This is a genomic window from Pseudomonas sp. XS1P51 (genome assembly GCF_054897845.1).
The window spans coordinates 3,588,133-3,818,020 of sequence record NZ_CM142707.1; the positions used below are offsets into that span (position 1 = coordinate 3,588,133).

General features: G+C 59.5%; 215 protein-coding genes and 2 pseudogenes (2 of these 217 running past the window's edge). 82 read left to right on the top strand and 135 right to left on the bottom strand.

The window, feature by feature from the left end; all coding sequences use genetic code 11:
* On the bottom strand, positions 1–33 hold the 5' portion of the coding sequence (locus ACYZUD_RS16635) for a potassium transporter Kup (RefSeq protein ID WP_462024969.1). It extends 1,869 nt beyond the left edge of the window; 33 of the gene's 1,902 nt are visible here — the first part of the coding sequence; it begins with the start codon at positions 31–33; the stop codon falls past the left edge of the window.
* Positions 34–321: 288 nt separating this feature from the next.
* On the opposite strand from ACYZUD_RS16635, the gene rimO reads away from it, so the two are divergent.
* From rimO to tsaA, 6 genes are all read left to right on the top strand, one after another.
* Positions 322–1,659: a 30S ribosomal protein S12 methylthiotransferase RimO gene (rimO, locus tag ACYZUD_RS16640; RefSeq protein WP_462024970.1), complete on the top strand. Its 1,338-nt coding sequence runs from the start codon at positions 322–324 to the stop codon at positions 1,657–1,659.
* Between the two features lie 113 nt (positions 1,660–1,772).
* Entirely contained in the window at positions 1,773–2,246 is a 474-nt protein-coding gene (locus tag ACYZUD_RS16645; RefSeq protein ID WP_462024971.1) for a GNAT family N-acetyltransferase, read from the top strand.
* Positions 2,247–2,435: 189 nt separating this feature from the next.
* Positions 2,436–3,146, top strand: a complete 711-nt coding sequence (locus ACYZUD_RS16650) for an rRNA pseudouridine synthase (protein ID WP_462024972.1) — start codon at positions 2,436–2,438, stop codon at positions 3,144–3,146.
* Between the two features lie 75 nt (positions 3,147–3,221).
* Positions 3,222–3,692, top strand: a complete 471-nt coding sequence (locus tag ACYZUD_RS16655) for a YehS family protein (protein ID WP_462024973.1) — start codon at positions 3,222–3,224, stop codon at positions 3,690–3,692.
* A 217-nt stretch (positions 3,693–3,909) separates the two neighbouring features.
* The gene (locus ACYZUD_RS16660) at positions 3,910–4,680 is read left to right on the top strand and encodes an SDR family oxidoreductase (protein ID WP_109628252.1); all 771 of its coding nucleotides are present in this window, start codon (positions 3,910–3,912) and stop codon (positions 4,678–4,680) included.
* A 165-nt stretch (positions 4,681–4,845) separates the two neighbouring features.
* A complete protein-coding gene (gene tsaA / locus ACYZUD_RS16665) occupies positions 4,846–5,562 on the top strand; it encodes a tRNA (N6-threonylcarbamoyladenosine(37)-N6)-methyltransferase TrmO (RefSeq protein ID WP_462024974.1) in 717 nt (238 codons plus the stop codon).
* A 154-nt stretch (positions 5,563–5,716) separates the two neighbouring features.
* Here the strand turns inward: tsaA and fpr are convergent, their stop codons facing one another.
* On the bottom strand, positions 5,717–6,496 hold the full coding sequence (gene fpr, locus ACYZUD_RS16670) for a ferredoxin-NADP reductase (protein WP_003443014.1): 780 nt from the start codon (positions 6,494–6,496) through the stop codon (positions 5,717–5,719).
* Between the two features lie 151 nt (positions 6,497–6,647).
* Here fpr and ACYZUD_RS16675 point away from each other — a divergent pair, with 151 nt between their 5' ends.
* Positions 6,648–7,574 carry a LysR family transcriptional regulator gene (locus ACYZUD_RS16675; protein ID WP_462024975.1) on the top strand — a complete coding sequence of 309 codons (927 nt, stop codon included), beginning with the start codon at positions 6,648–6,650 and terminating at the stop codon, positions 7,572–7,574.
* On the opposite strand, the gene ACYZUD_RS16680 is transcribed toward ACYZUD_RS16675, so the two are convergent.
* The 3 genes from ACYZUD_RS16680 to ACYZUD_RS16690 all read right to left on the bottom strand — a co-directional run bounded on the left by ACYZUD_RS16680 (position 7,571) and on the right by ACYZUD_RS16690 (position 9,627).
* Positions 7,571–7,933 carry a diacylglycerol kinase gene (locus ACYZUD_RS16680; protein ID WP_462024976.1) on the bottom strand — a complete coding sequence of 121 codons (363 nt, stop codon included), beginning with the start codon at positions 7,931–7,933 and terminating at the stop codon, positions 7,571–7,573. The two genes, ACYZUD_RS16675 and ACYZUD_RS16680, sit on opposite strands and share 4 nt — an antisense overlap.
* Before the next feature lie 75 nt (positions 7,934–8,008).
* Complete coding sequence (erdR, locus tag ACYZUD_RS16685) at positions 8,009–8,659, bottom strand: response regulator transcription factor ErdR (RefSeq protein WP_010462704.1); 651 nt, start codon at positions 8,657–8,659, stop codon at positions 8,009–8,011.
* 209 nt (positions 8,660–8,868) lie between these two features.
* On the bottom strand, positions 8,869–9,627 hold the full coding sequence (locus tag ACYZUD_RS16690; RefSeq protein WP_462024977.1) for a tRNA-uridine aminocarboxypropyltransferase: 759 nt from the start codon (positions 9,625–9,627) through the stop codon (positions 8,869–8,871).
* A 190-nt stretch (positions 9,628–9,817) separates the two neighbouring features.
* Between ACYZUD_RS16690 and ACYZUD_RS16695 the strand changes: the two genes are divergently transcribed.
* Positions 9,818–10,243 (top strand): PA3611 family quorum-sensing-regulated virulence factor, encoded by a 426-nt coding sequence (locus ACYZUD_RS16695; protein ID WP_462024978.1) that lies wholly within the window; start codon positions 9,818–9,820, stop codon positions 10,241–10,243.
* Here the strand turns inward: ACYZUD_RS16695 and ACYZUD_RS16700 are convergent, their stop codons facing one another.
* Complete coding sequence (locus ACYZUD_RS16700; RefSeq protein WP_462024979.1) at positions 10,244–10,438, bottom strand: hypothetical protein; 195 nt, start codon at positions 10,436–10,438, stop codon at positions 10,244–10,246. It abuts the gene before it with no gap.
* A 485-nt stretch (positions 10,439–10,923) separates the two neighbouring features.
* Between ACYZUD_RS16700 and ACYZUD_RS16705 the strand changes: the two genes are divergently transcribed.
* Entirely contained in the window at positions 10,924–12,042 is a 1,119-nt protein-coding gene (locus tag ACYZUD_RS16705) for an LOG family protein (RefSeq protein WP_462024980.1), read from the top strand.
* A 43-nt stretch (positions 12,043–12,085) separates the two neighbouring features.
* On the opposite strand, the gene recX is transcribed toward ACYZUD_RS16705, so the two are convergent.
* The 9 genes from recX to ACYZUD_RS16750 form a co-directional block, all read right to left on the bottom strand.
* Positions 12,086–12,553, bottom strand: a complete 468-nt coding sequence (gene recX, locus ACYZUD_RS16710) for a recombination regulator RecX (protein ID WP_462024981.1) — start codon at positions 12,551–12,553, stop codon at positions 12,086–12,088.
* An 8-nt stretch (positions 12,554–12,561) separates the two neighbouring features.
* Complete coding sequence (gene recA / locus ACYZUD_RS16715) at positions 12,562–13,614, bottom strand: recombinase RecA (RefSeq protein WP_462024982.1); 1,053 nt, start codon at positions 13,612–13,614, stop codon at positions 12,562–12,564.
* An 83-nt stretch (positions 13,615–13,697) separates the two neighbouring features.
* Entirely contained in the window at positions 13,698–14,198 is a 501-nt protein-coding gene (locus tag ACYZUD_RS16720) for a CinA family protein (RefSeq protein ID WP_462024983.1), read from the bottom strand.
* Positions 14,199–14,278: 80 nt separating this feature from the next.
* Positions 14,279–14,815, bottom strand: a complete 537-nt coding sequence (locus tag ACYZUD_RS16725) for a lysis protein (RefSeq protein WP_462024984.1) — start codon at positions 14,813–14,815, stop codon at positions 14,279–14,281.
* Positions 14,797–15,360 carry a glycoside hydrolase family 19 protein gene (locus ACYZUD_RS16730; protein WP_462024985.1) on the bottom strand — a complete coding sequence of 188 codons (564 nt, stop codon included), beginning with the start codon at positions 15,358–15,360 and terminating at the stop codon, positions 14,797–14,799. Before ACYZUD_RS16730 ends, ACYZUD_RS16725 begins: the two co-directional genes overlap by 19 nt.
* 63 nt (positions 15,361–15,423) lie before the next feature.
* The gene (locus tag ACYZUD_RS16735) at positions 15,424–16,440 is read right to left on the bottom strand and encodes a phage late control D family protein (RefSeq protein ID WP_462024986.1); all 1,017 of its coding nucleotides are present in this window, start codon (positions 16,438–16,440) and stop codon (positions 15,424–15,426) included.
* 9 nt (positions 16,441–16,449) lie between these two features.
* The gene (locus tag ACYZUD_RS16740; protein WP_462024987.1) at positions 16,450–16,662 is read right to left on the bottom strand and encodes a tail protein X; all 213 of its coding nucleotides are present in this window, start codon (positions 16,660–16,662) and stop codon (positions 16,450–16,452) included.
* Positions 16,655–17,038: a phage tail protein gene (locus tag ACYZUD_RS16745; RefSeq protein ID WP_462024988.1), complete on the bottom strand. Its 384-nt coding sequence runs from the start codon at positions 17,036–17,038 to the stop codon at positions 16,655–16,657. Before ACYZUD_RS16745 ends, ACYZUD_RS16740 begins: the two co-directional genes overlap by 8 nt.
* Entirely contained in the window at positions 17,038–19,005 is a 1,968-nt protein-coding gene (locus ACYZUD_RS16750; RefSeq protein ID WP_462024989.1) for a phage tail tape measure protein, read from the bottom strand. The genes ACYZUD_RS16745 and ACYZUD_RS16750 overlap by 1 nt, the downstream gene beginning before the upstream one ends.
* On the opposite strand from ACYZUD_RS16750, the gene ACYZUD_RS16755 reads away from it, so the two are divergent.
* Positions 18,998–19,123 (top strand): hypothetical protein, encoded by a 126-nt coding sequence (locus tag ACYZUD_RS16755; protein ID WP_462024990.1) that lies wholly within the window; start codon positions 18,998–19,000, stop codon positions 19,121–19,123. The genes ACYZUD_RS16750 and ACYZUD_RS16755 overlap by 8 nt on opposite strands.
* Positions 19,124–19,262: 139 nt before the next feature.
* Here the strand turns inward: ACYZUD_RS16755 and ACYZUD_RS16760 are convergent, their stop codons facing one another.
* The 14 genes from ACYZUD_RS16760 to ACYZUD_RS16825 all read right to left on the bottom strand — a co-directional run bounded on the left by ACYZUD_RS16760 (position 19,263) and on the right by ACYZUD_RS16825 (position 29,814).
* Entirely contained in the window at positions 19,263–19,853 is a 591-nt protein-coding gene (locus ACYZUD_RS16760; protein ID WP_462024991.1) for a phage tail assembly protein, read from the bottom strand.
* Positions 19,854–19,995: 142 nt separating this feature from the next.
* Positions 19,996–20,502, bottom strand: a complete 507-nt coding sequence (locus ACYZUD_RS16765) for a phage major tail tube protein (protein ID WP_462024992.1) — start codon at positions 20,500–20,502, stop codon at positions 19,996–19,998.
* Complete coding sequence (locus ACYZUD_RS16770) at positions 20,502–21,668, bottom strand: phage tail sheath protein (protein WP_462024993.1); 1,167 nt, start codon at positions 21,666–21,668, stop codon at positions 20,502–20,504. Before ACYZUD_RS16770 ends, ACYZUD_RS16765 begins: the two co-directional genes overlap by 1 nt.
* A gap of 2 nt (positions 21,669–21,670) precedes the next feature.
* Positions 21,671–21,877, bottom strand: a complete 207-nt coding sequence (locus tag ACYZUD_RS16775; protein ID WP_462024994.1) for a hypothetical protein — start codon at positions 21,875–21,877, stop codon at positions 21,671–21,673.
* A gap of 103 nt (positions 21,878–21,980) precedes the next feature.
* The gene (locus tag ACYZUD_RS16780) at positions 21,981–22,412 is read right to left on the bottom strand and encodes a phage tail assembly chaperone (RefSeq protein WP_462024995.1); all 432 of its coding nucleotides are present in this window, start codon (positions 22,410–22,412) and stop codon (positions 21,981–21,983) included.
* Positions 22,413–22,422: 10 nt separating this feature from the next.
* Positions 22,423–24,330 carry a phage tail-collar fiber domain-containing protein gene (locus ACYZUD_RS16785; RefSeq protein WP_462024996.1) on the bottom strand — a complete coding sequence of 636 codons (1,908 nt, stop codon included), beginning with the start codon at positions 24,328–24,330 and terminating at the stop codon, positions 22,423–22,425.
* A complete protein-coding gene (locus ACYZUD_RS16790; protein WP_462024997.1) occupies positions 24,331–24,966 on the bottom strand; it encodes a phage tail protein I in 636 nt (211 codons plus the stop codon).
* Complete coding sequence (locus tag ACYZUD_RS16795; protein ID WP_462024998.1) at positions 24,963–25,958, bottom strand: baseplate J/gp47 family protein; 996 nt, start codon at positions 25,956–25,958, stop codon at positions 24,963–24,965. The genes ACYZUD_RS16790 and ACYZUD_RS16795 overlap by 4 nt, the downstream gene beginning before the upstream one ends.
* A complete protein-coding gene (locus tag ACYZUD_RS16800; RefSeq protein ID WP_462024999.1) occupies positions 25,955–26,287 on the bottom strand; it encodes a phage baseplate protein in 333 nt (110 codons plus the stop codon). Before ACYZUD_RS16800 ends, ACYZUD_RS16795 begins: the two co-directional genes overlap by 4 nt.
* Before the next feature lie 10 nt (positions 26,288–26,297).
* The gene (locus ACYZUD_RS16805) at positions 26,298–26,909 is read right to left on the bottom strand and encodes a phage baseplate assembly protein V (protein ID WP_462025000.1); all 612 of its coding nucleotides are present in this window, start codon (positions 26,907–26,909) and stop codon (positions 26,298–26,300) included.
* Positions 26,910–26,912: 3 nt separating this feature from the next.
* Complete coding sequence (locus tag ACYZUD_RS16810) at positions 26,913–27,437, bottom strand: hypothetical protein (RefSeq protein WP_462025001.1); 525 nt, start codon at positions 27,435–27,437, stop codon at positions 26,913–26,915.
* Positions 27,438–27,525: 88 nt separating this feature from the next.
* Positions 27,526–27,873 (bottom strand): phage holin family protein, encoded by a 348-nt coding sequence (locus tag ACYZUD_RS16815; protein ID WP_462025002.1) that lies wholly within the window; start codon positions 27,871–27,873, stop codon positions 27,526–27,528.
* 108 nt (positions 27,874–27,981) lie between these two features.
* Entirely contained in the window at positions 27,982–28,563 is a 582-nt protein-coding gene (locus ACYZUD_RS16820) for a DUF642 domain-containing protein (protein ID WP_462025003.1), read from the bottom strand.
* A gap of 516 nt (positions 28,564–29,079) precedes the next feature.
* Complete coding sequence (locus ACYZUD_RS16825) at positions 29,080–29,814, bottom strand: XRE family transcriptional regulator (protein WP_462025052.1); 735 nt, start codon at positions 29,812–29,814, stop codon at positions 29,080–29,082.
* 200 nt (positions 29,815–30,014) lie between these two features.
* Between ACYZUD_RS16825 and mutS the strand changes: the two genes are divergently transcribed.
* Positions 30,015–32,594, top strand: a complete 2,580-nt coding sequence (mutS, locus tag ACYZUD_RS16830; protein WP_462025004.1) for a DNA mismatch repair protein MutS — start codon at positions 30,015–30,017, stop codon at positions 32,592–32,594.
* Between the two features lie 142 nt (positions 32,595–32,736).
* Positions 32,737–33,060: a ferredoxin FdxA gene (fdxA, locus tag ACYZUD_RS16835; RefSeq protein ID WP_007908827.1), complete on the top strand. Its 324-nt coding sequence runs from the start codon at positions 32,737–32,739 to the stop codon at positions 33,058–33,060.
* Between the two features lie 558 nt (positions 33,061–33,618).
* Here fdxA and rpoS read toward each other — a convergent pair.
* The 8 genes from rpoS to ACYZUD_RS16875 form a co-directional block, all read right to left on the bottom strand.
* Positions 33,619–34,626: an RNA polymerase sigma factor RpoS gene (rpoS, locus tag ACYZUD_RS16840; RefSeq protein ID WP_008154012.1), complete on the bottom strand. Its 1,008-nt coding sequence runs from the start codon at positions 34,624–34,626 to the stop codon at positions 33,619–33,621.
* Positions 34,627–34,731: 105 nt separating this feature from the next.
* The gene (locus ACYZUD_RS16845) at positions 34,732–35,598 is read right to left on the bottom strand and encodes a peptidoglycan DD-metalloendopeptidase family protein (protein ID WP_462025005.1); all 867 of its coding nucleotides are present in this window, start codon (positions 35,596–35,598) and stop codon (positions 34,732–34,734) included.
* A 211-nt stretch (positions 35,599–35,809) separates the two neighbouring features.
* Positions 35,810–36,445, bottom strand: coding sequence for a protein-L-isoaspartate(D-aspartate) O-methyltransferase (locus tag ACYZUD_RS16850; RefSeq protein ID WP_462025053.1), 636 nt, complete (start codon positions 36,443–36,445; stop codon positions 35,810–35,812).
* A gap of 41 nt (positions 36,446–36,486) precedes the next feature.
* The gene (gene surE / locus ACYZUD_RS16855) at positions 36,487–37,236 is read right to left on the bottom strand and encodes a 5'/3'-nucleotidase SurE (RefSeq protein WP_462025006.1); all 750 of its coding nucleotides are present in this window, start codon (positions 37,234–37,236) and stop codon (positions 36,487–36,489) included.
* Positions 37,224–38,282, bottom strand: a complete 1,059-nt coding sequence (gene truD, locus ACYZUD_RS16860; protein ID WP_462025007.1) for a tRNA pseudouridine(13) synthase TruD — start codon at positions 38,280–38,282, stop codon at positions 37,224–37,226. The genes surE and truD overlap by 13 nt, the downstream gene beginning before the upstream one ends.
* Positions 38,279–38,752 (bottom strand): 2-C-methyl-D-erythritol 2,4-cyclodiphosphate synthase, encoded by a 474-nt coding sequence (ispF, locus tag ACYZUD_RS16865; RefSeq protein ID WP_462025008.1) that lies wholly within the window; start codon positions 38,750–38,752, stop codon positions 38,279–38,281. Before ispF ends, truD begins: the two co-directional genes overlap by 4 nt.
* Positions 38,753–38,964: 212 nt before the next feature.
* Positions 38,965–39,810 carry an S-formylglutathione hydrolase gene (gene fghA / locus ACYZUD_RS16870; protein ID WP_462025009.1) on the bottom strand — a complete coding sequence of 282 codons (846 nt, stop codon included), beginning with the start codon at positions 39,808–39,810 and terminating at the stop codon, positions 38,965–38,967.
* An 8-nt stretch (positions 39,811–39,818) separates the two neighbouring features.
* Positions 39,819–40,931, bottom strand: coding sequence for an S-(hydroxymethyl)glutathione dehydrogenase/class III alcohol dehydrogenase (locus ACYZUD_RS16875; RefSeq protein ID WP_462025010.1), 1,113 nt, complete (start codon positions 40,929–40,931; stop codon positions 39,819–39,821).
* 107 nt (positions 40,932–41,038) lie between these two features.
* Between ACYZUD_RS16875 and ACYZUD_RS16880 the strand changes: the two genes are divergently transcribed.
* Complete coding sequence (locus tag ACYZUD_RS16880; RefSeq protein WP_462025011.1) at positions 41,039–41,935, top strand: LysR family transcriptional regulator; 897 nt, start codon at positions 41,039–41,041, stop codon at positions 41,933–41,935.
* A gap of 119 nt (positions 41,936–42,054) precedes the next feature.
* On the opposite strand, the gene ispD is transcribed toward ACYZUD_RS16880, so the two are convergent.
* The 23 genes from ispD to rpsB all read right to left on the bottom strand — a co-directional run bounded on the left by ispD (position 42,055) and on the right by rpsB (position 68,225).
* Complete coding sequence (gene ispD, locus ACYZUD_RS16885) at positions 42,055–42,762, bottom strand: 2-C-methyl-D-erythritol 4-phosphate cytidylyltransferase (protein ID WP_462025012.1); 708 nt, start codon at positions 42,760–42,762, stop codon at positions 42,055–42,057.
* A complete protein-coding gene (gene ftsB / locus ACYZUD_RS16890) occupies positions 42,759–43,037 on the bottom strand; it encodes a cell division protein FtsB (RefSeq protein ID WP_008028992.1) in 279 nt (92 codons plus the stop codon). Before ftsB ends, ispD begins: the two co-directional genes overlap by 4 nt.
* A gap of 171 nt (positions 43,038–43,208) precedes the next feature.
* Positions 43,209–44,498 carry a phosphopyruvate hydratase gene (gene eno / locus ACYZUD_RS16895; RefSeq protein ID WP_131059171.1) on the bottom strand — a complete coding sequence of 430 codons (1,290 nt, stop codon included), beginning with the start codon at positions 44,496–44,498 and terminating at the stop codon, positions 43,209–43,211.
* 157 nt (positions 44,499–44,655) lie between these two features.
* On the bottom strand, positions 44,656–45,501 hold the full coding sequence (gene kdsA, locus ACYZUD_RS16900; protein ID WP_462019331.1) for a 3-deoxy-8-phosphooctulonate synthase: 846 nt from the start codon (positions 45,499–45,501) through the stop codon (positions 44,656–44,658).
* Positions 45,502–45,506: 5 nt separating this feature from the next.
* Positions 45,507–47,138, bottom strand: a complete 1,632-nt coding sequence (locus tag ACYZUD_RS16905; RefSeq protein WP_462019332.1) for a CTP synthase — start codon at positions 47,136–47,138, stop codon at positions 45,507–45,509.
* 274 nt (positions 47,139–47,412) lie between these two features.
* Positions 47,413–48,741, bottom strand: coding sequence for a tRNA lysidine(34) synthetase TilS (tilS, locus tag ACYZUD_RS16910; RefSeq protein WP_462019333.1), 1,329 nt, complete (start codon positions 48,739–48,741; stop codon positions 47,413–47,415).
* Positions 48,742–48,873: 132 nt separating this feature from the next.
* Positions 48,874–49,821, bottom strand: coding sequence for an acetyl-CoA carboxylase carboxyltransferase subunit alpha (locus ACYZUD_RS16915; RefSeq protein ID WP_462019334.1), 948 nt, complete (start codon positions 49,819–49,821; stop codon positions 48,874–48,876).
* Positions 49,822–49,961: 140 nt separating this feature from the next.
* Complete coding sequence (dnaE, locus tag ACYZUD_RS16920; protein WP_462019335.1) at positions 49,962–53,483, bottom strand: DNA polymerase III subunit alpha; 3,522 nt, start codon at positions 53,481–53,483, stop codon at positions 49,962–49,964.
* 123 nt (positions 53,484–53,606) lie between these two features.
* Positions 53,607–54,233 carry a ribonuclease HII gene (gene rnhB / locus ACYZUD_RS16925; protein WP_462025054.1) on the bottom strand — a complete coding sequence of 209 codons (627 nt, stop codon included), beginning with the start codon at positions 54,231–54,233 and terminating at the stop codon, positions 53,607–53,609.
* Between the two features lie 11 nt (positions 54,234–54,244).
* Entirely contained in the window at positions 54,245–55,375 is a 1,131-nt protein-coding gene (gene lpxB / locus ACYZUD_RS16930) for a lipid-A-disaccharide synthase (RefSeq protein ID WP_462019336.1), read from the bottom strand.
* Between the two features lie 2 nt (positions 55,376–55,377).
* Positions 55,378–56,154, bottom strand: a complete 777-nt coding sequence (lpxA, locus tag ACYZUD_RS16935; RefSeq protein ID WP_462019337.1) for an acyl-ACP--UDP-N-acetylglucosamine O-acyltransferase — start codon at positions 56,152–56,154, stop codon at positions 55,378–55,380.
* Positions 56,151–56,591, bottom strand: coding sequence for a 3-hydroxyacyl-ACP dehydratase FabZ (gene fabZ / locus ACYZUD_RS16940; protein WP_008154051.1), 441 nt, complete (start codon positions 56,589–56,591; stop codon positions 56,151–56,153). Before fabZ ends, lpxA begins: the two co-directional genes overlap by 4 nt.
* Positions 56,592–56,699: 108 nt before the next feature.
* Complete coding sequence (gene lpxD, locus ACYZUD_RS16945; RefSeq protein ID WP_462019338.1) at positions 56,700–57,755, bottom strand: UDP-3-O-(3-hydroxymyristoyl)glucosamine N-acyltransferase; 1,056 nt, start codon at positions 57,753–57,755, stop codon at positions 56,700–56,702.
* A 3-nt stretch (positions 57,756–57,758) separates the two neighbouring features.
* Entirely contained in the window at positions 57,759–58,262 is a 504-nt protein-coding gene (locus ACYZUD_RS16950; protein WP_008028980.1) for an OmpH/Skp family outer membrane protein, read from the bottom strand.
* A gap of 45 nt (positions 58,263–58,307) precedes the next feature.
* Positions 58,308–60,683 (bottom strand): outer membrane protein assembly factor BamA, encoded by a 2,376-nt coding sequence (gene bamA / locus ACYZUD_RS16955; RefSeq protein WP_462019339.1) that lies wholly within the window; start codon positions 60,681–60,683, stop codon positions 58,308–58,310.
* A 72-nt stretch (positions 60,684–60,755) separates the two neighbouring features.
* Positions 60,756–62,108: a sigma E protease regulator RseP gene (rseP, locus tag ACYZUD_RS16960; RefSeq protein ID WP_462019340.1), complete on the bottom strand. Its 1,353-nt coding sequence runs from the start codon at positions 62,106–62,108 to the stop codon at positions 60,756–60,758.
* A 53-nt stretch (positions 62,109–62,161) separates the two neighbouring features.
* Positions 62,162–63,352: a 1-deoxy-D-xylulose-5-phosphate reductoisomerase gene (gene ispC, locus ACYZUD_RS16965; RefSeq protein WP_462019341.1), complete on the bottom strand. Its 1,191-nt coding sequence runs from the start codon at positions 63,350–63,352 to the stop codon at positions 62,162–62,164.
* On the bottom strand, positions 63,349–64,155 hold the full coding sequence (locus tag ACYZUD_RS16970) for a phosphatidate cytidylyltransferase (RefSeq protein WP_462019342.1): 807 nt from the start codon (positions 64,153–64,155) through the stop codon (positions 63,349–63,351). Before ACYZUD_RS16970 ends, ispC begins: the two co-directional genes overlap by 4 nt.
* Positions 64,155–64,910 (bottom strand): polyprenyl diphosphate synthase, encoded by a 756-nt coding sequence (uppS, locus tag ACYZUD_RS16975; RefSeq protein WP_462019343.1) that lies wholly within the window; start codon positions 64,908–64,910, stop codon positions 64,155–64,157. Before uppS ends, ACYZUD_RS16970 begins: the two co-directional genes overlap by 1 nt.
* Positions 64,911–64,923: 13 nt before the next feature.
* The gene (gene frr, locus ACYZUD_RS16980) at positions 64,924–65,481 is read right to left on the bottom strand and encodes a ribosome recycling factor (protein ID WP_008028968.1); all 558 of its coding nucleotides are present in this window, start codon (positions 65,479–65,481) and stop codon (positions 64,924–64,926) included.
* Positions 65,478–66,221 carry a UMP kinase gene (pyrH, locus tag ACYZUD_RS16985; protein ID WP_003172271.1) on the bottom strand — a complete coding sequence of 248 codons (744 nt, stop codon included), beginning with the start codon at positions 66,219–66,221 and terminating at the stop codon, positions 65,478–65,480. The genes frr and pyrH overlap by 4 nt, the downstream gene beginning before the upstream one ends.
* A gap of 210 nt (positions 66,222–66,431) precedes the next feature.
* On the bottom strand, positions 66,432–67,295 hold the full coding sequence (gene tsf / locus ACYZUD_RS16990) for a translation elongation factor Ts (protein ID WP_154997187.1): 864 nt from the start codon (positions 67,293–67,295) through the stop codon (positions 66,432–66,434).
* 192 nt (positions 67,296–67,487) lie between these two features.
* A complete protein-coding gene (gene rpsB, locus ACYZUD_RS16995; protein ID WP_003219330.1) occupies positions 67,488–68,225 on the bottom strand; it encodes a 30S ribosomal protein S2 in 738 nt (245 codons plus the stop codon).
* Positions 68,226–68,599: 374 nt separating this feature from the next.
* Here rpsB and map point away from each other — a divergent pair, with 374 nt between their 5' ends.
* The 4 genes from map (at position 68,600) to ACYZUD_RS17015 (ending at position 74,347) form a co-directional block, all read left to right on the top strand.
* Positions 68,600–69,382 (top strand): type I methionyl aminopeptidase, encoded by a 783-nt coding sequence (gene map, locus ACYZUD_RS17000; protein WP_462019344.1) that lies wholly within the window; start codon positions 68,600–68,602, stop codon positions 69,380–69,382.
* 44 nt (positions 69,383–69,426) lie between these two features.
* On the top strand, positions 69,427–72,129 hold the full coding sequence (locus tag ACYZUD_RS17005; RefSeq protein WP_462019345.1) for a [protein-PII] uridylyltransferase: 2,703 nt from the start codon (positions 69,427–69,429) through the stop codon (positions 72,127–72,129).
* 43 nt (positions 72,130–72,172) lie between these two features.
* Positions 72,173–73,375 (top strand): succinyldiaminopimelate transaminase, encoded by a 1,203-nt coding sequence (dapC, locus tag ACYZUD_RS17010; protein ID WP_462019346.1) that lies wholly within the window; start codon positions 72,173–72,175, stop codon positions 73,373–73,375.
* A gap of 198 nt (positions 73,376–73,573) precedes the next feature.
* Positions 73,574–74,347 carry a zinc metalloprotease gene (locus tag ACYZUD_RS17015; RefSeq protein WP_462019347.1) on the top strand — a complete coding sequence of 258 codons (774 nt, stop codon included), beginning with the start codon at positions 73,574–73,576 and terminating at the stop codon, positions 74,345–74,347.
* Between the two features lie 27 nt (positions 74,348–74,374).
* On the opposite strand, the gene ACYZUD_RS17020 is transcribed toward ACYZUD_RS17015, so the two are convergent.
* On the bottom strand, positions 74,375–76,006 hold the full coding sequence (locus ACYZUD_RS17020; protein WP_462019348.1) for a Na+/H+ antiporter: 1,632 nt from the start codon (positions 76,004–76,006) through the stop codon (positions 74,375–74,377).
* Positions 76,007–76,262: 256 nt separating this feature from the next.
* Between ACYZUD_RS17020 and ACYZUD_RS17025 the strand changes: the two genes are divergently transcribed.
* The 4 genes from ACYZUD_RS17025 (at position 76,263) to ACYZUD_RS17040 (ending at position 79,386) form a co-directional block, all read left to right on the top strand.
* Positions 76,263–76,571 carry an arsenate reductase gene (locus ACYZUD_RS17025; protein WP_228761639.1) on the top strand — a complete coding sequence of 103 codons (309 nt, stop codon included), beginning with the start codon at positions 76,263–76,265 and terminating at the stop codon, positions 76,569–76,571.
* 33 nt (positions 76,572–76,604) lie between these two features.
* Positions 76,605–77,639 (top strand): 2,3,4,5-tetrahydropyridine-2,6-dicarboxylate N-succinyltransferase, encoded by a 1,035-nt coding sequence (dapD, locus tag ACYZUD_RS17030; protein ID WP_462019349.1) that lies wholly within the window; start codon positions 76,605–76,607, stop codon positions 77,637–77,639.
* Between the two features lie 137 nt (positions 77,640–77,776).
* On the top strand, positions 77,777–78,982 hold the full coding sequence (locus tag ACYZUD_RS17035; protein ID WP_462019350.1) for an aminotransferase class V-fold PLP-dependent enzyme: 1,206 nt from the start codon (positions 77,777–77,779) through the stop codon (positions 78,980–78,982).
* Complete coding sequence (locus ACYZUD_RS17040) at positions 78,979–79,386, top strand: SufE family protein (RefSeq protein WP_462019351.1); 408 nt, start codon at positions 78,979–78,981, stop codon at positions 79,384–79,386. Before ACYZUD_RS17035 ends, ACYZUD_RS17040 begins: the two co-directional genes overlap by 4 nt.
* Positions 79,387–79,490: 104 nt before the next feature.
* Here the strand turns inward: ACYZUD_RS17040 and tcdA are convergent, their stop codons facing one another.
* The gene (gene tcdA, locus ACYZUD_RS17045) at positions 79,491–80,309 is read right to left on the bottom strand and encodes a tRNA cyclic N6-threonylcarbamoyladenosine(37) synthase TcdA (RefSeq protein ID WP_462019352.1); all 819 of its coding nucleotides are present in this window, start codon (positions 80,307–80,309) and stop codon (positions 79,491–79,493) included.
* Positions 80,310–80,580: 271 nt separating this feature from the next.
* On the opposite strand from tcdA, the gene ACYZUD_RS17050 reads away from it, so the two are divergent.
* From ACYZUD_RS17050 to ACYZUD_RS17065, 4 genes are all read left to right on the top strand, one after another.
* Positions 80,581–83,172, top strand: a complete 2,592-nt coding sequence (locus ACYZUD_RS17050) for a glycosyltransferase (RefSeq protein WP_462019353.1) — start codon at positions 80,581–80,583, stop codon at positions 83,170–83,172.
* 234 nt (positions 83,173–83,406) lie between these two features.
* On the top strand, positions 83,407–84,558 hold the full coding sequence (gene dapE, locus ACYZUD_RS17055) for a succinyl-diaminopimelate desuccinylase (RefSeq protein WP_462019354.1): 1,152 nt from the start codon (positions 83,407–83,409) through the stop codon (positions 84,556–84,558).
* On the top strand, positions 84,558–85,367 hold the full coding sequence (locus tag ACYZUD_RS17060; RefSeq protein WP_462019355.1) for a putative RNA methyltransferase: 810 nt from the start codon (positions 84,558–84,560) through the stop codon (positions 85,365–85,367). The genes dapE and ACYZUD_RS17060 overlap by 1 nt, the downstream gene beginning before the upstream one ends.
* A gap of 85 nt (positions 85,368–85,452) precedes the next feature.
* The gene (locus ACYZUD_RS17065) at positions 85,453–85,830 is read left to right on the top strand and encodes a hypothetical protein (RefSeq protein WP_462019356.1); all 378 of its coding nucleotides are present in this window, start codon (positions 85,453–85,455) and stop codon (positions 85,828–85,830) included.
* 166 nt (positions 85,831–85,996) lie between these two features.
* Here ACYZUD_RS17065 and ACYZUD_RS17070 read toward each other — a convergent pair whose 3' ends face one another.
* Positions 85,997–86,206 (bottom strand): cold shock domain-containing protein, encoded by a 210-nt coding sequence (locus tag ACYZUD_RS17070; protein ID WP_462019357.1) that lies wholly within the window; start codon positions 86,204–86,206, stop codon positions 85,997–85,999.
* Positions 86,207–86,373: 167 nt separating this feature from the next.
* On the opposite strand from ACYZUD_RS17070, the gene plsB reads away from it, so the two are divergent.
* The 3 genes from plsB to ACYZUD_RS17085 all read left to right on the top strand — a co-directional run bounded on the left by plsB (position 86,374) and on the right by ACYZUD_RS17085 (position 90,108).
* A complete protein-coding gene (gene plsB, locus ACYZUD_RS17075) occupies positions 86,374–88,875 on the top strand; it encodes a glycerol-3-phosphate 1-O-acyltransferase PlsB (RefSeq protein WP_462019358.1) in 2,502 nt (833 codons plus the stop codon).
* 117 nt (positions 88,876–88,992) lie between these two features.
* Positions 88,993–89,391 carry a YbaY family lipoprotein gene (locus ACYZUD_RS17080; RefSeq protein WP_462019359.1) on the top strand — a complete coding sequence of 133 codons (399 nt, stop codon included), beginning with the start codon at positions 88,993–88,995 and terminating at the stop codon, positions 89,389–89,391.
* Positions 89,392–89,418: 27 nt separating this feature from the next.
* On the top strand, positions 89,419–90,108 hold the full coding sequence (locus ACYZUD_RS17085; protein ID WP_462019360.1) for a DUF4197 domain-containing protein: 690 nt from the start codon (positions 89,419–89,421) through the stop codon (positions 90,106–90,108).
* Positions 90,109–90,195: 87 nt separating this feature from the next.
* Here the strand turns inward: ACYZUD_RS17085 and ACYZUD_RS17090 are convergent, their stop codons facing one another.
* The 3 genes from ACYZUD_RS17090 to ACYZUD_RS17100 form a co-directional block, all read right to left on the bottom strand.
* Positions 90,196–91,536 carry a Fic family protein gene (locus tag ACYZUD_RS17090; protein ID WP_462019361.1) on the bottom strand — a complete coding sequence of 447 codons (1,341 nt, stop codon included), beginning with the start codon at positions 91,534–91,536 and terminating at the stop codon, positions 90,196–90,198.
* Positions 91,537–91,632: 96 nt separating this feature from the next.
* Positions 91,633–94,704, bottom strand: a complete 3,072-nt coding sequence (locus tag ACYZUD_RS17095) for an efflux RND transporter permease subunit (protein WP_462019362.1) — start codon at positions 94,702–94,704, stop codon at positions 91,633–91,635.
* Positions 94,705–94,710: 6 nt separating this feature from the next.
* Positions 94,711–95,811, bottom strand: coding sequence for an efflux RND transporter periplasmic adaptor subunit (locus ACYZUD_RS17100; protein WP_462019363.1), 1,101 nt, complete (start codon positions 95,809–95,811; stop codon positions 94,711–94,713).
* Between the two features lie 94 nt (positions 95,812–95,905).
* On the opposite strand from ACYZUD_RS17100, the gene ACYZUD_RS17105 reads away from it, so the two are divergent.
* Positions 95,906–96,550 (top strand): TetR/AcrR family transcriptional regulator, encoded by a 645-nt coding sequence (locus ACYZUD_RS17105; protein WP_462019364.1) that lies wholly within the window; start codon positions 95,906–95,908, stop codon positions 96,548–96,550.
* Positions 96,551–96,667: 117 nt separating this feature from the next.
* On the opposite strand, the gene ACYZUD_RS17110 is transcribed toward ACYZUD_RS17105, so the two are convergent.
* Positions 96,668–97,450 (bottom strand): class I SAM-dependent methyltransferase, encoded by a 783-nt coding sequence (locus ACYZUD_RS17110; protein WP_462019365.1) that lies wholly within the window; start codon positions 97,448–97,450, stop codon positions 96,668–96,670.
* 93 nt (positions 97,451–97,543) lie between these two features.
* On the opposite strand from ACYZUD_RS17110, the gene ACYZUD_RS17115 reads away from it, so the two are divergent.
* A complete protein-coding gene (locus tag ACYZUD_RS17115) occupies positions 97,544–98,164 on the top strand; it encodes an energy transducer TonB (protein ID WP_462019366.1) in 621 nt (206 codons plus the stop codon).
* A 3-nt stretch (positions 98,165–98,167) separates the two neighbouring features.
* Here the strand turns inward: ACYZUD_RS17115 and ACYZUD_RS17120 are convergent, their stop codons facing one another.
* From ACYZUD_RS17120 to ppc, 7 genes are all read right to left on the bottom strand, one after another.
* Complete coding sequence (locus ACYZUD_RS17120; protein ID WP_462019367.1) at positions 98,168–98,863, bottom strand: extensin-like domain-containing protein; 696 nt, start codon at positions 98,861–98,863, stop codon at positions 98,168–98,170.
* A gap of 2 nt (positions 98,864–98,865) precedes the next feature.
* A complete protein-coding gene (locus ACYZUD_RS17125; RefSeq protein WP_462019368.1) occupies positions 98,866–99,687 on the bottom strand; it encodes an isocitrate lyase/PEP mutase family protein in 822 nt (273 codons plus the stop codon).
* Positions 99,688–99,720: 33 nt separating this feature from the next.
* Complete coding sequence (locus tag ACYZUD_RS17130; RefSeq protein WP_462019369.1) at positions 99,721–100,581, bottom strand: DUF72 domain-containing protein; 861 nt, start codon at positions 100,579–100,581, stop codon at positions 99,721–99,723.
* Positions 100,581–100,886 (bottom strand): hypothetical protein, encoded by a 306-nt coding sequence (locus ACYZUD_RS17135; protein ID WP_462019370.1) that lies wholly within the window; start codon positions 100,884–100,886, stop codon positions 100,581–100,583. The genes ACYZUD_RS17130 and ACYZUD_RS17135 overlap by 1 nt, the downstream gene beginning before the upstream one ends.
* A 222-nt stretch (positions 100,887–101,108) precedes the next feature.
* The gene (gene tsaB, locus ACYZUD_RS17140; protein WP_462019371.1) at positions 101,109–101,783 is read right to left on the bottom strand and encodes a tRNA (adenosine(37)-N6)-threonylcarbamoyltransferase complex dimerization subunit type 1 TsaB; all 675 of its coding nucleotides are present in this window, start codon (positions 101,781–101,783) and stop codon (positions 101,109–101,111) included.
* 86 nt (positions 101,784–101,869) lie between these two features.
* The gene (adk, locus tag ACYZUD_RS17145) at positions 101,870–102,517 is read right to left on the bottom strand and encodes an adenylate kinase (RefSeq protein WP_462019372.1); all 648 of its coding nucleotides are present in this window, start codon (positions 102,515–102,517) and stop codon (positions 101,870–101,872) included.
* Between the two features lie 288 nt (positions 102,518–102,805).
* On the bottom strand, positions 102,806–105,436 hold the full coding sequence (gene ppc, locus ACYZUD_RS17150; RefSeq protein ID WP_462019373.1) for a phosphoenolpyruvate carboxylase: 2,631 nt from the start codon (positions 105,434–105,436) through the stop codon (positions 102,806–102,808).
* Between the two features lie 201 nt (positions 105,437–105,637).
* On the opposite strand from ppc, the gene ACYZUD_RS17155 reads away from it, so the two are divergent.
* The 3 genes from ACYZUD_RS17155 to ACYZUD_RS17165 all read left to right on the top strand — a co-directional run bounded on the left by ACYZUD_RS17155 (position 105,638) and on the right by ACYZUD_RS17165 (position 107,608).
* The gene (locus ACYZUD_RS17155) at positions 105,638–105,982 is read left to right on the top strand and encodes a pilin assembly protein (RefSeq protein WP_462019374.1); all 345 of its coding nucleotides are present in this window, start codon (positions 105,638–105,640) and stop codon (positions 105,980–105,982) included.
* A gap of 376 nt (positions 105,983–106,358) precedes the next feature.
* On the top strand, positions 106,359–106,772 hold the full coding sequence (locus ACYZUD_RS17160) for a DUF4398 domain-containing protein (protein ID WP_462019375.1): 414 nt from the start codon (positions 106,359–106,361) through the stop codon (positions 106,770–106,772).
* 47 nt (positions 106,773–106,819) lie between these two features.
* Positions 106,820–107,608 carry an OmpA family protein gene (locus tag ACYZUD_RS17165; RefSeq protein WP_462025055.1) on the top strand — a complete coding sequence of 263 codons (789 nt, stop codon included), beginning with the start codon at positions 106,820–106,822 and terminating at the stop codon, positions 107,606–107,608.
* Positions 107,609–107,770: 162 nt separating this feature from the next.
* Here the strand turns inward: ACYZUD_RS17165 and ACYZUD_RS17170 are convergent, their stop codons facing one another.
* From ACYZUD_RS17170 to ACYZUD_RS17240, 15 genes are all read right to left on the bottom strand, one after another.
* Complete coding sequence (locus ACYZUD_RS17170) at positions 107,771–108,100, bottom strand: hypothetical protein (protein ID WP_462019376.1); 330 nt, start codon at positions 108,098–108,100, stop codon at positions 107,771–107,773.
* Positions 108,097–109,011 carry an alpha/beta hydrolase gene (locus ACYZUD_RS17175; protein WP_462019377.1) on the bottom strand — a complete coding sequence of 305 codons (915 nt, stop codon included), beginning with the start codon at positions 109,009–109,011 and terminating at the stop codon, positions 108,097–108,099. The genes ACYZUD_RS17170 and ACYZUD_RS17175 overlap by 4 nt, the downstream gene beginning before the upstream one ends.
* Before the next feature lie 147 nt (positions 109,012–109,158).
* Positions 109,159–110,436, bottom strand: coding sequence for a flavohemoglobin expression-modulating QEGLA motif protein (locus ACYZUD_RS17180; protein ID WP_462019378.1), 1,278 nt, complete (start codon positions 110,434–110,436; stop codon positions 109,159–109,161).
* A gap of 36 nt (positions 110,437–110,472) precedes the next feature.
* Positions 110,473–111,027 carry a hypothetical protein gene (locus ACYZUD_RS17185; protein WP_462019379.1) on the bottom strand — a complete coding sequence of 185 codons (555 nt, stop codon included), beginning with the start codon at positions 111,025–111,027 and terminating at the stop codon, positions 110,473–110,475.
* Between the two features lie 139 nt (positions 111,028–111,166).
* Positions 111,167–111,883, bottom strand: a complete 717-nt coding sequence (locus ACYZUD_RS17190; RefSeq protein ID WP_462019380.1) for a TetR/AcrR family transcriptional regulator — start codon at positions 111,881–111,883, stop codon at positions 111,167–111,169.
* 102 nt (positions 111,884–111,985) lie between these two features.
* Positions 111,986–113,488, bottom strand: a complete 1,503-nt coding sequence (lysS, locus tag ACYZUD_RS17195) for a lysine--tRNA ligase (RefSeq protein WP_462019381.1) — start codon at positions 113,486–113,488, stop codon at positions 111,986–111,988.
* A gap of 71 nt (positions 113,489–113,559) precedes the next feature.
* Positions 113,560–114,655, bottom strand: a protein-coding gene (gene prfB / locus ACYZUD_RS17200; protein ID WP_462019382.1) for a peptide chain release factor 2 whose coding sequence is annotated in 2 segments (ribosomal slippage) — positions 113,560–114,582 and positions 114,584–114,655 — 1,095 coding nt in all. Because the reading frame shifts where the segments join, the coding sequence is not laid out codon by codon here.
* Between the two features lie 274 nt (positions 114,656–114,929).
* The gene (locus ACYZUD_RS17205) at positions 114,930–115,931 is read right to left on the bottom strand and encodes a diguanylate cyclase domain-containing protein (RefSeq protein ID WP_462019383.1); all 1,002 of its coding nucleotides are present in this window, start codon (positions 115,929–115,931) and stop codon (positions 114,930–114,932) included.
* Positions 115,932–115,979: 48 nt separating this feature from the next.
* Positions 115,980–116,990, bottom strand: a complete 1,011-nt coding sequence (gene cheB, locus ACYZUD_RS17210; RefSeq protein WP_462019384.1) for a chemotaxis-specific protein-glutamate methyltransferase CheB — start codon at positions 116,988–116,990, stop codon at positions 115,980–115,982.
* Positions 116,987–119,275 (bottom strand): response regulator, encoded by a 2,289-nt coding sequence (locus ACYZUD_RS17215; RefSeq protein ID WP_462019385.1) that lies wholly within the window; start codon positions 119,273–119,275, stop codon positions 116,987–116,989. Before ACYZUD_RS17215 ends, cheB begins: the two co-directional genes overlap by 4 nt.
* Entirely contained in the window at positions 119,272–119,955 is a 684-nt protein-coding gene (locus ACYZUD_RS17220) for a chemotaxis protein CheW (protein WP_462019386.1), read from the bottom strand. The genes ACYZUD_RS17215 and ACYZUD_RS17220 overlap by 4 nt, the downstream gene beginning before the upstream one ends.
* Positions 119,952–121,217, bottom strand: a complete 1,266-nt coding sequence (locus tag ACYZUD_RS17225; protein WP_462019387.1) for a CheR family methyltransferase — start codon at positions 121,215–121,217, stop codon at positions 119,952–119,954. Before ACYZUD_RS17225 ends, ACYZUD_RS17220 begins: the two co-directional genes overlap by 4 nt.
* A complete protein-coding gene (locus tag ACYZUD_RS17230) occupies positions 121,214–121,750 on the bottom strand; it encodes a chemotaxis protein CheW (RefSeq protein ID WP_462019388.1) in 537 nt (178 codons plus the stop codon). Before ACYZUD_RS17230 ends, ACYZUD_RS17225 begins: the two co-directional genes overlap by 4 nt.
* Positions 121,750–123,312 (bottom strand): methyl-accepting chemotaxis protein, encoded by a 1,563-nt coding sequence (locus ACYZUD_RS17235; RefSeq protein ID WP_462025056.1) that lies wholly within the window; start codon positions 123,310–123,312, stop codon positions 121,750–121,752. Before ACYZUD_RS17235 ends, ACYZUD_RS17230 begins: the two co-directional genes overlap by 1 nt.
* 367 nt (positions 123,313–123,679) lie before the next feature.
* Positions 123,680–124,405: a tellurite resistance TerB family protein gene (locus ACYZUD_RS17240; protein ID WP_462019389.1), complete on the bottom strand. Its 726-nt coding sequence runs from the start codon at positions 124,403–124,405 to the stop codon at positions 123,680–123,682.
* A gap of 175 nt (positions 124,406–124,580) precedes the next feature.
* On the opposite strand from ACYZUD_RS17240, the gene ACYZUD_RS17245 reads away from it, so the two are divergent.
* From ACYZUD_RS17245 to ACYZUD_RS17280, 8 genes are all read left to right on the top strand, one after another.
* Positions 124,581–125,495: a LysR family transcriptional regulator gene (locus ACYZUD_RS17245; protein WP_462019390.1), complete on the top strand. Its 915-nt coding sequence runs from the start codon at positions 124,581–124,583 to the stop codon at positions 125,493–125,495.
* Between the two features lie 131 nt (positions 125,496–125,626).
* Positions 125,627–127,084 (top strand): gamma-aminobutyraldehyde dehydrogenase, encoded by a 1,458-nt coding sequence (locus ACYZUD_RS17250; protein WP_462025057.1) that lies wholly within the window; start codon positions 125,627–125,629, stop codon positions 127,082–127,084.
* Positions 127,085–127,174: 90 nt separating this feature from the next.
* Positions 127,175–128,326: a putative ABC transporter substrate-binding protein YdcS gene (gene ydcS, locus ACYZUD_RS17255; protein ID WP_462019391.1), complete on the top strand. Its 1,152-nt coding sequence runs from the start codon at positions 127,175–127,177 to the stop codon at positions 128,324–128,326.
* Between the two features lie 169 nt (positions 128,327–128,495).
* On the top strand, positions 128,496–129,530 hold the full coding sequence (locus tag ACYZUD_RS17260; protein ID WP_462019392.1) for an ABC transporter ATP-binding protein: 1,035 nt from the start codon (positions 128,496–128,498) through the stop codon (positions 129,528–129,530).
* Between the two features lies 1 nt (position 129,531).
* A complete protein-coding gene (locus ACYZUD_RS17265; protein ID WP_462019393.1) occupies positions 129,532–130,479 on the top strand; it encodes an ABC transporter permease in 948 nt (315 codons plus the stop codon).
* Positions 130,469–131,278 (top strand): ABC transporter permease, encoded by an 810-nt coding sequence (locus tag ACYZUD_RS17270; protein ID WP_462019394.1) that lies wholly within the window; start codon positions 130,469–130,471, stop codon positions 131,276–131,278. Before ACYZUD_RS17265 ends, ACYZUD_RS17270 begins: the two co-directional genes overlap by 11 nt.
* A gap of 130 nt (positions 131,279–131,408) precedes the next feature.
* Positions 131,409–132,833, top strand: coding sequence for a gamma-aminobutyraldehyde dehydrogenase (locus ACYZUD_RS17275; protein ID WP_462019395.1), 1,425 nt, complete (start codon positions 131,409–131,411; stop codon positions 132,831–132,833).
* 224 nt (positions 132,834–133,057) lie between these two features.
* Positions 133,058–134,542: an APC family permease gene (locus ACYZUD_RS17280; RefSeq protein ID WP_462019396.1), complete on the top strand. Its 1,485-nt coding sequence runs from the start codon at positions 133,058–133,060 to the stop codon at positions 134,540–134,542.
* Between the two features lie 56 nt (positions 134,543–134,598).
* On the opposite strand, the gene ACYZUD_RS17285 is transcribed toward ACYZUD_RS17280, so the two are convergent.
* Positions 134,599–135,225: an RloB family protein gene (locus ACYZUD_RS17285; protein ID WP_462019397.1), complete on the bottom strand. Its 627-nt coding sequence runs from the start codon at positions 135,223–135,225 to the stop codon at positions 134,599–134,601.
* Positions 135,226–135,227: 2 nt separating this feature from the next.
* Entirely contained in the window at positions 135,228–136,478 is a 1,251-nt protein-coding gene (locus tag ACYZUD_RS17290; RefSeq protein ID WP_462019398.1) for an AAA family ATPase, read from the bottom strand.
* 439 nt (positions 136,479–136,917) lie between these two features.
* On the opposite strand from ACYZUD_RS17290, the gene ACYZUD_RS17295 reads away from it, so the two are divergent.
* Entirely contained in the window at positions 136,918–137,430 is a 513-nt protein-coding gene (locus ACYZUD_RS17295; protein WP_462019399.1) for a BRO-N domain-containing protein, read from the top strand.
* A gap of 95 nt (positions 137,431–137,525) precedes the next feature.
* On the opposite strand, the gene ACYZUD_RS17300 is transcribed toward ACYZUD_RS17295, so the two are convergent.
* Complete coding sequence (locus tag ACYZUD_RS17300; protein ID WP_462019400.1) at positions 137,526–137,711, bottom strand: hypothetical protein; 186 nt, start codon at positions 137,709–137,711, stop codon at positions 137,526–137,528.
* 414 nt (positions 137,712–138,125) lie between these two features.
* Here ACYZUD_RS17300 and ACYZUD_RS17305 point away from each other — a divergent pair, with 414 nt between their 5' ends.
* Complete coding sequence (locus ACYZUD_RS17305; protein ID WP_462019401.1) at positions 138,126–139,751, top strand: glucan biosynthesis protein D; 1,626 nt, start codon at positions 138,126–138,128, stop codon at positions 139,749–139,751.
* Positions 139,752–139,891: 140 nt separating this feature from the next.
* Here ACYZUD_RS17305 and ACYZUD_RS17310 read toward each other — a convergent pair whose 3' ends face one another.
* The 3 genes from ACYZUD_RS17310 to ACYZUD_RS17320 all read right to left on the bottom strand — a co-directional run bounded on the left by ACYZUD_RS17310 (position 139,892) and on the right by ACYZUD_RS17320 (position 143,571).
* Positions 139,892–140,998 (bottom strand): NADH:flavin oxidoreductase/NADH oxidase, encoded by a 1,107-nt coding sequence (locus tag ACYZUD_RS17310; RefSeq protein WP_462019402.1) that lies wholly within the window; start codon positions 140,996–140,998, stop codon positions 139,892–139,894.
* Positions 140,999–141,252: 254 nt separating this feature from the next.
* On the bottom strand, positions 141,253–142,962 hold the full coding sequence (gene recJ / locus ACYZUD_RS17315; protein WP_462019403.1) for a single-stranded-DNA-specific exonuclease RecJ: 1,710 nt from the start codon (positions 142,960–142,962) through the stop codon (positions 141,253–141,255).
* A 66-nt stretch (positions 142,963–143,028) separates the two neighbouring features.
* Positions 143,029–143,571, bottom strand: coding sequence for a YaeQ family protein (locus ACYZUD_RS17320; RefSeq protein WP_008151638.1), 543 nt, complete (start codon positions 143,569–143,571; stop codon positions 143,029–143,031).
* Positions 143,572–143,718: 147 nt separating this feature from the next.
* Between ACYZUD_RS17320 and ACYZUD_RS17325 the strand changes: the two genes are divergently transcribed.
* Positions 143,719–144,918 (top strand): CaiB/BaiF CoA transferase family protein, encoded by a 1,200-nt coding sequence (locus tag ACYZUD_RS17325; protein ID WP_462019404.1) that lies wholly within the window; start codon positions 143,719–143,721, stop codon positions 144,916–144,918.
* A 67-nt stretch (positions 144,919–144,985) separates the two neighbouring features.
* Positions 144,986–145,831 carry a TIGR02285 family protein gene (locus ACYZUD_RS17330; protein ID WP_462019405.1) on the top strand — a complete coding sequence of 282 codons (846 nt, stop codon included), beginning with the start codon at positions 144,986–144,988 and terminating at the stop codon, positions 145,829–145,831.
* Between the two features lie 170 nt (positions 145,832–146,001).
* On the opposite strand, the gene ACYZUD_RS17335 is transcribed toward ACYZUD_RS17330, so the two are convergent.
* The 10 genes from ACYZUD_RS17335 to ffh all read right to left on the bottom strand — a co-directional run bounded on the left by ACYZUD_RS17335 (position 146,002) and on the right by ffh (position 155,032).
* Positions 146,002–146,289, bottom strand: coding sequence for a DUF3509 domain-containing protein (locus ACYZUD_RS17335; RefSeq protein ID WP_462019406.1), 288 nt, complete (start codon positions 146,287–146,289; stop codon positions 146,002–146,004).
* A 223-nt stretch (positions 146,290–146,512) separates the two neighbouring features.
* Positions 146,513–147,937 carry a threonine synthase gene (gene thrC, locus ACYZUD_RS17340; RefSeq protein ID WP_462019407.1) on the bottom strand — a complete coding sequence of 475 codons (1,425 nt, stop codon included), beginning with the start codon at positions 147,935–147,937 and terminating at the stop codon, positions 146,513–146,515.
* A gap of 66 nt (positions 147,938–148,003) precedes the next feature.
* Positions 148,004–149,308, bottom strand: coding sequence for a homoserine dehydrogenase (locus tag ACYZUD_RS17345; RefSeq protein ID WP_462019408.1), 1,305 nt, complete (start codon positions 149,306–149,308; stop codon positions 148,004–148,006).
* A 134-nt stretch (positions 149,309–149,442) separates the two neighbouring features.
* Positions 149,443–150,174 (bottom strand): bifunctional protein-disulfide isomerase/oxidoreductase DsbC, encoded by a 732-nt coding sequence (dsbC, locus tag ACYZUD_RS17350; RefSeq protein ID WP_462019409.1) that lies wholly within the window; start codon positions 150,172–150,174, stop codon positions 149,443–149,445.
* A gap of 255 nt (positions 150,175–150,429) precedes the next feature.
* Positions 150,430–151,326, bottom strand: a complete 897-nt coding sequence (gene xerD, locus ACYZUD_RS17355) for a site-specific tyrosine recombinase XerD (protein WP_084321881.1) — start codon at positions 151,324–151,326, stop codon at positions 150,430–150,432.
* 134 nt (positions 151,327–151,460) lie between these two features.
* Positions 151,461–151,811, bottom strand: a complete 351-nt coding sequence (rplS, locus tag ACYZUD_RS17360; RefSeq protein WP_003175895.1) for a 50S ribosomal protein L19 — start codon at positions 151,809–151,811, stop codon at positions 151,461–151,463.
* Positions 151,812–151,856: 45 nt separating this feature from the next.
* Positions 151,857–152,630 carry a tRNA (guanosine(37)-N1)-methyltransferase TrmD gene (trmD, locus tag ACYZUD_RS17365; RefSeq protein WP_154503229.1) on the bottom strand — a complete coding sequence of 258 codons (774 nt, stop codon included), beginning with the start codon at positions 152,628–152,630 and terminating at the stop codon, positions 151,857–151,859.
* On the bottom strand, positions 152,612–153,148 hold the full coding sequence (rimM, locus tag ACYZUD_RS17370; protein WP_462019410.1) for a ribosome maturation factor RimM: 537 nt from the start codon (positions 153,146–153,148) through the stop codon (positions 152,612–152,614). The genes trmD and rimM overlap by 19 nt, the downstream gene beginning before the upstream one ends.
* 5 nt (positions 153,149–153,153) lie before the next feature.
* A complete protein-coding gene (gene rpsP, locus ACYZUD_RS17375; RefSeq protein ID WP_007944872.1) occupies positions 153,154–153,405 on the bottom strand; it encodes a 30S ribosomal protein S16 in 252 nt (83 codons plus the stop codon).
* Positions 153,406–153,655: 250 nt separating this feature from the next.
* Positions 153,656–155,032 (bottom strand): signal recognition particle protein, encoded by a 1,377-nt coding sequence (gene ffh, locus ACYZUD_RS17380; protein ID WP_462019411.1) that lies wholly within the window; start codon positions 155,030–155,032, stop codon positions 153,656–153,658.
* Positions 155,033–155,227: 195 nt separating this feature from the next.
* On the opposite strand from ffh, the gene ACYZUD_RS17385 reads away from it, so the two are divergent.
* The 4 genes from ACYZUD_RS17385 to ACYZUD_RS17400 all read left to right on the top strand — a co-directional run bounded on the left by ACYZUD_RS17385 (position 155,228) and on the right by ACYZUD_RS17400 (position 161,716).
* Positions 155,228–156,040, top strand: a complete 813-nt coding sequence (locus ACYZUD_RS17385; protein WP_462019412.1) for a cytochrome C assembly family protein — start codon at positions 155,228–155,230, stop codon at positions 156,038–156,040.
* Positions 156,041–156,052: 12 nt separating this feature from the next.
* Entirely contained in the window at positions 156,053–157,297 is a 1,245-nt protein-coding gene (locus tag ACYZUD_RS17390; protein ID WP_462019413.1) for a transporter associated domain-containing protein, read from the top strand.
* A gap of 1,207 nt (positions 157,298–158,504) precedes the next feature.
* A complete protein-coding gene (gene ltrA / locus ACYZUD_RS17395; protein WP_462019414.1) occupies positions 158,505–160,193 on the top strand; it encodes a group II intron reverse transcriptase/maturase in 1,689 nt (562 codons plus the stop codon).
* A gap of 206 nt (positions 160,194–160,399) precedes the next feature.
* A complete protein-coding gene (locus ACYZUD_RS17400) occupies positions 160,400–161,716 on the top strand; it encodes an MFS transporter (RefSeq protein WP_462019415.1) in 1,317 nt (438 codons plus the stop codon).
* A gap of 106 nt (positions 161,717–161,822) precedes the next feature.
* On the opposite strand, the gene purT is transcribed toward ACYZUD_RS17400, so the two are convergent.
* From purT to ACYZUD_RS17425, 5 genes are all read right to left on the bottom strand, one after another.
* Positions 161,823–163,004, bottom strand: a complete 1,182-nt coding sequence (gene purT, locus ACYZUD_RS17405; protein WP_111451373.1) for a formate-dependent phosphoribosylglycinamide formyltransferase — start codon at positions 163,002–163,004, stop codon at positions 161,823–161,825.
* Positions 163,005–163,103: 99 nt separating this feature from the next.
* Positions 163,104–163,571, bottom strand: coding sequence for a preQ0 transporter (locus tag ACYZUD_RS17410; RefSeq protein ID WP_462019416.1), 468 nt, complete (start codon positions 163,569–163,571; stop codon positions 163,104–163,106).
* A gap of 183 nt (positions 163,572–163,754) precedes the next feature.
* Positions 163,755–163,970 (bottom strand): DUF1289 domain-containing protein, encoded by a 216-nt coding sequence (locus ACYZUD_RS17415; protein WP_462019417.1) that lies wholly within the window; start codon positions 163,968–163,970, stop codon positions 163,755–163,757.
* Positions 163,967–164,491 carry a gamma carbonic anhydrase family protein gene (locus ACYZUD_RS17420; protein ID WP_462019418.1) on the bottom strand — a complete coding sequence of 175 codons (525 nt, stop codon included), beginning with the start codon at positions 164,489–164,491 and terminating at the stop codon, positions 163,967–163,969. The genes ACYZUD_RS17415 and ACYZUD_RS17420 overlap by 4 nt, the downstream gene beginning before the upstream one ends.
* Before the next feature lie 68 nt (positions 164,492–164,559).
* On the bottom strand, positions 164,560–165,159 hold the full coding sequence (locus ACYZUD_RS17425) for a CoA pyrophosphatase (RefSeq protein WP_462019419.1): 600 nt from the start codon (positions 165,157–165,159) through the stop codon (positions 164,560–164,562).
* 146 nt (positions 165,160–165,305) lie between these two features.
* Between ACYZUD_RS17425 and ACYZUD_RS17430 the strand changes: the two genes are divergently transcribed.
* The 7 genes from ACYZUD_RS17430 (at position 165,306) to nagE (ending at position 174,055) form a co-directional block, all read left to right on the top strand.
* Positions 165,306–165,857, top strand: a complete 552-nt coding sequence (locus ACYZUD_RS17430) for an NUDIX hydrolase (protein ID WP_461953360.1) — start codon at positions 165,306–165,308, stop codon at positions 165,855–165,857.
* A 124-nt stretch (positions 165,858–165,981) separates the two neighbouring features.
* Positions 165,982–166,485, top strand: a complete 504-nt coding sequence (locus ACYZUD_RS17435) for a L,D-transpeptidase family protein (RefSeq protein WP_462019420.1) — start codon at positions 165,982–165,984, stop codon at positions 166,483–166,485.
* 294 nt (positions 166,486–166,779) lie between these two features.
* Positions 166,780–167,511 carry a GntR family transcriptional regulator gene (locus ACYZUD_RS17440; RefSeq protein WP_462019421.1) on the top strand — a complete coding sequence of 244 codons (732 nt, stop codon included), beginning with the start codon at positions 166,780–166,782 and terminating at the stop codon, positions 167,509–167,511.
* Between the two features lie 20 nt (positions 167,512–167,531).
* Positions 167,532–168,638 (top strand): N-acetylglucosamine-6-phosphate deacetylase, encoded by a 1,107-nt coding sequence (gene nagA, locus ACYZUD_RS17445; protein ID WP_462019422.1) that lies wholly within the window; start codon positions 167,532–167,534, stop codon positions 168,636–168,638.
* The gene (locus tag ACYZUD_RS17450) at positions 168,631–169,641 is read left to right on the top strand and encodes an SIS domain-containing protein (protein ID WP_462025058.1); all 1,011 of its coding nucleotides are present in this window, start codon (positions 168,631–168,633) and stop codon (positions 169,639–169,641) included. The genes nagA and ACYZUD_RS17450 overlap by 8 nt, the downstream gene beginning before the upstream one ends.
* Before the next feature lie 161 nt (positions 169,642–169,802).
* A complete protein-coding gene (ptsP, locus tag ACYZUD_RS17455) occupies positions 169,803–172,319 on the top strand; it encodes a phosphoenolpyruvate--protein phosphotransferase (RefSeq protein ID WP_462019423.1) in 2,517 nt (838 codons plus the stop codon).
* A gap of 41 nt (positions 172,320–172,360) precedes the next feature.
* The gene (gene nagE / locus ACYZUD_RS17460; protein WP_462019424.1) at positions 172,361–174,055 is read left to right on the top strand and encodes an N-acetylglucosamine-specific PTS transporter subunit IIBC; all 1,695 of its coding nucleotides are present in this window, start codon (positions 172,361–172,363) and stop codon (positions 174,053–174,055) included.
* A gap of 195 nt (positions 174,056–174,250) precedes the next feature.
* Here nagE and ACYZUD_RS17465 read toward each other — a convergent pair whose 3' ends face one another.
* Positions 174,251–174,562 carry an NGG1p interacting factor NIF3 gene (locus tag ACYZUD_RS17465; protein ID WP_461957359.1) on the bottom strand — a complete coding sequence of 104 codons (312 nt, stop codon included), beginning with the start codon at positions 174,560–174,562 and terminating at the stop codon, positions 174,251–174,253.
* A gap of 5 nt (positions 174,563–174,567) precedes the next feature.
* On the bottom strand, positions 174,568–178,464 hold the full coding sequence (gene purL / locus ACYZUD_RS17470; RefSeq protein WP_462019425.1) for a phosphoribosylformylglycinamidine synthase: 3,897 nt from the start codon (positions 178,462–178,464) through the stop codon (positions 174,568–174,570).
* 274 nt (positions 178,465–178,738) lie between these two features.
* Between purL and mltF the strand changes: the two genes are divergently transcribed.
* Positions 178,739–180,199 carry a membrane-bound lytic murein transglycosylase MltF gene (mltF, locus tag ACYZUD_RS17475; protein ID WP_462019426.1) on the top strand — a complete coding sequence of 487 codons (1,461 nt, stop codon included), beginning with the start codon at positions 178,739–178,741 and terminating at the stop codon, positions 180,197–180,199.
* Between the two features lie 126 nt (positions 180,200–180,325).
* On the opposite strand, the gene pdxJ is transcribed toward mltF, so the two are convergent.
* The 8 genes from pdxJ to lptF all read right to left on the bottom strand — a co-directional run bounded on the left by pdxJ (position 180,326) and on the right by lptF (position 188,811).
* The gene (gene pdxJ, locus ACYZUD_RS17480) at positions 180,326–181,069 is read right to left on the bottom strand and encodes a pyridoxine 5'-phosphate synthase (protein ID WP_462019427.1); all 744 of its coding nucleotides are present in this window, start codon (positions 181,067–181,069) and stop codon (positions 180,326–180,328) included.
* A gap of 112 nt (positions 181,070–181,181) precedes the next feature.
* Complete coding sequence (gene recO / locus ACYZUD_RS17485) at positions 181,182–181,871, bottom strand: DNA repair protein RecO (protein ID WP_462019428.1); 690 nt, start codon at positions 181,869–181,871, stop codon at positions 181,182–181,184.
* A gap of 168 nt (positions 181,872–182,039) precedes the next feature.
* Positions 182,040–182,942, bottom strand: coding sequence for a GTPase Era (era, locus tag ACYZUD_RS17490; RefSeq protein ID WP_462019429.1), 903 nt, complete (start codon positions 182,940–182,942; stop codon positions 182,040–182,042).
* Complete coding sequence (rnc, locus tag ACYZUD_RS17495) at positions 182,935–183,624, bottom strand: ribonuclease III (protein ID WP_010463056.1); 690 nt, start codon at positions 183,622–183,624, stop codon at positions 182,935–182,937. Before rnc ends, era begins: the two co-directional genes overlap by 8 nt.
* A 184-nt stretch (positions 183,625–183,808) precedes the next feature.
* The gene (gene lepB / locus ACYZUD_RS17500; RefSeq protein ID WP_462019430.1) at positions 183,809–184,663 is read right to left on the bottom strand and encodes a signal peptidase I; all 855 of its coding nucleotides are present in this window, start codon (positions 184,661–184,663) and stop codon (positions 183,809–183,811) included.
* Between the two features lie 5 nt (positions 184,664–184,668).
* A complete protein-coding gene (gene lepA / locus ACYZUD_RS17505; RefSeq protein ID WP_462019431.1) occupies positions 184,669–186,468 on the bottom strand; it encodes a translation elongation factor 4 in 1,800 nt (599 codons plus the stop codon).
* Between the two features lie 170 nt (positions 186,469–186,638).
* Entirely contained in the window at positions 186,639–187,700 is a 1,062-nt protein-coding gene (gene lptG / locus ACYZUD_RS17510) for an LPS export ABC transporter permease LptG (RefSeq protein ID WP_462019432.1), read from the bottom strand.
* Complete coding sequence (lptF, locus tag ACYZUD_RS17515) at positions 187,693–188,811, bottom strand: LPS export ABC transporter permease LptF (RefSeq protein ID WP_462019433.1); 1,119 nt, start codon at positions 188,809–188,811, stop codon at positions 187,693–187,695. Before lptF ends, lptG begins: the two co-directional genes overlap by 8 nt.
* A gap of 126 nt (positions 188,812–188,937) precedes the next feature.
* Between lptF and ACYZUD_RS17520 the strand changes: the two are divergent.
* The 6 genes and pseudogenes from ACYZUD_RS17520 to rlmF form a co-directional block, all read left to right on the top strand.
* A pseudogene (locus ACYZUD_RS17520) lies at positions 188,938–189,057 on the top strand (outer membrane lipoprotein carrier protein LolA); the annotation flags it as partial.
* 149 nt (positions 189,058–189,206) lie between these two features.
* Complete coding sequence (locus ACYZUD_RS17525; protein WP_462019434.1) at positions 189,207–190,697, top strand: leucyl aminopeptidase; 1,491 nt, start codon at positions 189,207–189,209, stop codon at positions 190,695–190,697.
* A gap of 60 nt (positions 190,698–190,757) precedes the next feature.
* Positions 190,758–191,186, top strand: a complete 429-nt coding sequence (locus tag ACYZUD_RS17530; protein WP_462019435.1) for a DNA polymerase III subunit chi — start codon at positions 190,758–190,760, stop codon at positions 191,184–191,186.
* Between the two features lie 8 nt (positions 191,187–191,194).
* On the top strand, positions 191,195–191,569 hold the full coding sequence (locus tag ACYZUD_RS17535; RefSeq protein WP_462019436.1) for a DNA polymerase III subunit chi: 375 nt from the start codon (positions 191,195–191,197) through the stop codon (positions 191,567–191,569).
* 213 nt (positions 191,570–191,782) lie between these two features.
* Positions 191,783–194,629 carry a valine--tRNA ligase gene (locus ACYZUD_RS17540; RefSeq protein ID WP_462019437.1) on the top strand — a complete coding sequence of 949 codons (2,847 nt, stop codon included), beginning with the start codon at positions 191,783–191,785 and terminating at the stop codon, positions 194,627–194,629.
* 1,049 nt (positions 194,630–195,678) lie between these two features.
* Positions 195,679–196,701 (top strand): 23S rRNA (adenine(1618)-N(6))-methyltransferase RlmF, encoded by a 1,023-nt coding sequence (rlmF, locus tag ACYZUD_RS17545; protein ID WP_462019438.1) that lies wholly within the window; start codon positions 195,679–195,681, stop codon positions 196,699–196,701.
* A 206-nt stretch (positions 196,702–196,907) separates the two neighbouring features.
* On the opposite strand, the gene ACYZUD_RS17550 is transcribed toward rlmF, so the two are convergent.
* Positions 196,908–197,189 carry an HU family DNA-binding protein gene (locus ACYZUD_RS17550; RefSeq protein ID WP_007905514.1) on the bottom strand — a complete coding sequence of 94 codons (282 nt, stop codon included), beginning with the start codon at positions 197,187–197,189 and terminating at the stop codon, positions 196,908–196,910.
* A gap of 474 nt (positions 197,190–197,663) precedes the next feature.
* On the opposite strand from ACYZUD_RS17550, the gene yejK reads away from it, so the two are divergent.
* A complete protein-coding gene (gene yejK / locus ACYZUD_RS17555) occupies positions 197,664–198,668 on the top strand; it encodes a nucleoid-associated protein YejK (RefSeq protein ID WP_462019439.1) in 1,005 nt (334 codons plus the stop codon).
* Entirely contained in the window at positions 198,668–199,018 is a 351-nt protein-coding gene (locus tag ACYZUD_RS17560; RefSeq protein ID WP_462019440.1) for a glutaredoxin family protein, read from the top strand. Before yejK ends, ACYZUD_RS17560 begins: the two co-directional genes overlap by 1 nt.
* Before the next feature lie 94 nt (positions 199,019–199,112).
* Here ACYZUD_RS17560 and ACYZUD_RS17565 read toward each other — a convergent pair whose 3' ends face one another.
* The 4 genes from ACYZUD_RS17565 to ACYZUD_RS17580 form a co-directional block, all read right to left on the bottom strand.
* Positions 199,113–200,048: a glutathione S-transferase family protein gene (locus ACYZUD_RS17565; RefSeq protein WP_462019441.1), complete on the bottom strand. Its 936-nt coding sequence runs from the start codon at positions 200,046–200,048 to the stop codon at positions 199,113–199,115.
* Positions 200,049–200,136: 88 nt separating this feature from the next.
* Entirely contained in the window at positions 200,137–200,454 is a 318-nt protein-coding gene (locus ACYZUD_RS17570) for a GIY-YIG nuclease family protein (RefSeq protein ID WP_462019442.1), read from the bottom strand.
* A gap of 40 nt (positions 200,455–200,494) precedes the next feature.
* On the bottom strand, positions 200,495–200,965 hold the full coding sequence (locus ACYZUD_RS17575) for a nuclear transport factor 2 family protein (RefSeq protein WP_192406262.1): 471 nt from the start codon (positions 200,963–200,965) through the stop codon (positions 200,495–200,497).
* Positions 200,966–201,075: 110 nt separating this feature from the next.
* The gene (locus ACYZUD_RS17580; RefSeq protein WP_462019443.1) at positions 201,076–201,708 is read right to left on the bottom strand and encodes a response regulator; all 633 of its coding nucleotides are present in this window, start codon (positions 201,706–201,708) and stop codon (positions 201,076–201,078) included.
* 397 nt (positions 201,709–202,105) lie between these two features.
* On the opposite strand from ACYZUD_RS17580, the gene ACYZUD_RS17585 reads away from it, so the two are divergent.
* From ACYZUD_RS17585 to ACYZUD_RS17615, 7 genes are all read left to right on the top strand, one after another.
* Entirely contained in the window at positions 202,106–202,744 is a 639-nt protein-coding gene (locus tag ACYZUD_RS17585; protein ID WP_462019444.1) for a DUF1120 domain-containing protein, read from the top strand.
* Between the two features lie 215 nt (positions 202,745–202,959).
* Complete coding sequence (locus ACYZUD_RS17590; protein WP_462019445.1) at positions 202,960–203,595, top strand: DUF1120 domain-containing protein; 636 nt, start codon at positions 202,960–202,962, stop codon at positions 203,593–203,595.
* Positions 203,596–203,891: 296 nt separating this feature from the next.
* Positions 203,892–204,521 (top strand): DUF1120 domain-containing protein, encoded by a 630-nt coding sequence (locus ACYZUD_RS17595; protein WP_462019446.1) that lies wholly within the window; start codon positions 203,892–203,894, stop codon positions 204,519–204,521.
* 163 nt (positions 204,522–204,684) lie between these two features.
* The gene (locus tag ACYZUD_RS17600; RefSeq protein WP_462019447.1) at positions 204,685–205,398 is read left to right on the top strand and encodes a fimbria/pilus chaperone family protein; all 714 of its coding nucleotides are present in this window, start codon (positions 204,685–204,687) and stop codon (positions 205,396–205,398) included.
* A 136-nt stretch (positions 205,399–205,534) separates the two neighbouring features.
* The gene (locus tag ACYZUD_RS17605) at positions 205,535–208,003 is read left to right on the top strand and encodes a fimbria/pilus outer membrane usher protein (protein ID WP_462019448.1); all 2,469 of its coding nucleotides are present in this window, start codon (positions 205,535–205,537) and stop codon (positions 208,001–208,003) included.
* Positions 208,004–208,013: 10 nt separating this feature from the next.
* The gene (locus ACYZUD_RS17610; protein ID WP_462019449.1) at positions 208,014–209,150 is read left to right on the top strand and encodes a DUF1120 domain-containing protein; all 1,137 of its coding nucleotides are present in this window, start codon (positions 208,014–208,016) and stop codon (positions 209,148–209,150) included.
* Between the two features lie 85 nt (positions 209,151–209,235).
* Positions 209,236–209,856, top strand: a complete 621-nt coding sequence (locus ACYZUD_RS17615) for a DUF1120 domain-containing protein (RefSeq protein ID WP_462019450.1) — start codon at positions 209,236–209,238, stop codon at positions 209,854–209,856.
* Between the two features lie 89 nt (positions 209,857–209,945).
* Here ACYZUD_RS17615 and ACYZUD_RS17620 read toward each other — a convergent pair whose 3' ends face one another.
* The 6 genes from ACYZUD_RS17620 to ACYZUD_RS17645 form a co-directional block, all read right to left on the bottom strand.
* Entirely contained in the window at positions 209,946–211,253 is a 1,308-nt protein-coding gene (locus ACYZUD_RS17620) for a CynX/NimT family MFS transporter (protein WP_462019451.1), read from the bottom strand.
* Positions 211,243–211,902, bottom strand: coding sequence for a FadR/GntR family transcriptional regulator (locus ACYZUD_RS17625; protein ID WP_462019452.1), 660 nt, complete (start codon positions 211,900–211,902; stop codon positions 211,243–211,245). The genes ACYZUD_RS17620 and ACYZUD_RS17625 overlap by 11 nt, the downstream gene beginning before the upstream one ends.
* A gap of 258 nt (positions 211,903–212,160) precedes the next feature.
* Positions 212,161–212,925 (bottom strand): amino acid ABC transporter ATP-binding protein, encoded by a 765-nt coding sequence (locus tag ACYZUD_RS17630; RefSeq protein ID WP_003171943.1) that lies wholly within the window; start codon positions 212,923–212,925, stop codon positions 212,161–212,163.
* Between the two features lie 10 nt (positions 212,926–212,935).
* Positions 212,936–214,033 carry an amino acid ABC transporter permease gene (locus ACYZUD_RS17635; RefSeq protein WP_462019453.1) on the bottom strand — a complete coding sequence of 366 codons (1,098 nt, stop codon included), beginning with the start codon at positions 214,031–214,033 and terminating at the stop codon, positions 212,936–212,938.
* 10 nt (positions 214,034–214,043) lie between these two features.
* Entirely contained in the window at positions 214,044–215,225 is a 1,182-nt protein-coding gene (locus ACYZUD_RS17640; protein ID WP_462019454.1) for an amino acid ABC transporter permease, read from the bottom strand.
* Between the two features lie 65 nt (positions 215,226–215,290).
* Positions 215,291–216,319: an amino acid ABC transporter substrate-binding protein gene (locus tag ACYZUD_RS17645; RefSeq protein WP_462008972.1), complete on the bottom strand. Its 1,029-nt coding sequence runs from the start codon at positions 216,317–216,319 to the stop codon at positions 215,291–215,293.
* 467 nt (positions 216,320–216,786) lie between these two features.
* Here ACYZUD_RS17645 and ACYZUD_RS17650 point away from each other — a divergent pair, with 467 nt between their 5' ends.
* The 5 genes from ACYZUD_RS17650 to ACYZUD_RS17670 all read left to right on the top strand — a co-directional run bounded on the left by ACYZUD_RS17650 (position 216,787) and on the right by ACYZUD_RS17670 (position 222,085).
* On the top strand, positions 216,787–217,443 hold the full coding sequence (locus ACYZUD_RS17650; RefSeq protein ID WP_462019455.1) for an alpha/beta hydrolase: 657 nt from the start codon (positions 216,787–216,789) through the stop codon (positions 217,441–217,443).
* Between the two features lie 78 nt (positions 217,444–217,521).
* Positions 217,522–219,009 (top strand): ATP-dependent RNA helicase RhlB, encoded by a 1,488-nt coding sequence (rhlB, locus tag ACYZUD_RS17655; protein WP_462019456.1) that lies wholly within the window; start codon positions 217,522–217,524, stop codon positions 219,007–219,009.
* Between the two features lie 125 nt (positions 219,010–219,134).
* Positions 219,135–220,082 (top strand): ornithine cyclodeaminase family protein, encoded by a 948-nt coding sequence (locus ACYZUD_RS17660; RefSeq protein WP_462019457.1) that lies wholly within the window; start codon positions 219,135–219,137, stop codon positions 220,080–220,082.
* A 158-nt stretch (positions 220,083–220,240) separates the two neighbouring features.
* Complete coding sequence (locus ACYZUD_RS17665) at positions 220,241–221,368, top strand: NAD(P)/FAD-dependent oxidoreductase (RefSeq protein ID WP_462019458.1); 1,128 nt, start codon at positions 220,241–220,243, stop codon at positions 221,366–221,368.
* Between the two features lie 90 nt (positions 221,369–221,458).
* On the top strand, positions 221,459–222,085 hold the full coding sequence (locus tag ACYZUD_RS17670) for a helix-turn-helix transcriptional regulator (protein ID WP_462019459.1): 627 nt from the start codon (positions 221,459–221,461) through the stop codon (positions 222,083–222,085).
* A gap of 125 nt (positions 222,086–222,210) precedes the next feature.
* Here the strand turns inward: ACYZUD_RS17670 and hmpA are convergent, their stop codons facing one another.
* Complete coding sequence (gene hmpA, locus ACYZUD_RS17675; protein WP_462019460.1) at positions 222,211–223,392, bottom strand: NO-inducible flavohemoprotein; 1,182 nt, start codon at positions 223,390–223,392, stop codon at positions 222,211–222,213.
* Between the two features lie 149 nt (positions 223,393–223,541).
* On the opposite strand from hmpA, the gene norR reads away from it, so the two are divergent.
* From norR to ACYZUD_RS17700, 5 genes are all read left to right on the top strand, one after another.
* Positions 223,542–225,092, top strand: a complete 1,551-nt coding sequence (gene norR, locus ACYZUD_RS17680) for a nitric oxide reductase transcriptional regulator NorR (RefSeq protein ID WP_462019461.1) — start codon at positions 223,542–223,544, stop codon at positions 225,090–225,092.
* Positions 225,093–225,308: 216 nt separating this feature from the next.
* Positions 225,309–226,211, top strand: a complete 903-nt coding sequence (locus ACYZUD_RS17685; RefSeq protein ID WP_008147551.1) for a chemotaxis protein CheV — start codon at positions 225,309–225,311, stop codon at positions 226,209–226,211.
* Between the two features lie 27 nt (positions 226,212–226,238).
* On the top strand, positions 226,239–226,697 hold the full coding sequence (locus ACYZUD_RS17690) for a GNAT family N-acetyltransferase (protein ID WP_462019462.1): 459 nt from the start codon (positions 226,239–226,241) through the stop codon (positions 226,695–226,697).
* A gap of 177 nt (positions 226,698–226,874) precedes the next feature.
* Positions 226,875–227,201 carry a hypothetical protein gene (locus ACYZUD_RS17695; protein ID WP_462019463.1) on the top strand — a complete coding sequence of 109 codons (327 nt, stop codon included), beginning with the start codon at positions 226,875–226,877 and terminating at the stop codon, positions 227,199–227,201.
* An 83-nt stretch (positions 227,202–227,284) separates the two neighbouring features.
* Positions 227,285–228,034 (top strand): YkgJ family cysteine cluster protein, encoded by a 750-nt coding sequence (locus ACYZUD_RS17700; protein WP_462019464.1) that lies wholly within the window; start codon positions 227,285–227,287, stop codon positions 228,032–228,034.
* Here ACYZUD_RS17700 and ACYZUD_RS17705 read toward each other — a convergent pair.
* From ACYZUD_RS17705 to ACYZUD_RS17715, 3 genes and pseudogenes are all read right to left on the bottom strand, one after another.
* The gene (locus tag ACYZUD_RS17705; RefSeq protein WP_462025059.1) at positions 228,031–229,125 is read right to left on the bottom strand and encodes a methyl-accepting chemotaxis protein; all 1,095 of its coding nucleotides are present in this window, start codon (positions 229,123–229,125) and stop codon (positions 228,031–228,033) included. The genes ACYZUD_RS17700 and ACYZUD_RS17705 overlap by 4 nt on opposite strands.
* 207 nt (positions 229,126–229,332) lie before the next feature.
* Positions 229,333–229,614, bottom strand: a pseudogene (locus ACYZUD_RS17710) (PAS domain-containing protein); the annotation flags it as partial.
* 148 nt (positions 229,615–229,762) lie between these two features.
* Positions 229,763–229,888, bottom strand: the 3' portion of a protein-coding gene (locus ACYZUD_RS17715; RefSeq protein WP_462025060.1) for a transporter substrate-binding domain-containing protein. Its footprint extends 1,017 nt past the window's final position; only the last 126 of its 1,143 coding nucleotides appear in the window; its start codon lies off the right edge, out of view — the gene reads right to left on this strand; its stop codon occupies positions 229,763–229,765.

Sequence of the window (229,888 nt, forward strand, 5' to 3'; positions counted from 1 at the left end):
GGCGCCCGCCGCCTGACTACTTGCCTGACCCATCCACCACTCCTGATACCCAGACCGGACTTCTTTAGAAGAAGCACTATGCTTTGCCGTGCAGCATGCGCTGTTTTACATCACGTTACAGACGTTTTGTTGACTGTAAAAAATCGGTAAAGCGTAAAGGCGCGAAGCATAGCGCAGCACTCGTCGTATTTCCCTGCATAAAGCTGGTCAAGTGCGCCTCCCGTCGCTAGAATTGCGCACTTTTTGATCAGAGGCGCAGCAAGCGCCCGTCAGCCGCCTTGCCGCCCTCGGCACGAGGCGTCACAAATACCGAGGTTAGACATGTCCACCACTCCTGCGCCGGCCAATCCAAAGGTTGGCTTCGTATCCCTGGGTTGCCCCAAAGCACTGGTCGACTCCGAGCGCATCCTTACCCAGCTGCGCATGGAAGGTTATGACGTTGTGTCCACCTACCAGGACGCCGACGTCGTGGTGGTCAACACCTGCGGCTTCATCGATTCGGCCAAGGCAGAATCCTTGGAAGTGATCGGCGAAGCCATCAAGGAAAACGGCAAGGTCATCGTGACCGGCTGCATGGGCGTCGAAGAAGGCAACATCCGCAACGTGCACCCGAGCGTGCTGGCCGTGACCGGTCCGCAGCAGTACGAGCAAGTGGTCAACGCTGTGCACGACGCCGTGCCGCCGCGCCAGGATCACAACCCGCTGATCGACTTGGTGCCGCCGCAAGGGATCAAACTGACCCCGCGCCACTACGCGTACCTGAAGATTTCCGAAGGCTGCAACCACAGCTGCAGCTTCTGCATCATCCCGTCGATGCGCGGCAAACTGGTCAGCCGTCCGGTCGGTGACGTGCTCGACGAGGCCCAGCGCCTGGTCAAGGCCGGCGTCAAAGAGCTGTTGGTGATCTCCCAGGACACCAGCGCCTACGGCGTCGACGTGAAATACCGCACCGGTTTCTGGAACGGCGCGCCGGTGAAAACCCGCATGACCGAACTCTGCGAAGCCCTGAGCACCCTCGGCGTCTGGGTTCGCTTGCACTACGTTTACCCGTACCCGCACGTCGACGAGCTGATTCCGCTGATGGCCGCCGGGAAAATCCTGCCGTACCTGGACATCCCGTTCCAGCACGCCAGCCCGAAAGTCCTGAAAGCCATGAAACGCCCGGCCTTCGAAGACAAGACCCTGGCGCGCATCAAGAACTGGCGCGAGATCTGCCCGGAGCTGATCATCCGTTCGACCTTCATCGTCGGCTTCCCTGGCGAAACAGAAGAAGACTTCCAATACCTGCTGAACTGGCTGACCGAAGCCCAGCTCGACCGCGTCGGCTGCTTCCAGTACTCGCCGGTTGATGGCGCACCGGCCAACGATCTCGACCTGGAGATCGTTCCGGACGACGTCAAGCAGGACCGCTGGGACCGTTTCATGGCGCACCAGCAAGCCATCAGCTCGGCACGCCTGCAAATGCGCGTCGGCCGTGAAATCGAAGTGCTGGTCGATGAAGTCGACGAGCAAGGCGCGGTTGGCCGCTGCTTCTTCGATGCCCCGGAAATCGACGGCAACGTGTTCATCGACAACGGCAGCAACCTGAAACCGGGCGACAAAGTCTGGTGCAAAGTGACCGATGCCGACGAATACGACCTGTGGGCTGAACAGATCTAAACGCAGAAAATACGAAAAGCCCCGCTCTCTTGGCGAGATGCGGGGCTTTTTTACGTCTATCGTTTTGTGGGAGAAAGGACTCGCACCATCAACCGCAAAAGGGGCATCTGGCCATGCGCCAACATTCGGTCATCCACACACCGAAACAAAGCGACTACGTAGAACTCACTCAAGTCTGGGAAGCCTCAGTGCGCGCTACCCATGACTTTCTGCCGGACAGCTACATCAATCTGCTGAAGAACCTGGTGCTGACCCGCTACCTCGACGCGGTGATGCTGATCTGCACCAAAGACTCGCGCCAGCGCATCACCGGGTTCGCCGGGGTTGCGGCGGGCAAGATCGAAATGCTCTTTATCGACCCGGCTCATCGCGGCCAGGGCCTGGGCAAACAGTTGCTGCGCTATGCCATGGAACACCTGAACGCCGATGAACTGGACGTCAATGAGCAGAATCCGCAAGCCCTTGGCTTCTACTTCAAGCAGGGCTTCGAGGTGATCGGTCGCTCGGAAGTCGATGGCATGGGCCAGCCTTATCCGCTGCTGCATATGCGATTGCGCCAAAACCAGCAACACTCACAACACGGCTGACACCACACAGAACCCATGTGGGAGCGAGCCTGCTCGCGAATGCAATCCGTCAGCCGACATCAATGTCGACTGACATACCGCATTCGCGAGCAGGCTCGCTCCCACAAAAAGCCAAACGGTGAAATGGAGCCGGGATTAACCGGCGCCCAGCAGGTACAATGCCCACCCCTTTTTTGTTACGGCCCTGTCATGACTGACCCGATTCGTCTCTCCAAACGCCTCATCGAACTCGTCGGCTGTTCCCGTCGGGAGGCTGAGCTGTTCATCGAGGGCGGCTGGGTCACCGTGGACGGCGAAGTCATCGACGAGCCGCAGTTCAAGGTCGACACCCAGAAAGTCGAGCTCGATCCGGAAGCCAAGGCCACTGCACCCGAGCCGGTGACCATCCTGTTCAACGTTCCGACGGGCATGGATGCAGACACTGCCATGGCGACGATCAGTGCCGAGACCCTGAGCGAAGAACACCGTTTCAGCAAACGTCCGCTCAAGGGCCACTTCCTGCGGCTGACCGCCAGCACCGACCTGCAGGCCAACGCCAGCGGTCTGCTGGTGTTCACCCAGGACTGGAAGATCCTGCGCAAGCTCACCGCCGACTCCGCCAAGATCGAGCAAGAGTATGTGGTCGAGGTTGAAGGCGACATGGTGGCTCACGGCCTCAACCGCCTGAACCACGGCCTGACCTACAAGGGCAAGGAACTGCCGCCGGTCAAAGCCAGCTGGCAGAACGAAAACCGCCTGCGTTTTGCGATGAAGAACCCACAACCGGGCGTGATCGCCCTGTTCTGCCAGGCCGTAGGCCTGAAGGTCGTCGCCATCCGCCGCATCCGCATTGGCGGCGTGTCCATCGGAAAAGTGCCGTTGGGCCAATGGCGTTACCTGTCCGGCAAAGAGAAGTTCTAAGACTTCTCACGCCGCCACACATTTTGGCGCCGCTGTTTATGCGGCGCCCACTGCTGAATATCAGGACTGCACACCATGATTCATAACGACGTACTGCGCAGCGTGCGCTACATGCTCGACATCAGCGACAAGAAAGTCATCGAGATCATCAAGCTCGGCGGCATGGACGTGAGCCTGGAAGACCTGCTGACGTACCTCGACAAGAAAGAGGAAGACGAGGAAGGCTTCGTACGCTGCCCGGACGAGGTCATGGCGCACTTCCTCGATGGCCTGGTGATCTTCAAGCGCGGCAAGGACGAAAGCCGTCCACCGCAGCCGATCGAAATGCCGGTGACCAACAACATCATCCTGAAGAAACTGCGCGTGGCCTTCGAACTGAAAGAAGACGACATGCACGCCATCCTCAAGGCCGCCGAGTTCCCGGTGTCCAAACCTGAGCTGAGCGCGCTGTTCCGCAAGTTCGGCCACACCAACTACCGTCCGTGCGGCGACCAGTTGCTGCGCAACTTCCTCAAGGGCCTGACCCTGCGCGTTCGCCCGCAGTAACGTGCGAGGCTGATCCAACCTGTAGGAGCTGTCGAGTGCAACGAGGCTGCGATCTTTTGAATTTCAGCTGGGCCGAAAAAGATCAAAAGATCGCAGCCTCGTTGCACTCGACAGCTCCTACAGGGCCGAATGGCCCTTCATTCCTCGCAAAAATAGTGGCTCCGCTTCTGGCGGCTGACGACTAGGGTGTATTGACCCTCAGCTCTCAGGACTCGCCATGCATCCCTACTTTTCCCTACAAGGCCGCACCGCTCTGGTGACCGGCGGCACTCGTGGTATCGGCAAAATGATCGCCAAGGCCTATGTCGAGGCTGGCGCTACCGTGTACGTCTGTGCGCGGGACGCCGAAGCCTGCCAGCAAACAGCCGATGAATTGAGTGCCTTTGGGACGTGCCACGGTGTGGCGGCCAACCTGGCCAATGAAGAAGGTGTGCTGCAACTCGCCACGCGGCTGGGCGAACAGATCCCTCATCTGGATATTCTGGTGAACAACGCCGGCACCACGTGGGGCGCGCCACTGGAGAGCTACCCGGTCAAGGGCTGGGAGAAAGTCATGCAGCTCAACGTGACCTCGGTGTTCAACTGCATCCAGCAGTTCCTGCCACTGCTGCGCAAGGCCGGCTCGGAAGCGAATCCGGCGCGGATCATCAACATCGGTTCCGTGGCCGGGATTTCGTCCTTCGGCGAACAGGCTTATGCCTACGGGCCGAGTAAAGCCGCCCTGCATCAACTGTCGCGGATTCTGGCGCGGGAACTGGTGAGCCAGCACATCAACGTCAACGTCATTGCGCCGGGGCGTTTTCCGAGCAAGATGACCCAGCACATCGGGAACGATGAGCAAGCGTTGGCGGAAGATACGGCACTGATTCCAATGAAGCGCTGGGGTCGGGAGGAAGAGATGGCGGCGCTGGCGATCAGTTTGGCGAGTACGGCTGGGGCTTACATGACCGGGAATATCATTCCGCTGGATGGTGGGTTTAGCCTCTGAGATCAGCGGTGCGGCTTTCGCGAGCAGGCTCGCTCCCACAGTTGATCTATGGCGCTCAGGAGATCCAATGTGGGAGCGAGCCTGCTCCGGGACTGACAGGCGCCACCGGTCCTGAGGTCGATCGGGTTATCATGCCCGCCTTCATTCCCGCCTCGACCCCAAACCATGACCTACAGCGTTTCCCCGATCGGCTTCGTGCGCTCCTGCTTCAAGGAGAAGTTCGCCATCCCGCGCCAGCCGCAACTGGCCCCGGCCGCTCGCGGTGTGCTGGAACTGGTGGCGCCGTTCGATCAAGGTGATGCGGTGCAGGGCCTGGAACAGGTCAGTCACGTCTGGCTGCTGTTCCTGTTCCATCAGGCGCTGGAAGAAAAACCACGGCTGAAGGTCCGCCCTCCTCGCCTCGGCGGTAACAAATCCATAGGCGTGTTCGCCACCCGCGCGACACACCGGCCCAATGGCATCGGCCAATCGGTCGTCAAACTCGACAAGGTCGAAGCCAATCGCCTGTGGATATCCGGCATCGACCTGCTGGATGGCACGCCGATTCTCGACATCAAACCCTACGTGCCTTACGCCGACATCATCGATACGGCGTCCAACAGCATCGCCAGTGCTGCGCCGCAACTGATTCCCGTGCAGTGGACGGATTCGGCACTGCAACAGGCTCACGGGCACGCTCAGCGGCTTGAAGAGCCTTTGATTGAGCTGATTGAGCAATGCCTGGCGCAGGACCCACGTCCGGCGTACCAAACGCCCGCACCGGAACGGGAATATGGCGCGCAATTCTGGGATGTGGACGTTCGCTGGCATTACCCCGAGGCCGGCGTGATCCGCGTCCTCGAAGTCATCCCCGCCTCCAACCTTGTAGGAGCTGTCGAGTGAAACGAGGCTGCGATCTTTTGATGTTGCTTTTAAAAAACAAGATCAAAAGATCGCAGCCTCGTTTCACTCGACAGCTCCTACAAGGTTTACGTCGGGCATAAAAAAAGCCCCATTGCCTGCAACGGCAATGGGGCTTTTCAGTGATGCGGTGTGCTTACTTCTCGACGAACGCACGCTCGATCAGGTAATCACCCGGCTCGCGCATCCGCGGCGAAACTTTCAGGCCGAAGCTGTTCAACACTTCGCTGGTCTCGTCGAGCATGCTCGGGCTGCCGCACAGCATGGCGCGGTCGTCCTGCGGGTTGATCGGTGGCAGACCGATGTCGCTGAACAGCTTGCCGCTGCGCATCAGGTCGGTCAGGCGACCTTCGTTCTCGAACGGCTCGCGGGTCACGGTCGGGTAGTAGATCAACTTGTCACGCAGGGCCTCACCGAAGAACTCGTTCTGCGGCAGGTGCTCGGTGATGAATTCGCGGTAAGCGACTTCGTTGACGTAACGTACGCCGTGGCACAGGATCACTTTTTCGAAACGCTCGTAGGTTTCCGGGTCCTGGATGACGCTCATGAACGGCGCCAGACCGGTACCGGTGCTGAGCAGGTACAAATGTTTGCCAGGCTTCAAGTCATCCAGTACCAGCGTGCCGGTAGGTTTCTTGCTGATGATGATCTCGTCGCCTTCCTTCAGATGCTGCAACTGGGAAGTCAGCGGGCCATCAGGCACCTTGATGCTGAAGAACTCGAGATGCTCTTCCCAGTTAGGGCTGGCAATCGAGTAAGCGCGCATAAGCGGGCGGCCATTGGGCTGTTGCAGGCCGATCATCACGAACTGACCGTTCTCGAAGCGCAAGCCCGGGTCGCGGGTGCACTTGAAGCTGAACAGAGTGTCGTTCCAGTGATGAACACTGAGGACACGCTCGTGGTTCATGTTGCTCATGTACGTGGGACTCCTGGAGATTTGGTCTGCGCGCGCTCTGCGCCTGCTCTGCGTAAAAATGAGCTGCTGTGCGCAATTGCATCGCATTCTAATGGCAGCGACAATATCTGTTAACTGGATTATTAAGATAAGGGTTATCGGTTATATAGATATGCGATTTACTCTCCGTCAACTTCAAGTCTTCGTCGCCGTCGCCCAGCAGGAAAGCGTATCCCGTGCCGCTGGCCTGCTCAACCTGTCGCAATCGGCAGCGAGCACCTCGATCACCGAGCTAGAGCGCCAGTGCAGCTGTCAGCTGTTCGACCGCGCCGGCAAACGGCTGAGCCTCAACGCCCTCGGCAAACAGCTACTGCCACAAGCAGTGGCGCTGCTCGATCAGGCCAAGGAAATCGAAGACCTGCTCAACGGCAAGTCCGGTTTCGGCTCCCTGGCGGTCGGCGCGACCCTGACCATCGGCAATTACCTGGCCACCCTGCTGATCGGCGGCTTCATGCAGCGCCATCCGGAAAGCCAGGTGAAGCTGCACGTGCAGAACACTGCCAACATTGTGCAACAAGTCGCCCACTATGAAATTGATCTGGGTCTAATCGAAGGCGATTGCAACCACCCGGACATCGAAGTGCAGAGCTGGGTCGAGGATGAGTTGGTGGTGTTTTGCGCACCCCAGCACCCGCTGGCCAAGCGCGGCACGGCGACCATGGATGAGCTGAGCCACGAGGCCTGGATTCTCCGTGAACAAGGCTCTGGCACACGACTGACCTTTGACCAGGCCATGCGTCACCATCGCAGCGCGCTGAATATCCGCCTGGAGCTGGAACACACCGAAGCGATCAAGCGCGCGGTGGAATCAGGATTGGGGATTGGTTGCATTTCGAGGCTGGCACTGCGCGATGCGTTCCGCCGCGGCAGCCTGGTGCCGGTGGAGACACCGGACCTGGACCTGGCGCGGCAGTTCTATTTCATCTGGCACAAACAGAAATATCAGACGTCAGCGATGCGCGAATTCCTCGACCTGTGCCGCGCCTTCACCGCCGGGGTTCAGCGCAGCGACGAGATCGTGCTGCCCACCATCGCTTAAAGCAGAATGATTGCCCACACCAAACCGATCATCGTCAGCGCTACCAGTTGCGCGGCGCTGCCCATGTCCTTGGCGTTTTTGGACAGCGGGTGCAATTCGAGGGAAATGCGGTCGATGGCCGCTTCCACCGCCGAGTTGAGCAACTCGACGATCAAGGCTAGCAGACAGACTGCAATCAGCAACGCCTGCTCAACACGGCTGACGTTCAGGAAGAACGACAACGGAATCAGGATGGCGTTGAGCAGCACCAGTTGACGGAAGGCCGCTTCACCGGTGAAGGCTGCGCGCAGGCCGTCCAGTGAATAGCCGGAGGCGTTGAGGATGCGTTTTAGGCCGGTCTGGCCTTTGAAAGGGGACATAGAGTAGGCAACTGACCAAAAAGGAGTGGGAAAGCTAGATCAACCAAAGTCAAAAAAGCGTGAAGATGCCAACCCTTAGTGGCTCGAAATTGACTCAAGTTGTTGCAGGAGCAACGCCGCCTGGGTGCGGGTCCGTACATTCAGCTTACGGAAAATCGCTGTGACGTGGGCCTTGATCGTCGCCTCGGAAACGCTCAGCTCATAGGCAATCTGCTTGTTCAACAAGCCCTCACAGACCATGGTCAACACTCGGAATTGCTGCGGCGTCAGGCTCGCAAGACCTTCACTGGCGGCCTTGGCTTCGGCGGAAACGCTGACTGCTTCGAACGCCTGTGGCGGCCAGAACACGTCGCCATCCAGCACCGCACGTACGGCTTTCTGAATAACGCTCAGGTCACTCGACTTGGGAATGAAACCGCTGGCGCCGAACTCACGGGACTTCACCATGATCGACGCTTCTTCCTGGGCCGAAACCATCACCACCGGAATCTGCGGATACTGACCGCGCAACAGCACCAGCCCGGAAAAACCATAAGCCCCTGGCATGTTCAGGTCCAGCAGCACCAGATCCCAGTCGGACTTTTCGTCCAGGCGGGTTTCCAGTTCGGCAATGCTCGCCACTTCCACCAGCCGGACATCCGGGCCGAGGCCCAGGGTCAACGCTTGATGCAGGGCGCTACGAAAAAGAGGGTGGTCATCGGCAATCAGGATTTCGTATGTGGCCATTTTTCAAATGATCCTGTTTTTCAAACAACTCGAGGTACAGCCACGGAGCTGCACCAACAGGGCACGTTCAACGCCAATTACGTGGCTATTCACGTAGAGAAACGGCGTATCAAACTTTGGCCGCGCCCTAATCGGCGCCAAGCATGCCCAGCGAAACCAGGGTGGTCAAGGTGCATGGCCAGTACAGTTCTTTGCAGTATGGGCGACAATCAGCACATGACGGGGGCAGCGTTCTGCACGAAAGGCATCAGCTCGGCGTGTGCCGGTGTTGAAACATTCATTTCGAGCTGATGTTTTGCATCGAGGTAATGTTGGCTGAACACGTCGAAATAAGCGTCCAGCGCCGATGCGGCCTCAACATCGCCCGCCAGATCGAGGCACAGCGCCGCCACTTCAGCCGTACACAAGTGCTCGCTACGAGTCGAGCGACGCAACCGATAGCGCGAAAGCTTCTCGGGTAGCAGGCTCAAAATCGGGAGCCGATCAAAATACGGGCTCTTGCGAAATATTTTCCGGGCTTCGGTCCAGGTCGCGTCCAGCAGAATGAACAGCGGGCGCTTGGTGCTGTTGACCTCGACGGTGTTGGTCACTCGCTCAGGCTCGACGTACTCACCCGGAAACACCAGATAGGGTTGCCATTGCGGGTCGGCCAGCAATGCCAGCAACTGAGGGTCAGTTTCCGTACGCGACCAGATGAACGCATGGTTGTCGCGCACCACATCGGCGATCAGCCAACCGGTGTTGCTCGGCTTGAACACTTCTTTGTTGGTCATGATCAGGCACACGCCGGAGCGGGCCTCGACCTGCGGGCGCCAGGCGCACAGGCAGTGGCTTTCGATCACGCGGCAGGCGCGGCAACGCGGCGCTCGCCAGCCACGGGCCTGAATCGGCTTGATGCCCTCTTCCTCTCGCTGATCGCGCAAACGGGACACGGCATTTTCAGAAAAATACGGGACGGCAGGGCTCATCGCGGGTAACGCCGGCGGGAAAAGAAAATCGACACGAAGAAAACACTCGGCAGGGCATAAGTGCTCGCAGTTTATCAGAGCGGCCAGCGCAAGCCTGTACCGTCCAGCCCACCTCCCCTATAATTCGCCGCCACTGAACGCACAGTCATGTGGCTGGTCGAACCACCAGTCACTGAACCAGGAGAGTTTCATGTTGCGCCTTATCGTTCCCACCGCTGCCATTTTGCTGGCGTCGTCTTTCAGCGCTCAGGCTGCTTCCTTGAGTGAGCAGAACCTCAACAGAGAGCTGCGAAACGTCGCCACACAAAGCAGTGTTGGCACTCCACGGGCGATCAACGAAGACATTCTTGATCAAGGCTACACCGTCGAAGGCAACGTGCTGATCAACCACCTGAGCGTGCAAAGCAGCCACGCCAACAAGATGCGTGCCGACCCGAAAGCCGTGTATTTCCAGCTTGGCGCCTCTGTATGCAACAACCCATCGTTCCGCAAACTGATGGCCAAGGGCGCGGTCATGCGTTACGACTTCACTGAAGTGAAAACCAACCGCTCAGTCGGCTCCGCCAGCTATCAGGAATCTGATTGCCCGAAAGCCACACCGGCGAAGAAAAAGTAATCAATGGGAATTGGCGCGCCGCTGCTCATCCTCGGCGCGCAGTTCTGCCAACAGCGCCTGCAAATACCGTGAGCGTCGGTCGACCCCCTCCAGACGTCGGCAACACTCCTCTTCGAGACTCAAATGATGGGTCTCGGCTGATGACTTCAGCAATCGATACAGTTGCGTATCGATCTCCAGAATGACTCTGGTCATTGCTTCCCGCCTCCTTGCACCTCGCCCTTGCTTGAGCGAAAAAGTCCTTGAACTGCTTGTACCGTGCGCCCTGCCTTTGACGCAAAGTTGTCGTGTCACGCCTGTAACTTAGTAAATCAGAGTGACGGACACACGGCGTGTGTTCAGACGAGCGGTGAAATCACCTTGCAAATCGTCAATAAGCGGTTGCCAGGAAAGACTTTGCGGCGCAATGATCAAGTCAGCGCAAATCACCGCAAGGGTCTAGATTCAGAGTGTTCACGTTAATTTTTCAGGGCAGAAAAGGGGCTGCCCGCTACGCGTCTTGTTGTGCGAACGTTTCTTTCATCCAAGGGAAAAACAGAGCCTGTATGGATGACTCGATTGCAACTCGAGTCAAGTGGATCGCCCAGGCACGGGCTTGGGCAGACAGCGACACATGAGGTGTCGTGGCGTCGACGACTGCTTTGTCGGGGCCAAGGGTTCTGTGCAGAAGGAGAAGTTGAATGCCTTACCAACCGAATGACCTCCTGAGCCGTCATTTTGAAGAAAGCGGCCACGACCTCACCAGCAAGGTCGAAGAGCAACTCAACCTGGTTTCACCCAACAGCCCGAACATTCCGATCTACCGCGACATGATCCTGACCGTGCTGCGCATGGCCCAGGAAGATCACAACCGCTGGAACGCCAAGATCACCCTCCAAGCCCTGCGCGAACTGGAACATGCCTTCCGTGTGCTGGAACAGTTCCGGGGGCGACGCAAAGTCACCGTTTTCGGCTCGGCCCGCACACCTGTGGAACACCCGCTGTATGGTCTGGCCCGAGAACTCGGCGCCGCGCTGGCGCGCTCGGATCTGATGGTCATCACCGGTGCCGGTGGCGGCATCATGGCGGCGGCCCACGAAGGTGCCGGCCTGGATCACAGCCTGGGATTCAACATCACCCTGCCCTTCGAGCAGCATGCCAATCCCACCGTTAATGGCACCACCAACCTGCTGCCCTTCCACTTCTTCTTTACCCGCAAGCTGTTCTTCGTCAAGGAGGCTGATGCGCTGGTTTTGTGCCCCGGCGGTTTCGGCACCCTCGATGAAGCGCTGGAAGTACTGACGCTGATCCAGACCGGCAAGAGTCCGCTGGTACCGGTGGTGCTGCTGGACGCTCCGGGCGGCAAGTTCTGGCAGGGCGCACTGGATTTCATCCGCAATCAACTGGAGGAGAATCGCTACATCCTGCCGACCGACATGAAGCTGGTGAGCCTGGTCTACAGCGCCGAAGAGGCGGTGGAGCAGATCAATCAGTTCTACAGCAACTTCCACTCCAGCCGCTGGCTCAAGCATCAGTTCGTGATCCGCATGAATCACAAGCTCAGCGACGATGCGCTCGAACACATGCAGGAAGCATTCGCCGACCTGTGCCTGAGCGATCACTTCCATCAGCATGCCTACAGCGGAGAGGAACACGACGAACCGCAATTCAGCCACCTGGCGCGACTGGCCTTCACCTTCAACGCTCGTGACCATGGACGCCTGCGGGAACTGGTGGACTACATCAACCTGCCGGAAAACTGGGCACAGTCCAAACCCCAGGCGCAACAGCGCACGCGGGAACCTTCCAAGGTGACGTGAGGCAAAAAAACGGCCCGCTATCGAAATAGCGGGCCGTTTTTTATCAATCATCCATTCCCCGACCGCTGAACAAGCGGCCGATCATTTCCATGGAATATCCCCGATAACTCAGGAACCGGCCTTGCTTGGCGCGTTCCCTGGCGTCTATCGGCAAATGCCCGGAGAACTTGCGCCGCCAGGTGTCTTCCAGTTGTTCCTGCCAGTTGATACCGCTCTCGCGCAAGGCAAGCTCAATATCTGCACGTTGCAGGCCGCGCTGGCTCAACTCTTCGCGAATACGCAAAGGGCCATAGCCGGATCGGGCACGATAGGAAACGAAGCTTTCGAGGTAACGGGATTCGGACAACAGGCCCTCTTCCGTCAAGCGGTCGAGTGCTGTGTCGATCATTTCAGGGAGAGCGCCGCGCTGACGCAGTTTACGCGTCAGCTCGACTCGACCATGCTCGCGTCGCGCGAGCAGGTCCATTGCGGTTCGCCGCACCGCGACGAGTGTATCGAGTACGGCGGTCATTGGATCAATCAGACATCCACGTCAACGAAGTCTTCTGCTTTCTCTTTGACCGGCGAAGCTTTGATGTCCGGTGCTGGGCTCAGCAGTTTGTCGCGCAGTTGCTTCTCAAGTTTCGCGGCGATCTCCGGGTTGTCCGCCAGGAACTTGGCCGAGTTGGCCTTGCCCTGACCGATCTTGGTGCCTTCGTAGGCATACCAGGCACCGGATTTCTCGACGAAACCGTGCAGAACACCCAGATCGATCATCTCACCGTTCAGGTAGATACCCTTACCGTAGAGAATCTGGAACTCGGCCTGACGGAACGGCGAAGCGACCTTGTTCTTCACAACCTTGACGCGGGTTTCGCTACCGACGACTTCATCACCTTCTTTCACCGCACCAGTACGGCGGATGTCCAGACGAACCGAGGCGTAGAACTTCAGTGCGTTACCTCCGGTGGTGGTTTCCGGGCTACCGAACATCACGCCGATTTTCATACGGATCTGGTTGATGAAGATCACCAGGCAGTTGGCGTTCTTGATGTTACCGGTGATTTTACGCAGTGCCTGGGACATCAGACGGGCTTGCAGGCCCACGTGCATGTCACCCATTTCGCCTTCGATTTCAGCCTTGGGTACCAGAGCCGCCACGGAGTCGACGATGATCACGTCAACCGCGTTGGAACGCACCAGCATGTCGGTGATTTCCAGGGCTTGCTCGCCGGTGTCCGGCTGGGAAACCAGCAGGTCATCGACGTTGACGCCGAGTTTGCCGGCGTATTCAGGATCGAGGGCGTGTTCGGCGTCGACGAATGCGCAGGTCGCGCCGGCTTTTTGAGCCTGGGCGATCACCGACAGTGTCAGCGTGGTTTTACCGGAGGATTCAGGACCGTAGATTTCAACGATACGGCCTTTTGGCAGACCGCCAATGCCGAGCGCGATGTCCAGACCCAGAGAGCCAGTGGAAATAGCCGGGATCGCCTGACGGTCCTGATCGCCCATACGCATTACGGCACCCTTGCCGAATTGACGTTCGATCTGACCCAGGGCCGCAGCCAAGGCTTTCTTCTTGTTGTCGTCCATTAAAGTCCTCACGTAATCAATAAGGCCTGACGGCCAACACCTGTATAAGTAGACAGTATTATTCCACAGCGTTTCAGGATCGCCTACCCCTGATTTGAGATTTCTCCAGCGGCATGCCGCAGCAGCCCCTCTAGCGCGGCCTTCACCGTTTGTCGGCGGACCTCGTCACGGTTACCGGGGAAGTGCTGCACCTCGCTGAACACCTGCTCGCCGACGCCCCAGGCCAGCCACACCGTGCCCACCGGCTTGCTCGGGGAGCCGCCATCCGGCCCCGCCACACCGCTGACCGCCACGGCAAAACGCGCCCGGCTTTTTTCCTGCGCGCCTCGGACCATGGCCTCGACCACCTCGCGACTGACCGCCCCCACCGTCGCAAACAACTCGACCGGAACGTTCAATTGCTCGGTTTTCTGACGGTTGGAGTAAGTGACATAACCGGCCTCGAACCACGCCGAACTCCCCGGAATCCGGGTGATCGCCTCGCTGATCCCACCGCCAGTACAGGATTCGGCGGCGGTGACGTGGGCATTGAGAACCTGCAAGCGTCTGCCAAGTTCAGCGGCCAGTTGGGTGATTTCTTTCACGGTCATCTCCTGAGCGAGCGGAATGGGAACTACCGTACACGAGCGGATCGCGCTTGCAAGGCACAGGACCGATCAAAATGTTAGCGCCCGAGGGCTCTGACATACGCCTGACAAGCCTGCAAGGCAATCAGTCCGCGGTCGCCTTCGTCGGTGATGGCGATAATTCGCTGAGCATGCGCCGGGTCAAGCCGGGCGCGCGGGGTTCCATGATCCACGCCGCTGGCACCGGAGGCGGTTGGCACTGCACAGCCTGAGGCTGCGTCATGGGTGTCGAGGAGGACTGACAGGCGCACATCAGCAGTGGCAAGACGATCGCGCAAGCGACCTTGATCACGTTGGGCATCACTCAGTGCTCGATAATGGGTTTGTTCACTGACCGACAGCCGCTGCTCCAATGCCAGAGGCTTGTCCTGCTCCGCCTGTTGCCGGGTGGCGGTCGCCAATGTCAGTTGATTCAGCGTTTCGGCCTGCACCTGGGTCTGTTCCGCCAGTTGGCGCCCGTACCGCCAATCCTGAAGACACCAGGCCAGTGCCGCCGAGCCGCCGGCCAACACGGCCAGCAACACAACGACACCAACGACCCGCCAGGACACCGTGATCAAACCGAAGGCGGGCATAACACCGCCCTCGCCCGCCCCCAGAGTTGCAGACGATCCTGCAACCCGTTCAGGCCCCCGTTGATCCGGCGGGTGATGCTGTTGAACTGGTCACGGTCGGCCAGTTCGTTAAGGCCGTTTTGTGCCCAGAACCAGGCGGCGGATTCGGCCGCCCATTGGGGTTGTTCCAGCAGTTCAGGCAACTCCAGCAAACGCTCATCGCCGAACAGTCCGAGGCTGCACTGGCGGTAGTTGTGGCGACCGGTGATCTGGATCAGGCCTCGGCCGCGGTATTTTTGGCCGTCGCCGTCGGGCTCAGGTGTATTACCCAAACGCGCGGCCAACGTGCCGGTGTCGTATTTACTCAAATACTGGTCACTGCCGAGTTCGCGCACGTACCGCAACTGCCCCGATTCGTGACCGACTTGCGCAAGGAAAGCGGCAATGCGTTTCGGGGTGTTGATGTTGTGGTGAGCCATGGCGCTGTTGAGAGCAGAAATGAAAACGCCCGCTTGTGAGCGGGCGTTGGGCATGATGCTCAAAAGCTCTTGAATGGTTAACGTCATTGAAGTCCTTTTCGATATCTGAACGATGGTCAATGCGGGGCCTGTTTACCCCGCTACCGGACATTATTGCGTGGGGTCCAGGCAATTGGCTTCAACAATGCATCGATAATTTTGTAACCGACTGCCACTGGCTGTCAGTTTGTTGACCGACCATCGACCCTGCATGATCCTGGGCCAGCTGGCATCCAGCCGAATCACGCCTTCGGCGGTCAAGGCTGGATGTCCCGGACAATTGATGGTCAGCTTGAACGCACCGCGCTCCAACCTGCGCAACTCGCCTTCGGCGGCGGCCATGGCCTGGTCTTGATTTTGATAGCGCAGACGAAGCTTTTTGAACGGTGTGAGCCCCAACTGAAACTCTCGCTCCTTGCCCGCCGCCGCGTCCCACCAGGTTGTGGTACATCCGTTGTATTTGGATCGGGCCTTTTCATCGATGCTGGCGGTGGTAAATGCCTGGTCGCCCGGACGGTTGTCCTTTGTCACCGACAGCAGTACTTCCGTCAGGGGCTTGCCGGAAATCGACTTCGCTTGCCCGCCCTTGGCCAGCACATACAACCCGTTCACTGGCTTCGTGACCCCGCCGTAAATTCCCGCCACTCGCGTCAGAAAGCCCATGTCCGTCTCGTTGGACTGGTCCATATGATCAATCCTTATGGTCTCCAGCTCAGGTGCCACACGCGGCGAAAACCCGTGTTTCGTCGTTAGCTCGCGAAACAACGCACCGAGTGCAGTGGGCCCATGACTGGCCGACCTGCGCTGCTTGAAGCCGGTCTCATCGGCTCCACTGAACGGCGCCGACATGGCAATGAGTGACACCTGCAGGGGATACAGATGAGGGGTGCGCTGAGTGATGACAAACATACCTTTATCGACCAGGCCCGACTCTTTGTAACCCACCCGCAAGCCGATCTTGCCGCCCAGTCCGGGCAGGCCTTCAAGCCCTTCGACATCGATGACGAGTCTGATCTGATCGGACTCGATACCGGAGGACTCGATATGCTGCCATTCGATCAATCGCTCGTTGAGCAGTGCGGCATTGGCGCCGTAAATTTCCACGGCCGGCGTAAATCCAAGCGTCATATGTCCTCCTTAGTCCCAGGCCGACACCGGGGTGGTGACTGCAAGCTGCGCCTCCACCTCGGGTACCGTCACCCAAATCCCCGACGGCAGCACCGGCCCCTGTTCGGCGAGCAGCGGATTCAGGCGCCAGAGCGCCTCCTCTGCTGCGTCGTCACAGCGTCCGGTTTCACGAAAAAGCAGCAGATTCACCGAATCACCGGCAATACTTCGAACTCTACGCATTGATGAACTCCATCAGTTCAATCGACCACTCGACCACCATTGCCGTCCCGTCATCGATGATGCTTTTCTGGGTCTCCGTCACACTGTTGATCCGCCACAATCCCCAGTTGCTGCCGATACCGTCAACCAACGGCAGCGGCACTCGCAGTGCCTGCAGCGCTCGCAATTCATCGAGCCGGTCCATGGCCACCGCATACATGGAACTGCCGCTGATGGTCAGCTTCTCCAGTTTCTGGCCGATCTGGCTGGATTTAGGCTTGCCGGTGAGGATGTTCAGATCCACCCAGCCGCCATCGGACGTTCGAACCAATGTGCTGTAGGCGAAGTTTCGGGACAGCCCGAAAATGAAACTGCCCAGTATCATTTGCTGGCGCATCACGAGGCTCCATCGGTCAGGGCCGCGTTTCGTCGCACGGCGAGTGGGTTAGTCATCATCATGGGAAAAAATTGCGCCTCCAGCGTTTGCGCGACGAGGCTTGCGATCTGCTGGGCAGTGGCGGGATCCGGAGTGCTGATCTGAATGGACGGGGCAAAGTTGATCTGCTGGTTGACTGTCTGGGCGCTGGACAGGTCTTTGCTGACCTGGTCCGGTGCGCCGAGGCGGTCAGTCGGGGTGGTCAGTTGTTCACCCAGCCACGAGCCGGCCATACCGCCGATTGCCGTGCCGACTCCGGGAAGAAGAAGCGACCCTATCGCCGCACCGACGACAGTCCCCGCCAACTGACCGACAGCACCTCCAACAGCCTTGTCATCCCCGTCGCGTAAGCCTTTGTACGCGTCGTAGCCGGCGCTGAGCACCATGAGAGGTGCAGCCGCCTTATTAACAAAGGGTTTGGCGCTGGCCAGGGTGCCCACCAGACGACGCCCCAACCCCGAGGCTTTGACGGCACTGGCCCGCGGCGTGATTGACGTGCTGTTCCGTATCTTTTTCGTGCCCTTGCCGCCACCTTCATCAGCGTCGGCAATCAGCCCCCCTAACCCTGCGGGCAGGCGCGCGGCAGCCTGATTCAGAACCTTCTTGCCCACTTCCGACAACGCCTCCGACACCACCGCCCCGGCCACCGCGCCCAGCAGGGACCCAACGGCTGCGACCACCAGGGCGACCCCGGCAGCGGCCTTCGGCGATCCCTCTGCCAGCGAACTCAAACCGTCGGTCAAGGTATCCATAGAGACCATCAGGCCGTCATCTATCGGCGCCATCGCATTACCAACCGCCGAAGACAGACGCGTCTGACTGGCATCATGGGCATTCCAGCGCCCTTGCAAGGTGCGTCCCCGAGCCTCGGCGGCCTGCACCATCGAGCCCCCGTCGTTCGCGTATTGCCCTTTGTCGGGCACCAGCGAAAAGGCCTTGAGCAGGTCATCGGGCTTCTTCGCCAACCGCAGCATCGCTTCGGCGTCGACGAACAGTGTTTTTGCCAGCGAGGACCGTTTTTCGACGGATTGATTTTTCAGCGCCTCAAGCACATCCGTGATTGCCTTCGGTGCATCCGTTCGCAGTTCATTGGCAAGCTCCCCGGGATTGTGCCCTAACTGCGCCCAGGCCGATCGTTGTGCTGGCGAGCCGCCATCGACCAGAGCGGTACTGAAACCTTTTATCGCAACACCGGCACCCGTCTTGTCCGCACCGGTGCTCAGAAGAGCCGCGGCGAAGGCCGCCACCTCCCTGGGTTTCAGGCCTGAAGCCATCCCGGCTTCGCCGCTCTGTTGCACGACAGAGGCGATGTCGGCGGCTTCGGCGTCAAGGTGAGTGCCCAGGTAATGAGTGGCATTGCCCAGATCGAGGCTCTGACCCCGGTCAAGGTTCAGCGTGTTGCGAAAATCGGCCATGATCTGGCCTGCTTCCTTGACACCGATGTTGAACGCCGACGCCAGGGTTCCGGCATCCCCGGCAAACTCCAGCAGAACGACCTTCTTTGCGGGCAAATCGAGGCCGGCACCGATGCCCGATCTGGCTGCGGCCGTTTCAACCTGCGCCAACTGCACGGATGTCGCCCCACTGGGGGCAACGCGTACTTCACTGGCCAGCCTGTGGTTGTCGATTTCCAGGTCCCGGAGCATTTTTTTGTCGAGGGGCTGATCCTTGCCCGCCGACAACGCCTGAGCGAGATCAACCATCGCCGATTCACTGGCCATCGAGGCCTTGCGTCGATCAGGCGGCGACCGCTGTTCGACCTCAGCGATAAGTTTTGATGTCGGCTCACTGCTTGCCGCCGGCCCGCCTGTGCTTGCCTTGAGCAGCGAGCGCTGCGACGACAGCCCAAGGTTCAGCGCCGTCAGTGCTTCAACCAGTTTGCCCTGCTCCACCGCCAACCGGCGGATGTCGAGGCTGGTCGTGTTCAAGTCCAGACTCAGCTGCGACAAAGGCCCCGTCAGCCCCACCAGCCCGGACGCTTCAGAGGTGCTGCCGGATCGCGGTAGCTCCATGCTGTTGATCGCTGCACCGGACAGCGAATATTGACTGTCTGCCATCCCGCTCTACTCCTCTTTCACGCCAAGGCGAGTGATCGCGATGTCGTAGCGGCGCAATGCCTTGCCGACGTCCCACTCCAGAATTTCCGCTTCACTTACCGAGTAAATGAGCGGCACCACATCGAGGATTACTTCGATGTCGCGCTCCGAAAGAAGGCCGCCGGTTTGTTTAAAAAATCGTCGATGCGTACCTGAAGTTGTGTCCAGTCGGGCACGGTCAGCAGGGCCAGATCGGGGATCATCAGACAGGTGCAATGCGCGGTGATGAACTCGGCGCGTTCCTTGGGCGTCTTGAGTTTTTTCATCGCCTTGGTCGCACGCAGCACCGGCATTTCCAGGGTCAGGGACCTCATGCTGCGGCCCGCTGCGTGGAGCGGTTGCAGCAGCTGAACCTGATCGGGATCGTCATTTTCGGAGGCGGTCGATTGTTCTTCGCTCTGCTCCAGAAAGTACGAAGCCGGACGCGTCGACATTTCGTGCACGTACTGCGCGATGCTCACGTAATCCGGGCGTTTGAGTTGATCGAGTTCTTTGACCGACAGCCCGGTTGCCAGCAGCGCCAGCTCGAAGAACTGATCGTCCTCATCATCGCCGGCACGGACCAGGGCGTCTTTCTGTGCGGCGTAGTACAACGGTTTGAGCTGAATCTGCTCGATCTGCGACTGATCGTCGGCAGTGATCGGCGACAACAAGGCGTGAACAGGAGGCGTCCAGGACATGAAATGAGTTCCTTGATGAATCATGAGAAGGCGTTGCGCAAAACACCTTGTGGGAGCGAGACCGGCTTGCCGGCGAAAGCGGTACATTCAACATTGATGTGGCTGACACACCGCTATCGCGAGCCAGCTCGCTCCCACAGGTTTAAGGGATCAGCACGGCGCGACGGGCGTCGCCGAGAATGTCGACGCCGTTGAGCACGAACTTCTGCGTGCGTACGTCGATGTCGATCACCGGGATGCCGTTTTCGAGACGGTTGTAGGTGCGGCAGACCAGCTCAAGGGCGGTAGTCGGCTTGGTGTTCATCTGGAGCATTGTTTCAGTCAAGGACTTCAGCGTGCCGCCGACGGTGTGGTAGGTGAACCAGGTGTTTCCATCCTGATCCTGACCAGCCTCGCGCACGTTCAGCAGAATGTCTTCGCCCAGTTTCACCCCCAGGGCCAACATGACTTCCGGCCCCATGCCTTGCAGGGTCAACGTGGCTGAAAGAATGGTGGCGCTTTTGGCCATTGCCTCGCCGATAAAGCGCCCGCCCGTCATCGTTTCCATTACGAAGTCGATCTTCGGCGGGGTGAAACTTTCTACCGTCGCCGACAACGGCAAGCCTTGCAGGGTGGCCGCGATGGCCTGTCTTACGCGGTTGGTAAACATTAGAGAACGTCCTCCAGGAACTGCTCGATGATTTCATCGCGGGCGTTGAGTTGATAAACCATGTGTTCGTTCGGCGCGTAGCGGCCGTAGTCGATGACCACGTACCAGGTGCCGTTTTTGTACTTCTCGACGCTGTTCAATTCCGGGTGCAAATACACGCTGCCGCCGGGAATGGTTTCGTCGGCGACCAGGGTTTGCAGCCAGTCGTTGATGCGCTTGACCTCCTGATCCATGAACGATTTGGTCAGGTTCTTGGCCATGGCTTTCTGGCCGGCTTTCACCAATTTGCGGCTGATCGCATCTTCGAGGCCGACATAGCTGATGAACTTGCCGGTGATGGAGCGGTTGCCCAGCAGCGAGAAGCCGCCAAGAATGGTGCGGGCGTAGTAGCTGATGCCGTAGCGGTTGAGCAGATCGCCCTCGGTGGAAGTGTCGAGGATGTTGTATTCCACGACCCGCGACACGTCCTCGGCGTAGGTCACCTGATTGCCCGGGCTCTCCCATTGCTTGACCCGGGCCAGGGCCGCGATGGCCAGGCTCGAAGGCGACAGGAACACGTTTTTCTTCGCCGCCTTGGAGTACACCGACGGCATGTTGTGCACCAGCAGGCAGCGGTCGAAACCCAGTTCCGCGCCGCCCAGTTCCTGGCTGTACGTCACCTGATCGGCGACCGCGGCATCCTTGCCGTCGAGCACCACACGGGCCTTGATGCGTTTGCCAAAGGACGCGAACTCACCGGCCACGGCTTTGGTGCCGGTGAAGCCCGGCGCGCCGATGATGGTCAGGTCCTCAGGCACACTGCCCAATGCCGCGAGGCCGAGTTTTCGACCGGTCAGCGGATCGATGCCGCCGATGACGTTGTTCAGCGTGTCGGCCGGGGTGGCGCCCTCTTCGACGATGACCACGTAGACCGGCACCTTGACCACTTTCAGGATCTGGAAGACCGCGTGATACAGCGTGCCTTCTTCGGCACCGGTCGGATCGAGCAGTGCCTGGGTGGTGAAGCTGTTGATGCGGAATGGCGCATTACGCGGAATCAGCGGATCCGCCTTCGGCGCGGTGCCGATCAGACCGATGACGTTGTCGCCCAGGCCACCCATGGCCTCGGGGGATTCGGTGGCATTGACGGTAATGCCGTTGTGTTCGAAGTTCAGAACCTCAGCCATGGTTATTCAGCCTTCTTGGCGGCGGCTTTTTTAGCCGCGGTGGATGGAGAGGCCGATTCGGCAGCCTCGGTTTTCAGCGCCAGGCGACCAGCGCTACGTAACGCACTGGCCTCCACATCGAGCAGATGCAGTTCCTGGCCGATGCTCGACCAGTGACCACCCCCGGAGGGGAATGGGAGGAGCACGGTGTACGTTTGGCGTTCTGCCATTTCTGTTTCTCCATAAACGAAAAAGCCCCTTGGGTAAGGGGCTGTCGGGTGTTGTGTGTATGTTGTTTTGCGGATAAGAAAACGCCCCGGCGGTGCGGGGCGTTTATTGGGTTTGCTCGGCGATCCAGGGTGGTGCGACCAGGCGATGCTGAATGTCCGGAAAGTCCGGCGATTGAGGCCAATCCCGCAGCGCCTGCATATACACCAGCAGCTGCACAAATTGTTCGCCCGTGATCGTTGTCGGCACTTCGATTTCCAACTGATCTCGATGCCGTTCGCGCAGCCACTGGACCGCCGACAGCTCGGCGTCGCGCCACGTCCGCTCCTGTTCAATAAGCGAAGGCAACGTCGGGACTCTTGGAATGCAGCTGATAACACCGCCTGAATCAATAGCCCAGACCCCTTCTGTCTCTTGCAAGGTCTGTTTGAAGATCGAATCGCTGACCTTTACTGCGTCGTCGGGAATAGTCGCGTGAACAATAGAGTCAAAGCGAGCGCACAATTCTGAATCGGCGCCGAACTGCAAATACTTCATACCTACCCCCTTAGTAACCGAAGACTTTTACAAACGCCGGGTTGCCCGAGCCTACGGTGCTACCGTTGCCAAATGTGGCGGCTGCATTGGTGTAGCTGACCACCTCAAGAGTACCGGCCGCCAAGCCGTTGAACATGCCGCTAAACGCTAGAACGCCATTCGGAAAAGCGATCGGGTATGTCACCAGAGCTGTAAACGCGCCTGGCGCGATTGCTTGGGTTTTCATCCATTGCACGATGAATCCGCCAAGCCAACTTGGGAAAGCGATATAGCCGTTTGGTGTGAAGCTGTAGGCGAACCCGAACCGCAATTTCTTCGGTGTCACGATCGTTGCGTCATCCACACCAGCATTCACCTGAGCCTGAGTCGCTACCTTTGCCGTTCCCTGATTGCTCTCGGTCGCCTGAGCCGAAAGAGCGGCCAGCGAAGCAATGTCGATGTTTCCCTGATTGATCGGCGCATTCCAGGCCTTGATGCACCACATAACGGCAAGGTTGCGGGGGCGAGCTACGCCGAAAAGGTCCGGTCGTGTTGTCGTCGTGTTGATAGCAGTACCAGCGCCAGTTACCACGGAAGCATTTGGATATTGAGCCGCGACAACAGGGTCGGCCCCAATGTGTATCGGCCCAGCATTAGGGTTTGTGCTGACCGCTGAGCCCATGGTTTGCGGCGCAAGGCCGTCGAAATCACTGGCTACGAGAGTACCCAGCTGATAACTACCAATCGCTCGCGCTGCATCCACGCCGCGCCCATGGTCCCAACCACGCAGGAACTCGCCACGCGATTCCGGGAGACGGAAGTTGCCCGCACCTTCGCCGCCCGTGTTGAACGTGGTCCCCAGGTACGCCGCCAGGTCTGGATAGGTCGCAATGCTCTGCACACTGCCGTCAATCTCCAGAAACCCGGGCGGGAGCTTGTTCACCGGAAAGGCTGCCATGGTGCCAACCGGCAGTGCCGAAGCCTGGGCAATCATCGCCTCGATTTCAGACTTCGTGTAACTATCCTTGATACCAAAACCGGCCAACGTTTCCGGGTTAGTACCACCCGTAGCGCGACCGTACTTGTCGACCATCAGGCTCTTGTAAGTCCCAGCCTGAATCCCCGTTCTACCCACAAGCATTTCAAAGCTCAGCGCCGTAGTGCCCAGCGTGATCGGCCCGTTCGTGATCAGGTGCCAAAGCGAGTCACCATTCGCCGTGCCCTCCTCGACCATCACGGTCAAGTTTGGCGTCACCTTGGCGCTGGTATTGGCATCAGCCGCCCGCACCCACGCGCCATTAGCCGCAACATAAATGCCGTTATCCTTCGCCGCCGTTTGCGCCGTCACCAGCACACGCTGCCCGGAAAGCACCGCGACCCCGTCGATTTGCTGCGCACCACTCAGCACAATGTTTTCCGTGGTAGCCACGCGAACCGACTGCTTGCCATCAAGCTTGGCCAACTCATCAGCGAGATAGCCCATCACCCAGGCCCGTGTCGCCTTGACCACGGTGTCGTCGATCAGCAGCGTGACAATCGACGCATTGCTCGTCTCAAAAATCGAGCGAATGTAAAACTCTTTCCCCGAGCCCGACGTCGCCAGAACCGGCTTGAACGACTCTGGGTATTTGATGATGGCGTAGAGGATGCCCGTGTCGGTCCAGAGCCCGGCCTCACGCACATACCAACCGCCCTCTTCCGGCGGAATGGTCACTTCGGCCAGCAGCCAGCTGGGGTTGTTCTCATCCTGGAACAGCGCGTTGAGTGGCCCGCGCCACACTTCACGTTTGAGCGCGGTAGCGGTCGCGGCCGGGTTGTAAACCGCGCCGCCTCCGTCACCGACCGAAAGCTGAGACAGCTTGATCGGCACGCCCGCCGCCTTGCAGGCGGTTTCGTATGCGATCCCCGCATTGGTGAGCAGGGTGTAATAGTCGGCCATTTAGGACCCCTGAGGATAAATAGTGGATGTTTCAACGGCGTAAAGCCCGGCGGCCATAAAGGCCTGACCCGATACTTCGAGCCCTTCGATGACAATGGGATAAACCGTCGTCAGCTCACCGCACACCGTCGCCGCACCGAGGAAGTGACTGCCGAACGCGCTCAAGCCGACGGACACCGACAGCGTGTCGCGTTCGCTTTTGGCCTCTGCCAGGCGTCGGTCGAGACGTGCATCGATTTCTTCGCTGTAGGGCTGCTCGGTAAACGCCCGAACGGAAAAACTGTAGGGCGGGCCCGGAGGTGTCTGCTCGTACCAGGCGCGAATCTCAGGCATCAGCCGCAATCCTTTCGCGGCGTTTTCCAGCGCCTGTCGCGTACCGGCCTGCCGTGCCGTTGGCCAGGCGAGCTCGACCGTCAGACGCTTTTCCGTCTCGGCCGCCTCGGAGCTCCATTCGCTGACACCACGATCCGCCGCGAGATAGGGCAGGAACGCCAAGGGCGTCGCGGTCGGGTTCATCAGTTCGGGGAACGGCAGTGCGAGGCGATCGAGGACGGTGCCGAAAGCCAGATCGAGGGCTTTTTCCAGCGGTGAGCTGTTGGCCGGCAACAGGCTTGGACGAGGCGTTGGGTCACTCATAGCGTGAGCACCTCCACCTCGACACCGGTGCACCAAGGCGCTTCGAAGGCCGTCGTCACAATCGGCTCGACCGGTTCGAGAATCTCCAGCTGAACCGCGCCGGCGCTGTGCAGCGTGTAGTCGATCCAGCTCGGATCGACCCGCCCTTCCAGTCGATGACAGCTTTGGGCATACGCCTGCAGTTGCTGTTGTGCGGCCACCTTGGTCAGCCCGGAATCAGGGCCGGCATTGATCCTGGCGACGACTCGAATCCGGTAGTTCTTGATGTGGGCGCCCTGCACGGTGACCCGATCCGTTTCCGGCCGCACATCTGGCCGTTCGAAGTGCCGGCGCACACCGTCGAGCAACTCGTCGGACGCCGTGCCGTCACCCTCCCGCGAAAGGACGGTGACCATCACCTCGCCGGGTGCCGTGCGACGTCCGTTGCCGTCCTTGACCTGCGCCGCATAGCCGTCCGGATCGAAGGTATAAGTCACCGTCACCTCGCCCGGGGAGGCAGTTTCCACCTTCACCGCAGGACGCTCCCCGAGGGTGAACACCTCGCGGCGATACTGCATGCGAGAACCGGCGGCCGGTGCATGCGGTGCCAGGTAGTAACGCAATCTGGCGTCATCATCGCTCTCAAACACCGGAGCAATCGGCGGGAACGCCGCTGGATCGCCAGGGTCCAGCAACTGGCGCTCAAGGCCCATGTCCGCGAGACGGGCATCCAGGTTGCTGCCGGTCACCCACCAGGCCAGCATCTGCTTGATGCGGGCGTTGTATTTTCGTTCGTGGATTTGCAGGCGCACACAAAAGGCCTCAAGGGCCAGGGTCAGCAACTCGCTTTCATTTTCCAGGCTGACCTTGAGCTTTGCCGCACTCTCGGGAGCGCGGGCGCCGACGTACTCGACGACAAATGTCTTGAACTCTGCGAGCAGATCCTCGAACGCTTCGACGGTGACGATCGAAGGTTCGGCCAACTGGTTCTGGCCGGGTATCAACATACTCATGTCACCACCTCGAATGTCTGTTTGCGGTTTTTCCAGGTGCCGGCGAAACGCAACAGCAGTCCGGCACCCTGCCGGCTGGCAACAATCACCTGCGGCTGGAAATCACCAATGCCGTTTTGTTCGTTGTAAAACGCCTGCGCTGCGTGGCTCTGGGCAAGAATGAGCAGGTCGTCGCCGAGGTTCCGGCCCAGCAAGTCCGGGATCAGCGAGCCATACAAGGGACGCTTCTGCCGCGTGCCCAACGGTGTGGTCAGCGCCCGGGTCGCGCGCTGCACAAACTGCGGCCAGTCGTCGACCACCGCCCCGGTATTTCTATCGATTCCGATCATGGGAAACTCTTTATGCGGTACTGATGACGCGTCCCTGGTGATCCACCAGCGGGCCGCTCAGGTGCACACCGGATGCGTCGAGTCGCAAGCCGACCGCGCCCAGTTGCAGTTCGATGGACTCAGGCGTCATCGCAAGGCTCGCCGGGCCGAGATTCAACTCGAGCGCTTGGCGAGAACCGCTGAACGCCGCCGGGCCGTTTTTCCAGTGCAGGGCATGAAGGGCGTCGTCGTAACCGCTTTCAGTGCCATCCAGATAGAGACGACGCGTCAGCGAAGCCTGTGTCGAGGCGGGTGGGAACTGATCGCCGTTAAGCCCGAACAACGCTACTGATTGAGCGCTGCCCTCGCCGCCGCCATGGTTCAGCAACAGGCATTGCTCGCCGACCGAGGGGATCCTCGACTCGCTTTGAGCCCCGGCGCTGGGGTTGAAAAACCGGATCGCCGGCGTCAACAACTCACCGTGACGGACCTTGCACGTGTTGCTAGCCGCATCGACCTCCTGGCACACGCCAATGCGACAAAGGCTGTCGGTGCGCCGGTGCAAGTCTTCAAGTTCGGCCTCCATCTCGGCCAGACGCTCAATGATCGGGCCAAGCTGCTGACGTAAAAGCGCATCGAACATGGCTCAGTCCTCAAGTTCGGTGTATTGGTCTGGGTCGTCGATGTTCGAGACCTCCCAGGTGCGGGCGAATTTCGGGATGCCCAGCGGGTCGTCAAGCAGCAACGCGCCGAGGTACAGCGTCTGGGTGAAGGAAAGCGTCCAGGCGAGGTATTCCCGTGCATCGCTGATGAATATCGACGGCAAGGCATCGATGTTCATGGGCAGGTCGCATTGACTGCCTGGCAAACCCCATCGGTTATCCGTGACCAGGCCTTTGAGTACGCTGGCCAGATCGCCTGCGGCTAGCGCCGGGTCGTCCAATGTCGGCGGCACAATGATTTGCAACGAGACCGTCAGCACATGGGCGATGCGACCGTCATTGGCGCGGTCGCCGGCTGCATTGTGTTCGATGGCGATCAGGACCCACGCCTGATCGAACGTGCCGTCGAAGTCCTGACGACCTCCGACCTTTAAACCCAGGCCGGCCAAACGCAACGCGTCGGCAATGGCAAACAACAGCCGCGACGGCTTATCGATGTCGAGGGACATAAGAAACTTCCAGTTCAAATATCGAAGCGTTCAGCTGCGTCGGTGCATGCAGCGGACCGGAGTTGCCGGAACGGCAGATGAGTTGGCTTTATTGATCCGGACGCGAATCACGCGGTGGTACTTCGCACACGCCAATCCGCTTGGCGGCCCAACGCTCGTAAAGGCCAATGGCGACATCGGCGCCAGCCATCGCCGTGAGGCATCCGAAAGCACCGGCCGCCCAGATGGACATGCCCGCGGCGTACAGCAGCATGATGGCCGAGACCCCGCAGACCATGCAGGCCCCGGAGCGCAAGGCCAGGCGCCGCAGCAATGACCAGCCGCGGGCGCCCTCTTTGTCGGCACGCCACATTTCACCGGACACCCCGCCCACCAAGGCGAGCACGATGACCAGCCAGATCGGCATGTCCAGCAACGCTTGTTGCTCGTTTGTCATGTCACGCCTCCTGGGGGAGATTGGTGAATAAGGGAAATAGGTATTTCAGGGCATGTCGCTGACATGGCCACTGAAGAGGCGAGCCTTTTGAAGTTGATCGACGAAGAATTACAGTCGCTCAACGATGACGTTGTCGATAAAGGCGAAGTTCACGTACGGGTTCTGCTCGTTGGAAAAAGCCAGGGTTGTTTGAGCCGTGGTAGCAGTGAAGTCATACGTCATGGTGCTCCACTCGACAACGCTACCCTTGGCAACTGGCGTGCTGAAGACCGCAGTCTGACCGGCCACTTTCACTTGCACGACCCCCTCACCGGAGCGATTGGCGTACCGCGAATTACCCGCACTGAAAGTCAATCGGTACTTGGCGCCCACTACGGTGGCAAAGTTCTGCTGGATTCCACCGCCATTGCCATAAACGTAGTTAGCCAGATCGACAATCGCTGCGCCTTCCGCTGCCACAGAGCCAGGGATTGAGGCACGCACGTTGAAATACTCGGCACCCGACAGAAAGGTCGTCCAGCCCGTGATGAAGCTGGCTTTCGTCGTAGTGTCCAGTACACAGTTTTCGCTGCAGCCGGGTTGTTCGAAGCTGCCGTTAACCAGAAGGTTCGTCGCAGTAGCACTGCCAGCAGCACCGAAAAGGGCCAGGGCCAGCATCAGCAGGCCAATGATTTTTTTGAATACGGTCATGGTTTACCTATTGAGTCGAATGTATTGATTGCGCAGCGGTTGCTGCACAGGCAGTCCCCACTTGAGGGTCGATGTGCCTGACGGTCGGCAGGCATTCCAAAAAGCCCGGTCACCCAGGCTTTTCAGTAATGCGGTCCTTCGCGTTGACCTTTCGGCGCTACTGGCGCGGTACGGGTCCATTCAGATTGTTTTTCCGACCGCGGTCCCTGCCCGCCGGATAACTGCTTCTAGTGCTTTACGCTGCACACCCGGGTCAGTTGCCAACCCTCTGAACCGTTGAGGCCGGTTCATCGCTGCCTTTGTGATGGAACTAAAGAGCTTCGTTTCGAGCCGCTTTGTTGAGCGGCTTGAGACAAAGAATATGCATGGATGCATATACAGTCAATGCATAAATGCATTTATTTGTGCGCGAAAAATGCACTGACGCATTAAAGCCCCGCAGGCAAAGGCGTTGGCGGTTTTCGACAGGCGAAAAAAAACCCGCGCGGTGGCGGGTTTTATCTGACAGCGGTGCGGTTAACGGGCGTACATGCCCCACCAGAAGACGTGACCAAGGATGACGATCTGCTCTTCCTGGATTTCCTGGAAGGTGTAGTCCTCGTCCGGATGCTCATCGCGATTGAAGCTGCGCAGGCGAATCCCCGTAGGCAGGCGATAAAGCTGTTTAACCCGCAGCTGACCATTGTGGTTGATCGCATAAAGGTCGCCGTCGACGATATCGCCGATGCCGCACTTGCCGGCATTCACACCCACGGTGGCGCCGTCGCGCAGCACCGGCAACATGCTGTTGCCACGCACTGTCACGCATTTGGCCTGGTCGAACTGCACACCGTTGTGGCGCAAGCTGCGCTTGCCGAAGCGCAGGCTAGAGCGCTCGCTCTCTTCGATGACGAATCTTCCTGATCCAGCAGCCAATTCAACCTCGCGAAGAAAGGGGACCGACACCTCATCGTCATCGACGGGCGTATCGTCGTCCCACAGACTTATGTCCTTGAGTTCAGAATGCAGTTCATCGCGCCCGGCCTTGGCGGCTGGCGCGACATCCGCGCGGCCACGCAACTGATCGGTGCTCACGGCGAAGTACTCGGCGATCTTCGAGATGTGCTTATCCGAAGGATCGACGATCTTCCCGCTGAGGATCCGCGAGAGAGTGGATTGAGGCACGCCGGTGCGACGGTGAAGCTCCGTGGGGGAGATCCCGTGCTGATCGAGCAGCGCTCTTAAGACGGTAGAAACATTGCGTTTTTGCATAACGCGCATAGTGCTTGTTCTTTTGACACAAGACAAATGCTGTTTTGCATAATCAGCGCATAAACAGCAGAAATGCATCGCGCGGCTTTCATGCCTGCGTCGGGTGGACTGCCCATGGTAACCTTGCGCCCATCGCGGAAAAGCCGGGCCAATGTCCCTCCTTTGCCCTACACCTTTCAACGAATCTGCCTGATTATCCGATGAATAAAGCACTCTCCGATCTGTCCTCTCACACGCCGATGATGCAGCAATACTGGCGCCTGAAGAACCAGCACCCTGACCAGCTGATGTTCTATCGCATGGGTGACTTCTACGAGATCTTCTATGAAGACGCGAAGAAGGCCGCCAAGTTGCTGGACATCACCCTGACCGCCCGTGGGCAGTCGGCCGGTCAGGCGATTCCGATGTGTGGGATTCCTTACCACGCCGCGGAAGGTTACCTGGCGAAACTGGTGAAGCTCGGCGAATCGGTAGTGATCTGTGAGCAGGTCGGCGACCCGGCCACCAGCAAAGGGCCGGTCGATCGTCAGGTGGTGCGGATCATCACGCCGGGCACGGTCAGCGATGAAGCCTTGCTGGATGAGCGTCGGGATAACCTGATTGCAGCGGTGCTGGGTGACGAGCGCCTGTTCGGTTTGGCGGTGCTGGACATCACCAGCGGCAACTTCACCGTGCTGGAGATCAAGGGCTGGGAAAACCTGCTGGCGGAACTGGAGCGGGTCAATCCGGTGGAGCTGATGATCCCGGATGACTGGCCGAAGGATTTGCCGGCGGAAAAACGTCGTGGGGTTCGTCGCCGGGCGCCGTGGGATTTCGAACGCGATTCGGCGCTGAAAAGTCTCTGCCAACAATTCTCGACCCAGGACCTGAAAGGTTTTGGCTGCGAAAACCTGACCCTGGCCATCGGCGCCGCCGGTTGCCTGCTCAGCTACGCCAAGGAAACCCAGCGCACCGCCCTGCCCCATTTGCGCAGCCTGCGGCATGAACGCCTGGACGACACCGTGGTGCTGGACGGCGCGAGCCGTCGCAACCTGGAACTGGACACCAACCTGGCCGGCGGTCGCGATAACACCCTGCAATCGGTGGTCGATCGTTGCCAGACCGCCATGGGTAGCCGACTGCTGACCCGCTGGCTGAACCGCCCACTGCGTGATCTGACTGTATTGCTGGCGCGCCAGACCTCCATTACTTGCCTGCTCGACGGCTACCGTTTCGAAAAGCTGCAACCGCAGCTCAAGGAAATCGGTGACATCGAACGGATTCTGGCGCGGATCGGCCTGCGCAATGCTCGTCCTCGCGACCTGGCTCGTCTGCGTGACGCGCTCGGTGCGCTGCCAGAGCTGCAAGTAGCGATGACCGAACTTGAAGCGCCGCACATCATTCAACTGGCGAAGACCACCAGCACGTACCCGGAACTGGCGGCACTGCTGGAAAAAGCCATCATCGACAACCCGCCAGCCGTCATCCGTGATGGCGGCGTGTTGAAAACCGGTTACGACAGCGAACTCGATGATCTGCAATCGCTCAGCGAAAACGCCGGGCAATTCCTGATCGACCTCGAAGCGCGCGAGAAGGCCCGCACCGGTCTGTCCCACCTGAAAGTCGGTTACAACCGCATTCACGGTTACTTCATCGAGTTGCCGAGCAAGCAGGCCGAATCCGCGCCGGCAGACTACGTCCGCCGCCAGACGCTGAAAGGTGCCGAGCGTTTCATCACACCGGAACTGAAAGCGTTCGAAGACAAGGCACTGTCGGCCAAGAGCCGTGCCCTGGCCCGCGAGAAGATGCTCTACGAAGCGCTGCTCGAAGACCTGATCGCCCAGTTGCCACCGCTACAAGACACCGCTGCCGCACTGGCCGAACTGGACGTGCTGAGCAACCTTGCCGAGCGTGCGCTGAACCTCGACCTGAACTGCCCGCGTTTCGTCAGTGAGCCGTGCATGCGTATCAGCCAGGGTCGTCACCCGGTGGTCGAGCAAGTGCTGACCACGCCGTTCGTGGCCAACGACCTGAGCCTCGACGACAATACCCGCATGCTGGTAATCACCGGTCCGAACATGGGCGGTAAATCCACCTACATGCGTCAGACCGCATTGATCGTGCTGCTGGCGCACATCGGCAGTTTTGTGCCGGCAACCAGCTGCGAATTGTCCCTGGTGGACCGGATCTTCACCCGGATCGGCTCCAGCGATGACCTGGCGGGCGGGCGTTCGACTTTCATGGTCGAAATGAGCGAAACCGCCAACATTCTGCACAACGCCACCGAGCGCAGCCTGGTGCTGATGGACGAAGTGGGTCGCGGCACCAGCACTTTCGACGGCCTGTCCCTGGCCTGGGCGGCGGCCGAACGCCTGGCGTCTCTGCGGGCTTACACGCTGTTCGCCACCCATTACTTCGAGCTGACAGTGCTGCCGGAAGCCCAACCGCTGGTGGCCAACGTGCACCTCAATGCCACCGAGCACAACGAACGCATCGTGTTCCTGCACCACGTGTTGCCGGGGCCTGCCAGCCAGAGCTACGGCCTTGCCGTTGCACAGTTGGCCGGCGTGCCGAGCGAAGTGATCGTGCGCGCTCGCGAGCACCTGGGTCGACTGGAAGCTACCGCACTGCCTCACGAAGCTCCGAAGCCAGGCAAAGGCAAACCGGCCGCGCCGCAGCAAAGCGACATGTTCGCCAGCCTGCCGCATCCGGTGCTGGATGAACTGGCCAAGCTGGATCTGGATGACATGACGCCGCGTCGCGCCCTCGAAATGCTCTATACATTAAAGACACGGATCTAACGCACTTGCCTGCAAGCTGTTAGAATCTCGCGCGGTTTGGGATGCTGCAGGCTAATAGCCTGGCCTGCAGACTATCGCTCCCAAACCTGGCGACCCCAACGTGAAGGGGCTCCGCTGCCGCCGCCTGAGGAGAGAACTAGAAATGACCTTCGTCGTCACCGACAACTGCATCAAGTGCAAGTACACCGACTGCGTAGAAGTCTGTCCGGTGGACTGCTTTTACGAAGGCCCGAACTTCCTGGTGATTCACCCGGATGAGTGCATCGACTGCGCACTGTGCGAACCAGAATGCCCTGCCGTGGCCATCTTCTCCGAAGATGAAGTCCCGGAAGAGATGCAGGAATTCATCCAGCTGAACGTTGAGCTGGCAGAAATCTGGCCCAACATCACCGAGAAGAAAGAATCGCTGCCCGATGCCGAAGAGTGGGATGGCGTCAAAGGCAAGATCAAAGACCTTGAGCGCTGATTAACCCCGCGTTCTCGAAAAGGCCCCTTGCGGGCCTTTTTTTGTTTTTCCAAGATCAAAAGATCGCAGCCTTCGGCAGCTCCTACACGGGCTTCGTGTACACATGTAGGCGCTGCCGAAGGCTGCGATCTTTTGACTTTGCTGCAGGCAAAAAAAGGGGCGGTTTGACCCGCCCACATTTTTTCCCTATTCCCTGTATTCCTTTTTCATCGTCCTGATGAATCGCCTCCTGCGATGTCCTTTCCCCTCATCCTTGAAGGGGGTGTCTGTCCGTCGACACAACCCAGATACTAGTGAATTCCCCGACAAGAGCAATTGCCCTCCCGGGCTGAAATCGCTTGTCATATGCCGTTAATTTAAAAAAATAAGCCTGTTAATCAGGTAGATAAGCTGTATTCGCGTAGGGATATGGACGACTGCCCCCCTGTAAAAATAACGAACACTTACGAAAGAGTAAGTAAAAACTTACAGCGCGAGACTACAAACCTGAGTTGATTGCCAAGTAACAAAAAGCCCCGAACCAGTCGGGGCTTTTTTATTGCTGACTCAGCGAATGGCTTATTGAAACAGCGACTCGCTCGACAGGCCGTTCTTCTCGAGAATCTCCCGAAGACGCTTCAGGCCTTCCACCTGAATCTGTCTGACCCGTTCCCGGGTCAGGCCGATTTCCAGGCCTACATCTTCAAGCGTACTGCTCTCGTGCCCACGCAAGCCGAAGCGGCGTATCACCACCTCGCGTTGCTTGTCGGTCAGCTCGGAGAGCCATTGATCAATGCTCTGGGACAGGTCGTCATCCTGCAGCAATTCGCATGGATCGGTTGGACGGTCATCGGTAAGGGTGTCCAGCAGGGTTTTATCCGAATCCGGACCCAGCGAGACGTCGACCGAAGAAACCCGCTCGTTCAGGCCGAGCATGCGCTTGACCTCGCCCACCGGTTTTTCCAGCAGGTTGGCGATTTCTTCGGGTGAGGGTTCGTGATCGAGTTTTTGCGTCAGCTCCCGTGCAGCCCGAAGGTACACATTGAGCTCTTTGACCACATGGATCGGCAACCGGATGGTCCGGGTCTGATTCATGATTGCGCGCTCGATGGTCTGACGAATCCACCAGGTCGCGTAGGTCGAAAAGCGGAAGCCGCGTTCGGGGTCGAACTTCTCTACCGCCCGGATCAGCCCGAGGTTGCCCTCTTCGATCAGGTCCAGCAGCGACAGACCACGATTGACGTAACGTCGGGCGATTTTCACCACCAGCCGCAGGTTGCTTTCAATCATGCGTTTGCGCCCGGCCGGATCTCCACTTTGCGACAGGCGCGCAAAATGAACTTCTTCTTCGGGGGACAGCAGAGGGGAAAAGCCAATTTCATTGAGGTACAGCTGCGTGGCATCGAGCGCACGCGTGTAGTCAATGTACTTGTGTTGCTTTAACGAGGCGGAGTGTTTGGATTTGGCACGAACGGAAGGTGGAGCAGCCCCTTCATCATTCGACATCGAATCCGTACCGATGCCGGTCTCCATCAGGAGAACCTCATCGTCGATGTCAAACTCCGGCACTTCTTTACTGAGAGCCATTGTTATAGTCCTTTGGTGAGTTCGACCTCAAGCTCAAGCGGCGCCTTTATCCTTGGCAACGCTGGAGCCTGTTCCCTCTACGTGACGGAACAGGCTGGTAACAAATCAACGACGTGGCAGGAACTGCAGCGGATCTACAGGTTTACCTTGTCGGCGAATCTCAAAATGCAGTTTCACCCGGTCTGTACCCGTTGACCCCATTTCGGCAATTGTCTGTCCGACCTTGACCTGCTGCCCCTCCCGAACCAACAGCCTGCGGTTATGTCCGTAGGCACTGACGTAGGTATCGCTGTGTTTGATGATGACTAATTCGCCGTAGCCCCTTAAGCCACTCCCGGCGTATACCACCGTCCCATCAGACGCAGCTAAAACAGGCTGTCCCAAATCTCCGGCGATATCAATTCCTTTATTCAAACTACCGTTTGAAGAGAATTTTCCAATCAGAATGCCATTAGATGGCCATCCCCAGCCGGTCGGGGCCGGGCCTGCGGGGGGCATCGGAGCGGGTGCCGGCTTGTTCGCGACGGACGGTACAACCACTGCCGTGTCCGTGGTCGCACCTGTTACCGGACGACGAAACACCGTGGTTTTACTCGATGACGAAGGTGTGGAACTGGACGAGCTGACTACCGTTGTCGGCGCTGTCGGCGTTGAACCGGTGCGACCGTCAAAGCGAATCGTCTGACCCGGATGGATCGTGTAAGGCGTAGGAATGTTGTTGCGTGCCGCGAGAGCCTTGTAGTCCCAGCCGTAGCGAAAGGCGATGGAGAACAACGTATCTTTAGGTCGGACCACGTACTGACCCGTGGTCACTGCCGGACGCTGGGCGACGGCATTGTTGCGATCGACGACGCGCACGTCGCTCGACTTGTTGCTGGAACAACCGACCAGCAAGGTACTCAAGACAAGGCCAGTCACCAGGCGCTGAAAGCTCGTTATACCCATTCGCTGCGCAATGACTGTGAGACTCACCCGCCGCTCCCTTTGTGGTGGCTGAAAATGTGGATCGCCGTGTTCCGGCATGAAATGTCGCAAGTATAACGGGCCGTGCAGGCTTTACCTTTAATGAAGCGAGTTGTGTTCGCGCACACGTTTGCTGCCTGACGATGAATCCCGTTTAACCGATCGATGCCGCTGTAAGACAGGGGCAATCGAAGAGAATTCAGCGTGCTGAAACAAATGCTCAGGCCAGTGGCCCATTGAGCAATGGAACGAAGCGCACCGCCCCCAGAACACGCCTGGAAAACCCGTGTTCTTCGCGGATGATCAGCATCAATTGTTGAACCTCACCGGACCCGACCGGAATCACCAGTCGCCCCCCCGGCGCCAACTGATCGAGCAGAGCCTGAGGTACGTCGGTCGCCACTGCAGTCACGATGATGCCATTGTACGGCGCCAGCGCGGGCCAGCCTTCCCAGCCATCACCCCAGCGGAACACTACGTTGCGCAGATTGAGCTCAACCAGGCGTTCCTTGGCCCGGTCCTGCAAAACCTTGATGCGCTCGACCGAAAACACCCGCTCGACCAGTTGCGACAGCACCGCCGTCTGGTAGCCCGAACCGGTACCGATCTCCATCACCTTGTCCAGCGGGCCGGCCTCCAGCAGCAACTCGCTCATACGGGCCACCATATAAGGCTGGGAGATGGTCTGGTTATGCCCGATCGGCAGCGCGGTATCTTCGTAAGCGCGATGGGCCAGCGCCTCGTCGACGAACAGGTGACGCGGTGTACGGCGGATGACTTCCAGCACCTTGGCGTTGGAAACCCCCTCTTCATACAGGCGCTGAATGAGGCGTTCGCGGGTCCGTTGAGAAGTCATCCCGATGCCGCGACGCAGAATATCGTCTTGTTCACGAGCCATTAGCGCAACCCCTCCAGCCAGCCATCGAGACTTCTGAAGGCATCATTGAAGGTGCGATCCAGTTGCAGTGGCGTGATTGAAACATAGCCCTGCATTACCGCATGAAAATCAGTGCCCGGGCCGCCATCCTCAGCGTCCCCCGCCGCGGCGATCCAGTAACCGGATTTGCCGCGTGGGTCGACCACTTTCATCGGTGCCGCCGCACGTGCGCGATGCCCGAGGCGGGTCAGCTGAATTCCGCGGATGTGGTCCAGCGGCAAATTGGGAATGTTCACGTTCAGTACCGTGCGCGGTGGCAGGTCAAGATCAGCGTGGGCTTCTACCAGTTTGCGCGCAAAGTAGGCGGCTGTGGGAAGGTTGTCTACTTGTCGTGAGACCAACGAAAAGGCAAACGAAGGGCGCTCCAGGAATCGCCCTTCAAGGGCGGCCGCCACGGTGCCGGAATAAAGCACATCGTCCCCCAGGTTGGCGCCCAGGTTGATACCGGAAACCACCATGTCCGGTTCGCGCTCCAGCAAGCCATTAAGGCCCAGGTGCACGCAATCGGTGGGTGTGCCATTGAGGCTGATAAAGCCATTGGCCAGGGTTTGCGGGTGCAACGGACGGTCGAGCGTCAGCGAGCTGCTGGCGCCGCTTTTGTCCTGGTCGGGGGCGATAACCACGCATTCGGTGTAATCCGCCAGCGCAGCATAAAGCGCGGCGAGACCGGGTGCGGTTACCCCATCGTCGTTAGAAATCAGAATACGCATGGGCTGTCCGTCTGCCCCACCGGCACCAGATCGACGAGTTCGCGCACCAATACAGTGGCGAAGCATCCGGCCGGCAGGACGAATTCCAGTTGCAGAATGTCAGGCTCGGGATAATGCCACGTCAACCCACCAATGGGCAGCCGCAGGATGCGACGTTCGTGGCTCATTCCGGCGTTAATCAACCAATCGCGCAAGTCTGCCTCGCGAGCGGCGATTGCCTGCTCCAGTTCATGGACCGCGCCCGTGGCCGGCGAGTCACCTTCGCCCCACTGCGGACCGGTTGGGTGCAGGTCGAGAATGGCCAGACGCGGGTCGCTGCACTCGGCCTCACCTGCCGGGAAGAAACTGCGGCTGTCGGTGAACGCCAGCAGATCGCCGACCTGGGCACGCTGCCAGGAACCGTCCGCGACGCGCGCCGCCAACACCTGATTGAACAGAAAACTGCGAGCAGTGGAGAGTAGCCGAGAACGCACATTGCGCTGTTCCGGCAAGGCCTTGCGGGCGGCCCATGCGCGAGCATCGACCACATTGCCGCCGTCAAACCCGAAACGCTGGGCGCCGAAATAATTGGGAATACCTTGCTTGGCGATCAGTTGCAGACGCGCTTCGATCGCCGCTTTGTCGCCCGCGAATTGCGTCAGGCGCAAAGTGAAACCATTGGCCGAGTGGGCACCGCGTTGCAGCTTACGTTTGTGCCGACCGGTCTTGAGGATTTTCAGTGTGTCGTTTTCTGCCGTCGACAGATCAGGGTCGGCCTTGCCCGGCAGTTGCACGCTGAACCACTGGCGAGTCAGCGCCTGACGATCCTTGAGCCCCGCGTAACTGACAGTGCGCAATGGAACGCCCGCGGCCTTGGCGATCCGCCGCGCCGCTTCTTCAGTATTCAGACCGCGCTTCTCCACCCAGATCCACAGGTGCTCGCCATCGCCACTGAGGGGGATATTGAGGACTTCATCAACCTGGAAATCTTCCGCCGTCGCCTTCAATACCGCAGTGCCGAGGGCCTCACCATAGGCCCGAGGGCCGAGCAATTGCAGTTCGTTCATGCGCGCAGCAACAAGGCAACGGAGTGCACGGCAATGCCTTCTTCGCGACCGACAAAGCCGAGCTTTTCAGTGGTGGTAGCTTTCACGTTCACTTGATCCAACTCAACTTGAAGATCCGCGGCAATCAGCGCGCGCATCAATTCGATATGCGGGGCCATTTTCGGCGCCTGGGCGACAATGGTGTTGTCAACGTTGCCGACCTTCCAGCCCTTGGCGTGGATCAGTGCGACGACGTGACGCAACAGCACACGGCTGTCGGCGCCTTTGAATGTTGGGTCGGTGTCCGGGAAATGCTTGCCGATATCACCCAGCGCAGCGGCGCCGAGCAAGGCATCGCTCAAGGCGTGCAGCAAGACGTCACCGTCGGAGTGAGCGAGCAGCCCGAAGCCGTGTGCAATACGCACACCGCCCAGAGTAATGAAATCGCCTTCAGCGAAACGGTGCACATCATAGCCGTGGCCAATACGCATAAAAAAACGCCCCGATTTTTGTCAGGGCGTGATTCTACCTGCTTTGTCGGACATTAGGGTCTGTTGACGTTTGGTGGCGAGCCGCGCTGCAGTGCCAAGTTGTGCGAGGCAAGGCGCGGGATGCAGCCAATGGTTGTTCCCTTGGCAAATCCCGCAACGCAGCATCGCGCAACTTGGCGCGCAACGCGGCCGTCACCGAACGTCAACAGACCCTACGCGCTTAGAGCATGCGCGTGATGTTGCAAGTGGTCGTCGATGAAGCTGGCGATGAAGAAATAGCTGTGGTCGTAGCCCGGTTGCAGGCGCAACGTCAGCGGATGACCGGCCAGTTTGGCCGCCTGTTGCAAGGCTTCAGGCTTGAGCTGGGTGGCCAGGAAATCGTCACGATCTCCTTGGTCGACCAGCAACGGCAGCTTCTCGTCGGCCTCGGCGATCAACGCACAGGCATCCCACTCGCGCCATTTCGAACGGTCTTCTCCCAGGTAACGGGAAAAGGCTTTCTGACCCCACGGGCAATCCATCGGATTGTTGATCGGCGAGAACGCCGACACCGACTGATAACGTCCCGGATTGCGCAATGCGCAAACCAGCGCGCCGTGGCCACCCATCGAATGACCACTGATGCCGCGCTTGTCCGATGCCGGGAAATGAGCTTCGACCAATGCCGGCAATTCCTGCACGACATAGTCATGCATCCGATAGTGCCGGGACCACGGTTCCTGCGTGGCATTCAGATAAAACCCGGCGCCAAGACCGAAGTCCCAGGCGCCATCCGGATCACCCGGCACATCAGGCCCGCGAGGGCTGGTGTCCGGTGCAACGATGATCAACCCCAGCTCGGCAGCCATGCGCATGGCGCCGGCCTTTTGCATGAAGTTTTCGTCGGTGCAGGTCAGGCCGGACAACCAGTACAGCACCGGCAACTTGCCGCCCTGCTCCGCTTGCGGCGGCAGGTACACGGCGAACACCATGTCGCAGCCAAGCACGTCGGAACGGTGCCGGTAACGTTTGTGCCAGCCGCCGAAGCTTTTCTGGCAGGAGATATTTTCCAGGCTCATGAGCGACCTCAGAAATGGATGACGCTACGGATGCTTTTGCCTTCGTGCATCAGGTCGAATGCCTTGTTGATATCTTCCAGGCCCATGGTGTGGGTGATGAAGGTATCCAGCGGGATTTCGCCGGTCTCGGCCATTTCGACATAGCTTGGCAACTCGGTACGGCCGCGCACGCCGCCGAACGCCGAACCGCGCCAGACTCGACCGGTGACCAATTGGAATGGACGGGTGGAGATTTCCTGACCGGCACCGGCCACACCGATGATCACCGACTCGCCCCAACCTTTGTGGCAGCACTCAAGTGCCGCACGCATCAACTGGACGTTGCCGATGCACTCGAAGGAAAAATCGACGCCGCCGTCAGTCATGTCGACGATGACTTCCTGGATCGGACGATCGAAGTCTTTCGGGTTCACGCAGTCGGTTGCACCCAACTGCTTGGCGATTTCGAATTTGGCCGGGTTGATGTCGATGGCGATGATGCGACCAGCCTTGGCCTTGACCGCACCTATGACTGCCGACAGACCGATGCCGCCAAGGCCGAAAATGGCGACGGTGTCACCCGGTTTCACCTTCGCCGTATTGATGACCGCGCCGATGCCGGTGGTGACACCGCAACCCAGCAGGCAGACTTTTTCCAGCGGCGCTTCTTTAGGAATTTTGGCGACGGAGATTTCCGGCAGCACGGTGTACTCGGAGAACGTCGAGGTGCCCATGTAGTGGAAAATCGGCTGGCCCTTGTAGGAAAAACGCGTAGTGCCGTCCGGCATCAGGCCTTTGCCCTGAGTCGCACGAATGGCCTGGCAGAGGTTGGTTTTGCCTGAAAGGCAGAATTTGCACTGGCGGCATTCCGGGGTGTACAGCGGAATCACATGATCGCCGACGGCGACGGAGGTCACGCCCTCGCCGATCGCTTCAACCACCGCGCCACCTTCGTGACCGAGGATCGACGGGAAAATACCTTCCGGATCAGCACCCGACAGCGTGTAGGCGTCGGTATGGCAGACACCGGAGGCAACCACACGCAGCAAAACTTCACCGGCCTTGGGCATGGCGACATCGACTTCAACGATCTCGAGGGGTTTCTTGGCCTCGAAGGCAACGGCGGCGCGCGACTTGATCATGCTGACTCTCCAGTGAATAAAAACGAGACAAGGAGTGTAATACACGGCCCAACGATGAATAATCGGGACAAATGCAAAATATTATTGCCGTACAGGGATAATCCTTCATGTCCGATAATCGCTGGGAAGGTATCGACGAGTTCGTCGCCGTGGCCGAGTGCAGCCAGTTCACCGCCGCGGCCGAGCGACTCGGGGTTTCGTCCTCCCATGTCAGTCGACAAATCGTACGCCTGGAAGAACGCCTGCAAACCCGTCTCCTTTACCGCAGTACTCGCCGGGTCACCCTGACGGAGGCCGGGCAAACATTTCTGCAACATTGCCAACGGTTACAGGACGGTCGCGAAGAAGCGCTGCGGGCTGTCAGCGACCTGACCAGTGAGCCCAAAGGCATGCTGCGCATGACCTGCGCCGTGGCCTATGGCGAGCGATTCATCGTGCCGCTGGTGACGCGTTTCATGGGGCTTTATCCGCAACTTCGAATTGATATAGAACTGAGCAATCGTCAACTCGATCTCGTACACGAAGGCCTGGACTTGGCGATCCGCCTCGGCCGTCTCCAGGACTCGCGACTGGTAGCGTCACGCCTGGCACCACGGCGCATGTATCTGTGCGCATCACCGTCCTACCTGGAACGGTATGGTCGCCCACACAGTTTGTCGGAACTGAGCCGCCACAACTGTCTCATCGGCAGCTCGGACATTTGGCAACTGGAACAGAACGCACGGGAATTTTCCCAGCGGGTGCAGGGAAACTGGCGCTGCAACAGTGGGCAAGCGGTATTGGATGCGGCGCTGCAAGGGGTTGGTTTGTGTCAGCTGCCGGACTATTACGTGCTGGAGCATCTGAAAAACGGCAACCTGATATCGCTGCTGGAAGCCCACCAACCGCCGAACACCGCCGTGTGGGCGCTTTATCCACAGCAGCGGCATCTTTCGCCGAAGGTGCGCAAGTTGGTGGATTATTTGAAGGATGGGTTGGCGTTAAGGCCGGAGTACAGGGTGTGAGGGTTTGAAGATCAAAAGATCGCAGCCTCGTTTCACTCGTCAGCTCCTACAAAGACCCGAGATATCGCGGTGAACGCAGACAATGTAGGAGCTGACGAGTGAAACGAGGCTGCGATCTTTTAGCGGCGGTTAGCCCAACGCTGCCGCAGCCATTCGAGGTCTTCGGGGCGAGTGATCTTGAGGTTGTCGGATCGCCCTTCGATCAGGCGCGGCGCCAGACCCGCCCACTCCATGGCCGAAGCTTCGTCGGTGATGACCGCATCGGCCACCAGACTGTCGGCCAATGCCCGATGCAACGCACCCAGGCGAAACATCTGTGGCGTATAAGCCTGCCAGATCACACGGCGATCCACGGTTTCGACGACACGGCCCTGCTTGTCGACCCGCTTGAGGGTATCGCGTGCCGGAACCGCCAGCAGTCCACCCACTGGATCATCCGCCAACTCACTCAGCAACTTGTCCAGATCATCACGGCCCAGATTTGGCCGCGCAGCATCGTGCACCAACACCCAGTCGTCATCGTCCGCACCCAGCGCATGCAAATGCAGCAACGCATTGAGCACTGACCCGGAACGCTCGGCCCCGCCGTCAACGCGTTGAATACGCGAATCGCGAGCACATGCCAGGTTCGGCCAGTAAGGATCATCAATAGCAAGACTGACCACCAATCCCTTCAGGGAAGGATGATCAAGGAAACAGCCCAGGCTGTGTTCGAGAATAGTGCGCCCGCCCAGTTGCAGGTATTGCTTGGGACGATCCGCAGCCATACGGGCACCGACGCCCGCGGCAGGAATTATGGCCCAGAAGGCCGGTAACGAGGGGTTCATTGAGCCAACTGGTAAAGGGTTTCACCGTCCTTGACCATGCCCAACTCATGACGAGCCCGCTCTTCAACGGTCTCCATGCCTTTTTTCAATTCACTGACTTCGGCGTCCATGACCCGATTGCGCTCCAGCAACCCTTCATTCTCAGCGTGTTGATCCGCGATCTGCTGAGTCAGTTCGGCCACTTGCGCCAGACTGCCATTACCCACCCACAGGCGGTATTGCAGGCCAGCCAGCAGCAGGAGCAAGACGAGGAACAACCAATTGGGACTGCGCATCGAATATCGGGTATCCAGTGAAAAAAGACAGCCATGCCAAAACTTTGAAGCTACTGATAGCACGAAGCCTGGAAGACCCAGGCTTGTACTCTTAAGGCATCAGATTAGTGGCAAAAACGTCGCTGTAGCGATTTTTCCGACACAATCCGGTGTCTTTTTACCAGTTAACGATTAACCGCGGAACTCGCTGCGACCGTTGTACTTGGCTTTGCCATTCAACTGCTCTTCGATACGCAGCAGTTGGTTGTACTTGGAAACGCGATCCGAACGGCACAGGGAACCGGTCTTGATCTGGCCAGCCGCGGTGCCCACAGCCAGGTCGGCAATGGTCGAATCTTCGGTTTCGCCGGAGCGGTGCGAGATCACGGCGGTGTAACCGGCGGCCTTGGCCATCTGGATGGCTTCCAGGGTTTCGGTCAGGGTGCCGATCTGGTTGAACTTGATCAGGATCGAGTTGGCGATCTTTTTATCGATGCCTTCTTTCAGGATCTTGGTGTTGGTCACGAACAGGTCGTCACCTACCAGCTGGGTTTTCTCGCCGATCTTGTCGGTGAGGATTTTCCAGCCAGCCCAGTCGGACTCGTCCAGGCCATCTTCGATGGAGATGATCGGGTAACGCTCGGTCAGGCCTTTGAGGTAGTCGGCGAAACCTTCAGCGGTGAACACCTGGCCTTCGCCGGACAGGTTGTATTTACCGTCTTCATAGAACTCGCTCGCGGCGCAGTCCAGTGCCAGGGTCACATCGGTGCCCAGCTTGTAACCGGCATTGGCCACAGCTTCGGAGATCACTTTCAACGCGTCTTCGTTGGAAGCCAGGTTCGGTGCGAAACCACCTTCGTCACCCACGGCAGTACTCAGGCCACGGGCCTTCAGAACGGCTTTGAGGTGATGGAAAATCTCGGTGCCCATGCGCAGACCTTCCGAGAAAGACTTGGCGCCAACCGGCTGAACCATGAATTCCTGGATGTCGACGTTGTTATCGGCGTGCTCGCCACCGTTGATGATGTTCATCATCGGAACCGGCATCGAGTAAACACCCGGGGTGCCGTTCAGGTTGGCGATGTGAGCGTACAGCGGCAGGTCCTGGTCCTGTGCTGCTGCCTTGGCCGCGGCCAGGGAAACGGCGAGGATTGCGTTAGCGCCCAGGGAACCTTTGTTTTCAGTACCGTCGAGCTTGATCATCGCGTGATCCAGCGCTTTCTGGTCGCTTGGGTCTGTACCTTTCAACAGGTCACGAATCGGACCGTTAATGTTGGCGACGGCTTTCAGAACGCCTTTGCCCAGGTAACGGCTCTTGTCGCCATCACGCAGCTCGAGCGCTTCACGCGAGCCAGTGGAAGCACCGGACGGCGCGCAAGCGCTACCGATGATGCCGTTATCGAGAAGCACGTCAGCTTCCACGGTGGGGTTGCCACGGGAGTCGAGAACTTCACGACCTTTGATGTCGACGATTTTTGCCATTGTTGTAAACACTCCAAAGTTGACGAAAACGACGCAGCTGAAGGAAATCTTTTATCGCCGGCAAGTAGATGTGCAACGGGCAGACTTGCGGACGATAAGGCTCAGGCCCGAGGGCCTGAGCAACAAATCGTGCGGTACTTTACCGGAGAAATAAGAATTACGCGGTTTCTACCGTCGGAAAACTCTTCACCAGTTCGTCCAAAGCTTTGAGCTGGGCCAGGAATGGCTCCAGTTTATCCAGACGCAAGGCGCAAGGGCCGTCGCATTTGGCGTTGTCCGGGTCCGGGTGGGCTTCGAGGAACAGGCCGGCCAACGACTGACTCATGCCGGCCTTGGCCAGGTCGGTGACCTGGGCGCGACGACCACCAGCGGAATCGGAGCGACCACCGGGCATTTGCAGCGCGTGGGTCACGTCGAAGAACACCGGGTATTCGAACTGCTTCATGATGCCGAAGCCGAGCATGTCGACGACCAGGTTGTTGTAGCCGAAGCTCGAACCGCGTTCGCAGAGGATCAACTGATCGTTACCCGCTTCCACGCATTTGCTCAGGATGTGTTTCATTTCCTGAGGCGCGAGGAACTGGGCTTTCTTGATGTTGATCACCGCACCGGTCTTGGCCATCGCGACCACAAGGTCGGTCTGGCGCGACAGGAAGGCCGGCAGCTGGATGATGTCGCAGACTTCAGCGACGACCGCGGCCTGATCAGGTTCGTGGACGTCAGTGATGATCGGCACGCCGAAGGCTTGCTTGATGTCCTGGAAAATCCGCATGCCCTCTTCCAGGCCGGGGCCACGGTAAGAGGTCACGGACGAACGGTTGGCCTTGTCGAAACTGGCCTTGAACACGTAAGGGATACCGAGTTTCCCGGTAACCTTCACGTACTCTTCGCAGACCTGCATCGCCATGTCGCGGCTTTCCAGCACGTTCATGCCACCGAACAGCACCATTGGCTTGTCGTTGGCAATCTCGATATCGCCTACACGGATGATCTTCTGCGCCATCGGATTTACGCCTTCTTCTGGTGTTGAACCAAAGCTGCTTTAACGAAACCGCTGAACAACGGGTGACCGTCGCGTGGTGTCGAGGTGAACTCAGGGTGGAACTGGCAAGCGACGAACCAAGGATGATCCGGAGCTTCGACCACTTCAACCAGCGCGCCATCACCAGAACGACCGGAGATTTTCAGACCGGCCTCGATGATTTGCGGCAGCAGGTTGTTGTTCACTTCGTAGCGATGACGGTGACGCTCGACGATCACGTCCTTGGCGTAGCAATCGTGCACCAGGGAGCCCGGCTCAAGCAGGCAATCCTGGGCGCCGAGGCGCATGGTGCCGCCCAGGTCGGACGCTTCGGTACGGATTTCGACTGCGCCGGTGGCATCTTCCCACTCGGTGATCAGACCCACGACCGGGTGACCGCTGGTGCGATCGAACTCGGTGGAGTTGGCGTCTTTCCAGCCCATGACGTTACGAGCGAACTCGATCACGGCCACTTGCATGCCCAGGCAGATGCCCAGGTACGGAACCTTGTTTTCGCGAGCGTATTGAACGGCAGTGATCTTGCCTTCCACGCCACGCAGACCGAAGCCGCCAGGTACCAGGATCGCGTCGACACCTTCCAGCAGCGCGGTGCCCTGGTTTTCGATGTCTTCGGAATCGATGTAGCGCAGATTGACCTTGGTGCGGTTGCTGATGCCGGCGTGACTCATCGCTTCGATCAGCGACTTGTAGGCATCGAGCAATTCCATGTACTTGCCGACCATGGCGATGGTGACTTCGTGCTCAGGGTTGAGCTTGGCGTCGACCACGGCTTCCCACTCGGACAGATCAGCACCGCCGCATTGCAGGCCGAAACGCTCGACAACAAAATCATCCAGGCCCTGGGAGTGCAGGATGCCCGGGATCTTGTAGATGGTGTCGGCGTCTTCCAGTGCAATCACCGCACGTTCTTCAACGTTGGTGAACTGCGCGATCTTGCGACGCGAGGAGATATCGATCGGGTGATCGGAGCGGCACACCAGCACGTCAGGTTGCAGGCCGATGGAACGCAGTTCCTTGACCGAGTGCTGGGTTGGCTTGGTTTTGGTTTCGCCGGCAGTGGCGATGTACGGCACCAGCGTCAGGTGCATCAGCATCGCGCGCTTGGCGCCGACTTCGAAACGCAACTGACGGATCGCTTCGAGGAACGGTTGCGACTCGATGTCACCGACGGTGCCGCCGATCTCGACCATGGCCACGTCGGCATCGCCGGCGCCCTTGATGATCCGGCGCTTGATCTCGTCGGTGATGTGCGGGATCACCTGGATGGTGGCGCCCAGGTAATCACCACGGCGCTCTTTGCGCAGGACGTGTTCGTAGACACGGCCGGTGGTGAAGTTGTTGTTCTGGGTCATGGTCGTGCGGATGAACCGCTCGTAGTGGCCCAGGTCCAGGTCGGTCTCGGCGCCGTCGTGGGTGACGAACACTTCACCGTGCTGGAACGGGCTCATGGTGCCCGGATCGACGTTGATGTACGGATCCAGCTTCAGCATGGTGACCTTAAGTCCCCGCGCCTCCAGGATGGCCGCCAATGAAGCCGATGCAATGCCTTTCCCCAAAGAAGAAACAACACCGCCCGTGACGAATATGTAGCGCGTCATGAAAAACCCTAGAAGTCTGCGTTAAAGCGGTCCGAGCCGCCGGGGAAAGCGAAGGAAGGCCGAAGCCCCCGATCACCTGCATTAATCACAGTGCAACCTTCGAAAAAACCGCCGCGTTGGGACAGACCGGGAGATGAAACACCGGTACGTTGCTCGCTACACATTTTTTGGAATCGCCCAGCAAAGACTGCTTGGTAATCGGCAACTCCTGCAATTCAGGCGAATCCACAGAAGTTGTATCAAGAAGGGAGCGTAGTCTACCGGAAAGCCCCTTTCAGCTCAAACCTTGATCTTCGTTCGGCGGCTGCCAATGCAAATTCCAGCCGTCCTGCACGCTACCATTCAAGCCCCGAAGGTTCGCCACCGCCAGCAATTGCTCGCCCCGGTAGAGCAGCGGCAATCTGCCACGGACAAATGACGGCAACCCATTTTCGTTAAGCAAACGCTTCAGATCGCGATGGCCGCGATCGGGTAACGTCATGACCTCACCGCCTTCACGATAGCGGATATGCAGCGCACCATCGGGGATTCGACCGGTGAGTTTGAGCACGCCGTTGTCCGGCAACGCCAGTGATAGCAAGGGATCAGGCCAGTTCCCGGCGACAGGAGCAGGACGCAACCAACAGCCGGACAACCACCAGATACGCCCGCCCGCCCGATGCAGTTCGCCATCTGCCAACCGCCAGATGGGACGGGCATCGCCGGTGGCGTCGCGCAAATCCTCCCAACCCGACCAATGGTCGCTGTCCGGCAGGCGCGTCAACTCGGCGAGCCAGTGGCTCATGGCATTTCTCTGGCGAGCGGCGGAGAGTTTTGTCAGCGCCGACAGATCCAGGGACGGCAAACCCAGCCAGTCGAATTCACTGAGCGTACTGGCGTAGACCAGATCAATGTGTGCCAGCTCATCGAGCAACCCCTGCGCTTCGTTCAGATGCGCTGCGCTGCGCGCAATGGTCGCCGCCGCTTGCGGCCAGCGCTCGGTCAATACCGGGAGCACCTGATGCCTCAGATAATTGCGCGAGAATTGTCGGTCCTGATTCGAGGGGTCTTCAATCCAGCGCAACTGATGTTCGGACGCGTAGGTCTCAAGCTCGACGCGAGTGACATCGAGTAACGGTCGCAACAGATGCCCCCGCCCCAAAGAACGCTTGCCCGGCATCCCCGACAACCCTCTCACCCCTGCCCCACGCAGCAACCGAAACAACAGGGTTTCTGCCTGATCATCACGGTGTTGAGCGGTCAGCAACACCTCATTGGCCTGAGTGGCCTGGATGAATGCGCCATATCTGGCATCCCGGGCTGCACGCTCGAGGCTGGCGCCGGGTTGAACCTGGACGCGAATCACCTGTAGCGGCACACCCAGCGCATCACAGACCGACTGGCAATGTTCCGGCCACGCATCAGCCGCAGCCTGTAGGCCATGATGGATATGGATGGCGCTCAGCGCCGGCAGGGATTCGGTTTTTGCGAGGTTCGCGAGAAGGTGCAGCAGGACGGTGGAGTCGAGACCACCGGAGAAGGCGATGCGCCAGACGGCGGCTTTGCGCCAGGGTTTGAGATTCAGCAGAACCCTGGAAGACAAATCAATCGCGGACTGACCCATATCTTTCCTTTGCACAAATCAAATGTGGGAGCGAGCCTGCTCGCGAAGGCGGCTGAACATTCAACACATCAGTTGACTGTTATAGCGCTTTCGCGAGCAGGCTCGCTCCCACATGGGCAGAGCGAGGTCAGATCAGAGACCGTAGCTCATCAGACGCTCATAACGACGGGCCAACAGCGCTTCGTTATCGAACTTCTTCAGCATCGCCAGTTGCGAAGTCAGCTCGGCACGGATCGATGCAGCCGCAGCAGCAGGATCACGGTGCGCACCGCCCAAAGGCTCGCCGATCACTTTATCCACGATGCCCAGGCCTTTGAGGCGCTCGGCGGTGATGCCCATGGCTTCGGCGGCATCCGGTGCTTTCTCGGCGGTTTTCCACAGGATCGAGGCGCAACCTTCCGGCGAAATCACCGCGTAAGTCGAGTACTGCAGCATGTTCAACTGGTCGCAAACGCCGATTGCCAGAGCACCACCGGAACCACCCTCACCGATCACGGTGGCGATGATTGGGGTTTTCAGGCGGGCCATGACGCGCAGGTTCCAGGCAATCGCTTCGCTCTGGTTGCGCTCTTCAGCGTCGATGCCTGGGTAAGCGCCCGGGGTGTCGATGAAGGTCAGGATCGGCATTTTGAAACGTTCGGCCATCTCCATCAGGCGGCACGCCTTGCGGTAGCCTTCCGGACGCGGCATGCCGAAGTTGCGGCGAACTTTCTCGCGCACTTCACGGCCTTTCTGGTGACCGATGATCATCACCGGCTGGTCGTCCAGACGGGCAATACCGCCAACGATGGCAGCGTCGTCGGAGAAGTGACGGTCGCCGTGCAATTCGTCGAACTCGGTGAAGATGTGTTCGATGTAGTCCAGGGTGTACGGACGTTTCGGGTGACGCGCCAGACGCGCGATCTGCCAGCTGGTCAGCTTGCCGAAGATGTCTTCGGTCAGCGTGCTGCTTTTGTCCTGCAGGCGGGAGATCTCATCGCCGATATTCAGCGAATTGTCGTTACCGACCAAGCGCAACTCTTCGATCTTGGCTTGCAGGTCGGCGATCGGCTGTTCGAAATCTAGAAAATTCGGGTTCATAGGCGTCCGTCTTGGGTCGACGTCCAAGAGAGCTTGGGCCGGCCGGTTGTCTATTCGCGCCCTACCTTAAGGGACAGGCGCGTTCAGGTCGAGATTAAAAATTCAGGGTCGAGATCAGGTGCATCAATGGCACCTGGCCGTCAACGGTATTGGAGGAAGACGTTGTCTCGCCCGAACTGGTCACGCAAGGCTTGAATCAACGCATCCGCCGGATCGATCCGCCAGGTCTCGCCGAACTGCAGCAAGGCCTTCGCATCGGGACTTGTGTACTCCATGGTGATCGGGCACGCACCGCGGTGACGCTTGAACAACTCACCCAGCCAGCGTAGCTGATCCCCCTTGAGGTCCTTGGTCTGCAGCTTCAAGCGCAGGCTTTCGGCCAGGTTGGTGCGCGCATCTTCCATGCTCATCACCCGCTTGACCCGCAACCGCAGGCCACCGGAGAAATCATCGTTACTGACTTCGCCTTCAACCACCACCATCGCGTCGGTCTGCAACAACGACTGCGCCGAATGGAACGCGTCGGCGAACAACGAGGCTTCAATCCGGCCAGAGCGGTCATCGAGGGTGATGAAACCCATCTTGTCGCCCTTTTTGTTCTTCATCACTCGCAGGGCGATGATCATGCCCGCGACCGTCTGGGTATCCCGAGCCGGTTTCAGGTCGATGATGCGCTGACGGGCGAAGCGACGGATCTCGCCTTCGTATTCGTCGATCGGGTGACCGGTCAGGTACAGGCCCAGGGTATCTTTTTCCCCTTTCAGGCGTTCCTTGAGGGTCAGCTCCTTCGCGTTGCGGTGATTGGCGTAGACATCGGCGTCTTCCTCGACAAACAGCCCGCCGAACAGGTCCGCGTGACCACTGTCGTGTGTGCGTGCAGTTTGTTCGGCCGCCTTGATCGCCCCTTCCATCGCAGTCAGCAACACCGCGCGATTTTGGTCGATGTTGGCTTGATAGGCTTTCGGTTCGTCATGAAAAAACGGCCCCAGACGATCCAGCGCACCGCTGCGGATCAAACCGTCCAGGGTGCGCTTGTTGATACGTTTGAGATCGACACGGGCGCAGAAATCGAACAGATCCGTGAACGGACCGTCCTGACGCGCTTCAGTGATCGCCTCGACCGGACCTTCGCCCACGCCTTTGATCGCGCCCAGCCCGTAAATGATGCGGCCTTCGTCGTTCACCGTGAACTTGAACTCCGAGGTGTTCACGTCCGGCGCGTCGAGGCGCAGCTTCATGGTCCGCACTTCTTCGATCAAGGTCACGACCTTGTCGGTGTTGTGCATATCCGCCGAGAGTACCGCGGCCATGAACGGCGCCGGGTAGTGGGCTTTCAGCCAGGCCGTCTGGTACGACACCAGGCCGTAAGCGGCGGAGTGGGATTTGTTGAAGCCGTAACCGGCGAATTTTTCTACCAGGTCGAAAATGTTACCGGCCAGGTCCGCATCAATGTTGTTGGTGGTGCAACCTTCAATGAAGCCGCCGCGCTGCTTGGCCATTTCTTCGGGTTTTTTCTTACCCATGGCCCGACGCAGCATGTCCGCACCGCCGAGGGTGTAACCGGCCATGACCTGGGCAATCTGCATCACCTGTTCCTGATACAGGATGATGCCGTAAGTCGGTGCCAATACTGGCTTGAGGCCTTCGTACTGGTAGTCCGAGTGCGGGTACGCCAGTTCGGCGCGACCGTGCTTACGGTTGATGAAGTCGTCCACCATGCCCGATTGCAGCGGGCCCGGACGGAACAGGGCCACCAGTGCGATCAAGTCTTCCAGGCAGTCGGGCTTGAGCTTTTTGATCAGCTCCTTCATCCCGCGCGACTCAAGCTGGAACACCGCCGTGGTTTCGGCTTTTTGCAGCAATTGGTAAGTCGGCTTGTCATCCAGAGGGATGAAAGCAATATCCAGCGGCGGCTCGTTGACCTTGGCACGCTCGCGGTTGATGGTTTTCAGCGCCCAGTCGATGATCGTCAGGGTTCGCAGACCGAGGAAGTCGAACTTCACCAGACCCGCCGCCTCGACGTCATCCTTGTCGAACTGGGTTACCAGTCCATCACCGGCTTCGTCGCAATAGATCGGCGAGAAGTCAGTCAGCTTGGTCGGCGCGATCACCACACCACCGGCGTGCTTGCCGACGTTACGCACAACGCCTTCGAGCTTGCGGGCCATTTCCCAGATTTCCGCAGCCTCTTCATCGACCTTGATGAAGTCACGCAGGATTTCTTCCTGTTCGTAGGCTTTTTCCAGGGTCATGCCCACTTCGAACGGAATCATCTTCGACAGACGATCCGCCAGACCGTAGGACTTGCCCTGCACCCGCGCCACGTCACGGACCACGGCTTTCGCCGCCATGGAACCGAAGGTGATGATCTGGCTTACCGCGTTGCGACCGTATTTCTCGGCCACGTAGTCGATCACGCGGTCGCGACCGTCCATGCAGAAGTCGACGTCGAAGTCGGGCATGGAAACCCGTTCCGGGTTAAGGAAACGTTCGAACAGCAGGTCATATTCCAGCGGGTCAAGGTCGGTGATCTTCTGCACGTAGGCCACCAGCGACCCGGCACCCGACCCACGGCCCGGACCTACCGGTACGCCGTTGTTCTTGGCCCACTGGATAAAGTCCATAACGATCAGGAAGTAACCGGGGAAGCCCATCTGGATGATGATATCCAGCTCGAAATTCAGCCGGTCGACGTAGACCTGACGCTTGGCCTCGTAGTCTTCCGTGGTGTCCTTGGGCAGCAGCACACTGAGTCGTTCTTCCAGACCATCGAACGACACCTTGCGGAAATACTCGTCGATGGTCATGCCATCGGGAATAGGGAAATTGGGCAGGAAGTGCTTGCCCAGCTTCACTTCGATGTTGCAGCGCTTGGCGATCTCGACGGTATTGGCCAGCGCTTCGGGAATGTCACTGAACAGCTCGGCCATTTCCTCGGCGCTTTTGAGGTACTGCTGATCGCTGTAATTCTTCGACCGCCGCGGATCGTCGAGGGCGCGGCCCTCACCGATGCAAACGCGGGTTTCGTGAGCTTCGAAGTCTTCCTGCTTGATAAAGCGCACGTCGTTGGTCGCGACCAGCGGCGCGCCGAGTTTCTCGGCCAGGGCCACGGCGCCGTGCAGTTGTTCTTCGTCGTTGGGGCGGTTGGTGCGCTGGATTTCCAGATAGAAACGGTCCGGGAAGACCGCCATCCATTCGCGGGCCAGGGTTTCGGCTTCCGCCGGGTTGCCGCCGAGCATGGCCAGGCCGATTTCGCCCTCTTTCGCCGCCGACAGCATGATCAAGCCTTCGCTGGCTTCGGCCACCCACTCGCGCTCGATAATGATCGAGCCATTGCGCTGACCGTCGATGAAGCCGCGCGAGATCAGTTCGGTGAGGTTGCGATAACCCACGGCGTTCATCGCCAGCAGGCTGATCCGGCTCAACGGGTTGTCCGGATCCTTGTTCGACAACCACAGGTCGGCGCCGCAGATCGGCTTGATCCCCGCACCCATGGCCGCCTTATAGAATTTGACCAGGGAACACATGTTGTTCTGGTCGGTGACCGCTACGGCAGGCATGTTCATGCCGACCAGGGTCTTGACCAGCGGTTTGATCCGCACCAGACCGTCGACCAGGGAGTATTCAGTGTGCAGGCGTAGATGAACGAATGAAGCCGGCATAGTGATCCTGTCTAAAACGTGAAGACAACAAGGCCCGGAAATCCGGAGTTTAAAGCTACTGCGCTTGGTACGCTTTAAATCGCCGGATTGTACCGGGCCTTGGCAAAAACATCAGCCTTGCCACTAACTCTCGATCAGGCTTGCTCGCGCCTCATAAGCCAGGCGTACCGGGGCGAACGAGCGGCGGTGAATCGGTGTCGGGCCCAAGCGTGCCAAGGCTTCCAGATGAACGGGCGTCGGGTAGCCTTTGTGGCCGCCGATGCCGTAACCCGGGTAAATCAATTCGAATGCGGCCATTTCACGGTCGCGACTGACTTTGGCCAGGATCGATGCCGCAGCAATGGCCGGTACCTTGCCATCGCCCTGAATTACCGCTTCGGCGCGCATGGACAGTTTCGGACAGCGGTTACCGTCGATCATCGCCAGTTTCGGCTGAATATGCAGACCTTCGATCGCACGCTGCATGGCCAGCATGGTGGCGTGGAGAATGTTCAGCTCGTCGATTTCTTCGACTTCGGCCCGGGCAATGCACCAGCTCAGGGCTTTTTCGCAGATTTCGTCGTAGAGTTTTTCGCGACGGGCTTCAGTGAGTTTCTTCGAGTCGTTCAAACCGAGGATCGGACGGCTCGGATCGAGGATCACAGCCGCTGTCACCACGGCGCCGCAAAGCGGGCCGCGACCGACTTCGTCAACACCGGCAACCAGGTCTTCGACTTCAGCGACCAAGGTGAAATCCAGCCCCATTTGCATGCTTGTTTTACTCATTGTACTTGGCCGATCAGATTCAGCACTGCATCCGCAGCCTGGTTGGAGGCATCCAGACGAAGGGTCCGGTGAATTTCGTCGAAGCCGCGAGTCTGTTCTTCGCCATCCTCGATCAACGGCGACAAGGTCTGGGCCAGGGCTTCGACCGTCGCATCGTCCTGCAACAACTCAGGCACCAAAAGACGCTGGGCCAGCAGGTTCGGCAACGAGACGTAGGGGCTTTTCACCATGCGCTTGAGAATCCAGAACGTCAGCGGCGCCAAACGGTAGGCGACCACCATCGGCCGCTTGTACAACAACGCCTCAAGGGTTGCCGTTCCGGAGGCAATCAGTACCGCGTCGCAGGCCGCCAGGGCCAGATGGGATTTGCCATCGAGCAAGGTCAGCGGCAGATCGCGGCCGGCCAGCAGCTCTTCAAGTTGCTTGCGGCGCTCGGGACTGGCGCAAGGCATGACGAACCGCACGCCAGGGCGCAGGGCTCGCAGACGCTGGGCGGTATCGAGGAACAACGCACCGAGACGGCCAACTTCACCACCGCGACTGCCGGGCATCAGGGCGACCAACGGCCCATCTGGCAAGCCGAGTTCGGCCCGCGCGGCGGCGCGATCCGCTTCAAGCGGAATCGCATCGGCCAGGGAGTGCCCGACAAACCGCACCGGCACGCCCTTCTCTTCATAGAATTTCGCTTCGAACGGGAACAGCGTCAGCATCAGGTCGCAGCCTTCGCGAATCTTCAGCACCCGCTTCTGCCGCCACGCCCAGACCGACGGACTGACGTAATGCACGGTCTTGATCCCGGCTTGACGCAGTTTGAGTTCGATATTGAGGGTGAAGTCCGGGGCATCGATACCGATGAACACGTCCGGCTTCTCGGCGATCAGGTCCGCGATCAGCTTCTTGCGGCGCTTGAGCAACTCGCGCAACCGGCCCAGCACTTCCACCAGGCCCATCACAGAAAGACGTTCCATCGGAAAATACGAGGTCAGCCCTTCGGCTTGCATCAGCGGGCCGCCGACACCGATGAACTCGACCGCTGGGTGCCGAGCCTTGAGTGCGCGCATGAGTCCCGCGCCCAGAATGTCACCGGAAGCCTCACCCGCCACCAGCGCAATACGCAGATTGGCCATGATTAACGAGTGATGCCGCGGGTCGAAGACTGGATGGAATCACGGAACACCGCGACTTCCGGGAACTGGGCCGAGGGCTCGATCAGTTCGGCGAGTGCCTGTTCAACCGTCAGGCCCTGGCGGTAAACCACCTTGTAGGCACGACGCAGGGCGTGGATCGCGTCTTCGCTGAAACCACGACGGCGCATGCCTTCGAAGTTCATGCTGCGGGCTTCGGCCGGGTTGCCGAACACCGTGACGTACGCAGGAACGTCCTTGCCAATCGCAGTGCCCATGCCGGAAAAGCTGTGGGCGCCGATGTGGCAATACTGGTGAACCAGGGTAAAACCGGACAGGATCGCCCAATCTTCGACGTGCACATGGCCCGCCAACGCAGTGTTGTTGACCAGGATGCAGTGGTTGCCGATGACGCTGTCGTGGCCGATGTGGGCATAGGCCATGATCAGGTTGTGATCGCCCAGGGTCGTTTCCGAACGGTCCTGAATGGTCCCGCGGTGAATCGTCACGCCTTCACGGATGACGTTGTGGTCACCGATGACCAGACGGGTTTCTTCACCCTTGTATTTCAGATCGGGCGTGTCCTCGCCTACCGAAGAAAACTGGTAGATGCGGTTGTGCTTTCCGATTCGGGTCGGGCCTTTGAGAATCACATGCGGCCCGATCACTGTTCCCTCGCCGATTTCCACACCTGCGCCGATGATCGACCAAGGGCCGACCTCGACGTCGTCGGCCAGGATGGCCGTCGGATCGATGATTGCGCGAGGGTCAATCAAACTCATAGTTTGCGTTCCGCGCAGATGATTTCAGCGGAGCAGACTGGCTTGCCATCGACCGAAGCCTGGCACTCGAACTTCCAGATCTGGCGCTTGCAGCTGATGAAGCGGGCTTCGAGGATCAACTGATCGCCTGGGGTGACGGGCTGGCGAAAACGCAGCTTGTCGGAGCCGACGAAGTAGTAAAGCGTGCCGTCGGCGGGCTTCACGTCGAGCATTTTGAAGCCAAGGATACCGGCAGCCTGAGCCATCGCTTCGATGATCAACACGCCCGGCATGATTGGATGCGCAGGGAAGTGACCATTGAAGAACGGTTCGTTGATGCTGACATTCTTGTAGGCGCGAATGCGCTTGCCTTCCACATCCAGATCCACGACCCGGTCCACCAGCAGGAACGGGTAACGGTGAGGCAGGTATTCGCGAATCTCGTTGATGTCCATCATTTCGGGGGGAAGCCTATGTAAAGATTGGGAACGCGCGACTGACGCGCGCTCCTCTAGCAAATCAAGGAGGCAGTCTAGCGGCTGTGCACACTTGATATGGAAATGGTATCAGCCATCTGATGAAGCATTACCGTCAGGGGTCACTTCCCCTACTCGCTTTTCCAGCTGTCGCAGCCGCCGCGCGATGTCATCGAGCTGACGCAGACGTGCCGCACTTTTGCGCCATTCGGCAGCCGGTTGCATGGCCGTACCGGAAGAATAGGAACCCGGCTCGGTAATCGAGTGGGTCACCATCGTCATCCCGGTGATGAAAACCTTGTCGCAAATTTCGATATGCCCCACCAACCCTACGCCACCGGCGAGCATGCAATGCTTGCCGATTTTGGTGCTGCCGGAAATCCCCACACACGCCGCCATGGCCGTGTGATCACCGACCTGGACGTTATGGGCGATCTGAATCTGATTGTCGAGCTTAACGCCATTACCGATGACGGTATCGGCCAACGCACCGCGGTCGATGGCGGTATTCACACCGATCTCCACATCGTCACCGACCAGAACACCACCGATCTGGGCGATTTTCTGCCAGATACCTTTCTCGTTGGCAAAACCGAAGCCTTCGCCACCCAGCACGGCACCGGATTGAATCACCACCCGCTTACCAATGCGCACATCGTGATACAGCGTGACGCGCGGGGCGAGCCAACCACCCTCGCCTATCTCGCTGCGAGCGCCGATGAAGCAGTGCGCACCCACCGTCACACCCGCAGCAATACGCGCTGCGCTTTCGATCACGGCAAAGGCACCGATACTCGCCGCCGGATCGACCACCGCGTCCGGCGCCACTACCGCCGTCGGATGAATACCGGCAGTCGCCTTGGGCTTGGGATCGAACAGATGGGAAACACGTGCATAAGACAGGTACGGATCGGGTACCACCAGCGCATCACCGGCAAAACCTTCAGCGTCAGCAGCCTTCAGCAACACGGCTGCGGCCCGGCTGTCAGCCAGGAATTTACGGTATTGAGGATTTGCCAGAAAGCTCAACTGAGCTGGGCCAGCCTCTTGCAAAGTGGCTAGCCCAGTAATTTCCTTCTCCGGGTCGCCACGTAGGGTGGCGCCGAGGAACTCGGCCAACTGGCCGAGTTTTATAGTCGCTGTCATGGATTACTTCAGCTGATTCATGCGCTCGATAACCTGGCGAGTGATGTCGTACTGAGGCTTGACATCAATCACTGCGCCACGCTCGAAGACCAGGTCAAAAGCACCTTTCTTGATGACTTCTTCCACAGCGCTGTCCAGTTTCGGCTTGAGCTGCTTCAGCATTTCACGGTCGGCAACGGCTTTGGCTTCGTTCAATTCCTTGGACTGGAACTGGAAGTCACGGGCCTTTTGCTTGAACTCGAGTTCCAGGCGTTCACGCTCGCCTTGCTGCATCTTGTCGCCACCAGCCATCAGACGATCCTGGATGCCTTTGGCGCTGCTTTCCAGCGTCTTGAGCTTGGTCAGCTGAGGACCGAACTTCTTCTCGGCATCCACGGCGTACTTCTTGGCCGCATCGGATTCCAGCAGAGCCATCTGATAGTTCAGAACGGCGATTTTCATGTCGGCAAAAGCCGGACCTGCTACCAGTACGGTCGCCAGGAGAACCAATTGAGTCAACTTACGCACGATGCACTCCTACAAAATCCATTGTCGTTATCTTGGGTCAGACGCTTAGAACGTCTGGCCGAGGGAGAATTGGAACACTTGAGTTTCAGCCTCATCCGGTTTCTTGATCGGCATGGCCAACGCGAAACTCAGAGGACCCAGTGCGGTAACCCAGGTCACACCTACACCGACAGAGCTGGCCATGTTGCTCAGGCTGATGTCGTTGCACTGCGTATTGGATCTCGAACCATCGGCATTCGTGCTCGACTTGCACTGCGAGTCGAATACGTTACCCACGTCCCAGAATACCGAAGTGCGCAGGGAACGTTGATCCTTGACGAACGGCAGAGGGAACAGGATCTCCACACCGCCCTGGATCAGGACGTTACCACCGAACGGCAGAGGATCCTGGTCCGGGTCGAGCGCAGTGCCAGGGTTCCGACCGGTACTTGGTGTACTGCGAGGACCGAGGGTGCTGTCCTTGAAGCCACGAACCGAGTTGAAACCACCAGCATAGTAGTTTTCATAGAACGGCAAGCCATCGGTCGAACCGTAACCGTCGCCATAACCCAATTCGGTATGCAGGCGCATGGTGTAGTTTTCGGTCAACGGCTGGAACAACTGACCACGGTAGTCGAGCTTGAAGAACGACAGGTCGCTGCCAGGCGTCGTGGTTTCCAGCACAAGGCTCTGGGAATGACCACGCGTCGCGAGCACGCCCTTGTTCAGGGTCGACTCGGACCAACCGGCCGACGCCTTGAAGTTCAGGTAGCTGTCGCCTTCCTTGTTAACGAAGTCGAAGATCTCGTCAACGGTGTACAGGCCAGTCTTGATCTTGTCTTGTTGCGCAGTCAGGCCGAAGGTCAGACGCGAAGTCTCGCTGATCGGGTAACCGACGCTCACGCCTGCACCGAGGCTGTCTACGGCATAGCTGGCTACGTCGACATCGAGATCGTCGTAGTCGGTGGTGCGATAGAACGCGTTGTAACCCAGGCTCACGCCATCAGCGGTCCAGTACGGGTCGACATAACCGAAGTTATAGCGGCTCTGGTATTCGCTGCGGGTCAAGCCAATGCTGACCTTGTTGCCGGTACCCAGGAAGTTGTTCTGGGTGATCGAACCACCGAGGATCAAACCGGCGCTCTGGGCAAAACCGACGCTGGCGGTGATCGAACCGGAGGCTTGCTCTTCAACGCTGTAGTTAACGTCAACCTGATCGTCGACACCTGGCACAGCCGGCGTTTCGACGTTGACTTCCTTGAAGAAGCCCAGACGCTCAAGACGTGTCTTGGATTGGTCGATCAGGTAGGTCGAAGCCCAGCCGCCTTCCATCTGACGCATTTCACGGCGCAGCACTTCGTCTTCGGACTTGGTGTTGCCACGGAAGTTGATGCGGTTTACGTAGGCACGCTTGCCCGGATCGACGGCGAAGGTGATGTCTACCGTGTGATCGTCATCGTGAGGCTGAGGCACGCCGTTGACGTTAGCGAAGGTATAACCCTCGTTACCCAGACGGCGGGTGATCAGTTCGGAGGTGGTGGTCATCAGCTTGCGCGAGAACACCTGGCCTTTCTGAACCAGCAACAGGGATTTGACCTGATCTTCTGGGACTTTCAGGTCACCGCTCAGCTTGACGTCACGAACGGTGTACTTTTCGCCTTCGTTGACGTTGACGGTGATGTAGACGTGCTTCTTGTCCGGGGTAATGGACACCTGGGTCGAAGCGATATCCATGTTGATATAGCCACGGTCCAGGTAGTAGGAACGCAGACGCTCCAGGTCACCGGAGAGTTTTTCACGAGCGTACTTGTCATCGTTCTTGAAGAACGACAGCCAGTTGGTGGTCTTGAGTTCGAACAAGTCGATCAGGTCTTCATCAGGGAAGACGGTGTTACCCACCACGTTGATGTGCTGGATAGCCGCAACGGTGCCTTCGTTGATATTGACCTTCAGCGCAACGCGGTTACGCGGCTGCGGCACCACTTCGGTGTCGACGGTGGCCGAGTAGCGACCCTGAGCGACGTACTGGCGCTGCAGCTCGTTACGCACACCTTCGAGGGTGGCGCGCTGGAAGATCTCGCCTTCGGCCAGACCGGATTGTTTGAGGCCTTTCATCAGGTCTTCAGTGGAGATCGCCTTGTTACCGTCGATCTCGATACTGGCGACCGACGGACGCTCGACGACCGTGATGACCAGGACGTTGCCATCGCGACCCAGCTGGATATCTTGAAAGAACCCGGTTTTGAACAACGCACGAGTGGATTCCACCAGGCGACGATCGTCAGCCTGCTCACCGACGTTCAACGGCAAGGCACCAAAGACGCTACCCGCGGAGACCCGCTGGAGGCCATTGACGCGAATATCAGAGATAGTGAAGGACTCGGCGTGAACTTCGGCGATCATCAATACGGTGAGAACCGCAGTTAGCAGCAGACGTTTCATGAAGTCCTTTCTTATTCCAACTGGCAATAAAAACTGCCGCAAAATGCGGCAGATTCGCAATTCAGCGAAGCGTTACAGTCGACCCAGATCATTGACCAGAGCAAGCAACATCACCCCGACCACCAAACTGATACCGATCTGTATCCCCCAACCTTGCACCCGATCCGACAAGGGACGACCACGCGCCCACTCGATCAGATAAAACAACAAATGTCCCCCATCCAGTACAGGAATGGGCAACAAATTCAGAACCCCCAAGCTAATACTCAGATAAGCAAGGAAATTCAGGAAATCAGCGACACCCGACTGGGCAGAAGCGCCCGCCACTTTAGCAATGGTTATCGGTCCACTCAAGTTTTTTACCGAGAGCTCGCCGAACAACATTTTCTTGAGCGAATCGAGGGTCAGTACGCTCATGGTCCAGGTGCGTCGAGCACCCTCCCCAATCGCTGCCACCGGACCGTAACTGACCTCGCGAATCATCTCCGGCGGCCAGTCGATTGCTTTCACCCCGGCCCCCAGGTAACCACTGGGTGCCTTGCTCTCGCCGCGCGCAGCCAGCGTCACAGGGACGTCGATTTGAGCACCATCGCGCTCGACGCGCAGCATGATTTTGGTATCCGGATGCATACGGACGGTGTCGACCACCTGCTGCCAGTCATCCAGCGACGTGCCATCAAGGGCCAATAACCGGTCACCGGTTTTCAGGCCCGCAGCCTGCGCCGGGCCTTTTGGATCAAGTTCGGCCAATACCGGCGGCAACGCCGGGCGCCAAGGGCGAATACCCAGCGAGCGGATCGGATCCGGTTCGTCGGCACCCTTGAGCCATTTATCCAGCATCAGCTCACGAGGGGAATCCGCCGTGGAACCCTGCTCACGGACTAGCAGCTGCAGGGAACCGCTTTCACCGAGACGACGAACCAGTTGCAGATTCACTGCACCCCAGCCGGAGGTCGGTTCGCCATCGATGGCGATGATTTCCTGACCTGGGCTCAAACCAGCCTTGGCGGCGATACTGCCGGATTCGACGGCACCAATAACAGGGCGCACTTGCTCGCTACCGAGCATGGCGAGCACCCAGAAAAAAATCATCGCCAGCAAAAAGTTGGCAATCGGGCCGGCCGACACGATGGCGATGCGCTGACGAACGGATTTGCGATTGAACGATTGATCGAGCTGATCGGCCGGCACCTCGCCTTCGCGCTCGTCGAGCATCTTCACATAGCCACCCAGCGGGATGGCGGCGACGACGAATTCAGTGCCTTTCTTGTCGTGCCAGCGCAGCAATGGCATACCGAAGCCCACGGAGAAACGCAGCACTTTGACCCCACAGCGACGCGCGACCCAGAAATGGCCGAATTCGTGGAAGGTGACCAGCACGCCCAAGGCTATCAGGGTGCCGACAATCATATAGAGCGCGCTCATCTACTTTCTCCGCAATCCTATCCAGTGCTGCATGGGCCGACGTGTTGCAGCACTTACCGCCCGTGACGACTCAACCATTGCCCGGCCAGTACTCGCGCTTTCGCGTCAGCCGTAAACACCGCCTCAAGATCATCTACCGCAACCACAGGCTCGAGATTCAAGACCTCTTCGATGATACTCGCGATTTCCAGATAGCGAACCCGCCCGTCGAGAAAGGCTGCAACGGCCACTTCATTCGCCGCGTTGAGCATGGCCGGCGCGCTGTTACCCGCCTCGGCCGCCTGACGCGCCAGACGCAGGCACGGGAAGCGCTCTTCGTCGGGCGCCTGGAAATCCAGACGTGCGATGGCAAACAGATCCAGCGGTGCAACTCCCGAATCGATACGTTCTGGCCAGGCCAAGGCATTGGCAATCGGCGTGCGCATGTCCGGGTTGCCTAACTGGGCCAATACCGAACCGTCGATATAGTCGACCAGCGAATGAATCACACTTTGTGAGTGAATCACCACTTCGACCTGTGACGGTTTGGCATCGAACAGCCAGCACGCCTCGATCAGTTCGAGCCCCTTGTTCATCATGCTGGCCGAATCGACCGAAATCTTGCGGCCCATGGACCAGTTAGGGTGGGCACAGGCCTGGTCAGGGGTAACATGCACCAGCTCAGCCATTGGCGTCTGCCGGAACGGACCGCCAGAGGCTGTCAGTAAAATCCGACGGACACCGACCGCGCCAAGACCACGGGCGAAATCCTGCGGCATGCACTGGAAAATCGCGTTGTGCTCGCTGTCGATCGGCAGCAGCACCGAACCACTTTTGCGCACCGCCTGCATGAACAGCGCACCGGACATCACCAGTGCTTCTTTGTTGGCCAGGAGGATTTTCTTGCCGGCCTCGACCGCCGCCAGGGTCGGACGCAAGCCCGCCGCACCGACGATGGCCGCCATGACCGCATCGACCTCAGAATCGGAAGCCACCTGACACAGGCCCTCCTCCCCCACCAGAACGCGGGTCGACAGACCGGCTGCGCGCAGGTCGTCCTGCAAGCCCCGTGCAGCGCTCGCCTCAGGCACCACGGCAAACTGCGGCGCATGACGCACGCACAACGCGTGCAGCTCACTCAGCCGGGTGAAACCGCTCAAGGCGAAAACCTGAAACCGCTCCGGATGACGGGCGATGACGTCGAGGGTGCTCAAACCGATCGAGCCGGTAGCGCCCAGGACGGTAATCTGTTGTGGGCGGCTCACGGTGCAGCCATCCACAGGAGCACGGCAAACGCCGGTATCGCGGCTGTCAGACTGTCGATACGATCCAGAACGCCGCCGTGACCCGGCAGCAGATTGCTGCTGTCCTTGACCCCGGACTGGCGCTTGAACATGCTTTCGGTGAGGTCACCCACCACCGAGACAAACACGATCACTGCGGCGCCCATCAGCCCCATCAGTATCTGAACGAAACTCCAGTCGCGCACAAAACCGACGATTGCGGTGATCACCAGGCTCAGCGCCAGACCGCCATACACGCCTTCCCAGCTTTTGCCGGGACTGACCTGCGGCGCCAGCTTGCGCTTGCCGAAGGCCCGACCGGAAAAGTAAGCACCGATATCGGCCCCCCAGACCAGCACCATCACCGCCATGATCAGCCAGTTGCCCAAAGGCTCCTGCTTGATCTGGACCAGACCCTGCCAGGCCGGCAACAAGATCAGCAGACCGATCACCAGCTTGCAGGCGGCGCTGGACCAGTGTTCGCTGGAACGCGGGTAAGTCAGCACCAGGTAGGTAGCAACACCCCACCAGAGCACCGACGCCCCCAACACCCACGGCGCAAGGCCTGGCAGGATGTGCATGACAAACAGCATCAACGCGACCACAGCCGCATAGGCAACGCGGATCGGCTGCTCGGTGAAACCCGCCAGGCGAGCCCATTCCCAGGCACCGAGGGTCACGACCAGCCCGATGAACAGCGCAAAACCGGACCCCTCGAGCAGGAAAAAACCGCACAGGGCAATCGGCAGCAGGATCAGCGCAGTGATGATTCGTTGTTTAAGCATTAAACCCGGGCTCCAGCCTCGACCTGCTCGCTCGTTTTACCGAAGCGGCGCTGACGAGAAGCGAAATCGGCCAACGCGGTGCGCATGGCGTCGTGTTTGAAGTCCGGCCAGAACAGGTCGGAGAAGTACAACTCGGCGTAGGCCAGTTGCCACAGCAGGAAGTTGCTGATGCGGTGTTCGCCACCGGTGCGAATGCACAGGTCCGGCAACGGCAGGTCGCCGGTGGCCAGGCAGGTCTGCAACAGTTCCGGGGTAATGTCTTCCGGACGCAGATGGCCGGCCTGGACTTCCCGCGCCAGACGCTGCGCGGCTTGCGCGATGTCCCACTGACCGCCGTAATTGGCGGCGATCTGCAGGACGAAACGATTGGCGCCCGCCGTCATGGCTTCAGCCTCGCGCATGGCCGCCTGAAGCTCTGGATGGAAACGCGAACGATCGCCAATGATGCGCAAACTGATGTTGTTGTCGTTGAGACGCTTGGCCTCTCGACGCAATGCCTTGAAGAACAGGTCCATCAAGGCACTGACCTCATCGGCCGGACGCTGCCAGTTCTCGCTGGAGAAGGCGAACAGGGTCAATACTTCGACCTTGGCCTCAGCACACACCTCGATCACCGCGCGAACAGCATCCACACCCGCTTTATGCCCGGCGACACCCGGCATAAAGCGTTTTTTCGCCCAGCGATTATTACCATCCATGATGATCGCGACATGGCGCGGCACCGCGGACGGCACAGTCTGCTTGGTCTTATCCATGAAAACGCGACCCTTATACGGCCATCAGGTCTTTTTCTTTCTGCGCCAAATTCGCGTCGATTTCAGCCACGTACTTTTTGGTCAGATCATCAATTTCGCCAGTGGCGCGACGCTCTTCGTCTTCGCTGATTTCCTTTTCCTTGACCAGATCCTTGAGCTGGCTGTTCGCGTCACGACGGATGTTGCGCACGGCAACACGGGCATCTTCCGCGACATCACGAGCCTGCTTGGTGAAGCCCTTGCGGGTTTCTTCGGTCAGGGCCGGCATGGAAATCAGCAGCAGCTCACCGAGGTTGGTCGGGTTGAGGTTCAGACCGGCGCTGCCGATGGCTTTGTCGACGGCACCCAGCATGTTGCGCTCAAAGGCAACGACTTGCAGGGTACGGGCGTCTTTGACAGTGATGTTCGCCACTTGCTTGATCGGGGTGTCGGAACCGTAATATGGCACCATCACGCCTTCCAGAATGCTCGGGTGCGCCTGGCCGGTACGAATACGGCCGAAGTTGTGCATCAGCGACTCGACGGATTTCTGCATACGCTCTTTAGCGTCTTTCTTGATTTCGTTGATCATTGTTGGCCTTCCTCGATCAGGGTCCCTTCAGCGCCGCCATGCACAATGTTCAGCAGGGCGCCGGGCTTGTTCATGTTAAATACACGCAACGGCATCTTGTGGTCGCGGCACAGGCAAATGGCGGTCAGATCCATCACGCCCAACTTGCGATCCAGCACTTCATCGTAGGTCAGATGATCGAACTTCTCGGCATGCGGGTCTTTGAACGGGTCAGCGGTGTAGACGCCATCGACCTTGGTTGCCTTGAGCACCACATCGGCATCGATCTCGATTGCACGCAGGCACGCTGCCGAATCCGTGGTGAAGAACGGGTTACCAGTACCGGCCGCGAAAATCACGACTTCCTTGGCGTTCAAGTGGCGCATGGCTTTGCGGCGATCATAGTGATCGGTCACGCCAACCATGGAAATGGCCGACATCACGATGGCCGAGATATTGGCACGTTCCAGCGCGTCACGCATGGCCAGGGCGTTCATCACAGTGGCCAGCATGCCCATGTGGTCACCGGTGACCCGATCCATGCCGGCCGCGCTCAGCGCTGCACCGCGGAACAGGTTGCCGCCGCCGATCACCAGACCGACCTGGACACCGATGCCGACCAGTTGGCCGACTTCCAGCGCCATGCGATCCAGAACTTTCGGATCGATCCCGAACTCTTCCGAGCCCATCAGGGCCTCGCCGCTAAGCTTGAGTAGAATGCGTTTATAGCGAGCCTGATAACCACTGCCCTGCTGAGCCATTGCGAATCTCTCCTGCGGCGTATTTTAAAAAATTCTTTGCGAGCTGTTTACAGCTGGCGTTCACTCTAGCTTGGCGCTGCTTCAGCGCCATCGGAACATGGCTTTGTAAGCCAGTTCCAAAGGGAAACCAATAAAAATTGGTGCCCCATCTGAAAAGAGGCTGCGCGCGTAAGCGGGCAGCCTCTTCAGGGCGACAGTTAAAAAACCGTCTTATTGCTTGGCGGCAGCCAGCTGGGCAGCAACTTCTTCAGCGAAGTTGTCGACCGGCTTCTCGATGCCTTCGCCTACTTTGAAGTAGGTGAAAGAAACGATTTCTGCACCGGCTTTCTTGGCCAGTTCGCCAACCTTGATTTCAGGGTTCTTGACGAACGCCTGTTCAACCAGGCTCGCTTCAGCCAGGAACTTGCTGATACGGCCTTTGACCATGTTTTCAACGATGTTTTCTGGCTTGCCGGCGATCTTGTCAGCGTTGAGGGTCAGGAACACGCCTTTCTCGCGCTCGACCGCTTCAGCGGAAACTTCCGATGGCAGCAGGAATTCAGGGTTGGTGGCCGCTACGTGCATAGCGATGTCTTTGGCCAGCTCAACGTTGCCGCCCTTCAGAACAACCGCAACACCGATCTTGTTGCCGTGCAGGTAACCACCAACAACATCACCTTCAACCCGAGCCAGGCGACGGATATTGACGTTTTCGCCAACCTTGCCGACCAGAACCAGGCGATCGGCTTCTTGAGCTTCGATCAGCGGAGCGACGTCAGTCAGTTTGTCAGCGAACGCTTTTTCAACGCTAGCAGCAACAAATGCCTTGAAGTCGTCCTGCAGAGCCAGGAAGTCGGTCTGCGAGTTCACTTCCAGCAGAACGGCGGATTTACCGTCTTCTTTAAGAGCGATCGCGCCTTCAGCGGCAACGTTACCTGCTTTCTTGGCAGCCTTGATGGCACCCGAAGCACGCATGTCATCAATGGCTTTTTCGATGTCGCCGCCAGCCTTGGTCAAGGCCTTTTTGCAGTCCATCATGCCTTCGCCAGTACGCTCGCGCAGTTCTTTGACCAACGCTGCAGTAATCTCTGCCATTTCAAAATTCCTCTTGGATAGGTTTTCAACCATTCCACCCGATCGAACGGGCGATCAATTCTTCCCGAACCACCCTTGTTAGCAGCTGCACGTTACAGAGGCTGTAGCTGCGCCGCTCACAAATGGTTTTCGAGGTGGCAAAAAGGGGGCCAAGCCCCCTTTTTGCTTACTGAGTCAACGCCAAGGCGTCAATTACTCAGCTGCTGCTACCGGAGCTTCTTCAACGAACTGCTCGGTGCCGCCAGCAACGTGGTTGCGACCGCGGATTACAGCGTCAGCCATCGAACCCATGTACAGCTGGATAGCGCGGATTGCGTCATCGTTGCCTGGGATGATGTAGTCAACGCCTTCCGGGCTGCTGTTGGTATCGACTACGCCGATAACCGGGATGCCCAGCTTGTTGGCTTCGGTGATCGCGATACGCTCGTGATCAACGTCGATAACGAACAGAGCGTCTGGCAGACCGCCCATGTCCTTGATACCACCCAGGGAACGATCGAGCTTCTCAAGATCGCGAGTGCGCATCAGCGCTTCTTTCTTGGTCAGCTTGGCGAAAGTACCGTCTTCGGCTTGCACTTCAAGGTCACGCAGACGCTTGATGGAAGCACGGATGGTTTTGAAGTTGGTCAGCATGCCGCCCAACCAGCGGTGATCGACGTACGGCGAACCGCAACGTGCTGCTTCTTCAGCAACGATCTTGCCAGCGGAACGCTTGGTGCCGACGAACAGAATCTTGTTTTTGCCCTGGGCCAGACGCTCTACGAAAGTCAGAGCTTCGTTGAACATTGGCAGGGTTTTTTCAAGGTTGATGATGTGGATCTTGTTACGCGCGCCGAAAATGTATTTACCCATTTTCGGGTTCCAGTAACGGGTCTGGTGACCGAAGTGCACACCGGCCTTCAGCATATCGCGCATGTTGACTTGGGACATGATAGTTCCTTAATAAGTCGGGTTTGGCCTCCACGTATCCCAATGACCAACCAGCAGCATTAAGCTTCCGGCACCCAGGTCATCGTGTCGACACGTGTGTGGATTTAAGCCTTTCGGGGTATCCCCGGAAAGCGGCGCATTTTATATCACAAGGCTGCAAAAAACGGAACCCGGATTCTCAATTCCTGACGCGCGCCTTTAACCGCGCCCTTGGAATCGCTCAAGAATGCGCCTATCTATAGAGAGAAGCGATGCACAGAGGCTCAGATTTGCCCTGATCGTCTGGTAGAATCGCGTTTTTAAGGACCGCGAAGATCGACCGCGCAACGCCCATTTCGTTTAAGAAGGCGCCATCGAGCGCAGAGAGAGCCTGTATGACCGTCACCCTCAAAACCCCGGAGGACATCGCAAAAATGCGTGTTGCCGGCAAACTGGCCGCCGATGTGCTGGAAATGATTGCCGAACATGTCAAACCGGGCATCACCACCGAAGAGCTGGACCGCATCTGCCACGACTACATCGTCAACGAGCAGAAAGCCATCCCTGCCCCGCTCAACTACAAGGGCTTCCCGAAGTCGATCTGCACTTCGATCAACCACGTGGTCTGCCACGGCATCCCGAACGAGAAGGCACTGAAGGATGGCGACACGCTGAACATCGACGTCACCGTCATCAAGGACGGCTACCACGGCGACACCAGCCGCATGTTCCACGTCGGCACCGTGCCGGTCTGGGCCGAACGCCTGTCGCAAGTGACTCAGGAATGCATGTACAAGGCCATCGAAATCGTCAAACCCGGCTGCCGCCTGGGCGACATCGGTGAAGTGATCCAGAAGCACGCCGAAAAGAACGGTTTTTCGGTGGTGCGCGAGTTCTGCGGCCACGGCATCGGCAAGGTCTTCCACGAAGAGCCGCAGATCCTGCACTACGGTCGCGCGGGCACCGGCATGGAACTGAAAGCCGGCATGACCTTCACCATCGAGCCGATGATCAACCAGGGCAAGGCCGACACCAAGGTACTGGGCGATGGCTGGACCGCAATCACCAAGGACCGCAAGTTGTCGGCACAGTGGGAACACACCCTGCTGGTCACCGAAACCGGTTACGAGATCTTCACCTTGCGCGCCGACGACACAATCCCGCGCGTTTCGGCCTGATCCGACCCGCTCCGTTCTCAGCCTTATAGACAGGAAAGCAATCGATGCCGCAGGTGGATCCCGAACTCTTCGACCGTGGTCAGTTCCAGGCTGAACTGGCCCTGAAGGCCAGCCCGATCGCGGCCTTCAAGAAGGCGATCCGCCAAGCCCGCGAGGTGCTCGACGAGCGCTTTCGCTGCGGCCGCGACATTCGCCGACTGATCGAGGATCGTGCCTGGTTCGTCGACAACATCCTGCAAAAGGCCTGGGAGCAGTTCAACTGGAGTGAAGACGCCGACATCGCACTGGTCGCAGTCGGTGGCTACGGCCGCGGTGAGCTGCACCCTTATTCCGATATCGACCTGCTGATCCTGCTGGACAACGCCGACCACGAGATTTTCCGTGATTCCATCGAGCGTTTTCTGACGCTGCTGTGGGACATCGGCCTCGAAGTCGGTCAGAGCGTTCGCTCGGTGGACGAATGCGCCGTCGAGGCCCGCGCCGACCTGACGGTGATCACCAACCTGATGGAAAGCCGTACCATCGCCGGCCCCGAGCGCTTGCGCCAGCGCATGCTGGATGTCACCAGTACCGCGCACATGTGGCCGAGCAAGGACTTCTTCCTGGCCAAACGCGCCGAGCAGAAGGCCCGTCACCACAAGTACAACGACACCGAATACAACCTGGAACCCAACGTCAAAGGCTCGCCCGGCGGACTACGGGATATTCAGACCATTCTGTGGATTGCCCGCCGCGAGTACGGCACCCTGAACCTGCGCGCACTGGCCGGTGAAGGCTTCCTGGTTGAGAGCGAAAACGCCCTGCTGGCTTCGTCCCAGGAGTTTTTGTGGAAGGTGCGTTACGCCCTGCACATGCTCGCCGGGCGCTCCGAAGACCGCTTGCTGTTCGATCACCAGCGCACCATTGCCGGGCTGCTGGGTTTCGAGGGCGATGACGCCAAGCAGGCCATCGAAAACTTCATGCAGCAGTATTACCGGGTGGTCATGAGCATTGCCCAGCTCAGCGACCTGATCATCCAGCACTTCGAGGAGCTCATCCTCGCACCGGCAGACGAAGTACCGCCGCAGCCGATCAACTCGCGATTCCAGCTGCACGACGGTTATATCGAGGCGCGCAACGACAACGTGTTCCGCCGCACACCGTTCGCCATGCTCGAAATTTTCGTGCTGATGGCCCAGCAGCCTGAAATCAAAGGCGTGCGCGCCGATACCATTCGGCTGTTGCGGGAAAACCGTCACCTGATTGATGATGATTTCCGCAACGACATCCGCAATACCAGCCTGTTTATCGAGCTGTTCAAGTGCAAGATCGGCATCCACCGCAACCTGCGGCGGATGAACCGTTACGGCATTCTCGGGCGCTACTTGCCGGAGTTCGGCTTCATTGTCGGGCAGATGCAACACGATCTGTTTCACATCTATACGGTCGACGCGCACACGCTGAACCTGATCAAGCACCTGCGTAAGTTGCAGTACACGCAAGTGTCGGAAAAATTCCCGCTGGCCAGCAAGCTCATGGGCAAGCTGCCCAAACCCGAGCTGATCTACCTGGCCGGCCTGTACCACGACATCGGCAAGGGCCGGCACGGCGATCACTCGGAAATCGGCGCAGTGGATGCCGAAGCCTTTTGCCAGCGCCACCAACTGCCGGTATGGGACAGCCGCCTGATCGTCTGGCTGGTGCAGAACCACTTGGTGATGTCGACCACCGCGCAGCGCAAGGACCTGTCCGACCCGCAAGTGATCCACGATTTCGCGCAGGCCGTCGGCGACGAAACCCGCCTCGACTATCTGTACGTGCTGACTGTCGCCGACATCAACGCCACTAACCCGACACTGTGGAATTCCTGGCGCGCCAGCCTGTTGCGTCAGCTCTACACCGAGACCAAGCGCGCCTTGCGCCGTGGCCTGGAAAACCCGGTGGATCGCGAAATGCAGATCCGTCAGACGCAGAGCGCAGCCCTGGACATCCTGGTGCGCGGCGGGACCGATCCGGACGACGTCGAGCAGTTGTGGTCGCAATTGGGCGATGATTATTTCCTGCGTCACACCGCCGGCGACGTGGCCTGGCACAGCGACGCGATCCTCCAGCAGCCGGCCGACGGCGGGCCGCTGGTGCTGATCAAGGAAACCACTCAACGGGAATTCGAGGGCGGCACGCAGATCTTTATCTATGCACCGGACCAGCATGATTTCTTCGCCGTGACCGTGGCCGCGATGGACCAGCTCAACCTGAACATTCACGACGCCCGGGTCATCACCTCCAGCAGCCAGTTCACCCTCGACACCTACATCGTGCTCGACACCGATGGCGACTCGATCGGCGACAATCCGGCGCGGGTCAAACAGATCCGCGACGGCCTGACCGAAGCGCTGCGCAACCCAGACGACTACCCGACGATCATTCAGCGCCGGGTGCCGCGCCAGCTCAAGCATTTCGCGTTTGCGCCACAGGTGACGATCCACAACGACGCTCAGCGCCCGGTGACCGTACTGGAGCTCAGCGCCCCGGACCGTCCGGGCCTGCTGGCGCGCATCGGCACGATTTTCCTGGAGTTCGACCTTTCGTTGCAGAACGCCAAGATCGCCACCCTCGGCGAGCGCGTAGAAGACGTGTTCTTCATTACCGACGCGAATAATCAACCGTTGTCCGACCCGCTGCTGTGCAGTCGATTGCAGGATGCGATCGTCGAACAACTGACCGTCAGCAACGAACCCGATATCAAACTGTCGCGCATCAGTATCTGATTGCGCGCCAGGATTCAGCCGCTTTGAACGAGATCCCGCACCGATGAACAATGCTCTGAACCAGTTGCAGCCCTACCCGTTCGAGAAGCTCCGCGCCCTGCTCGGCAGCGTCACGCCAAACCCGGACAAACGCGCCATCGCGCTGTCCATCGGCGAGCCGAAACACCGTTCACCGAGCTTTGTCGCCGAAGCGCTGGCGAGCAATCTGGATCAGATGGCCGTGTACCCGACCACCCTCGGCATCCCGGCCCTGCGTGAAGCCATCGGCGCCTGGTGCGAACGCCGCTTCAACGTCCCGAACGGCTGGCTCGACCCGGCGCGTAACGTGCTGCCGGTCAACGGCACCCGTGAAGCGCTGTTCGCCTTCACCCAGACCGTGGTCAACCGTGGCGACGACGCGCTGGTGGTCAGCCCGAACCCGTTCTATCAGATCTACGAAGGCGCCGCGTTCCTCGCCGGGGCCAAGCCGCATTACCTGCCGTGCCTGGACGAAAACGGCTTCAACCCGGACTTCGATGCCGTTTCCCCGGACATCTGGAAACGTTGCCAGATCCTGTTCCTGTGCTCGCCAGGCAACCCGACCGGCGCACTGATTCCGGTTGAAACCCTGAAGAAACTGATCGCGCTGGCCGACGAGTACGATTTCGTGATCGCCGCCGACGAGTGCTACAGCGAACTGTACTTCGACGAACAAACCCCGCCGGCCGGCTTGCTCAGCGCCTGCGTGGAACTGGGCCGCAAGGACTTCAAGCGTTGCGTGGTGTTCCACAGCCTGTCCAAGCGTTCCAACCTGCCGGGCCTGCGTTCGGGCTTCGTGGCCGGCGATGCAGATATTCTCAAAGGCTTCCTGCTGTACCGCACCTACCACGGCTGCGCGATGCCGGTTCAGACGCAACTGGCCAGCGTCGCTGCGTGGAATGACGAAGTGCACGTGCGGGCCAACCGTGCGCTGTATCGCGAGAAGTATGATGCGGTGCTGGAAATCCTCAGCCCGGTGATGGACGTGCAGCGTCCGGATGGCGGTTTCTATCTGTGGCCGAACGTTGAAGGCGATGACGAAGCGTTCTGCCGCGACCTGTTTGCTGAAGAGCATGTCACTGTGGTGCCTGGCTCTTACCTGTCCCGTAACGTTGACGGCACCAATCCGGGCGCCGGGCGCGTGCGCATGGCGCTGGTTGCGCCGCTGGCGGAATGTGTCGAGGCGGCTGAGCGCATCCGAGCGTTTGTCACCCGCCATCGTTCGTAAAACTCAATACCCGCACGGTGCAATGCCGTGCGGGCTTACAAAAACATGAAGCAATATAACCAACTTACTTCGAAGTTCACTTTAAGACGCCGCGGACTTATTATTTTTTAGTGCACTACTTAATTCTTGTAGTTCGCACAACCACAACAAAAAGCAAATAACCTACTTCTAATTTAATAAAAACATGGATGTATATTTATGGACATTGAGTCACCTTGCCACGTAAAAACCCCGGTGGACCTTAACGCTTCTTACGAAATTGCCATCGCCGAAAATCCTGCAAATCGCCCCGCCTCTGCAGGCGGCCGCAAAAAGCGCGCCGCTGGCAATCACACCTACTTCTGGGCACCTGGCCGCACCTTGCGAATTGCATTTCTAAACGGAGATCAAGCATTCAAGGATGCGGTCAAGACTGCTGCCAATAACTGGCAGCCGTATGTCAATCTGAACTTCGACTTTGTCGAGGGGACGGAAGGCGATATCCGCATTAAGTGCGAGCAGGGAATTTATTGGTCTTACATTGGTACCGCCGCTTTGACAGAGACAGATCAGAGCCTTCCAACCATGATCCTGTCAACGGATTACCAGCTTTCATTAAAATACTTTGTCGCCCATGCCATGCATGAGTTTGGCCATGTACTGGGTGCCCAACATGAGCAACTGAACCCTGCGGCAGACATCCCCTGGAACAAGCCGGCCGTCTACGCCGCACATTGGTTGCCTGAAGATGCTGAGGAAGACAGTTACCAAGACAGTCTCACGCGCAACACCGTGGACGATCGTTACTTCAATCTACTTGATGCCAACGAAGTAAAAAACTCGCCCTACGACCCTCTGTCGATCATGCACTATGCCATCCGTCAGGAATGGACCCATGGCGACTTCAAAGTTGACCTTAACTTGGTCCTCAGCGAAAAGGACAAGGCCTTTATGGCGGAGGTCTACCCTCACCCCCCAGCGGAAAGCGAGTGATTCGGACGCAGGACCATCAACAAACTTTTATTTGACCGGCCCCAGATTTGCTTCACTCAAATCCAGCTCCCCCAACACTTCGCGCAGGACGTCATCACCAATCTGGTGATGACGACTGAGCTTGTACAACTCCAGGCGCTGCGCCCGCAGCGCCTTCAAGCGTAAACGCCGCTCCAGCAAATCCATCTGGAACGCCAGTGCCTGCGCTTCCGCCGAATCGTTGAACACCTCCAACTGATGCCGATACTCAGACATGATCCGGGCCTTGAGTTCCGCTGCCAACGCCGCCTGCGCCGCGTCTTGCGGCTTGGCCTCTTCGACTTCCAGCGCATGAATGGCCGCTTCGGCAGTCTTGCGCCAGGCATCCCGCACTTCATTGCGACGCTTGTCGTCCGGGCTTTTCTCGATGCCACGCAGCAGCAACGGCAGGGCGATGCACGCGGCAATCAGCGACAACAGAATCACCCCAGCCGCGATGAAAATCAGCAAGTCCCGCTCGGGAAACTCGTTGCCACCCATCAACAGCGGCACCGACATGACGCCCGCCAGTGTCACGGCCCCCCGCACGCCACCGACCGTCAGCAACCAGCAGGAACGCGTCGTCGGCACTTGAGTCATCTCACCCTTGCCGCGCCAGCGCCGCAGCAGGCCGGACAAGCGCCAGATGCTCTGCACCCAGACAAACCGCAACACCAGCAGCACCAGGAAAATCGCCATCACGTCGAGGCAGCGATAGAGCAGTGTCGGCCACAGGGAGGTTTCGTGGCTGACGACGGCTTTGATGATGTCCGGCAACTGCAAGCCCAGCAACAGGAAGATCAAGCCGTTGAAGGCGAACTCCAGCAATGACCAGACGCTGCGATTGAGCAAGCGGGTGCTGGTCTGGCGTGGCAGCAGGTCGAGCCAGCTCTGCATCATGCCCGCCGCCACGGCGGAAAGAATCCCGGAGGCGCCAAGTCGTTCGGCCAGCACATACGCCGCAAACGGCAGCAACAGCATGAACACCACATGCGTCGCCGGGTCGTCCCAGCCGCGGGCGACCATCCAGGCCCGCAAGCGCCCGACCAGCCAGCTCAGGGCCACGCCGACGGCCAGGCCACCGATCGCCACCAACACAAACGTCACACTGGCGTTGGCCAGCGAGAACACACCGGTCACAGCGGCGGCCAAGGCAAACTTGAACGTCACCAGGCCCGAGGCGTCGTTCATCAGCGCCTCCCCTTGAAGCATGTGCATCAAGGGTGTTGGCAAGCGGTTCTGGGAGATCGCCGAGACCGCCACGGCATCCGTCGGCGACAACACCGCCGCCAAAGCAAAGGCCACCGGTAAAGGAATGCTCGGCAATAACCAATGAATGAAATAGCCGGCGCCCACCACGGTGAACAACACCAGGCCCACCGCCAGCGTCAGGATCGGCCCGCGCAGGCGCCACAGTTCGCGCTTGGGCATCCGCCAGCCATCGGAGAACAGCAGCGGCGGTAAAAACAGAAAAAGAAACAATTCAGGGTCCAGCGCCACATGCAGTCCGAGCGTCGGCCAGGCCAGTAACGCACCCGCCGCGATTTGTACCAGCGGCAACGGCAGCGGGATCACCCGTCCAACCAGGCGTGAAACGCTGACCAGCATCAGCATGATCAGGACGGTGTAAGCGGTTTGCATAGCGTGCGGTTCCCGGACAATCGACAGCATTGAAGTGCCATATTAGCCGCTTAGACTGGCGGCTGACCGTTACACAAATGTCGCACGCCACCGCTGATTGCCAGGGCAGAAAGACAAACCCGACCATGGCCGACGCGAAACCGTCCGGTCATGGCATAATCCGTCACCTTTTATTTCCAGCACCTGCAAAGGGGGCAATTCCTTGACCGTTTCAAGTAAAACGTTGCACCTTTTCGGCATCAAAGCCTGCGACACCATGAAAAAGGCGCGCACCTGGCTCGATGAACACGCTGTCAGCTATGACTTTCATGATTACAAAACGGCCGGAATCGACCGTGAACACCTGACCCAATGGTGCGACGAGCATGGCTGGCAAGTGGTGTTGAACCGTGCAGGCACGACCTTTCGCAAGCTCGACGACGAACGCAAAGCCGATCTCGACCAGCGCAAAGCCATCGAACTGATGCTCGCACAACCCTCGATGATCAAGCGTCCGGTGCTCGATCTCGGTGACCGAACCCTGATTGGCTTCAAGCCAGATATCTACGCGGCAGCGCTCAAGTAAGCCAGCCCGTTCAATTTTGTTAGAGGTATTTACATGTCCACTACCCTGTTCAGCCTGGCCTTTGGTGTCGGCACTCAAAATCGTCAAGGCGCATGGCTGGAAGTGTTTTACGCGCAACCACTGCTCAACCCATCGGCCGAACTGGTTGCTGCCATTGCCCCGGTTCTGGGCTACACCGAAGGCAATCAGGCCATCGCGTTCAGCACTGCCCAGGCGTCCCAACTGGCCGAAGCACTGAAAAGCGTCGACGCGGCCCAGGCTGCACTGCTGACCCGTCTGGCCGAGAGCCACAAGCCGCTGGTCGCCACACTGCTGGCCGAAGACGCTCAGCTGTCGTCCACCCCTGAGGCTTACCTCAAGTTGCACCTGCTGTCCCATCGCCTGGTCAAGCCGCACGGCCTGAACCTGGCCGGGATCTTCCCGCTGCTGCCAAACGTAGCGTGGACCAGCCTGGGCGCAATCGACCTCGCCGAACTGGCCGAGCATCAACTGGAAGCCCGTCTGCGCGGCGAGCTGCTGGAAGTGTTCTCGGTGGACAAGTTCCCGAAAATGACCGACTACGTGGTTCCGGCCGGCGTGCGTATCGCTGACGCGGCGCGTATCCGTCTGGGCGCCTACGTGGGCGAAGGCACCACCGTGATGCATGAAGGTTTCGTCAACTTCAACGCCGGCACCGAAGGTCCGGGCATGATCGAAGGTCGCGTCTCGGCAGGCGTGTTCGTCGGCAAAGGTTCGGACCTGGGCGGCGGCTGCTCGACCATGGGCACCCTGTCGGGTGGTGGCAACATCGTGATCAAGGTTGGCGAAGGCTGCCTGATCGGCGCCAACGCCGGTATCGGTATCCCGTTGGGCGATCGCAACACCGTTGAATCGGGCCTGTACGTCACCGCTGGCACCAAAGTGGCGCTGCTGGACGAGAACAACAAGCTGGTCAAAGTGGTCAAGGCCCGTGAACTGGCCGGTCAGCCTGACCTGCTGTTCCGTCGCAATTCGGAAACCGGTGCGGTGGAATGCAAAACCCACAAATCGGCGATCGAACTGAACGAAGCGCTGCACGCTCACAACTAAGCATCAAATGACCCTCTGTGGGAGCGACGGTGCGACGATTCGACCTGCTCGCGAAGGCGTCCGTGAGGACGCCAAAAAGCTTCGCGAGCAGGCTCGCTCCCACAGGGTCCGGCGTAAACCTACCAGGGCCCGATAGCATGATGATTCCCTCTCCCTGGCGCGCCGATTTTCCGGCCATCGCCGCATTGCAACGGCAAGACCAGACCTATCTGGACAACGCCGCCACCACGCAAAAACCTCAAGCCCTGCTGGATGCCCTGGCGCACTACTACGCCAACGGCGCGGCCAACGTGCATCGGGCGCAACACTTGCCCGGCGCTCATGCCACCCAGGCGTTCGAGGCCAGCCGCAGCAAAGTCGCCCACTGGCTCAATGCTGGCGATTGCGGGCAGATCATCTTTACCCATGGTGCGACCTCCGCGCTGAACCTCCTGGCTTACGGCCTGGAACATCTTTTCAATCCGGGCGATGAGATTGTCATCAGCGCTCTGGAGCATCACGCCAATCTGTTGCCGTGGCAGCAACTGGCCCACCGTCGCGACCTGAAACTGGTGATCCTGCCGCTGGATGCTGACGGCTTGATCGACCTTGAGGCCGCCGCTCGACTGATCGGCCCACGCACGCGTCTGCTGGCGGTCAGCCAGTTGTCCAACGTGCTCGGTGCCTGGCAGCCATTGCCCGCGTTGCTGGCGATGGCCCAGGCCCATAACGCGCTGACCGTGGTCGATGGCGCTCAAGGCGTGGTTCATGGTCGGCACGATGTGCAGGCCCTGGGGTGCGACTTCTATGTCTTTTCCAGCCACAAACTGTATGGCCCCGAAGGTCTGGGCGTACTGTTCGGGCGCAACGAGGCGCTTGAGCAACTGCGACCCTGGCAGTTCGGCGGCGAGATGGTGCTGGATGCCAATTACCACGATGCGCGTTTTCGACCTGCGCCATTAGGTTTCGAGGCTGGAACGCCGCCGATCGCCAGTGTAATTGGTCTGGGGGCGACCCTGGATTATCTCGCCGGGCTGGATCAGGACGCCGTGTCCGCCCATGAAGCGGCGCTGCACGACTATTTGCTCAAGGGCCTTGAAGCGCGCAACGGGATCCGGCTGCTGGGCAAACCGCAATTGGCGCTGGCCAGTTTTGTCGTCGAGGGTGTGCATAACTCGGATTTGGCGCATTTGCTGACCGAACAAGGGATCGCCGTTCGCGCGGGTCATCACTGTGCCATGCCGTTGCTGAAAAGCTTTGAATTGGCCGGGGCAATTCGGGTGTCGTTGGCGTTGTACAACGACTCCGAAGATCTGGAGCGGTTCTTTGAAGCGCTGGACCAGGCGCTGGAGTTGCTGCGATGAGCTTGCCTGCCGATGCCGTCACGGCACTGGATACTTTTCAGAATGCCCCAGGCTGGGAACAACGCGCGCGTCTGTTGATGCAATGGGGCGACCGTCTGCCGGCCTTGAGCGATGTGGATAAGGTTGATGCCAACCGCGTGCATGGCTGTGAAAGCCAGGTTTGGTTGGTGGGCACATTGCGTGATGGTCACTGGCAGTTTGCCGCGAGCAGTGATGCGCGATTAATTCGCGGGTTGGTGGCGTTGTTGCTGGCGCGGGTTAACGGGTTGTCCACCGCCGAGTTGCAGCAGGTGGACTTGCCGGACTGGTTCAATCAGCTTGGACTGGGCCGTCAGCTTTCCCCGTCGCGCAGCAATGGCCTCAATGCCGTGTTACAGCGGATGAGGAGCCTGAGCGACGAGTAGGAGCTGCCGAAGGCTGCGATCTTTTGATCTTTAGCGTGATCACTGGCGCCGAAGATCAAAAGATCGCAGCCTTCGGCAGCTCCTACGAGGATCTTCGTCGGCCTTTAAACCTGAGGCTTGAGCTTGTCTGCCGGGCGCCGCACCCCAGCCACAATCTTATCCACAGCCTTGGTCGCCGCGACCATGCCGAACGTCGCCGTCACCATCATCACCGCGCCAAACCCGCCGGCGCAGTCAAGCTTCACGCCATCCCCGACAAAACTCTTCTGCAAGCAAATGCTGCCATCCGGTTTCGGGTAACGCAGTTGTTCGGTGGAAAACACACACGGCACGCTGTAGTGACGAGTCACGGTGCGGGAGAAGTTGTAATCGCGGCGCAAAGTGGAACGCACTTTCGACGCCAATGGATCATTGAAGGTGCGGTTCAGGTCGCAGACCTGGATCAGCGTTGGATCAATCTGCCCACCCGCGCCTCCCGTGGTGATGATCTGAATCTTGCGGCGTTTGCACCAGGCAATCAGCGCCGCTTTCGCGTTGACGCTGTCGATGCAGTCGATCACGCAGTCGATATTCGGCGTGATGTACTCGGCCATGGTCTCGCGGGTGACGAAATCCGCCACCGCGTGCACCGTGCAATCCGGGTTGATCCCGCGCAGACGCTCGGCCATCACCTCAACCTTGGGTTTGCCCACGGTGCTGTCCAGCGCGTGCAACTGGCGGTTGGCGTTGCTGACGCAGACGTCGTCCAGGTCGAACAACGAAATCTCGCCCACGCCACACCGGGCGACGGCTTCCGCCGCCCAGGAACCGACACCACCGACGCCGACGATCGCCACATGGGCCGCGCGCAAGCGCTCCAGGCCTTCGATGCCATATAAACGGGCGATGCCAGCAAACCGCGGATCTTCTGTACTCATGACCATTACCCCAAAAACCGGCGCGCATTATAGGGCCGTCCGCGGCCAAGAGCATCTTTGGGCTATGAACGGGCGTCTTGCCCTCTTTTGTCGGAATACACAGAACCAAGATTTAACCTACAAGGTCCAACGAAAGAACTTAAGCCGAGTTGGACTGCCCAACGTCCGGCATTTCCCTGCCAGCTGTACGGTAAGTGAACCCCCGGTGTAGGATGCGCGCCCCTTGGCAGCCGCCGACTGGTCCTTCGTTCCACAGCCTTTGGAACCTGAAATAGCTATGTCATCGCGTAAATTTGGACTCAACCTGGTCGTGGTGCTCGCCATCGCTGCCTTGTTTACCGGCTTCTGGGCGCTGATCAATCGCCCGGTCACCGCCCCCAACTGGCCTGAACAGATCTCCGGCTTTTCGTACTCGCCGTTCCAGCAGGGCCAATACCCACAAAAAGAGCAATATCCGACCGACGATGAAATGCGTCGCGATCTGGAGATCATGAGCAAGCTGACGGACAACATCCGTACTTACTCGGTCGACGGGACGCTGGAGAACATTCCAAAACTGGCGGAAGAATTCGGTCTGCGGGTAACCCTCGGTATCTGGATCAGCCCGGACGAGGAGCGCAACGAGCGCGAAATCACGCGCGCCATCGAGATCGCGAACAGCTCGCGCAGTGTGGTTCGCGTTGTTGTAGGCAACGAGGCGATCTTCCGTAAGGAAATTACCGCCGCAGAACTCAGCATTATTCTGGATCGCGTCCGCGCGGCGGTGAAAGTGCCGGTAACGACCTCCGAGCAATGGCACGTCTGGGAAGAAAACCCGAGCCTGGCCAAGCATGTCGACCTGATCGCCGCCCACATCCTGCCGTACTGGGAACATGTTCCGATGGAGCAGTCCGGACAGTTCGTACTCGACCGCGCCCGTGACCTGAAAAAGATGTTCCCGAAAAAGCCGCTGCTGCTGTCCGAAGTTGGCTGGCCGAGCAACGGCCGTATGCGCGGTGGTGCCGACGCCTCTCCTGCGGACCAGGCGATTTACCTGCGCACATTGGTCAACAAGCTGAATCGCCAGGGCTTCAACTACTTTGTGATCGAAGCGTTTGACCAGCCGTGGAAGGCCAGTGACGAAGGTTCGGTGGGCGCCTATTGGGGTGTGTTCAACGCCGCCCGCCAGCAGAAATTCAACTTCGAAGGCCCGGTTGTCGCGATCCCGCAGTGGCGCGTGCTGGCTGTCGGTTCGGTGGTGTTGGCCCTGCTGTCCCTGACCCTGCTGATGATCGACGGCTCGGCCCTGCGTCAACGCGGCCGTACCTTCCTGACCTTCATCGCATTCCTCTGCGGCTCGGTGCTGGTGTGGATCGGTTACGACTACAGCTTGCAATACAGCACCTGGTTCAGCCTGACGGTCGGCTTTTTGCTCGCCCTCGGTGCACTCGGGGTGTTTATCGTGTTGCTGACCGAGGCCCACGAACTGGCCGAAGCGGTCTGGACCCACAAGCGCCGGCGTGAATTCCTGCCGGTGGTGGGCGATTCGGACTACAGACCGAAAGTCTCGATTCACGTGCCTTGCTACAACGAGCCGCCGGAGATGGTCAAACAGACCCTCAATGCCCTGGCCAACCTCGACTATCCGGACTTCGAAGTCCTGATCATCGACAACAACACCAAGGACCCGGCGGTCTGGGAACCGGTGCGCGACTATTGCGAAACCCTCGGCCCGCGCTTCAAGTTCTTCCACGTCGCACCGTTGGCCGGTTTCAAGGGCGGCGCACTGAATTACCTGATTCCGCATACCGCCAAGGATGCCGAAGTGATTGCAGTGATCGATTCGGACTACTGCGTCGACCCGAACTGGCTCAAGCACATGGTGCCGCACTTCGCCGATCCGAAAATCGCCGTGGTGCAGTCGCCACAGGATTATCGCGACCAGAACGAAAGCACCTTCAAGAAGCTCTGCTACGCGGAATACAAAGGTTTCTTCCACATCGGCATGGTCACCCGTAACGACCGTGACGCGATCATCCAGCACGGCACCATGACCATGACCCGGCGCTCGGTGCTCGAGGAACTGGGCTGGGCCGACTGGTGCATCTGTGAAGACGCCGAGTTGGGTCTGCGGGTATTCGAAAAAGGCCTGTCGGCGGCGTATTACCACACCAGCTACGGCAAAGGCCTGATGCCCGATACCTTTATCGACTTCAAGAAACAGCGTTTCCGCTGGGCCTATGGGGCGATTCAGATCATCAAGCGTCACACCGCCAGCCTGTTGCGCGGCAAAGACACCGAGCTGACCCGTGGCCAGCGTTACCACTTCCTCGCGGGCTGGTTGCCGTGGGTGGCTGATGGCATGAACATCTTCTTTACCGTCGGCGCACTGTTGTGGTCGGCGGCGATGATCATCGTGCCGCAACGGGTCGATCCGCCGTTGCTGATTTTCGCGATCCCGCCGTTGGCGCTGTTCGTGTTCAAGGTCGGCAAGATCATCTTCCTCTACCGTCGTGCGGTCGGGGTCAACCTCAAGGATGCATTCTGCGCGGCGCTGGCCGGGCTGGCGTTGTCGCACACCATCGCCAAAGCGGTGCTGTACGGCTTCTTCACCAGCAGCATTCCGTTTTTCCGCACGCCGAAAAACGCCGATAACCACGGCTTCTGGGTGGCGATTTCGGAGGCGCGCGAAGAAGTGTTCATCATGCTGCTGTTGTGGGGCGCGGCGCTGGGGATTTACCTGGTGAACGGCATGCCGAGCAACGACATGCGCTTCTGGGTGACCATGTTGCTGGTTCAGTCGCTGCCGTACCTGGCGGCGCTGATCATGGCGTTCCTGTCTTCGCTGCCGAAACCTTCGGCGCAGATCGCACCCGCGCCGGCAGTCTAAATCTCTGCAGATGCACTAAACGGCGGCCAATGGCCGCCGTTTTGCTTTAAGATAACCGCCATTTTGCAGGGCTTTGCGGAGTACGGTTTGCCAACCGACCCGATACCTGTGGGAGCGAGCCTGCTCGCGAATGCGGTGTGTCAGACGACATCAACTTTGACTGACGCACCGCTTTCGCGAGCAGGCTCGCTCCCACATTAGCCCTTGCCCAATTTCAAGTTTCCGGAGTCTTACATGACGGCCCACGCCGACCTTTCGCCGACCCTTCAACTCGCCATCGACCTGATCCGCCGTCCGTCCGTGACGCCGGTCGACGCCGATTGCCAGAAGCAGATGATGCAGCGCCTGGGCGATGCCGGTTTTACGCTGGAACCGATGCGCATCGAAGATGTGGATAACTTCTGGGCGACCCACGGCAAACACGACGGTCCGGTGCTGTGCTTCGCCGGCCACACCGACGTGGTGCCGACCGGCCCGGTCACCGCCTGGCAGATCGACCCGTTCAACGCTCTGATCGATGAACACGGCATGCTCTGCGGTCGTGGCGCGGCGGACATGAAAGGCAGCCTCGCCTCCATGACCGTGGCAGCCGAGCGTTTCGTCGCCGACTACCCGGACCACAAGGGCAAGGTGGCTTTCCTGATCACCAGCGACGAAGAAGGACCGGCGCACCACGGCACCAAGGCTGTGGTCGAACGCCTCGCAGCGCGCAAGGAACGTTTGGACTGGTGCATCGTCGGCGAACCGTCGAGCACCACCCTGGTAGGCGATGTGGTCAAGAACGGTCGTCGCGGCTCCCTTGGCGCCAAACTGACCGTGCGTGGTGTGCAGGGTCACGTGGCCTATCCGCACCTGGCGAAGAACCCGATCCACCTCGCCGCCCCGGCACTGGCCGAACTGGCCGCCGAGCACTGGGACCACGGCAACGACTTCTTCCCGCCGACCAGTTTCCAGATCTCCAACGTGAATTCCGGCACCGGCGCGACCAACGTCATTCCCGGCGACCTGGTGGCGGTGTTCAACTTCCGCTTTTCCACCGAGTCCACCGTTGAGGGCCTGCAGAAGCGCGTCGCCGACATCCTCGACAAACATGGCCTGGACTGGCACATCGACTGGGCGTTGTCCGGCCTGCCGTTCCTGACCGAACCGGGCGCGTTGCTGGATGCTGTCGCGTCGAGCATCAAGGACGTGACCGGTCGCTCCACCTGCGCTTCCACCAGCGGTGGCACCTCCGACGGGCGCTTCATTGCGACCATGGGTACTCAGGTTGTTGAACTGGGCCCGGTCAACGCAACGATCCATCAGGTCAACGAACGTGTACTGGCCGCCGACCTCGACGTGCTGACCGAAATTTACTACCAGACCCTGATCAAGTTGCTCGCCTGATGCTCGCCTGCCCGATCTGCAGCGAACCGCTGAACGCGGTGGACAACGGCGTGGCCTGCCCCGCCGGGCATCGTTTCGACCGCGCACGGCAGGGTTACCTGAACCTGTTGCCGGTGCAGCACAAGAACAGCCGTGACCCTGGGGATAACCTGGCAATGGTCGAGGCCCGGCGCGACTTCTTGAATGCCGGTCATTACGCGCCGGTGGCCAAGCGGCTGGCGGAGCTGGCTGCTGAATATGCGCCCCAGCGCTGGCTCGACATCGGTTGTGGCGAGGGTTACTACACCGCGCAAATCGCCGAAGCCTTGCCGAACGCGGATGGCTACGCGCTGGACATCTCCCGGGAGGCGGTCAAACGCGCGTGCAAACGCAACCCGCAGCTGACCTGGTTGATCGCCAGCATGGCGCGAGTGCCGTTGGCCTCGGGCAGTTGCCAGTTTCTCGCCAGCGTCTTCAGCCCGCTGGACTGGGAGGAAGCCAAACGCCTGCTCAGCCCCGGTGGCGGCTTGATGAAAGTCGGGCCGACCAGCGGCCATCTGATGGAATTGCGCGAACGTCTGTATGACGAGGTGCGTGAGTACACCGATGACAAGCATCTGGCCCTGGTGCCGGAAGGCATGGCGCTGCAACACAGTGAAACCCTGGAATTCAAACTGATCCTGGAAAAGGGTCAGGACCGGGCCAATCTGCTGGCCATGACGCCTCACGGCTGGCGTGCCAGTGCCGAACGCCGGGCGGCGGTCATCGAGCAGGTGGAGCCATTCGAGGTCACGGTTTCAATGCGCTACGATTACTTCGTTCTTCAATAACTTCTTTATTTTTTGGTCTTGAGCAAACGGCTCGAGGCCGGCTAAATCCGCGAATGGATTTTTCAGACCCGCAGTGAGGACATCCATGCGCCAACCCGATATCGAGATTTACCTGAAAGACGCCGACGTCGACTACAAGGCCATTGCGGCCTGGCTCGGCGAAGCCTTGGGCCCGTGCACCGATTGGGTTCAGAAAGGTCAGACCTACAAGTGCAAGGCCGGCAACATGCCAGTCACCTGGCTGCCGAAAGCCGTAGGAAAATGGAACAGCCTGTACCTGGAAAGCGACCAGACGCCGTGGGAAGACGACATCGCCTGCGCCCGCGCCGCGTTTGCCGCACTGAACGTTGAAGTGCGTTGTGCACCGGGGAGCTGGGTCGAGGAAGAAGGTGAAGAGTCAGCGGATCGCTGGATGCGTATTAGTGCCGATGGTGAAGAAGAGATCACCTGGAAAACCGCTTAAAGCCTGTTTTGTGTCGCTTACAAAACCGGTGGGCGACACCGATCAAATGTGAGAGCGAGCCTGCTCGCGAATGCGGTGAGTCATTCAACGTTGATGTCGACTGATACACCGCATTCGCGAGCAGGCTCGCTCCCACAGTGGTTTTGTGTGATCTGAAGGGTGTTGGTTACAAGCCGACGACGTCTTCAGCCTGCAAGCCCTTCTCGCCGCTCACCACCGCATATTCAACCTGCTGGCCTTCAGCCAACGAGCGGTGCCCTTCGCCGCGGATCGCGCGGTAGTGCACGAACACGTCCACCCCGTCCTCGCGCTGAATGAAGCCATAACCCTTGGCGTCGTTGAACCACTTCACACTGCCGGTTTCGCGCGTAGCCATGTCTCGTTACCCCCCTTCTTTTTATTTTGAGCGGTCGAGTATATGACACGCGCCAAAACTCTCAACTCAACTTTACTTAGCCGCTTTTTTGCCGATTTTCGGCGAATACGGCACACTATCGGCCGCCCGAGCATTTGCTCGGTTTTATCCACTCACGCAGAAGCCGTATGACCCGCTCCCCGTTCCGCCGTCTTGTGTTTGGCACCCTGCGTCGATTGTTGTACCTCTGGGTTCGCTCGGAGACGATCAACCAGTCGTCGTTCACCCTCAACCTCGACCGCAGTCGTCCGGTGTTCTACGTCCTGCAAAACCCTTCACTGACCGACCTCGCCGTGGTCGACACCGAGTGCAGCAAGGCCGGCCTGCCCCGCCCGGTGCTGCCGGTATCGGTCGGTACGCTGATCGAACCCGCCGCGTTCTTTTACCTGACGCCGGAGCCCGACTGGCTCGGTCGCCAGGACAAGCGCGGTGCGCCGCCGACCTTGACCCGCCTGGTCAGCGCCCTGAGCCAGAACGCCGTCGAAGACGCGCAAATCATTCCGGTCAGCGTGTTCTGGGGCCAATCGCCCGACAGCGAATCGAGCCCGTGGAAACTGCTCTTCGCCGATAGCTGGGCGGTGACCGGGCGGTTGCGCCGGCTGCTGAGCATCATCGTGCTGGGCCGCAAGACCCGCGTGCAGTTCTCCGCGCCGATTCACCTGCGTGAACTGATCGACCACAACAAGGGCCACGAGCGCACCGTGCGCATGGCCCAGCGCATCCTGCGGGTGCACTTCCGCAACCTGAAAGCCGCGGTGATCGGCCCGGACATTTCCCACCGTCGCAACCTGGTCAAAGGCCTGCTCAATCAGCCACTGGTCAAACAGGCGATCCTCGACGAAGCCGAGCGCGAGAACATCTCCCCGGAGAAAGCCAAGGCCCAGGCCCTGCGCTATGGCAACGAGATCGCCTCGGACTACACCTACACCGCGATCCGTTTTCTGGAAGTGGTGCTGAGCTGGTTCTGGAACAAGATCTACGACGGCATCAAGGTCAACCACATCGAAGGCGTGCAGAAAGTTGCCCAGGGGCACGAAGTCATCTACGTGCCGTGCCACCGCAGCCACATCGACTACCTGCTGCTCTCGTATCTGCTGTTTCGCAACGGCCTGACCCCGCCGCACATTGCCGCCGGGATCAACCTCAACATGCCGGTGATCGGCAGCCTGCTGCGTCGTGGCGGTGCGTTCTTCATGCGCCGCACCTTCAAGGGCAACCCGCTGTACACCTCGGTGTTCAACGAATACCTGCACACCCTGTTCACCAAAGGCTTCCCGGTGGAGTACTTCGTCGAGGGCGGCCGTTCACGCACCGGGCGCATGCTGCAACCGAAAACCGGGATGCTGGCGATCACCCTGCGCAGCTTCCTGCGGTCGTCGCGCATGCCCATCGTCTTCATTCCGGTGTACATCGGTTATGAACGCGTGCTGGAAGGCCGGACCTACCTCGGCGAACTGCGTGGCGCGAGCAAGAAGAAAGAATCGATCTTCGACATCTTCAAAGTCATCGGCGCCCTCAAACAGCGCTTCGGCCAAGTGGCGGTGAACTTCGGCGAGCCGATCAAACTGGCGGAGTTCCTCGACAGCGAACAGCCAGACTGGCGCAAACAGGAACTCGGCCCGCAGTTCAAACCGGCCTGGCTCAACGAAACCACCAACCGTCTCGGCGAGAAAGTCGCGCAGCATCTGAACGAAGCAGCGGCGATCAACCCGGTCAACCTGGTGGCCCTGGCGTTGCTGTCCACCAGCCGACTGGCCCTGGACGATCGTGCGATGGCTCGGGTGCTCGATCTGTATCTGGCCCTGTTGCGCAAGGTTCCCTACTCGCCGCACACCACGCTGCCGGAAGGCGATGGCCGGGCGTTGATCGAGCATGTGAAGGGCATGCAGCTGTTGTCCGAACAGAGCGATGCCCTGGGCAAGATTCTGTACCTGGACGAGCAGAATGCCGTCCTGATGACCTACTACCGCAACAACGTGCTGCACATCTTCGCGTTGCCGTCATTGCTGGCAAGCTTCTTCCAGAGCGCGTCGCGCATGAGCCGCGAACAGATCCTGCGCTACACCCGCGCGCTCTATCCGTACTTGCAATCGGAACTGTTCATCCGCTGGTCGCTGGACGAGCTGGATGCGGTAATCGATCAATGGCTCGAAGCGTTCGTCGAGCAAGGTCTGCTGCGTTTCGAGAACGACGTCTACCTGCGGCCGGCGCCGAGTTCACGGCATTTCGTGTTGCTGACCTTGCTGTCGAAGAGCATCGCCCAGACCTTGCAGCGCTTCTACATGACCGTATCCCTGCTGCTCAACAGCGGCCAGAACAGCATCAGCGCCGAAGAACTGGAAGACCTCTGCACGGTCATGGCCCAACGCCTGTCGATCCTCCATGGCCTGAACGCCCCGGAGTTCTTCGACAAGAGCCTGTTCCGCCACTTCATCCAGACCATGCTGGACCTCGACGTGCTCAAGCGCGACGAAGCCGGCAAGCTGAGCTACCACGAGCTGCTTGGCGAACTGGCCGAAGGCGCGGCCAAACGGGTGTTGCCGGCGGAGATCCGCTTGTCGATCCGTCAGGTGGCGTTGCATCGCAGTGAAGATGCTGCGGATCAGGCCACCACACAGCCCGAGAACTAACGCAAAACCCAGTGGGAGCGAGCCTGCTCGCGAAAGCGGTGTGTCATCTAGCGATGATGTTGAATGACATACCGCTTTCGCGAGCAGGCTCGCTCCCACATTAAGTGGAGATGTACGATGAAAAAACTTTCTCTATTGGCCATGGCCGCTTTGCTTGGAGCCTGTCATTCGATGCACCCTGGCGCTAAAACCAGTCTCGACGGCGAAGTCTTCTACCTGCAACGCATCGCCCTGCCGCCCACCGCCACCTTGAGTGTCAGCTTGCAGGATGTATCTCTGGCCGACGCACCCGCCGTGGTCCTCGATGAACAGAAAGGCCCGGTCAAAGGTCAGGTGCCATTGCCATTTCATCTGAGCTACGATCCGGCACAGGTCAAACCCGGCCATCGTTATTCGGTCAGCGCGCGCATTGAGGTGAATGGCAAACTGATGTTCATCACCACCGAACATCACGCCGTGCAACTGGATGGCAGCGATCCGCAGCCACTGAAAATCCGCGTCGACGCTGTCCGTTAATTCTTTTTTTTGAACAAGGAAGCCGCCATGTTCCGTCCTACCCTTCGCTTCGCCGGCCTGTGCGCAGGCTTGATGATTTCCGCCAGCGCCCTGGCCCTGTCGCTCAGTGACCTGTCGCAAAAGGACGCCACCGGCGGCCTCAAGGATGCCCTGACCCAAGGCGCACAGTTGGCCGTGAAACAACTCGGCACACCGGGCGGCTTCAGCAACAACCCGGACGTCAAAATCGAACTGCCGGGCAAACTCGGCAAGGTCGCCAGCAAAATGAAACAGTTCGGCATGGGCGACCAGGTCGATCAACTGGAAACCAGCATGAACAAAGCGGCTGAAACCGCAGTCACGCAAGCCCAGCCGATCCTGGTGGATGCGGTGAAGAAGATGAGCGTGGAGGATGCCAAGGGGATTCTCAGCGGCGGTAACGACTCGGCCACCCAGTACCTGAACAAAACCAGCCGCGAACAGATCCGCGCCAAGTTCCTGCCGATCGTCAAGCAAGCCACCGATCAGGTTGGTCTGGCCAAGCAGTACAACTCGTTCGCCGGACAAGCCGCGACGCTGGGCGTAGTGGATGCGAAGAACGCCAACATCGAAAACTACGTCACCGAGCAGGCGTTGAACGGTTTGTTCGAGATGATCGGCAAGCAGGAAGAAACCATTCGCAAGAACCCTGCGGCGGCGGCAACCAGTTTGGCGAAAAAAGTGTTCGGAACGCTGTAACGATCACCTGTAGGAGCTGCCGAAGGCTGCGATCTTTTGATCTTGATCCGGATTTCAAGATCAAAAGATCGCAGCCTTCGGCAGCTCCTATGGGGCTCCGCGCAAGAAAAACACCCACTCGCGCCCCATCTTCCGTTTCTCGAACACCTTCAACTCAACCAACCCGTTCAAGGTCGCCGATGCGGTGTTGTAAGAGCAGTCCAGATTCTCCTTCACATTGACCGCCGTAAACTCCTTGGCCATCCCACTCTTGGCCACCTGGAACACGGCTCGCTGCTTCTCGGTCAATCGGTCAAAAAAACCGGACGCCAACAACCAGCGATCAAAGCTTTCGGCATACGCCAGACTTTTCCGATAAGCCTCGGTAAAACCGCTGACAGCCCGCAGGATCACCGAACATTGAAAGTCGATGAAATAGCTCAGGTCCAGGTCATCAGCCTCAGTATTCAGATACGACCGCCCGTACTTCACCGGCGCATTGCGCAGTAAAACGCTGATGGCAATGTAGCGAAACGCCGAGAAGTCATTCTTGAACATGAACCAGTAAAACAGCGCCCGCGCGACCCGGCCATTGCCATCGCGGAACGGATGCTCATAGCCCAGCGCAAAATGCAGTGCGATGCCTTTGATCAGTGGATGAAGGTAATCCACGTGATCGGGGTTGTTGTGGGACTGGTTGATCCACTTCGACAACACCTGCAATCGTGACACCAGACCTGCCACGGGGGGCGGCGTATGAACGGTGTTGCCCTCACCGTCCTGCACCACCACGTCATCGTTGCCCCTGAGTGTCCCCGGTGAATACTGCGCGTCATCAATGCCCTCGACGCCGACACGGTGCATCGCTGCGATCAACTCGACACTGAGGGCTTCATAACGCTTTTCCCAGGCGAAGTTCATCATCTTGTAATTACCGATCACCATTCGCTCGTCCGGCGTGCGCGGCAGGCGCTTACGCTTGAGCATGTCCTTGGCCACCCGAGTGGTGGTAGCCGCACCCTCCAGCTGACTGCTGCTGATGGCTTCGTCTTCGATCAAATCATTCAACAGATAACTGAAATGCGCGTGTTCACCGATCTGACCGGTCATGTACTCCAATGCGGCCGTCGTGGCTTGTCGATCGACGGCGGAAACAGCTTTCTGCGCCAGCGGCGTGAACACGAAGTTGCCCCACTGGATCGGCTCGCCCAAGGGCAGAAGGCTGGAATACTGCGCTGACCGGGCTTTCTTCACCAACGCCCAGCACAGATTCGGATCCAGCCCCGGCCCCCAGCGGTAGCGCAACTCATCAAAAGGCAAATAGCGCCCCTGATCGTCCAGCGGCTTGAGCAAGGCAAGGTAATCCGAGAGGCGTTCCTTGTGGGGCGATTGCACCAACAGGTCGAACACCGGGTCGGTTCTTCCCGTCAAAACGGGCGGCTTTTTCATTTTTGCTGTCTCAAAAACTCGTGAAACTGAGTCTTGAGTACAGCATTCAGCCCCCTCTGACTCAATATCAGAGGGATCTGAAATACATGTAGGAGGTTAGACAGGCTCTTTCTTGATCCTGAACCAAGCCGCATACAACGCCGGCAAAAACAACAACGTCAGCGCCGTCGCCACGATCAACCCGCCCATGATCGCCACCGCCATCGGCCCGAAGAACACGCTACGCGACAGCGGGATCATCGCCAGCACAGCGGCGAGCGCGGTCAGCACAATCGGCCGGAAACGCCGCACGGTGGCTTCGATGATCGCTTGCCAGGGCTTGAGCCCGGCAGCGATATCCTGCTCGATCTGGTCCACCAGAATCACCGAGTTACGCATGATCATCCCCGACAGCGCGATGGTCCCGAGCATGGCAACGAAACCGAACGGCTGACGGAACACCATCAGGAACAAGGTCACGCCAATCAACCCCAATGGCGCTGTCAGAAACACCATCACCGTGCGTGAGAAACTGCGCAGTTGCAGCATCAGCAAGGTCAGCACCACCACGATGAACAGCGGCACGCCGGCCTTCACCGAGTTCTGCCCGCGGGCCGAGTCTTCCACAGTGCCGCCGACGTCCAGCAAATACCCGTCTGGCAGTTCGGCACGTATCGGATCAAGGGTCGGCATGATCTGCTGCACCAGCGTCGCCGGTTGTTCCTTGCCGTAGATGTCGGCGCGGACCGTCACGTTGGGCAAGCGGTTGCGGTGCCAGATGATGCCTTCTTCAAAGCCATATTCCAGCGTCGCGATTTGCGACAGCGCCACGCTGCGACCGTTGTCGGTCGGCACGGCCAGGCTTGGCAGCAACGACAACTCGGTGCGTTCATGCAAGGTGCCGCGCAGCAGGATTTCGATCAACTCGTTGTCTTCGCGGTACTGGCTGACGCTGGAACCGGTCAATGAACTTTGCAGGAACTTCGACAGGTTCGCGGTGCTCACGCCAAGCGCCCGGGCGCGGTCCTGATCGACGTTCAGATAAACAACTTTGCTCGGTTCTTCCCAGTCCAGGTGAACGTTGGCCACGTGGGGATTCTCGCGAACCTTGGCCGCGACTTTACGTGCCAGTGCGCGGACTTCCTCGATGTGCTCACCGGTGACCCGGAACTGTACCGGATAGCCAACCGGCGGGCCGTTTTCAAGACGCGTGACCCGCGAACGCAGGGCTGGGAACTGTTCGTTGAGGGTTTCGATCAGCCAGGTACGCAGGGTTTCACGCTCTTCGATGGTCTTGGCCAGGACTACAAACTGCGCGAAGCTCGCCGCAGGCAGTTGCTGATCCAGCGGTAGGTAAAAGCGCGGCGACCCGGTGCCGACGTAGGCCACATAATTGTCGATGCCGGCGTGATCCTTCAGCAGTGCTTCGAGGCGCTTGACCTCATCGGCCGTGTTGCTCAGGGACGCGCCTTCAGCCAGCTTCAGGTCGACCATCAGCTCCAGACGACCCGAAGCCGGGAAGAACTGCTGCGGGACAAATCGGAACAGCACAACCGACCCGACGAACAACACAACGGTCAGCACGATCACCGTCTTGCGGCGCCGCACGCACCACTCCACCAGCCGTCTGACGCGTTGATAAAACGGCGTGCCATAAGGGTCGGGTTGGCCGTCGCCGGTACCGTGTTTGGCGGCATGAATCTTCGCCAGATCCGGCAGGAGTTTTTCCCCCAGATACGGGACGAAAACCACCGCTGCAATCCACGACGCCAACAACGCGATGGTCACCACCTGGAAGATCGAGCGGGTGTATTCGCCAGTGCCCGATTGCGCGGTGGCAATCGGCAGGAAGCCGGCCGCGGTGATCAGCGTACCGGTGAGCATCGGGAACGCCGTGCTGGTCCAGGCATAGCTGGCGGCCTTGATCCGGTCGAAGCCCTGCTCCATTTTGATCGCCATCATTTCCACCGCAATGATCGCGTCGTCCACCAGCAAGCCCAACGCCAGCACCAGCGCGCCGAGGGAAATCTTGTGCAGGCCGATGCCGAGGTAATACATGCAGGCGAACGTCATCGCCAGTACCAACGGAATCGCCAGCGCCACCACCATACCGGTGCGCACGCCGAGGGAGAAGAAGCTCACCAGCAACACAATCGCCAGTGCTTCTACCAGCACCTGGACGAACTCGCCGACACCGGTTTTCACCGCAGCCGGCTGGTCCGAAACCTTGCGCAACTGCATACCGGCCGGAAGGTTTTTCTGGATTCTGGCGAACTCAATTTCCAGCGCCTTGCCCAGCACCAGAATGTCGCCACCGTCCTTCATGGCCACGGCCAGACCGATGGCGTCTTCTGCCATGAAGCGCATGCGCGGCGCCGGTGGATCGTTGAATCCACGCCGCACGTTCGCCACATCCGAGATGCGGAAGGTGCGATCTCCTACGCGGATCGGGAAGTTCTTGATCTCGTCGACCGTCTGAAAATTCCCTGAAACCCGTAGCTGCAAACGCTCGCTGGTGGTTTCGAAGAAGCCGGCGGTGGACACCGCGTTTTGCTCTTCAAGGGCCTGCTGCACCGCCGCCAAAGGCAAGCCGAGGGTGGCCAGTTTGACGTTGGAGAGTTCGATCCAGATCTTCTCGTCCTGCAGGCCGAGCAGGTCGACCTTGCCCACATCCTTGACCCGTTGCAGCTGGATCTGGACGCGGTCGGCGTAATCCTTGAGTACCGCGTAGTCGAAACCGTCGCCGGTCAAGGCGTAGATATTGCCGAAGGTGGTGCCGAATTCATCATTGAAAAATGGCCCCTGAACACCCGGTGGCAGGGTGTGCCGAATATCGTTGGTCTTCTTGCGGACCTGATACCAGAGCTCTGGAATATCCACGGAATGCATGGAATCCCGGGCGATGAACGTCACTTGGGATTCGCCGGGGCGAGAGAACGAAACGATGCGCTCGTACTCGCCGGTTTCCATCAATTTCTTTTCGATGCGTTCGGTGACCTGACGCGACACTTCCTCGGCCGTGGCACCCGGCCAGATCGTACGAATCACCATGGCCTTGAAAGTGAACGGCGGGTCTTCACTTTGGCCCAGCTTGGTGTAGGAAAGCGCACCGACGACCGCCAGCAAGAGCATCAGGAACAGTACGATCTGGCGATTACGCAGCGCCCATTCGGAAAGATTGAAACCCATCGGGGATTACTCCTTGTCCGCCAGATTGACCACGCGGTTAGAGCGATCCACCGGGCGCACCTGCTGCCCTTCAAGAAGCACATGGACGCCAGCGGCCACCACCCAGTCGCTGGCATTCAGGCCTTCGAGTACCGGTACGGTTTTCTCGCCGAAGGCACCGACCCGCACAGGGGTTTTCTTCAAAGTGTTATTGGCACTGACGACCCAGACGTAGGTCGCGCCGTTTTCCGCCGTCAGCGCGGAAAGCGGTACGGACAGCGGCACCACTTCGGCGGTCTGGACGAACACCCTGGCACTTTGGCCAAGTTCGGCAGGGACCTTGCCGCCGGTAAATGCGATGCGGGCGGCGAAGGTGCGGGACTTTGGATCGGCGGCGGGCGACAGCTCACGGATGCGCCCGGCGAAGCGCTGATCGGGCTGAGTCCAGAGCTCCACCGACACCGGCTGACCGACCTTGAAACGGCCAAAGCTCTGCTCCGGCAGGCTGATCAACACTTCGCGCTCGCCATCGGTGGCCAGGGTAAACACGGTTTGTCCGGCCGCCACCACTTGCCCGACCTCTACCGAGCGTTTGGCCACCACGCCATCCTGGGGCGCACGCAGTACGGCGTAGCTGGCCTGGTTAGTCGAGACGTTGAACTCGGCTTTAATTTGCTTGAGGCGTGCTTCACCGGATCGGTAAAGGTTTTCGGAATTGTCGTACTGCGAACGGCTGACCATCTGACGGTCCATCAGGGTCTTGTAGCGATCACGCTCGGCGCGTACCAGGTTCAGGTTGGCCTCTGCGGCAGCGACCTGGGCGCGCATGGCTTCCAGTTGCAGGCGCACGTCCTGGGGGTCGAGTTCCGCCAGAGGTTGATCGGCCTTGACCCGCAGCCCCTCTTCGACCAGTCGTCGGCTGACTTTACCGCCAATGCGAAACGCCAGATCCGGCTCATAGCGGGCGCGGACTTCACCGGGATAGCTTTCCATTGCCTGCGCGGAAGGCTCTGGTTGCACCACCATGGCCGGGCGTACGGTGACTTGAGGCGCCTCTTCGTGACCACACGCAGTCAATAAAAACGCCAGACTGACTGGCAACGCGAGGGGCAAGGCATAGCGGAACATGGTGAAGGACCTTTCGCTAATGGTGCTTGGAATAATTATACTGACCAGTATGTTATTAATAGCAAACTCACCAGTCCAGTATTAAAAGCGAAGAATGACGAACAATCTTTCAGCCCCCAATGGTCCGGGCCGCCCCAAGGATCTGGCCAAGCGCCAGGCGATCCTCGATGCGGCGAAAATCCTGTTTCTGAGTAACGGTTATGCCAACACCAGCATGGACGCCGTCGCGGCCGAGGCTGGCGTGTCGAAGCTGACCGTCTACAGCCATTTCAACGACAAGGAGACACTGTTCTCTGCCGCCGTCATGGCCAAGTGCGAAGAGCAATTGCCTACGCTGTTTTTCGAATTGCCGGACGGCATCGCGGTGGAAACGGTGCTGCTGAACATCGCGCGCGGTTTTCATTTGCTGATCAACAGCGAGGAGTCGGTGAACTTGCACCGCTTGATGATGACGCTGGGCAGCCAGGATCCAAAACTCTCGCAGATCTTCTTCGAGGCCGGGCCGGAGCGGATGCTGCATGGCATGGAGCGGTTGTTGGTCAAGATTGACCAGTGCGGTTCGTTGAGCATCGATAAACCACGCAATGCAGCCGAGCATTTCTTCTGCCTGCTCAAGGGAGCGGGGAATTTCCGCTTGCTTTATGGCTGTGGTGAGCCGTTGACCGGGGATGCGGCCGAGAGCCATGTGCAGGAAGTGGTGGGATTGTTTATGCGGGCTTATCGACCTGAGTCAGCCTGATAGATATTGAGTGTCTGGATTGACGCCTTCGCGAGCAGGCTCGCTCCCACAGGGATCTAAGCATCACCTTAGATTTTCTGTGGGAGCGAGCCTGCTCGCGAAGGGCGCGCCTCGGTCTCAAGGCTTCAGCGCTTTCTTCGGATAGATGTCATACCGGCTGGATTTACCGTCGAGCGCATGACTCGGCTTCGGCCCCGCAATACACGGCGCCTTGCGCGGGCGTTTGACCACCACCCGGTGGCTGGCCAGGGCCAACGCCGCTTCGAGCAATGCCGGCGCATCCGGGTCATCCCCTACCAGCGGGCGGAACAGGCGCATTTCCTTCTTCACCAACGCCGTTTTCTCACGATGGGGGAACATCGGGTCGAGGTAGATCACTTGGGGCGGCTCGCCTTCCCAGTTGCGCATCACCTCGATCGAATTGCCCTTGAGCAACCGCATGCGCGCCACGATCGGTGCCACGTCGAAATCTTCCGCACCACGGGCCAGGCCATCTTCAAGCAAGGCGCCGATCAATGGCTGGCGCTCGATCAGGCTCATCTCGCAGCCCAGGCTCGCCAGCACGAACGCATCCTTGCCCAGCCCTGCTGTGGCATCCAGCACACGCGGGCGCACGCCCTGCGCGATGCCAACCGCCTTGGCGATCATCTGCCCCGTGCCACCACCGAACAACCGGCGATGCGCCGCGCCGCCCTCGACGAAGTCCACCCGCACCGGCCCCGGTGCATCCGGCCCCAGTTGTTGCAGCTGCAAACCCTGCTCGCCCACCTGCAAGGCAAACTCACCGTCAGCCACCTGCATCGGCAGGCCCAGGCGCTCGGCCCATTGCTCGGCCTGTGGCTGAAACGCCGGGGCCGAAGCCTCGACATGGATGCGGCAGGCCGCAGGTTGCTCAATCATGGGAAAACACGCTCAAAAAATTAATGATCGGCAAAAACGGCCGATAACAAAACTAACGAGCATTTTGCCAGAGCTGAGCGTCGACCGAGAGAAATGTCAGACATTCAACGCACATCGATAGGTTACATCTCGCCTCACGGCGATTTTGGCCTGCGAAACTCCCAAGCACTGAGCGGCGTCAGTCACCTGTGGCAGGATTTTTTTGCCCAGGCCCTGGCCGATCAGTCGGGCGATGTCGTGCCGGCTTCTCTCGATTTTCCGCCGGTCGATCTCGACAGCCCGATCGAGCCCACGGTTGGCAGTGAGCTGTTGGCGCATATCATTTCCCAGCGCGAATGCGACGTGAAGGAAACCCAGGTCAAGCCACCAGAGCCACTGTTCCTGCCGATTGCCGAGTTCGAAATGGACCTGGCCGACAAACCGTTCCCACCGTTCCCGACAGAAGAAATCGTCGCTCAGCAGAAGCAGCAGGACTTCGAAAGCGGCTGGGTTCGCCCGATCGTACTGGCCAACGGTCAACCACTGCCAGCACCGGGCGCTGCACCGCAGCCGCGTCCGTTGCACCTGCCGATCGCCGAATTCGAACTCGATCTGCTGGACAAGCCGTTCCCGCCGTTCCCGCCCGAAGAGTTGGTGGAGCAACAGAAAAACTTCGATTTCGATATCGGCTGGGCTCGCCCGATCGTTCTGCAGAACCTGCGTATCGCCGCGTAACCCTCAGCGGCACACCCACCACGGCCCGACATCCACGTGAAAGTGATTGCGATGGGCGGCGTTGTAGTCCGGGCTCAACACCACACTGAACATGTCGCAGGCGCCATCGCGGACCTGGCGTAAAAACCGTGCGTCCTGATTATCCTTCGGCCAATCCTTGAGCACGTTGATAGATCGCCCGTCCGCCAGACGGAAACCGGCGATATCCAGCGCATTGGCGGAAGCATGCTGGCTGCGCCTGCCGTTCTCGCGACTGTAGACGTTGCGACAGGCAAAGCTGCCGAGATGGTCGACGCGGGTGACCGCCTGCCCATAGGCCGCTTGCGCAGCGGGTTGCAGGGCATGGTGTTCGAACAGGGCAAACGATACCGCCAGGCGGCAACTGGCAAGGAAGCTGCTGCTCAGCGCCACGTCGCCGCCCTGCACGCGCAAGGTGTTGATCAGCGGGCACGTCGCGTCAGGGCTGTCGGCCTGATGGGTCACGCGCAATCCGGAACTGCTCAGGGCTTGATCGCACAACTGCGGATCGTCGCGCAGGCGCATCAACTTGTAACGTGTCAAGAAATTGGGTTCGGCCTTCACGTCCAGCGGTGCCCATGGGTTCCACTGCGGCGGCAGCGAGATCCAGCCTCGCCAGACGCTCCCGCCCGCCGCAGCGATGATCAACAGCATCAGCAATAGCCACCCGCGAAACCGCATCGTCAGCCTTTGAACAGTTGATTGGCCTGCGCGTACGGCATCGACCGCGACGTGAAGCTGAACGTGCCCGAAGTCTTGATCTCTTCGGCCGCACGGAAAAATTCACCAAGCGCTGCCAAGGCCAGCGCCGAACCGACGCTGATGCGCTTGACGCCCATTTCACTCAACTGCTCGACCGTCAGCTTCAGCCCGCCGGACATCAGCACATTGACCGGTTTCGGCGCCACGGCACGCACCACCGCCAGCACGTCTTCAGCACTGCGCAAACCCGGCGCATACAACACATCGGCGCCGGCTTCGGCGAATGCCTGCAAGCGGCGGATGGTATCGGCCAGATCGGGATTGCCATGCAGGAAGTTCTCGGCCCGCGCTGTCAGCATGAAGGGGAAAGGCAAACTGCGAGCCGCGGCGACAGCGGCTTCGATACGCGCCACGGCATGTTCGAAGCAGTAGATCGGACTGCCTTCACGCCCCGTGGCATCTTCGATCGAACCGCCAACGGCGCCTGCTGCGGCGGGCCGCAAGAGGCTTTGGGCGCATTCGGCGGGACCGTCGGCAAAACCGTTTTCCAGATCCACCGCGACCGGCAGATCGGTGGCCGCGACAATCGCCCGGACATTCGCCAGGGTCTCATCCAGCGTCAGTCCACCATCGAGCCGGCCCTGGGAAAATGCATATCCGGCGCTGGTGGTCGCCAGTGCCTCGAAACCAAGGCTGGCGAGCATTTTCGCCGAGCCGGCGTCCCAGGGGTTGGGAATGACAAAAGCGCCCGCGCGTTCGTGCAGTGCTTTGAACGCCTGGGCTCGAAAGGTTTGCGCCTCCATTGGCAGGCTCCTGAAAAAGGGAACGAATCCGCCTCAGAGCAGGCCAAGTTGCTCGGCGGCGGGCTCTCTGTATAGCTCAGGCAGCGGCGGCAGGCCAGGCAAACGCAGCATCAGTTTTGCGTGAAAACGTTGCGCCAGTTTCGCGGCCAGCAGGTTGTCGGCGGTGTGCAGGAAGATGTAGGGCGTGCGGCCTTCTTCGATCCAGAGGGCGATTTTCTCGACCCAGGGCACCAGGAATGGATCGTTGGCTTCCAGTTGCGGATGGCCGATGAACCGTACCTGCGGGAATTGCGTGAACGCCGCCGGACGGGGCGGAACCCTGGGCTTTTTCGATTGCGCGTGGAGTACTGAAGGATCGGTCGAGGTGCAGCTGAACAGTGCGCGCGGATCAAGACAAATGCGCTCGACGCCGCGATCCAGCAGCAGGCGATTGAGCATTCGCTCACTGTCACCTTTGGCGAAAAACTCGCTATGGCGCACTTCCACTGCGAGCGGTCGCTCCAGCGCATCGATAAAACCGGCCAACTCGGGCAATCGTTGAGGCGTAAAGCTTTTGGACAATTGCAGCCACAACGGCGAAACCCGCGCACCGAGAGGGCTGAGCAATTGCAGGAAGGTTTCGGTGGCGGTCAGTTGTTCACGCAGGTCTCCGCCGTGGCTGATGTCGCCGGGGAATTTGGCGGTGAAGCGAAAGTGCTCGGGCATGGTCTCGGCCCAGCGCTGCAGCGTGGTGGCAGCCGGGCTCGCGTAGAAGGTCGTATTGCCTTCCACGGCGTTGAATACTTGCGAATAAAGATTTAGGAATTCGGAGGACTTGGCGTCTTGCGGATAGAGGTAATCGCGCCAGGCGTTTTCACTCCAGGACGGACAGCCGAGGTAGTAAGGCAGCAACATCAGATGTACAGGTCGAGGCCCAGCACATCCGAATCCCAATCGACAAAACCGGCGGTGCTGAGGTAGCTGGCCAGGGCCATCGCTACGCTTTTGCTCATGGCACGGTGGTAAAGCATGTCTTGTTGACGAGCCGGGAGATTGCTCAAGCGCTGCGCGGAGGCTTTGGCGGCACGGGCGGCCAGTTGCTCTTCGGACGGGAATTCCAGCTCGCCGTCGATATCGACGGATTCATCCTCAACCACATGCCCTTTACGAGGCTTGCGCTTGATGGGGTAGGACTGAGAGGAAAGGCCGTCTATACGCATAAGTACATGCTCGGTATCAATGATGGCAGTTTAGTGGCACATGACCCGCTACGCAAACCGCCGAGTGATAACTAGAACACAGAAAAGCGAAAAGGTTTAAAAGCCGGGGTTAGAAACTGACGATTGGCTGCGTTGCGACGTTCGTCATCGCGGGCAGGCTCGCTCCCACAGGGGTCAGCGTAGATCCTCTTGCTCGCGATGGTTACAACTCGGTCTTGGGAATCAACGCGCTTTTGGCGTCGCCACTTTATCGCGCAGATAAACCGGCTGAGCCTCATCCGCCACGATCGCTTCACCGCGTTCCCAGGCAAAACGCGCCAGGGTCAGCAGATCCTCGGCGTGGGGCAACATGCCCGCGTCCTGACCGGTCAGGCTGACGGCGATGCGCTCGGCATAACCCCAACCGGTGCCCGCACCAAACCAGTCGCCGCTGGCGTCCGCCGGCAACGCAGCGACTTCCGGCGGCAACACGGCTTCGTTGCCGACCAGCCGCATCTCCCCCGCCGTTTCGCGGTAGCAACCCCAGTACACCTCATCCATCCGCGCGTCGATGGCCGCTGCGACCTGGCTTGTGCCGTGTTCGCGATACGCCCGTTGCGCCAGCACCGCCAGGTTCGACACCGGCAGAACCGGGCGATCCAGCGCAAACGCCAGCCCCTGCACCACACCGATGGCGATCCGCACACCGGTAAAGGCGCCCGGCCCACGCCCGAAAGCAATGGCATCCACCGCTTGCAGCGTGATCCCGGCGTCGGCGAGCAATTGCTGGATCATCGGCAACAGCTTCTGCGCATGCAGGCGCGGGATCACCTCGTAATGGCTCGTGACCTTGCCGTCATGCAGCAAGGCAACGGAGCAAGCTTCAGTCGCGGTGTCCAGGGCCAGCAAGGTGCTCATCGATGTTTCCGTAAGAGAGGTCAGAAAAAGTGCGCCAGTATAAACAACTACGGCCCGCAAGCGGGCCGTAGAGGATGCAGCGGTTTTCAGCTCAGTGCTTCAAGCACCTTGCCGGTGATCGCTTCAACCGAGCCAACACCTTCGATGTGGCTGTACTGCGGTTTGCCCTGAGCAGCGGACAGTTCCTGATAGAACTTCACCAGAGGCTCGGTCTGCGCGTGGTAAACCGAGAGACGATGACGCACGGTCTCTTCGGTGTCGTCCTTGCGCTGCACCAGCTCTTCACCGGTGATGTCGTCTTTACCGGCAATTTTCGGCGGGTTGTAGACGATGTGGTACACGCGGCCAGAAGCCTCGTGAACGCGACGACCGGCGATACGCTGGACGATGTCTTCGTCCTTGACGTCGATTTCGACCACGTGATCCAGCTCGACGCCGGCTTTCACCAGGGCTTCAGCCTGGGGAATGGTGCGCGGGAAACCGTCGAACAGGAAACCGTTGGCGCAATCGGCCTGGCTGATGCGTTCCTTGACCAGATTGATGATCAGGTCATCGGACACCAGACCGCCGCTGTCCATGACGCTCTTGGCGATCAGGCCCAGCTCGGTGCCGGCCTTGACCGCGGCACGCAGCATGTCGCCGGTGGAGATTTGCGGGATGCCGAACTTTTCGGTGATGAACTTAGCCTGAGTACCTTTACCGGCCCCGGGAGCTCCCAGCAGAATGACGCGCATCGATGTGCTCCTCAATTTTTATATAGATAACAACGGATTCGCCTCGTGGGGCCAATCTCAAAAACAGGGTCGTGACCGCCCAAACGGCCAAAGGCTGATCAAGATACACAGCAGGCCCGGACCACACAAGCCGCCGAAAGTCGGAGAAACCCGCGCCTGACGCGACCTCGCGACGGGGTACCCCAAGTCGCAACCCCATCATTAACTGTCGCCTGGCAGCACTTTTCAGCCCCGCGCCAACAGGCACTCAACGCAACGCATTAAGTGCCCGACCCCACGGCAAAAACCTTAGCCTGTATTTCGCAAACCGGTGGCAATCCCCGCCACAGACACCAGCAGCGCCTGTTCTACCGGGCTGCCTTGGGCCACTTCCTGTTGTCGCGAACGCGCCAACAATTCGGCCTGCAATAGATGAAGCGGGTCGAGGTAGGTGTTACGCAAGCGGATGAATTCAAGGGTATCTGGGCTATGTGCCAGTAGTTGAGACTGGCCGGTCAGCCCAAGGACCACGGCGCAGGCCTGCGACAATAGGTCGCGTAAATGCGCACCCAAAGGGAGCAGATCCGGCTCGACCAGACGTTCATCGTAGGACCGGGCGATATCGGCGTCGGCCTTGGCCAGGACCATTTCCAGCATATCGATGCGGGTGCGGAAGAACGGCCACTGGTCGCGCATCTGCCCCAGCAGTTCGCCTTCGCCGCGCTCCAGCGCCTTGCTCAGCGCCGCTTCCCAGCCCAGCCAGGCCGGCAGCATCAGCCGCGTTTGGGTCCAACCGAAGATCCACGGAATCGCCCGCAGGCTTTCGATCCCTCCGGCGCGGCGCTTGGCCGGGCGACTGCCCAGCGGCAAGCGTCCCAACTCCTGTTCCGGGGTGGACTGGCGGAAGTACTCGACGAATTGCGGGTTTTCCCGCACCACGGCGCGGTAAGCGCTGACACCATCTGCCGCCAATTCGTCCATCAAGTGGCGCCAGGCAGGCTCTGGTGGTGGTGGCGGCAGCAAAGTCGCTTCCAGCACCGCCGCCAGATACAGATTGAGGTTTTGTTCGGCGATGTCCGGTAGGCCGAATTTGAAACGAATCATTTCCCCCTGCTCGGTGGTACGGAAACGCCCCGCGACCGAACCCGGTGGCTGCGACAGAATCGCCGCGTGCGCCGGGCCACCGCCACGACCCACGGTGCCGCCGCGGCCGTGGAACAACAGCAACTCCACTTGCTGCTCGCGGCAGATATCCACCAAGCGTTCCTGCGCCCGATATTGCGCCCAGGCCGCCGCCGTGGTGCCGGCGTCCTTGGCCGAATCGGAATAGCCGATCATCACTTCCTGCGGCCCTTGCAGGCGCGCGCGATAACCCGGCAGCAGCAACAGTTTTTCGATCACCGGCCCCGCGTTATCGAGGTCGGCGAGGGTTTCAAACAGCGGCACCACGCGCATCGGCCGCAACACGCCGGCCTCTTTGAGCAGCAGTTGCACGGCCAGCACGTCGGAAGCGGCGCCCGCCATGGAGATCACATAAGAACCAAGCGAAGCACCCGGCGCGGCGGCAATTTCCCGGCAAGTCGCCAGCACTTCAGCGGTGTCGGCCGATGGCTTGAAGTACGTCGGCAGCAACGGCCGACGGTTGTTCAGTTCACGCATCAGGAAGGCGATGCGCTCTTCCTCGCTCCAGTCTTCGTAGCGCCCCAGACCGAGGTAATCGGTGATTTCGGTCATGGCCGCCGAGTGTCGCGAAGAGTCCTGTCGCACATCGAGACGCACCAGGAACAACCCGAACGTCACGGCTCGGCGCAGGCAATCGAGCAGCGGCCCGTCGGCGATCACGCCCATGCCGCATTCATGCAGCGACTGGTAACACAGCTCCAGCGGATCGAGCAGGTCGCGGTTGTTTTGCAGCACATCGGCGGGCGCTGGCGTGGCTGTCGTCAAGGAGGCGTGAGCCCAGTTTCGCGTCGCACGCAGGCGTTCACGCAACTGCTTAAGCACGGCGCGATAAGGTTCGGCGCTGTCGCCGGCCTTGGCTTTCAGCGCATCGTTGGCCTGTTGCATCGACAATTCGGCCGCTAGATGGTCGATATCACGCACGTACAAATCAGCCGCCATCCAGCGCGCCAGCAACAGGACTTCACGGGTGACAACGGCAGTCACATTCGGGTTGCCGTCCCGGTCGCCACCCATCCACGAGGCAAAGCGAATCGGCGCGCCCTCCAGCGGCAAATGCAGGCCGGTGGCGTCATGCAGGGCTTTATCGGCCTTGCGCAAATAGTTGGGGATCGCCTGCCACAGCGAATGTTCGATCACCGCGAAGCCCCATTTGGCCTCGTCCACGGGGGTCGGGCGGGTGCGGCGGATTTCTTCGGTGTGCCAGGCTTCGGCGATCAGCCTCTGCAGCTTTGCCTGGATCTGTTCGCGTTCGGCTGTAGTCAGATCGCGATGGTCCTGGGCAGCCAGCTGCGCGGCGATGGCGTCGTATTTCTGGATCAGCGTGCGACGCGCCACTTCAGTCGGGTGAGCGGTCAACACCAACTCGATTTCCAGTCGTCCCAATTGCCGCGCCAGGGATTCAGCGCCATGACCCTCGGCAAGCAGGCGAGCAAGCAACTCCGGCAGCACGCGCGCTTCGAACGGCGCTGGCCGCGACTCTTCGCGACGGTGAATCAGCTGATACTGCTCGGCGATATTGGCCAGGTTGAGAAACTGGTTGAACGCCCGCGCAACGGGCAGCAACTCATCTTCGCTCAACTGGTTGAGGCTGGCGCTCAGTTCGGCGTCCATCGAACCGCGACGGTCGGCCTTGGCGCCCTTGCGGATCTGCTCGATCTTGTCGAGAAAGCCGTCCCCGTACTGTTCACGAATGGTGTTGCCCAACAGCTCACCCAACAGGTGAACGTCCTCGCGCAAGCGTGCATCAATATCGGTCATCAGCAGTTCTCCAGCGAAAATCCGGGTGTGCTTAGTCACTAGAGAGTGCCGCCGTAAAGCCGTTCTTACAAGCAGACGACGAAGGGACTTTAAACCTTGAGCGTTAAAGCTAGTCTGAAGAGTAGGCCGTACAACGGCTTTCGCCGGCCATGGCCGGACACTCACACTGCCTGCCACGAGCAGGAGCGCAATGAGGTCTTTATGAAAATCCGCGAGCTAGCCCATCACTGGGAAGAAAACGCCAAGGGTCGCCTGACCGACACCGGCTACTCGATACACCTGGATGTCGAGGCCGCTGCACGGCTGGCGGCGATCATCGAGATGTACCCCAAACGGCATCCCGAAGAACTGCTCGGCGAACTGATCGGCGCTGCGCTCGAAGAGCTGGAAAAGAGCTTTCCGTACGTGAAGGGCTCGACCATTGTGGCCACCGACGAAGAGGGCGATCCGCTGTACGAAGACGTCGGTCCGACTCCACGTTTTCTCGCATTGTCCCGTCGTCATCTGCACGATTTGTCGGCCAGTAACGACAAACAGAAACACTGAATTTTCCGCAGGACCTGTAGGAGCGAGCCTGCTCGCGAAGAAGCCTTGTCAGTTGAAATAAATGTTGACTGAAACACCGCTTTCGCGAGCAGGCTCGCTCCCACATTGACGTGCATATCCCTTCAGCAATTGTGTGCTCCTGACCCGAAAATAGGTCGGGAATACCGCTACGCATCGCCAAAGTTCCCAATTTAGAGCCTTGTTCGTTCGGTCAAAGTTTTTTCGGGCGATAGGCCATCTTCTCTGAACTTTTAAAAAATGCCTTGGGTCGTAACCAGTAACCACGCCTGGGACGGCCGTTTCAAAACACCCCGAAAATTGATGGTTGCGGCTCCTTGCCCAGGATGGATTTTTAAGTTTTTCAGGAGCTATTCCAATGGAGTTGAAAACCATGAAGACCCGAACTTCCCAACCCTCGTTCCTCCCCCTGCGCGGCCTGAAACTGGCGGCCCTGGCGATTGGCAGCAGCTTTGTGCTGGCCGGTTGTGCCGGTAACCCGCCGACCGAGCAATACGCCGTCACCGAATCGGCAGTCAACAGCGCCGTCAGCGCTGGGGGCACCGAATTCGCTGCCGTGGAAATGAAGTCCGCCCAGGACAAGCTCAAACAAGCCGAAATCGCCATGCACGACAAAAAGTATGACGAAGCCAGAATGCTCGCCGAACAGGCCGAGTGGGACGCTCGCGTAGCGGAACGCAAAGCCCAGGCAGTGAAAGCCGAACAAGCTGTGAAGGACTCTCAGAAAGGGGTTCAGGAACTGCGTCAGGAAAGCCAGCGCACTGTGCAGTAAGCGCCGCTGCGACGTATTTCTTACTCGACTAAAAGGACGAAACCATGATGCGTAAACAATTGATGATCCCGGCCCTGCTGGCCGCAAGCGTTGCACTGGCCGCCTGCTCCACGCCGCCTAACGCCAACCTGGAACAGGCCCGTACCAACTACTCCGGCCTGCAAGCCGACCCACAGGCAAGCAAAGTCGCGGCGCTGGAAACCAAAGACGCCAGTGATTATCTGGACAAGGCCGACAAGGCTTATCTGGACAAGGAAGACCAGCACAAGGTCGACCAACTGGCTTACCTGACCAATCAACGGGTTGAAGTGGCGAAGCAGACCATCGCCCTGCGCACCGCTGAAGCCAACCTGAAGAACGCTTCTGCACAGCGCGCCCAGGCCCGTCTGGATGCTCGCGATGCACAGATCAAACAGCTGCAGGACAGTCTGAACGCCAAGCAGACTGATCGCGGGACGCTGGTGACCTTCGGTGATGTTTTGTTTGCCACTGACAGGGCCGATCTGAAATCCAGCGGCCTGGTGAACATCAACAAACTGGCGCAGTTCCTTCAGGAAAATCCGGACCGGAAGGCGATTGTCGAAGGCTATACCGACAGCACCGGTACGGCTTCGCACAACCAATCGTTGTCCGAGCGTCGCGCCGGTTCCGTGCGCATGGCGCTGGTGAAGATGGGCGTTGATCCAGCGCGCATCGTTGCCCAGGGTTACGGCATGGAATACCCGGTGGCGGAGAACTCCAGCGTCTCGGGTCGGGCGATGAACCGTCGGGTGGAAGTGACCATTTCCAACGATAACCAGCCGGTGATCCCGCGTTCGGCAATCAGCTCGAACTAAGCTGAACCTGCTGTAACGCAAAAGCCCCGCCTGAGTCGATCAGGCGGGGCTTTTTTAAGATCAAAAGATCGCAGCCTCGTTTCACTCGACAGCGCCTACAGAAGCACGCGAGTTGCGTAGGAGCTGTCGAGTGAAACGAGGCTGCGATCTTTTTGGGGTGCGCTACTGCTCCAGCTTCTGTGGGGTTTCCTGCCCCATGCAGCGCACCGCTTTTTTCTTGTTGTTGACCAATACCCCGGTCAGGCCTTTCTGCTCTGTGTCGAACATCACCAGCACGCCATCGATGCACTGGGCCACTTGCGGGGCCGGTTCCAGGGAAACTTTGTAGTCTTCTCCCGGCACGGTCTTGAGCATGGTGAACTCACTGAGCAGCAGCGCATCTTCGGGTTTGGCGAAGTGCAGGTAGCCGTACCACCACAGGGCCCCGACAGTGCCGAGGATGCTGCAGATACCGGTGATGATCAGCGGGATGGCATTACGTTCTTCACTCATTGCGGACTCTCTGGTGGTTCATCTTCAGAATTTTTGGGCGCCGGGTAATTGGGGATTTCGCCCAGGCGGCGCAGACCGTTGAAATGCTGCGGGTCATCGAGATAACGCAGCATGACTTTGCGCCAGACCGGGTCGGCGAACGTCTGCACATGACCACCACGGGTCAGTTGCAGCACCCGCGGCGGCGGCGCAGCTTGATACAGACGGATGCCATTGGAAAGGGGCACGATCGGATCGTCGATGCTGTGGTAGATCAGTTTCGGCACGCCGTTGAGCTGCGCCATGGAGTGGATCGCGCTGTCGCCGTCCGGCACCAGCCACGACAGCGGCACCTGAAACGCCCAGAACAGCCATGAATTGCTTAAAGCAAACCGGCCGACACTGCGGTAACTGGCGGGTACGCCGTCGAGCACAACAGCCTTGAGCTGTTTTTGCCGCTCAGGGTGTTGCACAAGGTAATGAACAGCCATCGAACCGCCGAGGCTCTGGCCCAGCAGGATCAACGGCTTGCCCTTGACCTCGGGGGCCTGATCGAGCCATTTGAACGCAGCGTCGATGTCCTGATAGATCGCCGGCAAACTCGGTTCGCCCTCGGACAAACCGTAACCGCGATAGTCCACCAACAGCACTTGGTAGCCTTCCGCCGGCAACCACCAGCTCCCGCCCAGATGCATGGGCAGATTGCCGCCGTTGCCGTGCAGGTGCAGCACGGTGCCTTTGACCTCGACACCTTGTTTGGCCGGCAACCACCAGCCATGCAGCTTGAGGCCGTCGGCGGTGGTCAGGGTGACATCGCGGAATTCGAGTTTGGCTTTTTCCGGAGTGAATAACTGGCCGGGCTCGGGGTAGAACAGCAAAGAGCTGCAACCGCTCAAGGTCAGAAGAAGACAGATGATGCCGAGGATTCTCATCCGTTGAAACCTCGCAAAAATTTGGGTGGAAATACACCCCCGGTGGGAGCGAGCCTGCTCGCGATAGCGGCTTAACATTCAACAGTGATGCTGTCTGACACACCGCCATCGCGAGCAGGCTCGCTCCCACAGGGGATCTTGCCCGGTCTACAGGATATTGGAGTAATCCGCTTCGATCCGGTCCAGGCTCAAGTGATTGAGGAAGTTGGAGAAGCACATCCACGCCGACAGCGCGTTCATGTCACGGAACTGCTCCGGCAGATACTTGGGCGGTACCACCAAGCCTTCGTCCACCAATTGCCGCAAGGTTCGCATGTCTTCCAGCGTGGTCTTGCCGCAAAACAGTAGCGGTATCTGCTCCAGTTTGCCTTTACGCACGGCCAACTGAATGTAGTTGTAAACCATGATAAAGCCCTTGAGGTAGGACAAGTCTTTGGTAAATGGCAGACCTGTCGGCACCGAACCTCGGAAAACGCGACTGGCGTTGCCGTAGCTTTCGGCCATTTCGAAGCCCTGCTCGCGGAAGAACTCGAAGATCTGCAAAAAGTCCGCCCCCTCCTCCACCATATGAATGGCGCGCGTGCGGTTGGTCAGTTTGCGCAAGCGGCTCGGGTAGGAGGCGAAGGTGATGATCTCCATCAGGATCGCCAGCCCTTCCTGGGTCACCGTAGACGACGGCGGGCCCTTGGACAGGAAGGTGCAGATCGGCTGGTTCAAACCATTGAGCGTGGTGCCCACATGCACCAGCCCTTCGTGGACTTCCAGGGCGCGCACATCGCGGTCGTTGAACATCGCGTCGGCGCGAATCTTGATGTAGTCCGCACCCGCCGCCGCATCGGCGACGATCCCGTCGGACTCGAACACCCGAATGGTTTCCTCGGCCTCGCCAAACACCTTGTTCAACCGATGTTGCAGCAAGTCGACGGCTTCCTTGGCGGTGAGGACTTTCGGTTCGTCCTTGAGGTCGCCACGGCCGTCGATGTTGTTCAGGTAATCAGAGAGCATCAGGCCCAGGTCAGCCAGGGTCGGGTCACCGGCGTGGAACGCATCGGACGCGGCGCCGTACAACTCCTGGGAAATCAGCCCGAAATCCTCGGTGCCGCGCGCTTCCAGCATGCGCACCACCATCCGGTATTCCTTGCACATGCGGCGCATGATCTGGCCGACCGGGTTGAACTGACCGAGCTGACGGGTGATGTCGCGCTCGATGTTCTGGAATTCCAGTTTCACTTTGCTGGAGTCGAAGGACAGTGGCCGGTTCAGGTAGTAATCGCGGTCCACCGCCGGCATTTCCTTGCCCTTGGCCTTGAGGAAACCCTTGCGGATGCTGTCATCCCATTTGACCGCGTCCAGGACGCGAATCGGCGTCTGCGCCAGCACAATGCGATCGGACAAAATGCGTATCGTCTGCTGGTAATCGTCCACCCGAAACTCCTGTAGAAAAACCGTTATGTGCTGGGTTTATTTGGCTTTGGCCAGGCGCTGATAGCGCACCGCTTCGACGAACACATCGGAATTGGCCGGATCGTCGAGGTAGGCGAAGACCTGGTCCAGGCGGGTGTCGATCAGCACGCCGTCACCGTCGTCGGTCTGGAAGCCCTCGCCGCTGAGGACGTTCTGCCCCAGGGCCTGTTTGACCTGCTCGAGGTCGAGGTTGTAGACCACCAGCTCCTGCTTATCGTTGAGTTCGAAACCGGCAATGGTGAAATGCCCGCCGAACTGCGCCGGCACCTTCGCCGACAGGTACCAGCGACTGCCGTGGCGTGACACCGTGAAGGGATAGGCTTCGCGCTCCTTGGGTTTGGCCTTGAAGTAGCTGACCGCCTGATAGCGATTGTCGCCGATGCGTGTCAGCTCCAGGTTCATCGGTTCGCCCCAGGCATTGGTGCTGGTCCATTTGCCGAGTAACCCTTTGGGCGCGGGGTCGCTTGCGGGCAGAGGCTCCTTGAAGGTCACCAGACAGCCACTGAGCAGCAGGAACGACAAGGCGATCACAACGACACGCCAGGCTTTCATTCAACACTCCCTTGAAGATTACGCAGCGCTTTTGCAGGAGCTGCCGCAGGCTGCGATCTTTTGATCTTGCTTTGCAGAAGTATCAAGAAGATCAAGATCAAAAGATCGCAGCCTTCGGCAGCTCCTACAGGGGATCGGGTTACACCGACGCCAATACCAGATGCATGTAGCGGGTCAGAATGCCGAGCATTTCCTCTTCGGCAACAGGCTCGGCGTCGTTGAGCAGGCCCTGATATTCCATCCGTCCGATAATCGCCGTCAACACTTTGGCATCCTGTTGTGGCTCACGGGAACCCAATACCTGGAATAACTGGCAAGTCCCTTGTAGGAGAATTTGCTGATGCGAGCGCACCAACTTCGCCAGGCGCGGGTTCAGCAGCGCTTCCTGACGGAACGCCTGCTCAGCCATCAAGTGTTCGCGACGGTTGACCAGTTGCCGGTGAACATAGTCCGCCATCAGCCGCGCAATATCGTCAGCCAGTTGCGAGCGTGACTCAGGGCTGCCGTCGCCACTGACCACCATCTCCCGCAGCAGGCCTTCGTTGTTCACCCACAGCTTGGCCATGTACGCCGCGCTACGCTCCACGTATTGGGCGAAGGTATCGGTGAGCAGGTCATCGATATCCTTGAAGTAGTAAGTGGTGGCCGACAGCGGCACACCGGCCTCGGCGGCGACCGCTCGGTGACGCACGGCCCGCACGCCATCGCGCACGACAATGCGCATGGCGGCATCGAGAATGTCCTGTCGACGCTGCTCGCTGCCCTGTCGGCTGGCCTTGCGGCCCTGGTACTGAACACTTTCAGCGACCGCAGTGGCGACACCCGCTGCACCCTCTTGAGCCATTGCACGGTTCACGACAGGTATTCCTCTCTTACTTCAAAAGTAACCAATTGATACGTTTGTACCAGACAGGCAATAAAAAGCCGCCTATTTCAGGCGGCTTTTTAGTTGAAACACTTACGCTTGCGGCCGCATGTGCGGGAACAGGATCACGTCGCGGATCGACGGTGAGTTGGTCAACAACATCACCAGGCGATCGATGCCGATCCCTTCACCGGCCGTTGGCGGCATGCCGTATTCGAGCGCACGAACAAAGTCGGCGTCGTAGTGCATGGCTTCGTCATCGCCGGCGTCCTTGTCGGCCACCTGCGCCATGAAGCGCTCGGCTTGGTCTTCCGCGTCGTTCAACTCGGAGTAGGCGTTGGCGATTTCACGGCCGCCGATGAACAGCTCGAAACGGTCGGTGACGTTCGGGTTCTCATCGTTGCGACGGGCCAGCGGCGACACTTCGAACGGGTACTGGGTAATGAAGTGCGGCTGCTCCAGCTTGTGCTCGACCAGCTCTTCGAAAATCATCACCTGCAATTTGCCCAGGCCTTCAAAGCCCAGCACCTTGGCGCCGGCCTTCTTGGCGATGGCGCGAGCCTTGTCGATGTCGTTCAGGTCGTCAGCGGTCAACTCAGGGTTGTACTTGAGGATCGAGTCGAACACCGACAGACGCACGAACGGTTCGCCGAAGTGGAACACCTTGTCGCCGTACGGCACGTCGGTGCTGCCCAGAACCAGCTGAGCCAGTTCACGGAACAGCTCTTCGGTCAGGTCCATGTTGTCTTCGTAGTCGGCGTAAGCCTGGTAGAACTCCAACATGGTGAATTCTGGGTTGTGACGAGTCGAAACGCCTTCGTTACGGAAGTTGCGGTTGATCTCGAACACCTTTTCAAACCCACCAACAACAAGCCGCTTGAGGTACAGCTCAGGCGCAATGCGCAAGAACATTTCCATGTCCAGCGCGTTGTGGTGAGTCTCGAACGGCTTGGCTGCCGCACCGCCCGGAATGGTTTGCAGCATCGGTGTTTCGACTTCCAGGAAGTCACGCTGCATCAGGAAGCTGCGGATGTGCGCAATCACTTGCGAACGAACGCGGAACGTCTGGCGCACGTCTTCGTTGACGATCAGGTCGACGTAACGCTGGCGATAGCGCTGCTCGGTGTCGGACAGGCCGTGGTGCTTGTCCGGCAGTGGGCGCAGGGACTTGGTCAGCAGGCGCACGCTGGTCATTTCGACGTACAGGTCGCCCTTGCCGGAACGCGCCAGAGTGCCTTCGGCGGCAATGATGTCGCCCAGGTCCCAGGTTTTGACCGCGGCCAGGGTTTCTTCGGACAGGGTTTTACGATTGACGTAAACCTGGATGCGACCAGACATGTCCTGGATCACCATGAACGAGCCACGGTTAAGCATGAGACGACCGGCAACCTTGACCGGGATTGCAGCCTCTGCCAACTCTTCCTTGGTCTTGTCCGCGTACTGCTTCTGCAAGTCTTCGCAGTAGTTGTCGCGGCGGAAGTCGTTGGGGAAGGCATTGCCCTTGGCGCGCTCGGCAGCAAGCTTTTCCTTGCGCAGGGCGATCAGGGAGTTTTCTTCCTGTTGCAGGGCTTGCGGGTCGAGTTGTAGGTCGCTCATGTCTTTAAAAATTCCATCACAGGTTCGTTGCCCCCGCCGGAGGCAGGGGACTTGAGGTCTTGACTGAAGGCTTACAGGCCTTGTTTCAGGCTCGCCACCAGGTATTCATCGATGTCGCCGTCGAGCACCTTGTCGCAGTCGCTGCGTTCGATGTTAGTGCGCAAATCCTTGATTCGCGACGCATCGAGTACGTAGGAGCGAATCTGGTGACCCCAGCCGATGTCCGACTTGGTGTCTTCCAGGGCTTGCGAGGCAGCGTTGCGTTTCTGCACTTCCTGCTCGTACAAGCGCGCCCGCAACATTTTCATCGCGGTGTCTTTGTTGGCGTGCTGGGAGCGTTCGTTCTGGCAGCTGACTACGGTGTTGGTCGGTACGTGGGTAATACGTACGGCCGAGTCGGTGGTGTTTACGTGCTGACCACCGGCACCGGAGGAACGATAAGTATCGATCCGCAGGTCCGACGGGTTGATGTCGATTTCGATGTTGTCATCGATTTCAGGCGACACGAACACCGCCGAGAACGAGGTGTGACGACGGTTGCCGGAGTCGAACGGGCTCTTGCGCACCAGACGGTGCACGCCGATTTCGGTACGCAGCCAGCCAAAGGCGTATTCGCCCTTGATGTGCACGGTAGCGCCCTTGATCCCGGCGACTTCACCGGCCGACAGTTCCATGATGGTCGCGTCGAAACCGCGTTTGTCGGCCCAGCGCAGGTACATGCGCAGCAGGATGTTGGCCCAGTCCTGAGCCTCGGTGCCGCCGGAGCCGGCCTGGATGTCCAGGTAGGCGTTGTTGGCGTCCATTTCACCGCTGAACATGCGACGGAATTCGAGTTTTTCCAGGGACTCGCGCAGACGCTCGACTTCGGCAGCGACGTCATCGACGGCCGCCTGGTCTTCTTCCTCTGCGGACATCAGCAGCAGGTCTTTGGCGTCGGCCAGGCCGGTGTGCATTTCGTCGAGGGTTTCGACGATCTGCGCTAGCAGGGACCGCTCGCGGCCCAGTTCCTGAGCGTACGACGGGTTGTTCCAGACATTCGGATCTTCAAGCTCGCGATTGACTTCAGTCAGACGCTCATGCTTTTGATCGTAGTCAAAGATACCCCCGAATAGTTTCGGAGCGCTCGGACAGGTCCTTGATACTGTTAAGGATCGGGTTGATTTCCATGGCGGGCAGCACTCGTTGGCGAACTTTTGAAAGCCGGCGAGTATAACGTAATCAGGCTGTCACGGCAGCCCGCCTGGCGGCTTTAGCGGCGAATGGTTTGCGAAAGCGCAGAGGACTTGTAGCAGCTGCCGAGCCTGCGAGGTTGCGTTCGGCTGCGAAGCAGTCGTAAAACCAGGCAATGCAGTCTTTCGGTAAACCGCGTGCGCCGGGTTGGCGAGGACTTCGTCCTCGAACGCAGCCTCGCAGGCTCGGCAGCTGCTACAGGCGCATGACGCTACTCGATGCCCACCTGATTGCGCCCATTGTTCTTCGCCAGGTACAGCCCTTTGTCCGCCGCCGAGATCAATTGACGGCAATCGCCGCCCGGTTGCGGAGTGATGGTCGACAGGCCGATGCTGATGGTCAGGCTTGAACCTTCGGCCGGGAAAATGTGCGGAATCTGCAGCGCCGCTACGGTCTGGCGCAGTTTTTCCGCCACCAGCCGCGCGCCGCCCGGCGAGGTATTGGGCAGCACCAGCGCAAATTCTTCGCCACCATAACGGGCCGGCAGGTCCGAAGGCCGGGCGCTGGCGTCGCGGATGGCCGTGGCGACCTTGCGCAAGGCTTCATCGCCTTCGAGGTGGCCGAAGCTGTCGTTGTAGGACTTGAAGTAGTCGACATCGATCATCAGCAACGACAGCTGGCTCTGGTCACGCAGTGAGCGTCGCCACTCCAGCTCCAGGTATTCGTCGAAATGCCGGCGATTCGACAGCCCGGTCAGGCCGTCGGAGTTCATCAAGCGCTGCAGCACCAGGTTGGTGTCGAGCAATTGCTGCTGGCTGACCCGCAACGCGCGGTACGCCGCGTCGCGCTGCAACAGCGTCATGTAGGAGCGCGAGTGATAGCGGATACGCGCCACCAGTTCGATGTTGTCCGGCAGCTTGACCAGGTAATCGTTGGCCCCGGCCGCGAACGCCGCGCTTTTGATCAGCGGGTCGTCCTTGGTCGACAGGACAATGATCGGAATGTCCTTGGTCGCCGGGTGATTGCGGTACTCGCGCACCAGGCTCAGGCCGTCGAGACCGGGCATGACCAGATCCTGGAGGATCACCGTCGGCTTGATGCGGATCGCCTGGGCGATGGCTTGGTGCGGGTCGGCGCAGAAGTGGAAGTCGATATTGTCTTCATTCGACAACCCGCGCCGCACCGCCTCGCCGATCATTGCCTGATCGTCCACCAACAACACCATGGCGGCGTTTTCGTCGGTCTTGAAGTCGTCGAGCTGTAAGTCATTCATGTGCGGTCACCTGAGTACTACCTGGGCCAGGATTGCTGTAAATGGTGGTCATTTGGCGAAAATCTCCAGCAATCGTGGCGCTATCTTGTCCAGCGGGCGGATTTCCACGGCAGCGTCGATGGCCGCGGCCGCTTTGGGCATTCCGAACACCGCACTGCTGTTCTGGTCCTGAGCAATGGTCAGGTAACCTTGTTGGCGCATGAGTTTAAGCCCCTGTGCGCCATCGCGCCCCATGCCGGTCAGCAAAACACCCACGGCGTCACCGCTCCAGTAATGGGCCACGCTCTCGAAGAACACATCGATCGAAGGCCGGTAGATCTCGTTGACGGGTTCGGCGGTGTAGGCCAGCGTGCCGTTTTTCAACAAGCGAATATGGTGGTTGGTACCGGCCAGCAACACCGTGCCGGCCTGCGGTGGTTCGCCTTCCTGAGCGAGACGCACGTTCAGGCCGCTGGCACTGCTGAGCCATTCAGCCATGCCGGCGGCAAACACTTGATCAACATGCTGCACCAGCACGATGGCCGCCGAAAAATCTCGCGGCAGCCCCTTGAGCAATACTTCCAGCGCCGCCGGCCCGCCCGCAGACGAACCAATGGCGATCAGGCGCTGACGCGAAGCCGAATTGCGCAGCGGACTCGGTGCCGCTCGCTCTCGATTGCCCCGGTCACCAATCAGCCAACCGATGTTGATGATCTTGCGCAGCAGCGGCGCTGCCGCTTCCTGGGCATTGCCGACGCCTAACGCGGGCGTGTCGACGACATCCAGCGCGCCGTGGCCCATGGCCTCGAACACCCGGTGCACGTTCTGCTGGCGGTCGACGGTGACGATGACAATCGCGCACGGGGTCTCGGCCATGATCCGTCGGGTTGCCTCCACGCCATCCATCACCGGCATGATCAGGTCCATCAGGATCAGGTCCGGGGTGTATTCGGCGCAACGTTGCACCGCCTCGGCCCCATTGCTGGCGACCCAGACCACTTCGTGCGCCGGGTCGAACGCCAGGGCGCGGCGCAGGGCCTCCACCGCCATGGGCATGTCGTTGACGATGGCTATCTTCATGCCCGCGCTCCTCCGATGAGTTCAACCACTGCATCGAGCAGGGCGTCGTCATGAAAACTGGCTTTGGCTAGATAATAGTCGGCTCCGGCGTCCAGTCCACGACGACGGTCCTCTTCACGATCCTTGTAGGACACCACCATAACCGGCAGGGATTGCAATCTATTGTCCCGGCGCAATAAAGACACCAGTTCGATGCCGTCCATGCGTGGCATATCAATGTCGGTGATCAGCAGATCGAAATCCTCCGAACGCAGGGCGTTCCAGCCATCCATACCGTCCACCGCTACGGCCACGTCGTAGCCGCGATTGAGCAACAACTTGCGTTGCAGCTCGCGAACGGTCAGGGAATCGTCGACCACCAGAATCCGCTTGCGCGCAGCCTCGACGGCCTGGTTGCCCTGACGGGCAATACGCTCCAGACGCCCGGTATTGAGCAGTTTGTCCACCGAACGCAACATGTCTTCGACGTCGACAATCAGCACCACCGACCCGTCGTCGAGCAAGGCCCCGGCGGAAATGTCCTGCACCTTGCCCAGACGCTCGTCCAGCGGCAACACGACCAACGTCCGCTCACCGATAAAACGCTCGACCGCCACACCGTAAATCGCCTCGCGCTCACGGATGACCACCACCTTGAGGGTTTGCTGACTGTTCTGGCTCGCCGGCCGCTGCAACAGCTGACTGGCGGCGACCAGCCCGACATGCCGGCCTTCATACCAGAAATGCTGACGACCTTCGACCTGAACGATGTCTGCCGGCTCCAGGTCGCACATGCGTTCGATGTGGGCCAGCGGAAACGCATACGCCTCGTCACCGACTTCCACCACCAGACTGCGCACCACCGACAGGGTCAGCGGCACTTCGAGATGGAAGCGACTGCCCTCGCCCGCCGCCTGCTCCAGCACCACCGCCCCACGCAATTGCCGGACCATGTGCTGAACCGCGTCCAGACCGACGCCGCGCCCGGAGACCTCAGTGACCGTGTCCCGCAGGCTGAAACCCGGCAGGAACAGGAACGTCAGCAGTTCCTCTTCGCTCAACTGCGCGGCCGTTTCGGCCGGGGATAATTGTCGCTCGATGATGCTGCGGCGGACCTTTTCCAGATCGACACCATTGCCGTCGTCGCTCAGCTCCAGCACCAGCAGCCCGGCCTGATGGGAGGCGCACAGACGGATCAGGCCTTCGGCGGGCTTGCCGGCCAGCAGGCGCTGTTCCGGGGATTCAATACCGTGGTCGACGGCGTTGCGCAGCAGGTGGGTCAGCGGCGCTTCGAGTTTTTCCAGTACATCGCGATCGACCTGGGTTTTCTCGCCCTCAATCTCCAGTCGCACCTGTTTGCCGAGGCTGCGGCCAAGGTCGCGGACCATGCGCACTTGCCCGGTCAATACATCGGCAAACGGTCGCATGCGGCAGGCCAGTGCGGTGTCATACAACACTTGTGCCCGCTGACTGGCCTGCCAGGCGAACTCATCCAGCTCGGCATTTTTTTCCACCAGCAATTGCTGGGATTCCGCCAGCAGCCGACGGGCATCGTCGAGGGCTTCCCGGGCTTCCAGGCTCAAGGCTTGTTCCTTGAGATGGACGTTAAGGTTTTCCAGCGCCCGCAGGCCGTTGTTCTGCATGCGCTTGAGACGCTGCATGGTGGCCAGGTGCGGTTTGAGTCGCAGGGTTTCCACCAGGGATTTGCTCGACAGGTCGAGCAGGCTGTTCAGGCGTTCGGCCGTGACGCGCAAGACCCGTTCACCGTTTTCGGTGGTGCGCCTGGCTTTGCGCAGTGGCGCTGCGGGTTGCGGTTCGGCGACCGGGGCGGGTTCTTCAACCATGGGGGCGGGCGCTTCGGGCTCCGGCTCGGACATGAACGGCGCAATAGGTGTGCTGATCGGTGCGGCCAGTGCCAGCGGATCAAGCAACCGCGCCATCAGGGCCACATAGGCCTCGATGTCCGCAGAGGTTGGAGCGTTGTTAGGCGTCGCGATGCGCATCAGCAAATCGGTGCCTTGCAACAACGCATCGATGTGCTCGGGCCGCAGGTACAGGCGCCCTTCCTGCGCACTGACCAGGCAATCTTCCATCACATGGGAAACGCTGACCCCGGCATCGACGCCGACGATCCGCGCCGCCCCCTTGAGCGAGTGCGCCGCGCGCATGCACGATTCGAGGTGATCGGCCTGGGTCGGGTCGCGTTCGAGCGCCAAAAGACCTGCGCTCAGCACCTGGGTCTGGGCCTCGGCTTCGAGACTGAACAGTTCCAGCAAAGAGGCGTCGCGCATTTGCTCGGGGGTCATGTGAGGCTCCGGGTCACGGCGGACAGCAACTGTTCTTCATCCAGCCAACGCAGGCTGCGACCCTTGAATTGCATCACGCCACGGGTGTATTTGGCGCTGGCCTGGGCGCCGGACCTGGATGCCGCCTCAAGGATGCGTTCGTCGATGGCGTGAATGCCGTCCACTTCATCCACCGGCACCACCACCGGCCCGCCGTGGGCGGCGATGATCAGCATCCGCGGCATGACCCGCGCACCCGACGCCACACTGCTGGCCCCGTCCAGTCCCAGCAACTCAACCAAAGAGAGGCACGCCACCAACGCACCGCGCACATTCGCCACGCCGAGCAAGGCCCGGGAGCGTTGGTGCGGCAGGGAATGAATCGCTTGCAACGGCGCCACTTCCACCAGACTGCGAGTGGCCAGCCCCAGCCATTCTTCACCGAGACGGAACATCAACAGCGAGCGGGTTTTCACATCGCTCTCGACCTCGGCCGAGACTTGCCCGCGATCTTCCTGCTGCAACGCGTAGCGGTCGAGCAAACGCGTGGCGGCGGCTGAATACACGGCGCAATTGCGGCAGTGAATATGGTCGCTCAGCAACGGGCAGGATTTGTCGCCGTGGATGCCGATGCGGTTCCAGCAGTCGTCGATGGCCTGGGCATCTTCATGGGTGAGGCTAAAGGTGTCGGTGGCGTTCATCGTTTGCGCTCACTGTCAGCGGCGCGCTCGCTACGGGCGGCACGGTCCTGCAATCGTCTGGCGCCCGCCGTGTCGCCCTGGGATTGCAGCAAGGCGGCCAGTTGCATCAACGCGTCGGGATGTTGCGGTTCGAGGTACAACGCCTTGCGATAAAACCCCTGGGCTTCCAGTGCACGGCCGGCGACATCGCTGAGCAGCCCCAGCCAATAGAACACCTGGGCCACCGGTTCGTGGCTGCGCAAGTAGCTTTCGCATGCAGCGCGGGCATCCAGGCTTTTACCTTCGTTGGCCAGTGCGGCGATGTTCGCCAGCAGCGTGGCGGCGTCCAGGTTGGCGGCCTTCGCCACGACAGGAAGTGGCGTAACGGGTGCGAACGGACGGTTGCGCACCGGCGGCGGATTCACGTTGCGCACCGGTTGGCGTACGGGCAGCGGAGCAGGAATGAACGTCGGCATCGGCGCAGGCGTGCTCTGACGATGAAATGCAAAGGACTGCGGGATGCCGATCGAACGCATGCCCAAACGCCCCAACAGACTGCCCTCGGCGGGGCCGATAAACAGCACGCCGTCGACATGGGTCAGGCGCTTGAGCACTTCAAATACTTGCTGCTGGGTCGGCTGATCGAAGTAGATCAGCAGGTTGCGGCAGAACACAAAATCATAAGGCGCTTCATTGGCCAGCAACGCTGGATCCAGCAGGTTGCCGACCTGCAAACGCACCTGTTCAAGCACGCGCTCGCTGAGGCGATAGCCATCGTTTTCGGCGGTGAAATGTCGCTCACGAAACTCGATGTCCTGGCCGCGAAACGAGTTCTTGCCGTACAGCGCGCCTCGGGCTTTCTCCACCGAGAGCGGGCTGACGTCCATCCCTTCGACCTTGAACTGGTGCGGTTTGAGTCCTGCATCAAGCAGCGTCATGGCGATTGAATACGGCTCTTCGCCGGTGGAACACGGCAGGCTGAGAATCCGCAAGGCACGCATGTTGTTGATCTCGGCCAGGCGCTTGGTGGCCAGTTTCGCCAACGTGGCGAAGGATTCCGGGTAACGGAAAAACCAGGTCTCAGGAACGATCACCGCTTCGATCAATGCCTGCTGCTCGTCCCGCGAACCCAGCAGGGTGTGCCAATACTCATCGGCCGTCAGCGCGTTGGACGCCGTGCTGCGCTGGCGCACCGCGCGCTCGATGATCGCCGGACCCACCGACGTCACGTCGAGGCCGATGCGCTCCTTGAGAAAATCGAAAAACCGCTGACCGCTGCTCATGGCCGTTCCTCAAGCAACGCCAGGTCCAGCGGCGGCGACGGAAACAGCAGCGCACGAACCTGCTCGTCCAGCAGATCGGCGACCCGCACCCATTGCAGCAGTCCTTGCGCATCTTCACAAACAGGCCCCAGGTACGGCGCCTGCCGATTATCCAGGCCATACGGCCGGAAATCCGCCGGGTTGCAGCGCAAGGTATCGGTGGCCTGCTCCAGGATCAGCCCGAGCAATTGCGCTTGAGCGGTTTCATCCGGACGATAATTGACCAACACCAACCGAGTGCTGGTGCGGGCCTGGGCCGGCTCACCGAAGGTTAGCGCACTGAGGTCGATCACCGGCACCACCGCGCCGCGATAGGCGAACACACCGGCGACCCACGCCGGTGCCTGGGCAATCGGCCTCAATGGCAGACGCGGCAACACTTCTGCCACCTCGATGGCCTGCAAGGCGTAGCGCTCGTTGCCAACGCGAAACACCAGAAACAAGGACTGCTTCGCTGGCATCACCGCGCCGCGTTTGGCCGTGAGTTCGCTCATCAGACTTTGAATCGCGATACGCCGCTACGCAGCCCCACAGCCACCTGGCTCAGTTCGTCGATGGCGAAACTGGCCTGGCGCAGGGACTCGACGGTCTGGCTGCTGGCATCGCCCAATTGCACCAGCGCGTGGTTGATCTGTTCGGCACCGGTGGCCTGGGCCTGCATGCCTTCGTTGACCATCAACACCCGCGGCGCCAGCGCCTGAACCTGATGGATGATCTGCGACAACTGTTCGCCGACCTGCTGCACCTCGGACATGCCGCGACGCACTTCTTCGGAGAACTTGTCCATGCCCATGACCCCGGCCGACACCGCCGACTGAATCTCACGCACCATCTGCTCGATGTCGTACGTGGCGACGGCGGTCTGGTCCGCCAGACGTCGCACTTCAGTGGCAACCACGGCAAACCCGCGACCGTATTCACCGGCCTTTTCGGCTTCGATGGCGGCGTTGAGGGACAGAAGGTTGGTCTGGTCGGCGACCTTGACGATGGTCACGACCACCTGGTTGATGTTGCCAGCCTTCTCGTTGAGGATCGCCAGTTTGGCGTTCACCAGATCCGCGGCGCCCATCACCGAATGCATGGTCTCTTCCATCCGCGCCAGGCCTTGCTGCCCGGAACCGGCCAGCACCGAGGCCTGATCGGCGGCGGTGGAGACTTCGGTCATGGTGCGCACCAGGTCACGGGAAGTGGCAGCGATTTCACGGGACGTCGCGCCGATTTCGGTGGTGGTGGCAGCGGTTTCGGTGGCGGTCGCTTGCTGCTGCTTGGACGTGGCGGCAATTTCGGTCACCGAGGTGGTGACCTGTACCGAGGAGCGCTGGGCCTGGGATACCAGAGAAGTGAGCTCGGTCATCATGTCGTTGAAGCCGGTTTCCACTGCGCCGAACTCGTCCTTGCGGGCGAGGTTCAAACGACTGCTCAGGTCGCCGGTGCGCATGATTTCGAGAATTTCGACGATCCGGTTCATCGGCGCCATGATCGCGCGCATCAACAACAGGCCGCAGAGGCCGGCAGCCAGTACCGCGACCAGCAGGGAAATACCCATGATGACTTTTGCCGTGAGCACGGCGTCATCGATGTTCGCGGTGGCCTGATCCGCCACGACCTTGTTCTCGCGAATAATGTCGTTGAGCTTCATGCGGCCGATGGTCCAGGAGGGCGTCAGTTGTTCATGGAACAGTTTGACGGCTTCGGCCTCTTGATTGCGCTGGCGCAAGTCCAGCACCGCGGCCTGACTCTTCATGTAGTCCATATAGTCTTTTTCGAAGGCGGCGAACTCGACCTTGTCTTCATCCGTGGTGACGGTGCCACGATAGTTGGCCATTTGCTCTTGCAGACGGGTTTCGAAGGATTTGTATTGCGCTACATCATCGGCGCTGAGTTTCTCCCCCTCCCTGAGGCCCAACAATTGCTGGGTTTTCAGATAACCGTCAACCCAGGCGCCACGAATCATGGAACTGTAGTAAACGCCCGGAACGGCGTCATCGCGCACACTGTTTTCACTGGCTTCGATCTTCAGCAGCCGGGAATACGAGACGACGACCATCAGCAACATGATGGCGATAATTACCGCAAAGCTCGCCAAGATGCGTTGGCGCAACGTCCAGTTCTTCACAGTCAGTCCTCGGGGGGCATTTCAAATGCTGCGGAGTATAGCCGAGGGTGGTGTTTCTTTAACAAATCGGATGCGCACCCTTTTCGTCGCGGCGGGAAGCACCGGGACTGGCTCTGGATGGGGACTTTCCGCTATGACGGGGGGTGGTTGCCAGTGGTGATCTGGAAGGAATGGGCCGTGGATTGGCCATTGGGAGATGCAGTGCGGCTCTAATTGCTATCGCGAGCAGGCTCGCTCCCACAGGGGATCATCGTCGACTGAAGATCCATGGTGGGAGCGAGCCTGCTCGCGATTGCGGTTTAAAGACCTACATGGATGCCTGGCGAACCTGCTTCTCCAGCTCAGCCTTCAACCCCGGCTCAAGCTTGAGCTGACGCGCCAGTTCATCGAGGTAGGACTTCTCCATGAAGTTCTCCTCGTCCACCAGCATCACACTGGCGATGTACATTTCGGCGGCCATTTCCGGGGTACTGGCGGCGCGGGCGACGTCGGTCGGGTCCAGCGGTTTGTTGAGCTCGGCGTGCAACCAGTGTTGCAACTCCTGATCGTTGTCGAGTTTGGTGAACTCGCCCTCGATAAGCTCACGCTCGCGCTCATCGACATGACCGTCAGCCTTGGCCGCGGCTACCAACGCCTTGAGAATCGCCTGGCTGTGCTGTTCGACCTGGGCGGCCGGCAAGCGGTCGACGGTTTGTGGCTCGGTCTTCGGCGCGGTGCCCTGCTGGGCCTGCCAGTTGCCGTAAGCCTTGTAGGCAATCACGCCCAGTGCCGCGAGGCCGCCGTAGATCGCGACCTTGCCGCCCACCTTGCGCACCTTTTTGTTACCCAGCAGCAGCCCCATGGCCCCGGCCGCCAATGCGCCACCGCCAGCGCCGGAAAGCAGCCCTCCCAAGCCGCCCGAGCCACCGGCACCGCCGAGCAAACCGCCCAGGCCACCACCGGCGGCCGATTTGTTCTGCGCCCCGCCGGCCTTGTTCTGCAACAGATCCTGGCCGGACTTGAGTAGCTGATCGAGCAATCCACGGGTGTTCATGTTCCGCCTCCAAAAAGGGGTTATCCGGATCAATAAGGCCACCAGCCTAGATCGAAAGTGCCCAACACCCGCCCGCGAGAGTGCTTCCAGATGTTGCTTGATGCACAACGGGCCATCGAATAAAAAGATATACACTCGAGTACATCGATAAAAACCGCCCACCGGGTAATTCCCCATGATGACCTTGCGTCAGATCCGTCACTTCATCGCCGTGGCCGAGACCGGCTCGATCTCCGCCGCCGCACAAACCGCCTTCATTTCCCAGTCCACCCTGACGCTCGCGATCCAGCAACTGGAGCAGGAAATCGGCGTCGGCCTGTTCAACCGCCACGCCAAAGGCATGACGCTCACCCACCAGGGCCACCAGTTCCTGCGTCAGGCGCACCTGATTCTGGCGACAGTGGACAACGCCAAACGCAGCCTGCAACAGAGCACCGATCAGGTGGCCGGGCAACTGATCATCGGCGTGACCAGCCTTGTTGCCGGTTACTACCTCGCGGACCTGATCACCCGTTTCCAGCGCGCCTACCCCAATGTCGAGATCCGGGTGATGGAAGACGAACGGCCGTACATCGAGCATTTGCTGGTCAGTGGCGAAATCGATGTCGGGGTGCTGATCCTCTCGAACCTCGAAGACCGCCACGCCCTGCAAACCGAAGTGCTGACCCACTCGCCCCATCGCCTGTGGCTGCCGGCCCAGCATCCGCTGCTGGAACACGACAGCATCAACCTGGCCGATGTGGCGCGTGAGCCATTGATTCAACTGAACGTCGATGAAATGGACCGCAACGCCCAGCGCATGTGGTCTGCAGCGTCCCTGCACCCGCGCATCACATTGCGTACTGCGTCGACCGAAGCCGTTCGAAGCCTCGTCGCCGCAGGCCTGGGGGTTTCGATCCAGCCAGACATGACCTACCGTCCGTGGTCTCTGGAGGGCGACATCATCGAAGCGCGACCGATTGCCGACTTGAGCCAGACCCTCGACGTCGGCCTGGCCTGGCGCCGCGGTACCGCCCGCCCAGCCTTGGTAGACCCGTTCCTGACCGTCGCGCGCGAGCAACCCCACGGCGGACGCAAGCCATCTATTTAATCGAATGCCACCTTCAGTATTTAGTATTTGTTGACCTCGGGTTCGAGCACTAGTCTTGGTTCATCTATAAAGACGGCCGGGCCCCAGTCACAGGGAGCACCATGGCCACACAAGAAAAGAGAACCCGAAAAATGGCTGGCGCGCAGACCCCGTTGTTCACCGCGTTGTTGATCGATGGCGAACTGGTCGCAGGCCAGGGTCTTGTCGAGCCGATCCTCAACCCGGCCACCGGTGAAGTCCTGACGCACATCGCCGAAGCCAGCACCGAGCAAGTCGAAGCCGCGATCCTTGCCGCCCACCGCGCGTTTGCCGGTTGGTCGCGGACCACGCCGCAGCAACGCTCGAACCTGCTGCTGGAGATCGCCAACGCCATCGAAAAGAACGCCGACCTCCTCGCCCGCCTCGAATCCCTGAACTGCGGCAAGCCGTTACACCTGGCCCGCCAGGACGATTTGAGCGCCACGGTCGATGTGTTCCGCTTCTTCGCCGGTGCCGTGCGTTGCCAGACCGGACAGCTCAGCGGCGAATACCTGCCGGGCTATACCAGCATGGTGCGTCGCGACCCGATTGGTGTGGTGGCGTCGATTGCGCCGTGGAACTACCCGATCATGATGGCCGCCTGGAAAATCGCCCCGGCCCTCGCCGCCGGCAACACGCTGGTGTTCAAACCGTCCGAACATACCCCGCTGTCGATTCTGGCGTTGGCGCCAGCACTGGCGGAGATTCTCCCCCGTGGGGTGATCAACATCATTTGCGGCGGCGGTGAAGGTGTTGGCAGCCACTTGGTCAGCCATCCCAAAGTGCGCATGGTGTCGCTGACCGGCGATATCGTCACCGGGCAAAAAATCCTCCAGGCCGCTGCGAAAACCCTCAAGCGCACTCACCTCGAACTCGGCGGCAAAGCCCCGGTGATCGTCTGCAACGATGCGGACATTCAGGCCGTGGTCGAAGGCGTGCGCACTTATGGCTATTACAACGCCGGCCAGGACTGCACCGCCGCCTGCCGGATTTATGCACAGGCCGGAATTCACGACCGCCTGGTGGCTGAACTTGGCGCGGCGGTCAGCAGCCTGCGCTTCGCCGGCAAACGCGATGCCGACAACGAAATCGGCCCGCTGATCAGCACCCGCCAGCGCGACCGCGTGGCCAGTTTTGTCGAACGCGCCCTCGGCCAGCCGCACATCGAACGGGTGACCGGCGCGGCGGTGCATTCCGGCACCGGCTTCTATTACCAGCCGACCCTGCTGGCCGGTTGCAAGCAAAGCGATGAAATCGTCCAGCGCGAAGTGTTCGGGCCGGTGGTCACCGTGACCCGTTTCAACGAACTCGAACAAGCCGTGGATTGGGCCAACGATTCGGAATACGGCCTCGCCTCCTCGGTCTGGACCCAGAACCTGGACAAGGCGATGCAGGTCGCCGCGCGGTTGCAGTACGGCTGCACCTGGATCAACAGCCATTTCATGCTGGTCAGCGAAATGCCCCATGGCGGCCTGAAGCGTTCGGGTTATGGCAAAGACCTGTCCAGTGATTCGCTCCAGGACTACAGCGTGGTGCGGCACATCATGGCCCGCCACGGACAGCATTTATAAAAGCGCACTACGCTAACAATTAGCCGTAACGGCATTGGCTTCACCACGTTCAAAACTGCCCCGACCATAATTAAAGAAGAGGGAAACCCCATGTTCGTGCACAAGACCGCACTGCTCAGTGCAATCACCACCGCCATGCTGGCCAGTGCCAGTATTCAGGCCGCCGAACCGCTGAAGGCCGTCGGCAACGGCGAAGGCCAGCTGGATATCGTCGCCTGGCCTGGTTACATCGAACGTGGCGAGACCGACAAGGCCTACGACTGGGTCACCGGCTTCGAAAAGGAAACCGGCTGCAAGGTCAACGTCAAGACCGCCGCGACTTCCGATGAGATGGTCAGCCTGATGTCCAAGGGCGGTTACGACCTGGTGACCGCGTCCGGCGACGCCTCCCTGCGCCTGATCGCCGGCAAGCGTGTGCAGCCGATCAACACCGCGTTGATCCCGAACTGGAAGAACATTGACCCACGCCTGAAAGATGCGCCGTGGTACGTGGTCAACAAGCAGACCTACGGGACTCCGTATCAGTGGGGGCCGAACGTACTGATGTACAACACCAACGTCTTCAAAACCGCGCCAACCAGTTGGGGCGTGCTGTTCGATGCGCAGAACCTGCCGGACGGCAAGCCGAACAAAGGTCGCGTGCAGGCCTATGACGGCCCGATCTACATCGCCGACGCGGCGCTGTACCTGAAAACCACCAAGCCTGAGCTCGGGATCAAGGATCCGTATCAACTCAACGAAGCCCAGTACAAGGCGGTGCTCGATCTGTTGCGCGCCCAGCAGCCGTTGATCCACCGCTACTGGCATGACACCACCGTGCAGATGAGTGACTTCAAAAACGAAGGCGTGGTGGCATCCGGGGCCTGGCCGTATCAGGTCAACGGCTTGATGAACGAGAAACAGCCGATCGCTTCGACCATCCCGAAAGAAGGCGCCACCGGTTGGGCCGACACCACCATGCTGCACGCCGAAGCCAAGCACCCCAACTGTGCCTACAAGTGGATGGACTGGTCGCTGCAACCGAAAGTCCAGGGTGACCTGGCGGCGTGGTTCGGTTCATTGCCGGCGGTTCCTGCAGGGTGCAAGGAAAGTGAATTGCTGGGCGCCGAGGGCTGCAAAACCAACGGTTTCGACCAGTTCGAGAAGATCGCCTTCTGGAAAACCCCGCAGGCTGAAGGCGGCAAGTTCGTGCCGTACAGCCGCTGGACCCAGGACTACATCGCGATCATGGGCGGCCGTTAAGCCCTTTTAAGATCAAAAGATCGCAGCCTTCGGCAGCTCCTACGCCGATCGCATGCACCGCAAATGTGGCGCCCTATGCAAATCCTGTAGGAGCTGCCGCAGGCTGCGATCTTTTCACGGCACACCCGAATCAATTGATAGAAAGCGCGCCTTTTCGGAGCACCGCACCATGACGCTTGCAGTCCAGTTCACCAACGTTTCCCGTCAGTTCGGCGAAGTGAAAGCCGTTGACCGGGTTTCCATCGATATCCAGGACGGCGAGTTCTTCTCCATGCTGGGCCCTTCCGGCTCGGGCAAAACCACCTGCCTGCGCCTGATCGCCGGCTTCGAACAACCGAGCGCCGGCTCCATTCGGATTCACGGCGAAGAAGCCGCCGGGCTGCCGCCGTATGAGCGTGACGTCAACACCGTGTTTCAGGATTACGCACTGTTCCCGCACATGAACGTCCTCGACAACGTCGCGTACGGTTTGAAAGTCAAAGGCGTCGGTAAAACCGAACGGCAGAAACGCGCCGAAGAAGCCCTCGACATGGTCGCCCTGGGTGGCTACGGCGAGCGCAAACCGGTGCAACTGTCCGGCGGTCAGCGCCAGCGTGTGGCCCTGGCCCGTGCGCTGGTCAATCGCCCTCGGGTGCTGCTGCTCGACGAACCGTTGGGCGCCCTCGATTTGAAGCTTCGCGAGCAAATGCAAAGCGAGCTGAAGAAGCTGCAACGCCAGCTCGGCATCACCTTCATCTTCGTCACCCACGACCAGACCGAAGCGCTGTCGATGTCCGACCGCGTGGCGGTGTTCAACAAGGGCCGCATCGAACAGGTCGACACGCCGCGCAACCTCTATATGAAACCGGCGACCACCTTCGTCGCTGAATTCGTCGGCACCTCCAACGTGATTCGCGGCGATCTGGCGCGGCAGTTGAGCGGCAATCCGCAGCCGTTTTCGATTCGCCCGGAACACGTACGTTTTGCCGAAGGTCCGCTGGCCAGCCACGAGATCGAAGTCAGCGGTTTGCTGCACGACATCCAGTACCAGGGCAGCGCCACTCGCTATGAACTGAAACTGGAAAACGGCCAGACCCTCAACATCAGCCAGGCCAACGTCCAGTGGCTGGACGCCAGCGCCCAGCACCAGACCGGGCAACGCATCAGCGCACGCTGGGCTCGGGAAGCCATGATCCCGCTGCACGACACCGTTGGCAGGGTGTGAGATGACCAGCGTGGCTCTCCCTCAAACCCCGGCCGGCGGCTCGCCGTTGCGCAGGTTTTCCAACCTGCTGTATCGCCGGCCGAACCTGTACCTGTCGATGCTGCTGGTACCGCCGCTGCTGTGGTTCGGCGCGATCTACCTCGGCTCGCTGCTGGTTCTGCTGTGGCAAGGCTTCTACACCTTCGATGACTTCACCATGGCGGTCACGCCCGACCTGACCCTGGCGAACTTCGCAGCGCTGTTCCAGCCATCGAACTTCGACATCATTCTGCGCACGTTGGGGATGGCGATTGCCGTGTCGATCGCCAGCGCCATCGTCGCGTTCCCGATCGCCTACTACATGGCGCGCTACACCACCGGCAAAACCAAGGCGTTTTTCTACATCGCAGTGATGATGCCGATGTGGGCCAGTTACATCGTCAAGGCCTACGCCTGGACCTTGCTGTTGGCCAAGGGCGGCGTGGCGCAATGGTTCGTTCAGCACCTGGGGCTGGAGCCGGTGTTGCAGTTCGTGCTGGGCATTCCGGGGGTGGGCGGCAGCACGCTGTCGACCTCGCATCTGGGCCGCTTCATGGTGTTCGTCTACATCTGGCTGCCGTTCATGATCCTGCCGATCCAGGCGTCGCTTGAACGTCTGCCGCCATCGTTGCTGCAAGCTTCGGCCGACCTCGGCGCCACGCCGCGCCAGACCTTCATGCAAGTCACGCTGCCGCTGTCGATTCCGGGCATCGCGGCCGGTTCGATCTTCACGTTTTCCCTGACCCTGGGCGACTTCATCGTGCCGCAACTGGTCGGCCCGCCGGGCTACTTCGTCGGCAGCATGGTGTACGCCCAGCAAGGCGCGATCGGCAACATGCCGATGGCGGCGGCCTTCACGTTGGTGCCGATCGTGCTGATCGCCATTTACCTGTCCATCGTCAAACGACTGGGGGCCTTCGATGCACTCTGAGAAAGCTTCTTTAGGCCTGAAAATCGCAGCTTGGGGCGGTTTGGTGTTTCTGCACTTCCCGATCCTGATCATCTTCCTCTACGCCTTTAACACCGAAGACGCAGCGTTCAGCTTTCCGCCCAAGGGCTTCACCCTGAAGTGGGTCGGCGTCGCGTTCTCACGGCCGGACGTGCTGGAAGCGATCAAGTTGTCATTGCAGATTGCGTCCGTCGCAACGCTGATTGCGCTGGTCCTCGGCACGCTGTCGTCAGCGGCGTTGTACCGGCGGGATTTCTTCGGCAAGCAAGGCATCTCGCTGATGCTGATCCTGCCGATTGCGCTACCGGGGATCATCACCGGGATCGCGTTGTTGGCGACGTTCAAGACGCTGGGGATCGAGCCAGGGATGTTCACCATCATCGTCGGCCACGCGACCTTCTGTGTGGTGATCGTCTACAACAACGTCATCGCCCGGTTGCGCCGTACTTCCCACAGTTTGATCGAAGCGTCGATGGACCTCGGCGCCGATGGCTGGCAGACCTTCCGCTACATCGTCCTGCCGAACCTCGGCTCGGCGTTGCTGGCCGGCGGCATGCTGGCGTTTGCCCTGTCGTTCGACGAAATCATCGTCACCACCTTCACCGCCGGCCACGAACGCACCCTGCCGCTGTGGCTGCTCAACCAGCTCAGCCGCCCACGCGACGTGCCGGTGACCAACGTCGTCGCGATGCTGGTGATGATGGTGACCATGCTGCCGATCCTCGGCGCCTATTACCTGACCCGTGGCGGCGAAAGCGTTGCGGGCAGCGGTGGAAAATAACTTCGTAACGGACACCGACTAACCCTGTGGAAGCGAGCCTGCTCTCGATGGCGTCCTCGAAGATGCCAAAAACATCGCGAGCAGGCTCGCTCCCACAGAAAACAAGAACAGCATCAAAGAGGACAATGCCATGCAAACCAAACTCTTGATCAACGGCCAATTGATCGACGGCGAAGGCCCCGCCCAACCGGTGTTCAACCCGGCCCTCGGTCGTGTGCTGGTGGAAATCAACGAGGCCAGCGAAGCCCAGGTCGATGCCGCCGTGCGTGCCGCCGACAGCGCCTTCGAAAGCTGGTCGCAAACCACACCGAAAGAGCGCTCGCTGCTGCTGCTCAAACTCGCCGATGCCATCGAAGCCCATGGCGAAGAGCTGGCCAAACTGGAATCGGACAACTGCGGCAAGCCTTACAGCGCGGCGCTGAACGACGAAATTCCGGCCATTGCCGACGTGTTCCGTTTCTTCGCCGGTGCCAGCCGTTGCATGAGCGGTTCGGCGGGCGGTGAATACCTGCACGGCCACACCTCGATGATCCGTCGCGACCCGGTGGGCGTGATCGCCTCCATTGCGCCGTGGAACTACCCGCTGATGATGGTCGCCTGGAAAATCGCCCCGGCCCTGGCCGCGGGTAATACCGTGGTGCTCAAGCCGTCGGAACAAACCCCGCTGACCGCCCTGCGACTGGCGGAACTGGCGTCGGAAATCTTCCCGGCCGGCGTGCTCAATCTGGTATTCGGCCGTGGTCCTACGGTCGGCAGCCCGCTGGTCACACACCCGAAAGTGCGCATGGTGTCGCTGACCGGCTCGATCGCCACGGGTTCCAACATCATTTCCAGCACCGCCGACAGCGTCAAACGCATGCACATGGAACTGGGCGGCAAGGCGCCGGTGATCATCTTCGACGACGCCGACATCGACGCCGCCGTGGAAGGTATTCGCACGTTCGGTTTCTACAACGCCGGCCAGGACTGCACCGCCGCTTGCCGTATCTACGCGCAGGAAGGCATCTACGACACATTCGTCGAGAAACTCGGCAAAGCGGTCAGCAGCATCAAGTACGGCTTGCAGGATGATCCGTCGACGGAGCTGGGGCCGTTGATCACTGCGCAACATCGCGACCGCGTGACGGGTTTTGTCGAGCGTGCCGTGGCGCAATCGCACATCCGTTTGATCACCGGCGGCAAGGCCGTTGAAGGCAATGGCTTCTTCTTCGAACCAACGGTGTTGGCCGACGCGCAGCAGGACGACGAGATCGTTCGTCGCGAGGTGTTCGGGCCGGTGGTCTCGGTGACCAAATTCACCGATGAAGCGCAGGTGCTGGGTTGGGCCAACGATTCGGACTACGGCCTGGCCTCTTCGGTCTGGACCGCGGACGTCGGTCGCGCGCATCGCTTGTCCGCACGTTTGCAGTACGGCTGCACGTGGGTGAATACGCACTTCATGCTCGTCAGCGAAATGCCCCACGGCGGTCAGAAACTGTCCGGGTATGGCAAGGACATGTCCATGTACGGGCTGGAGGACTACACCGTCGTTCGGCATGTGATGTTCAAGCACTAAAAGCATCGCGAGCAGGCTCGCTCCCACATTTGATCGCATTCCCCTGTGGGAGCGAGCCTGCTCGCGATGGCCTCACCACGAACTCAAGGACGAAGTTGGCGCTTCAGCAGCACCCAGGATTCACCGCAACTCAAAAACAATAACCACCGATCCTGGCTGAGCCGTCATGGCCCCGCCAAGGTTTCGGACATCCGAAATCTGCCGATTTTCCGGAGCTGACAACCATGAGTGCATCACCCGATCTCTCTGCAGCCGTTGCCGACAGCGACGCCGAGCAGCTACGCAAACTGGGTTACACCTCAAACTTCAATCGCAGCATGAGCCTGTGGGAAAACTTCGCCCTGGGCTTCACGTACCTCTCCCCGGTCGTAGGGGTTTATACCCTCTTCGGCCTGTGCCTGGCCGCCGGTGGGCCACCGATGTTCTGGGCCTATTTGCTGGTCGGTTGTGGCCAGTTGCTGGTGTGCCTGATCTTCGGTGAAGTGGTCTCGCAGTTCCCGATTTCCGGTGGCGTGTATCCGTGGGCACGCCGTTTGGTGGGCAAACGCTGGGCGTGGATGGTCGGCTGGATCTACTCCATCGCGCTGTGCGTCACCATCGCCGCCGTCGCCGTCGGTGCGGGTCCGTACCTGGCCGCGATGATGGGCTTTGAACCGAGCAACAACACCAACATTGTCATCGCACTGTTTCTGACGCTGTTCGCTACCCTGGTCAACCTCAGCGGCACCAAAGTGTTGGCGCGCATTGCCATGTTCGGTTTTGTCTGCGAACTGGTCGGTGCCGTGATCGTCGGCGTTTACCTGCTGATCTTCGAGCGTCATCAATCGATCAGCATGTTGTTCAACACCTTCGATATCAGCGTGGATGGCTCGTACCTGCCTGCGTTCCTCACCGCCTCGCTGGCGGGGATGTTCCTGTACTACGGCTTCGAGGCCTGCGGCGACGTGGCCGAAGAAACCCCGAACCCGAGCAAACAGATCCCGGTGGCCATGCGCATGACCATCTACATTGGCGGCATCGCGGCGATGTTCGCCTGCCTGGCGCTGATCCTCGCCGTGCCGGACATGCAAGCGGTCATCAATGGCACCGACAAAGACCCGGTCACCACCATCCTTAACAACGCCTTCGGCCCGGTGGGTTCAAAAGTGGTGATGGGCGTGGTGATGATTTCCTTCATCTCTTGCGTCATCAGCCTGCAAGCGGCGGCGAGTCGTCTGCTGTATTCCTACGCTCGGGATGAAATGGTTATCGGTAGCTCACTGCTGAAGAAGATTTCCCCTACGACTCAAGTTCCGGTTGCGGCGCTGTTTGTGTCCGGTGTCCTGCCGGCGCTGATCATCATCCTGGGCTTCTTCCTGCAGGATGCGGTGGCAACCATCGTCAGCTTCGCGGCCATCGGCATCTACCTGGCGTTCCAGATGATCGTGCTCGCAGCGCTGTATGCACGCATGAAGGGCTGGAAACCGAGCGGCAAATTCACCCTCGGCGCCTGGGGTTGGGCCGTGAACATCGGCGCGCTGGTCTACGGCGTCGGCGCAATCATCAACATGGCCTGGCCGCGCACGCCGGATGCGGCGTGGTACATCAACTACGCCATGGTGTTGAGCACTGCGATCGTGATTGGGCTGGGTCTGCTTTATATGTGGATTGCCAAGCCGTATGACCATGGGACGGCGCCGGCGGGGGATGCGTGGAAGGTTAGTCGGTAAAATATTCGCCTTTCGACCAAACACCCTGCCCGCAGATACGGGCAGGGTTCATGGTGCTAGATCGGTTGCGGTTTGGAGAGGGCTTCGAACTCATCCATCAGCAAATGGATCTCGGTGCTGGGATTAGGTTCGCCGCTAATAGCGACGTCCTCAAGAATCTTGGGTGCCAGTATTCTCGCCTTTTGGAATGGCTCACCCAGAAGTTGAGCGAAGTAGTTGGTGTCTTTGCCTTTCTCGTACGTTCCCATGTTTGGTTTTTCTCTGAGGCTCCTGGTTACCAGGTCGCCCGGAGAGTTTTTCCCGACAGCTCTGAATGGCTTTCGATTGAACCCAAAGTGCAGAAGTAGCCAAAACTCAAAACAGGGATACGAGGCAATTACGTGGATTTTTGGATGTGCCTTAGCCATATCGATGGCTCGCTCAAAGCATATGTGCGTATCGCGATCCACCGCACAAAACACCTTCTCGAACCATTTCTGACGGGCGATGGCTCTTTCCACGATGCCGCTTGGGTGTGTGACTCCGCAGTGGACGATTTCAACCTGGGCTTTGGCGCGAAAATGAAATGCGGCCTCTTCCAGATATCGTTTTCCGGACTGGCTGTCCTCACAGAGAACCAACACTTTGGGTTGAGGCTTGAATCGCGGGGCCTTTCGATCAAATGATCTTGCCGACCGCACCATAGTCACCTCCGCCTTATCAGCGGTAAACCGCGGTAACGACCCTCAAAATAGCGTTTCTCGACATTCTCTCCCTCTCGCCCCTCAAAATCATGAACGGAAAAAAGATCGGTTGAACCATTAGCATCGCGTTCGGTGATCCAATACTGATCGCGTCGAAGAGTCTTGGCATTCATCAAGTGTGTGTCGTGAGTAGTGAAGATCAACTGAGTATCCCGCCCGCTATTCAGATGTTTCTCAATCAGCTCCGCGACTATGGCTGGATGAAGGCTGCTGTCCAGTTCATCGACAGACAGTACCCCGCTCCCATCTGCCTGATTGATCATGAACCAAGGCAGCCAGAATCCAATCAGGTTTTTCGTGCCGCCTGACTCTTCTGAAAAATCAAACTCGGCTCTTCCCAAAAGACTTGTGTGCGTCAGGGTCACTTTGTCTTTTTGGGCTGCAGCGAAGAACTCTTTGAGCGTGAGTTTTTTATCAGTCGGAACGGAGTCTGCATCGGTATTGAGCTGGATCGTGGACACCGGAATATCCACTTCTTTTAGAAAGTCTCGTAAATCACACGTGTAATTCGATGCCATCTGCAGAAACCTGATCGACGCTGCAGACAGGCCAATCATGTTGTTCTGTTCAATAACGAGGAGGCCGGTTTGAAACCAGCTAAACGGCACTCTCAACTGAGTAAGCTCTTCGTTGCTGTTCGCAACTGCCTGCGAAATAAACAACATCTTAGGGCTGGTCAAACGCTGCCAGGCTTTGTGAACTTCTTTGCCGCCCTCAAGGCTTGAGCCCAAGACATACCTCTCCCCTTCATCATCGAAACGACGCTCATACAACAGCGCTTCTTTGCCTCTGGGATATGAAACCAATTTCTCTTCGGTAATCCGCTGCGCAGTCACGCGCAGGACAAACCGATATCGGAGCCCACCTTGAATGAAGTTGTATTCAAAGAAACTGGGTTCGTTCTTGAGCTGCGAGTCAAAACGAAACGGTGAAACCGGTAGAGGTTCATCGTTTAAAGTGGCTGTAGAAGCGAGCAAATTCCCCACAACCCCCATCGCCCGGATTAGAGAAGATTTGCCGGATGCGTTGGGTCCGTAAATCGCGGCCACCTTCAGCAAGTCGGGCAACTTTTCTCCATTTACGGGTGGCTTGAATACGTTGCGCTTTTTGCTCAGGCGCGCTGCCGCAGCCATGGACAAGGTTTGCTTCTCACGGAAGGAGCGATAATTGGAAACTGAAAATTCGATCAACATGCAGTAAACCCGCAGTTCATGACTGAAAGCGGAAAAACTATAGGAAAAACTATTAGTTCGGCGCTGTGCCTCTGCACTTCAGGCAAAAACAGGCAATTCCTACAGATCAAGCCTTCCGAAAAAGACACTGATTCCTACAACACGCGGCGCCAGAGTAGACTTGGCGCCGCGAGCGCCTGACCGATAGGCTTCATCCCGTCGCTGCCAAATCAGCGATCCGGGGTCGAAGCCGGTAACTCATCAACATGGCGCATCCGCGCCCCCATATGAACTGGGGCAATTTTTGCCTTTCAGCTTCGCTTTATGGTGGGCCGTGTGGCGCGGGCCTCTTGGCTTACATGTTGATCGAGAATGTCCCGACTTCGAACGCCGCACGGTCCGCCACCCAAATCTGTCGAAGGATTAGTGGCGGCTCCTTTTTCAACATGGAGTCGAAAAAATGCTTGAGCACACGCTAAATCCGTCTGAAATCCATCCTCATTTCACCCCAACCGTTTTCACCCGCCACAACCGTTTCCTCCACGCCATCATGCAAGCAAACCAAGCCTGGTTCTGCGTCCATGATTTGGGACGTTTGATGGGACGCCCGATGGATCAACGCCTCACTCTGAAACTCGATCCAGATCAGCGCCGATACGTTTGGTTGCTAAAGGACGGCAAAACCATCGAATCACTGATGGTCAGCGAATCAGGGATGTACGCACTTCTGGTCCACCATTTCGTCCCGGAAAACCGAAACCTGCGCCAATGGTTGAGCAACGAGGTCATTCCGATGCGGCGTGAGTCGAACGTGGCATCTGTGGATAACAGTCCTAGCCTGAGTTCGTTGCAATGGGCCGGGATCTCTGTGCCGCTGCTGCATTGGCTACATTCGGCCTGGGTCAAGTGGCGGGACATGCCTGATCTGATGCAGGCACAACGACCATTCCCGACCATGGGCACTTGCAGTTGAAAGCAGGGTGAGTAAACGACAAAGGGGCAGACTTCACAGTCGGCCCCTTTGGTTCAGGTACACCTATTCAATGGCTTTCACGGTCACCACCGCCGTCAAAACCGCGAAACACTCCGCATCGCATCCACCAGATACCGCATCGCAATCCGATCACTCTCCGACAACTCGCGATACCGTTCCACCAACTTCATCTCCTCGGAATTGAGACGGCGCCTTCGCCGGCCGGTAGCCAGGCACGGAAAGATTCCCAACATTTCGGTGATGCCTTGTACTTTCGACATGGACGATGTCCTTCTATACGTCAAAGAAAACTTCAAAAACCGCATCGCCCTACCCTTTTTTCAGCAGCCACCTGGTGCCAACTGAACCCCACCGGCCTGAGGGCAGAAACCGGTCATGCCCATAGAATAGGAACTATCCGGGCGCTGAAAAGCGGTTTTTAGAGTAATTAGTCGAAAAAAGCAGAAATGCCCTATAAATCAGAAAGCACTGTGGGAAACGTTAACCGACATGTCTTGTTTCATTGCTACGCTGGCGTAGTGCAATCAATCATTTTTTCTCTGCGACCGAACGGTTTAAGCTATTTGGCATCTGTTTAAAGTCCGTTGCGTTTGGCCGAAGGCATGTCCGAACCTCCATTTTTGATCCAGTACGTGCCAGGAACGGCGCGGGATTGTTCACGACAGGTTGTACTTATGCACCGCAGGAATTTGCTCAAAGCGTCCATGGCCATCGCGGCCTACACCGGTTTGTCGGCCACCGGCCTGCTGGCCGCTCGAGCCTGGGCGGGCAATGGCGCCGCTGATGGCGAGGCCCAGGCGTTCGACTTCGACGCGCTGAAGATCCAGGCCAAGCAACTCGCCAGCAGTCGCTATCAGGACACCAAGCAGGTGCTGCCGCCGACCCTGGCGACCATGACCCCGCAGAACTTCAACGCGATCCGCTACGACGGCAACCACTCGCTGTGGAAAGACCTGAACGGTCAGCTGGATGTGCAGTTTTTCCACGTCGGCATGGGTTTCAAGCAGCCGGTGCGCATGTACAGCGTCGATCCCAAGACGCGTCTGGCGCGGGAGGTGCATTTCCGCCCTTCCCTGTTCAACTATGAAAAAACCACGGTCGATACCAAGCAGCTCACGGGGGATCTGGGTTTTTCCGGGTTCAAGCTGTTCAAGGCCCCGGAGCTGGACAGGCACGATGTGTTGTCCTTCCTCGGCGCCAGTTATTTCCGTGCGGTAGACGCCACCGGCCAGTACGGTCTGTCGGCCCGCGGTCTGGCGATCGACACTTATGCCAAGAAGCGTGAGGAGTTCCCGGACTTCACCAAGTTCTGGTTCGAGACCCCGGGCAAGGACAGCACCCGCTTCGTGGTCTACGCCCTGCTGGACTCGCCGAGCGCCACCGGCGCCTACCGTTTCGACATCGATTGCCAGGCCGAACGCGTGGTGATGGAGGTTGACGCTCACATCAATGCGCGCACCGCCATCGAACAACTGGGCATCGCGCCGATGACCAGCATGTTCAGTTGCGGCACCCATGAACGGCGCATGTGCGACACCATTCACCCGCAGATCCACGACTCCGACCGTCTGGCCATGTGGCGCGGCAACGGCGAGTGGATCTGCCGTCCGCTGAACAATCCGGCCACCCTGCAATTCAATGCCTTTGCCGACACCGATCCGAAAGGTTTCGGGCTGGTACAGACCGATCACGAATTCGCCAACTATCAGGACACCGTCGACTGGTACAGCAAACGCCCAAGCCTGTGGGTCGAACCTACAACTGCGTGGGGCGAAGGCTCTATCGATCTGTTGGAGATTCCTACAACCGGCGAAACCCTGGATAACATCGTCGCGTTCTGGACCCCGAAAAAACCGGTGGCGGCCGGCGACTCGTTGAACTACGGCTACAAGCTCTACTGGAGCGCACTGCCACCGGTCGGCACGCCGCTGGCGCGGGTCCACGCGACCCGTTCGGGCATGGGCGGCTTCATCGAGGGCTGGGCGCCTGGCGAGCATTATCCGGAAGTCTGGGCACGGCGGTTTGCCGTGGACTTCAACGGTGGCGGTCTGGACCGCTTGCCCGAAGGCACAGGGATCGAGCCGGTGGTCACTTGCTCGAACGGCGAAGTGAAGGACTTCAACGTGCTGGTGCTCGATGACATCAAGGGTTACCGCATCACCTTCGACTGGTACCCGACCAATGACAGCGTGGTGCCAGTGGAGCTGCGGTTGTTCATTCGCACCAATGACCGGACGCTGAGTGAGACCTGGTTGTACCAGTATTTCCCGCCAGCGCCGGAGAAGCGTAAGTACACCTGACGGCAAATCAAAAGATCGCAGCCTGCGGCAGCTCCTACATTGGATCGCATTCCCCTGTAGGAGCTGCCGCAGGCTGCGATCTTTTGATGTTAAGAGGCCCCGACCAAACTGGCCGGGGCTTTTTGGTTTTACAGCTTCACTCAGTCGCGCAAATCCGACTCATGAATCGGCTGATCACGATGGGTTGCCCGTTGATACTGCGCCGGCCAGATAGCCTTGTGTCCGCCCAGGTCGTCGTCGGCATGCAGCGGCCAGTACGGATCACGCAATAGCTCACGGGCGAGGAAGATGATGTCGGCCTGACAGGTGCGCAGAATGTGCTCGGCCTGCGCAGGCTCGGTAATCATTCCGACAGTGCCAGTGGCAATGCCTGACTCCTTGCGTACGCGCTCGGCGAAGCGGGTCTGATAACCAGGTCCTGTAGGAATCTCCGCATTGGCCGCCGTACCGCCCGAAGAAACGTCGATCAAGTCCACGCCCAACCCCTTGAGGCGTCGCGCCAGCTCCACGGTCTCATCGGGATTCCAGCCGTCTTCCACCCAATCGGTGGCCGACACTCGCACAAACACCGGCAACTCTTCTGGCCATACCGCCCGCACCGCTTCGGTGACTTGCAGCACCAGCCGAATCCGGTTTTCGAACGAGCCGCCATATTGATCGCGTCGCTGATTACTCAGGGGCGACAGAAACTGGTGCAACAGGTATCCATGGGCGGCGTGTATTTCGACCACCTTGAAACCCGCGGTCAGTGCCCGTTTTGCCGAATCGACAAAGGCCTGAATGACGTCGGCGATCGCGCCGTCATCGAGCTGCTTCGGTGCAGTGTGCTGAGGGTCGAAAGCGATCGGTGAAGGCCCGACCGGGATCCAGCCGCCGTCCTCGGGTTTGACACTGCCATGCTTGCCGAGCCATGGCCGAAAGGTGCTGGCCTTGCGCCCGGCGTGGGCCAGTTGAATGCCAGCCACGGCGCCTTGAGCGGCGATGAAGCGGGTAATGCGTTGCAGGGGCTCGATCTGTTCATCATTCCACAGACCCAGGTCTTCGGCGGTGATGCGTCCGTCGGCAGTGACCGCCGTCGCTTCGGTAAACACCAGACCGGCCCCGCCGACAGCACGGCTACCGAGGTGGACCAGGTGCCAGTCATTGGCCAGTCCATCGACACTGGAGTACTGGCACATCGGCGACACCGCGATGCGGTTAAGCAGGGTCAATTGGCGAACGGTATAGGGTTCAAGCAGCAGACTCATGGGGCACCTCTCGAATCAGTGGGCAGGCTCCAGGGTTCTGTTTGAAAAGTCGACGAGTGACAGGAAAGAGGTGAAGCACCCGCCCCCGCGGGCAAAAAATTCGACAAGACGTCACAAGGATTTCAAGCAGTGCTTAGAGCCTAGTCGACAACGGGGATCAGCGGAGGGTTCAAGAAAAGATCGCAGCCTTCGGCAGCTCCTGCATGGGCCGGCGTACACCCGAAGGAGCTGCCGAAGGCTGCGATCTTGAGGGCTCAACGCGGTTCGATGTGGGCAATCATCAACTGAACGGTCTCGTTCCCACGAAACTCGTTGAGATCGAGTTTGTAGGCCAATTCCACCCATTTGATGGTCGGGTTCGGCCAGATATCGCGATCAATACCAAACGCGATGCCATCGAGCTTCACCGAGCCACATTCGCTTTTCAGCACCACTTTCAGGTGCCGTTCGCCAACGACACGCTGCTCGACCAACTGGAACACCCCATGAAACAGCGGTTCCGGGAAGTGCTGCCCCCAAGGTCCGGCGTGGCGCAAGGCGCGGGCCAACTCCAGGTGAAACTCTTCGACCGCCAGGGTGCCGTCCGACAGCAGACGCCCGGTCAGGTCTTCTTCACGCAATTGCCTACGCACTTCGGCGTCAAAGGCTTCGGCGAACAACGGAAAATTCGCTTCCGGCAGCGTCAGGCCAGCCGCCATCGCGTGGCCGCCGTATTTACTGATCAGGTTCGGATGTTGCGCAGCCACCACGCTCAATGCATCGCGAATGTGAAACCCCTGGACCGAACGCCCCGAGCCTTTGAGCAGCCCATCGCCGGCATCGGCAAAGGCGATCGTCGGGCGGAAATAGCGCTCTTTCATACGCGAGGCGAGGATTCCGATGACACCCTGATGCCACTCGGGATCGAACAGGCACAAACCGAACGGCATCGACTCCACCGGCAAGTCCTTGAGCTGAGCCAGCGCCTCACGCTGCATGCCCTGCTCGATGGATTTGCGGTCCTGGTTCATGCCATCGAGCTGGGCCGCCATTTCACGCGCCAGACCCGCGTCTTCAGTGAGCAGGCATTCGATGCCCAGGCTCATGTCATCCAGCCGCCCGGCTGCGTTCAGGCGCGGGCCGACGATGAACCCCAGATCGGTGGAGGTGATGCGCCCATGGTCACGCTTGGCCACTTCGAGGATCGCCTTGATCCCCGGCCGCGCACGACCGGCACGAATCCGCTCCAGGCCTTGGTGCACCAGAATCCGGTTGTTGGCATCCAGCGGCACCACGTCGGCGACACTGCCCAGCGCCACCAGGTCCAGCAACTCGCCGATATTCGGCTGCGGCTTGCTCTCGTACCAACCGAGGCTGCGCAAACGCGCGCGCAGGGCCATCAGTACATAGAAAATAACCCCGACACCGGCCAGCGCCTTGCTCGGAAACCCACAACCTGGCTGATTGGGGTTGACGATGGCATCGGCCAGCGGCAGTTCATCGCCCGGCAAGTGGTGATCGGTGACCAGCACCTTCAAACCAGCCTTCTTCGCCGCGGCCACGCCTTCGACGCTGGAGATTCCGTTGTCCACGGTGATCAGCAACTGCGGCTCACGGGTCAGCGCCACCTCGACGATTTCCGGGGTCAGACCGTAGCCATACTCGAATCGATTTGGCACCAGATAATCGACGTGAGCCGCGCCCAACAGGCGCAAACCCAACATGCCCACGGTACTGGCCGTCGCGCCGTCAGCGTCGAAGTCGCCAACGATCAAAATCCGCTGCCGCTGTTCCAGCGCCGTCACCAGCAAATCCACCGCATCATCGATGCCTTTGAGCTGCTGGAACGGAATCAGCCGCGCCAGGCTCTTGTCCAGTTCGGCTTCGGACTGCACACCCCGCGCCGCGTACAGGCGAGTCAGCAGCGGCGGTAGATCACCGAGGAATGGCAAGGTGTCGGGCAACAGGCGAGGTTCGATGCGCATGGGGTGACAGATGCTTCTCTTGAATACGTAGGATAAAACCGGATGACGCGGACCAACTGCGAAAAATCAGCCGCGTTCGCCGCTCAGCCACTGCAACTGAACTTCATGTTGACCACGGTCGTCGGTCACGAAAATCGTCCCTTCACTGATCATCACATCCCACTTGATAACGCGCGGCATGTCTTTGGCCAGGGTTTCCAGCACGTCCTGCGGGACCGCGGCGATGTGCACGTTTTTCAGGTTCTTGATCGCCGGGATCACTTTGGTTTCCCAGACGCGCAGGCTGCCGTAGGCCAGCAGGCTGGTGCGCTCGGTACGGCGCGAGCACCAGGTCAGGCGATCGGCGTCCGGCTGGCCGACTTCGATCCAGTGCAGGACACGGTCGTCCAGGCTCTTTTCCCACAGGGCTGGCTCATCCACGTCTGACAGACCACGGCCAAACGACAGCTGCTCGTTGTACCAGAAGGCGTAGGCCAGCAGCCGCACGGTCATGCGCTCTTCGGTTTCCGAAGGGTGACGGGCGATGGTCTGCTTCACGCTCTCGTAGACGCTGCGGTCGAGGTCGGTGAGGTTCAGTTCAAACTTGTAGGTCGTGGACGGCTGGGCCATGAACGGGCTTCTTGATACGAGGAAAGTCGGCAAGTCTAACCGATGCAGCGGGCAATCCACGAATTCGCGACCATCTACCTTGGTCGTCTGACGCCCGGCTATGCTACAACGCTCCATCAGCCAAGCCTTTGTCCTACAGGATCCCGCATGCCGCTTACCGCCAAACCGCTCTCAGGTCTGAAAGTCATCGAATTGGGCACCTTGATCGCCGGGCCGTTTGCCTCACGCATTTGCGGTGAGTTCGGCGCCGAGGTAATCAAGATCGAATCCCCCGACGGCGGCGATCCTTTGCGCAAATGGCGCAAGTTGTACGAAGGCACTTCACTCTGGTGGTTCGTACAAGCGCGCAACAAGAAGTCCCTGACCCTGAACCTCAAACACCCGGACGGCCTGGCGATCCTGAAAAAGCTGCTCGGCGAAGCGGACATCCTGATCGAGAATTTTCGCCCCGGCGTGCTGGAAAAACTCGGGTTGGGCTGGGAAGTCTTGCACGCGCTGAACCCGAAACTGGTGATGGTGCGTCTCTCGGGCTTCGGCCAGACCGGGCCGATGAAAGATCAGCCAGGCTTTGGCGCGGTCGGTGAATCCATGGGCGGCCTGCGCTACATCACCGGTTTCGAAGACCGCCCGCCCGTGCGTACCGGGATTTCCATCGGTGACTCGATTGCCGCGCTCTGGGGCGTGATCGGCGCACTGATGGCTCTACGCCATCGCGAGGTCAACGGTGGCCTGGGGCAAGTGGTGGATGTGGCGCTGTATGAAGCGATCTTCGCCATGATGGAAAGCATGGTCCCGGAGTTCGACGTGTTCGGCTTCATCCGCGAACGGACCGGCAACATTATGCCGGGCATCACGCCCTCCTCGATCCACACCAGTGCCGACGGCAAACATGTGCAGATCGGCGCCAATGGCGATGCGATCTTCAAACGCTTCATGCTGATCATCGGCCGCGAAGACCTGGCCAACGACCCGGTGCTGGCGAGCAACGACGGACGCGATAGCCGTCGCGACGAGATTTATGGGGTCATTGATCGCTGGGTCAACTCGCTGCCGCTGGACGTCATCATCGAGCAGTTGAATCAGGCTGACGTACCGGCCAGCCGGATCTTCAGCGCCGAAGACATGTTCAGCGATCCGCAGTACCTGGCGCGGGAAATGTTCCTGAAGGCCAAGCTGCCTGACGGCAAAGATTTCAAGATGCCGGGAATCGTGCCGAAACTCTCAGAGACACCCGGCACTTCGGAATGGGTCGGGCCGCAGTTGGGCGAACACAATGCGCAGGTACTCCACGACCTTGGTTACGACATGGAACAGATCGCACAGCTGCGTGAAGACGGGGCCATCTAGGCTGAAGCGTCTGCTTTCGCTGCTCATCACTCACTACCGCGCCCGAGTGGTATATGCGCTCGCGGCGATGTTCCTGCTCGTCGGTCCTGTCCCGCCAGCGATGGCGCAACCCAAGGAAACCATGGTCTGGCTTTTGCGGGATCTGCCACCGCTGACGATTTTCGAAGGACCGAAAAAGGGTCAAGGCGTCATCGATCAACTGCTGCCGCTGTTGATTGCCGGCATGCCGCAATACGAACACACCTTAATGCGGGTCAATCGTGCTCGCGCCTTACAAATGCTCCACGAACCCTCCCTTACGTGCGATGCAGCGCTGAACCGGAGCAAGGAACGCGAACGCTGGATCGCGTTTTCCATTCCGGTGTTTCGGGCAATGAGTAACGGCGTGGCCGTGCGGCGCGTTGACCGTGAGACCCTTGCACCCTTCATCCAGGACGGTGAACTGGACCTGGCGGCCTTCCTGGCTAGCGGCGGCGAGAAGTTGGGCATTATTGCCGAGCGCAACTACGGTGAGTACCTCGACGCGCTGCTCAAACAAGCACCGCCTGGCGCGCTTACCCTCCACTACGGCAATGATGCCTTGGGCAGCCTGCTACAAATGCAACGTCTGGGGCGTTTGCGGCTGTTGCTGGGATACCGCCCGGAAATACGCTACCAGGCCCAGCAGCAAGGGATCGCAGAGGATGAGTTGCAGTTTTACCCGATTCGCGGCGCGGAGAAATTCTTGTCCGGTTACATCGGCTGTACCGACACGCCCAAGGGTCGGCAGGCGATCGTCGAGATCAACCAGTTGCTGCGCACACTGCCCCATGAGCGATTGAGCGAGGCTTACGCCGCATGGCTCGACCCGGAAAGTCGCAGCGCGTACCTGGAGGAATCCAGGGTGTATTTCGAACATCGGCCGCAGCAATGACAAATCGCGGGCAAAAAGAAACCCCGAGAAGTGGGGAGACGACTCGGGGTTAAACGTGGCCTACATAAAGACCAGTGGCAGCAAGCTACAAGCACCGGAGCACAATGCTTGATCCTGCTGTTACATGGTCTGACTGACTGTGGGCCCGGAAGGTTCCCACAAAAAACAATTCAATTTCGACTGGCCAGGAGCTTGTCCTGTGCAGCATTGCGCAACGCCGCGATCACGCAGGGCTCAAGACGTCCTTCGGCAATCAGCACGTCGCGGTGCAAGCCATCAACGACATCCGTCAGCAGACGCTTATCGGTCAACTGGGCCTGATTGAACTCCCGTTCGACCATGATAGCGCCGGTCGCACTCTTGAGTGTCACCAAGCATTCGCCATGGGCACCCGACGGGGTCAACGTTACCTGATACGGGCTCAGAGCCTCACCGAGCAATAGACTGATACTTTCCATCTCGATCACCACTCAATAGTCCGAAAACAAAGTGCCTGGGGCGTGCTCACAGTAAATGACCACCGGCCCGAGAAGAAAGTTCTGGATTTCAACTGCAGACGCATCGGCGTTACCGGTCGATAGAGCATGCACGGCAAAGATGACAGAGGAAAAACAGCCCCCCTTCTGCGCAAACGAAAAAGCCCGTCAGGAGACGGGCTTTTTCAGGTACAGCGTTTACCGGTTACAGAGGCTTGCCGCGATTGCCATGCTGACTGACGAAGGCCTGAACGGCTTTCAGGTCATTCGGCAGCACGGTGCAGCGCTCATCGCGCTCAAACAAATCAGCCAGGTGCACCGGCAGTTCCAGCGCTTTGCCCACGCCAGCCTTTTCCACCGCGTCCGGGAATTTGACCGGATGGGCGGTGCCCAGGATCACCATCGGAATATCCAGGCTGCGACGGCATTCGCGCGCAGCTTTCACGCCGATTGCAGTGTGCGGGTCCAGCAACTCGCCCGTCTGCTCATAGACTTCGGCGATGGTTTCGCAGGTTTGCGCGTCATCCACGGCCAGGGAGTCGAACAGCTTGCGGGCTTCGGTCCAGCGTTCCTGTTCGACGCTGAAACCGCCCCCCTGCTTGAAGGTGTCCATCAGGCCGGCAATCGCCGCGCCGTTGCGACCGTGCAGGTCGAACAGCAGGCGCTCGAAGTTCGACGACACCATGATGTCCATCGACGGCGACAGCGTGGCGTGCAGGGTTTCCTTGACGTACTGATTGCCGCTCATGAAGCGGTGCAGGATGTCGTTGCGGTTGGTGGCGACGATCAACTGGTTGATCGGCAGGCCCATGTTGCGAGCCAGGTAACCGGCGAAGATGTCGCCAAAGTTGCCGGTCGGCACCGAGAACGATACCGAACGCGCCGGGCCGCCCAACTGCAGGGCTGCGTGGAAGTAGTAAACGATCTGGGCCATGATCCGCGCCCAGTTGATCGAGTTCACCGCCACCAGACGCGTGCCTTTGAGGAAGCTCTGGTCGGCGAAGCTGGCCTTGACCATTTCCTGGCAGTCATCGAAGTTGCCTTCGATGGCGATGTTATGGATATTCTCGCCGAAGATGGTGGTCATCTGGCGACGCTGCACTTCGGACACGCGGTTGTGCGGGTGCAGGATGAAGATGTCGACGTTTTCGCAGTGCTTGCAGCCTTCGATGGCGGCCGAACCGGTGTCGCCCGAGGTGGCGCCGACGATCACTACGCGCTCACCGCGTCTTTCCAGCACGTAGTCGAGCAGACGACCGAGCAGTTGCAGGGCGAAGTCCTTGAACGCCAGGGTCGGGCCGTGGAACAGCTCCAACACCCATTCATTGCCGTTCAGCTGGCGCAACGGTGCCACGGCGTTGTGGGAAAACACGCCCTGCTCTGAAGAAGAGTAGGTCTCTTCCAGAATTTTTTTGAAATCGGCATCGGGAATGCTGCCGCCAACGAACGGGCGCATCACCCGGAAGGCCAGCTCGTGATACGGCAGGCCGGCCCAGGAAGCGATTTCTTCCTGAGTGAAACGTGGCAGGTTTTCCGGCACATACAGGCCGCCGTCAGTGGCTAAACCTGCCAGCAGGACGTCTTCGAAATTCAGGGCCGGTGCCTGGCCGCGGGTACTGATATAACGCATGACTGGCTCCAATAGACAGTGTTCGCAAACCCGGGCCCGCATGCGGGCCCGGTGAACGATAACGGCTTAGTTCAGGTGCTCGACGCGGATCCGTACGACCGGACCGACCACGCCCGCCAAGGCTTCCAGAGCGGTGATCGCATCGTTCATGCGCTGCTCGAGCACACGATGGGTCAGCAGGATCATCGGCACCAGGCCGTCGTGTTCTTCGACTTCTTTCTGCATGATCGATTCGATGTTGATGCCGCGCTCCGACAGGATGCTCGCGACCTGAGCCAACACACCCGGATGGTCCTTGGCCTGGATGCGCAGGTAGTAGCTGCTTTCGCAGGCTTCGATCGGCAGGATCGGATGGGCCGACAGCGAATCTGGCTGGAAGGCCAGATGCGGCACGCGGTTTTCCGGGTCCGAGGTCATGGCGCGAACCACGTCCACGAGGTCGGCGATCACCGACGAAGCGGTCGGCTCCATGCCGGCGCCAGCGCCGTAGAACAGGGTCGAACCGGCAGCGTCACCATTGACCATCACCGCGTTCATCACGCCGTTGACGTTGGCGATCAGGCGATCGGCCGGGATCAGCGTCGGGTGGACGCGCAACTCGATGCCGGCAGCGGTGCTGCGAGCTACACCGAGGTGCTTGATCCGATAGCCCAGGGCTTCGGCATAGTTCACGTCAGCGGTGGTCAGCTTGGTGATGCCTTCGGTGTAGGCTTTGTCGAATTGCAGCGGGATGCCGAACGCAATGGAGGCCAGGATCGTCAGCTTGTGGGCCGCGTCGATGCCTTCAACGTCGAAGGTCGGATCCGCTTCGGCATATCCCAGGGCTTGTGCCTCGGCGAGTACGTCTTCGAAGGTGCGACCCTTCTCGCGCATTTCGGTGAGGATGAAGTTACCGGTGCCGTTGATGATCCCGGCGACCCAGTTGATGCGGTTGGCCGACAGGCCTTCACGGATCGCCTTGATCACCGGAATACCACCGGCTACCGCAGCTTCGAACGCCACGATCACGCCTTTTTCGCGTGCCTTGGCAAAAATCTCATTACCGTGAACGGCGATCAGTGCCTTGTTCGCGGTGACCACATGCTTGCCATTCTCGATGGCCTTGAGTACCAGCTCGCGGGCAACGGTGTAGCCGCCCACCAGCTCTATAACGATGTCGATCTCAGGGTTCGTGGCCACTTCGAAGACATCGTTGGTAATCGCAATACCGGTCGTTTGGAACTGAGGCTTTGGCGTGCGCATGGCAATTTGTGCCACTTCGATCCCACGCCCGGCACGACGAGCAATTTCCTCGGCGTTGCGCTGAAGTACGTTGAAGGTACCGCCACCGACGGTCCCTAACCCACAGATGCCTACTTTGACCGGTTTCACTGTGAACTCCCCATAAAACGGCCGACTCAAGGCCGGCCGTGAAAACAACCGCATGCTCGCGGTTCTCTATTAATGGCCCGGCAAATGTTGCCACCGGACCATGATCGTCAATGGCTGACCGTGACGATGCGAATTTACTTCGCGCCCAGCGCCAGTTTGGCGACTTGTGGCGCAGGCTGGTAGCCCGGAATGACCTGACCGTCGGCCAAAACGATGGCCGGTGTGCCGTTCACGCCGATCGACTGGCCGAGGGCGAACTGTTTGGAAACCGGGTTATCGCACTTGGCGGCCTTGATTTCCTTGCCGTCGACCATTTTGTCCATGGCGGCTTTCTTGTCCTTCGAGCACCACACCGCTTGCAGCTGTTCGTCACCCGGCGAGCCGAGGCCCTGGCGCGGGAACGCCACGTAACGCACTTCGATGCCGCGCTTGTTCAGCTCAGGCACCTCGGCGTGCAGTTTGTGGCAGTACGGGCAGGTGGTGTCGGTAAACACGGTGATGTGCGACTTGGTTTCGCCAATCGCCGGGTAAACCACGGTTTCCGCGACTGGAATCTCGTTGACCAGTTTGGAGATGCCCAGGCGCTCGGTCTTCTCGGTCAGGTTGACCGGCTTGCCGTCCTTGAGCTGGAACAGATAGCCCTGGACGACGTACTGGCCGTCGGCGCTGGCGTAGAGCACGCGACTGCCCTTGAGTTTGACTTCGTACAGGCCCGGCAGCGGGCTGGCGGTGATGCTTTCTACCGGCACTTCGAGCTGGAGGTTTTCCAGGCTTTTACGAATGGCTTTGTCGGCCGCGTCATCGGCGACGGCAAAGGTGCTGACCAACGCAATGGCTGCGGCGGCGAAAATCTGGGTCAGACGCATGAGAACTCCTGAAGGCGGACAAATGGGACGATCAGAACGCCCGTGCCGAAACACCGGGTCATAACCGCCCATCGTGCAAACCGGCAAAGCCTACCACATAAGGCCCGTGGGGCCGAATGCACCTGTCGCAAGACATTTGATCTGCGCAGATTCAAGTGTGGGAGCGAGCCCGCTCGCGAAGGCAATCTGACAGTCAACACTGCTTTGAATGTTATACCGTCTTCGCGAGCAGGCTCGCTCCCACAAGGATCTCATTCAGCCGCGTGGGTGATGTTTGGCGTGCAGGTCCTGCAAGCGTGCGCGGGCGACGTGGGTATAGATCTGGGTGGTCGACAGATCGCTGTGGCCGAGGAGCATTTGCACCACTCGCAGGTCGGCGCCGTGGTTTAGCAAGTGCGTGGCGAAGGCATGGCGAAGGGTATGCGGCGACAGCGACTTACCGATCCCGGCGACCTTGGCCTGATGCTTGATACGGTGCCAGAAGGTCTGACGGGTCATCTGCTCGCCACGCTGACTGGGGAACAGCACATCGCTGGGACGTCCGCCGAGCAGCTCGCCACGGGCATCACGCATGTAGCGCTCGACCCAGACAATCGCTTCCTCGCCCATCGGCACCAGACGCTCCTTGCTGCCCTTGCCCATCACTCGCAGCACGCCTTGGCGCAGGTTGACCTGCTCCAGCGTCAGGCTGATCAGCTCCGTCACCCGCAAGCCGCAAGCGTAAAGCACTTCGAGCATGGCGCGGTCACGCTGGCCGATGGCTTCACTCAAGTCCGGTGCTTTTAACAAGGCCTCAACATCTGCTTCCGACAAGGACTTGGGTAGTGGCCTGCCGAGCTGCGGCATATCGACACGCAAGGTCGGATCGACGGCAATCAGCTTTTCCCGCAGCAGATAGCGATAGAAGCCACGCACGCCAGAGAGAAATCGCGCGGTTGAACGGGGTTTGTAGTTTTGCTCCAGGCGCCAGGCCAGGTGATCGAGGATCAGCTCGCGTCCGGCGTTGATCAGTTCCAGGCCCTTGTCCTGCAGCCAGCCGTTGAACAGGGCCAGGTCGCTGCGATAGGCATCACGGGTGTTATCGGAAAGACCTTTCTCCAGCCACAGGGCATCGAGGAATTGGTCTATCAGTGGGTGATCGATGGCGGGCATAAAGGCTCAGGCAAGACAAGTAACGACTGGACAGTCTTTCATAGCGCGCCTGCCTGCGGAACCATTACACGCATAAATTGCAGGCAACAAAAAAGCAGCCCGTAGGCTGCTTTTTTCTGCATCGGAAGCTGGACTTAAGCCAGTTTTTCCTTGATGCGAGCTGCTTTACCGGACAGGTCACGCAGGTAGTACAGCTTGGCTTTACGTACGTCACCGCGACGTTTAACGGCCATGCTGTCGATTTGCGGGCTGTAGGTCTGGAAAGTACGCTCTACGCCAACACCGTTGGAGATTTTACGAACGGTGAAAGCACTGTTTACGCCGCGGTTACGCTTGGCGATAACAACACCTTCGAACGCTTGCAGACGCGAACGGTCGCCTTCCTTCACTTTCACCTGAACGACAATAGTGTCGCCCGGGGCAAAGGTAGGGATCTCTTTGGTCATCTGCTCTGCTTCGAGTGCAAGGATGATTTTGTTAGTCATGCTGTGCTCCTAAGGTAAATCGTCGGATCTACCATCGATACGTTGTTAACTATCGTCCCGCTCGCGGATGTATTCCTCGAGCAGCTTCTTCTCTTCTCCAGAAAGCGAGCGGCTTTCCAGAAGATCGGCGCGTCGTTCAAAGGTCCTACCAAGGGACTGCTGTAAACGCCAACGCCGGATGTGCGCGTGATTGCCACTTAGCAATACGTCGGGAACACGCTGATCCGCATACACCTCCGGTCGGGTGTAGTGCGGGCAATCCAGCAAACCATCCGTAAAGGAATCTTCCTCGGCGGAGTCCGCATGCCCTAAAGCTCCAGGCAGCAGTCGTGTAACCGCATCGATCAGGACCATCGCCGGCAGCTCGCCGCCAGACAGTACATAGTCGCCAATCGACCACTCTTCATCGACATGAGCTTCAATAAAACGCTCGTCAATGCCTTCATAGCGGCCGGCAATCAGGATCAGTGCATCCAGATTCGCCAACTCGCGTACCGCCGACTGAGTCAGTTGACGGCCTTGGGGGGACAGGTAAATCACCTTCGCCGCCTCCCCGGCTGCTGCCTTGGCCTGAACCAGAGCATCTTCCAGGGGCTTGATCTTCATCACCATGCCCGGACCACCGCCAAATGGGCGATCGTCCACAGTGTGATGTCGATCCGTCGTGTAGTCTCGCGGATTCCAACAGGTGAGCTGCAACAGCCCCTGTTTCACCGCACGACTGGTGATGCCGTACTCGCTGATGGCGGAGAACATCTCGGGAAACAAACTGATCACTTCTACGCGCAAGTTAGCCACGCTTAGAAGTCCGCATCCCATTCCACCTTCATCTCGCCTGCGGCAAGGTCGACGGCCAACACGCATTGCTCCGTATAGGGCAACAGGCGTTCGCGATCATCCAGGCTGCCAGCGCAAGGCTTGACCACCATGACATCGTTCGAGCCAGTCTCCAGCAGGTGATCGATCTTCCCGAACAGTTGCCCGAGGGTGTCGATGACCTTGAGACCTTCCAGCTGGTACCAGTAGTACTCGCCGTCGGTCAGTTCAGGGAACAGGTTGCGTGGCACGCAGATCTCATAACCGGCCAGAAGACGAGCTTCTTCACGATCATCGAGACCCTTGAGCTTTGCGACCAGGAATTTGTTATTCCCGCGTCCGCTGACCAGCTCTACCTGCTTTACATTGCCGTCACGCTTAAGCGTCCAGGTTTTGTAGTCCAGCAGGTTTGCAATCGGATCAGTAAAGGAAAAGACCTTCACTTCGCCGCGAACGCCATGAACAGAATAAATTTTGCCGATAACGATCAAATCATCAGCAACAGCTGGCGTCGCGTTCATATTGCTCAGGCCGCAGCCTTAGCAGCGTCCTTCAACAACTGAGCAACGCGCTCAGAAGGTTGTGCACCAACGCTCAGCCAGTAGGCTACGCGCTCTTGGTTCACGGACAGACGGACTTCTTGACCACGAGCAACAGGGTTGAAGAAACCAACCTGTTCCTTGTGCGAACCGTCGCGCGGGTTGCGGCTGTCGGTTACGGTCAAGTGGTAAAACGGGCGCTTTTTGGAGCCGCCAAGGGCAAGACGGATTGTTAGCATGTGAACATCGTTCCTGTAGTCGGTGCTGCAAATCTAAAGGCACAGCGGGCATAGGTGCCCGAAAGGCCGCATATTCTAAGGAATATCCGGACTTTTGCAAATGACTTTTTCCGGCGGTCTATCGGCCGCCATCCAGATTTGCTATAGAGCCGTCGTTGAAAACGGCCAGTCAGCTCCCGCCAAGTGCGGGTTTGCTGGAGATCCCGCATCCCTGCGGGTCTGCGCCGACATGACTGCCGGCGCGGATTCTTTACATTTTCGGCATGCCGCCGCCGGGCAACATACCGCCCATGCCGCGCATCATTTTGGCCATTCCGCCTTTGGCGGAGAATTTCTTCATCATCTTCTGCATCTGCTTGTGTTGCTTGATCAAGCGACCGATGTCCTGCACCTGGGTGCCGGAACCCATGGCGATCCGGCGCTTGCGCGAACCGCTGATCAACTCAGGGTCGCGGCGCTCGGCCGGGGTCATGGAGTTGATGATGGCTTCCATCTGCTTGAATTGCTTCTCTGCCGCGCCCTGGGCGTTGCCCATCTGCGCCAGGTTGACGCCGCCGATGTTTGGCAGTTTGTCCATGAGGCCGCCGAGGCCGCCCATGTTTTTCATCTGTTGCAGCTGATCGCGGAAGTCTTCGAGGTCGAAACCCTTGCCCTTCTTCAGCTTCTTGGCCAGCTTGTCGGCCTTGTCCTTGTCGAGGGTCGCTTCAGCTTGTTCGATCAGGCTGAGCACGTCGCCCATGCCGAGGATGCGCGAAGCAATACGCTCAGGGTGGAACGGCTCGAGCGCATCGCTCTTCTCGCCCATACCGATGAACTTGATCGGCTTGCCGGTGATTGCACGGACCGACAGTGCGGCACCGCCACGGGCATCGCCGTCGACCTTGGTCAGGATCACACCGGTCAACGGCAGTGCATCGCCGAAGGCCTTGGCCGTGTTCGCGGCGTCCTGGCCGGTCATGGCGTCGACCACGAACAGGGTTTCGACCGGGTTGATCGCGGCGTGCAGCGCCTTGATCTCGCCCATCATCTCTTCGTCGATGTGCAGACGACCGGCGGTATCGACGATGACCACGTCGATGAATTTGAGTTTTGCTTCTTTAATAGCCGCTTGCGCGATGTCGACCGGCTTCTGGCTCAGGTCGGACGGAAAGAAGGTAACGCCGACTTCACCCGCGAGCATTTCCAGCTGCTTGATCGCCGCCGGACGGTAAACGTCCGCGGACACGACCATGACCGACTTCTTCTTGCGCTCTTTAAGGAAGCGCGCGAGCTTGCCGGCGGTGGTGGTTTTACCCGCGCCCTGCAAACCGGCCATCAATACGACGGCAGGCGGAACGGCGCTCAGGTTCAAGTCTTCGTTGGCCGCGCCCATCAGGCTTTCGAGCTCGGCCTGGACGATCTTCACGAAGGCCTGGCCCGGCGTCAGGCTGCGCGACACCTCGGCACCGACGGCGCGTTCCTTGACCGAATTGACGAAGTCCTTGACCACCGGCAGGGCGACGTCGGCTTCGAGCAACGCCATGCGCACTTCGCGCAGGGTGTCTTTAATGTTGTCCTCGGTCAGCTTGGCCTTGCCGGTGACATGGCGCAGCGTCTGCGAGAGACGGTCGGTTAAGTTTTCAAACATTGCGCGATCCTTTCAGGCCCTGTGTAGACCGGGATAATGGCGGCCCAGACCGGAATAAACATGTGCTCGGCGAGCCTGCGGCGTGGGCAGGTCGCGGATTATAGCGAAGACTGCGTCTGGCGGACACCTCGCACTTTCGTGCTGTGTGGGTTCTATGCCAAACTCAGCGCCTTTCGGGCTTGCCTAACAGGATTTATGCTCCCCTTGTCACCCAGCTTGCTTACTACTCTCGCCGCCGCCTGCTTGTATGCCGCTGCGACCCTCTATCAGGGCACTCGTCTGGCCACCGGCGCCAAGGCGAGCAAGCGCCTGCTGGTCACGCTCGGCGTACTGGCCGTGCTGGCTCACAGCGCCAGCCTGTTCACCCACCTGTTGACGCCGATTGGCCTGGGCCTGGATTTCTTCAGCGCCGCCAGCCTGATTGCCGCCGCGGTCATCGCGCTGACGCTGCTGGCCTGCTCGCGGATCCCGGTGGAGAACCTGCTTATATTGCTGTTCCCGCTAGGGGTCGCGACCGTACTGCTGGCGCAATTCGCCCCCGCCGGCACGGTACAGGTCATTGACGAAGCGCCGGGCATACTCGCCCACATCCTCTTGTCGATCCTGGCTTACGGCATGTTCACCATCGCGGTGTTCCAGGCGTTGCTGCTACTGGTTCAGGACCATCAACTCAAGCACAAACACCCGTCCGGGCTGATCAAGAACTTCCCGCCGCTGCAAACCATGGAAAGCCTGCTGTTCGGCTTCCTCTGGGCCGGCTGGACCTTGCTCTCGCTGTCGCTGATTTCCGGCTGGCTGTTCGTCGACAACCTGTTCGCCCAGCACCTGGTGCACAAAACCTTGCTGGCGTGCCTGGCCTGGATCGTCTTCAGTGTGCTGCTCTGGGGCCGTAACCGCCTCGGCTGGCGCGGACACAAGGCCATTCGCTGGACCCTCGCCGGCTTCTGCCTGCTGATGCTGGCGTATTTCGGCAGCAAGCTGGTCCGTGAATACATCCTGCACATCTGACGGGCGGCATTAATGGACGACTTGCCCATAGGGCCGATGCTCGCAGTAGTGGCCCTGCTGATTTTATGGTCGGGGCTGTTTACCGCCATCGAAGTTGCGCAACAGCACTTGCTGGCCCAGCGCACCGCCTCACGTTCCAGCGACAAACCAGTGGCGAAACTGAGTTTCCCGCTCAATAGCCTGATCCTCTGCAATACCCTATGCCGTGCCCTGGTCGTGGTGATCAGCACTTTGCTGGCGATTTTCACCTGGGCCGAGAACGGTCCATGGATTGCCTGCCTGGGGGCTGGCGCCGTTTTGCTGGTGTTCGCCGACTACCTGCCGCGCACCCTCGCCGTTCGCTACCCGGACGCGGTCCTGGCCCTGGGCAACACGTTGCTTCGCGCACCACTGAAAATCATCTACCCGGCCGCCTGGCTGCTCAATGGCATCAGCCAGTTGCTGATGCGACCGTTCGCCCGCAAAGCCAAAGTGGTGCAACAGAGCGAAGACGAGGCGCCGAACGATAGACTCGACGATCACGAACATACCGTTTGCCGGCCGCACCCGCTATCGGGTATCCACGCGCTGGACAACATCACGGTCAACGACATTCTGGTGCCCCGCAGTGACGTCGACGGGATCAACCTCGACGACCCGCTCTCAGACATCATCGAACAACTGCGCAACAACAAGCGCACCCGCCTGCCGGTGTTCCACAGTGATATCAACCAGGTCGAAGCGGTGCTCAATACCCGACAGATCCGCCACTTGCTACCCGATGGCAGCCTGACCCTGGACGCCCTGCTGGCGGCCAGTCACGACCCTTACTTCGTGCCGGAAAGCACGCCGTTGCAGCTTCAACTGCTGAACTTCCACAAGCAGCAACGGCGCCTGGGCATGGTGGTCGACGAGTACGGCGAAGTGCTTGGCATCGTGACCCTGGAAGACATTCTTGAAGAAATCGTCGGCGAATTCGAAAGCCAGCACAGCCTGGATAACCCGCACATCCATCCGCAGGCCGATGGTCGACTGGTGATTGATGGCGCCGCTTCGATACGCGACCTGAATAAGAGCCTGGGCTGGCACTTGCCCAGTGACGGCCCGAAAACCCTCAACGGGTTGGTCACCGAAGCGCTGGAAACGATTCCCGAGCGCGCGGTGTGCCTGAAGATCGGCCGATATCGGCTGGAGATTCTGGAGACGGAAGACAATCGCGTTACTCGCGTGCTGATCTGGCATACCAGCTCGACGCCGGCCGTTTTGCCCATCCGCTAAATCCAAAAAGATCGCAGTCTTCGGCAGCTCCTACAGGAGAACGCATTCCAAATGTAGGAGCTGCCGAAGGCTGCGATCTTTTTGCCCTTGTTGAATCGTTAGCCTCCTTCCTATAATCGAATCCGCTGTACGACACGTAGATCGTGTCTCCGACTTCGAGGTGTAAGGTCATCTTGAAGGGTTCTTTCTCAGTAGAACCGAAGCTCAGGCACCCAATCCTGAGAACCAAAATCCTTTCCAAAGTCCTATGCCTTCAAGGACTTGCCGCTACGGCGGATGGCAATGCCAGGTCGATTCGCACTCTATATATCGACCTAAGAACCGGAGTTTCCGGTTCGAGAGTGCTCACTCATCTCAGCCCTATCTCAGGGCACAACCCTGCGGGAAATAATCCCCGTAGGGGTTATCTCCTGCCTCAGAAATAAGAGGCAATACTTCTTTCAAGCATGCCGCCTAACTAGGCAGTTCCTGCTTTTGTCATTTTCGTCATTTCTCGGAGACATGAGCGCAAGCTCTGTTTGTCATTGTCCATCTGCCTTGCCTGCAAGGTGGCAGCGGACTCGTTGTGCGACCAACGATAGCCTACGAAGACATGCGTCACTGGTAACGGTGGGGTGTGAAGTTTTTCTGACAATGTGCCCCCTAACGGGTGCGACCTCGCCGCGAGGCAGGACGCAGATGCTCGGAGCAGTACCGGGTTGAGGCGCTAGGCTGGCTGGCATGGGTAACCCATGTGAACTGCTGATAAACACCGTAACGATTGACGAGCCCAAACTGCTGACAGGCTCGAACCAAAAGGTATGTGGTCGGATATCGCTGTAGCGGATAGAGATACGTCGCCGTATGACCACCGGTGGAAAGGCAGACCCTAACCCAGTCGTGTGACAGGCAGGGAACGTGGTAAGCCCGTATGGCTGCCTTCGGGCAGGTGAACCGCAAGGGGATCTGTTGGCTGTGCGGGTATGGGATCGCAGAGAAAGCGAACGCCGGGCTGTAATGGTTCGGATAGGGGTTGAGACATTACTCCACGGGAAACCGGGCAGACTTCTGCGTGGTCTTTCGTCGCATGAACTCTGACTGAACCTGTCTCAATGATCTTAGAGGCCAGCAACAGTGGTCTCCAATTAATCCAACCCTGACGGGAACGTCCATCCCCGTCAGGGGATGCGTACGTCTTCTGTCCGGGGAAACTTGAGAGGAAGGCAGCATGATAGAACACAGCCTAAAGGCCGTGTCTGCGCCCTCCGGCGTTCCGCAGCAGTGGCACGACATCGATTGGCGTCGTGTTCAGCGGAATGTTCGGGCAATGCAGGTACGGATTGCGAAGGCTTGTCGGGAAGGCCAATGGCGCAGGGTGAAAGCCTTGCAACGGATGCTGACCCACTCTCGAACGGCCAGGTATTTGGCCGTACGGCGAGTCACTGAAAACCAGGGTAAGCGCACGGCGGGAGTCGACCGCGTGCTCTGGGATACACCCGACGCGAAATGGAAAGCGGCAAACGGGTTGAAGCGCCACGGATATCAACCACGGCCTTTACGGCGTGTGTTCATTCCGAAGTCGAATGGGAAAGAACGTCCTTTGGGCATTCCGACTATGACTGATAGGGCCATGCAGGCTTTATACCTGCTGGCGCTGGCGCCCATTGCAGAAACCACCGGTGATCCGAACAGCTACGGCTTCAGGATTGAACGTTCGACGGCGGATGCGATGGGGCAGCTGTTCATCTCTCTTTCTCAAAAGGTTTCGGCCCAATGGGTACTGGAGGCGGACATCAAAGGTTGCTTCGACCATATCAACCACGACTGGCTGATCGCCAACGTCCCTACGGACAAAACGATCCTTCGGAAGTGGTTGAAAGCTGGTGTGATTCACAAAGGCCAGCTACAGGCAACGAATGCCGGTACGCCGCAGGGCGGGATTATCTCGCCCACCTTGGCAAACATGGTGCTGGATGGTCTGGAAACACAGCTCAAGCAACATCTGGGCGTGACAAGGGCCAAGAAGCTGAAGATCAATGTGGTGCGATATGCGGATGATTTTGTGATCACTGGTAGCTCGAAAGAGATACTGGAAAACGAGATCAAACCTTGGGTGGAGCAGTTCCTTTCAATACGGGGACTGCAGCTTTCACCGGAGAAAACCCATGTCGTCCACATGGATGAAGGCTTCGACTTTTTGGGATGGAATTTCCGCAAGTACAAAGGGAAGCTCCTGATCAAACCGAGCAAGAAAAACGTGCAAGCGTTCTATCGCAAGGTAAAGGAAGTCATCAGTACCAATAAAACGGCTAGGCAGGAAGACTTGATCCGACTGCTGAACCCCGTACTCCGAGGTTGGGCGATCTACCACCAGCCAGTGGTCGCCAAGCAGACGTACAGCCGCATGGACCATTTGATTAACTATGCGCTTTGGCGCTGGGCTAAACGGCGACACCCCAACAAGAATGCGGTCTGGATAAAGGAGAAGTACTTTCCCGCACAGGAGCAGAAATGTTGGGTATTCGCCGAGTCGGTGATAAACGGAAAGGGAGAACGTGTGACCCTAAAGCTGTACTCGTTAGCCGAGACCCCCATTGAGCGACACCGAAAAGTCAGCGGAGGATACAACCCCTTCGATCCTGCGATGGAGGGGATGAGCGAGAAACTGCGTATGGACCGGATGCTGAAAAAGATGAAGTACCGGAAGCAGATTGTCAGCTTGTTCCGAAGCCAGAATGGAAAGTGTGCGTTATGTGGGCAATCGATAACCAAAGAGACTGGATGGCACGACCATCACGTCATCTACCGCATTCAGGGTGGTGACGACTCTTTGGGCAATCGGGTACTATTGCACCCTGTTTGTCACCAGCGGCTCCACGCGCTGGGTTTGACAGTGAACAAACCGGCCTCTAATTGAGGTTTTGCAAGACTTGAGCCGTATGCGCTGAAAGGCGCACGTACGGTTCTTGGGGGGCCTCATTCCAGCAATGGAATGGGGCTACCCAACTACCCAAGCCCCGCCATACCCCCGTGCTACCCGCACTCTGCGTGAAACCCACATCCCTGGGTGTTCGACCATAATAATTCGCTCCACTGGGGCACATGACTGTCAGGGATAACCGCATGACGACCAGCACAACGTTTACCGAAACCACGCCTGCACAACCGACGAACTCCGCCACCCGTGTGGCCACCGCGAGCTTCATCGGCACCGCCATCGAGTTCTACGACTTTTACGTCTATGCCACTGCGGCTGCGCTGGTGATCGGTCCGGTGTTCTTTCCGCAGACCTCCGGCACCGCCCAGATGCTTTCGGCATTCCTCACCTTCGGTATTGCGTTCCTCGCTCGACCGCTGGGCTCGGCACTGTTCGGCCACTTTGGTGACCGCATCGGGCGCAAATCGACACTGGTGGCTTCGCTGCTGCTGATGGGCGTGTGCACCACCCTGATCGGCGTGCTGCCGGGTTACGACAGCATCGGGGCCTGGGCGCCGATCCTGCTTTGCGTGTTGCGCTTCGGCCAAGGCCTGGGGCTGGGCGGGGAATGGGGTGGCGCAGCGCTGCTGGCGACGGAGAATGCGCCCAAAGGCAAACGCGCCTGGTTCGGCATGTTCCCGCAGCTTGGCCCTTCGATCGGGTTTCTGGCCGCCAACGGTCTGTTCCTGACCCTGGCCATGACGCTGAACGACGAACAGTTCCGCTCATGGGGTTGGCGGATTCCGTTCCTGCTCAGCGCAGCCCTGGTGATGGTCGGCCTGTACGTGCGCCTCAAACTCCACGAAACCCCGGTGTTCGCCAATGCCATGGCGCGTCAGGAACGGGTGAAGGTCCCACTGGTCGAGCTGTTCAGCCAGTACTGGGCGCCAACGCTGTTGGGCGCCGGGTCGATGGTGGTGTGCTACGCGCTGTTCTATATCTCGACGGTGTTTTCGCTGAGTTATGGCGTGTCGACGCTCGGCTACACCCGCGAAACCTTCCTCGCACTGCTGTGCTTCGCCGTACTGTTCATGGCCGCCGCTACGCCGTTGTCGGCGTGGGCCAGTGACCGTTTCGGGCGCAAACCGGTGCTGATCATCGGTGGCGTGCTGGCGATTCTGTCCGGATTCCTGATGGAGCCGCTGCTGACCCAAGGTTCGACCTGGGGCGTGGCGCTGTTCCTGTGCATCGAATTGTTTCTGATGGGCGTGACGTTTGCGCCGATGGGTGCGTTGCTGCCGGAGCTGTTTCCGACACACGTGCGGTATACCGGTGCATCGGCAGCCTACAACCTGGGCGGCATCGTCGGAGCCTCGGCGGCGCCGTTCTTCGCGCAGAAGCTGGTGGCGATGGGTGGTTTGAGTTATGTCGGCGGGTATGTATCGGGAGCGGCGGTGCTGAGCTTGATTGCTGTGCTGTGCCTGAAGGAGACGCGTAATAACGATTTGAACCGGGTGGCTTAAAGCAAGAGCATCGCGAGCAGGCTCGCTCCCACAGGGGACCGCGTTCTGTCAGAAAGAATACGGTTCAAGGTGGGAGCGAGCCTGCTCGCGATAGCCGCGCCTCGGTTTACAGCTCGACCACGACAGCCTGAGAAGCGCGGGTCGCTTTAGCACGAGCCGCTTCAATCGACTCATCCCGCGCCAACGCCACCCCCATCCGGCGCTGACCATTGACCTCTGGCTTGCCGAACAGGCGCAACGCCGTATCCGGTTCGCTCAATGCAGCGCCAAGGTTGGCGAACGCCGTCTGAGTCGACTGGCCTTCCACCAGAATCACCGCCGAAGCCGATGGCCCGAACTGACGGATCAACGGAATCGGCAGGCCCAGAATGGCGCGTGCGTGCAGGGCGAACTGCGACAGATCCTGAGAAATCAGGGTCACCAGGCCGGTGTCATGCGGACGCGGCGACACTTCGCTGAACCACACCTGATCACCTTTGATGAACAGCTCGACGCCAAACAGACCACGACCGCCCAACGCTTCGGTGACCGCTTTGGCCACGCGTTCGGATTCCGCCAGGGCAATCGGGCTCATGGCCTGAGGCTGCCAGGATTCCTGGTAGTCGCCCTTCTCCTGACGGTGACCGACTGGCGCACAGAACGTAGTGCCGCCAACGTGACGCACGGTCAGCAGGGTGATTTCGTAGTCGAAATCGATGAAGCCTTCGATGATCACGCGACCTTTACCGGCACGGCCGCCTTCTTGGGCGTAATCCCAGGCTGTCTTCACGTCATCGGCGCTGCGCAGCAGGCTCTGACCTTTGCCCGAGGAACTCATGACCGGCTTGACCACGCACGGGAAACCGAGGTCTTCGACAGCCTTGCTGTAATCCTCGAAGGTGTCGGCAAAGTGGTACGGCGAGGTCGGCAGGTCCAGCTCTTCGGCGGCCAGGCGACGGATGCCTTCGCGGTTCATGGTCAACTGCGCGGCCCGAGCGGTCGGGATCACGGTGAAGCCCTCGGCTTCCAGTTCGACCAGGGTGGCGGTGGCGATGGCTTCGATTTCCGGCACGATGAAGTGCGGCTTCTCGGCTTCGATCACGGCACGCAGGGCGGCGCCGTCGAGCATGTTGATCACGTGGCTGCGATGGGCGACTTGCATGGCCGGTGCATTGGCGTAGCGATCCACGGCAATCACTTCAACGCCCAGGCGTTGCAGCTCGATCACCACTTCCTTGCCCAACTCACCACAGCCACACAGCAATACGCGGGTCGCGGTTGGCGACAATGGAGTTCCGATACGGGTCATCTCAGGTCCTCAAGAAGCGGATCATCGAGGGTCGCGGCAGCAGGCTCGCGTCCCATGGGGAGAAAGCGCGGCATTTTACATGAACCTGAGGGTTTGGCTTCAGCTGACGACGGCCTGTTTGCGCAGGCGCCAGGCCATGATCAGCCATACGGCCGTCACGCCAGCGAACTTCGAGCCCATGGCGGTGAGGATCACGGCCGGGGTAAACGCATCGATCATGCCGAAAAAGATGAACGTATCGAGGGGAATGCTCAGGGCCGAACTTATCCACAGGCGGTCGTGCAACGGGCGCTTGGTGATGCTGAACACCAGCCAGTCAATGCACTCCGACACGGCGAACGCCGTGGCGCTGGCCAACGCGATGGAGGGATCGGAGGTGACATAAGACAGCACCAGCGCCGCCAGCATCGCCGCGATGGCGCCGTGGCCGAAACGGGTTTGCACCATGTCGCGCAAAACAAACACCAACCCGCCCCAGGCCGACCAGATGATGTCCAGGTGCGGAGCGGTGGAAAAGGCGTAGTTGATCAGCACGACGCTGCTGATGTAAGCGATCAGGAAGAACATGGGGCGCAGGGATACCTGTCAATTTGGCGCACAGAGTACTTCAGCCGTGCGAAGCCGCCAAAGGCTTAAATCAAAAGATCGCAGCCTGCGGCAGCTCCTACACGGGATAGCATTCATCCGCGAAATCGTGGCGAAAACCTAATCTGTAGGAGCTGCCGCAGGCTGCGATCTATTGATCTTCGGTTACTGACCGGGCGTTTTGCCCAGCATCCAGAGAATGCCACTGGACTTGGCCCGCTCATGACACAACCCCAACACCTTGCGCCGCTCCGCGTTTTCCATCCGGCTCCAGCGCGTGATCTCTTCCACCGTGCGCTGACAGCCGGTGCAAATATCATCCTCATCCAGCGCGCAAATGCTCACGCACGGCGAAGGAACCGGTCGTTCGGGGGTGCTCATTCTTCCTGCTCGACCAGATCGCGGGCATAACGCTGAGCGTTATGCACATAGTGGGCGGCGCTGGCCTCCAGCATCTTTTTCTGCGGCTCGGTCAGCTCGCGCACCACTTTACCGGGCGACCCCATCACCAGCGAACCGTCCGGAATTTCCTTGCCCTCGCCGATCAGCGAGTTGGCGCCGATAATGCAGTTCTTGCCGATTTTCGCGCCGTTGAGAATCACCGCATTAATGCCGATCAGACTGTAATCACCCACGGTGCAGCCATGGAGCATGGCGTTGTGGCCGATGGTCACACCGGTGCCGATGGTCAGTGGGTAGCCCATGTCGGTGTGCATCACGGTGCCGTCCTGGACGTTGCTGTTCTTGCCGATCAGGATCAATTCGTTGTCGCCACGCAGCACGGCGTTGAACCAGACGTTGGCGCCCTCTTCCAGTTTGACCTTGCCCACCAGCACGGCGTTGGGTGCGACCCAGCTCTGCGGGTGGGTGTCGACACGGGCGTCGCCCAGGCGATATTTCATCTTATTGTCCTCAAGGCCAGGCTGGCTCACTTGCAAATAGCAGGGTTCAGACCATACGAACGATGGCTTCAGGTGTTGATAAAACTCTTGGGCGGTTGATGCAGGCTGATTTTGGCGTCATAGAGCAGGTTGATCAACTCGACGATCATGATCGCCGTCAGGCCCCAGATCTTGTACTCGCCATAACGATAGCTCGGCACATACCAACTACGACCCTGATAGTCGATGCGGTGGGTGTGTTCGCGCGGGTCCTTGCGGAAGAACTCCAGCGGTACGCTGAACACCGCGGCAATCTCGGCATCGTTGGCCTGGTACTCGACGAAATCCGGAATCACGCCGACATAAGGTGTGACCTTGATGCCGTGCAGGGAAATCAGCGGACTTAGCGGGCCGATCACTTCGACCAGCCCCGGTGGCAAACCGATTTCTTCTTCGGCTTCACGCAGGGCCGTGAAAATCAGGTCAGGGTCTTCAGGATCACGTCGTCCGCCGGGGAAGGCGACTTCGCCGCCATGGGTCGAGAGCCCGCTGGCGCGCAGGGTCAGAACCAGTTCCGGTTCATCACTGCGAGTGATGGGCACCAGCACCGCGGCCTCGGGGAAACGCTTGTCAGTTTCCAGCGTACGCGGTGTGTGGTTGCTAACCCGGTGCAATAGCTCGTCCAGCATGAGTCTTCTCGATCTGTTGGCTACCTTGCATCATGCACCAATCGAACCGACCGCCCAACCCCATAACCGCTGCATGTCGCTAAACGACAACTTGCCGACAGACACCGCCGCACGCCAAGATAGGCGCAGCATTCAGGAACCCAAGCATGAAATTTTGCAGTCAGTGCGGCAACCCGGTGACCCAGCGCATTCCCGAAGGCGATTCACGCCTGCGTTTCGTCTGCGATAGCTGTCACGCCATTCATTACCAGAACCCCAATATCGTCGCCGGATGCGTGGCGACCTGGGGCTCCAAAGTGTTGCTGTGTCGTCGCGCCATCGAGCCTCGGCTCGGTTACTGGACCCTGCCCGCCGGTTTCATGGAAAACGGTGAAACCATCGAGCAGGCGGCGATTCGCGAGACAGCCGAAGAAGCCTGCGCCCGCGTGCGCAACCTGAGCATCTATACGCTGATCGACGTGCCGCACATCAGCCAGGTGCATGTGTTCTTCCGTGCCGAACTGGCCGACCTGGATTTTTCCGCCGGTCCCGAGAGCCTGGAAGTGGCGCTTTTCGACGAAGCCGACATCCCGTGGTCCGACCTCGCTTTCCGCACAGTGGGCCGTACCTTAGAATGCTTCTTCGCTGACCGGCGGACCGAGGTCTACCCCGTGCGGTCCGAGTCGATACCGCCGCTTGCTCAGCCTGCCATTACCTGATTTAAATTCGGAACCTCTGCAAGCCGCTGAAAGATCGTCCGAACGCGGCCCGAACCTGCGGCAGCTCCGACAAAAACACCTATAACTAATAAATAGCCGCGACACCTCTAGGGATATCGTTTCAATGCGCTGGTTGCTTGCCCTGTTTTGCTTGTCGTTCGTCGCTGTCTCCCAGGCTTCCATTGCGGAAACACTGGACGGCAAAGTCATCGAAAAAGTTCTGGTTCTCAAGTCCGCCCATCAATTGCAATTGATCAATGACGGCAAGCCGATCAAGACCTATCGCATATCCCTGGGCAAACGCCCCAAGGGGCCGAAGCTGATGGAAGGCGACAAACGCACGCCAGAAGGTTTCTATTGGATTGACTGGCGCAAGACCAGCGACCGTTTCAACCTGTCGATGCACATTTCCTATCCGAACATCAGCGACTCCGCCCGTGCTCGGCGTGAAGGCGTCGAACCCGGCGGCATGATCATGATCCACGGCACCCCGGACACTGAAGAAAACCCCGAAGACCTGTTCCATACACTGGACTGGACCGACGGCTGCATTGCCATGCGCAACATGGACATGCGCGAGGTTTGGGGGTTGGTGCCGGACGGCACGATGATCGAAATCCGCCCGTAACGACGACCTTCGGTCGCCCATCGAAAAATAAAATCAAAAGATCGCAGCCTGCGGCAGCTCCTACAGGGTTGATACCACTCCCCCCGTAGGAGCTGCCGCAGGCTGCGATCTTTTGCTTTCACTCTTCCCACCACTAATACCACTTCAAACCAAACCTTATTTACACCGCCCAACAAGGCAGGCTTTCTCAAGCCCACAGTAAAGTACTGACATTGACATGGTATTTAAGTGGTATTAGATTTCGCCCTACAACCGTGCGACAACAATCCTACATCCGCACCGGACGAAACCTACATGAATGACCTACAGGCCCTGCGCCCAGACGACACCCAGCCCACGCCGTTGTACCTGCAACTGGCGCGCAATCTGGAAGCGGCGATCCATGCCGGCCAGTGGAAAGCCGAACAGGCCATGCCGTCGGAACGCAGCCTCAGCGAAATGCTGGGCATCTCCCGCGTCACTGCGCGCAAGGCGTTGGAAGTGCTGTTCGATCAAGGCCTGATCCGTCGTAATCAAGGTTCCGGCACGTTCATTACCCCGCGCCTGGAACAACCGCTGTCGCGCCTCTCGGGTTTCAGCGAAATGCTGCGACTGAAAGGCTTTGTCCCCGGCTCCCAATGGCTGGAGCGAGAAATCACCCCGCCGACCCACGAAGAACTGATCCGCCTCGGCCTCTCACCAAATGACAAGGTCGCGCGGCTCAAACGCCTGCGCAAGGCCGACGACACAGTGATGGCCATCGAGATGAGCACCCTGCCCGCCTCGATCATTCCCAAACCGCAAGCCGTGGGCGACTCCCTCTACGAATACCTCGACGGCATCGGCAAACCGGTCGTCCGCGCGTTGCAGCACATTCAGGCGATCAACGCCTCGGACGAATTCGCCGCACTGGTGGGCATCGCCCCCGGCACCGCCATGCTGCTGATGACCCGGGTCGGCTACCTGGAAGACAACACGCCAATCGAAGTCACCGACACCTATTGCCGCAATGACTACTACGACTTCGTCGCCGAGCTTCGCCGCTAGCTAAAGAACCGAGAACCGTCATGTCCGAAGACAACATCCTCACCGCCCACGGCTGGGTTCGCGGCCGGCTGATTCATGAACACGGCAAGGTCGTGTCCATCGAAGGCCAGCCCTGCGATCCGGCGAGCAACGACTTGCCTTACCTGCTGCCGGGATTTATCGACCTGCACGTTCACGGCGGCGGCGGCAAAGACATCATGGAGGGCGCAACCGCCTTCGAAACCGTCACCAGAACCCATGTGCGATTCGGCACCACCTCGTTGCTGGCCACCACCATGACTGCGCCGAGCGAAGAGATTTCCAGCGTGCTCAAGGCCGTTGGAGAATTCTGCGAGCAGCGGCCGAAAGGCAGCGCCCGCGTCCTCGGCGTACACCTCGAAGGCCCGTACATCAACCCCGGCAAACTCGGCGCCCAGCCGAATTTCGCCCACACCGCATTGATGGCCGAAGTCGAAGCGTATCTGGCGCTGGCGCCGATCCGGGTGATCACCATCGCCCCGGAAATCGCCGGTCACGACGCGTTGATCCGCGCCCTCAGCCGTCGCGGTGTGCGCATGCAAATCGGCCACACACTCGGCAGTTACGAGGAAGGCGTGGCCGCGCTGGAGGCTGGTGCGACCAGCTTCACTCACCTCTACAACGCCATGAGCCCGCTGCATCATCGCGAACCGGGCATCGTCGGCGCCGCGCTGGCCCATGCCACATACGCCGAGTTGATCCCGGACTTGCTGCACGTGCATCCCGGTGCCATGCGCGTGGCCCTGCGTTCGATCCCGTGCCTGTATTGCGTCACCGATTCGACCGCCGCCGCCGGTATGCCCGACGGTGAATACAAACTCGGCAGCCACACCGTCACCAAATGCCTGGGCGGGGTGCGCTTGCCCGACGGCACCCTGGCCGGCAGCACCCTGACCATGGATCAGGCGCTGCGCAATCTGGTGGAGATCGGTTTGCCGATCGCCGAGGCCTCGCAACGTCTTTCGCAATTCCCCGCCGACTACCTCGGCATCCCCGAACGCGGGCGTCTGCAACCCGGCGCCTGGGCCGACTGCGTGCGGCTGGATCGCTCGCTCACACTGACCGCCGTCATGGTCGAAGGAGAAGACATTGACTTCAAAAATGCTTGAAGAGGCGCTGTCCTCGTTCGAGGCCGTGCAAGCCCAACTGCAGCAACTCGACCCGCAGATGATCGAGATCGCCGGGCGCCTGCGCCGTCAGCCACCGCAAGTGGCGATGACCGTCGCTCGCGGCAGCTCCGACCATGCCGCCAGTTACTTCGCCTACCTGACCATGCAGCAACTGGGTATTCCGGTGGCGTCGTTGCCGATGTCGGTGGTGACCATGCAACAGGCGCCGTTGAAGGTCAGCGGCCAAGTAGTGTTTGCCTTCTCGCAATCGGGGCAAAGTCCGGATTTGGTGAACAGCTTGCGCCTGCTGCGCAAACGCGGCGCGTTAAGCATTTCCATGGTCAACGCCGAGAGTTCGCCATTGGAAGCGGCGTGCGAATTCAGCCTGCCGCTGTGCGCCGGCACTGAAAGCAGTGTCGCCGCGACCAAGAGTTTTATCGCCACCCTCAGCGCCAGCGCCCGCCTGATCGCGCACTGGAAGGACGACGTGGAATTGCTGGAAGCCGGCAACGCCCTGCCGGAAGGTTTGCGCGATGCGGCAAAACAGGACTGGAGCCTGGCCATCGATGCCCTGCGCGATTGTCAGCGTTTGATGGTGATCGGCCGTGGCGCAGGTTTCGCCATCGCTCAGGAGGCGGCACTGAAGTTCAAGGAAACCTCGGCGATCCAGGCTGAAGCGTTCAGCAGCGCCGAAGTCCGCCACGGTCCGATGGCATTGATCGACGAAAATTATCCACTGCTGGTCTTCGCCCCGCGCGGTGCCGAGCAGGCCGGTTTGCTCAGCCTTGCTGCCGACATGCGTCAACGCGGCGCCCGCGTATTGCTGGCCGCGCCGGATGACATTGCCAAACGCGACCTCACCCTGACCCGCGCCGAACACCCGGCCCTCGACCCGATTCTGGCAATCCAGAGTTTCTACGTGATGGCTGCCGGCCTGTCCGTCGCCCGTGGCATGGACCCGGACCAACCGCGTCATTTGAGCAAAGTAACGCGCACTCATTAAGTGGATCCCCCTGTAGGAGCTGTCGAGTGAAACGAGGCTGCGATCTTTTGACTTTGCTTTTCAAAGACAGGATCAAAAGATCGCAGCCTCGTTTCACTCGACAGCTCCTACAAGGGGGGCGAATTGATCCGAACCGTAGTTTTCATTGATGAGACCGAGCCATGCATAACAACAATAAAGAGCTGACCCTCAGCGCCCCGCTCAGCGGCCCGGTGCTCACGCTCGCCAAAGTCCCGGACCCGGTGTTCGCCAGCGGCGCCATGGGCGACGGGATCGCCATCGATCCGCTGAACGACACCCTCCACGCCCCCTGTGCCGGCGTCGTGGTGCACGTCGCCCGTACCGGCCACGCCGTCACCTTGCGTGCCGACAACGGCGCCGAATTACTGCTGCACCTGGGCCTCGATACGGTCGAGTTGCAGGGCGAAGGCTTCTCGATGCTGGTCAAGGAAGGCGCTCGCGTCAGCAACGGCCAACCGCTGTTGCGCTATGACCTGGACAAGGTTGCACAGCAGTGCAAAAGCCTCGTCAGTTTGATGATCCTGACCAACAGCCAAGACTTCCAGGCGCGGCCCATTACGCTGAAGTCGGTGAAGGTCGGCGAACCCTTGCTGCACATCATTCGTCGGCACGCGCCGGGTGCGCAGGCTGAAGCAGAGCTTTCGGGGGAAGAGATTTACGGTCACATTCGCATCGCTCATCGCGGCGGTTTGCACGCCCGGCCGGCGGCGCTGATTCGTCAGACCGCGCAGGGTTTCAAGAGCAAATCGCAGCTGCATTTCGCCGGAAAATCGGCGCCCTGCGACAGCTTGATCGGCCTGATGGGTCTGGCCGTCGGCGAGCAGGACGAGGTTCAGGTCAGCTGCCAGGGCCCGGACGCCGAAGCCGCGTTGCAAGCCCTGTTGGTTGCGTTGTCTACAGCCTTGGCCGAAGCCCCCCACGCCGCGGCCCCAGCGCCAATTGGCCAACGCCATCGAGCCGCCGAAGCCGGAGTGCTCCACGGCGTTTGCGCCGCTCCCGGCCTGGTGGGCGGGCCGTTGTTTCGCTTGAACGCGATCAGCCTGCCGGTGGACGCCGGCAGCCATGATCCCGAGCAGCAACTGCACGCCCTCGATACGGCGTTGACCGTCGTGCGCAGCGAAATCGACCACACCCTGGCCCAGGCCAGAAAACACAAGAACACCGACGAAGAAGCGATCTTCGCTGCGCACCTCGCACTGCTGGAAGACCCGGCGTTGCTGGACGCCGCGAACACGTCCATCGACCAGGGCATCGCCGCGACTCACGCCTGGAGCCAATCGATCGACGCGCAGTGCGAGGTTCTCCAACAACTCGGCAGCGCATTGCTGGCCGAACGCGCCAACGATCTTCGCGACCTCAAACAACGTGTGCTGCGCGCCTTGCTCGGCGAAGCCTGGCATTACGAGGTACCGGCCGGCGCCATCGTCGCCGCCCATGAACTGACGCCGTCCGACCTGCTGCAACTGAGCCAGCAAGGTGTCGCCGGATTGTGCATGGCCGAAGGCGGTGCGACATCCCACGTGGCGATTCTGGCGCGAGGCAAAGGCCTGCCGTGCATGGTCGCGCTGGGTTCGACATTGCTGGACCAGGAACAAGGCCAATCGGTGGTGCTGGATGCCGACGGCGGTCGTCTCGAATTGGCGCCTTCTGTCGAACGTCTGGCCGAAGTGCACCAGGCTCAACGTGATCATCAGCAACGTCGCACCGAGCAACAGGCGCAAGCGCATAACCCGGCGCTGACGCTCGACGGCTTGCGCATTGAAGTCGCGGCCAATGTCGCCTCCAGTGCCGAAGCGGCCAATGCCTTGGCCAATGGTGCCGATGGCGTCGGCCTGCTGCGCACCGAGTTCCTGTTTGTGGATCGCAACACGGCACCGGACGAACAGGAACAACGCCTCGCTTACCAATCGGTGCTCGACGCCATGGGCGACAAGTCGGTGATCATCCGCACCATTGACGTCGGCGGCGACAAGCAACTCGACTACCTGCCGCTGCCGGCTGAGAACAATCCGGTGCTCGGTTTACGCGGAATTCGTCTGGCTCAGGTACGGCCGGAACTGCTGGACGAGCAACTGCGAGCGCTGCTGCATGTCTGCCCGCTGTCGCGTTGCCGGATCCTGTTGCCGATGGTCACTGAGGTCGACGAAGTGCTGCACATCCGCCAGCGCCTCGACGCCCTGTGCACCGAACTGGAACTGACCCAACGCCCCGAACTGGGCGTGATGATCGAAGTCCCGGCCGCCGCGCTGCTGGCCGAGCAACTGGCCGAACACGCGGACTTCCTATCCATCGGCACCAACGATTTGTCCCAGTACACCCTGGCCATGGACCGCGACCACGCCGGTCTCGCCTCGCGGGTCGACGCAATGCACCCGGCGCTTCTGCGGCTGATTGCCCAGACCTGCGCCGGTGCGGCGGTGCATCACCGTTGGGTCGGCGTCTGCGGCGCACTCGCCTCCGATCCGCTGGCCACACCGGTATTGATCGGTCTGGGCGTCAGCGAGTTGTCGGTCAGCCCGGTGCAGATCGGTGAAATCAAGGACCGCGTCCGTCACCTCGACGTCAGCGAATGCCGACGCATCAGCCAGGACCTGCTCAAGCTGAGCAGCGCCAGCGCGGTGCGTCACGCCTGTCACCAGCAATGGCCTCTGAGCTGAGCTCACGACAACAAAAAAACAAGAACCCAGGGAGATCCGCCATGTACCAATACTTCATCGAAGGCCTGCAGCGCCTCGGCCGCGCGCTGATGCTGCCGATCGCGATCCTGCCGATTGCAGGGTTACTGCTGCGTCTTGGCGACACCGATTTGCTGAACATCGCGATCATCCACGATGCCGGCCAGGTGATCTTCGCCATCGGCATCGCGGTCGGGTTCGCCAAGGACAACAACGGCACGGCAGGCCTTGCCGGAGTCATTGGCTATCTGGTGATGATCTCCACGCTCAAGGTGCTCGACGCGAGCATCAACATGGGCATGCTCGCCGGGATCGTCAGTGGCTTGATGGCCGGCGCGCTGTACAACCGCTTCAAGGACATCAAGCTCCCGGAATACCTGGCGTTCTTCGGCGGCCGGCGTTTCGTGCCGATTGTCACCGGGTTCGCCGCCGTCGGCCTGGGCGTGATCTTTGGTTTGATCTGGCCACCGATCCAGCACGGCATCAACGGCTTCGGTGCGCTGATGATGGAGAGCGGCAGCTTCGGTGCGTTCGTCTTCGGCGTGTTCAACCGCCTGTTGATCGTCACCGGCCTGCACCACATCCTCAACAACATGGCGTGGTTCGTCTTCGGCAACTTCACCGACCCTGCCACTGGTGCGGTGATCACGGGTGACCTGTCGCGCTTCTTTGCCGGCGACCCGAAGGGCGGCCAGTTCATGACCGGCATGTTCCCGGTGATGATCTTCGGTTTGCCCGCTGCGTGCCTGGCGATGTACCGCAACGCCCTGCCGGAACGACGCAAAGTCATGGGCGGGATCTTCCTGTCGATGGCGCTGACCTCGTTTCTGACCGGCGTGACTGAGCCGATCGAATTCGCTTTCATGTTCCTCGCGCCGCTCCTGTTTCTGCTGCACGCGCTGTTGACGGGTCTGTCGATGGCGATCACCAACCTGTTGAACATTCACCTCGGTTTTACTTTTTCCGGGGGCTTCATCGACATGATTCTCGGCTGGGGTAAATCCACCAATGGCTGGTTGGTGGTTCCGGTGGGGCTGGCGTATGCGGTGATCTACTACGTGGTGTTCGATTTCTGTATTCGCCGGTTCAACCTCAAGACACCGGGGCGTGAAGATGTTCCGACGGGTGACAAAGTGGTGGTCGCCGAGAATGAGCGCGCCGGGGCTTACATCAAGGCGCTGGGGGGTGCGCAGAATTTGATCACGGTGGGCGCGTGCACCACGCGGTTGCGACTGGACATGGTGGATCGCAACAAGGCTTCGGATGCAGAGCTGAAAGCGTTGGGAGCGATGGCGGTGGTGCGTCCGGGCAAGGGCGGGAGTTTGCAGGTGGTGGTCGGGCCGATGGCGGACAGCATTGCTGACGAGATTCGGTTGGCGATGCCTGCTTTGGGTCGCGCGGTGGTGTCCACCCCTGCCGCCGCCGACGACGCGCCAACACCTGCCGCCGTGGCGCCCCCGGAAGCACAGCAATGGCTGAAGGCATTGGGCGGTGGCGAGAACGTGTTGCAAATGGATTGCGTGGCCATGACCCGGATTCGGCTGTTACTGGCGGATGGCAAGGCGTTGTCGGAGTTTGATCTGAAAGCGCTGGGTTGTCAGGGAGTGAGCCAGTTGGACGGTGGGATTTGGCACCTGCTGATTGGCGACAAGGCATCGACTTTGAGTGATGCGCTGGAGGCGTTGGTCAATCGCAGCGAGGTGAGTGCGAAGGTTTAAGCCCGCGCTTTTTTGTAGGAGCTGTCGAGTGAAACGAGGCTGCGATCTTTTGATTTTTATTTTTCAAGATCAAAAGATCGCAGCCTCGTTTCACTCGGCAGCTCCTACAAGATTTGTGTGTGTTCATTGATTTTCTGGCAATAAAAAACCCGCTGAAATCACTTCAGCGGGTTTCTCATTTCAGCAGCCAGAAGATCAGAAATCCTCCAACCGCCACACTTCATAAGCCGGTGTCTCATAGGGATGACTGAGCTTCAGCGCAGCCACCACAGCCACGATCAACTCATCCGCCACTACCAGCTCAACCTTCCATTCCTCAACCTGCTCGACCTGCCCCGCTTCCCCAATGAACGGCTGACTGCCATCCAGTGGACGAAACTGACCCAGACCCAACACCTGCCAGGCGCAGTGATCATAAGCCCCGATCCGCCCGCCACCGGCAGCGAACACAGCACTCTTGACCACCTCGACATGGCTGGCCGGAACAAAAAAGCTGAGCTTATACACAGCTATCAGTTCACCCAGACGCGCGCATTACGGAACATACGCATCCAAGGCGCGTCTTCGTTCCAGTCTTCCGAACGCCACGAGTTCTGCACGGCGCGGAACACACGTTCCGGGTGCGGCATCATGATCGTTACGCGACCGTCGCGGCTGGTCAAACCGGTGATCCCGCGCGGCGAGCCGTTCGGGTTGGCCGGGTAGCTTTCGGTGACCTTGCCGTGGTTGTCGACGAAACGCATCGCCACGCAACCCGACAGATCGGCTTCCAGCAGCGCCTCTTCGCTTTCGAACTCGGCATGACCTTCACCGTGAGCGATGGCGATCGGCATGCGCGAACCGGCCATGCCTTGCAGGAAGATCGAGTTCGACTCCTGGACCTGAACCATCGCCACACGGGCTTCGAACTGCTCGGAACGGTTGCGCACGAAGTGCGGCCAGAACTCGCTGCCCGGGATCAACTCGTGCAGGTTGGACATCATCTGGCAACCGTTGCACACGCCGAGGGTGAAGCTGTCGTTGCGTTCGAAGAAGCCCTGGAACGCATCGCGAGCACGGCTGTTGAACAGCGCGGACTTGGCCCAGCCTTCACCGGCACCCAGTACGTCGCCGTAGGAGAAACCACCGCACGCCACCAGACCTTTGAACTCGTTCAGGTCGACACGGCCGGCCAGAATGTCGCTCATGTGCACGTCGATCGCGTTGAAACCGGCACGGTCGAACGCGGCCGCCATTTCCACCTGACCGTTGACGCCCTGCTCACGCAGTACGGCAACCTGTGGGCGAATGCCTTTCTTGATGTAAGGCGCGGCGATGTCCTGGTTGACGTCGTAGCTCAACTTGACGCTCAGGCCCGGGTTGTCTTCTTCCAGCAACACGTCGAACTCTTGCTCGGCGCAGTCGGCGTTATCACGCAGACGCTGGATCTGGTAGCTGGTTTCAGCCCACTGACGTTGCAGCAGACGACGCTGACCTTCGAACACGGTTTCGCCGTTGAAGGTGATGTTGATCTGGCCGTTGTTCATTGGCTGACCGATCACCGACACACACTCGCCCAGGCCGGCAGCGCTGAACTGCGCGAGGATGTCCGGGGTGGCGTCCTGACGAACCTGGATCACGGCGCCCAGTTCTTCGTTGAACAGGATTGCGGCGATGTCGGCCGACGTTTCTGCCAGGCCGTCGAGGTTCAGGCTCAGACCGCAGTGACCGGCAAAGGCCATTTCCACCACGCTGGTCAGCAGACCACCGTCGGAACGGTCGTGATAAGCCAACAGGTGACCGTCGGCGTTGAGGCCCTGGATCACCGCGAAGAAGGCTTTGAGGTCTTCGGCATCATCGACGTCCGGCGCTTGCGAGCCGAGCTTGCCGTGAACCTGGGCCAGGATCGAGGCGCCCATGCGGTTCTGGCCACGGCCCAGGTCGATCAGGATCAGGTCGGTGGTGCCCTTGTCCATGCGCAGTTCCGGCGTCAGGGTCTGACGGATGTCAGCCACAGGCGCGAAACCGGTCACGATCAGGGACATCGGCGACGTCACGGTCTTGTCGACGCCTTCGTCGTTCCAGCGCGTGGCCATGGACATGGAGTCCTTGCCCACCGGAATGGTGATGCCCAGGTCAGGGCACAGGTCCATGCCGACCGCTTTCACGGTGTCGTACAGACGCGCGTCTTCACCCGGGTGACCGGCAGCGGACATCCAGTTGGCCGACAGTTTGATGTCGGAAATCTTGTTGATGCGCGAAGCGGCGATGTTGGTCAGGGTTTCGCCGATGGCCATGCGGCCCGACGCCGGAGCGTCCAGCAGTGCCAGCGGAGTGCGCTCGCCCATGGCCATGGCTTCACCGGTGTAGACGTCGAAGCTGGTGGCGGTGACGGCAACGTCGGCCACCGGAACCTGCCATGGGCCGACCATCTGATCACGGGCCACGAGGCCGGTGATGGTGCGGTCGCCGATGGTGATCAGAAAGCTTTTGCTCGCCACGGCCGGGTGATGCAGAACGCGCTCGACGCAGTCCGCAATCTCAAGCGTGCTTGGATCGAAATCGTCGCCCAGTTCGTTCTCGCGAACGGCCGAACGGTGCATGCGCGGGGCTTTGCCCAGCAGCACTTCCAGCGGCATGTCCACCGGGCTGTTGCCGAAGTGGCTGTCGGTGACGGTCAGTTGCGGCTCGGCAGTGGCTTCGCCGACGACGGCAAACGGGCAACGCTCACGTTCGCAGATCGCCTGGAAGCGTTCGAAGTCCGCAGGGCCAACCGCCAGAACGTAGCGTTCCTGGGATTCGTTACTCCAGATTTCGTGCGGGGCCATGCCCGGTTCGTCGTTTGGAATGTTGCGCAGTTCGAAGCGACCGCCACGGTTGCCGTCGTTGACCAGTTCCGGGAAGGCGTTGGACAGACCGCCCGCGCCGACGTCGTGGATGAAGCTGATCGGGTTTTTGTCGCCCAACTGCCAGCAACGGTCGATGACTTCCTGGCAGCGACGTTCCATTTCAGGGTTTTCGCGCTGCACGGAAGCGAAGTCCAGGTCTGCCGAGCTGGTGCCGGTGGCCATGGAGGAAGCCGCGCCGCCGCCCAGGCCGATCAGCATCGCCGGGCCGCCGAGCACGATCAGCTTGGAGCCAACGGTGATCTCGCCTTTCTGCACGTGTTCGGCACGGATGTTACCCATGCCGCCAGCCAGCATGATCGGCTTGTGGTAACCGCGAACTTCGTCGCCACGCGGGGTGGTGATCGACTGTTCGAAGGTACGGAAGTAACCGGTCAGGGCCGGACGACCGAATTCGTTGTTGAACGCGGCGCCACCCAGTGGGCCTTCGATCATGATGTCCAGCGCGGTGACGATGCGCTCGGGTTTGCCGTACGGCACTTCCCATGGCTGTTCGAAACCGGGGATCTGCAAGTTCGATACGGTGAAACCGGTGAGGCCAGCCTTTGGCTTGGCACCGCGACCGGTAGCGCCTTCGTCGCGAATCTCGCCACCGGAACCGGTGGACGCGCCCGGGAACGGGGCAATCGCAGTCGGGTGGTTGTGGGTCTCGACTTTCATCAGGATGTGCACCGGTTCCTGCACCGCGCCGTACTGGCGGGTTTCAGGGTCCGGGAAGAAACGGCCGGCGACGTTGCCGACGATCACCGAAGCGTTGTCCTTGTAAGCCGACAGAACGCCTTCGCTGTGCATCTGGTAGGTGTTCTTGATCATGCCGAACAGGCTTTTTTCCTGGCTCTGACCGTCGATGTCCCAACTGGCGTTGAAGATCTTGTGACGGCAGTGCTCGGAGTTCGCCTGGGCGAACATCATCAGTTCGATGTCGTGCGGGTTGCGCTTCAAGCCGACGAAGGCGTTGACCAGGTAGTCGATCTCGTCTTCGGCCAGGGCCAGGCCCAGCTCGGTGTTGGCTTTTTCCAGCGCGGCGCGGCCGCCACCCAACACGTCGATCGCGGTCAGCGGCTTCGGTTCAGCGTGGCTGAAGAGGCCGGCGGCCTGTTCAAGGTTGCCGAGCACGATCTGGGTCATGCGGTCGTGCAAGGCGCCTGCGATCAGCTGCGCATCGGCGTCGCTGAACTGGCCGGCAACGTAGAACGCGATGCCGCGCTCCAGACGCTGGATCTTGCTCAGGCCGCAGTTGCGGGCGATGTCGCTCGCTTTACTGGACCACGGCGAGATGGTGCCGAAACGCGGCAACACCAGGAACAGGCGACCGGTCGGTTCTTGAACCGGAACGCTGGGACCGTACTTCAGAAGGCGCGCGAGCACCTGCTGTTCGTCGCCGGTCAGGACGCCGGTGACTTCGGCGAAGTGAGCGAATTCAGCATACAAGCCACTGACAGCCGGGACCTTCTGGCTCAGTTGCTCAAGGAGTTTGCTGTGGCGAAAGGCAGAAAGGGCAGGAGCGCCGCGCAGGATCAACATCTTCGGGACAGCCTCGGGAAGGGGTGTGCTTTGAGGCCGTGCATTCTAGCCTAAACCGCCCGCGACATCACCCGAAACGGTACGGGCGGCATCACCCGGACGTCGGGCCGGGTATTCGGGCCTTAAACAGAGGTCCGCCGGGTGTTATTTTTACTGTCAAAAAATGCCACTTGAGCCCATTCCTGCGGGCTCCAGACCGGTTTTTCGCTCCCTAGCAGACAAGCCCTTCGCTGTCGAGATATGGCGCTCGTGGTCCTTTGCGTATACTGCGCAGATGTTTTCCCCAACGGCTTTGCGTCCGCGGTACGCCAAATGGCTGATCGCAACCGGACTCTTCCTGATGCTCAGTGGCTGTGTTGATAAACCCAACACGCTGGAGCGCGTAAAGGAGGATGGCGTGCTGCGGGTGGTTACCCGAAACAGCCCCGCCACCTACTTTCAGGATCGCAACGGTGAAACCGGCTTCGAATACGAGCTGGTGAAGCGCTTCGCCGACGATCTGGGGGTCGAACTCAAGATCGAAACCGCCGACAACCTCGACGACCTGTTCAACCAGGTGGGCAAACCCAACGGCCCGGTGCTGGCTGCTGCCGGTCTGGTCAGCAGCGAGGAACGCAAGAAGCAGGTCCGGTTTTCCCACTCCTACCTGGAAGTCACCCCGCAGATCATCTATCGCAACGGCCAGTCGCGGCCGACCGATGCGAAGGACCTGGTGGGCAAGAAGATCATGGTGCTCAAGGGCAGCACCCACGCCGAGCAACTGGCGGAGCTGAAACAGAAATATCCCGGCATTGAATACGAAGAGTCCGACGCCGTTGAAGTCGTCGACCTGCTGCGCATGGTGGATGAAGGTCAGATCGATCTGACACTGGTCGATTCCAACGAAGTCGCGATGAACCAGGTCTACTTTCCCAACGTGCGAGTGGCTTTCGACCTCGGTGACGCCAGCAACCAGAGCTGGGCCGTGGCCGCCGGCGATGACAACAGCCTGCTCAACGAGATCAACGCCTACCTCGACAAGGTGAAGAAGAACGGCACCTTGCAACGCCTGAAAGACCGCTATTACGGGCACGTCGATGTACTTGGCTACATGGGCGCCTACACCTTCGCCCAACACTTGCAGCAACGGCTACCCAAGTACGAAAAGCACTTCAAGGCTTACGCCAAGGAAGAGAAAATCGACTGGCGCCTGCTGGCTGCGGTCGGCTATCAGGAATCCCTGTGGCAAGCGGCGGTCACGTCGAAGACCGGCGTACGCGGCCTGATGATGCTGACCCAGAACACCGCGCAGGCCATGGGTGTTTCCAATCGGCTCGATCCCAAACAAAGCATCATGGGCGGCGCCAAGTACCTGGCCTACATGAAGGAACAGCTGGATGAGTCGATCCAGGAACCGGATCGCACATGGTTTGCACTGGCGGCCTACAACGTCGGCAGCGGTCACCTGGATGACGCGCGCAAACTGGCCGCCAAGGAAGGGCTGAACCCGGACAAGTGGCTGGATGTGAAGAAGATCCTGCCGCGCCTGTCGCAGAAACAGTGGTACAGCAAGACGCGCTACGGCTACGCCCGGGGCGGCGAGCCGGTGCATTTTGTGGCAAACATCCGTCGCTACTACGACATCCTGACCTGGGTCACGCAGCCGCAGCTTGAGGGCAATCAAGTGGCTGAAGGCAATTTGCATGTGCCAGGTGTCGACAAGAGCAAGCCGAATCAGGAAACCCCGCCGCTTTAACAGCCGCCACCCATCAAATGTGGGAGCGAGCCTGCTCGCGATAGCGGTCTGACAGTCACCATTTATGTTGACTGGAAGGACCTCATCGCGAGCAGGCTCGCTCCCACAGTGTTTTGTGTTGGGGTTTTAAGCTTTTGCTGCGGCCAGAATCAACGCTTTCATCTCGGACACAGCCGACTTGAACCCGACAAACAACGCATGGGCCACCAGCGCATGGCCGATGTTCAGTTCGTTGATGCCCTTGATCGCCGCCACGGCTTCAACGTTGTGATAGTGCAATCCGTGGCCGGCATTGACGATCAAGCCCTGAGCCAGGCCAAACGCCACGCCGTCGGCAACACGCTTGAGCTCTTCCGCCACTTCCGTCGGTGTCTCGGCATCGGCATAACGACCGGTGTGCAGTTCGATGGCTGGAGCACCGACACGACGGGACGCTTCGATCTGCCGCTCGTCAGCATCGATGAACAATGACACTTCAGCGCCGATTTTCGACAGGCGCTCCACAGCGGCCTTGATCCGCGCTTCCTGCCCCGCGACGTCCAGGCCACCTTCGGTGGTCAGCTCCTGACGGGTTTCCGGCACCAGGCAAATGTGCGCAGGACGGATGCGCTCGGCGAACGCCATCATTTCTTCGGTGACGCCCATTTCGAAATTCATGCGGGTTTGCAGCACATCCTTGAGCAACAGCACGTCGCGTTCCTGGATGTGCCGGCGGTCTTCACGCAGGTGCACGGTGATGCCGTCAGCACCCGCCTCTTCCGCGTCCAGTGCTGCCTTGACCGGATCTGGATAGCGAGTGCCCCGGGCCTGACGCAGGGTGGCAACGTGGTCGATGTTCACGCCAAGAAGAATGCGATTGCTGGTGGTCACGGAAGCGCTCCTGAATTTAAAGATTCGGCGCACAGCATACACGGGGAGATAGGGTCTGTTGACGCTGGGTGATGGTCATCCCGTCGTGACCATCACCCAGCGTCAACAGACCCTAGGGCTTGCGAAACAGCTCGCGACTGACCAGGGGACGACCGCCCAGGTGAACGGCCAGCGCTTGACGCATCAAACGCTTGGCGGCGGACAGCGCGCCGGGCGCGGTCCAGTCGGCGTCGGCCATGGCCAACAGTTCGGTGCCGTTGAACAGACCCGGTTGCAGCAGATAGACCCGCTCCAGTCCGGCGTCCACCTGCAAACGGTAGAGACCGTCCGGCGCGATGGGTTCGCCATGAATGTCAGTGATCAGGGCGAAGCCGTAACCCAAGTCATCCAGCAGACGCCATTCGAAGGATCGCAGCAACGGCTCAAGCGGACGCCCTTCAGCAAGGGCAAGCAGAGTCGCGGCATAGTGATCGAAGACGGCCGGATGGGGGTCTTCGGAGGGCAACAGACGGATCAACAGTTCGTTGAGGTAGAGGCCACTGAACAGCGCCTCGCCGCTGAGCCAGGTGGAAACGCCCGCACTTTCCATGCGCCCGACATTCTTCAGCTCACCCCGCCCGCGGAATTCGACTTCCAGCGGCACGAATGGCCGCGCCAGTGTCCCGGCCTTGCCCCGTGCGCTGCGCAACACCGCCCGCAGTCGACCTTGCGGCGTGAGGAAATCCACCAACGCGCTGTTTTCGCGGTAGGCGCGGGAGTGGAGCACGTAGGCGGGTTGGCCGACAGGAGGGGTTTGGGACATGGAAATCGCAGTACTCAATGAAGGAGCGCAGTTTTACAAACAACCCAAAACCAAATGTGGGAGCGAGCCTGCTCGCGAAGAGGGGCTGATATTCAACATAGTTGTTGACTGACAGACCGCTATCGCGAGCAGGCTCGCTCCCACAGTTACTCGTTGTACAAACTGAAATTACAGGTCGCCGTAACCCAGCGAACGCAAGGCGCGCTCGTCATCGGACCAGCCGCCTTTCACTTTCACCCAGAGGTTGAGCATGATCTTGGAGTCGAACAGCAGCTCCATGTCCTTGCGCGCCTCGGTGCCGATGCGTTTGATCCGCTCGCCCTTGTCACCAATGATGATTTTCTTTTGGCCGTCACGTTCGACGAGGATCAAGGCATGGATGTGCAGGGTTTTGCCCTGCTGCTTGAACTCTTCGATTTCCACGGTGATCTGGTACGGCAGCTCGGCGCCCAGCTGGCGCATGATTTTCTCGCGCACCAGTTCCGCGGCGAGGAAGCGGCTGCTGCGGTCGGTGATCTGGTCTTCCGGGAAGAAGTGATCGTTTTCCGGCAGGTGCTCGGCGATCACTCGCTCCAGCACGTCGAGGTTATGCCCGTGCTGGGCCGAGATCGGCATGATCTGCGCGTTCGGCAGCTGCTCCTGCAACCAGGTCAGGTGCGGCATCAGCTCGGCTTTGTCTTCGATGCGGTCGGTCTTGTTCAGCGCTACGATCAGCGGGCCGGTCACGTACTGGACGCGTTCGAGGACCATCTGGTCCTCGTCGGTCCACTTGGTGCGGTCGACCACGAAGATCACCACGTCGACGTCTTTCAACGCGGCCGAAGCGGTTTTGTTCATGTAGCGGTTCAGGGCTTTCTCGCCACCCTTGTGCATGCCGGGGGTGTCGACGTAGATCGCCTGGATGGCGCCTTCGGTCTTGATGCCGAGCATGTTGTGGCGAGTGGTCTGAGGCTTGCGCGAGGTGATCGCCAGCTTCTGACCCAGGATGTGGTTCAACAGCGTGGACTTGCCCACGTTGGGACGGCCGACGATGGCAACATAGCCACAGCGTGTTGCGGTTGAATCAGTCATTGCCATTCTCCACACCCAGGGCAATCAGTGCTGCGGCGGCCGCTACCTGTTCGGCAATACGACGACTCACACCCTGACCTCGGCTTTTTTCATTCAGTAAGGTGATTTCACATTCGACGAAGAACGTCCGGCAATGCGGCTCACCCTGGATATCCACCACTTCGTAACGCGGCAGTTCACAACCACGGGACTGCAGGAACTCCTGCAGGCGGGTTTTCGGATCTTTGTTGGTGTCGACCAGCGTCAGGCCTTCGAACTCCCCGGCCAGCCAGGCCAGCACGCGCTCGCGCGCCATGTCCATGCCGGCGTCCAGGTAGATCGCACCAATCAGCGCTTCCAGGGCATCGGCCAGAATCGATTCGCGACGGAACCCGCCGCTTTTCAACTCGCCGGACCCCAGGCGCAGGTATTCGCCCAGATCGAAACCGCGGGCCAGCACGGCCAGGGTCTCACCTTTCACCAGGCGTGCACGCAATCGTGACAACTGGCCTTCGCGAGCCAGCGGGAAGCGATCGAACAGCGCCTCGCCAGCAACGAAGTTAAGGATGGCATCACCGAGGAACTCCAGGCGTTCGTTGTTACGCCCGGCAAAGCTGCGGTGAGTCAGGGCCAGGACCATCAGTTCCTGATCCTTGAAGGTGTAGCCGAGCTGACGCTCTAGACGGCTTAAGGAGACGCTCACGGTTTACCCACGCTGAGTTCGTGGCTGGATTCCACCGCCATCGCCGTGATGCGGCGCAGGCTTGGGACAATTAACGCTGTGTTCAAAAATTACGTCCTGAATATCATTGTTTTCATGCGTCTGGCGCCGAATGTGCCGGCTCCAGAAATGCATTCGGCGCTGTGTTCAACAGCGCCGTGTGTGATTACTTGATCAGGCCAACCCGCGAGAAATTCGGCAGGTGACTGAGTTTGGGTTCCGGCCAGCTCATCCAGACTGCGAAGGCCTTGCCGACGATATTCTTGTCGGGAACCATGCCCAGCAGATCCTTGGGAATGCTCGGATCATCCCAGTAGCGACTGTCGTTCGAGTTGTCGCGGTTGTCGCCCATCATGAAGTAGTGCCCGGCAGGCACGGTCCACGAATGGTCCGGTGCAGCGCGGTAGCGGCTCATTTCCTTGCGGATCAGGTGCTCGGCAACGCCGAGTTTTTCCTTGTAGAGCTCGGCGCTGCCCAACGTGCCCGGCTCGGAGCCGACCAGTTGCTCGGCAATCGACTCACCGTTGACGAACAGACGCTTGTCGGCGGTGTAACGAATCTGGTCACCCGGCAGGCCCACTACACGCTTGATGTAGTTAACGTTCGGATCGCTCGGGTAGCGGAACACCATCACATCGCCGCGCTGCGGGTCACCGACTTCGATGACTTTCTTGTCGATCACCGGCAGGCGGATCCCGTAAGAAAACTTGTTCACCAGAATGAAGTCGCCAACGTCCAGGGTCGGTTTCATCGAGCCGGAAGGAATCTGGAACGGTTCCACCAGGAACGAACGCAGCACCAGCACGATGAACAACACCGGGAAGAACGACTTGCCGTATTCGACCAGCAGCGGCTCTTTGTTCAGTTTCTCGACCACGACCCCATCAGGCTGGCTGACGCTGCCCTGATAGGAAGCAATGGCGGCACGCCGACGCGGCGCCAGGAAAAGCAGATCGAGTAACGCCAACAGGCCGCAGACGAACACGGCGATGACCAGCAACAGCGGGAAATTTAGTGACATAGGACCTAACTATCCAACCTGAGCACTGCAAGGAAGGCTTCTTGTGGAATTTCCACGTTGCCGACTTGCTTCATGCGTTTTTTACCGGCCTTTTGCTTTTCCAACAGCTTGCGCTTACGGCTAACGTCACCGCCGTAGCATTTGGCCAATACGTTCTTTCTGAGAGCCTTGACGGAGGTTCGCGCAATGATCTGCCCGCCAATGGCGGCCTGGATCGCGACGTCGAACATCTGCCGTGGAATCAGTTCTTTCATCTTCTCGGTCAACTGGCGACCTTTGTAGTGCGCATTGTCACGGTGCACGATCAGCGCCAGGGCGTCGACCTTGTCACCGTTGATCAGCACATCCAGTTTCACCAGATTAGCCGATTGATAACGATCGAAATGGTAATCCAGCGAAGCATAGCCGCGGCTGGTGGATTTCAGACGGTCGAAGAAGTCCAGGACCACTTCGTTCATCGGCAAATCGTAGGTCACCTGGACCTGGGTACCGAGGAACAGCATGTCGTGCTGTACGCCACGCTTCTCGATACACAGGGTAATGACGTTGCCCAGGTGCTCTTGCGGCACAAGAATGTTCGCCCGCACGATCGGTTCACGCATGTCTTCGATCGAGGACAGGTCTGGAAGCTTCGACGGGTTATCGACGTAAATCGTTTCACCGGTTTTCAGCAGCAGCTCGAAGATTACCGTCGGCGCCGTGGTGATCAGGTCCAGGTCGTACTCGCGCTCCAGGCGCTCTTGGATGATTTCCATGTGCAGCATGCCGAGGAACCCGCAACGGAAGCCGAAGCCCAGGGCGTCGGAGCTTTCCGGCGTGTACTGCAGGGACGAATCGTTGAGCGTGAGCTTTTGCAGGGCTTCACGGAAATCTTCGAAGTCGTCGGAGCTGACCGGAAACAGGCCGGCGTAGACCTGCGGCTGGATGCGCTTGAAGCCTGGAAGCACGTCGACGTCGGGCGTGGAGCTCAAGGTCAGGGTGTCACCGACCGGCGCACCGTGAATGTCCTTGATGCCGGCGATGATGAAGCCCACTTCGCCGGCCTTCAGGTCGACGGTGGCGGTGTGTTTCGGGTTGAAGACACCGACGCTGTCCACCAGGTGGATCTTGCCGGTGGACTTGACCAGGATCTTGTCGCCCTTCCTCACACGACCATGGCGCACGCGCACCAGGGAAACAACGCCCAGGTAATTGTCGAACCAGGAGTCGATGATCAACGCTTGCAGCGGATCTTCGTAGTTACCGGTCGGCGCAGGAATGGTGTGAACCAGGCGTTCGAGCACTTCGTCGACGCCCAGGCCAGTCTTGGCGCTGCACTCGACCGCATCGGTGGCATCGATGCCGATGATTTTTTCGATTTCTTCTTTAACGCGGTCCGGATCGGCCTGTGGCAGGTCGATCTTGTTCAGGACCGGCATGACTTCCAGGCCCTGCTCGATCGCCGTGTAGCAGTTGGCAACCGATTGAGCTTCAACGCCCTGACCGGCATCGACCACCAGCAACGCACCTTCACAGGCCGCCAGCGACCGGCTGACTTCATAGGTGAAGTCAACGTGGCCCGGGGTGTCAATGAAGTTCAGCTGATACTTGATGCCGTCGCGAGCGGTGTAATACAGGGTAACGCTGTGGGCCTTGATGGTGATCCCGCGTTCACGCTCCAGGTCCATGGAGTCCAGCACCTGGGCTTCCATTTCGCGCTCGGCAAGACCGCCGCACATCTGGATGAAGCGATCTGCCAGCGTCGACTTGCCATGGTCAATGTGGGCGATGATGGAGAAATTGCGGATATGACTCAAATCACTCACGGATCAACACTCAAAAAGGCTGCAGGCATAGCCCGCCGAAAAATAGCCGGGAATTGTACCTGATCCACGGCGCAAGCGTCACGTTCGCAGGTCAGACGGCGCGTACAAAAACGCCCCGGTCTTGCGACAGGGGCGTTTTTTATCAACCACAAGGTCTGGAAATCCCGCGATCAACCGGCTCGACGCAACAACCAGACCCCGGCCAGGGCACAGATACTGGCCGGCACCAGCACCGCGAACAGCGGCGAGAAGCCGAACACCAGGCTCGAAGGCCCCAGCAGATCCTGGACGATACGGAAGGTGAAGCCCACCAGCACGCCGGTGAACACCCGCTGACCGAGGGTCACCGAGCGTAGCGGGCCGAAGATAAAGGAAATCGCCATCAGCACCAGGGCAGCGGTGACCAACGGTTGCAACACCTTGACCCAAAATGCCAGCCAGTAACGACCGTTGTTCAGCCCCTGATCAGCCAGGTAGTGGATGTAACCCCACAGACCGGTGATCGACAGCGAATCGGGGGACATCACCACGGTGCTCAGCAGTTGCGGGCTCAGTGCCACATCCCAACGCTCGATCGGCGTAGTGACCACTTCCGTACTTTTTTCGTGGAACACCGTGGTCGTGACGCCGCTCAACTGCCAGTGATCCTTGTCGAATTCCGCACGTTTGGCGAAGCTCGAGGACAGTATGTTGCGCTGATCGTCGAAACGATAACGGGTCACGCCATACAGCAGACCGTTGGGCTGCACCGAGTTGACATGGATGAACTCGTCACCCTGTCGGTGCCACAGACCGTGCTTGGCGCTTTGCGCATCTCCGCTGCCCTGAGCGAGCGAGCGGTTGGCCTGAGCCGTGCTTTCGGTCGCCGGCGCAATGTACTCGCCGATCAGAAGCCCTACCAGCATCAGGATCAGCATCGGTTTCATGACCGCCCAGACGATCCGCCCGACCGACACACCCGCCGCACGCATGATGGTCAGCTCGCTGTGGCTGGCCAGGCTGCCGAGGCCAATCAGGCAGCCGATCAGCGCAGCCATCGGCAACATGTCGTAGAGACGGCGTGGCGCCGTCAGCAGGACGTAGCTCAGCACGTCGACCAGGGTGTAGGTGTCGCTGACATCCCCCATCTCGTCGATGAAAGCAAACAGCGTTGCCAGACCGAGGATGATCCCCAGGACCGCCAGAATCGCAATGAAGACGCTGCTACCGATGTAGCGATCGAGCTTAACCACGGGCCACCTCCAGCGCGCTGCGGCGACTCGCCATCTTCAAGCGCAAGGGTTCCCAATAGAGCAAGCCCAGGCCGATGGCCAGGAAGATCGCGTGAACCCACCACAAGCCCAGCGCAGGCGGGATCTTGCCCTTTTCGAGGGCGCCGCGAGCGGCAATCAGGATGCTCAGGTAAGCCATATAAAGAAGAATCGCCGGCAACAGCTTGAGGAAACGGCCCTGGCGCGGATTGACCCGCGACAGCGGCACCGCCATCAAGGTCACGATGAAGACCAGCAACGGCAAGGACAGGCGCCATTGCAGCTCGGTACGGGAGCGGATGTCGTCACTGCCCAGCAAGGAGCTGGTCGTCATCGCGTCACGGTCGGTGACTTCGTCGCTGACGTCCGGTTTCGGCAGCAATACGCCGTACTCTTCGTACTTGATCGCGCGGTAGTCGGCCTGACCCGGATTACCGTCGTAGCGATAGCCATTGTCGAGAATCAGGTAGCGGTTACCGTCGGGGCGGATTTCCTGACGGCCCCTCTCGGCCACCAGCACGGAAATCCCGCGATCCTTCTTGTCGGACGAGACGTTCTTTTGCGAAATGAACACGCCGCCCAGGTGGATGCGGTCATCCGACAGCGTTTCGGTGTAAGTCACTCGGGTTCCGTCACGCAGGGCCTGGAAGCGGCCCGGTTCGAGGGTATCGAACTCGGTCAGGGCGTCCTGTTTGTTCAGCAGCAACTGGAACTGATTGGCACCTTGTGGCGCCAGGCTCAGGCTCAGCCACGCCACCACCAGTGCAACCAGGGTGGCCGGGAACAGGGTCATGGTAAACAGACGTTGCTGGCTCATGCCCGTGGCGGACAGCACCGTCATTTCGCTTTCAAGGTACAGGCGACCGTAGGCCAGCAGGATCCCGAGAAACAGCCCGAGGGGCAGGATCAGTTGCAGGAAACCCGGCAGACGAAAGCCCATGATCAGGAACAGCGAGCCCGGATCCAGAAGGCCCGCAGCCGCCTGGGCGAGGTATTTGATGAAGCGACCGCTCATGATGATGACCAGCAGCACGGCGCTGACGGCGCTCAAGGTCAACAGGACTTCGCGGGATAGATAACGGAAAACGATCAAACCAGACACTCCAGGGTTGTCAGGCGAAAGCGGCCAAACAAGCAAACGTATCAGACAGCCCGCAGGGCAGAGCCGCCGAAAAAGATGGCGCATTATCCTGTGATTGGGTGCGCCTGTCACTGCGCAATGCATTGGTACGGGGGTGTAGGAGCGAGCTTGCTCGCGATGGTCGTCAACGATAACGCAGGAAGCCTGACACCCCGTGGCGGGCTCAGGTTCTTCGCGAGCAAGCTCGCTCCTACAATCGTGAGAACGAGGGTTGTCAGGCGCCGGTAGCGAGGTTCAAACTGCGGCCTTTGTCGCAAGCCGTGACTTGCGTCTTTCTATCTATTAAGCAGGCTCGAACGAATGTCGTCGAGCCCTTGCGTGTTGACCCATCATTCAGGGACCCGGACATGGAACTGGTTGTAAAAAGCGTTAGCCCAGAAACGTTGAAAACCGCCACTCTGGTAGTCGCCGTCGGCGAAGGCCGCAAGCTCGGCGCTACTGCCCGCCAACTCGACGAACTGAGCGGCGGCGCGATCAGCGCTGTGCTCAAGCGCGGCGACCTGGCCGGCAAGGTCGGTCAGAGTCTGTTGCTGCACAGCCTGCCGAACCTCAAGGCCGAACGCGTGCTGCTGGTGGGCGTGGGCAAGGACGAAGAGCTGGGTGATCGCCCGTTCCGCAAAATCATCGCCGGCATCCTCAATACCCTTAAAGGCCTGGGCGGCAGCGATGCAGTGCTTGCCCTGGACGAAGTCGTGGTCAAAGGTCGCGACAGCTACGGCAAGACTCGCCTGCTGGCCGAAACCCTGGTGGACGGCGAATACACATTCGACCAGTTCAAAAGCCAGAAAGCCGAGCCTCGCACCCTGAAGAAAGTCACCCTGGTGACCATCAAGGCGGCACAGGCTGAAGTCGAGCGCGCCGTGGCCCACGCCACCGCGATCGCCAACGGCATGGCGTTTACCCGCAACCTGGGCAACCTGCCGCCGAACATTTGCCACCCGACATTCCTCGGCGAACAAGCCAAGAACCTGGGCAAAGAATTCAAAAGTCTGAAAGTCGAAGTCCTTGATGAGAAGAAAATCAAGGAACTGGGCATGGGCTCGTTCTACGCCGTTGGCCAGGGCAGCGCCCAGCCACCGCGCCTGATCGTCATGCAATACAACGGCGGCAAGAAATCCGAAAAGCCGTACGCACTGGTCGGCAAGGGCATCACCTTTGACACCGGCGGCATCAGCCTCAAGCCAGGCTTGGGCATGGATGAAATGAAGTACGACATGGGCGGCGCTGCCAGCGTGTTCGGTACCCTGCGTGCCGTGCTCGAGCTGAAACTGCCGATCAACCTGGTGTGCATCCTGGCCTGCGCCGAGAACATGCCGAGCGGCAACGCTTCGCGTCCGGGCGACATCGTCACCACCATGAGCGGCCAGACCGTGGAAATCCTCAACACCGACGCCGAAGGCCGTCTGGTGCTGTGCGACGCCCTGACCTACTCCGAGCGTTTCAAGCCACAAGCCGTGATCGACATCGCCACCCTGACCGGCGCCTGCGTGGTTGCACTGGGTGCCCACACGTCGGGCTTGCTGGGCAATAACGACGAACTGATCGGCCAACTGCTGAGCGCCGGCCAGTCCGCCGACGACCGCGCCTGGCAACTGCCGTTATTCGATGAGTATCAAGAGCAGCTCGACAGCCCGTTCGCCGACATCGCCAACATTGGCGGCCCGAAAGCCGGCACCATCACGGCGGCCTGCTTCCTGTCGCGCTTCACCAAGAACCTGAACTGGGCGCACCTGGACATCGCCGGCACGGCCTGGACCAGCGGCGGCAAGGACAAGGGCGCCACTGGCCGTCCGGTCCCCCTGCTGACCCAATACCTGCTGGACCGCGCCAAGGCCTGAAACCGATGACCTCGGGCGGCGCTGCTTTCGGGCGGTGCCGCTCAAGGCTCAGGAACCGCAATGACCAAAGTCGACTTCTATATCCTGCCCAGCGCCGATCCTTCGGCACGGCTGGATTTCGCCTGCAAGCTCACCGAAAAAGCCTGGCGCATGGGCCACCGCATCTACCTGCATTGCAGCGATGCAGTCCAGCGCGACGATCTCGATGCGCGCCTGTGGGCCTTCAAGGGCGAAAGCTTCGTGCCTCACGGCCCTGCCGAAAGCGAGCCGGACGGCTTGATTGTGCTGGGTCTGGGCGATGACTGCGGTCAGCATCAGGATCTGCTGGTCAATCTTGATCTGAAAGTCCCGGGCTTCGCTCAACGTTTCGCCCGTGTGGCGGAGGTGGTGGTGGAAGATCCGGCGATTCGCCAAGCCGCGCGGGAGAGTTTCCGCTTCTACCGCGAACAGGGCTATCCTCTGCAAGATCACCGTTTACAGCGACTCTGAGCATTCCGATGGACACTCCCAAACCGCCGCAAAAGTCCGCGCACCTGTTGGACGACCTCGAGTCGATCCGCCAACTGCTCGGCGATGACAACCTGCAACCACCGCTGCTGACCGACACGGTCGAGCAAGGTGACCAGGAACAGATTCCGATGTTGTTCGACACGGTCAGCGCTTCCCAGCCAACCGTCGAACCAACGCCACCCGCCCCCGCCCCGGACACCACCAAAGGCGCTGATGCCTTGCTGTACCTGGACCGCGAACTGCGCGCTGCCGCGCAATTGATCATGCAAGACGTGATCGACGACTTCGCCCCGCACATCGAAACCGAGATCAAACGCCGCCTCGCCGCGCGGATGGAACGGCTTCTCAGTCAGTACGAATAACCCCAATCTTCTGTGGGAGCGAGCCTGCTCGCGATAGCATCCCCTCGGTTTCCTGACAGGCTGGGGCGCCTGCATCGCGAGCAGGCTCGCTCCCACATTAGATCTGCGCCGCGATTGATGAAGCGCCCTGTCCGCACCTGCTCGCCCTCCGCCCCATGCCCCGCTATACTTGCCGGCTTTTCCTGAATAAATGCCAATAGGGTCCCGCCGCGCATGGATAAGACCTACCAGCCGCACGCCATTGAAACTTCCTGGTACAACACCTGGGAGTCAGAGAATTACTTCGCCCCGCAAGGCGCGGGCGAGTCCTACACCATCATGATCCCGCCGCCGAACGTCACTGGCAGCCTGCACATGGGTCACGGCTTCAACAACGCGATCATGGACGCCCTGATCCGTTTCCGCCGCATGCAGGGTCGCAACACCCTGTGGCAACCAGGCACCGACCACGCCGGTATCGCTACGCAAATGCTGGTGGAACGTCAACTCGAAGCACAGGGCCAGAATCGCCACGACCTGGGCCGTGAGAAATTCCTCGAGAAAGTCTGGGAATGGAAGGATCAGTCCGGCGGCAACATCAGCCGTCAGATCCGCCGCCTCGGCTCGTCCGTGGACTGGAGCCGCGAGCGCTTCACCATGGATGACGGCCTCTCGGAAGCCGTTAAAGAAGCCTTCGTGCGTCTGCACGAAGACGGCCTGATCTACCGCGGCAAGCGCCTGGTCAACTGGGACACCAAGTTGCACACAGCGATTTCCGACCTCGAAGTGGAAAACCACGACGAGAAAGGCTTCCTGTGGAACCTGAAGTACCCGCTGGCCGACGGCGCGAAGACCGCCGAAGGCAACGCTTACCTGATCGTCGCGACCACTCGCCCGGAAACCATGCTCGGCGACGCCGCCGTCGCCGTTAACCCGAACGATGAACGCTACAAAGCCCTGATCGGCAAATTTGTCGAGCTGCCGCTGGTCGGCCGCCGCATCCCGATCATCGCCGACGATTACTGCGATCCCGAATTCGGCACCGGCTGCGTGAAAATAACCCCGGCCCACGATTTCAACGACTACGAAGTCGGCAAGCGCCATAACCTGCCGCTGCTGAACATCTTCGACAAGAACGCCGCCCTGCTGCCAGCCTGCCAGGTGTTCAACCTCGATGGCACGCTGAACGAAAGCATCGACGGCAAGATCCCGGCCGAATACGCCGGTCTCGACCGCTTCGAAGCGCGCAAGCAGATCGTTGCCACGTTCGAGGCCGCAGGCCTGCTGGTCAGCGTCGACGATCACAACCTGAAAGTACCGAAAGGCGACCGTTCCGGCACCATCATCGAGCCGTGGCTGACCGACCAGTGGTACGTCTCCACCAAGCCGTTGGCCGAGCCTGCGATTGCTGCCGTTGAAGACGGCCGCATTCAGTTCGTGCCCAAGCAATACGAAAACATGTACTTCTCGTGGATGCGCGACATCCAGGATTGGTGCATCAGCCGTCAGCTGTGGTGGGGCCACCGGATTCCGGCCTGGTACGACGAGTCGGGCAAGGTCTACGTCGGTCGCGACGAAGCCGAAGTACGTGCCAAGCACAACCTCGGTCCGGACGTTGCGCTGCAGCAGGACAACGACGTTCTCGACACCTGGTTCAGTTCGGGCCTGTGGACATTCTCCACCCTCGGCTGGCCTGAACAGACCGAGTTCCTGAAGAAATTCCACTCCACCGACGTACTGGTGACCGGTTTCGACATCATTTTCTTCTGGGTTGCCCGGATGATCATGCTCACCATGCACCTGGTGAAAAACGAAGACGGCACGCCGCAGGTTCCGTTCAAGACCGTTTACGTTCACGGTCTGGTCCGCGATGGCCAGGGCCAGAAGATGTCCAAGTCCAAGGGCAACGTCCTGGACCCGCTGGACATCATCGACGGCATCGAGCTCGAAGACCTGGTGCAGAAACGCACCTCCGGCATGATGCAGCCGAAGCTGGCGAAGAAGATCGAGAAGCAGACCCGCGACGAGTTTGCCGACGGCATCGCCAGTTACGGCACCGACGCCCTGCGGTTCACCTTCTGCTCGCTGGCGTCCACCGGTCGCGACATCAAGTTCGACATGGGCCGCGTGGAAGGCTATCGCAACTTCTGCAACAAGATCTGGAACGCCGCGCGCTACGTGCTGGACAAGGGCGAAGACTGCGGCCAGAACGGCGAAGCCTACGAGCTGTCCCTGGCGGATCGCTGGATCATCTCGCAGTTGCAACGCACCGAAGCCGAAGTGACCCGCCAACTCGACCAGTTCCGCTTCGACCTGGCAGCACAAGCCTTGTACGAGTTCATCTGGAACCAGTATTGCGACTGGTACCTGGAACTCTCCAAGCCTGTGCTGTGGGACGAAAACGCGCCGGTTGAACGTCAGCGCGGCACTCGTCGCACGCTGGTTCGGGTTCTGGAAGTTGCGTTGCGCCTGGCGCATCCGTTCATGCCGTTCATCACCGAGGAAATCTGGCAGCGCGTCGCGCCGCTGGCCGGTATCGAAGGCAAGACGATCATGCTGCAACCGTGGCCAGTGGCCAATGAAGAGCGCATCGATCCGGCTGCCGAAGACGACATAGAATGGCTCAAGGGCCTGATGCTCGGCACGCGCAACATCCGTGGCGAAATGAACATCGGTCCAGGCAAACCCCTGAACCTGTTCCTGAAAAACGTCAGCGCCGAAGATCAGCGTCGTCTCACCGAGAACGAAACGCTGCTGAAGAAACTGGCGCGTCTGGAATCGATCACTGTATTGGCTGCCGGCGAAGAAGCACCGCTGTCCGCCACTGCGCTGGTGGGTGAGATGGAAGTGCTGGTGCCAATGGCCGGTCTGATCGACAAGGACGCGGAACTGGCGCGTCTGGACAAGGAAATCCTGCGCCTGCAGGGCGAAGTCCAGCGCGTGGGCGGCAAGTTGTCCAACGCCGGTTTCGTCGACAAGGCCCCGGCCGAAGTCATCGACAAGGAACGCGCCAAACTGGCTGAAGCTGAACAGGCTTTGGGCAAGTTGGCGGAGCAGCATGCGCGGATTGCCAGTTTATAACCGGCTAATAATATTGCTGTAAACGAAGCTAATAAAAACGCCCCGAAAATTCGGGGCGTTTTTATTTAAAGAATAGAAAAAATGATCTCACGAAAACCACCAACCCACACAACAACTCCCTATGCAATAACTACTAAAAACTTCACACCAGACCTCTATCATTGATCATGGTAGCCTCCGCGCTCCAATACTTAAAAGTGCATAGAGCGCATTTTATACACCACTGATAAAGGATTAATCAGATGAGTACAAATAGGCAAAAGTCATTCCTCGCAACCCTGAGTCTGCATGGAGAGCCTGTAGCGATAGTGGAGCCCTGGAATGGTTACGGTGGAATGGTATGGTGTCAAAACCGCAATGGGGCCCCAGACGTAATGTATTTCCGATGCGATGGATCTCATTACACTATTTTTATCCGAAGCGCAGGACAGCACTTTGGACAAACCATTAACTATGAACGCGGCTACTTCGTGGCAAAGCCCGCCGCAGGACGACATACCACTACGTTCAATATCGCTAAACAGAACGGGGGAATTCTTACACTCGACGATCTCAAAAGCGACCAGGAAGAAATTTATCTGCAACTCGACTCCAGGCACAGACTTGGAACGGGAGTGATATTTGTGCAGGAGGACGATAACGGTGACGAGGTCCCGCGGCCACCAGCAGTGATAGGCTTATGGAAAGACGAGTCTGTCTCGTCATTCACATTGAACATCATTGAGAGAAACGCCTCTTACCTCGCCTATCCTGAAGAAATTTAAAACACTTTTCCTCGAACTACTGTTTGATGCTTAAGAAACCTCATCAAACTTACCATCTTTAATGCCAGCTCTTTTCTGTTACAGCTGGCATTATCCGAACGATTCAAAAATATTACAAACACCACCCAAAACATCGAGCATCCACGGCTTGAACAGATTACTGGGCAGCTTTCACTCAGGCCCGCGTCCCGCTTTGGCCCTTTCCTCTGAACGCTGAGTCCGCGCCAACGCCCGGATGTGGGACAATACCCGCCACTTTTAGCCATACCCGAATCGAACACACCCATGAACGCCCCCCGCACACCCCGCCCTGCGCGCAAGAAGCCTGACTCTGCGCCCCCGGCCAAAGCCGTCGAACCGCGTGAAAAAGCCAGCCTGCACCCGCGTAATCGCCATCAGGGTCGTTACGACTTCCCGGCGCTGATCAAGACCACGCCGGAACTGGCGAAGTTCGTGATCATCAACCCGTACGGCAAGGAAAGCATCGACTTCGCCAGCCCGGACGCGGTTCGGGTGTTCAACCGGGCGCTGCTCAAGTCGTTCTATGGCATTGCTCACTGGGACATTCCGGCGGATTACCTCTGCCCACCGGTTCCGGGGCGTGCCGACTACGTGCACTTCCTGGCCGACCTGCTGGCCAGTGTGAATGACGGTGAAATCCCTCGCGGCGCGCCGGTCAAAGTGCTGGATATCGGCATGGGTGCCAACTGCGTCTATCCGTTGATCGGCTACAGCGACTACCGTTGGCACTTCCTCGGCTCGGAAATCGACCCGACGGCCGTCGCCGCCGCCAAAGCCATCGTGCAGTCCAACGGGCTGAACAAAGTCATCCAGTTGCGCCAGCAAAGCAATCCCAAGCACATTCTGCTGGGCCTGCTCGAACCCGGCGAACGCTTCGACCTGACCATGTGCAACCCGCCGTTCCACGCTTCGATGGACGAAGCGACCAAGGGCAGCGAACGCAAATGGCGCGCGCTGGGCCGCGCCGACCCGAAACGTAAACTGCCGGTACTGAACTTTGGCGGGCAATCGGCGGAATTGTGGTGCGAAGGCGGCGAAGCGCGTTTTGTGGCGCAACTGATCGCCGAGAGCGCGCACTTTCAACACAAAGTGCTCTGGTTCAGCACCCTGGTCTCGAAAGCGTCGAACCTGCCTGCGATCCAGACGGCGCTGAAAAAAGCCGGCGTGCTGGAAAGCCAGGTCGTGGAAATGTCCCAGGGGCAGAAGCAAAGCCGCTTCGTCGCCTGGACCTTCCAGACCAAATCCGAACAGCAGGTCTGGCGCGAGCGCTGGGCGCGCAAAAGCTGAGTAACTGACCGACGGAGATCAACTGTGGGAGCGAGCCTGCTCGCGAAAGCGGCGTATCAGTCACATCAATGTTGGCTGACACACCGTTTTCGCGAGCAGGCTCGCTCCCACAGTTGGTTTAACGGTGTTGGCGAGCAATCGCTGAATTGCAGACACAAAAAAGCCGTGCCCGGATCACTCCGGAGCACGGCTTTTTTTACTGCGTCTTACTTGTTAACAGCGTCAGTCAGGCCTTTGGCCACAACCAGCTTGATAACTTTCTTGGCAGCGATTTCGATGGCAGCGCCAGTCGAAGGGTTACGGCCAGTACGGGCTGGACGCTCAGTCACTTTCAGTTTGCCGATACCTGGCAGAGTGATTTCGCCGCCGTTTTCCAGCTGATCGGCAACGATTTGGCCCAGTTGGTCCAGAGCGTTACGCGCGGTGGTTTTTGGCGCGTCGATAGCTTCAGCGATGTCGGCGATCAGTTGGTCTTTAGTAAGAGCCATGTAGTGTTCCTTCCCTATCAAATTCATATGGATTGCAGAGTGCAGTGTCAGCCATCGAGCCCGATCTTCTAGATCTGGCACCCTCGGCCAATAACCACGGGATCGGGGTTATAGATACCGAAATCAGGGTTTGGTTCGACCTGACAAATGCTGAATGCACGCTTAACGCAGTGACTTCGCGTAAGACCGGGCAAAACTAGCACAGAGACGGGGAAATATCCGCCTCTAGCTACCCATTTGGTCAGCTTTATTGCTCTAAAACTATAAAAAACTGCATAAGCGCCGTCCCGCGACCCGAAATTGCCCTTCCCTCCCCTGTAGGAGCTGCCGAAGGCGGCGATCTTTTGATCTTGTCTTTTAAAGATCACCGCCTTCGGCAGCTCCTACGGGGGACGCGCTACGGCGTGATTACACGGTACACTTGGCACTTTTTCGGGGAGCACGCCCTCCTCCCTTCAATCAGCCGAGAAGCCCATGCCGATCCGTCATTGCATCGTCCACCTGATCGACAAAAAACCCGACGGCACACCTGCAGTTCTCCACGCTCGCGACTCTGAACTTGCCGAGTCGAGCGCCATCGAGAACATGCTCGCCGACCTCAACGAGAGCTACAACGCCAAACAAGGCAAGGCCTGGGGCTTTTTCCATGCCGAGTCCGGGGCGCATCCGTTCAGCGGCTGGCTGAAGGAATACCTCGATGGCGGCAAGGATTTCACGGCGTTCAGCCGCGTGGCGGTGGAACACCTGCAAAAACTGATGGAGGAATCGAACCTCTCTGTGGGCGGCCACGTGCTGTTTGCGCATTATCAGCAGGGCATGACCGATTACCTGGCGATCGCCCTGCTGCACCACAGTGAAGGCGTTGCAGTGACCGAACAGCTGGACGTGACCCCGTCCCGACACCTGGACCTGGGCCAGTTGCACCTCGCGGCGCGGATCAACGTCTCCGAGTGGCAGAACAACAAGCAGTCCAAGCAGTACATCTCGTTCATCAAAGGCAAGAACGGCAAAAAAGTTTCGGAGTATTTCCGCGACTTCATTGGCTGCCAGGAAGGCGTCGACGGCCCAGGAGAAACCCGCACCCTGCTCAAAGCCTTCAGCGACTTCGTCGAAAGTGAAGACCTGCCGGAAGAGTCCGCCCGGGAGAAAACCAAGACCCTGGTGGATTACGCCAGCAGTCAGGCAAAAATGGGCGAGCCCATGGGCTTGGCAGAGCTCTCGGAGCTGATCGACGAAGAACGCCCGAAAGCCTTCTACGATCACATCCGCAACAAGGATTACGGCCTGTCGCCAGAGATCCCGGCGGATAAACGCACCCTGAACCAGTTCCGCCGCTTCACCGGTCGCGCCGAAGGCCTGTCGATCAGCTTCGAAGCGCACCTGCTGGGCTCGAAGATCGAATACGACGAAGAGGCTGGCACGCTGATCATCAAAGGCCTGCCGACCCAGTTGACCGACCAGCTCAAGCGGCGCAACTGATGCTCGGCGGCATATTAAAGAAATTCCTGCTAATCCTGCTGGTGGTTGTGGTTTACCAGAACTGGGGCAAGATCGAGCGGGTGTTTAACCCGTCACTGGTGGTGTCCGAACAGACCCAGGCCAAGGCCAACGTCGTGCTCTACGCCACCGAATGGTGTGGCTACTGCAAACTGACCCGACGCTTTCTCGACCAGAAAGGCATTCCGTACAAGGAATTCGACATCGAGAAAGATGCCGAGGCGCGCAAGGCCTATGAGGCGCTGGGTGGCGGCGGGATTCCGATCATCGATGTGAACGGGACGTTGATTCGCGGGTACGACCCGGACCAGATACTTGCGGCGCTGAAATAACGGTGGGAGCCTGCTCGCGGTGACGGCGGCACATCCAGCATCGATGTGACTGACACACCGCTATCGCGAGCAGGCTCGCTCCCACCGTTGTACGTCAGTGTTTTTCGATACGAAACCCGAACCGCGGAAAGTGCACATGCACCACGCCGCCACGCTCGTCTTCACGACGCAGAATCAATTCTTCACGGCCCGCAAACAGCAACTCACCGGCCACCGGGTCAACACCATAGTCGGTAGCCGCAATCACCACTTGCTGACCCGCCTCGAACCCATTCGGCTCGTCGAACTGCTCATCCGACAACGCGGCCGGCGTCGCATTGCGCGCCACCTCCAGCGCCTCCTCGGACGTCATCTCGCTGGACGCGCCATGACCGAAGCCCATCACCCGCCCCAACCACGCAGAAACCGCCGGATAAGCATCGACCAACGGTGCGGTCACCGGCGTAGCCTTGAGGAACCACATCGGATGGGCCAGGGCAAAGTCGGCAATCGATGGCTCGCCAAACAGGAAATCGCCCTGCTCGCGCTGAAGCTGCTGCTCCAGACGCGCCATGATGGTTGGCCATTGATGCCGGGCTTGCTCGGCGGACAACTTGGTAGCGCTACCACCGCTAAAGAGTCCGGCGCGATCAGCGATGAACGCCTTGATCGCTTCCGGCGGCATATTGCCGAAGCGTACAGCGATAGATTCCGGCTGAAACACCAGGCTGACCGCATGCTGGAACACCACCGAATCAGCCCACGCAGCGAAAGTCGCAGCGATCATTTCCTGACCTTCCGGGAAGAACGCCGGCAGCGCTTTTTCCTGCTCCAGACGACGGGCGATCAGTGCGGTGTCGCAATAAATATCAGCACCGATTTGCAGCACCGGGGTCTTGCGATAGCCGCCGGTCAGCGCGGTCAGATCGGGTTTCGGCATCACCGGCGAGATCTTCACCGAGCGCCAGGACAGCCCCTTGAAGCCCAGCAGCAAGCGGGCCTTTTCGGCGAAAAGGGACGTCGGGTAATGATGAAGAATCAACTCTGACATGCTCGGCTCCGCCGCACGGATAAGGAATCCGCAGCTTAGCGCGCAATCCGCAAGCATCCCACCCATCTGCCTGATGAGGACTTATCAGTCAGATTGATAAGCCCGCCGCAAAGGTCGCTACCAGACATTCCTTGGCGCTTTTCTTGAGTTTTTTGATCAGCCGTTCCTGACGCAGCGCGTCGCTTCTGTCGCGGCAGACTTCGGTGTAGACCAGTGCCACGGCCGGACTGGAGAGGAAAAAGCGTGCGCCCTTGCCGCTCTGGTGAGTGGCGAAGCGGCGGACGGGATCGTCGCTGATCCCGCAGTAGAGCGAACCATTGGCCGCGCGAACGAGGTAGACGAACCACGGTTTGCTGACGGGTGTCGGTTCGGCGGCAATAACGGAGGATTCGCTCGGGGAGCTCATGTGACGATCAAGGCTTGAAAGGAAACGAGCCGCGATCTTATCAGCGACTGGCCTGGAATGCCTTCAGACCCTTCAACGCTTGAGCGCGAACGGCGTTTCTCACCGCGGGTGTCCAGCCCAACAGCAGCCCTTTGAAACCCAGCGCCTGTCGGGACCAGGTCCACATATCGAAGCTGTCGTGATGCTCGCAGATCTTGCCGTCGCGAAACACGAAACGCGCCTGAATGTCGTTGACCACGGTGTTGCCGGTCTGGCTGAACAGGTACGTCGCCACCCAATGCGCGCCGCCGGTGCGCTCATCGCTGCGCACGTTATCGAATGTCAGGGAAAAATCCTTGGCTCGCGTGGTGAGCATCCGCCACATGTCGCCGGCATCACGACCGCGCAGTTCGCCGAACGCCGGGTCACTGAACACCACGTCGTCGGTGTAGCAGGCGCTCATGGCCTCGGCATCCAGCCGCTGGAAAGCTTGGTAGAACTGGGTGATCAAGGCGTTGTGGGCGTCACTCATGGGCAGGCTCCGAATGTTCGTAAGATTGCCTGCACGATAGTCTGCAAATTCGCGAAACACTATCGGCATTCGTGAGCCGAATACCGTGACTGCCCAAGCCCAATGAGAACCTAATGCACCATGCCGCTCTCACGGGCGTAGGCAAAGAGTTCCACATCCGTGGATAAACCGAGCCTGTGCATGGCCATGTTTTTCTGTTTGCTGATGGTCGAGACGCTGCGGTTGAAGAGACCGGCGATTTCACTGACGGTCATACCGCTGGCGAGCATTCTCACGACTTCGTGCTCCTTGGCTGACAGTGAAGGGGGCTGCGACTGAACATCGATGTCGGCTTGAGCCAGTAATGTGCGCAAGGACTCACTGATAAAACGCCGCCCTTCGCCCACTTTTTTGATTGCCTGGGGCAACTCCGTCGCGGAGGCGCCTTTAGCGACGATCGCCATAACGCCATGGGCGAGCGCTGCGCGCAATGTGGCGACGTTGGCAAACATCGTCACCAGGATGACAGGCATCGTCGGATAATGGCGCCGAACCGTGCTCAGCATCTGCAGACCATCGTTCTGCTGCCCTCCCGGCATGGAGAAGTCAGTCACCAACAAATCACAGGGAATGTTTGCCAGCAGGGTCATCAGACTGTCCGTACCGTCGGCTTCACCCACCACCACACACGCCCTGCTGACATCTATCAACATCCGCAACCCGATACGAACGACCGCATGATCGTCAGCAATGATTACCCGCATTGTCGGATATCTCCTACTCGATGAATGGAGTGCGGGAAATTAACGCTGTCCTCTTGCTCAATACAACGCCTTCTCCGAGCCTCGATATCCCTTCGTCCAACGTCTACGGGCCCAAAAAATTAACCGACAAAACAAAGAGATTTTCCCTACATTTTTTTTCCATGTAGCCCACGCCAAAAGATCACAAATCGTACGTCGAAAGACTACATGCATCACGTCGTAGAACAGCGGACGACGCCTCAAAAGAACGGATTCCGCAGCCTGTAACACCCTTACATACACCGGCTTAGCCGTTTTCGTATTAGTTGCATTTAACCTGACTAACCCCGCCGATAGATTGCGTCCTGTCCGCAACGGGCACTTTTCAGCAATCCTGCTTTCAAGGAAGAGCCAACACATGAACAAGTATTTTTGCCTTCTGACGGCTGCGTTGCTGCTGACTCGCGCATCGTCGGCGTTCGCAGCGTCCGAAACAGACTTGACCGTTACCGGCATCATCACTCCGGCTGCCTGTGAACCGAATCTCGCCAATGGTGGCATCGTCGATTACGGGAAAAAATTCGCGAAGGACCTGAATGAGACCAGCCACACCCGACTCGAAGACAGGACCATTCAACTCACCGTGAACTGCAATGCAGCAGCACAGTTTGCGATCAGTCTCCGTGACAACCGACCGAACACAGCGAGCCTGATTGGCGGCGTGCAGAATTTTGGTCTGGGTTTGATCAACGGCAATGAGCGACTGGGCGACTACTACCTGGTTTTCAAAAATCCGGTCGCCGATGTCGCAGTGAAAGCGCTGTGGTCGCTTAACAAGGGTGAAACCTGGAGGGTTTATTCGGAAGACGATCCGATTCCGCGGATCGTTTGGCTTGCATTTGGCAACGATACCGGTGGAGTCATGACACCTGACTACCTTCAAACCGTTACGGTGGACATTGTGGTCTCAACCTTAATTGCACCTGCCAACCGACTGACGCTGATCGACGAAGTGAAAATGGATGGTTCTGCCACTCTCCAGATCGAATACCTGTAACCGTCCATCATTTGACAGGCATCGCTGGATACTTCGCATTCCCCGTGCGCCCCTTTGAAACTCCCCGTCAAGGACAAGAATCCTCTTCGCGCGACCAATGCCAGAACTCTGGCTGGCGCATACAACACTAAAAAAGCCCCTGCACCATGGATTACTCAGTCCATCGAAAACTCAGGGCAATGACCAACAACCCTCCCTCAAGGAAGAGCCAAAACATGAACAAACGTCTATCCCTTCTGACTGCCGCGTTGCTGCTGGCTGGCACATCGTCGGCGGTCGCAGCGTCCGAAACAGACCTGACCGTTACCGGCACCATCACTCCAGCTGCCTGTGAACCGATTCTCGCCAATGGTGGTGTAATCGACTTCGGAAAAATCCGGGTGAAAGATCTGAAAGAGACGACTCACACCCGAATTGGGAATGAAATCATTCAACTCACCGTGAACTGCAACGCATCCGCGCTGTTTGCGATCAGTAGCCGCGACAACCGTGAAGGCTCAGCGAGCACAACGGGGGCTAATTACTTCGGTTTGGGCAAGATCAACGGCAATGAGAAGTTGGGTCGATACCAGATGTCTATCAAAAACCCGGTCGCCGATGTCCCGGTGGGCGTGCTGTTTTCCGATAACGAAGGGGTCTCTTGGCGTCCGCTTCATGAGTTCTTCGCGAAGAATCTGAATGACTGGATCGGGTTTGGCGACCTGACCGGCAGTGTTTTCAAACCTGACTTCGTTCGGCACGTCTCAGTGGACATTACGATCTACACCGACATCGCGCCCACCAACAGCCTGACCCTGATCGACGAAGTAAAACTCGACGGCTCTGCCACCCTGCAGATCGAGTACCTGTAACCCGACGTAGGTACCGGGGAACAAGCGACTGCTCTGAATGAGGGACGGGAATGCGCGGAAAACAACGCCGCCCTGTTCCTCTCACAACACCCTTTGCGGCCGAGCACCCACCACGCGAACGACTACAGACAGAGGGTCACTTCGGAAGAAAGCGGACCGGAGCCCGCAACACCTTTTCATACACCAAGCTATCCGCTTTCGTATTAGTTGCATTTCATCTGGCGACCCCGATCGATAGATTGCCCCTTGTCCGCACAGGACAACTCTCAGCAATCGATTTCAAGGAAGATTCAACAATGAAAAAACATCTATCCCTCCTGACCGCTGCCTTGCTACTGACCGGAGCATCGTCGGCGTTCGCTGCGTCCAGTACCGACTTGACCGTTAAAGGCATCATTACTCCGGTGGCCTGCACACCCAGCCTGTCCGGTGGCGGTATCGTCGATTTTGGAAAAATTTCCGCGAAAGACTTGAACCCAACCAATGAAACCAAGCTTGTCGATCATATGGTTCAACTTACGGTGAAATGCGATGCATCAACGGTGTTTGCAATTCAGCCCGTCGATAACCGGGCAGGTTCATCCAGTCATGGAAACACTGCCTACGGCCTGGGCTTGATCAACGGAACCCAGAAACTCGGCCGGTATTACTTGTCGTTCTTGAACCCGGTCTCGGCTATCGCCTCGTCAGTGCTGACGACGGACGACGATGGAACCACCTGGTTCGACCTTGATGACTCTGCTGCAGTGCCGGAAAAAATGGTCGCGTTTGGCAACCGCACTGGCGGAGTCTGGGCGCCCCACCCTCTTACGGATGTTGTAGTGGACATTGCACTCAATACCGCCATTGCACGTACTGACAGCCTGACACTGACTGACGAAGTGCAAATCGATGGGTCGGCTACCCTCGAAGTGGTGTATCTGTAACTCGGTCCAACCGCTGGGCAACGCCTGACAGAGCGCGTTGCCCGCTCACCATCCTGCTCAGAGGGTGAAGATTTCGCCGCTTCCAAAGTGGAACTGAGTAGCACGGTGCATTGACGTCCAGTCACTGCTTTCACCTTTTTCGAATCACTCAACGAGACACGTCATGACGATGTTTTTAACTTGCAGGCACCTCCTGCATTGCGGCATTGGTGCACTCGCGATCCTGCTGACTGCGCAAGCCAAGGCTGACGGCATGGTCCCGAACACCTCGGTGGTCATCGTCAACGAGGCCGACGGTGAAGCGTCCGTTTCAGTGACCAACACCGATACCACCTTGGCGTTGATGCACGTCACCGTCGAAAACATTCCTGAGGACACCGAATCCCTGGTGTTCGTGACGCCACCCCTGGCACGCGTCGAAGCCTCGAAAACCCAATTGGTGCGCTTCATACTTCAGTCGGAAAAACCCCTGCTCACCCAGCGATTGAAACGGGTGATCTTTGAAGGCATCCCCCAAGGCAAACCCGCCGCCGAACTCGGGCATGCTCGTGTAGGCGTAACAGTGCGGCAGAACCTGCCGTTGATTCTTCACCCCAAGGGCCTGGCGCCCAATCGCACGCCATGGACTGACCTGCAATGGTCGCTGCAGGACGGCCAACTGATCGTACGCAACGACACCCCCTACGTGGTGCGGCTAGGCCAGGAAGTGCAGTTATTGCCTTCTGCGGGCAACGCAATGTTGCCGAAAACCTACGTGCTGCCCGGAGAGCACATCCGCATTACCGTGCCTGAAGGAGCCGCCACGCAAGTGCGCTTCCAACCGGCCACGGTCTACGGTTTCGCGGTGCCGCACTATGAGGCGCCCATCAAATCCTGAAACCACAACACCTGGTGCCCCCAAAGGAACCGTGAGTGCCAAAGTTTCAAGGTGACGGCGCTTTAGCCGTTGCCACGCGCGTGTCTGAGGCCACAGCGAAATCGGCCAGCACGCAGGCATCAACCAAGTGAACCCCATGAACACAGTATTGATTTACCGTGAAGGCGAAGCCGTGCCCGTTATTCGGGCCACCGTTCGCCCTCACCTGTTGTGGTGGCAGGCGCCGATGGCGTTGCTGCTAACCAATGCGTTGATGATGCTCGACGCCCACGGTGATGTTTCGTTACCGACGTCGTTCGATCAAAACACGTTGTTACAGCGAGGTATCGATCCGGCGTTGGCAACGTCGTTGATGCACGCGCCGCGATTCACCGCCGGGAGGCACCCGGTCACTCTCACGGTCAATGGCCAACGCCATGGTCGGGTCGACGTCACGTTCAATGACGAAGGCGCGTTGTGTTTCGATCGCGCCCTGCTCGATGCGGCCAACCTGACGGTGCCCGCTCGCCTGCTGGACGATGGCCGGTGCCACGACTTCCTCGGTACCTCGCCGCAGACCGTCATCGAACCTGATCCCGCGAGCCTTGCCGTGTCATTGATCGTGCCCACCGACGCGATACGCCCCACTGCCCGGGATTTTTCCGGCTATCAAACGGGCGGCATCGCCGGTTTGCTCAATTACGACGTCACCGGTCTGCACAGTCGTTCTGGCGATCAAACGAGTCGTTATGCATCGGCGAACACAGAGTTCGGTTTTAACGCCGGTGACTGGATCGTGCGCAGTCGCCAAGTGCAGACCTGGCAGGACGACGTGTCCCGCACAACGCATATCGCCGCCTACGCCCAACGCACTTTCGCCAGTCACGAAGCGGTGCTGCAGGCGGGTCAGATCAATTTGTACAACCCGGTGCTGGCGGGTGCGCAGATCAACGGCGTGCAAGTGCTGAATGAGGAAGCACTGCAGGGCGAAGGACAAAGCGCGGTCATTGAAGGTATCGCCAACAGTCAGGCGCAGGTCGAGGTTCGGCAAAATGGTTCGTTGATCCATTCCACGGTGGTGCCCGCCGGTCCATTCGCGCTCACCAACGTACGCCGACTCAACACCCGCTCCGACGTGGAAGTCACCATCAAGGAAGCCGATGGCAGCGAGCGCAGCTTTACCGTGCCTGCCGCGATGCTCGGCATCGGTTTGCCGGCGCCCGGTTATTCGCTGGCGGCCGGCCTGATGCGCAGTACAGGCGATGAACAGGGCAACGATCCCTGGGTGATCAGTGGCGGCTGGAGCGGCGCACTGCACCCGCAAGTCCTGCTCAGTGCAGGCCTGACCGGTGCCGCCGACTATCGTGCGGCGGGCGCCAGTGTGGGCCTGCTGCCTACGCCCGAAACACAGGTTCAAGCTACGCTGACAGGCGCTGACGCCAGTGGCAAAAAAGCCAGCCATGGACTTCAGGCTGACCTGAACGTATCGCATCGTTTGAGCGAACAGTGGTCGCTCAATGCAGGAAGCTCCTACCGAACTCTGGGCTACCGTGAACTGGAAGACGCGGTGTTCGAGGGTACCTCCGACAGCAGCAAATCCCGTTACCGCGACCGGCAAAGTGCCGGCCTGTCCTGGTCGCATCCTTGGCTGGGCGCCTTCAGCAGCGGTTTCAGCCGATCAAGCTCATTCGACAGCCAAAGCAGCAGTCGCGCCCTCGCGTCCTGGGGCACCAGCATCGGCGGCGTATCCGTCTCCGCGACAGCCGAATGGCAAGTCAGCGGCGCGAACCGCAGCGATGACAGCGTTTACCTGAATCTCAGTATTCCTTTGGGTGAGCACCGACGGGCAAGAACCTGGGTGCGCAGCTCCGCTGGCGAATACCGCAGCGGTGCGGGCGTCAGTGGACAGGTCAACGATCAACTGGCTTACCGGGTCGGCGTTGAGCACGACACGCGCGACAAGCAAGTGCAGTCCTCCGCCGGTGTTTCGTTACTACCGCGCTATAGCCAACTGGACCTGAACTACACCCGCTCCGATGCCGAACGTTCCAGCTATCAGGCCAGCGCCCGCGGAGGTGCCGTCCTGCACCGCGGCGGCTTGACGCTTTCGCCCTATCCGGTACGCGACACCTTTGCCCTGGTCTCGGTGGGAGAGATGAGTGCCATCAAAGTCACGACCCCCAGCGGTCCGGTCTGGACCGACTGGCAAGGTCAAGCCGTCGTCCCCCAAGTCAGCGCTTATGGCCGCAGCCCCGTGGAAGTCGATACCAAAACCCTGCCGCGTAACGCCGACATCACCAACGGGATGGCGGTGATTTTGGCCGGTCGCGGTGCGGTCGACAACGTCGAGTTCGGCATCACGATGACCCGTCGCGCCTTGCTCAAAGTCACCACCGCCAACGGCGCGCCATTGCCCCGCGGCGCGAGCGTGAACACCGGGGATGGCGAGTTCGTCACTCTGGTGCAGGACGGCGGCCTGGTGTTTCTGCCCAATGTTCTCGATCCCCGCGCGCTGTGGATAACCGCGCCGGGACTGGACCGTTGCCAACTGCGTTTCGAACTGCCGGCCAACGCCGACACCGAGGCGTACTACGAGACCGCCCCCGCCCAGTGCCGAGCCCCCTGAGGATGATTTCATGAACCTGTCGCGCTATTTACTTTTGACACTCGCCCCGCTGACGCTGAGTGGCTTCACACCACCGGCCTGGGCAAACGACTGCCAGCTCAACGTCAGCCAAGCGGTGCTCGACTACGGGCTGATGAACCGGGCGATACGCCATGACACGATGCCCGAACGCAACCTGGGCGAGCGCCGTGTGAGCCTGAACCTGCGTTGTTCGCAGACCGTCGACATGACCCTGTTCTATCGGGCCATGGCCGCGACCGCCGAGCGCTATCACTTTGCCGAGCGCGGCAGCTACCAAACGCGCATTGGCGACGCCGTACTCGACGGTCAATCGGTCGACCTGGCACTGATTGCCGGTGTCGGCCAGCCGCCCGCAGCAATCGGTTCGAGCCTGATCTGGCGACCTGAGCACGGCATCGTTCCGGTTCGGGCCGGCGTGCCGGTGCAGGGCCAGGTTTTCTCGGTGCAGCTCGAGCTGACGGCCAGGGTTGAGGAACAAGGGATGCGTATGCGCGACTCGGTCACTTGGGAGACCTCCGGCCTGTTCGACGCAGTCTCTGCGGGCCGCACCCGGGAAATCACCTTGCGAGCCAGCTTTGCGCCAGCCGCATGCGTCCCCCTGCTATCCAACGCGGGCGTGGTCGACTTCGGCACGTTGTCCAGAAAAGACCTGAATGCCGACAAGAGCACCCGACTCCCGCCCAGGACCCTCACGTTGCGAGTCGGCTGCGATGCACCGTCCCATTTCGCCCTGATCATGCAGGACAGCCGCAAAGGCACAGCGGCGGTCAACAGTGAGATTTACTACGGTCTGAATGTCGATAACCGCAGCAACAAGATTGGTCTTTATTCGCTGAACGTCGACCCGGCCAATGCCACTGCCGACGGTTTCGCCCGTCTGTATCGCACCGACTCCACCACCGGCGGCGCGGCCTGGAGCACGGCCAGTTCAAGCCCGATACCCGTTGGCCAAAAAAGCTACCTGGGCTTTACCGACAGCGCCGGCAGCACCGCAGGCCCGGTTGCGATCCAGAACCTCAACACATCTGTGACGGTCGAGGCCGTCATTGCCCCCATGAACAGCCTGGATTTGAGCACGACCATCGACCTCGATGGCTCGGGGACGATCGAGATTATTTACCTGTAGCACCCAAACCATCCTGTTGTACTCGCGGTGCCCTCAAGCGCCTTGGGCCAACCAGGAAAACAACCATAAAAGTGAGTAAATAATAATGAAAATGTACTTTGCAGCACTCGCAACCACTGCGCTGGTCTGTGTCGCGCCTTATGCCCTTGCAGCATCGTCCGTTGACTTGACTGTCAAAGGGATCATCACTCCAGATGCTTGTACACCGAGCTTGTCCAACGGAGGAAAAATCGACATAGGAAAAATTTCGGCAAAGGACCTCGACCCAGTACGCAGTACCGAAGTGGGTCGGCATCCGATGCAATTAATCGTGGCCTGTAATGCACCGATTTTGTTCGCACTCAACCAAATCGACAATAAATCCGGTACCACTTCGGCTAGCGGCAGGTTCGGTCTGGGGTTAACCAGCGCTGGCGAAAAGCTGGGGTTCTTTTTTGCCCAAATCCAAAACACTCTGGCAGATGCTCAGGTGGCTCAGGCAATCGACTCAGAAGACAACGGGGCAACTTGGGAAAAAACAAATTTCATGGGTGCCGATTACCTCCTGTCTGTAGGCTCCACCGCAGATAACAGCACTCCTATTGCCGTGAAAGACCTCACGATGGACCTGGCGATCTTCACTTATATCGCCCGCGCCGACAGCCTGACCCTGACTGACGAAGTCACTATGGATGGCTCTGCGACATTTGAAATGAAGTACCTGTAACGCCCCGCACTAAACCGCTCGCCACCTCGGCATGCGGTTCAGTGTCTGAAGTCACCACCCGAACAAGCCCATAGAGCAAGTCACGAGTATCAGACTTTTTCGCTTTCCACCTGCACGTACAACGAACGCCCAGCCCCCAGACCGGCGAGGATCGCGCCGAGGCCGATGACGCCGAAGATCCAGCCCAGGGCCGTCCAGCCGCCGGTCCAGTCATGCACGATACCGACTGCGAACGGCCCCATGGATGCCAGGGTGTAACCGAACCCTTGGGCCATGCTCGACAGGTTTGCAGCCACATGAGCATCCCGCGAGCGCAGCACGATCAGGGTCAACGCCAGGCTGAACGTGGCGCCCTGCCCCAGACCGAGCAGAATCGCCCAGCCCCACAGGCCTTCGATCGGTGCATAAAGGCAGCCAAACAAACCACCGAGGGTCAGCGCCATGACGATCACAATTGCCAGGCGCTGATCCTTGCCGCGAGTCGCCAGCCACGGTGCCGCCAATGAACTGGCCAACTGAACGATCACCGAGCCCGACAGTACAAGGCCGGCCTGGGTCGGCGTCAGGCCGCGACCGATCAGGATCGATGGCAACCAGCCAAACACGATGTACGCCAGGGACGATTGCAGCCCCATATACAAGGTCACTTGCCAGGCCAACGGGTCACGCAACAGTCCGCGAACCCGGTAGGCGACGTGATGCGCGCCGTGTTTCTGACCGACTTGCGGCAACCAGAAAATCGCCGCGACCACTGCCGGAACCACCCAGAAACCGAGGCCCAACGCCCAGCTCTTGTCGAAGTGTTGACTCAACGGCACGGTCGCGCCCGCCGCCATGGCCGCGCCCAGACACAGGGCCATGGTGTAGACGCCGGTCATGGTGCCGGCCTGTTTCGGGAAGTCGCGTTTGACGATGCCTGGCAGCAATACGCCGATCACACCGATGCTCGCGCCGGCCAGCACGCTGCCGGCGAACAGGCCGATCTCGCCGAACGAACTGCGCAGAATGATCCCGCCGGCCAGCATCAGCAAAATCCCCAGCACCACCCGCTCGGCGCCGAAACGACGCGCCAGCACGGGCGCCAACGGCGCAAACAAACCGAGGCAGAGTACCGGCAACGTCGTCAGCAAACCGGCCTGCGCCGCCGACAAACCGAGGGTTTTCGAGACTTCGCTGAGCATTGGCGCCATGCTCGAAAGCGCTGGCCGCAAGTTCAGCGCCACCAGAATCAGGCCCAGCAACAACAGCCATGGACGGCGCAGGATCGGGTGACTTTGCTGGACCGCTTCGTCATCGGCCTCGGCATCGATCAGCAGTTCTTCGAGCTCCGCCGTGCGCTTGGCTTCAGTGATGTGCCTGTTGCTGCTGGACATGGCGGTCTCGGTTTCAAGGTTCATTGATCAACTGCCTCGACAAGGCTTTGGCCCGTTCCGGGTCGCGTTGCTCGACGGCATCGAGCAGTTCGATATGAAGGTCGAAGACCTCTTGGCGTCGGGGCGTGACGCTCAAGGTCCGGCGCAATTGTGCGCCGATAACGCTGGAGAAATAGCGATACAACTCGCTGAGGGTCGGGTTGTGCGCGGCGTCCACCAGGCGACGGTGAAACACCAGGTCGCAGGCGATGTAACTGTCGAGATCTCCGTGGTAGTGACTGCCACTGACACCCAACGCCTCGCGCAATGCCACCAGGTCTTCATCGGTACGGCGCAACGCGGCCAGGCCGATGGCCTCTACTTCCAGAATGTGCCGAGTCTCCCGGGCCTGCTCATGGGAGCAGCGGGACAGCGCCTTCATGGTGTCCAGCGGGTCGATCACTGCCCGCAGGTAGCTGCCGTCACCCTGCCGGATCTCGATCAATCCGGAAAACGCCAGCACCCGCATGGCTTCACGCACGGTGTTGCGGCTGATGCCCAGCTCAGCGGACAGCTCGGGCTCGGTGGGCAGGCGCTGGCCGACGGTCCAGACACCTTCGGTGATACGCAGGCGCAACTGGTCCAGGGCCTGATCGACCAAGGAACGTTTAATGAGTGGAGACATTTCTGACATGGGATTCGCCCTTTCATCCAATCATAGGATGAATTTTATGACATGTTAGTCAGCTTCGGTAGAAAGGACAACCACACAGGATTAGAGGGAGACAAATGGACTGATCGCTGTGGGAGCGAGCCTGCTCGCGAAAGCGGTGTGTCAGTCGACATCATCTGTGAATGTCGCACCGCATTCGCGAGCAGGCTCGCTCCCACAGGAATTCGGGCAAAAATAAACCCGGAACATGTCCGGGCTTATGTCAATGCCTGTGCAGGATCAATGCAGGATCTGGCTCAGGAACAGCTTGGTGCGGTCGTTCTGCGGATTATCGAAGAAGTCGTTCGGCGCTGCCTGTTCGACGATTTCGCCCTTGTCCATGAAGATCACGCGGTTGGCCACGGTGCGGGCGAAGCCCATTTCGTGGGTTACGCAGAGCATGGTCATGCCGTCTTCGGCCAGGCCGATCATGGTGTCCAGAACCTCTTTCACCATCTCGGGGTCGAGTGCCGAAGTCGGTTCGTCGAACAGCATGATTTTCGGTTTCATGCACAGGGCACGGGCAATCGCCACACGCTGTTGCTGACCGCCGGACAGTTGCCCCGGGAATTTATGCGCCTGCTCCGGAATGCGTACGCGCTCCAGGTAGTGCATGGCAATTTCTTCGGCCTTGCGCTTGGGCATCTTGCGTACCCACATCGGCGCCAGCGTGCAGTTCTGCAGGATGGTCAGGTGCGGGAACAGGTTGAAGTGCTGGAACACCATGCCGACTTCACGGCGGATCGCTTCGATCTGCTTGAGGTCGTTGGTCAGCTCCACGCCATCGACCACGATGCGGCCCTGCTGGTGTTCTTCCAGACGGTTGAGGCAACGGATGGTGGTGGATTTGCCGGAACCCGACGGGCCGCACAGGACGATACGCTCGCCCTGCTTGACGTTCAGGTTGATGTCTTTCAACACGTGGAACTGGCCGTACCACTTGTTCACGCCCTGCATCTGAATAATGCCTTCAGGGCTCACAGGCTGTTTGATCGCTTCACTCATGACAAAACTCCTAACGCTTGTGGCCAGTGTCCAGCTTACGTTCCAAATGCATGGAGTAGCGGGACATACCAAAACAGAAAATCCAGAACACCAGGGCCGCGAACACATAGCCTTCAGTGGCCATGCCCAACCATTTCGGGTCGGCGGCGGCTTGCTTGACGCTGTTGAGCAGGTCGAACAGGCCGATGATGATCACCAGGCTCGTGTCCTTGAACAGCGCAATGAAGGTGTTGACGATGCCAGGGATCACCAGCTTCAGGGCTTGCGGCAGAATCACCAGGCCCATGCTGCGCCAGTAACCGAGGCCCATCGCTGCGGCCGCTTCGTACTGACCTTTGGGAATCGCTTGCAGACCGCCACGCACCACTTCGGCCACGTAGGCCGACTGGAACAGGATCACGCCGATCAGCGCCCGCAGCAGCTTGTCGAAGTTCATGCCTTCCGGCAGGAACAACGGCAGCATCACCGAGGACATGAACAGCACCGTGATCAACGGCACGCCGCGCCAGAATTCGATGAAGGTCACGCAGACCACACGAATCGCCGGCATGTTCGAACGACGGCCCAATGCCAGGACAATCCCCAGCGGCAACGCACCGGCAATACCGACGGTGGCGATCACCAGGGTCAGCATCAGGCCGCCCCATTGGCTGGTCGCCACGGCGCTCAGGCCGAACACGCCGCCGTGCAGCAGGCACCAGGCAACAATCGGATACACCACCAGAAAGCTCAGCCCGTACACCGCTTTACGCGGGAAGCGCGAGATGAACAACGGTGCCACGCCGATGACCGCCAGCCACACGGTCAGGTCAACGCGCCAGCGCAAGTCCACCGGGTAGTAGCCGTACATGAACTGGCCGAAGCGCTGCTGGATGAACACCCAGCAGGCGCCCTCCTTGGTGCAGTCGGCCTGGCTGGTCCCGACCCAGTTGGCATCGAGGATCGCCCACTGCAGGATCGGCGGGACCACCAGGTAAATCAGATAGAACGCGAACAAGGTCAGCAGGGTGTTGAGCCAGCTGGAGAACATGTTGGCGCGCATCCACGCCACGACACCGATGCTACGGTTCGGTGGCGGCATGTCAGGTTTGAAAGTATGAGTACTCATGCGCTTTTCCTTACCGCTCGATCAGCGCAATGCGCTTGTTGTACCAGTTCATCAGCAGGGAAATGCTGATACTGATCGCCAGGTACACGCTCATGGTGATGGCAATCACCTCGATCGCCTGCCCGGTCTGGTTCAGCACCGTACCGGCAAACAACGAGACCATTTCCGGATAACCGATACCGGCCGCCAGCGAGGAGTTCTTCGCCAGGTTCAGGTATTGGCTGGTCAGCGGTGGAATGATCACGCGCAGGGCCTGCGGGATGATCACCTTGCGCAGGGTCGGACCGTTACGCAGACCCAGCGAGTGCGCCGCTTCGGTCTGGCCGTGGCTGACCGACTTGATGCCCGAACGCACGATCTCGGCGATGAACGCCGCGGTGTACACCGTCAGGGCCAGGGTCAGCGCCAGCAGTTCCGGGATCAACACCCAGCCACCGACAAAGTTGAAGCCCTTGAGCTCCGGCATTTCCCAGTGCACCGGCGCGCCAAAGATCAATGCGCACAGCGCAGGGATCACCAGAAACAGCGCCAGGCCGACCCAGAATTTGTGGAACGGCACACCGGTCGCTTCGAAGCGTTTGGTGGCCCAGCGGCTCATTATCACAATGGCGACAATGGCCACGACAACGCTCACCACAAATGGCCAGAAACCGTCCGCCGCCAACGCTGCGGGCATGTTCAGGCCACGGCTGCTGACGAAGAAAGTGTCGCCGAAGTTATGACTGTTGCGCGGCCCCGGCATGGTCAGGAACACCGCGAAGTACCAGAACAGGATTTGCAGCAGCGGTGGGATGTTACGGAAGACTTCCACGTACACAGTGGCCAGCTTGGCGATGATCCAGTTCTTCGACAGTCGTGACACGCCAACGATGAACCCGAGGATCGTCGCCAGGATCACGCCAATGAAGGTCACCAGCAGCGTGTTGAGCAGGCCGATGACAAACACTCGGGCATAGCTGTCCGATTCTGTGTAGTCGATCAGGTGTTGAGCGATACCGAAACCGGCACTGCGCTCCAGAAAGCTGAAACCGGAGGTAATGCCCCGGTGCTGAAGGTTGGTCTGCGTGTTATCGAACAGATACCAGCCCATCGAGACCACCGCCACAATGGTGATGATCTGAAATAGCCACGCACGCACTTTTGGATCGCTGAGGCTGAGCCTCTGCTTTGGTGCGCCGATTGAATTTTGCATGAAGTGCCCCAGAAATAATGGAACAGAACATCACCCGGCGGTTGGCCCACCGGGTGATAGAACCATCAGCGCACTGGTGGTGCGTATTGAATGCCGCCGTTGTTCCACAGAGCGTTCAGCCCGCGGTCAATGGCCAGTGGAGTGCTCTTGCCGAGGTTTTTCTCGAACACTTCACCGTAGTTACCCACTTGCTTGACGATCTGAACGACCCAGTCTTTCTTCACTTTCAGGTCTTTGCCGTATTCACCGTCAGCGCCCAGCAGACGAGCGACGTCCGGGTTCTTGGTGGCTTTGGCTTCAGCTTCAACGTTTTTCTGGGTGATGCCCATTTCTTCAGCGTTGACCATGGCGAACAGGGTCCACTTCACAATGCTGAACCACTCTTCGTCGCCTTTACGCACGACCGGGCCCAGAGGCTCCTTGGAGATGGTTTCCGGCAGAACGACGTAGTCGGTCGGCGTCGCCAGCTTGCTGCGTTGTGCGTAGAGCTGGGATTTGTCGGAGGTCAGCACGTCGCAACGACCGGATTCCAGCGACTTGGCGCTTTCATCGGAAGTGTCGAAGGTGATCGGGGTGTATTTCAGACCGTTGCCACGGAAGTAGTCGGAAACGTTCAGCTCAGTGGTGGTACCGGCTTGAATGCAGATGGTGGCGCCGTCGAGCTCTTTAGCGCTCTTCACGCCCAGCTTGTTGTTCACCAGGAAGCCGATGCCGTCGTAGTAAGTCACGCCGGCAAACACCAGGCCCATGCCCGAATCGCGGGAGCTGGTCCAGGTGGTGTTACGCGACAGCACGTCGATTTCGCCGGACTGCAGCGCGGTGAAGCGCTCTTTGGCGTTCAACTGGCTGAATTTGACCTTGGTCGCGTCGCCGAAAACGGCAGCGGCCACAGCACGGCAGACGTCAGCATCGATACCGATGATCTTGCCGGTAGAGTCCGGAACCGAGAAGCCCGGCAGACCGTCACTCACGCCGCACTGTACGAAACCTTTCTTCTGCACTGCATCCAGGGTTGCACCCGCCTGAGCGAACCCACTGACACCGAGCACTGCGGCTGCAGTCACGATGGCCAGGGTGGATTTCAACATCTTCATTCAAACCTCCAGTTTTGCTCTTGTTGTGTCGGAGCTTAAGTCCTGTCGCACCCTTATGAGGCGTTGTTGACCCGTGTTGGCTTTTTTTGGGGTCAACCGACGTAAGACCTGCGCTATGAGTCTAGTAGGAGAAAATCCACATCATGGACAACTCACTTCTCACCAATCGGCCGAACGGGCTGTAGCCCTTTCACGTTCGCGAAGCCCGTAGCGGCCACTGGCGAACATCCATCACCGGATTCTTTGCTATCCCACAGTCAGCGGTACACTGATAGTGTTACCGCCAGGCGCGAGATGGGTTGTACCGTTTCCCCATAGCAAAGCCCGTACCAGACCGCTCGCTAAAGCGATTCAGCGACAGGTCAATAGCAAAACTTGCAGCCTTGCGACATCTTCTTAACTGATCAACCAGGCGCGCACTCGGATCTCGCACTTAATGAGAGCGCGCGCACAAAAATGGAGCACCCATGACCGAGCCCTTGATTCTCCAACCCGTCAAGCCCGCAGACGCCTGCGTTATCTGGCTGCACGGCCTGGGCGCCGACCGCTACGACTTCCTGCCGGTGGCCGAAGCCCTGCAGGAAACCCTGCTGACCACCCGCTTCGTTCTGCCTCAGGCACCGACCTGCGCCGTCACCATTAATGGTGGCTACGAGATGCCAAGCTGGTACGACATATTGGCCATGAGCCCCGCCCGCGCGATCAACCGCGAGCAGCTGGAAGAGTCGGCACAAAGAGTCGTTAATTTGATCGAAGTGCAGCGAGCCATCGGAATAGACGCCTCGCGGATTTTCCTGGCAGGTTTTTCCCAAGGTGGCGCCGTGGTGTTACACACCGCATTTCTGAAATGGCAGGGGCCGCTGGGTGGCGTACTTGCCCTCTCCACTTACGCACCGACCTTTAGTGATGAACTCGAACTTTCCGCCAGCCAGCAGCGCATTCCCGTGCTGTCTTTACACGGTCAGTACGATGACGTGGTGCAAAACGCCATGGGCCGGACCGCCTACGAGTATTTAAAGCAGCATGGTGTCACCGTGACATGGCAGGAATACCCAATGGGCCACGAAGTGTTACCCGAAGAAATTCGCGACATCGGCGTCTGGCTCGCCGAGCGCCTGCGCTAAAAGCTCCCCATTGATCCGTCCCACTACGCCGCGCCTGATTCTTGCATTACACTGGCCGGCACTTAACCTATTGATGAGATGACCGTGCTCAAAGCACTCAAGAAAATGTTCGGTAAAAGCGAGACTGAGCAGCTCGCGCCAGTCTCCAGCGCTCCGTCTCGCACCCCCAGCCACCGCACCGACGGTAATCAGTCTGGCCGGACCGCAACCGTAGCGGCACCGAAGCACGAGCCGATGACCACACCGGCCACCCCATCTGCCCCGGCCATTGCCCCGGAACAGCCGCGCAGCGAAGCCGCAAAACCGGCAAAACCGCGCCGCGAACCCAAGCCAAAAGCACCGGTCATTCCCTGGAAGCTCGAAGACTTCGCCGTCGAACCCCAGGAAGGCAAAACCCGATTCCACGATTTCAAGCTCGCCCCCGAACTGATGCATGCCATCCAGGACCTGGGCTTCCCGTATTGCACGCCGATCCAGGCACAGGTGTTGGGCTTCACCCTCGCGGGCAAAGACGCCATCGGTCGCGCCCAGACCGGCACCGGCAAAACCGCTGCATTCCTGATTTCGATCATCACCCAACTGCTGCAAACCCCGCCGCCGAAAGAGCGTTACATGGGTGAGCCGCGGGCGCTGATCATCGCGCCGACCCGGGAACTGGTGGTGCAGATCGCCAAGGACGCGGCCGACCTGACCAAGTACACCGGCCTCAACGTCATGACGTTCGTTGGCGGCATGGACTTCGACAAGCAGCTCAAACACCTCGAAGCCCGTCATTGCGACATCCTCGTGGCCACGCCGGGCCGCTTGCTGGACTTCAACCAGCGCGGCGACGTGCACCTGGACATGGTCGAAGTCATGGTCCTGGACGAAGCCGACCGGATGCTCGACATGGGCTTCATCCCACAAGTGCGTCAGATCATTCGCCAGACGCCGCCGAAGAACGAACGTCAGACGCTGCTGTTCTCCGCGACCTTCACCGAAGACGTGATGAACCTCGCCAAGCAATGGACCACCGACCCGTCGATCGTCGAGATCGAGTCGCAGAACGTGGCCAGCGAAAACGTCGAGCAACACATCTACGCGGTGGCCGGCGCCGACAAATACAAACTGCTCTACAACCTGGTCAACGACAACGGTTGGGAGCGGGTCATGGTGTTTGCCAACCGCAAGGACGAAGTGCGGCGCATCGAAGAGCGCCTGGTGCGTGATGGCGTCAACGCCGCGCAACTGTCGGGCGATGTGCCGCAGCACAAGCGCATCAAGACCCTGGAAGGTTTCCGCGAAGGCAAGATCCGCGTACTGGTCGCCACCGATGTTGCCGGTCGCGGCATCCACATCGACGGCATCAGCCACGTGATCAACTTCACCCTGCCGGAAGTCCCGGACGATTACGTGCACCGTATCGGTCGTACTGGCCGTGCCGGCGCCGATGGCGTGTCCATCAGTTTTGCCGGTGAAGATGACTCCTACCAGCTACCGTCCATCGAGGCGTTGCTGGGGCGCAAGATCAGCTGCGAAACACCACCGACGCATCTACTGCGGGCGGTTGAGCGCAAGCGCCCGTAACCCGGGCCTTACCGAAAGAAGCGCAGCCGGACACGGACTGCGCTTTTTTTTCGCCTGGATATTGTTCGAGATAACTAAAAGTCCATAATGGACAAATTAGTTTATTTCAGTGCCCGGAGCCGACCATGTCCAGTACGCCCTACGTGATTACCCAACCTCAGGCCCGTGAGCTGCTGGCGCAGGTCGACGTGCCACAGATCCTGCGCAAGCTGTTCCGCGACCTGGCCGCCGGGCAGGCGGTGCAACCGGCGCAGCAGCTGGTGGAGTTTCCACAGGGCGCTGGCGACTTCATCAACTACCTGGGCGTGCTGGCCGAAGACGGTGTTTACGGGGTCAAGACTTCGCCGTACATCGTGCGCGAACGAGACCCGCTGGTCACTGCCTGGACGTTGCTGATGTCAATGCAGACCGGCCAACCGCTGCTGCTGTGCGACGCCGGTGAACTGACCACCGCACGCACCGCCGCAACAACCGCGGTGGCGGTCGACGCCCTCGCCCCGCCAAGCGCCCGACGCCTGGCGATCATCGGCAGCGGCAAGGTGGCCCAGGCGCACCTGCACTACGTCAAGAACCTGCGTGACTGGCAGAGCATCAGCCTCTACTCGCCGAGCCTGGGCGACAAGAATTCTGAAGAGTTGGCACTGCTCAAAAGCCTCGATCCACGCCTGACCATCGTCGACACTCGCGACGCAGCCGTTCAAGACGCCGATGTGATCATGCTTTGCACCTCGTCCGCAGGACCGGTAATCGACCCGTCCAGCTTGAGCAAACCGGCGCTGATCACCTCCATCAGCACCAACGCGCCCCGTGCCCATGAAGTGCCGCCGCAGAGCCTAAACGACATGCAAGTGTTCTGCGATTATCGTCTGACCACCCCGGGCTCCGCAGGCGAGATGCTGATTGCCGGTGAGCAACATGGCTGGGACAAGAACGCGATTGTCGGCGACCTGCCCGATCTGCTCAGCGAAAAAGTGCAGCGCCCCGGCTACGACCGTCATGTGTTCTTCCGCTCCATCGGCCTGGGCCTGGAAGACATCGCGCTGGCCAATGCCATCTACCGCCTGCAGCACTAACCCCACCAAACCCTGTAGGAGCTGACGAGTGAAACGAGGCTGCGATCTTTTGATCTTGCCTTTAAAGCAAAGTCAAAAGATCGCAGCCTCGTTTCACTCGTCAGCTCCTACAAGGGATCACCACAAAATTCGGCATTTACGCCCCACAGGAGACGTTCATGAGCCAGGCAGATTTCATCATCATCGGCGGCGGGATTGCCGGCGCTTCCACCGGCTTCTGGCTGTCGCAGCACGCCCGAGTGATTGTGCTCGAACGCGAATCCCACCCGGCCTACCACTCCACCGGGCGTTCGGCCGCGCTGTTCACCGCAGCCTATGGCACACCGCAGGTCCGGGCGCTGACCCAGGCCAGCCGGGATTTCTTCGACGCCCCGCCAGCCGGCTTCTGCGAACACCCGCTGCTGACCCCGCGCGGTGAGATGACCGTGGACTTCACGGGCGATCCCGCCGAGCTGAACAATCAATACCTGAGCGCCAAGGCCACCGTGCCGGAGATGCAACTGCTCAGCGCCGACGAAGCCTGTGCACGCCTGCCGATCCTGCGCCGGGAAAAAGTCCATGGCGCGATCTACGACCCGACGGCCAGCGATATCGATACCGATGCCCTGCACCAGGGTTACTTGCGTGGTATCCGACGCAATAAAGGTGAAGTGCACACCGACAGCGAAGTGCTGAGCCTGACCCGTGATGCCGAGGGTGTGTGGCAGGTGCAAACCAGCGGCCAGACGTTCAGCGCCCCGATCATCATCAACGCGGCAGGCGCCTGGGCCGACAAGATCGGCGAGCTCGCCGGCGCCACGCCGCTGGGCCTGCAACCCAAGCGCCGCGCGGCATTCATCTTCGCCGGCCCCGAGGGCGTGGACATCCACCATTGGCCGATGCTGGTCAGCCTCGACGAATCCTTCTACATGAAACCCGACGCCGGCATGTTCCTCGGCTCACCGGCCAATGCCGACCCGGTGGAACCGCACGACGTGCAGCCCGAAGAGCTGGACATCGCGATGGGCATCTACCAGATCGAAGAAGCGACCACCCTGACCATCCGCCGTCCGACCCGAACCTGGGCCGGTCTGCGCAGTTTCGTGAGCGACGGTGATTTGCTGTCCGGTTTCGATCCGCAAGTGCCGGGTCTGTTCTGGGTCGCGGCACAAGGCGGTTACGGCATCCAGACGTCGCCGGCCATGGGTCAGGCCAGCGCCGCACTGGTATGCGGCGAAGCCTTGCCCGAGCAACTCACGCGTTTCGGTCTGGACGCCGGGATGCTTTCCCCCGCTCGCCTGGCCTGACCTTCGCCCTCAGGTGACGTGTCGATACGATTGCGGCAAACTCGCAACGCCCTTTTTAACAGGGCGCTGACGTTGCCTGGAGTTCCCCTTATGAACGCACCTGAAAAAGACCCGGCCCTGGATAACTTCCGAGCGATCGCCGATGCCGTCGCCACGCTGTTCTTCCCCCATGCCGAGGTGGTGCTGCACGATCTGCGCACACAGAAGGTCGACTACATCGCCAACAACCTGTCGAAACGGGAAGTGGGTGACGATTCGGCGTTAGAGGACATGCTCAGCGACGATGTCAGCGAACGAAACATCGGGCCGTACGAAAAGCTCAATTGGGATGGTCAGAAGATTCGCAGCCTGAGCAGCGTTTTGCGCGACAGCGACGGCTACCCGCTGGCGGTGCTGTGCATCAATCTGAATATTTCACTGTTCGAAAATGCCAAAGCCGCTCTGGACCTGTTCCTGTCGCCGAGCAAGTTGATTCCGCAACCCGACTCACTGTTTCGCGACGACTGGCAGGAGCGGATCAACACCTTCCTCCACGCCTGGCTGCGCGAGCGTCAGCTGAGCCTGAACCTGCTGACCCGTGACCACAAACGCGAACTGGTGCTGGCCCTGCACGCCGAGGGCGCCTTCAAGGGCAAAAGCGCCTCCAACTACGTGGCGAACGTGCTGAACATGGGACGGGCGACGGTGTACAAGCATTTGAAGGAATTGAAGGGATGACACGCAGTTATTGTAGGAGCGAGCTTGCTCGCGATGATCGTCAACGATAACGCTGCAATCCTGACACCCCGAGGTGCTCTCAGGTTTATCGCGAGCGAGCTCGCTCCTACAATTGATTTGCGGGCTTATTCCAACGCCGAAGCCGGGCCGAAGAACTCGTAGCGGCTTTGCTTCTCCGGCACACCCAAGGCTTTTAGGTGGCGCTTCACCGCTGCCATAAAACCTTTAGGCCCCAGGAAGTACGCATCCAGATCGCGCTGCTGCGGCAACCACTCACCCAATTGTTCCTGACTCAACAACCCGACCTTGTCCGCTGCCGGGCTGACGCCATCATCTTCGGCGTAGCAATAGAAGCGCTTGAGTTGCGGGTGGCGCTCGGCCAATCCATCGATCCAGTCGCGGAAGGCGTGAACGCTGCCGTTGCGTGCGCAGTGGATAAAGTGCACCGGCCGCTCGGTCGCCAACGCTGCTTCGAGCATGGCCAGGGTCGGGGTGATGCCGACGCCGCCGCTGATCAGCACCAACGGTTTGTCGCTGGCGACAAGGGTGAACTCGCCCGATGGCGGGAACAGCTGGATGCTGGAACCCACGTGCAATTGGTCGTGCAGGTGATTGGAGGCACGCCCGCCAATCTCACGCTTGACGCTGATGCGGTACTGGCCTTTGTTTGCCAAGGCCGACAGCGAATAGTTACGACGAATTTCTTCACCATCGAGGATCAGTTTCATGCCGATGTACTGGCCTGGCTCTGCCGCGAGGATCGGGCCTTTGTCGGCTGGTTCGAAGTAGAAGGAGGTGATTTCCGCGCTCTCTTCAACCTTGGCCGCCACGATGAATTCCCGCGCCCCGCGCCAGCCGCCCGGTGCCTGTTCTTTCTGGTCGTAGATGCTGGTTTCGGCACCGATCAGGATCTCGGCCAATTGGCCGTAGGCAGCGCCCCAGGCGCTCATCACTTCGGGCGTGGCAATCTCTTCGCCCAGCACTTCGGAAATGGCTCGCAACAGGCAGGTGCCGACAATCGGGTAGTGTTCCGGCAGAATTTGCAGGGCCACGTGCTTGTTGATGATCTTGGCCACCAGATCGCCCAACTGGTCGAGCTGATCGATGTGGCGCGCATACATCAAGACACCGTTCGCCAGGGCGCGGGGTTGATCACCGCTGGCCTGGTGGGCCTGGTTGAACAGCGGACGGACCTCCGGATACTCGGAGAGCATCATGCGGTAGAAGTGTGTAATCAGCGCTTCACCACCGCTTTCCAGCAGCGGCACGGTGGATTTGACGATGGCACGGTCTTGAACGCTAAGCATAAGGGCGACTCCTGAGCTTTTATATGGAATACGCCTTACTTATCAGTTTCCATGCCAAGTATTAAATCGTTATAAATCAATAAATTAAAAACAATGTAGTCACATCGACACAGGCTACCTTATAGTCATACCGACTACACGGAGTCACTATGACTGCAAAATCCCTGCTTACCACCCTGCTGCCCCTGGTCTCCGACCTGTCCCGCGAACTTCCCGAAGGCGAGCGCTATCGACGCCTGCTCGAAGCCATGCGCGCCCTGCTCCCCTGCGATGCCGCCGCCCTGCTGCGTATCGACGGCGATTGGCTGGTGCCGCTGGCCGTCGATGGGTTGAGTACTGACACCCTTGGCCGGCGCTTCAAAATCAGCGAACACCCGCGTTTCGAAGCACTGCTCAGCAATCCGGGCCCGACCCGATTTGCCGCCGACAGCGACATGCCCGACCCTTACGACGGTCTGGTCGATGGCCTCGACGATCACCTGGAAGTTCATGATTGCATGGGCTGCCCGTTGTTTATCGACGAGCGCCCGTGGGGCCTGCTGACACTCGATGCCCTTGATCCGGAGCGCCTGGAACCGGTCGAACTGGACGCCCTGCAAGCCTTCGCCAGCCTGGCGGCCGCCACGGTCAACGCCGCCGAACGCATCGAACGCCTGGCCAATCGCGCTGAAGACGAACACCAGCGTGCCGAGGTTTACCGTCAGGCCAGCGGCCAGCAGAACCGCGAGATGATCGGCCAGAGCAAGGCTCACAAGCGGCTGGTGGAAGAAATCAAACTGGTGGGCGGCAGCGACCTGACCGTGCTGATCACCGGGGAAACCGGGGTCGGCAAGGAGCTGGTGGCCCAGGCCATTCACGCCGCCTCCTCTCGGGCCGACAAGCCGATCATCAGCCTCAACTGCGCCGCATTGCCGGACACGCTGGTGGAGAGCGAGTTGTTCGGCCACGTCCGCGGCGCCTTCACCGGCGCGATGAACGATCGGCGCGGCAAGTTCGAACTGGCCAATGGCGGCACGCTGTTTCTCGATGAAGTCGGCGAGCTGTCGCTGACGGTGCAGGCCAAATTGTTGCGAGTCCTGCAAAGCGGTCAGCTGCAGCGCCTGGGTTCGGATAAAGAGCATCAGGTCGACGTACGGCTGATCGCCGCGACCAACCGCGATCTGGCCGAGGAAGTGCGCAGCGGTCGCTACCGCGCCGACTTCTATCACCGGCTGAGTGTTTACCCGCTGCTGGTGCCGGCATTGCGGGATCGCGGGCGGGATGTGCTGCTGCTCAGCGGTTTTTTCCTGGAACAGAACCGCTCCCGCATGGGCCTCAACAGCCTGCGCCTGAACAGCGACGCGCAGGCTGCATTGCTGACATATCCCTGGCCGGGGAACGTACGGGAACTGGAACACTTGATTGGCCGCAGCGCGCTGAAAGCCTTGGGTAACTGCAAAGAACGACCGAAGATTCTCAGCTTGAGTGCGGCGGATCTGGATTTACCCAACGGCAGCGTTGAGATTGCAGCGCAGCAACCGGCCGCCGCTCCGCTGGCGCTGGTGTCAGGGGATTTACGTGAGGCCACCGAAAGTTATCAGCGTCAATTGATCAGCGCCTGCCTGGAACGGCACCACAACAACTGGGCGAGCGCTGCACGAGAGCTGGGCCTGGACCGGGCGAATCTCGGACGGATGGCCAAGCGGTTGGGCATGAAGTAGTCCGGCCTATGCCAAGATCGCAGCCTTCGGCAGCTCCTACGCCGATCGCGTTTCCCTGTAGGAGCTGCCGAAGGTTCGGGCCGCGTTCGGACGATCTTTTGATCTGCCCAGCATTGATTGAAGCTAAAGCCTGCCCCCAACAAGTCGATAACCCGGCATCGATAGCTGTTGGCGATCCTGAGATCGCCCACATCACCTTTTCCAGAGAAGGTTCTTATGTCCTCCAACAAAGCCCGCGCAGACTCACTCTCGCTTCTGCTGTTTACCTTGCGCAGCGGCAAGCTGATGGCGATCAACCTGCTCAAAGTCAGTGAAATCATCCCCTGCCCGCCGCTGACCAAGCTGCCGGAGTCGCACCCCCACGTCAAAGGCATTGCCACCCTGCGCGGCGCGTCGTTGTCGGTGATCGATCTCAGCCGCGCCATCGGCGAGCGGCCGCTGGAAGACCCGAACGGTGGCTGCCTGATCGTCACCGACGTCAGCCGCTCCAAGCAGGGTCTGCATGTTCAGGCGGTGAGCAAGATCGTCCACTGCCTGACCACCGACATCCGTCCGCCACCCTTTGGTTCTGGCGGCGTGCGCTCGTACATCACCGGCGTAACCTCGGTCGACGGCACGCTGGTGCAGGTGCTGGACATTGAAAAAGTCATCCACGGTATCGCCCCGGCGCAGATCGAGACGGCGCCAACCGAGCTGAGCATGGAAGACGCCGAGGTGCTGGGCAACGCGCGAATTCTGGTGGTCGATGACAGCCAGGTCGCCTTGCAGCAGTCGGTGCACACCCTGCGCAACCTCGGCCTGCAATGCCACACCGCCCGCAGCGCCAAGGAAGCCATCGACTGCCTGCTGGACCTGCAAGGCACCGCCCAGCAGATCAACCTGATCGTCTCGGACATCGAAATGTCGGAAATGGACGGCTACGCCTTTACCCGAACCCTGCGCGAAACCCCGGACTTCTCGCACCTTTACGTGCTGCTGCACACCTCGCTGGACAGCGCGATGAACAGCGAAAAGGCGCGACTGGCCGGCGCCAACGCGGTGCTGACCAAGTTCTCCTCGCCGGAACTGACCAAGTGCCTGATTGAAGCGGCCAAGGCGGTCGCCGAACAAGGTCATTGAGTCTTGGCCGAGGATTTTTGCTTTTTGATGCGGCGCAACCTCGCTGAGGCGGTGCCCGCGATCACATGGCCTCAGGGGATCGTCCTCAGCGAATGCCGCCCCGAACGGGCAGTAGACGTTCATCGTTTGATGGAACTGGGTTATCAGGAAGGTGGCGGGCGCGTGCCAGCACTGGATGTGTGGCAACAGCGGTTTGAAACCGACCCCGAATATGATCCGAGCCTGTGCTTCGTTGCCCAGGATGCCGAAGGCATCGTTGGCGTATGCCAGTGCTGGACCAGTGCCTACATCAAGAATCTGGTGGTGCATCCGCGGGTTCAGGGCCGGGGTTTGGGTCGTGCATTGCTGCTGAATGCTTTCAAAGTGTTTCAGCAGCAGCGCGAAGGTTGTGTGGATCTGAAGGTGCTGGAAGACAACCTTCGGGCGCAGCGGTTGTATGAAAGCGCCGGGATGTATGTGGTCCGCCGGGAACCGGTTCCGGCCTGACACATCGCCATCGCGAGCAGGCTCGCTCCCACATTTGATCTTCGTGCGACACAAATTTTGTGTACGACAAAAATCCACTGTGGGAGCGAGCCTGCTCGCGATAAGGCCCCACTACCCACATCAAACCATCAGGCATACTCCGGGTTCGGCCAACACCCGCCCAAGGATCCCTGAACCATGAAAGCTGTCACCCTGACCTTCCTCTGCCTCACCGCCCTCGCCACCCAGGCCCACGCCTCCAGTCCCGACGCCTGGGCCGCCTTCGACAAAGCCGTGCTCGCCAGTTGCACCAAAGCCAGCGGCCTGAAGGACGCCAAACCCGTCGGCAACGCCGCGCAGTTCGATGACCGGGTCGGCTACACCGCCCTTCTGTTGCAAGGCCAGTACCCGCAAAAACACATGAAAGGCCAGCAAGACACCGAACTGTGCCTCTACAACAAAAAAAGCAAAACCGCCTACGTGACCGAATGGGACTCCATCCGCACGCCCGCCAAATCCCGGTGAATGGCGCATAACTTGCTTTGACGCCAGGCATTGCGACGGCATTCTGTCGCCGTTTCGGGCCCTCACATGCGACTGACCGTTCAATGAATACGACGTTTTCCTGCGTAGGTTGTGGCAAATGCTGCAATGATCATCACGTACCCCTGACCCTGGCCGAAGCCCGTATGTGGGCGGCCGATGGCGGTCAGGTGATCGTGCTGGTGGAAGCTTTCCTCGGCAATGGCCTGGGCCTGCCCGTGCTGCAACGTGAACATGCCGAACGTCGTTCGGTGGTGGTGCAAAGCGGCGCCTGCGAGGCGTACGTTGCAATCACTTTTGCGGCTTACAACGTGGGTTCCTGCCGGAATCTTGACGAAGACAACCTCTGCCGCATCTACGAACGCCGGCCGCTGGTATGCCGCATCTACCCGATGGAAATCAATCCGCACATCCCCCTGAACACTGCCGTGAAGGAATGCCCGCCCGAGTCGTGGGAAAAAGGACCGGATCTGATCATTGGCGGTGAACTGGTGGATCAGGAACTGGCAGAACTCATCCAGCGCTCCCGTCAGGCGGATCGCGATGATATCCAGGCCAAGGATGCGATTTGTGCGTTGCTGGGGATTCGGACGACAGCCCTGAAGGGCGATGGATTCACCGCGTACCTGCCGGACATGATCGCGTTTGCCACGGTCATCGATCAGGTTACGCAGCAAACGCTGACGGGGTCGGGCAGTGACTGGCAGTTCCATGTATCGGGTGACGATATCGCCGGACAAGTGCTGGCGGCCGGTGCGCAAGTGGCCACCGAGACACCGCTGAACTATGCGTTTATTTCATTGCGGGCAGCTTAACGGTGCTCGCGCCAAAACTCCTGCGCCAACAACCGCAAGTCCCCCGCCAGCCCCGCCACATCTTCGGAGTTGGCCTGGCTTTGCCGCCCTTCATTCACCGTGACCTCGCAGGCTGAGCGGATACTGATGATGTTGCGGTTGATGTCTTCGCTGACCGTGCTCTGCTCTTCCACCGCGGCGGCGATTTGCACGCTCATTTCGGTGATCTGACTGACCCGCTGACTGATGCCCTCCAGCGCATCGGCGGCGCGCTGAGCCTGATCGACGCTGTTTTCCACCTGTTCACTGCTTTGCTGCATCACCACCACCGCGTCCCGTGCACCGGTTTGCAAGGTGCTGATCATGCGCTGAATCTCGTTGGTCGATTGCTGGGTGCGCTGGGCCAGGCCGCGCACTTCGTCGGCCACCACCGCAAAACCACGTCCGGCATCCCCGGCGCGAGCCGCCTCGATGGCCGCGTTAAGGGCCAGCAGATTGGTTTGCTCGGCAATGCTGCGAATCACTTCCAGCACCCCGGAAATCTCGCTGCTATGGCCTTCCAGCTGATGAATCACCTCGGTGGCACGCGTCAGTTCCTCAGCCAGTCGCAGGACCGCTCGGCGGCTCTCACTTACCAGTTGAAGGCCTTCACGGGTTTCGCTGCCGGCCAGATCGGCGGCCTGGGATGCCTGCTGGGCATGGCTGGAAACCTGCGCCACGCTGGTGGTCATCTGGTGGATGGCCGCGGCCACCTGATCGGTTTCGGCCTGCTGGGCCAGCGTGCTGCTGTGACTGCTTTGCAGGTGCTCGACCAGTTCCGCCGCATGCCCGGCCAAGCGCTGCGACGCATCACCGATGCGCCCCACCACCGCGCCGATCTGGGCTTCAAGCATCTGCAAGGCAAACTCGACCTGACCGAACTGATCCCGGCGACCGGTGTAAATGCCCTGGCTCAACGGGTTATCGGCAATCTGCCGGGCGCGCTCGGTCAATGCCGTCAGCGGGCGCAACAACATCCCGACACCGATGGCCGTCAAAGCACTGCCCACGACAAACGCCAGCACCCCGAAAACCTGTGAGGTGGGGCTCAGCCACGTCTCGACGCCCACCACACAGGCCAACACCACACTGAACAACGCCGACACCTTGAGGTTCAGACCGAGCACAGGCAGTCGCTGCAACAGCGGCACCCGACCACTGCGAAGTTGTGTGTAGGCTTTTTCCGCGGCTTCGATCTGCCGAACCGAGGGCCTGGTTCGAACCGACTGATACTCCACAGCCTGACCATCCTGTGTCACTGGCGTGGCGTAGGCGCTCACCCAATAGTGATCGCCATTCTTGCAACGATTCTTCACCAGCCCCATCCACGAACGGCCACTTTTAAGGGTCTGCCACATATGGGCGAAGGCCGCCGCCGGCATGTCCGGATGGCGCAGCAGGTTATGCGTGGAGCCCAGCAATTCCTCGCGGCTGTAGCCGCTGATCTTGATGAAGTCGTGGTTGGCGTAGGTGATCGCGCTGGTCAGATCGGTGGTCGAGAGAATGTTCGCTTCTGCCGCAACGTCAACGTTACGACCGGTCACCGGGAGGTTGATCTTCATGGAAAGCGCGCTCGTTTTATGGAAAGAGTCGGCAGGGTTGCTGACTCTAAGCGCACTGACTCCACAAACGTTGATCTGGCTCAGGCAATGAGCACTTAGCCATCACCCAACGGTTGATCAAGGAGGGTGATGGCCCTACAGGGAAGGATCAGACGGTGGCGACCGCCAGGCATTCGACTTCCACCCGAGCGTCCAAAACCAGTTTACTGGCGGCGAAGGTGGTGCGTGCAGGCATTCGGTTCTGCGGGAAATAGTTGCGGTACACCCTGTTCAT

Bases quoted from the DNA above. Each gene is read 5' to 3' on its own strand.
- rimO (WP_462024970.1), top strand. From the start codon at position 322: ATGTCCACCACTCCTGCGCCGGCCAATCCAAAGGTTGGCTTCGTATCC.
- ACYZUD_RS16645 (WP_462024971.1), top strand. From the start codon at position 1,773: ATGCGCCAACATTCGGTCATCCACACACCGAAACAAAGCGACTACGTA.
- ACYZUD_RS16650 (WP_462024972.1), top strand. From the start codon at position 2,436: ATGACTGACCCGATTCGTCTCTCCAAACGCCTCATCGAACTCGTCGGC.
- ACYZUD_RS16655 (WP_462024973.1), top strand. From the start codon at position 3,222: ATGATTCATAACGACGTACTGCGCAGCGTGCGCTACATGCTCGACATC.
- ACYZUD_RS16660 (WP_109628252.1), top strand. From the start codon at position 3,910: ATGCATCCCTACTTTTCCCTACAAGGCCGCACCGCTCTGGTGACCGGC.
- tsaA (WP_462024974.1), top strand. From the start codon at position 4,846: ATGACCTACAGCGTTTCCCCGATCGGCTTCGTGCGCTCCTGCTTCAAG.
- fpr (WP_003443014.1), bottom strand. From the start codon at position 6,496: ATGAGCAACATGAACCACGAGCGTGTCCTCAGTGTTCATCACTGGAAC.
- ACYZUD_RS16675 (WP_462024975.1), top strand. From the start codon at position 6,648: ATGCGATTTACTCTCCGTCAACTTCAAGTCTTCGTCGCCGTCGCCCAG.
- ACYZUD_RS16680 (WP_462024976.1), bottom strand. From the start codon at position 7,933: ATGTCCCCTTTCAAAGGCCAGACCGGCCTAAAACGCATCCTCAACGCC.
- erdR (WP_010462704.1), bottom strand. From the start codon at position 8,659: ATGGCCACATACGAAATCCTGATTGCCGATGACCACCCTCTTTTTCGT.
- ACYZUD_RS16690 (WP_462024977.1), bottom strand. From the start codon at position 9,627: ATGAGCCCTGCCGTCCCGTATTTTTCTGAAAATGCCGTGTCCCGTTTG.
- ACYZUD_RS16695 (WP_462024978.1), top strand. From the start codon at position 9,818: ATGTTGCGCCTTATCGTTCCCACCGCTGCCATTTTGCTGGCGTCGTCT.
- ACYZUD_RS16700 (WP_462024979.1), bottom strand. From the start codon at position 10,438: ATGACCAGAGTCATTCTGGAGATCGATACGCAACTGTATCGATTGCTG.
- ACYZUD_RS16705 (WP_462024980.1), top strand. From the start codon at position 10,924: ATGCCTTACCAACCGAATGACCTCCTGAGCCGTCATTTTGAAGAAAGC.
- recX (WP_462024981.1), bottom strand. From the start codon at position 12,553: ATGACCGCCGTACTCGATACACTCGTCGCGGTGCGGCGAACCGCAATG.
- recA (WP_462024982.1), bottom strand. From the start codon at position 13,614: ATGGACGACAACAAGAAGAAAGCCTTGGCTGCGGCCCTGGGTCAGATC.
- ACYZUD_RS16725 (WP_462024984.1), bottom strand. From the start codon at position 14,815: ATGCCCGCCTTCGGTTTGATCACGGTGTCCTGGCGGGTCGTTGGTGTC.
- ACYZUD_RS16730 (WP_462024985.1), bottom strand. From the start codon at position 15,360: ATGACGTTAACCATTCAAGAGCTTTTGAGCATCATGCCCAACGCCCGC.
- ACYZUD_RS16735 (WP_462024986.1), bottom strand. From the start codon at position 16,440: ATGACGCTTGGATTTACGCCGGCCGTGGAAATTTACGGCGCCAATGCC.
- ACYZUD_RS16740 (WP_462024987.1), bottom strand. From the start codon at position 16,662: ATGCGTAGAGTTCGAAGTATTGCCGGTGATTCGGTGAATCTGCTGCTT.
- ACYZUD_RS16745 (WP_462024988.1), bottom strand. From the start codon at position 17,038: ATGCGCCAGCAAATGATACTGGGCAGTTTCATTTTCGGGCTGTCCCGA.
- ACYZUD_RS16760 (WP_462024991.1), bottom strand. From the start codon at position 19,853: ATGTCCTGGACGCCTCCTGTTCACGCCTTGTTGTCGCCGATCACTGCC.
- ACYZUD_RS16765 (WP_462024992.1), bottom strand. From the start codon at position 20,502: ATGTTTACCAACCGCGTAAGACAGGCCATCGCGGCCACCCTGCAAGGC.
- ACYZUD_RS16770 (WP_462024993.1), bottom strand. From the start codon at position 21,668: ATGGCTGAGGTTCTGAACTTCGAACACAACGGCATTACCGTCAATGCC.
- ACYZUD_RS16775 (WP_462024994.1), bottom strand. From the start codon at position 21,877: ATGGCAGAACGCCAAACGTACACCGTGCTCCTCCCATTCCCCTCCGGG.
- ACYZUD_RS16780 (WP_462024995.1), bottom strand. From the start codon at position 22,412: ATGAAGTATTTGCAGTTCGGCGCCGATTCAGAATTGTGCGCTCGCTTT.
- ACYZUD_RS16785 (WP_462024996.1), bottom strand. From the start codon at position 24,330: ATGGCCGACTATTACACCCTGCTCACCAATGCGGGGATCGCATACGAA.
- ACYZUD_RS16790 (WP_462024997.1), bottom strand. From the start codon at position 24,966: ATGAGTGACCCAACGCCTCGTCCAAGCCTGTTGCCGGCCAACAGCTCA.
- ACYZUD_RS16795 (WP_462024998.1), bottom strand. From the start codon at position 25,958: ATGAGTATGTTGATACCCGGCCAGAACCAGTTGGCCGAACCTTCGATC.
- ACYZUD_RS16800 (WP_462024999.1), bottom strand. From the start codon at position 26,287: ATGATCGGAATCGATAGAAATACCGGGGCGGTGGTCGACGACTGGCCG.
- ACYZUD_RS16805 (WP_462025000.1), bottom strand. From the start codon at position 26,909: ATGTTCGATGCGCTTTTACGTCAGCAGCTTGGCCCGATCATTGAGCGT.
- ACYZUD_RS16810 (WP_462025001.1), bottom strand. From the start codon at position 27,437: ATGTCCCTCGACATCGATAAGCCGTCGCGGCTGTTGTTTGCCATTGCC.
- ACYZUD_RS16815 (WP_462025002.1), bottom strand. From the start codon at position 27,873: ATGACAAACGAGCAACAAGCGTTGCTGGACATGCCGATCTGGCTGGTC.
- ACYZUD_RS16820 (WP_462025003.1), bottom strand. From the start codon at position 28,563: ATGACCGTATTCAAAAAAATCATTGGCCTGCTGATGCTGGCCCTGGCC.
- ACYZUD_RS16825 (WP_462025052.1), bottom strand. From the start codon at position 29,814: ATGCAAAAACGCAATGTTTCTACCGTCTTAAGAGCGCTGCTCGATCAG.
- mutS (WP_462025004.1), top strand. From the start codon at position 30,015: ATGAATAAAGCACTCTCCGATCTGTCCTCTCACACGCCGATGATGCAG.
- fdxA (WP_007908827.1), top strand. From the start codon at position 32,737: ATGACCTTCGTCGTCACCGACAACTGCATCAAGTGCAAGTACACCGAC.
- rpoS (WP_008154012.1), bottom strand. From the start codon at position 34,626: ATGGCTCTCAGTAAAGAAGTGCCGGAGTTTGACATCGACGATGAGGTT.
- ACYZUD_RS16850 (WP_462025053.1), bottom strand. From the start codon at position 36,445: ATGACTTCTCAACGGACCCGCGAACGCCTCATTCAGCGCCTGTATGAA.
- surE (WP_462025006.1), bottom strand. From the start codon at position 37,236: ATGCGTATTCTGATTTCTAACGACGATGGGGTAACCGCACCCGGTCTC.
- truD (WP_462025007.1), bottom strand. From the start codon at position 38,282: ATGAACGAACTGCAATTGCTCGGCCCTCGGGCCTATGGTGAGGCCCTC.
- ispF (WP_462025008.1), bottom strand. From the start codon at position 38,752: ATGCGTATTGGCCACGGCTATGATGTGCACCGTTTCGCTGAAGGCGAT.
- fghA (WP_462025009.1), bottom strand. From the start codon at position 39,810: ATGAGCCTGGAAAATATCTCCTGCCAGAAAAGCTTCGGCGGCTGGCAC.
- ACYZUD_RS16875 (WP_462025010.1), bottom strand. From the start codon at position 40,931: ATGATCAAGTCGCGCGCCGCCGTTGCCTTCGAGGCCAAGAAACCCCTC.
- ACYZUD_RS16880 (WP_462025011.1), top strand. From the start codon at position 41,039: ATGTCCGATAATCGCTGGGAAGGTATCGACGAGTTCGTCGCCGTGGCC.
- ispD (WP_462025012.1), bottom strand. From the start codon at position 42,762: ATGAACCCCTCGTTACCGGCCTTCTGGGCCATAATTCCTGCCGCGGGC.
- ftsB (WP_008028992.1), bottom strand. From the start codon at position 43,037: ATGCGCAGTCCCAATTGGTTGTTCCTCGTCTTGCTCCTGCTGCTGGCT.
- eno (WP_131059171.1), bottom strand. From the start codon at position 44,498: ATGGCAAAAATCGTCGACATCAAAGGTCGTGAAGTTCTCGACTCCCGT.
- kdsA (WP_462019331.1), bottom strand. From the start codon at position 45,501: ATGGCGCAGAAGATCATCCGTGTAGGCGATATCGAGATTGCCAACGAC.
- ACYZUD_RS16905 (WP_462019332.1), bottom strand. From the start codon at position 47,138: ATGACGCGCTACATATTCGTCACGGGCGGTGTTGTTTCTTCTTTGGGG.
- tilS (WP_462019333.1), bottom strand. From the start codon at position 48,741: ATGGGTCAGTCCGCGATTGATTTGTCTTCCAGGGTTCTGCTGAATCTC.
- ACYZUD_RS16915 (WP_462019334.1), bottom strand. From the start codon at position 49,821: ATGAACCCGAATTTTCTAGATTTCGAACAGCCGATCGCCGACCTGCAA.
- dnaE (WP_462019335.1), bottom strand. From the start codon at position 53,483: ATGCCGGCTTCATTCGTTCATCTACGCCTGCACACTGAATACTCCCTG.
- rnhB (WP_462025054.1), bottom strand. From the start codon at position 54,233: ATGCAAATGGGGCTGGATTTCACCTTGGTCGCTGAAGTCGAAGACCTG.
- lpxB (WP_462019336.1), bottom strand. From the start codon at position 55,375: ATGGCCAATCTGCGTATTGCGCTGGTGGCGGGTGAGGCTTCCGGTGAC.
- lpxA (WP_462019337.1), bottom strand. From the start codon at position 56,154: ATGAGTTTGATTGACCCTCGCGCAATCATCGATCCGACGGCCATCCTG.
- fabZ (WP_008154051.1), bottom strand. From the start codon at position 56,591: ATGATGGACATCAACGAGATTCGCGAATACCTGCCTCACCGTTACCCG.
- lpxD (WP_462019338.1), bottom strand. From the start codon at position 57,755: ATGACAGCGACTATAAAACTCGGCCAGTTGGCCGAGTTCCTCGGCGCC.
- bamA (WP_462019339.1), bottom strand. From the start codon at position 60,683: ATGAAACGTCTGCTGCTAACTGCGGTTCTCACCGTATTGATGATCGCC.
- rseP (WP_462019340.1), bottom strand. From the start codon at position 62,108: ATGAGCGCGCTCTATATGATTGTCGGCACCCTGATAGCCTTGGGCGTG.
- ACYZUD_RS16970 (WP_462019342.1), bottom strand. From the start codon at position 64,155: ATGCTTAAACAACGAATCATCACTGCGCTGATCCTGCTGCCGATTGCC.
- uppS (WP_462019343.1), bottom strand. From the start codon at position 64,910: ATGGATAAGACCAAGCAGACTGTGCCGTCCGCGGTGCCGCGCCATGTC.
- frr (WP_008028968.1), bottom strand. From the start codon at position 65,481: ATGATCAACGAAATCAAGAAAGACGCTAAAGAGCGTATGCAGAAATCC.
- pyrH (WP_003172271.1), bottom strand. From the start codon at position 66,221: ATGGCTCAGCAGGGCAGTGGTTATCAGGCTCGCTATAAACGCATTCTA.
- tsf (WP_154997187.1), bottom strand. From the start codon at position 67,295: ATGGCAGAGATTACTGCAGCGTTGGTCAAAGAACTGCGCGAGCGTACT.
- rpsB (WP_003219330.1), bottom strand. From the start codon at position 68,225: ATGTCCCAAGTCAACATGCGCGATATGCTGAAGGCCGGTGTGCACTTC.
- map (WP_462019344.1), top strand. From the start codon at position 68,600: ATGACCGTCACCCTCAAAACCCCGGAGGACATCGCAAAAATGCGTGTT.
- ACYZUD_RS17005 (WP_462019345.1), top strand. From the start codon at position 69,427: ATGCCGCAGGTGGATCCCGAACTCTTCGACCGTGGTCAGTTCCAGGCT.
- dapC (WP_462019346.1), top strand. From the start codon at position 72,173: ATGAACAATGCTCTGAACCAGTTGCAGCCCTACCCGTTCGAGAAGCTC.
- ACYZUD_RS17015 (WP_462019347.1), top strand. From the start codon at position 73,574: ATGGACATTGAGTCACCTTGCCACGTAAAAACCCCGGTGGACCTTAAC.
- ACYZUD_RS17020 (WP_462019348.1), bottom strand. From the start codon at position 76,006: ATGCAAACCGCTTACACCGTCCTGATCATGCTGATGCTGGTCAGCGTT.
- ACYZUD_RS17025 (WP_228761639.1), top strand. From the start codon at position 76,263: ATGAAAAAGGCGCGCACCTGGCTCGATGAACACGCTGTCAGCTATGAC.
- dapD (WP_462019349.1), top strand. From the start codon at position 76,605: ATGTCCACTACCCTGTTCAGCCTGGCCTTTGGTGTCGGCACTCAAAAT.
- ACYZUD_RS17035 (WP_462019350.1), top strand. From the start codon at position 77,777: ATGATGATTCCCTCTCCCTGGCGCGCCGATTTTCCGGCCATCGCCGCA.
- ACYZUD_RS17040 (WP_462019351.1), top strand. From the start codon at position 78,979: ATGAGCTTGCCTGCCGATGCCGTCACGGCACTGGATACTTTTCAGAAT.
- tcdA (WP_462019352.1), bottom strand. From the start codon at position 80,309: ATGGTCATGAGTACAGAAGATCCGCGGTTTGCTGGCATCGCCCGTTTA.
- ACYZUD_RS17050 (WP_462019353.1), top strand. From the start codon at position 80,581: ATGTCATCGCGTAAATTTGGACTCAACCTGGTCGTGGTGCTCGCCATC.
- dapE (WP_462019354.1), top strand. From the start codon at position 83,407: ATGACGGCCCACGCCGACCTTTCGCCGACCCTTCAACTCGCCATCGAC.
- ACYZUD_RS17060 (WP_462019355.1), top strand. From the start codon at position 84,558: ATGCTCGCCTGCCCGATCTGCAGCGAACCGCTGAACGCGGTGGACAAC.
- ACYZUD_RS17065 (WP_462019356.1), top strand. From the start codon at position 85,453: ATGCGCCAACCCGATATCGAGATTTACCTGAAAGACGCCGACGTCGAC.
- ACYZUD_RS17070 (WP_462019357.1), bottom strand. From the start codon at position 86,206: ATGGCTACGCGCGAAACCGGCAGTGTGAAGTGGTTCAACGACGCCAAG.
- plsB (WP_462019358.1), top strand. From the start codon at position 86,374: ATGACCCGCTCCCCGTTCCGCCGTCTTGTGTTTGGCACCCTGCGTCGA.
- ACYZUD_RS17080 (WP_462019359.1), top strand. From the start codon at position 88,993: ATGAAAAAACTTTCTCTATTGGCCATGGCCGCTTTGCTTGGAGCCTGT.
- ACYZUD_RS17085 (WP_462019360.1), top strand. From the start codon at position 89,419: ATGTTCCGTCCTACCCTTCGCTTCGCCGGCCTGTGCGCAGGCTTGATG.
- ACYZUD_RS17090 (WP_462019361.1), bottom strand. From the start codon at position 91,536: ATGAAAAAGCCGCCCGTTTTGACGGGAAGAACCGACCCGGTGTTCGAC.
- ACYZUD_RS17095 (WP_462019362.1), bottom strand. From the start codon at position 94,704: ATGGGTTTCAATCTTTCCGAATGGGCGCTGCGTAATCGCCAGATCGTA.
- ACYZUD_RS17100 (WP_462019363.1), bottom strand. From the start codon at position 95,811: ATGTTCCGCTATGCCTTGCCCCTCGCGTTGCCAGTCAGTCTGGCGTTT.
- ACYZUD_RS17105 (WP_462019364.1), top strand. From the start codon at position 95,906: ATGACGAACAATCTTTCAGCCCCCAATGGTCCGGGCCGCCCCAAGGAT.
- ACYZUD_RS17110 (WP_462019365.1), bottom strand. From the start codon at position 97,450: ATGATTGAGCAACCTGCGGCCTGCCGCATCCATGTCGAGGCTTCGGCC.
- ACYZUD_RS17115 (WP_462019366.1), top strand. From the start codon at position 97,544: ATGTCAGACATTCAACGCACATCGATAGGTTACATCTCGCCTCACGGC.
- ACYZUD_RS17120 (WP_462019367.1), bottom strand. From the start codon at position 98,863: ATGCGGTTTCGCGGGTGGCTATTGCTGATGCTGTTGATCATCGCTGCG.
- ACYZUD_RS17125 (WP_462019368.1), bottom strand. From the start codon at position 99,687: ATGGAGGCGCAAACCTTTCGAGCCCAGGCGTTCAAAGCACTGCACGAA.
- ACYZUD_RS17130 (WP_462019369.1), bottom strand. From the start codon at position 100,581: ATGTTGCTGCCTTACTACCTCGGCTGTCCGTCCTGGAGTGAAAACGCC.
- ACYZUD_RS17135 (WP_462019370.1), bottom strand. From the start codon at position 100,886: ATGCGTATAGACGGCCTTTCCTCTCAGTCCTACCCCATCAAGCGCAAG.
- tsaB (WP_462019371.1), bottom strand. From the start codon at position 101,783: ATGAGCACCTTGCTGGCCCTGGACACCGCGACTGAAGCTTGCTCCGTT.
- adk (WP_462019372.1), bottom strand. From the start codon at position 102,517: ATGCGCGTCATTCTGCTGGGAGCTCCCGGGGCCGGTAAAGGTACTCAG.
- ppc (WP_462019373.1), bottom strand. From the start codon at position 105,436: ATGACCGATATTGATGCACGCTTGCGCGAGGACGTTCACCTGTTGGGT.
- ACYZUD_RS17155 (WP_462019374.1), top strand. From the start codon at position 105,638: ATGAAAATCCGCGAGCTAGCCCATCACTGGGAAGAAAACGCCAAGGGT.
- ACYZUD_RS17160 (WP_462019375.1), top strand. From the start codon at position 106,359: ATGGAGTTGAAAACCATGAAGACCCGAACTTCCCAACCCTCGTTCCTC.
- ACYZUD_RS17165 (WP_462025055.1), top strand. From the start codon at position 106,820: ATGCGTAAACAATTGATGATCCCGGCCCTGCTGGCCGCAAGCGTTGCA.
- ACYZUD_RS17170 (WP_462019376.1), bottom strand. From the start codon at position 108,100: ATGAGTGAAGAACGTAATGCCATCCCGCTGATCATCACCGGTATCTGC.
- ACYZUD_RS17175 (WP_462019377.1), bottom strand. From the start codon at position 109,011: ATGAGAATCCTCGGCATCATCTGTCTTCTTCTGACCTTGAGCGGTTGC.
- ACYZUD_RS17185 (WP_462019379.1), bottom strand. From the start codon at position 111,027: ATGAAAGCCTGGCGTGTCGTTGTGATCGCCTTGTCGTTCCTGCTGCTC.
- lysS (WP_462019381.1), bottom strand. From the start codon at position 113,488: ATGAGCGACCTACAACTCGACCCGCAAGCCCTGCAACAGGAAGAAAAC.
- ACYZUD_RS17205 (WP_462019383.1), bottom strand. From the start codon at position 115,931: ATGAATGACTTACAGCTCGACGACTTCAAGACCGACGAAAACGCCGCC.
- cheB (WP_462019384.1), bottom strand. From the start codon at position 116,990: ATGAAGATAGCCATCGTCAACGACATGCCCATGGCGGTGGAGGCCCTG.
- ACYZUD_RS17215 (WP_462019385.1), bottom strand. From the start codon at position 119,275: ATGACCCCCGAGCAAATGCGCGACGCCTCTTTGCTGGAACTGTTCAGT.
- ACYZUD_RS17220 (WP_462019386.1), bottom strand. From the start codon at position 119,955: ATGAACGCCACCGACACCTTTAGCCTCACCCATGAAGATGCCCAGGCC.
- ACYZUD_RS17225 (WP_462019387.1), bottom strand. From the start codon at position 121,217: ATGAGCAGCGGTCAGCGGTTTTTCGATTTTCTCAAGGAGCGCATCGGC.
- ACYZUD_RS17230 (WP_462019388.1), bottom strand. From the start codon at position 121,750: ATGAGCGAACTCACGGCCAAACGCGGCGCGGTGATGCCAGCGAAGCAG.
- ACYZUD_RS17235 (WP_462025056.1), bottom strand. From the start codon at position 123,312: ATGTTGCTGATGGTCGTCGTCTCGTATTCCCGGCTGCTGAAGATCGAA.
- ACYZUD_RS17240 (WP_462019389.1), bottom strand. From the start codon at position 124,405: ATGAACACCCGTGGATTGCTCGATCAGCTACTCAAGTCCGGCCAGGAT.
- ACYZUD_RS17245 (WP_462019390.1), top strand. From the start codon at position 124,581: ATGATGACCTTGCGTCAGATCCGTCACTTCATCGCCGTGGCCGAGACC.
- ACYZUD_RS17250 (WP_462025057.1), top strand. From the start codon at position 125,627: ATGGCTGGCGCGCAGACCCCGTTGTTCACCGCGTTGTTGATCGATGGC.
- ydcS (WP_462019391.1), top strand. From the start codon at position 127,175: ATGTTCGTGCACAAGACCGCACTGCTCAGTGCAATCACCACCGCCATG.
- ACYZUD_RS17260 (WP_462019392.1), top strand. From the start codon at position 128,496: ATGACGCTTGCAGTCCAGTTCACCAACGTTTCCCGTCAGTTCGGCGAA.
- ACYZUD_RS17265 (WP_462019393.1), top strand. From the start codon at position 129,532: ATGACCAGCGTGGCTCTCCCTCAAACCCCGGCCGGCGGCTCGCCGTTG.
- ACYZUD_RS17270 (WP_462019394.1), top strand. From the start codon at position 130,469: ATGCACTCTGAGAAAGCTTCTTTAGGCCTGAAAATCGCAGCTTGGGGC.
- ACYZUD_RS17275 (WP_462019395.1), top strand. From the start codon at position 131,409: ATGCAAACCAAACTCTTGATCAACGGCCAATTGATCGACGGCGAAGGC.
- ACYZUD_RS17280 (WP_462019396.1), top strand. From the start codon at position 133,058: ATGAGTGCATCACCCGATCTCTCTGCAGCCGTTGCCGACAGCGACGCC.
- ACYZUD_RS17285 (WP_462019397.1), bottom strand. From the start codon at position 135,225: ATGGTGCGGTCGGCAAGATCATTTGATCGAAAGGCCCCGCGATTCAAG.
- ACYZUD_RS17290 (WP_462019398.1), bottom strand. From the start codon at position 136,478: ATGTTGATCGAATTTTCAGTTTCCAATTATCGCTCCTTCCGTGAGAAG.
- ACYZUD_RS17295 (WP_462019399.1), top strand. From the start codon at position 136,918: ATGCTTGAGCACACGCTAAATCCGTCTGAAATCCATCCTCATTTCACC.
- ACYZUD_RS17300 (WP_462019400.1), bottom strand. From the start codon at position 137,711: ATGTCGAAAGTACAAGGCATCACCGAAATGTTGGGAATCTTTCCGTGC.
- ACYZUD_RS17305 (WP_462019401.1), top strand. From the start codon at position 138,126: ATGCACCGCAGGAATTTGCTCAAAGCGTCCATGGCCATCGCGGCCTAC.
- ACYZUD_RS17310 (WP_462019402.1), bottom strand. From the start codon at position 140,998: ATGAGTCTGCTGCTTGAACCCTATACCGTTCGCCAATTGACCCTGCTT.
- recJ (WP_462019403.1), bottom strand. From the start codon at position 142,962: ATGCGCATCGAACCTCGCCTGTTGCCCGACACCTTGCCATTCCTCGGT.
- ACYZUD_RS17320 (WP_008151638.1), bottom strand. From the start codon at position 143,571: ATGGCCCAGCCGTCCACGACCTACAAGTTTGAACTGAACCTCACCGAC.
- ACYZUD_RS17325 (WP_462019404.1), top strand. From the start codon at position 143,719: ATGCCGCTTACCGCCAAACCGCTCTCAGGTCTGAAAGTCATCGAATTG.
- ACYZUD_RS17330 (WP_462019405.1), top strand. From the start codon at position 144,986: ATGTTCCTGCTCGTCGGTCCTGTCCCGCCAGCGATGGCGCAACCCAAG.
- ACYZUD_RS17335 (WP_462019406.1), bottom strand. From the start codon at position 146,289: ATGGAAAGTATCAGTCTATTGCTCGGTGAGGCTCTGAGCCCGTATCAG.
- thrC (WP_462019407.1), bottom strand. From the start codon at position 147,937: ATGCGTTATATCAGTACCCGCGGCCAGGCACCGGCCCTGAATTTCGAA.
- dsbC (WP_462019409.1), bottom strand. From the start codon at position 150,174: ATGCGTCTGACCCAGATTTTCGCCGCCGCAGCCATTGCGTTGGTCAGC.
- xerD (WP_084321881.1), bottom strand. From the start codon at position 151,326: ATGCCCGCCATCGATCACCCACTGATAGACCAATTCCTCGATGCCCTG.
- rplS (WP_003175895.1), bottom strand. From the start codon at position 151,811: ATGACTAACAAAATCATCCTTGCACTCGAAGCAGAGCAGATGACCAAA.
- trmD (WP_154503229.1), bottom strand. From the start codon at position 152,630: ATGGGATGCGGACTTCTAAGCGTGGCTAACTTGCGCGTAGAAGTGATC.
- rimM (WP_462019410.1), bottom strand. From the start codon at position 153,148: ATGAACGCGACGCCAGCTGTTGCTGATGATTTGATCGTTATCGGCAAA.
- rpsP (WP_007944872.1), bottom strand. From the start codon at position 153,405: ATGCTAACAATCCGTCTTGCCCTTGGCGGCTCCAAAAAGCGCCCGTTT.
- ffh (WP_462019411.1), bottom strand. From the start codon at position 155,032: ATGTTTGAAAACTTAACCGACCGTCTCTCGCAGACGCTGCGCCATGTC.
- ACYZUD_RS17385 (WP_462019412.1), top strand. From the start codon at position 155,228: ATGCTCCCCTTGTCACCCAGCTTGCTTACTACTCTCGCCGCCGCCTGC.
- ACYZUD_RS17390 (WP_462019413.1), top strand. From the start codon at position 156,053: ATGGACGACTTGCCCATAGGGCCGATGCTCGCAGTAGTGGCCCTGCTG.
- ltrA (WP_462019414.1), top strand. From the start codon at position 158,505: ATGATAGAACACAGCCTAAAGGCCGTGTCTGCGCCCTCCGGCGTTCCG.
- ACYZUD_RS17400 (WP_462019415.1), top strand. From the start codon at position 160,400: ATGACGACCAGCACAACGTTTACCGAAACCACGCCTGCACAACCGACG.
- purT (WP_111451373.1), bottom strand. From the start codon at position 163,004: ATGACCCGTATCGGAACTCCATTGTCGCCAACCGCGACCCGCGTATTG.
- ACYZUD_RS17410 (WP_462019416.1), bottom strand. From the start codon at position 163,571: ATGTTCTTCCTGATCGCTTACATCAGCAGCGTCGTGCTGATCAACTAC.
- ACYZUD_RS17415 (WP_462019417.1), bottom strand. From the start codon at position 163,970: ATGAGCACCCCCGAACGACCGGTTCCTTCGCCGTGCGTGAGCATTTGC.
- ACYZUD_RS17420 (WP_462019418.1), bottom strand. From the start codon at position 164,491: ATGAAATATCGCCTGGGCGACGCCCGTGTCGACACCCACCCGCAGAGC.
- ACYZUD_RS17425 (WP_462019419.1), bottom strand. From the start codon at position 165,159: ATGCTGGACGAGCTATTGCACCGGGTTAGCAACCACACACCGCGTACG.
- ACYZUD_RS17430 (WP_461953360.1), top strand. From the start codon at position 165,306: ATGAAATTTTGCAGTCAGTGCGGCAACCCGGTGACCCAGCGCATTCCC.
- ACYZUD_RS17435 (WP_462019420.1), top strand. From the start codon at position 165,982: ATGCGCTGGTTGCTTGCCCTGTTTTGCTTGTCGTTCGTCGCTGTCTCC.
- ACYZUD_RS17440 (WP_462019421.1), top strand. From the start codon at position 166,780: ATGAATGACCTACAGGCCCTGCGCCCAGACGACACCCAGCCCACGCCG.
- nagA (WP_462019422.1), top strand. From the start codon at position 167,532: ATGTCCGAAGACAACATCCTCACCGCCCACGGCTGGGTTCGCGGCCGG.
- ACYZUD_RS17450 (WP_462025058.1), top strand. From the start codon at position 168,631: ATGCTTGAAGAGGCGCTGTCCTCGTTCGAGGCCGTGCAAGCCCAACTG.
- ptsP (WP_462019423.1), top strand. From the start codon at position 169,803: ATGCATAACAACAATAAAGAGCTGACCCTCAGCGCCCCGCTCAGCGGC.
- nagE (WP_462019424.1), top strand. From the start codon at position 172,361: ATGTACCAATACTTCATCGAAGGCCTGCAGCGCCTCGGCCGCGCGCTG.
- purL (WP_462019425.1), bottom strand. From the start codon at position 178,464: ATGTTGATCCTGCGCGGCGCTCCTGCCCTTTCTGCCTTTCGCCACAGC.
- mltF (WP_462019426.1), top strand. From the start codon at position 178,739: ATGTTTTCCCCAACGGCTTTGCGTCCGCGGTACGCCAAATGGCTGATC.
- recO (WP_462019428.1), bottom strand. From the start codon at position 181,871: ATGTCCCAAACCCCTCCTGTCGGCCAACCCGCCTACGTGCTCCACTCC.
- era (WP_462019429.1), bottom strand. From the start codon at position 182,942: ATGACTGATTCAACCGCAACACGCTGTGGCTATGTTGCCATCGTCGGC.
- lepB (WP_462019430.1), bottom strand. From the start codon at position 184,663: ATGTCACTAAATTTCCCGCTGTTGCTGGTCATCGCCGTGTTCGTCTGC.
- ACYZUD_RS17525 (WP_462019434.1), top strand. From the start codon at position 189,207: ATGGAACTGGTTGTAAAAAGCGTTAGCCCAGAAACGTTGAAAACCGCC.
- ACYZUD_RS17530 (WP_462019435.1), top strand. From the start codon at position 190,758: ATGACCAAAGTCGACTTCTATATCCTGCCCAGCGCCGATCCTTCGGCA.
- ACYZUD_RS17535 (WP_462019436.1), top strand. From the start codon at position 191,195: ATGGACACTCCCAAACCGCCGCAAAAGTCCGCGCACCTGTTGGACGAC.
- ACYZUD_RS17540 (WP_462019437.1), top strand. From the start codon at position 191,783: ATGGATAAGACCTACCAGCCGCACGCCATTGAAACTTCCTGGTACAAC.
- rlmF (WP_462019438.1), top strand. From the start codon at position 195,679: ATGAACGCCCCCCGCACACCCCGCCCTGCGCGCAAGAAGCCTGACTCT.
- ACYZUD_RS17550 (WP_007905514.1), bottom strand. From the start codon at position 197,189: ATGGCTCTTACTAAAGACCAACTGATCGCCGACATCGCTGAAGCTATC.
- yejK (WP_462019439.1), top strand. From the start codon at position 197,664: ATGCCGATCCGTCATTGCATCGTCCACCTGATCGACAAAAAACCCGAC.
- ACYZUD_RS17560 (WP_462019440.1), top strand. From the start codon at position 198,668: ATGCTCGGCGGCATATTAAAGAAATTCCTGCTAATCCTGCTGGTGGTT.
- ACYZUD_RS17565 (WP_462019441.1), bottom strand. From the start codon at position 200,048: ATGTCAGAGTTGATTCTTCATCATTACCCGACGTCCCTTTTCGCCGAA.
- ACYZUD_RS17570 (WP_462019442.1), bottom strand. From the start codon at position 200,454: ATGAGCTCCCCGAGCGAATCCTCCGTTATTGCCGCCGAACCGACACCC.
- ACYZUD_RS17575 (WP_192406262.1), bottom strand. From the start codon at position 200,965: ATGAGTGACGCCCACAACGCCTTGATCACCCAGTTCTACCAAGCTTTC.
- ACYZUD_RS17580 (WP_462019443.1), bottom strand. From the start codon at position 201,708: ATGCGGGTAATCATTGCTGACGATCATGCGGTCGTTCGTATCGGGTTG.
- ACYZUD_RS17585 (WP_462019444.1), top strand. From the start codon at position 202,106: ATGAACAAGTATTTTTGCCTTCTGACGGCTGCGTTGCTGCTGACTCGC.
- ACYZUD_RS17590 (WP_462019445.1), top strand. From the start codon at position 202,960: ATGAACAAACGTCTATCCCTTCTGACTGCCGCGTTGCTGCTGGCTGGC.
- ACYZUD_RS17595 (WP_462019446.1), top strand. From the start codon at position 203,892: ATGAAAAAACATCTATCCCTCCTGACCGCTGCCTTGCTACTGACCGGA.
- ACYZUD_RS17600 (WP_462019447.1), top strand. From the start codon at position 204,685: ATGACGATGTTTTTAACTTGCAGGCACCTCCTGCATTGCGGCATTGGT.
- ACYZUD_RS17605 (WP_462019448.1), top strand. From the start codon at position 205,535: ATGAACACAGTATTGATTTACCGTGAAGGCGAAGCCGTGCCCGTTATT.
- ACYZUD_RS17610 (WP_462019449.1), top strand. From the start codon at position 208,014: ATGAACCTGTCGCGCTATTTACTTTTGACACTCGCCCCGCTGACGCTG.
- ACYZUD_RS17615 (WP_462019450.1), top strand. From the start codon at position 209,236: ATGAAAATGTACTTTGCAGCACTCGCAACCACTGCGCTGGTCTGTGTC.
- ACYZUD_RS17620 (WP_462019451.1), bottom strand. From the start codon at position 211,253: ATGAACCTTGAAACCGAGACCGCCATGTCCAGCAGCAACAGGCACATC.
- ACYZUD_RS17625 (WP_462019452.1), bottom strand. From the start codon at position 211,902: ATGTCAGAAATGTCTCCACTCATTAAACGTTCCTTGGTCGATCAGGCC.
- ACYZUD_RS17630 (WP_003171943.1), bottom strand. From the start codon at position 212,925: ATGAGTGAAGCGATCAAACAGCCTGTGAGCCCTGAAGGCATTATTCAG.
- ACYZUD_RS17635 (WP_462019453.1), bottom strand. From the start codon at position 214,033: ATGAGTACTCATACTTTCAAACCTGACATGCCGCCACCGAACCGTAGC.
- ACYZUD_RS17640 (WP_462019454.1), bottom strand. From the start codon at position 215,225: ATGCAAAATTCAATCGGCGCACCAAAGCAGAGGCTCAGCCTCAGCGAT.
- ACYZUD_RS17645 (WP_462008972.1), bottom strand. From the start codon at position 216,319: ATGAAGATGTTGAAATCCACCCTGGCCATCGTGACTGCAGCCGCAGTG.
- ACYZUD_RS17650 (WP_462019455.1), top strand. From the start codon at position 216,787: ATGACCGAGCCCTTGATTCTCCAACCCGTCAAGCCCGCAGACGCCTGC.
- rhlB (WP_462019456.1), top strand. From the start codon at position 217,522: ATGACCGTGCTCAAAGCACTCAAGAAAATGTTCGGTAAAAGCGAGACT.
- ACYZUD_RS17660 (WP_462019457.1), top strand. From the start codon at position 219,135: ATGTCCAGTACGCCCTACGTGATTACCCAACCTCAGGCCCGTGAGCTG.
- ACYZUD_RS17665 (WP_462019458.1), top strand. From the start codon at position 220,241: ATGAGCCAGGCAGATTTCATCATCATCGGCGGCGGGATTGCCGGCGCT.
- ACYZUD_RS17670 (WP_462019459.1), top strand. From the start codon at position 221,459: ATGAACGCACCTGAAAAAGACCCGGCCCTGGATAACTTCCGAGCGATC.
- hmpA (WP_462019460.1), bottom strand. From the start codon at position 223,392: ATGCTTAGCGTTCAAGACCGTGCCATCGTCAAATCCACCGTGCCGCTG.
- norR (WP_462019461.1), top strand. From the start codon at position 223,542: ATGACTGCAAAATCCCTGCTTACCACCCTGCTGCCCCTGGTCTCCGAC.
- ACYZUD_RS17685 (WP_008147551.1), top strand. From the start codon at position 225,309: ATGTCCTCCAACAAAGCCCGCGCAGACTCACTCTCGCTTCTGCTGTTT.
- ACYZUD_RS17690 (WP_462019462.1), top strand. From the start codon at position 226,239: ATGCGGCGCAACCTCGCTGAGGCGGTGCCCGCGATCACATGGCCTCAG.
- ACYZUD_RS17695 (WP_462019463.1), top strand. From the start codon at position 226,875: ATGAAAGCTGTCACCCTGACCTTCCTCTGCCTCACCGCCCTCGCCACC.
- ACYZUD_RS17700 (WP_462019464.1), top strand. From the start codon at position 227,285: ATGAATACGACGTTTTCCTGCGTAGGTTGTGGCAAATGCTGCAATGAT.